This window comes from Mesorhizobium sp. M4B.F.Ca.ET.214.01.1.1 (assembly GCF_004791545.1).
Lineage (GTDB): Bacteria > Pseudomonadota > Alphaproteobacteria > Rhizobiales > Rhizobiaceae > Mesorhizobium > Mesorhizobium abyssinicae.
The window spans coordinates 1-189,275 of the sequence record NZ_SRUX01000009.1 but is presented as its reverse complement, the minus strand read 5'-3'; the positions used below and the strand labels follow the sequence as shown (position 1 = coordinate 189,275).

At 64.0% G+C, this 189,275-nt stretch carries 190 protein-coding genes, 3 tRNA genes and 5 pseudogenes; 119 read left to right on the top strand and 79 right to left on the bottom strand.

Annotated features, from left to right (window positions below; genetic code table 11):
* The 15 genes from tuf (EN857_RS19340) to EN857_RS19270 form a co-directional block, all read left to right on the top strand.
* Positions 1 to 1,176, top strand: a 1,176-nt coding sequence (gene tuf / locus EN857_RS19340) for an elongation factor Tu (RefSeq protein WP_095805843.1), incomplete at its 5' end; no start/stop codon positions are given.
* Between the two features lie 163 nt (positions 1,177 to 1,339).
* A complete protein-coding gene (locus EN857_RS19335; protein ID WP_128347107.1) occupies positions 1,340 to 2,995 on the top strand; it encodes a hypothetical protein in 1,656 nt (551 codons plus the stop codon).
* Between the two features lie 83 nt (positions 2,996 to 3,078).
* Positions 3,079 to 3,564 (top strand): group II truncated hemoglobin, encoded by a 486-nt coding sequence (locus EN857_RS19330; RefSeq protein WP_135858476.1) that lies wholly within the window; start codon positions 3,079 to 3,081, stop codon positions 3,562 to 3,564.
* A gap of 2 nt (positions 3,565 to 3,566) precedes the next feature.
* Positions 3,567 to 4,115: a putative glycolipid-binding domain-containing protein gene (locus EN857_RS19325; protein WP_127393716.1), complete on the top strand. Its 549-nt coding sequence runs from the start codon at positions 3,567 to 3,569 to the stop codon at positions 4,113 to 4,115.
* Between the two features lie 80 nt (positions 4,116 to 4,195).
* Complete coding sequence (locus tag EN857_RS19320; protein ID WP_348630782.1) at positions 4,196 to 4,735, top strand: metal-dependent hydrolase; 540 nt, start codon at positions 4,196 to 4,198, stop codon at positions 4,733 to 4,735.
* A gap of 36 nt (positions 4,736 to 4,771) precedes the next feature.
* Positions 4,772 to 4,847 (top strand) — tRNA-Trp (locus tag EN857_RS19315).
* A gap of 368 nt (positions 4,848 to 5,215) precedes the next feature.
* A complete protein-coding gene (gene secE, locus EN857_RS19310) occupies positions 5,216 to 5,419 on the top strand; it encodes a preprotein translocase subunit SecE (protein ID WP_127286436.1) in 204 nt (67 codons plus the stop codon).
* A gap of 27 nt (positions 5,420 to 5,446) precedes the next feature.
* Positions 5,447 to 5,974 carry a transcription termination/antitermination protein NusG gene (gene nusG / locus EN857_RS19305; RefSeq protein WP_059189556.1) on the top strand — a complete coding sequence of 176 codons (528 nt, stop codon included), beginning with the start codon at positions 5,447 to 5,449 and terminating at the stop codon, positions 5,972 to 5,974.
* Between the two features lie 195 nt (positions 5,975 to 6,169).
* Entirely contained in the window at positions 6,170 to 6,598 is a 429-nt protein-coding gene (rplK, locus tag EN857_RS19300) for a 50S ribosomal protein L11 (RefSeq protein WP_095765524.1), read from the top strand.
* Between the two features lie 4 nt (positions 6,599 to 6,602).
* Complete coding sequence (rplA, locus tag EN857_RS19295; protein ID WP_127286435.1) at positions 6,603 to 7,301, top strand: 50S ribosomal protein L1; 699 nt, start codon at positions 6,603 to 6,605, stop codon at positions 7,299 to 7,301.
* 392 nt (positions 7,302 to 7,693) lie between these two features.
* The gene (rplJ, locus tag EN857_RS19290) at positions 7,694 to 8,212 is read left to right on the top strand and encodes a 50S ribosomal protein L10 (RefSeq protein ID WP_127286434.1); all 519 of its coding nucleotides are present in this window, start codon (positions 7,694 to 7,696) and stop codon (positions 8,210 to 8,212) included.
* A gap of 54 nt (positions 8,213 to 8,266) precedes the next feature.
* On the top strand, positions 8,267 to 8,647 hold the full coding sequence (rplL, locus tag EN857_RS19285) for a 50S ribosomal protein L7/L12 (RefSeq protein ID WP_059189560.1): 381 nt from the start codon (positions 8,267 to 8,269) through the stop codon (positions 8,645 to 8,647).
* Between the two features lie 252 nt (positions 8,648 to 8,899).
* Positions 8,900 to 13,036 (top strand): DNA-directed RNA polymerase subunit beta, encoded by a 4,137-nt coding sequence (gene rpoB / locus EN857_RS19280; protein WP_135858412.1) that lies wholly within the window; start codon positions 8,900 to 8,902, stop codon positions 13,034 to 13,036.
* Positions 13,037 to 13,181: 145 nt separating this feature from the next.
* Positions 13,182 to 17,378 carry a DNA-directed RNA polymerase subunit beta' gene (rpoC, locus tag EN857_RS19275; RefSeq protein ID WP_127310835.1) on the top strand — a complete coding sequence of 1,399 codons (4,197 nt, stop codon included), beginning with the start codon at positions 13,182 to 13,184 and terminating at the stop codon, positions 17,376 to 17,378.
* A gap of 75 nt (positions 17,379 to 17,453) precedes the next feature.
* On the top strand, positions 17,454 to 18,119 hold the full coding sequence (locus EN857_RS19270) for an O-methyltransferase (RefSeq protein WP_127310836.1): 666 nt from the start codon (positions 17,454 to 17,456) through the stop codon (positions 18,117 to 18,119).
* A gap of 274 nt (positions 18,120 to 18,393) precedes the next feature.
* Here EN857_RS19270 and EN857_RS19265 read toward each other — a convergent pair whose 3' ends face one another.
* The 3 genes from EN857_RS19265 to EN857_RS19255 form a co-directional block, all read right to left on the bottom strand.
* The gene (locus EN857_RS19265; RefSeq protein WP_127392732.1) at positions 18,394 to 19,329 is read right to left on the bottom strand and encodes a Gfo/Idh/MocA family oxidoreductase; all 936 of its coding nucleotides are present in this window, start codon (positions 19,327 to 19,329) and stop codon (positions 18,394 to 18,396) included.
* A 103-nt stretch (positions 19,330 to 19,432) separates the two neighbouring features.
* Positions 19,433 to 19,714: a transcriptional regulator gene (locus tag EN857_RS19260; protein WP_126054430.1), complete on the bottom strand. Its 282-nt coding sequence runs from the start codon at positions 19,712 to 19,714 to the stop codon at positions 19,433 to 19,435.
* On the bottom strand, positions 19,711 to 20,049 hold the full coding sequence (locus EN857_RS19255; RefSeq protein ID WP_127284731.1) for a hypothetical protein: 339 nt from the start codon (positions 20,047 to 20,049) through the stop codon (positions 19,711 to 19,713). Before EN857_RS19255 ends, EN857_RS19260 begins: the two co-directional genes overlap by 4 nt.
* 138 nt (positions 20,050 to 20,187) lie before the next feature.
* On the opposite strand from EN857_RS19255, the gene rpsL reads away from it, so the two are divergent.
* From rpsL to EN857_RS19090, 33 genes are all read left to right on the top strand, one after another.
* Complete coding sequence (rpsL, locus tag EN857_RS19250; RefSeq protein WP_006202128.1) at positions 20,188 to 20,559, top strand: 30S ribosomal protein S12; 372 nt, start codon at positions 20,188 to 20,190, stop codon at positions 20,557 to 20,559.
* Between the two features lie 64 nt (positions 20,560 to 20,623).
* Complete coding sequence (gene rpsG / locus EN857_RS19245) at positions 20,624 to 21,094, top strand: 30S ribosomal protein S7 (protein ID WP_126054431.1); 471 nt, start codon at positions 20,624 to 20,626, stop codon at positions 21,092 to 21,094.
* A gap of 29 nt (positions 21,095 to 21,123) precedes the next feature.
* Positions 21,124 to 23,214 carry an elongation factor G gene (gene fusA, locus EN857_RS19240; protein ID WP_135858414.1) on the top strand — a complete coding sequence of 697 codons (2,091 nt, stop codon included), beginning with the start codon at positions 21,124 to 21,126 and terminating at the stop codon, positions 23,212 to 23,214.
* 65 nt (positions 23,215 to 23,279) lie between these two features.
* Positions 23,280 to 24,455 (top strand): elongation factor Tu, encoded by a 1,176-nt coding sequence (gene tuf, locus EN857_RS19235; protein ID WP_095805843.1) that lies wholly within the window; start codon positions 23,280 to 23,282, stop codon positions 24,453 to 24,455.
* A 68-nt stretch (positions 24,456 to 24,523) separates the two neighbouring features.
* Positions 24,524 to 24,832 (top strand): 30S ribosomal protein S10, encoded by a 309-nt coding sequence (gene rpsJ, locus EN857_RS19230; protein ID WP_006205468.1) that lies wholly within the window; start codon positions 24,524 to 24,526, stop codon positions 24,830 to 24,832.
* 61 nt (positions 24,833 to 24,893) lie between these two features.
* On the top strand, positions 24,894 to 25,610 hold the full coding sequence (gene rplC / locus EN857_RS19225; protein WP_127286411.1) for a 50S ribosomal protein L3: 717 nt from the start codon (positions 24,894 to 24,896) through the stop codon (positions 25,608 to 25,610).
* A complete protein-coding gene (rplD, locus tag EN857_RS19220; RefSeq protein WP_127286410.1) occupies positions 25,610 to 26,230 on the top strand; it encodes a 50S ribosomal protein L4 in 621 nt (206 codons plus the stop codon). The genes rplC and rplD overlap by 1 nt, the downstream gene beginning before the upstream one ends.
* A complete protein-coding gene (locus EN857_RS19215; protein ID WP_126054435.1) occupies positions 26,227 to 26,520 on the top strand; it encodes a 50S ribosomal protein L23 in 294 nt (97 codons plus the stop codon). The genes rplD and EN857_RS19215 overlap by 4 nt, the downstream gene beginning before the upstream one ends.
* Before the next feature lie 22 nt (positions 26,521 to 26,542).
* Positions 26,543 to 27,376, top strand: a complete 834-nt coding sequence (gene rplB, locus EN857_RS19210) for a 50S ribosomal protein L2 (RefSeq protein ID WP_126054436.1) — start codon at positions 26,543 to 26,545, stop codon at positions 27,374 to 27,376.
* A 16-nt stretch (positions 27,377 to 27,392) separates the two neighbouring features.
* Positions 27,393 to 27,671, top strand: a complete 279-nt coding sequence (rpsS, locus tag EN857_RS19205; protein WP_015317982.1) for a 30S ribosomal protein S19 — start codon at positions 27,393 to 27,395, stop codon at positions 27,669 to 27,671.
* A 2-nt stretch (positions 27,672 to 27,673) separates the two neighbouring features.
* The gene (gene rplV / locus EN857_RS19200; RefSeq protein ID WP_006205462.1) at positions 27,674 to 28,063 is read left to right on the top strand and encodes a 50S ribosomal protein L22; all 390 of its coding nucleotides are present in this window, start codon (positions 27,674 to 27,676) and stop codon (positions 28,061 to 28,063) included.
* A complete protein-coding gene (rpsC, locus tag EN857_RS19195; RefSeq protein WP_127286409.1) occupies positions 28,063 to 28,794 on the top strand; it encodes a 30S ribosomal protein S3 in 732 nt (243 codons plus the stop codon). The genes rplV and rpsC overlap by 1 nt, the downstream gene beginning before the upstream one ends.
* 27 nt (positions 28,795 to 28,821) lie before the next feature.
* Positions 28,822 to 29,235 carry a 50S ribosomal protein L16 gene (gene rplP / locus EN857_RS19190; RefSeq protein ID WP_126054438.1) on the top strand — a complete coding sequence of 138 codons (414 nt, stop codon included), beginning with the start codon at positions 28,822 to 28,824 and terminating at the stop codon, positions 29,233 to 29,235.
* Positions 29,236 to 29,248: 13 nt separating this feature from the next.
* Complete coding sequence (gene rpmC, locus EN857_RS19185; protein ID WP_126042433.1) at positions 29,249 to 29,449, top strand: 50S ribosomal protein L29; 201 nt, start codon at positions 29,249 to 29,251, stop codon at positions 29,447 to 29,449.
* An 11-nt stretch (positions 29,450 to 29,460) separates the two neighbouring features.
* A complete protein-coding gene (rpsQ, locus tag EN857_RS19180; protein WP_010909280.1) occupies positions 29,461 to 29,700 on the top strand; it encodes a 30S ribosomal protein S17 in 240 nt (79 codons plus the stop codon).
* A 72-nt stretch (positions 29,701 to 29,772) separates the two neighbouring features.
* A complete protein-coding gene (gene rplN, locus EN857_RS19175; protein WP_006205457.1) occupies positions 29,773 to 30,141 on the top strand; it encodes a 50S ribosomal protein L14 in 369 nt (122 codons plus the stop codon).
* Positions 30,142 to 30,153: 12 nt separating this feature from the next.
* Positions 30,154 to 30,468: a 50S ribosomal protein L24 gene (gene rplX / locus EN857_RS19170; RefSeq protein WP_127286408.1), complete on the top strand. Its 315-nt coding sequence runs from the start codon at positions 30,154 to 30,156 to the stop codon at positions 30,466 to 30,468.
* Positions 30,461 to 31,039, top strand: a complete 579-nt coding sequence (gene rplE / locus EN857_RS19165; RefSeq protein ID WP_127286407.1) for a 50S ribosomal protein L5 — start codon at positions 30,461 to 30,463, stop codon at positions 31,037 to 31,039. Before rplX ends, rplE begins: the two co-directional genes overlap by 8 nt.
* A 26-nt stretch (positions 31,040 to 31,065) precedes the next feature.
* Entirely contained in the window at positions 31,066 to 31,371 is a 306-nt protein-coding gene (gene rpsN, locus EN857_RS19160) for a 30S ribosomal protein S14 (protein ID WP_127286406.1), read from the top strand.
* A 13-nt stretch (positions 31,372 to 31,384) separates the two neighbouring features.
* Entirely contained in the window at positions 31,385 to 31,783 is a 399-nt protein-coding gene (gene rpsH / locus EN857_RS19155) for a 30S ribosomal protein S8 (protein WP_126054443.1), read from the top strand.
* 89 nt (positions 31,784 to 31,872) lie between these two features.
* Entirely contained in the window at positions 31,873 to 32,406 is a 534-nt protein-coding gene (gene rplF, locus EN857_RS19150) for a 50S ribosomal protein L6 (RefSeq protein ID WP_127285250.1), read from the top strand.
* Positions 32,407 to 32,493: 87 nt separating this feature from the next.
* Positions 32,494 to 32,856, top strand: coding sequence for a 50S ribosomal protein L18 (gene rplR, locus EN857_RS19145; RefSeq protein ID WP_127285249.1), 363 nt, complete (start codon positions 32,494 to 32,496; stop codon positions 32,854 to 32,856).
* A gap of 135 nt (positions 32,857 to 32,991) precedes the next feature.
* Entirely contained in the window at positions 32,992 to 33,561 is a 570-nt protein-coding gene (rpsE, locus tag EN857_RS19140) for a 30S ribosomal protein S5 (RefSeq protein WP_127285248.1), read from the top strand.
* 25 nt (positions 33,562 to 33,586) lie between these two features.
* A complete protein-coding gene (gene rpmD, locus EN857_RS19135; RefSeq protein ID WP_006205449.1) occupies positions 33,587 to 33,784 on the top strand; it encodes a 50S ribosomal protein L30 in 198 nt (65 codons plus the stop codon).
* A gap of 22 nt (positions 33,785 to 33,806) precedes the next feature.
* On the top strand, positions 33,807 to 34,280 hold the full coding sequence (rplO, locus tag EN857_RS19130) for a 50S ribosomal protein L15 (RefSeq protein ID WP_127285247.1): 474 nt from the start codon (positions 33,807 to 33,809) through the stop codon (positions 34,278 to 34,280).
* A gap of 257 nt (positions 34,281 to 34,537) precedes the next feature.
* Positions 34,538 to 35,878: a preprotein translocase subunit SecY gene (gene secY / locus EN857_RS19125; protein WP_127285246.1), complete on the top strand. Its 1,341-nt coding sequence runs from the start codon at positions 34,538 to 34,540 to the stop codon at positions 35,876 to 35,878.
* On the top strand, positions 35,875 to 36,474 hold the full coding sequence (locus EN857_RS19120; RefSeq protein WP_127285245.1) for an adenylate kinase: 600 nt from the start codon (positions 35,875 to 35,877) through the stop codon (positions 36,472 to 36,474). The genes secY and EN857_RS19120 overlap by 4 nt, the downstream gene beginning before the upstream one ends.
* 196 nt (positions 36,475 to 36,670) lie before the next feature.
* Positions 36,671 to 37,039 carry a 30S ribosomal protein S13 gene (gene rpsM, locus EN857_RS19115; protein ID WP_006205445.1) on the top strand — a complete coding sequence of 123 codons (369 nt, stop codon included), beginning with the start codon at positions 36,671 to 36,673 and terminating at the stop codon, positions 37,037 to 37,039.
* Between the two features lie 158 nt (positions 37,040 to 37,197).
* Positions 37,198 to 37,587, top strand: a complete 390-nt coding sequence (gene rpsK / locus EN857_RS19110; protein ID WP_006205444.1) for a 30S ribosomal protein S11 — start codon at positions 37,198 to 37,200, stop codon at positions 37,585 to 37,587.
* 102 nt (positions 37,588 to 37,689) lie between these two features.
* A complete protein-coding gene (locus tag EN857_RS19105; protein WP_006205443.1) occupies positions 37,690 to 38,700 on the top strand; it encodes a DNA-directed RNA polymerase subunit alpha in 1,011 nt (336 codons plus the stop codon).
* Positions 38,701 to 38,804: 104 nt separating this feature from the next.
* Entirely contained in the window at positions 38,805 to 39,236 is a 432-nt protein-coding gene (gene rplQ, locus EN857_RS19100; protein WP_127285244.1) for a 50S ribosomal protein L17, read from the top strand.
* Between the two features lie 193 nt (positions 39,237 to 39,429).
* Positions 39,430 to 40,917, top strand: coding sequence for a DegQ family serine endoprotease (locus EN857_RS19095; protein ID WP_127310037.1), 1,488 nt, complete (start codon positions 39,430 to 39,432; stop codon positions 40,915 to 40,917).
* A gap of 39 nt (positions 40,918 to 40,956) precedes the next feature.
* Positions 40,957 to 42,267, top strand: coding sequence for a replication-associated recombination protein A (locus tag EN857_RS19090; protein WP_127285242.1), 1,311 nt, complete (start codon positions 40,957 to 40,959; stop codon positions 42,265 to 42,267).
* Positions 42,268 to 42,309: 42 nt separating this feature from the next.
* On the opposite strand, the gene EN857_RS19085 is transcribed toward EN857_RS19090, so the two are convergent.
* From EN857_RS19085 to EN857_RS19070, 4 genes are all read right to left on the bottom strand, one after another.
* Complete coding sequence (locus tag EN857_RS19085) at positions 42,310 to 42,735, bottom strand: HIT family protein (protein ID WP_127310035.1); 426 nt, start codon at positions 42,733 to 42,735, stop codon at positions 42,310 to 42,312.
* 109 nt (positions 42,736 to 42,844) lie between these two features.
* On the bottom strand, positions 42,845 to 44,059 hold the full coding sequence (locus EN857_RS19080) for a GNAT family N-acetyltransferase (RefSeq protein WP_127392957.1): 1,215 nt from the start codon (positions 44,057 to 44,059) through the stop codon (positions 42,845 to 42,847).
* A gap of 41 nt (positions 44,060 to 44,100) precedes the next feature.
* Positions 44,101 to 44,829 (bottom strand): glycerophosphodiester phosphodiesterase, encoded by a 729-nt coding sequence (locus tag EN857_RS19075; RefSeq protein WP_127392958.1) that lies wholly within the window; start codon positions 44,827 to 44,829, stop codon positions 44,101 to 44,103.
* A 14-nt stretch (positions 44,830 to 44,843) separates the two neighbouring features.
* Positions 44,844 to 45,308 carry a RidA family protein gene (locus EN857_RS19070; protein ID WP_128346865.1) on the bottom strand — a complete coding sequence of 155 codons (465 nt, stop codon included), beginning with the start codon at positions 45,306 to 45,308 and terminating at the stop codon, positions 44,844 to 44,846.
* Between the two features lie 138 nt (positions 45,309 to 45,446).
* Here EN857_RS19070 and EN857_RS19065 point away from each other — a divergent pair, with 138 nt between their 5' ends.
* The 5 genes from EN857_RS19065 to tsf all read left to right on the top strand — a co-directional run bounded on the left by EN857_RS19065 (position 45,447) and on the right by tsf (position 49,220).
* Positions 45,447 to 46,277, top strand: coding sequence for a cell envelope integrity EipB family protein (locus tag EN857_RS19065; protein ID WP_127286031.1), 831 nt, complete (start codon positions 45,447 to 45,449; stop codon positions 46,275 to 46,277).
* 59 nt (positions 46,278 to 46,336) lie between these two features.
* Positions 46,337 to 46,615 (top strand): DUF4031 domain-containing protein, encoded by a 279-nt coding sequence (locus EN857_RS19060; protein ID WP_126054457.1) that lies wholly within the window; start codon positions 46,337 to 46,339, stop codon positions 46,613 to 46,615.
* The gene (locus tag EN857_RS19055; protein WP_127286032.1) at positions 46,612 to 47,223 is read left to right on the top strand and encodes a LysE family translocator; all 612 of its coding nucleotides are present in this window, start codon (positions 46,612 to 46,614) and stop codon (positions 47,221 to 47,223) included. Before EN857_RS19060 ends, EN857_RS19055 begins: the two co-directional genes overlap by 4 nt.
* 178 nt (positions 47,224 to 47,401) lie before the next feature.
* Positions 47,402 to 48,181: a 30S ribosomal protein S2 gene (gene rpsB, locus EN857_RS19050; RefSeq protein WP_127286033.1), complete on the top strand. Its 780-nt coding sequence runs from the start codon at positions 47,402 to 47,404 to the stop codon at positions 48,179 to 48,181.
* A 118-nt stretch (positions 48,182 to 48,299) separates the two neighbouring features.
* Positions 48,300 to 49,220 carry a translation elongation factor Ts gene (tsf, locus tag EN857_RS19045; protein ID WP_127286034.1) on the top strand — a complete coding sequence of 307 codons (921 nt, stop codon included), beginning with the start codon at positions 48,300 to 48,302 and terminating at the stop codon, positions 49,218 to 49,220.
* Between the two features lie 26 nt (positions 49,221 to 49,246).
* On the opposite strand, the gene EN857_RS19040 is transcribed toward tsf, so the two are convergent.
* Positions 49,247 to 50,173 (bottom strand): LysR family transcriptional regulator, encoded by a 927-nt coding sequence (locus tag EN857_RS19040; protein ID WP_135858416.1) that lies wholly within the window; start codon positions 50,171 to 50,173, stop codon positions 49,247 to 49,249.
* Positions 50,174 to 50,289: 116 nt separating this feature from the next.
* On the opposite strand from EN857_RS19040, the gene EN857_RS19035 reads away from it, so the two are divergent.
* From EN857_RS19035 to lpxB, 13 genes and pseudogenes are all read left to right on the top strand, one after another.
* Positions 50,290 to 50,817 carry a nuclear transport factor 2 family protein gene (locus EN857_RS19035; protein WP_127393700.1) on the top strand — a complete coding sequence of 176 codons (528 nt, stop codon included), beginning with the start codon at positions 50,290 to 50,292 and terminating at the stop codon, positions 50,815 to 50,817.
* Between the two features lie 32 nt (positions 50,818 to 50,849).
* Complete coding sequence (locus EN857_RS19030) at positions 50,850 to 51,959, top strand: aldo/keto reductase (protein ID WP_135858418.1); 1,110 nt, start codon at positions 50,850 to 50,852, stop codon at positions 51,957 to 51,959.
* Positions 51,960 to 52,114: 155 nt separating this feature from the next.
* A complete protein-coding gene (gene pyrH / locus EN857_RS19025; protein ID WP_128346962.1) occupies positions 52,115 to 52,837 on the top strand; it encodes a UMP kinase in 723 nt (240 codons plus the stop codon).
* Between the two features lie 123 nt (positions 52,838 to 52,960).
* The gene (gene frr, locus EN857_RS19020) at positions 52,961 to 53,515 is read left to right on the top strand and encodes a ribosome recycling factor (RefSeq protein WP_127286039.1); all 555 of its coding nucleotides are present in this window, start codon (positions 52,961 to 52,963) and stop codon (positions 53,513 to 53,515) included.
* 20 nt (positions 53,516 to 53,535) lie between these two features.
* Positions 53,536 to 54,267 (top strand): annotated as a pseudogene (locus EN857_RS19015) (isoprenyl transferase); the annotation flags it as partial.
* An 11-nt stretch (positions 54,268 to 54,278) separates the two neighbouring features.
* Positions 54,279 to 55,094 carry a phosphatidate cytidylyltransferase gene (locus tag EN857_RS19010; RefSeq protein ID WP_127391654.1) on the top strand — a complete coding sequence of 272 codons (816 nt, stop codon included), beginning with the start codon at positions 54,279 to 54,281 and terminating at the stop codon, positions 55,092 to 55,094.
* Between the two features lie 103 nt (positions 55,095 to 55,197).
* A complete protein-coding gene (rseP, locus tag EN857_RS19005) occupies positions 55,198 to 56,340 on the top strand; it encodes an RIP metalloprotease RseP (protein ID WP_135858421.1) in 1,143 nt (380 codons plus the stop codon).
* Between the two features lie 219 nt (positions 56,341 to 56,559).
* Positions 56,560 to 58,935, top strand: coding sequence for an outer membrane protein assembly factor BamA (gene bamA / locus EN857_RS19000; protein ID WP_127286427.1), 2,376 nt, complete (start codon positions 56,560 to 56,562; stop codon positions 58,933 to 58,935).
* A gap of 76 nt (positions 58,936 to 59,011) precedes the next feature.
* Positions 59,012 to 60,067 (top strand): UDP-3-O-(3-hydroxymyristoyl)glucosamine N-acyltransferase, encoded by a 1,056-nt coding sequence (lpxD, locus tag EN857_RS18995; protein ID WP_127286426.1) that lies wholly within the window; start codon positions 59,012 to 59,014, stop codon positions 60,065 to 60,067.
* Complete coding sequence (gene fabZ / locus EN857_RS18990) at positions 60,060 to 60,518, top strand: 3-hydroxyacyl-ACP dehydratase FabZ (protein WP_127286425.1); 459 nt, start codon at positions 60,060 to 60,062, stop codon at positions 60,516 to 60,518. Before lpxD ends, fabZ begins: the two co-directional genes overlap by 8 nt.
* Positions 60,519 to 60,532: 14 nt before the next feature.
* Entirely contained in the window at positions 60,533 to 61,366 is an 834-nt protein-coding gene (lpxA, locus tag EN857_RS18985) for an acyl-ACP--UDP-N-acetylglucosamine O-acyltransferase (RefSeq protein WP_127286424.1), read from the top strand.
* Complete coding sequence (locus tag EN857_RS18980; protein ID WP_187331307.1) at positions 61,353 to 62,255, top strand: LpxI family protein; 903 nt, start codon at positions 61,353 to 61,355, stop codon at positions 62,253 to 62,255. The genes lpxA and EN857_RS18980 overlap by 14 nt, the downstream gene beginning before the upstream one ends.
* The gene (gene lpxB, locus EN857_RS18975) at positions 62,245 to 63,411 is read left to right on the top strand and encodes a lipid-A-disaccharide synthase (RefSeq protein ID WP_127310102.1); all 1,167 of its coding nucleotides are present in this window, start codon (positions 62,245 to 62,247) and stop codon (positions 63,409 to 63,411) included. Before EN857_RS18980 ends, lpxB begins: the two co-directional genes overlap by 11 nt.
* Before the next feature lie 47 nt (positions 63,412 to 63,458).
* Here the strand turns inward: lpxB and gltA are convergent, their stop codons facing one another.
* Positions 63,459 to 64,787 carry a citrate synthase gene (gltA, locus tag EN857_RS18970; RefSeq protein ID WP_127285805.1) on the bottom strand — a complete coding sequence of 443 codons (1,329 nt, stop codon included), beginning with the start codon at positions 64,785 to 64,787 and terminating at the stop codon, positions 63,459 to 63,461.
* A 183-nt stretch (positions 64,788 to 64,970) separates the two neighbouring features.
* Positions 64,971 to 66,395: a glutamate--tRNA ligase gene (gltX, locus tag EN857_RS18965; RefSeq protein ID WP_127391652.1), complete on the bottom strand. Its 1,425-nt coding sequence runs from the start codon at positions 66,393 to 66,395 to the stop codon at positions 64,971 to 64,973.
* 102 nt (positions 66,396 to 66,497) lie between these two features.
* Here gltX and EN857_RS18960 point away from each other — a divergent pair, with 102 nt between their 5' ends.
* Positions 66,498 to 68,957, top strand: coding sequence for a ComEC/Rec2 family competence protein (locus EN857_RS18960; RefSeq protein ID WP_135858423.1), 2,460 nt, complete (start codon positions 66,498 to 66,500; stop codon positions 68,955 to 68,957).
* Here the strand turns inward: EN857_RS18960 and lexA are convergent.
* The 6 genes from lexA to EN857_RS18930 all read right to left on the bottom strand — a co-directional run bounded on the left by lexA (position 68,951) and on the right by EN857_RS18930 (position 75,218).
* Positions 68,951 to 69,685, bottom strand: coding sequence for a transcriptional repressor LexA (lexA, locus tag EN857_RS18955; RefSeq protein ID WP_126054478.1), 735 nt, complete (start codon positions 69,683 to 69,685; stop codon positions 68,951 to 68,953). The genes EN857_RS18960 and lexA overlap by 7 nt on opposite strands.
* A 116-nt stretch (positions 69,686 to 69,801) precedes the next feature.
* A complete protein-coding gene (glp, locus tag EN857_RS18950) occupies positions 69,802 to 71,007 on the bottom strand; it encodes a gephyrin-like molybdotransferase Glp (protein WP_127285808.1) in 1,206 nt (401 codons plus the stop codon).
* Positions 71,007 to 71,498, bottom strand: a complete 492-nt coding sequence (moaC, locus tag EN857_RS18945; RefSeq protein WP_127285809.1) for a cyclic pyranopterin monophosphate synthase MoaC — start codon at positions 71,496 to 71,498, stop codon at positions 71,007 to 71,009. Before moaC ends, glp begins: the two co-directional genes overlap by 1 nt.
* 2 nt (positions 71,499 to 71,500) lie before the next feature.
* A complete protein-coding gene (gene trpC / locus EN857_RS18940; protein ID WP_127393147.1) occupies positions 71,501 to 72,313 on the bottom strand; it encodes an indole-3-glycerol phosphate synthase TrpC in 813 nt (270 codons plus the stop codon).
* Positions 72,314 to 72,318: 5 nt separating this feature from the next.
* Entirely contained in the window at positions 72,319 to 73,329 is a 1,011-nt protein-coding gene (gene trpD / locus EN857_RS18935) for an anthranilate phosphoribosyltransferase (protein ID WP_127310808.1), read from the bottom strand.
* Positions 73,326 to 75,218: a peptidyl-prolyl cis-trans isomerase gene (locus EN857_RS18930; RefSeq protein ID WP_127310807.1), complete on the bottom strand. Its 1,893-nt coding sequence runs from the start codon at positions 75,216 to 75,218 to the stop codon at positions 73,326 to 73,328. Before EN857_RS18930 ends, trpD begins: the two co-directional genes overlap by 4 nt.
* A gap of 146 nt (positions 75,219 to 75,364) precedes the next feature.
* On the opposite strand from EN857_RS18930, the gene tpiA reads away from it, so the two are divergent.
* The 5 genes from tpiA (at position 75,365) to EN857_RS18905 (ending at position 80,502) form a co-directional block, all read left to right on the top strand.
* Positions 75,365 to 76,132, top strand: a complete 768-nt coding sequence (gene tpiA, locus EN857_RS18925; protein ID WP_127284340.1) for a triose-phosphate isomerase — start codon at positions 75,365 to 75,367, stop codon at positions 76,130 to 76,132.
* Between the two features lie 161 nt (positions 76,133 to 76,293).
* On the top strand, positions 76,294 to 76,803 hold the full coding sequence (gene secG / locus EN857_RS18920) for a preprotein translocase subunit SecG (protein WP_127393148.1): 510 nt from the start codon (positions 76,294 to 76,296) through the stop codon (positions 76,801 to 76,803).
* Positions 76,804 to 77,016: 213 nt separating this feature from the next.
* The gene (locus EN857_RS18915; protein ID WP_135858427.1) at positions 77,017 to 78,132 is read left to right on the top strand and encodes a L,D-transpeptidase; all 1,116 of its coding nucleotides are present in this window, start codon (positions 77,017 to 77,019) and stop codon (positions 78,130 to 78,132) included.
* Between the two features lie 172 nt (positions 78,133 to 78,304).
* Positions 78,305 to 79,942, top strand: coding sequence for a CTP synthase (locus tag EN857_RS18910; protein ID WP_127392869.1), 1,638 nt, complete (start codon positions 78,305 to 78,307; stop codon positions 79,940 to 79,942).
* On the top strand, positions 79,942 to 80,502 hold the full coding sequence (locus EN857_RS18905; RefSeq protein WP_127392870.1) for a DUF1697 domain-containing protein: 561 nt from the start codon (positions 79,942 to 79,944) through the stop codon (positions 80,500 to 80,502). The genes EN857_RS18910 and EN857_RS18905 overlap by 1 nt, the downstream gene beginning before the upstream one ends.
* A 99-nt stretch (positions 80,503 to 80,601) precedes the next feature.
* Here EN857_RS18905 and EN857_RS18900 read toward each other — a convergent pair whose 3' ends face one another.
* On the bottom strand, positions 80,602 to 82,059 hold the full coding sequence (locus EN857_RS18900; protein WP_127392871.1) for an NCS1 family nucleobase:cation symporter-1: 1,458 nt from the start codon (positions 82,057 to 82,059) through the stop codon (positions 80,602 to 80,604).
* A gap of 350 nt (positions 82,060 to 82,409) precedes the next feature.
* On the opposite strand from EN857_RS18900, the gene EN857_RS18895 reads away from it, so the two are divergent.
* A complete protein-coding gene (locus EN857_RS18895; protein ID WP_127284334.1) occupies positions 82,410 to 82,712 on the top strand; it encodes a DUF982 domain-containing protein in 303 nt (100 codons plus the stop codon).
* A gap of 95 nt (positions 82,713 to 82,807) precedes the next feature.
* Here EN857_RS18895 and EN857_RS18890 read toward each other — a convergent pair whose 3' ends face one another.
* Positions 82,808 to 84,697 carry an adenylate/guanylate cyclase domain-containing protein gene (locus tag EN857_RS18890; protein ID WP_127392872.1) on the bottom strand — a complete coding sequence of 630 codons (1,890 nt, stop codon included), beginning with the start codon at positions 84,695 to 84,697 and terminating at the stop codon, positions 82,808 to 82,810.
* A gap of 387 nt (positions 84,698 to 85,084) precedes the next feature.
* Here EN857_RS18890 and EN857_RS18885 point away from each other — a divergent pair, with 387 nt between their 5' ends.
* Positions 85,085 to 87,250, top strand: a complete 2,166-nt coding sequence (locus tag EN857_RS18885) for an adenylate/guanylate cyclase domain-containing protein (protein ID WP_135858429.1) — start codon at positions 85,085 to 85,087, stop codon at positions 87,248 to 87,250.
* 48 nt (positions 87,251 to 87,298) lie between these two features.
* Here the strand turns inward: EN857_RS18885 and EN857_RS18880 are convergent, their stop codons facing one another.
* A complete protein-coding gene (locus tag EN857_RS18880; RefSeq protein ID WP_127394263.1) occupies positions 87,299 to 87,799 on the bottom strand; it encodes a YHS domain-containing (seleno)protein in 501 nt (166 codons plus the stop codon).
* Positions 87,800 to 87,812: 13 nt separating this feature from the next.
* Positions 87,813 to 88,409: an ankyrin repeat domain-containing protein gene (locus tag EN857_RS18875; protein ID WP_128346913.1), complete on the bottom strand. Its 597-nt coding sequence runs from the start codon at positions 88,407 to 88,409 to the stop codon at positions 87,813 to 87,815.
* A 595-nt stretch (positions 88,410 to 89,004) separates the two neighbouring features.
* Here EN857_RS18875 and EN857_RS18870 point away from each other — a divergent pair.
* Positions 89,005 to 91,050: a flotillin family protein gene (locus EN857_RS18870; RefSeq protein ID WP_127284342.1), complete on the top strand. Its 2,046-nt coding sequence runs from the start codon at positions 89,005 to 89,007 to the stop codon at positions 91,048 to 91,050.
* Between the two features lie 169 nt (positions 91,051 to 91,219).
* Complete coding sequence (gene dusA / locus EN857_RS18865; protein WP_127393525.1) at positions 91,220 to 92,224, top strand: tRNA dihydrouridine(20/20a) synthase DusA; 1,005 nt, start codon at positions 91,220 to 91,222, stop codon at positions 92,222 to 92,224.
* A gap of 6 nt (positions 92,225 to 92,230) precedes the next feature.
* Here the strand turns inward: dusA and EN857_RS18860 are convergent, their stop codons facing one another.
* Together EN857_RS18860 and EN857_RS18855 are read right to left on the bottom strand one after the other, a co-directional pair.
* On the bottom strand, positions 92,231 to 92,935 hold the full coding sequence (locus tag EN857_RS18860) for a TIGR02281 family clan AA aspartic protease (RefSeq protein WP_127310972.1): 705 nt from the start codon (positions 92,933 to 92,935) through the stop codon (positions 92,231 to 92,233).
* A 13-nt stretch (positions 92,936 to 92,948) separates the two neighbouring features.
* Positions 92,949 to 93,182, bottom strand: a complete 234-nt coding sequence (locus EN857_RS18855; protein WP_127286247.1) for a DUF1289 domain-containing protein — start codon at positions 93,180 to 93,182, stop codon at positions 92,949 to 92,951.
* Between the two features lie 162 nt (positions 93,183 to 93,344).
* Here EN857_RS18855 and EN857_RS18850 point away from each other — a divergent pair, with 162 nt between their 5' ends.
* Positions 93,345 to 94,343, top strand: a complete 999-nt coding sequence (locus EN857_RS18850) for a nicotinate-nucleotide--dimethylbenzimidazole phosphoribosyltransferase (RefSeq protein ID WP_128346901.1) — start codon at positions 93,345 to 93,347, stop codon at positions 94,341 to 94,343.
* Here the strand turns inward: EN857_RS18850 and EN857_RS18845 are convergent.
* Positions 94,340 to 95,860, bottom strand: a complete 1,521-nt coding sequence (locus tag EN857_RS18845; RefSeq protein WP_127391882.1) for a HAMP domain-containing sensor histidine kinase — start codon at positions 95,858 to 95,860, stop codon at positions 94,340 to 94,342. The two genes, EN857_RS18850 and EN857_RS18845, sit on opposite strands and share 4 nt — an antisense overlap.
* A 75-nt stretch (positions 95,861 to 95,935) precedes the next feature.
* Here EN857_RS18845 and EN857_RS18840 point away from each other — a divergent pair, with 75 nt between their 5' ends.
* The 4 genes and pseudogenes from EN857_RS18840 (at position 95,936) to EN857_RS18825 (ending at position 98,466) form a co-directional block, all read left to right on the top strand.
* Complete coding sequence (locus EN857_RS18840) at positions 95,936 to 96,559, top strand: thermonuclease family protein (protein WP_135858432.1); 624 nt, start codon at positions 95,936 to 95,938, stop codon at positions 96,557 to 96,559.
* 34 nt (positions 96,560 to 96,593) lie between these two features.
* The gene (locus EN857_RS18835; protein WP_135858434.1) at positions 96,594 to 97,205 is read left to right on the top strand and encodes a glutathione S-transferase; all 612 of its coding nucleotides are present in this window, start codon (positions 96,594 to 96,596) and stop codon (positions 97,203 to 97,205) included.
* Positions 97,206 to 97,212: 7 nt separating this feature from the next.
* Positions 97,213 to 97,830: pseudogene (locus EN857_RS18830) on the top strand (uracil-DNA glycosylase family protein); the annotation flags it as partial.
* Between the two features lie 144 nt (positions 97,831 to 97,974).
* Positions 97,975 to 98,466, top strand: a complete 492-nt coding sequence (locus EN857_RS18825) for an Lrp/AsnC family transcriptional regulator (protein ID WP_126054500.1) — start codon at positions 97,975 to 97,977, stop codon at positions 98,464 to 98,466.
* A 45-nt stretch (positions 98,467 to 98,511) separates the two neighbouring features.
* Here the strand turns inward: EN857_RS18825 and EN857_RS18820 are convergent, their stop codons facing one another.
* The 13 genes from EN857_RS18820 to moaA form a co-directional block, all read right to left on the bottom strand.
* On the bottom strand, positions 98,512 to 99,081 hold the full coding sequence (locus EN857_RS18820; protein WP_135858437.1) for a DUF3299 domain-containing protein: 570 nt from the start codon (positions 99,079 to 99,081) through the stop codon (positions 98,512 to 98,514).
* Positions 99,082 to 99,127: 46 nt separating this feature from the next.
* Complete coding sequence (locus EN857_RS18815; protein ID WP_127391886.1) at positions 99,128 to 99,706, bottom strand: GNAT family N-acetyltransferase; 579 nt, start codon at positions 99,704 to 99,706, stop codon at positions 99,128 to 99,130.
* Positions 99,666 to 100,370: a DNA alkylation repair protein gene (locus EN857_RS18810; RefSeq protein WP_127391887.1), complete on the bottom strand. Its 705-nt coding sequence runs from the start codon at positions 100,368 to 100,370 to the stop codon at positions 99,666 to 99,668. The genes EN857_RS18815 and EN857_RS18810 overlap by 41 nt, the downstream gene beginning before the upstream one ends.
* An 8-nt stretch (positions 100,371 to 100,378) precedes the next feature.
* Positions 100,379 to 101,248, bottom strand: a complete 870-nt coding sequence (locus EN857_RS18805; protein WP_127391888.1) for an NAD(P)-dependent oxidoreductase — start codon at positions 101,246 to 101,248, stop codon at positions 100,379 to 100,381.
* A gap of 113 nt (positions 101,249 to 101,361) precedes the next feature.
* Entirely contained in the window at positions 101,362 to 102,192 is an 831-nt protein-coding gene (locus EN857_RS18800; RefSeq protein ID WP_127311153.1) for an ABC transporter permease, read from the bottom strand.
* Positions 102,189 to 102,905, bottom strand: a complete 717-nt coding sequence (locus EN857_RS18795; RefSeq protein WP_127287048.1) for an ABC transporter permease — start codon at positions 102,903 to 102,905, stop codon at positions 102,189 to 102,191. Before EN857_RS18795 ends, EN857_RS18800 begins: the two co-directional genes overlap by 4 nt.
* A 110-nt stretch (positions 102,906 to 103,015) precedes the next feature.
* The gene (locus EN857_RS18790) at positions 103,016 to 103,798 is read right to left on the bottom strand and encodes an ABC transporter substrate-binding protein (protein WP_127287049.1); all 783 of its coding nucleotides are present in this window, start codon (positions 103,796 to 103,798) and stop codon (positions 103,016 to 103,018) included.
* Between the two features lie 213 nt (positions 103,799 to 104,011).
* Positions 104,012 to 104,521 (bottom strand): molybdopterin-guanine dinucleotide biosynthesis protein B, encoded by a 510-nt coding sequence (gene mobB, locus EN857_RS18785; protein WP_127287050.1) that lies wholly within the window; start codon positions 104,519 to 104,521, stop codon positions 104,012 to 104,014.
* Entirely contained in the window at positions 104,518 to 105,144 is a 627-nt protein-coding gene (gene mobA, locus EN857_RS18780; protein WP_127391889.1) for a molybdenum cofactor guanylyltransferase MobA, read from the bottom strand. Before mobA ends, mobB begins: the two co-directional genes overlap by 4 nt.
* A gap of 60 nt (positions 105,145 to 105,204) precedes the next feature.
* On the bottom strand, positions 105,205 to 106,125 hold the full coding sequence (locus EN857_RS18775) for a DMT family transporter (protein ID WP_127391890.1): 921 nt from the start codon (positions 106,123 to 106,125) through the stop codon (positions 105,205 to 105,207).
* A 121-nt stretch (positions 106,126 to 106,246) separates the two neighbouring features.
* Positions 106,247 to 106,603, bottom strand: coding sequence for a hypothetical protein (locus EN857_RS18770; RefSeq protein ID WP_127391891.1), 357 nt, complete (start codon positions 106,601 to 106,603; stop codon positions 106,247 to 106,249).
* 121 nt (positions 106,604 to 106,724) lie between these two features.
* Complete coding sequence (locus EN857_RS18765; RefSeq protein ID WP_127283138.1) at positions 106,725 to 107,198, bottom strand: hypothetical protein; 474 nt, start codon at positions 107,196 to 107,198, stop codon at positions 106,725 to 106,727.
* Between the two features lie 52 nt (positions 107,199 to 107,250).
* Positions 107,251 to 108,246: a GTP 3',8-cyclase MoaA gene (gene moaA / locus EN857_RS18760; protein WP_127283137.1), complete on the bottom strand. Its 996-nt coding sequence runs from the start codon at positions 108,244 to 108,246 to the stop codon at positions 107,251 to 107,253.
* Between the two features lie 200 nt (positions 108,247 to 108,446).
* Between moaA and EN857_RS18755 the strand changes: the two genes are divergently transcribed.
* Positions 108,447 to 108,800 carry a DUF971 domain-containing protein gene (locus EN857_RS18755; protein WP_127283136.1) on the top strand — a complete coding sequence of 118 codons (354 nt, stop codon included), beginning with the start codon at positions 108,447 to 108,449 and terminating at the stop codon, positions 108,798 to 108,800.
* A gap of 74 nt (positions 108,801 to 108,874) precedes the next feature.
* Positions 108,875 to 109,486 carry a pyridoxamine 5'-phosphate oxidase family protein gene (locus EN857_RS18750; RefSeq protein WP_127391893.1) on the top strand — a complete coding sequence of 204 codons (612 nt, stop codon included), beginning with the start codon at positions 108,875 to 108,877 and terminating at the stop codon, positions 109,484 to 109,486.
* A 66-nt stretch (positions 109,487 to 109,552) separates the two neighbouring features.
* On the opposite strand, the gene EN857_RS18745 is transcribed toward EN857_RS18750, so the two are convergent.
* On the bottom strand, positions 109,553 to 110,005 hold the full coding sequence (locus EN857_RS18745; RefSeq protein ID WP_135858440.1) for a MarR family transcriptional regulator: 453 nt from the start codon (positions 110,003 to 110,005) through the stop codon (positions 109,553 to 109,555).
* A 47-nt stretch (positions 110,006 to 110,052) separates the two neighbouring features.
* Here EN857_RS18745 and EN857_RS18740 point away from each other — a divergent pair, with 47 nt between their 5' ends.
* On the top strand, positions 110,053 to 110,964 hold the full coding sequence (locus EN857_RS18740) for an alpha/beta fold hydrolase (protein ID WP_128346617.1): 912 nt from the start codon (positions 110,053 to 110,055) through the stop codon (positions 110,962 to 110,964).
* A gap of 7 nt (positions 110,965 to 110,971) precedes the next feature.
* Here EN857_RS18740 and EN857_RS18735 read toward each other — a convergent pair whose 3' ends face one another.
* Positions 110,972 to 111,373 (bottom strand): rhodanese-like domain-containing protein, encoded by a 402-nt coding sequence (locus tag EN857_RS18735; protein WP_127394087.1) that lies wholly within the window; start codon positions 111,371 to 111,373, stop codon positions 110,972 to 110,974.
* Between the two features lie 408 nt (positions 111,374 to 111,781).
* Between EN857_RS18735 and EN857_RS18730 the strand changes: the two genes are divergently transcribed.
* Complete coding sequence (locus EN857_RS18730) at positions 111,782 to 113,671, top strand: murein L,D-transpeptidase (RefSeq protein ID WP_128346618.1); 1,890 nt, start codon at positions 111,782 to 111,784, stop codon at positions 113,669 to 113,671.
* Positions 113,672 to 113,680: 9 nt separating this feature from the next.
* On the opposite strand, the gene EN857_RS18725 is transcribed toward EN857_RS18730, so the two are convergent.
* Both EN857_RS18725 and EN857_RS18720 read right to left on the bottom strand, forming a co-directional pair.
* Complete coding sequence (locus EN857_RS18725) at positions 113,681 to 114,118, bottom strand: hypothetical protein (RefSeq protein ID WP_127283142.1); 438 nt, start codon at positions 114,116 to 114,118, stop codon at positions 113,681 to 113,683.
* 177 nt (positions 114,119 to 114,295) lie between these two features.
* A complete protein-coding gene (locus tag EN857_RS18720; protein ID WP_127283130.1) occupies positions 114,296 to 114,562 on the bottom strand; it encodes a PepSY domain-containing protein in 267 nt (88 codons plus the stop codon).
* A gap of 421 nt (positions 114,563 to 114,983) precedes the next feature.
* On the opposite strand from EN857_RS18720, the gene EN857_RS18715 reads away from it, so the two are divergent.
* Both EN857_RS18715 and EN857_RS18710 read left to right on the top strand, forming a co-directional pair.
* Positions 114,984 to 116,768 carry an adenylate/guanylate cyclase domain-containing protein gene (locus tag EN857_RS18715; RefSeq protein ID WP_127391622.1) on the top strand — a complete coding sequence of 595 codons (1,785 nt, stop codon included), beginning with the start codon at positions 114,984 to 114,986 and terminating at the stop codon, positions 116,766 to 116,768.
* Between the two features lie 129 nt (positions 116,769 to 116,897).
* A complete protein-coding gene (locus EN857_RS18710; RefSeq protein ID WP_127391623.1) occupies positions 116,898 to 121,148 on the top strand; it encodes a cytochrome P450 in 4,251 nt (1,416 codons plus the stop codon).
* A gap of 29 nt (positions 121,149 to 121,177) precedes the next feature.
* On the opposite strand, the gene EN857_RS18705 is transcribed toward EN857_RS18710, so the two are convergent.
* The 3 genes from EN857_RS18705 to EN857_RS18695 all read right to left on the bottom strand — a co-directional run bounded on the left by EN857_RS18705 (position 121,178) and on the right by EN857_RS18695 (position 123,209).
* Positions 121,178 to 121,864 carry a Crp/Fnr family transcriptional regulator gene (locus EN857_RS18705; RefSeq protein WP_127391624.1) on the bottom strand — a complete coding sequence of 229 codons (687 nt, stop codon included), beginning with the start codon at positions 121,862 to 121,864 and terminating at the stop codon, positions 121,178 to 121,180.
* Between the two features lie 460 nt (positions 121,865 to 122,324).
* A tRNA-Val gene (locus tag EN857_RS18700) sits at positions 122,325 to 122,399 on the bottom strand.
* Positions 122,400 to 122,528: 129 nt separating this feature from the next.
* Positions 122,529 to 123,209 (bottom strand): phosphoglycolate phosphatase, encoded by a 681-nt coding sequence (locus EN857_RS18695; RefSeq protein WP_127286701.1) that lies wholly within the window; start codon positions 123,207 to 123,209, stop codon positions 122,529 to 122,531.
* Positions 123,210 to 123,373: 164 nt separating this feature from the next.
* Between EN857_RS18695 and rpiA the strand changes: the two genes are divergently transcribed.
* From rpiA to gor, 3 genes are all read left to right on the top strand, one after another.
* A complete protein-coding gene (gene rpiA, locus EN857_RS18690; protein WP_348630783.1) occupies positions 123,374 to 124,108 on the top strand; it encodes a ribose-5-phosphate isomerase RpiA in 735 nt (244 codons plus the stop codon).
* Positions 124,095 to 124,706 (top strand): DUF2059 domain-containing protein, encoded by a 612-nt coding sequence (locus tag EN857_RS18685; RefSeq protein WP_127391626.1) that lies wholly within the window; start codon positions 124,095 to 124,097, stop codon positions 124,704 to 124,706. Before rpiA ends, EN857_RS18685 begins: the two co-directional genes overlap by 14 nt.
* Before the next feature lie 118 nt (positions 124,707 to 124,824).
* Entirely contained in the window at positions 124,825 to 126,213 is a 1,389-nt protein-coding gene (gor, locus tag EN857_RS18680) for a glutathione-disulfide reductase (protein WP_127391627.1), read from the top strand.
* 59 nt (positions 126,214 to 126,272) lie between these two features.
* Here gor and mgtE read toward each other — a convergent pair whose 3' ends face one another.
* Both mgtE and EN857_RS18670 read right to left on the bottom strand, forming a co-directional pair.
* Positions 126,273 to 127,637 carry a magnesium transporter gene (gene mgtE / locus EN857_RS18675; protein ID WP_135858442.1) on the bottom strand — a complete coding sequence of 455 codons (1,365 nt, stop codon included), beginning with the start codon at positions 127,635 to 127,637 and terminating at the stop codon, positions 126,273 to 126,275.
* A gap of 288 nt (positions 127,638 to 127,925) precedes the next feature.
* On the bottom strand, positions 127,926 to 129,812 hold the full coding sequence (locus EN857_RS18670; RefSeq protein ID WP_187331310.1) for an ABC transporter ATP-binding protein/permease: 1,887 nt from the start codon (positions 129,810 to 129,812) through the stop codon (positions 127,926 to 127,928).
* Positions 129,813 to 130,402: 590 nt separating this feature from the next.
* Between EN857_RS18670 and EN857_RS18665 the strand changes: the two genes are divergently transcribed.
* Positions 130,403 to 130,837, top strand: coding sequence for a hypothetical protein (locus EN857_RS18665; RefSeq protein ID WP_127311887.1), 435 nt, complete (start codon positions 130,403 to 130,405; stop codon positions 130,835 to 130,837).
* A gap of 11 nt (positions 130,838 to 130,848) precedes the next feature.
* Here the strand turns inward: EN857_RS18665 and EN857_RS18660 are convergent, their stop codons facing one another.
* Both EN857_RS18660 and EN857_RS18655 read right to left on the bottom strand, forming a co-directional pair.
* The gene (locus EN857_RS18660) at positions 130,849 to 131,532 is read right to left on the bottom strand and encodes a DsbA family protein (protein ID WP_128346818.1); all 684 of its coding nucleotides are present in this window, start codon (positions 131,530 to 131,532) and stop codon (positions 130,849 to 130,851) included.
* Positions 131,533 to 131,552: 20 nt separating this feature from the next.
* On the bottom strand, positions 131,553 to 133,373 hold the full coding sequence (locus EN857_RS18655) for an extracellular solute-binding protein (protein ID WP_127394104.1): 1,821 nt from the start codon (positions 133,371 to 133,373) through the stop codon (positions 131,553 to 131,555).
* Between the two features lie 282 nt (positions 133,374 to 133,655).
* Here EN857_RS18655 and EN857_RS18650 point away from each other — a divergent pair, with 282 nt between their 5' ends.
* On the top strand, positions 133,656 to 134,282 hold the full coding sequence (locus EN857_RS18650; RefSeq protein ID WP_126054534.1) for an invasion associated locus B family protein: 627 nt from the start codon (positions 133,656 to 133,658) through the stop codon (positions 134,280 to 134,282).
* Positions 134,283 to 134,352: 70 nt separating this feature from the next.
* Here the strand turns inward: EN857_RS18650 and hspQ are convergent, their stop codons facing one another.
* Both hspQ and EN857_RS18640 read right to left on the bottom strand, forming a co-directional pair.
* Positions 134,353 to 134,676 (bottom strand): heat shock protein HspQ, encoded by a 324-nt coding sequence (gene hspQ / locus EN857_RS18645; RefSeq protein ID WP_128346819.1) that lies wholly within the window; start codon positions 134,674 to 134,676, stop codon positions 134,353 to 134,355.
* Positions 134,677 to 134,898: 222 nt separating this feature from the next.
* Positions 134,899 to 136,110, bottom strand: coding sequence for a UbiH/UbiF family hydroxylase (locus EN857_RS18640; protein WP_135858444.1), 1,212 nt, complete (start codon positions 136,108 to 136,110; stop codon positions 134,899 to 134,901).
* A gap of 103 nt (positions 136,111 to 136,213) precedes the next feature.
* On the opposite strand from EN857_RS18640, the gene EN857_RS18635 reads away from it, so the two are divergent.
* The 8 genes from EN857_RS18635 (at position 136,214) to EN857_RS18600 (ending at position 144,530) form a co-directional block, all read left to right on the top strand.
* Positions 136,214 to 137,110 carry a DUF2182 domain-containing protein gene (locus EN857_RS18635; protein WP_135858447.1) on the top strand — a complete coding sequence of 299 codons (897 nt, stop codon included), beginning with the start codon at positions 136,214 to 136,216 and terminating at the stop codon, positions 137,108 to 137,110.
* A 13-nt stretch (positions 137,111 to 137,123) separates the two neighbouring features.
* The gene (locus EN857_RS18630; RefSeq protein ID WP_127311367.1) at positions 137,124 to 137,738 is read left to right on the top strand and encodes a DUF1326 domain-containing protein; all 615 of its coding nucleotides are present in this window, start codon (positions 137,124 to 137,126) and stop codon (positions 137,736 to 137,738) included.
* The gene (gene pcsA, locus EN857_RS18625) at positions 137,735 to 138,565 is read left to right on the top strand and encodes a phosphatidylcholine synthase (RefSeq protein ID WP_128275701.1); all 831 of its coding nucleotides are present in this window, start codon (positions 137,735 to 137,737) and stop codon (positions 138,563 to 138,565) included. The genes EN857_RS18630 and pcsA overlap by 4 nt, the downstream gene beginning before the upstream one ends.
* A gap of 52 nt (positions 138,566 to 138,617) precedes the next feature.
* Positions 138,618 to 139,595, top strand: coding sequence for a quinone oxidoreductase (locus EN857_RS18620; RefSeq protein WP_135858451.1), 978 nt, complete (start codon positions 138,618 to 138,620; stop codon positions 139,593 to 139,595).
* Positions 139,596 to 139,804: 209 nt separating this feature from the next.
* Positions 139,805 to 141,382 carry an ABC transporter ATP-binding protein gene (locus EN857_RS18615; RefSeq protein ID WP_187331311.1) on the top strand — a complete coding sequence of 526 codons (1,578 nt, stop codon included), beginning with the start codon at positions 139,805 to 139,807 and terminating at the stop codon, positions 141,380 to 141,382.
* On the top strand, positions 141,379 to 142,491 hold the full coding sequence (locus EN857_RS18610) for an ABC transporter permease (RefSeq protein ID WP_127392731.1): 1,113 nt from the start codon (positions 141,379 to 141,381) through the stop codon (positions 142,489 to 142,491). The genes EN857_RS18615 and EN857_RS18610 overlap by 4 nt, the downstream gene beginning before the upstream one ends.
* Positions 142,491 to 143,411, top strand: coding sequence for an ABC transporter permease (locus EN857_RS18605; RefSeq protein WP_127392730.1), 921 nt, complete (start codon positions 142,491 to 142,493; stop codon positions 143,409 to 143,411). The genes EN857_RS18610 and EN857_RS18605 overlap by 1 nt, the downstream gene beginning before the upstream one ends.
* A gap of 51 nt (positions 143,412 to 143,462) precedes the next feature.
* Positions 143,463 to 144,530, top strand: coding sequence for a BMP family ABC transporter substrate-binding protein (locus EN857_RS18600; protein WP_127392729.1), 1,068 nt, complete (start codon positions 143,463 to 143,465; stop codon positions 144,528 to 144,530).
* Between the two features lie 44 nt (positions 144,531 to 144,574).
* Here the strand turns inward: EN857_RS18600 and EN857_RS18595 are convergent, their stop codons facing one another.
* The 4 genes from EN857_RS18595 to EN857_RS18580 all read right to left on the bottom strand — a co-directional run bounded on the left by EN857_RS18595 (position 144,575) and on the right by EN857_RS18580 (position 148,487).
* Positions 144,575 to 145,675, bottom strand: coding sequence for an acyltransferase (locus tag EN857_RS18595; RefSeq protein WP_135858456.1), 1,101 nt, complete (start codon positions 145,673 to 145,675; stop codon positions 144,575 to 144,577).
* 110 nt (positions 145,676 to 145,785) lie between these two features.
* A complete protein-coding gene (gene rimO, locus EN857_RS18590; protein WP_127311241.1) occupies positions 145,786 to 147,099 on the bottom strand; it encodes a 30S ribosomal protein S12 methylthiotransferase RimO in 1,314 nt (437 codons plus the stop codon).
* 130 nt (positions 147,100 to 147,229) lie between these two features.
* Positions 147,230 to 147,889, bottom strand: coding sequence for a TerC family protein (locus EN857_RS18585; protein ID WP_127282240.1), 660 nt, complete (start codon positions 147,887 to 147,889; stop codon positions 147,230 to 147,232).
* Positions 147,890 to 148,079: 190 nt separating this feature from the next.
* Positions 148,080 to 148,487, bottom strand: coding sequence for a DUF930 domain-containing protein (locus EN857_RS18580; protein ID WP_127222590.1), 408 nt, complete (start codon positions 148,485 to 148,487; stop codon positions 148,080 to 148,082).
* 179 nt (positions 148,488 to 148,666) lie between these two features.
* Between EN857_RS18580 and EN857_RS18575 the strand changes: the two genes are divergently transcribed.
* Positions 148,667 to 149,191, top strand: a complete 525-nt coding sequence (locus EN857_RS18575; protein ID WP_127282239.1) for an OmpA family protein — start codon at positions 148,667 to 148,669, stop codon at positions 149,189 to 149,191.
* A gap of 14 nt (positions 149,192 to 149,205) precedes the next feature.
* Here EN857_RS18575 and EN857_RS18570 read toward each other — a convergent pair whose 3' ends face one another.
* Complete coding sequence (locus EN857_RS18570; protein ID WP_127282238.1) at positions 149,206 to 150,648, bottom strand: caspase family protein; 1,443 nt, start codon at positions 150,646 to 150,648, stop codon at positions 149,206 to 149,208.
* 402 nt (positions 150,649 to 151,050) lie between these two features.
* Positions 151,051 to 151,368 (bottom strand): hypothetical protein, encoded by a 318-nt coding sequence (locus EN857_RS35800; protein ID WP_245494307.1) that lies wholly within the window; start codon positions 151,366 to 151,368, stop codon positions 151,051 to 151,053.
* A gap of 42 nt (positions 151,369 to 151,410) precedes the next feature.
* Between EN857_RS35800 and EN857_RS35795 the strand changes: the two genes are divergently transcribed.
* From EN857_RS35795 to EN857_RS18555, 4 genes and pseudogenes are all read left to right on the top strand, one after another.
* Positions 151,411 to 152,034, top strand: a complete 624-nt coding sequence (locus tag EN857_RS35795) for an autotransporter outer membrane beta-barrel domain-containing protein (protein WP_245494306.1) — start codon at positions 151,411 to 151,413, stop codon at positions 152,032 to 152,034.
* A 4-nt stretch (positions 152,035 to 152,038) separates the two neighbouring features.
* On the top strand, positions 152,039 to 152,176 hold the full coding sequence (locus EN857_RS34810; RefSeq protein ID WP_187331312.1) for a hypothetical protein: 138 nt from the start codon (positions 152,039 to 152,041) through the stop codon (positions 152,174 to 152,176).
* Positions 152,177 to 152,225: 49 nt separating this feature from the next.
* Positions 152,226 to 152,465: pseudogene (locus EN857_RS18560) on the top strand (3-beta hydroxysteroid dehydrogenase); the annotation flags it as partial.
* Positions 152,466 to 152,684: 219 nt separating this feature from the next.
* Positions 152,685 to 152,981 carry a PilZ domain-containing protein gene (locus EN857_RS18555; RefSeq protein WP_127282235.1) on the top strand — a complete coding sequence of 99 codons (297 nt, stop codon included), beginning with the start codon at positions 152,685 to 152,687 and terminating at the stop codon, positions 152,979 to 152,981.
* An 842-nt stretch (positions 152,982 to 153,823) separates the two neighbouring features.
* Here EN857_RS18555 and EN857_RS18545 read toward each other — a convergent pair.
* Entirely contained in the window at positions 153,824 to 154,024 is a 201-nt protein-coding gene (locus tag EN857_RS18545; RefSeq protein WP_127282233.1) for a hypothetical protein, read from the bottom strand.
* Positions 154,025 to 154,801: 777 nt separating this feature from the next.
* A tRNA-Ser gene (locus EN857_RS18540) sits at positions 154,802 to 154,891 on the bottom strand.
* Between the two features lie 639 nt (positions 154,892 to 155,530).
* Here EN857_RS18540 and EN857_RS18535 point away from each other — a divergent pair.
* From EN857_RS18535 to EN857_RS18495, 9 genes are all read left to right on the top strand, one after another.
* On the top strand, positions 155,531 to 156,757 hold the full coding sequence (locus tag EN857_RS18535) for a septal ring lytic transglycosylase RlpA family protein (RefSeq protein ID WP_127393820.1): 1,227 nt from the start codon (positions 155,531 to 155,533) through the stop codon (positions 156,755 to 156,757).
* An 87-nt stretch (positions 156,758 to 156,844) separates the two neighbouring features.
* Positions 156,845 to 158,002: a D-alanyl-D-alanine carboxypeptidase family protein gene (locus EN857_RS18530; protein ID WP_127312082.1), complete on the top strand. Its 1,158-nt coding sequence runs from the start codon at positions 156,845 to 156,847 to the stop codon at positions 158,000 to 158,002.
* Between the two features lie 63 nt (positions 158,003 to 158,065).
* Complete coding sequence (gene tmk, locus EN857_RS18525) at positions 158,066 to 158,740, top strand: dTMP kinase (RefSeq protein ID WP_127312083.1); 675 nt, start codon at positions 158,066 to 158,068, stop codon at positions 158,738 to 158,740.
* Positions 158,737 to 159,792 carry a DNA polymerase III subunit delta' gene (locus EN857_RS18520; RefSeq protein ID WP_128347066.1) on the top strand — a complete coding sequence of 352 codons (1,056 nt, stop codon included), beginning with the start codon at positions 158,737 to 158,739 and terminating at the stop codon, positions 159,790 to 159,792. Before tmk ends, EN857_RS18520 begins: the two co-directional genes overlap by 4 nt.
* A gap of 83 nt (positions 159,793 to 159,875) precedes the next feature.
* Positions 159,876 to 161,426 (top strand): methionine--tRNA ligase, encoded by a 1,551-nt coding sequence (gene metG / locus EN857_RS18515; RefSeq protein ID WP_127310508.1) that lies wholly within the window; start codon positions 159,876 to 159,878, stop codon positions 161,424 to 161,426.
* The gene (locus EN857_RS18510) at positions 161,426 to 162,220 is read left to right on the top strand and encodes a TatD family hydrolase (RefSeq protein WP_127310507.1); all 795 of its coding nucleotides are present in this window, start codon (positions 161,426 to 161,428) and stop codon (positions 162,218 to 162,220) included. The genes metG and EN857_RS18510 overlap by 1 nt, the downstream gene beginning before the upstream one ends.
* Before the next feature lie 3 nt (positions 162,221 to 162,223).
* Entirely contained in the window at positions 162,224 to 163,045 is an 822-nt protein-coding gene (locus EN857_RS18505) for an MBL fold metallo-hydrolase (RefSeq protein ID WP_127392815.1), read from the top strand.
* 76 nt (positions 163,046 to 163,121) lie between these two features.
* Positions 163,122 to 163,409, top strand: coding sequence for a DUF1330 domain-containing protein (locus EN857_RS18500; RefSeq protein ID WP_127310506.1), 288 nt, complete (start codon positions 163,122 to 163,124; stop codon positions 163,407 to 163,409).
* Between the two features lie 426 nt (positions 163,410 to 163,835).
* Complete coding sequence (locus tag EN857_RS18495) at positions 163,836 to 164,228, top strand: GFA family protein (protein ID WP_127392813.1); 393 nt, start codon at positions 163,836 to 163,838, stop codon at positions 164,226 to 164,228.
* 32 nt (positions 164,229 to 164,260) lie between these two features.
* Here the strand turns inward: EN857_RS18495 and EN857_RS18490 are convergent.
* Positions 164,261 to 165,777 (bottom strand): annotated as a pseudogene (locus EN857_RS18490) (winged helix-turn-helix domain-containing tetratricopeptide repeat protein).
* A gap of 135 nt (positions 165,778 to 165,912) precedes the next feature.
* Here EN857_RS18490 and EN857_RS18485 point away from each other — a divergent pair.
* Entirely contained in the window at positions 165,913 to 166,140 is a 228-nt protein-coding gene (locus EN857_RS18485) for a DUF1127 domain-containing protein (protein WP_127284316.1), read from the top strand.
* Between the two features lie 58 nt (positions 166,141 to 166,198).
* On the opposite strand, the pseudogene EN857_RS18480 reads toward EN857_RS18485, so the two are convergent.
* The 6 genes and pseudogenes from EN857_RS18480 to EN857_RS18455 all read right to left on the bottom strand — a co-directional run.
* Positions 166,199 to 166,303, bottom strand: a pseudogene (locus EN857_RS18480) (glutathione S-transferase family protein); the annotation flags it as partial.
* On the bottom strand, positions 166,300 to 166,965 hold the full coding sequence (locus EN857_RS18475; protein WP_245493474.1) for a F420-dependent NADP oxidoreductase: 666 nt from the start codon (positions 166,963 to 166,965) through the stop codon (positions 166,300 to 166,302). The gene EN857_RS18475 and the pseudogene EN857_RS18480, both read right to left, overlap by 4 nt.
* A gap of 141 nt (positions 166,966 to 167,106) precedes the next feature.
* Positions 167,107 to 167,979, bottom strand: a complete 873-nt coding sequence (locus EN857_RS18470) for an aldose 1-epimerase family protein (protein ID WP_135858459.1) — start codon at positions 167,977 to 167,979, stop codon at positions 167,107 to 167,109.
* Positions 167,980 to 168,268: 289 nt separating this feature from the next.
* Positions 168,269 to 168,985, bottom strand: coding sequence for a Bax inhibitor-1/YccA family protein (locus tag EN857_RS18465; protein WP_127392809.1), 717 nt, complete (start codon positions 168,983 to 168,985; stop codon positions 168,269 to 168,271).
* A 21-nt stretch (positions 168,986 to 169,006) separates the two neighbouring features.
* Positions 169,007 to 169,777: an anti-sigma factor gene (locus tag EN857_RS18460; RefSeq protein WP_127392808.1), complete on the bottom strand. Its 771-nt coding sequence runs from the start codon at positions 169,775 to 169,777 to the stop codon at positions 169,007 to 169,009.
* Positions 169,774 to 170,292: a sigma-70 family RNA polymerase sigma factor gene (locus EN857_RS18455; protein WP_187331313.1), complete on the bottom strand. Its 519-nt coding sequence runs from the start codon at positions 170,290 to 170,292 to the stop codon at positions 169,774 to 169,776. The genes EN857_RS18460 and EN857_RS18455 overlap by 4 nt, the downstream gene beginning before the upstream one ends.
* Before the next feature lie 193 nt (positions 170,293 to 170,485).
* Here EN857_RS18455 and EN857_RS18450 point away from each other — a divergent pair, with 193 nt between their 5' ends.
* The gene (locus tag EN857_RS18450; protein WP_135858464.1) at positions 170,486 to 171,670 is read left to right on the top strand and encodes an amino acid aminotransferase; all 1,185 of its coding nucleotides are present in this window, start codon (positions 170,486 to 170,488) and stop codon (positions 171,668 to 171,670) included.
* Positions 171,671 to 171,754: 84 nt separating this feature from the next.
* Positions 171,755 to 172,579 carry a nucleoside triphosphate pyrophosphohydrolase gene (mazG, locus tag EN857_RS18445; protein WP_127394342.1) on the top strand — a complete coding sequence of 275 codons (825 nt, stop codon included), beginning with the start codon at positions 171,755 to 171,757 and terminating at the stop codon, positions 172,577 to 172,579.
* A 6-nt stretch (positions 172,580 to 172,585) separates the two neighbouring features.
* On the opposite strand, the gene hflX is transcribed toward mazG, so the two are convergent.
* From hflX to dusB, 8 genes are all read right to left on the bottom strand, one after another.
* Positions 172,586 to 173,974 carry a GTPase HflX gene (hflX, locus tag EN857_RS18440; RefSeq protein WP_135858467.1) on the bottom strand — a complete coding sequence of 463 codons (1,389 nt, stop codon included), beginning with the start codon at positions 173,972 to 173,974 and terminating at the stop codon, positions 172,586 to 172,588.
* Positions 173,975 to 174,220, bottom strand: a complete 246-nt coding sequence (gene hfq / locus EN857_RS18435) for an RNA chaperone Hfq (protein WP_006202172.1) — start codon at positions 174,218 to 174,220, stop codon at positions 173,975 to 173,977.
* Positions 174,221 to 174,363: 143 nt separating this feature from the next.
* Positions 174,364 to 175,227 carry a D-amino-acid transaminase gene (locus tag EN857_RS18430; RefSeq protein ID WP_127286358.1) on the bottom strand — a complete coding sequence of 288 codons (864 nt, stop codon included), beginning with the start codon at positions 175,225 to 175,227 and terminating at the stop codon, positions 174,364 to 174,366.
* Positions 175,228 to 175,327: 100 nt separating this feature from the next.
* Positions 175,328 to 176,689 carry a sigma-54 dependent transcriptional regulator gene (locus EN857_RS18425; protein ID WP_127286357.1) on the bottom strand — a complete coding sequence of 454 codons (1,362 nt, stop codon included), beginning with the start codon at positions 176,687 to 176,689 and terminating at the stop codon, positions 175,328 to 175,330.
* The gene (locus EN857_RS18420) at positions 176,679 to 178,958 is read right to left on the bottom strand and encodes a PAS domain-containing sensor histidine kinase (RefSeq protein WP_135858470.1); all 2,280 of its coding nucleotides are present in this window, start codon (positions 178,956 to 178,958) and stop codon (positions 176,679 to 176,681) included. The genes EN857_RS18425 and EN857_RS18420 overlap by 11 nt, the downstream gene beginning before the upstream one ends.
* 117 nt (positions 178,959 to 179,075) lie before the next feature.
* Positions 179,076 to 180,536: a nitrogen regulation protein NR(I) gene (gene ntrC, locus EN857_RS18415; RefSeq protein ID WP_127310266.1), complete on the bottom strand. Its 1,461-nt coding sequence runs from the start codon at positions 180,534 to 180,536 to the stop codon at positions 179,076 to 179,078.
* A complete protein-coding gene (locus EN857_RS18410; RefSeq protein WP_127310265.1) occupies positions 180,533 to 181,675 on the bottom strand; it encodes a nitrogen regulation protein NR(II) in 1,143 nt (380 codons plus the stop codon). Before EN857_RS18410 ends, ntrC begins: the two co-directional genes overlap by 4 nt.
* Positions 181,672 to 182,703, bottom strand: coding sequence for a tRNA dihydrouridine synthase DusB (gene dusB / locus EN857_RS18405; protein ID WP_127393180.1), 1,032 nt, complete (start codon positions 182,701 to 182,703; stop codon positions 181,672 to 181,674). The genes EN857_RS18410 and dusB overlap by 4 nt, the downstream gene beginning before the upstream one ends.
* A 243-nt stretch (positions 182,704 to 182,946) precedes the next feature.
* Here dusB and EN857_RS18400 point away from each other — a divergent pair, with 243 nt between their 5' ends.
* Both EN857_RS18400 and EN857_RS18395 read left to right on the top strand, forming a co-directional pair.
* Positions 182,947 to 184,170: a bifunctional 2-C-methyl-D-erythritol 4-phosphate cytidylyltransferase/2-C-methyl-D-erythritol 2,4-cyclodiphosphate synthase gene (locus EN857_RS18400; RefSeq protein ID WP_127393179.1), complete on the top strand. Its 1,224-nt coding sequence runs from the start codon at positions 182,947 to 182,949 to the stop codon at positions 184,168 to 184,170.
* Positions 184,167 to 184,649, top strand: a complete 483-nt coding sequence (locus EN857_RS18395) for a CinA family protein (RefSeq protein WP_127393178.1) — start codon at positions 184,167 to 184,169, stop codon at positions 184,647 to 184,649. The genes EN857_RS18400 and EN857_RS18395 overlap by 4 nt, the downstream gene beginning before the upstream one ends.
* Before the next feature lie 14 nt (positions 184,650 to 184,663).
* On the opposite strand, the gene EN857_RS18390 is transcribed toward EN857_RS18395, so the two are convergent.
* The 7 genes from EN857_RS18390 to EN857_RS18360 all read right to left on the bottom strand — a co-directional run.
* Positions 184,664 to 185,119 carry a type II toxin-antitoxin system RatA family toxin gene (locus EN857_RS18390; RefSeq protein ID WP_127284096.1) on the bottom strand — a complete coding sequence of 152 codons (456 nt, stop codon included), beginning with the start codon at positions 185,117 to 185,119 and terminating at the stop codon, positions 184,664 to 184,666.
* A 7-nt stretch (positions 185,120 to 185,126) separates the two neighbouring features.
* A complete protein-coding gene (gene lipA / locus EN857_RS18385) occupies positions 185,127 to 186,092 on the bottom strand; it encodes a lipoyl synthase (RefSeq protein ID WP_127284097.1) in 966 nt (321 codons plus the stop codon).
* A 135-nt stretch (positions 186,093 to 186,227) separates the two neighbouring features.
* Positions 186,228 to 186,485: a GlsB/YeaQ/YmgE family stress response membrane protein gene (locus EN857_RS18380; protein WP_128347054.1), complete on the bottom strand. Its 258-nt coding sequence runs from the start codon at positions 186,483 to 186,485 to the stop codon at positions 186,228 to 186,230.
* Positions 186,486 to 186,587: 102 nt separating this feature from the next.
* On the bottom strand, positions 186,588 to 188,036 hold the full coding sequence (gene lpdA, locus EN857_RS18375) for a dihydrolipoyl dehydrogenase (protein WP_127309197.1): 1,449 nt from the start codon (positions 188,034 to 188,036) through the stop codon (positions 186,588 to 186,590).
* 17 nt (positions 188,037 to 188,053) lie between these two features.
* Positions 188,054 to 188,692, bottom strand: a complete 639-nt coding sequence (locus EN857_RS18370; RefSeq protein ID WP_127394239.1) for an SGNH/GDSL hydrolase family protein — start codon at positions 188,690 to 188,692, stop codon at positions 188,054 to 188,056.
* Complete coding sequence (locus EN857_RS18365) at positions 188,689 to 189,114, bottom strand: hypothetical protein (RefSeq protein ID WP_135858473.1); 426 nt, start codon at positions 189,112 to 189,114, stop codon at positions 188,689 to 188,691. The genes EN857_RS18370 and EN857_RS18365 overlap by 4 nt, the downstream gene beginning before the upstream one ends.
* Before the next feature lie 15 nt (positions 189,115 to 189,129).
* Positions 189,130 to 189,275: 2-oxo acid dehydrogenase subunit E2 (locus EN857_RS18360; protein ID WP_187331266.1), on the bottom strand; the 146-nt coding region annotated here is incomplete at its 5' end.

The window sequence follows — 189,275 nt, the reverse complement described above, 5'->3', positions numbered from 1 at the left end:
ATGGCAAAAGGTAAATTCGAGCGCACCAAGCCGCATGTGAACATTGGCACGATCGGCCACGTCGATCATGGCAAGACGTCGCTGACGGCGGCGATCACGAAGTATTTTGGCGAATACAAGCGCTATGACCAGATCGACGCGGCGCCGGAAGAGAAGGCGCGCGGCATCACGATTTCGACGGCGCACGTCGAATACGAGACGGCCAACCGCCACTATGCCCACGTTGACTGCCCCGGCCACGCCGACTATGTGAAGAACATGATCACCGGTGCCGCGCAGATGGACGGCGCGATCCTGGTCGTTTCGGCCGCCGACGGCCCGATGCCGCAGACGCGCGAGCACATCCTGCTCGCCCGCCAGGTCGGCGTGCCCTCGATCGTGGTGTTCCTGAACAAGGTCGACCAGGTCGACGACGCCGAGCTGCTCGAGCTGGTCGAGCTCGAGGTTCGCGAGCTCTTGACCAAGAACGAGTTCCCCGGCGACGACATTCCGATCGTCAAGGGCTCGGCGCTTGCCGCGCTGGAAGATTCCAACAAGACCATCGGCGAGGACGCGATCCGCGAACTGATGGCGCAGGTCGACGCCTACATCCCGACGCCGGTGCGTCCGCTGGACAAGCCGTTCCTGATGCCGATCGAGGACGTGTTCTCGATCTCGGGCCGCGGCACGGTTGTGACCGGCCGCGTCGAGCGCGGCGTGGTCAAGGTCGGCGAGGAACTCGAGATCGTCGGCATCCGTCCGACGACCAAGACGACCTGCACGGGCGTCGAGATGTTCCGCAAGCTGCTCGACCAGGGCCAGGCCGGCGACAACATCGGCGCGCTGCTGCGCGGCGTCGACCGTGAAGGCGTCGAGCGCGGCCAGGTTCTGGCCAAGCCGGGTTCGGTGAAGCCGCACAAGAAGTTCGTGGCCGAAGCCTACATCCTGACCAAGGACGAGGGCGGCCGTCACACGCCGTTCTTCACCAACTACCGTCCGCAGTTCTACTTCCGCACCACCGACGTGACCGGCATCGTGACGCTGCCGGCCGGCACCGAGATGGTGATGCCTGGCGACAACATCACGGTCGACGTCGAGCTGATCGTGCCGATCGCCATGGAAGAGAAGCTGCGCTTCGCCATCCGTGAAGGCGGCCGCACCGTCGGTGCCGGCATCGTCGTCACCATCAAAGAATAATCGAAGCCGGCATCCGCCGGATCGACAGGGAAAGGGCGGCCCTCGGGCCGCCCTTTTTTCTTTTCCAATCGCAAAAGCGTCCATTGTTCGTTCTATTGCTTCAAGCCTGTTGCAAGCCTCGGCGCTGCAACTAGTATAGGTTGCATCAAGGGGCTTGCAGGACGTGGTTTCAGGGCGCCGTTTCAACATTCGGGCATGGTGGTCACTGAGGCTGGTCTGCCTGGCGCTGCTTGCCATGGGCAATGCCAGCCTCGCCGCGGCGACGGCCGATTCCGGCCCGACGATGCGTTTTGTTGTGGTGCGCAGCAACGCCGCGGGGTGTGAGCCCAACTGTCCGGAGTGGATTTCGGCGGAAGGCACGATCGAGGCCGGTACGCCGGCGCTGCTCAAGCGCATGCTCAAGCGGCTTGGCGGGCGAAAGCTGCCGATCGTGGTGGATTCGCCAGGCGGCAATGTCGACGCGGCGCTGACGCTCGGCCGGCTGATCCGCAAGAGCGGGCTGGATATCGCCGTCGGCAAGACCTGGTTCGACGGCTGCATGCCGGACGACAAGGATTGCACGGCCAACAAGGGCAGGGATGCCGACTATCTCGGCGAACCCTATGCCAGCGGCGCCATCTGCAATTCCGCCTGTCCGCTGATGTTTGCCGGCGGCGTACGCCGCGTGGTCGGCGAATGGGCGTATCTCGGCGTCCATCAGATCACCACGACCTACATCAAGACGAGACTGCTCTACCGGACCACATACAAGGTGGTGAACGGCAAGAAGAAGGTCATCAACACGAAGGTCGTCAGCCGCAAGAATGCCGGCAGCTACAAGACCTACGAGATGAGCAAGGCGGTGGAGAAAAGGCTGGCCGCCTATTTCCGGGAAATGGGCGTCGGCGAGGGCGTGCTCGTAACGATGAAGAACACGCCGGCCAGTGATATTCATCAGCTGGTCCTGGAAAACATGCTGCGGATGAAACTCGTCACCAGCATGGATTCGGTCGATCTGTTCACCGCCGCCACGATCTGCAAGGCATGGCCGGCGCCGGCGAATTGCCGGGAGGTACCGTCGAACAAGGATGCGACGCCGGCCGCTGCCTTGGCTGCCAAGGCCGAGCCCGCACCTGCGGCAACAGCCAGGCCGGAGATCGTCAAGCGCGACGAGGACATGCGCTTCGTCGTCGTTCGCGGCAGCAATCCGCTCTGCAATCCCGATTGCCCGGAATGGATCTCGGCCGAAGGCACGATCACCGCCTACACGCCGGAGCGGCTGCGTGACATGCTGGATAGCATTGGCGGGCGCAGGCTGCCTCTGGTGGTCAGCTCGCCGGGCGGCGACGTGCTTGGGGCGCTCGCGGCTGGCCGGCTGATCCGCGAGCACAAGCTCGACGTCGCCATTGCCCGGACCGATTTCGTCGGCTGCGATTTGGCGGCGCTGGATTGCGCGGCCGACAGCGAGGCTCGCGCCGGATTGACCGTCGATGCCGACGGCGTGTGCGATTCAGCCTGCGCGATCCTGCTTGCCGGCGGTGTCCGCCGGCTTGTCGGTCCGCGGGCACGGCTCAGCGTGCATTCGCTGGGGATGGAGAAAGAGGTCAAGACCTACCTCGAAGACATGGCGATCGGAAGCGGCTTGCTTACGGCAATACAGTCGTATTCGAGCCATCGCCAGTTTGAGCCGGACATGATGTTGAAGCTCGGGCTGACGACTGGACCGCAATCGGTCGACGCGCTGACCGGCGCCACCATCTGCGGCGTCATACCGAAGCCTGACAACTGCCGCGTGGCACCCTCGCCAAACGCCCAGGCCGAGGCGCCCGCCAAATTGTAGGCGTGAACTGGCCATCGAGGCAGGTTGAGCCGTCTTCGATCTTTCCGCTATCGTCCGCGGCAAGCGACAGGCGAGGATCGATGATGGACGAGGATATTCCGACGCTGTTCGAATGGGCCGGCGGCGCCGAGGTGCTCAGCCGCCTGACGCAAACCTTCTACGACAAGGTGGCGCGCGATCCGATCGTCGGTCCGGTGTTCAGGCACATGTCGCCGGACCATCCCGCCCATGTCGCGGCCTTCATCGGCGAGGTGTTCGGCGGACCGAAGACCTATAGCGAAAAGCATGGCGGCCACCGCGAGATGGTGATGCATCATCTCGGCAAGCACTTGAGCGAGGAACAGCGGCGGCGCTGGATCAACCTTCTCGCCGACGCCGCCGACGAGGTCGGCCTGCCCGACGACCCCGAATTCCGCTCCGCCTTCATGGGCTATGTCGAATGGGGATCGCGGCTGGCGAAGATGAATTCCAATCTCGGCGTGACGTGCGATCCGGAAACGGAGCCGATGCCCGCCTGGGGCTGGGGCGTGCCCGGCGGGCCTTACAAGCCGCCGGCGGGGAAATCGTAGCGGTGGAGCCGCGAAGCACGCTCGTTCGATGGCGGCAATGGCAGGGCCCTGGCATCGAACACCTTGTCCTGAGGCAGGATTCCGGCGGGATATCGGCCGAGTCCGTGGCGATCTCGGCCGACCATGCGCCTTTCGCCGTTCATTACCGCATTTCATGCGACCCTGACTGGCGCGCCAGGGAGGTCGAGGTCGGCATTGTCGGTGGCGGGCGCTTCCGGCTCGAGACCGACGGCATCGGCAACTGGTCGAAGGACGGTGTTGCGATCCGGGACCTGACCGGGGCGCTCGACCCCGATCTCACTGTCACGCCCTTCACCAACACGCTGCCGATCCGCCGGCTGCGGCTGAAGCTTGGCGAAAGCGCCGAGATTGCCGCAGCCTTCATCGAACTCCCGGAACTGACCATCGTCAAAAGCCCGCAGCGCTACACGTGCCTCGACGAAGGCAGACGCTATCTCTACGAGTCGCTGAAGAGTGGCTTCCGGCGGGAAATCGAGGTCGATCAGGAGGGGCTGGTGACCACCTATCCGGATTTCTGGCAAAGGATCTGATCCGGCCGTTGCGACGCGCTCTGCAAGATGCGGAATATCTGCAAATCTCTGCAAAAATGGCGCCACGATGGGATTGCAGGTTGGAGCATCCGAAACGGGCTTGCTACGTGATGCTCATTGCTCATCTGCCATCGGGTTACATTCTGGGGAGTTTCGCGCGCAGACAATGGCGCGAAATGTCCGGCGTCGTGACGGCTGCGATGATCGGCAGTGTGATTCCCGACGTTGACATGCTGTACTTCCACTTCATCGACGGTGGACACATCCACCACCACGCCTACATCACGCACTGGCCATTGTTTTGGGCCGCAACCGGAATATTGAGCCTGTGCGCCGCCAGACTGCTCGGCTGGCCCCGTCCGGCGCTGATCGGCATTTTCTTCGCGGGTGCCATGCTGCATATGGTCCTGGACACGGTGGCGTCGCCGATATCGTGGCTGATGCCATTTGATCGGCACGCCTTCGAGTTCGTGGCGGTTCCCGCCACCTATGGCAATTGGGTCGTGAGTTTCGTCCTGCACTGGACTTTCGGGCTCGAACTTCTCATCTGCGCCTGGGCGTTGTGGCTTGTCACTGCGCGATCGGCGGCGCGGATCGCCGCGCCTCAAAAGGGCACTTGAGTTCTCATCCGCTTTATGAAATAGCAGCGCGCGTGTACGGGCATAGCTCAGTTGGTAGAGCGGCGGTCTCCAAAACCGCAGGTCGTAGGTTCGAGCCCTGCTGCCCGTGCCATTTTCCCGAAATGGCCGATTTCAATATCGTCGATGGCCCACCAGGTCCTTGAAAACCCATGGGTGGCTTGCCAAATGGCGATAATTCGGGCATAAGGCGCGCATAGCCGGGACGGAACGACTGGATGGTTCCGAGGCGGCGTTTGGCCATAAAGCGGACACTTGCCACTTGCGTGGATCAAGAATCGGTTTTATGTAGACAGAACAGACACGCGACGCGTGGAGCTGGGAAGCCGGCTTTACGCGTCCGATTTGCATGGGCGAAATGGATGCGCTGATTCGGCGCCGACATGAAGCCCAGGCGGCACGTCCCGGCCTGCGGGATCATCCAGGAGACCCGGCCAACGGGTCTTGAAGACAGAGCGGCATATGGCTTCGAAAACCACAAATCCTTTCACCTTTCTCCAGCAGGTTCGCTCGGAGACCGCCAAGGTGACCTGGCCGTCGCGTCGCGAAACGATGATCTCGACGGTGATGGTCCTGGTTTTCGCGGTCATCGCGATGATCTTTTTCTTCACCGCCGACATAGCCATGGGCTATGCGATCGAGTTCATTCTGGGCCTCGGACGTTAAGTTCGGCGATTACGGAGACGTCGTGAAATGACTGCGCGCTGGTACATTGTCCACGCCTATTCGAACTTCGAGAAGAAGGTCGCCGAGGACATCGAGAACAAGGCCAAGCAGAAGGGCCTGTCCGGCGAGATCGAGCAGATCGTGGTGCCGACCGAGAAGGTCGTGGAGATACGCCGTGGCCGCAAGGTAGACGCTGAGCGCAAGTTCTTCCCGGGCTATGTGCTGTTGAAGGCCAACCTGACCGACGCTGTGTTCTCGCTGGTCAAGAACACGCCGAAGGTGACCGGTTTCCTGGGCGACTCCAAGCCCGTGCCGATCACCGAGACCGAGGCGCAGCGCATCCTGAACCAGGTGCAGGAAGGCGTCGAGCGTCCGAAGCCCTCGGTCACCTTCGAGATCGGCGAGGCGATCCGCGTCTCGGACGGTCCGTTCGCGTCGTTCAACGGTTTCGTCCAGGAAGTGGACGAGGAGCGGGCGCGGCTCAAGGTGGAAGTTTCGATCTTCGGGCGCGCGGTGCCCGTCGATCTGGAATTCGGACAGGTCGAAAAGGGCTGATCCGAATACCCGCGCCGAAAGGCGTCGGGTTGCCCTGCGCCGGTTCGGTGGTGGGGAGGCGGCGCGAAGGTCGCGCGGCCATGAACGGGTGGGAGGCGAACGCGGCTTAGCCGGCCGCGGGAACCGCACCACCAGACTGCAACCGCCGGTGTTTCCCAGAAAGTGGGGCCGGCACGAGAAAAGGCAGGAATAGAGATGGCTAAGAAAGTTGCAGGCCAGCTCAAGCTCCAGGTTGCCGCGGGTTCGGCCACGCCGTCGCCCCCGATCGGCCCGGCGCTTGGTCAGCGCGGCATCAACATCATGGAGTTCTGCAAGGCGTTCAACGCGCAGACCCAGGAACTGGAGAAGGGTTCGCCGATCCCGGTCGTCATCACCTACTACCAGGACAAGTCGTTCACCTTCGTCATGAAGACGCCGCCGGTGAGCTACTTCCTGAAGAAGGCCGCGAACCTGAAGTCGGGCTCGAAGGAGCCGGGCAAGGTCAAGGCCGGCACGATCAGCCGCGACAAGGTGCGCGCGATCGCCGAGCAGAAGATGAAGGACCTGAACGCAAACGACGTCGAAGCGGCCATGCGCATGGTCGAGGGCTCCGCCCGCTCGATGGGCCTGGAAGTGGTGGGCTGAGATCATGGCAAAGATTGCAAAGCGTATCGCCAAGACCCGCGAAGGCATCGATCCGAACAAGTCCTACGCGCTCACTGAAGCGCTGAAACTGCTCAAGGAGCGGTCTTCGGTCAAGTTCGACGAGACCATCGAAGTCGCGATGAATCTCGGCGTCGACCCGCGCCATGCCGACCAGATGGTCCGCGGCGTGGTCAACCTGCCGAACGGCACCGGCCGCTCGGTGCGCGTTGCCGTGTTCGCGCGCGGTGACAAGGCCGAGGAAGCCAAGGCCGCCGGTGCTGACATCGTCGGCGCCGAGGATCTGGTCGACATCGTCCAGAAGGGCACGATCGATTTCGATCGCTGCATCGCGACGCCGGACATGATGCCGCTCGTCGGCCGTCTGGGTAAGGTGCTCGGCCCGCGCGGCATGATGCCGAACCCGAAGGTAGGCACGGTGACCCCCGATGTCGCCGCGGCCGTCAAGGCCTCGAAGGGTGGCGCCGTCGAGTTCCGCGTCGAGAAGGCCGGCATCGTCCAGGCCGGCGTCGGCAAGGTCTCGTTCGACGTCAAGGCGCTGGAAGAGAATGTGCGTGCCTTCGCCGATGCGGTGAACAAGGCCAAGCCGTCCGGCGCCAAGGGCAACTACGTCAAAAAGGTGTCGGTCACCTCGACGATGGGCCCTGGCCTCAAGCTCGACATCGCGACGCTCGCCGCGTCCTGATACGAACCCTTCCGATCGGCCGCTAACCGGCTGATCCGCAAAGAATTCCGGGCCTCCGACTGGTTGGCGGCCCGGTACCGGAAGCCGAAAGGCTTCCGGACATCCTGTCCGAGATTGCAGGCGGCCCAACAGCCTTAATTCATGTGGGCCTGCATGAGACGGGTGAAGACCCGACAAAGGAGCCAAGGCTCCGATGAAAGGTTCGAACCGTGTTTGCCTTTTGTCTGCGCACCGTCGGCTTGCCGTCGGTGTGGCGAAAGGGGGCAGGATCCTCGAGCGTCGTTCGGGAGATCCGTTACTGGATGGCCCGGCCGGCAAAAAGGCAACCCGACGCCTGTCCTCTAAATGGGAATGTTCCCATCGATGGGGCAGGGGTCAACTGGAGATAGGCAGTGGACAGAGCGGAAAAACGCGAACTCGTCACGGGCCTGAATGATGCGTTTTCGAGCGCTGGTTCAGTCGTCGTGGCCCACTACGCCGGTATCACCGTCGCGCAAATGAACGACCTTCGGTCGAAAATGCGCGCCGCCGGTGGCACCGTCAAAGTCGCGAAGAACCGTCTCGCCAAAATCGCTCTTCAGGGCACGGACTCCGCATCGATCATCGACCTGTTCAAGGGACAGACGCTGATCGCCTATTCGGAGGATCCGATTGCGGCGCCGAAGGTCGCGTCCGATTTCGCCAAGGGAAATGACAAGCTCGTCATTCTCGGCGGCGCAATGGGCACCACCTCGCTCAACGCCGACGGTGTGAAGGCACTCGCTACACTTCCGTCGCTCGACGAGCTGCGCGCCAAGCTGGTTGGCATGATCGCCACGCCGGCAACCCGGATCGCCCAGATCGTCAATGCACCCGCGGCTTCGGTCGCGCGCGTCATCGGCGCTTACGCCCGGAAGGACGAGGCGGCATGAGGCCGTTCCTCGCTATCACAAACACACGTTCGAACCTTACGAAGGAATATGCAAATGGCTGATCTCGCAAAGATCGTAGACGACCTTTCGAAGCTGACCGTCCTCGAGGCGGCCGAGCTGTCGAAGCTCCTGGAAGAGAAGTGGGGCGTTTCGGCTGCCGCTCCGGTGGCGGTTGCCGCTGCTGGCGGCGCTGGTGCCGCTGCCGCTGCTCCGGCCGAAGAGAAGACGGAATTCGACGTCGTTCTCGCCGACGCCGGCGCCCAGAAGATCAACGTCATCAAGGAAGTCCGCGCCATCACCGGCCTTGGCCTCAAGGAAGCCAAGGACCTGGTCGAAGCGGCTCCGAAGCCGGTCAAGGAAGGCGTTTCCAAGGCCGACGCCGACAAGTTCAAGGCCCAGCTGGAAGCAGCCGGCGCCAAGGTTGAGCTGAAGTAAGCTTTGGCTGCGGCGGGCGGCCTCGCGCCGCCCGCCACTCCCTTGACGTCAAGGGAGCCACAGAGCGCGAGAAGCACGAGAACCTCTTTCCTGATGGCCGCGAACCGGCCTTCAGGAAACGGGTTTTCTCCCGTTTTAACCGGCTGCCGCCAGGCGGCGGGAAAAACAGATCAGGGGCTGCCGCCGAGGCGGCCCGGAATGCAAGGCGAGCCGCGGCGAGGTTCGTCCCGAGAATCGAGCTAAGGAGCGACGATGGCCCAGACCCAGACTTTCAATGGCCGCAGACGCGTACGCAAGTTCTTCGGAAAGATCCCGGAAGTTGCGGAGATGCCGAACCTGATCGAGGTTCAGAAGGCATCCTATGACCAGTTCCTGATGGTGGACGAGCCGAAGGGCGGCCGTCCCGACGAAGGACTGCAGGCCGTTTTCAAGTCGGTCTTCCCGATCTCCGATTTTTCCGGCTCCTCGATGCTGGAGTTCGTGAAGTACGAGTTCGAAGGACCGAAATTCGACGTTGACGAATGCCGTCAGCGCGACCTGACCTATGCCGCGCCGCTGAAGGTGACGCTGCGCCTCATCGTGTTCGATATCGATGAGGATACCGGCGCGAAGTCGATCAAGGACATCAAGGAACAGGACGTCTACATGGGCGACATGCCGCTCATGACGTCGAACGGCACCTTCATCGTCAACGGCACCGAGCGCGTCATCGTCTCGCAAATGCACCGCTCGCCGGGCGTTTTCTTCGACCACGACAAGGGCAAGTCGCACTCGTCGGGCAAGCTCTTGTTCGCCGCGCGCGTCATCCCCTATCGCGGCTCGTGGCTCGACATCGAGTTCGACAGCAAGGACGTCGTGCACGCCCGCATCGACCGCCGCCGCAAGATTCCGGTGACGTCGCTCTTGATGGCGCTCGGCATGGACGGCGAGGAGATCCTGTCGACCTTCTACAACAAGATCACCTACAAGCGCGCCGGCGACCACTGGCGCATTCCCTTCAACGTCGAGCGCTTCCGCGGCCTCAAGGCCGTCGGCGACTTGGTCGATGCCGATACCGGCGAGATCGTCGTCGAGGCCGGAAAGAAGATCACCGCGCGCCAGGCCCGCCAGCTCGGCGAAAAGGGTCTGAAGGCGATCAAGGCGACCGACGAGGACCTGCTCGGCAACTACCTCGCCGAGGATATCGTCAACTACGCCACCGGCGAGATCTTCCTCGAGGCCGGCGACGAGATCGACGACAAGACGCTGAAGGTGCTGCTCGGCACCGGCGAGGGCGAGATCCAGATCCTCGACATCGACCACGTCAATGTCGGCGCCTATATCCGCAACACGCTCGCCGTCGACAAGAACGAGAGCCGCCAGGACGCGCTGTTCGACATCTACCGTGTCATGCGCCCGGGCGAGCCGCCGACGCTCGAAACTGCCGAAGCCATGTTCAACTCGCTGTTCTTCGACAGCGAGCGCTATGACCTGTCGGCCGTCGGCCGCGTCAAGATGAACATGCGCCTCGAGCTCAAGGCAGAGGACACCGTGCGCGTGCTGCGCAAGGAAGACATCCTGGCCGTGGTCAAGACGCTGGTGGAACTGCGCGACGGCAAGGGCGAGATCGACGACATCGACAATCTCGGCAACCGCCGCGTGCGCTCGGTCGGCGAGCTGATGGAAAACCAGTACCGCGTCGGCCTGCTGCGCATGGAGCGCGCGATCAAGGAACGCATGTCCTCGATCGAGATCGACACGGTGATGCCGCAGGACCTGATCAACGCCAAGCCGGCGGCGGCCGCCGTGCGCGAGTTCTTCGGTTCCTCGCAGCTGTCGCAGTTCATGGACCAGACCAACCCGCTGTCGGAGATCACCCACAAGCGCCGCCTCTCGGCGCTTGGGCCGGGCGGTCTGACCCGCGAGCGCGCCGGCTTCGAGGTGCGCGACGTGCACCCGACGCACTACGGCCGCATCTGCCCGATCGAGACGCCGGAAGGCCCGAATATCGGTCTGATCAACTCGCTGGCGACCTTCGCGCGCGTCAACAAGTACGGCTTCATCGAGAGCCCGTACCGCAAGATCGTCAACGGCAAGCTGACCAACGAGGTCGTCTACCTGTCGGCCATGGAAGAAGCCAAGCACCATGTCGCGCAGGCCAATGCCGAGCTCGACAAGAATGGCGGCTTCGTCGATGAGTTCGTCATCTGCCGCAACGCCGGCGAAGTGATGATGGCGCCGCGCGAGAACGTCGACCTGATGGACGTGTCGCCGAAGCAGATGGTTTCGGTGGCGGCAGCGCTCATCCCGTTCCTCGAGAACGACGACGCCAACCGCGCGCTGATGGGCTCGAACATGCAGCGTCAGGCCGTGCCGCTGGTGCGCGCCGAGGCGCCGTTCGTCGGCACCGGCATGGAGCCGATCGTCGCCCGTGACTCCGGCGCCGCCATCGGCGCCCGCCGCGGCGGCATCGTCGACCAGGTCGACGCGACGCGTATCGTCATCCGCGCCACGGAAGATCTCGATCCCGGCAAGTCGGGCGTCGACATCTACCGGCTGATGAAGTTCCAGCGTTCGAACCAGAACACCTGCATCAACCAGCGTCCGCTGGTGCGCATGGGCGACCGCGTCAACAAGGGCGACATCATCGCCGACGGTCCGTCGACGGAGCTCGGCGATCTGGCGCTCGGCCGCAACGTGCTGGTCGCGTTCATGCCGTGGAACGGCTACAACTACGAGGACTCGATCCTCTTGTCGGAGCGCATCGTCGCCGACGACGTCTTCACCTCGATCCATATCGAGGAGTTCGAGGTCATGGCGCGCGATACCAAGCTCGGGCCGGAGGAAATCACGCGCGACATTCCGAACGTCTCGGAAGAAGCGCTGAAGAACCTCGACGAAGCCGGCATCGTCTACATCGGCGCCGAAGTGCAGCCGGGCGACATCCTGGTCGGCAAGATCACGCCGAAGGGTGAAAGCCCGATGACGCCGGAAGAGAAGCTTCTGCGCGCCATCTTCGGCGAAAAGGCCTCCGACGTGCGCGATACCTCCATGCGCATGCCTCCGGGCACCTTCGGCACGGTCGTCGAAGTGCGCGTCTTCAACCGCCACGGCGTGGAGAAGGACGAGCGCGCCATGGCGATCGAGCGCGAGGAGATCGAACGCCTGGCCAAGGACCGCGACGACGAGCAGGCGATCCTCGACCGCAACGTCTATTCGCGCCTGTCCGACATGCTGGTCGGCAAGGATGCGATTGCCGGACCGAAGGGCTTCAAGAAGGGCTCGAAGCTGGCGAAGGATACGCTGGACGACTATCCGCGCTCGCAGTGGTGGCAGTTCGCGGTGGAGAACGAAAAGCTCCAAAGCGAACTGGAAGCCCTGCGCGGCCAGTACGACGATTCCAAGAAGGCGCTGGAACAGCGCTTCATGGACAAGGTCGAGAAGGTGCAGCGCGGCGACGAAATGCCTCCGGGCGTCATGAAGATGGTCAAGGTCTTCGTGGCCGTGAAGCGCAAGATGCAGCCGGGCGACAAGATGGCCGGCCGGCACGGCAACAAGGGTGTCGTGTCGCGCATCGTTCCGGTCGAGGACATGCCTTTCCTCGAGGACGGCACGCATGCCGATATCGTGCTCAACCCGCTGGGTGTGCCGAGCCGCATGAACGTCGGCCAGATCCTGGAAACGCATCTGGGCTGGGCCTGCGCCGGCATGGGCAGGAAGATCGGCGAACTGATCGAGGCGTACAAGGCGGGCGGCGACATCAAGCCGCTGCGCAAGACGATCGAGAGCTTCATGCCGGCCAATGACCGCAACGAGCCGGTCCGCGAGTACGACGACGAAAGCATCATTCGCCTCGGCGAGCAGATGCGCCGCGGCGTCTCCATCGCGACCCCGGTGTTCGACGGCGCGCATGAGGGCGACATCAACATCATGCTGGAGCAGGCGGGCCTGCACACCAGCGGTCAGTCGCAGCTCTATGACGGACGCACCGGCGAGCCGTTCGATCGCAAGGTGACGATGGGCTATATCTATATGCTCAAGCTTCACCACCTGGTGGACGACAAGATCCACGCGCGTTCGATCGGCCCGTACTCGCTGGTCACCCAGCAGCCGCTGGGCGGCAAGGCGCAGTTCGGCGGCCAGCGCTTCGGCGAAATGGAGGTCTGGGCGCTCGAAGCGTACGGCGCCGCCTACACGCTGCAGGAGATGCTGACGGTGAAGTCGGACGACGTCGCCGGACGCACCAAGGTCTACGAAGCTATCGTCCGTGGCGACGACACGTTCGAGGCTGGCATTCCCGAGAGCTTCAACGTTCTCGTCAAGGAAATGCGGTCCCTCGGCCTCAATGTCGAGCTGGAGAACACCAAGCTCGACGACGCTCCGGTGCGGCTGCCCGATGCTGCCGAATAGGGGCGCAGCCGAATAAGGCAACGGCGCGCCGCGCTAGATCGCGGCGCGCCAATCAAATTCCTCGGCCGGTGGGCCGACCACTCAGCGGGCATTCGGCCCGCGTCAGATGCAAGGGGTTTTCGAGGACCCCGAAAAGGAGAACGGCATGAACCAAGAGGTCATGAATCTCTTCAATCCCCAGGCGCCGGCGCAGGTGTTCGATTCCATCCGGATTTCGCTCGCCAGCCCTGAGAAGATTCTGTCCTGGTCGTTCGGCGAGATCAAGAAGCCGGAGACCATCAACTACCGCACCTTCAAGCCGGAGCGTGACGGCCTGTTCTGCGCGCGCATTTTCGGACCGATCAAGGACTACGAGTGCCTGTGCGGCAAGTACAAGCGTATGAAGTACAAGGGCGTCATCTGCGAGAAGTGCGGCGTCGAAGTCACGCTGTCGCGGGTGCGGCGCGAGCGCATGGGCCATATCGAGCTCGCCGCGCCGGTCGCCCATATCTGGTTCCTGAAGTCGCTGCCGTCGCGCATCGGCACGCTGCTCGACATGACGCTGAAGGACATCGAGCGCGTCCTCTACTTCGAGAACTACATCGTCACCGAGCCCGGCCTCACCGCGCTGAAGGAGCACCAGCTGCTCAGCGAGGAAGAGTACATGCTGGCCGTCGATGAGTATGGCGAGGATTCGTTCACCGCCATGATCGGCGCCGAGGCCATTCACGACCTCCTGGCCGGCATGGACCTGGAGAAGATCGCCGGCGACCTGCGTTCGGAACTGGCTTCGACCACCTCCGAGCTGAAGCAGAAGAAGTATCTGAAGCGGCTCAAGGTCGTCGAGAACTTCATGGAGTCCGGCAACCGTCCGGAATGGATGATCATGAAGGTGGTGCCGGTGATCCCGCCGGACCTGCGCCCGCTCGTCCCGCTCGACGGCGGCCGTTTCGCCACGTCCGACCTCAACGACCTCTATCGCCGCGTCATCAACCGCAACAACCGCCTGAAGCGGCTGATCGAGCTGCGCGCGCCCGGCATCATCGTGCGCAATGAAAAGCGCATGCTGCAGGAAGCGGTCGACGCCCTGTTCGACAACGGCCGTCGCGGCCGCGTCATCACCGGCGCCAACAAGCGTCCGCTGAAGTCGCTGTCCGACATGCTGAAGGGCAAGCAGGGCCGGTTCCGCCAGAACCTGCTCGGCAAGCGCGTCGACTATTCCGGCCGCTCGGTCATCGTGACCGGTCCGGAGCTCAAGCTGCACCAGTGCGGCCTGCCGAAGAAGATGGCGCTCGAGCTGTTCAAGCCCTTCATCTACGCCCGCCTCGACGCCAAGGGTTTCTCCTCGACCGTCAAGCAGGCCAAGAAGCTGGTCGAGAAGGAGCGTCCGGAGGTCTGGGATATCCTGGACGAGGTCATCCGCGAGCACCCGGTGCTGTTGAACCGCGCGCCGACGCTGCACCGCCTCGGCATCCAGGCGTTCGAGCCGATCCTGATCGAAGGCAAGGCGATACAGCTGCATCCGCTGGTCTGCACGGCCTTCAACGCCGACTTCGACGGCGACCAGATGGCCGTCCACGTGCCGCTGTCGCTGGAAGCGCAGCTCGAAGCCCGCGTGCTGATGATGTCGACCAACAACATCCTGCACCCGGCTTCCGGCGCGCCGATCATCGTGCCGTCGCAGGACATGGTTCTCGGTCTCTACTATCTCTCGATCGTCAACCAGAACGAGCCGGGCGAGGGCATGGTGTTCGCCGACATGGGCGAGCTGCAGCATGCGCTCGAGACCAAGGCGGTGACGCTGCACGCCAAGATCAAGGGCCGCTTCCGCTCGGTCGACGCCGAAGGCAATGTCGTGTCGAAGATCTACGACACCACCCCTGGCCGCATGATCATCGGCGAGCTGCTGCCGAAGAACGTCAACGTGCCTTACGAGACCGCCAACCAGGAGATGACCAAGAAGAACATCTCCAAGATGATCGACACCGTCTACCGCCATTGCGGTCAGAAGGAGACGGTTATCTTCTGCGACCGCATCATGGCGCTCGGCTTCGCGCATGCCTGCCGTGCCGGCATTTCGTTCGGCAAGGACGACATGCTGATCCCGGACACCAAGATCAAGCTGGTGTCCGAGACCGAGGCTTTGGCCAAGGAATACGAGCAGCAGTACAATGACGGCCTGATCACCCAGGGCGAGAAGTACAACAAGGTCGTCGACGCCTGGGCCAAGTGCTCGGAAAAGGTCGCCGACGAGATGATGGCCCGCATCAAGGCCGTCGAGTTCGAGGACAACGGCCGTCAGAAGCCGATGAACTCGATCTACATGATGTCGCATTCGGGTGCGCGTGGTTCGCCCACCCAGATGCGTCAGCTCGCCGGCATGCGCGGCCTGATGGCCAAGCCGTCGGGTGAAATCATCGAGACGCCGATCATCTCGAACTTCAAGGAAGGCCTCACCGTGCTCGAGTACTTCAACTCGACCCACGGCGCCCGCAAGGGTCTGGCCGACACCGCTCTGAAGACGGCGAACTCGGGTTACCTCACCCGTCGTCTTGTCGACGTGGCGCAGGACTGCATCGTCAACTCGCTCGACTGCGGCACCGACAAGGGCCTCACCATGCAGCCGATCGTCGATGCCGGCCAGATCGTCGCCTCGATCGGCCAGCGTGTTCTCGGCCGCACGTCGCTCGACGACATCAACCATCCGGTGTCGGGCGAGGTTCTGGTCAAGGCCGGAACGCTGATGGACGAACGCGACGTCGAACAGATCGAAAAGGCCGGCGTCCAGTCGGTGCGCATCCGCTCGGCGCTGACCTGCGAGGTCAGGACCGGCGTCTGCGCGGTCTGCTACGGTCGCGACCTCGCCCGCGGCACGCCTGTCAACCAGGGCGAAGCCGTCGGCGTCATCGCGGCGCAGTCGATCGGCGAGCCGGGCACCCAGCTCACCATGCGTACCTTCCACATGGGCGGTACGGCGCAGGTGGTGGACTCCTCGTTCCTCGAAGCCTCGTATGAGGGCAAGGTCGAGATCCGCAACCGCAACGTGGTGCGCAACTCGGACGGCCAGCAGATGGTCATGGGCCGCAACATGGCGGTGCTGATCCTCGACGAGACCGGCAAGGAACGCGCCACGCACCGCGTCACGTATGGTTCGCGCATTTTCGTGGACGATGGCGACAAGGTGAAGCGCGGCCAGCGCATCGCCGAGTGGGATCCCTACACCCGCCCGATCCTCACCGAAATCGAGGGCAAGGTGCAGTTCGAGGATCTGGTCGACGGCATTTCCGTGCAGGAAACGGCCGACGAATCGACCGGCATCACCAAGCGCGAGGTCATCGACTGGCGCTCGACGCCGCGCGGCAACGACCTGAAGCCGGCGATCGTCGTGCATGACGCCAAGGGCAAGGTCGGCAAGCTGTCGAAGGGCGGCGATGCCCGCTTCCTGCTCTCGGTCGAGGCCATCCTCTCGGTCGAGCCGGGCGCGCATGTCCGTCCCGGCGACGTGCTGGCGCGTATCCCGATGGAAAGCGCCAAGACCAAGGACATCACCGGCGGTCTGCCGCGTGTTGCCGAGCTGTTCGAGGCACGTCGTCCGAAGGATCACGCCATCATCGCCGAGATCGACGGCACGGTCCGCTTCGGCCGCGACTACAAGAACAAGCGCCGCATCATCATCGAGCCGCATGACTCGACGCTCGAGCCGGTCGAATACCTGATCCCGAAGGGCAAGCCGTTCCATCTGCAGGACGGCGACGTCATCGAGAAGGGCGACTACATCCTCGACGGCAATCCGGCGCCGCACGACATCCTGGCGATCAAGGGCGTGGAGGCGCTTGCGTCCTACCTCGTCAACGAGATCCAGGAGGTCTACCGCCTGCAGGGCGTGTCGATCAACGACAAGCACATCGAGGTGATCGTTCGCCAGATGCTGCAGAAGGTCGAGATCACCACGCAGGGCGACTCGACCTACATTCCGGGCGACCACGTCGACGTGATCGAGCTGGAAGAGGTCAACGAGCGGCTGATCGAGGACGGCAAGAAGCCGGCCGAAGGCCAGCCGGTGCTGCTCGGCATCACCAAGGCCTCGCTGCAGACGCCGTCCTTCATCTCGGCCGCCTCCTTCCAGGAGACGACGAGGGTGCTGACCGAAGCGGCGGTTGCCGGCAAGACCGACATGCTGCAGGGCCTGAAGGAAAACGTCATCGTCGGCCGGCTGATCCCGGCCGGCACGGGCGGCACGATGAGCCAGATCCGGCGCATCGCCACCTCGCGCGACGAGCTGATCATCGACGAGCGTCGCAAGGCGTCTGGCGTCGAGGTCGCCGAGCCGATGCTGACCGACATGGTCACCGCCGCGCAGTAAGCGCGGGACGACAAGAGAAGAAGGAAAGGGGCCCGCGTGGCCCCTTTCGCGTTTTCAGAGCCACGAGGAACCATCATGAGCAAGAAGACCTGGACGGCCGTCGACGACTACATCGTTTCCTCGCTGTTCGCGGCGGATCCCGTGCTTGACGCAGTGCTCGCGGCCAATCGCGATCAGGGCCTGCCGGCGATCGACGTCTCGGCCGCGCAAGGCAAGCTGCTGTCGCTGCTGGTGCGCATCCGCGGCGCGAGAAGGGTGCTGGAAATCGGAACCCTTGGCGGCTACTCGACCATCTGGATGGCGCGGGGACTGCCCGCCGATGGAAAGGTCGTGACGCTGGAGCTCGATGCGCACCATGCCAGGGTCGCACGCTCGAATTTCGAGCGGGCAGGGGTGTCAGACCGGATCGATCTGCGCATCGGTCCGGCGCTTCAATCGCTCGCCGTGCTGAGTGGCGAAAACGCGGGTCTGTTCGATCTGGTCTTCATCGACGCTGACAAGCCGAACAATCCGAATTATCTCGACTGGGCCATGAAGCTGTCACGGCCTGGAACGGTCATCGTCTGCGACAACGTCATTCGTGACGGAGCGGTAGTGGACGAAGATGGCGGCGACGCCAATGTCGAAGGCGCACGCGCGGCGTTCTCGTTCATCGGCGGCGACAAGCGGCTCGACGGCACGGCCATCCAGACCGTCGGCGCCAAGGGCTATGACGGCTTTGCGATAGCGATCGTCGAGTGACATTACACCGTGAATGATGATGATCAGACCAACTTGGTCGTGCTCACTTTGTCATCGGCTGTTCATTTGACGACCGGCTTCCCCCAATCCGTCGCTGCTTCGCAGCGCCACCTTTCCCCCTCCGGAGGGAAAGGAAGGCGCGTTGGACGAGCGTCGGCGGCAATAGGCTCGCGCCCTTCCTCTCCCCCGTCGATCGGGGGAGAGGTGGCTCGGCGTAGCCGAGACGGAGGAGCGTGCATTCCAGCCAGGTCCGCGAGCCAATCGCATGCACAAATCAGTCCAAGAACGCCTCGACGACGTTGCGCTTCCCGAGCATGAAAGCGTCGGCGACATGTTGCAGGGGCGCCAGGTCGACGTCGGAGACGCCGGCGCGCACGATCTCGGCGAAGCGCCTGTAGAGCATCGGATATTCTGCTTCCGGCTCGTCATGGACGACTTTGCCATCGATGGCGAGCTTCGCGCCCCCGCCCGAAAGCACCATCTTGCCCTTGTCCGTCTCGGCCACGATGTCCCAGCTTTGCGGGCCGGTCTGCAGCCAGTCGAGCTCCATCGTCACCGGCACTCCGTTCGAGGTGCGGAAGGCGACATGCGCGGCAACGGGGGAGGCGCGATTCTCCGGAAAATCGAGAGCCGCCGAGGTGATGAACATCGCCGGCAGGATGTGTGTGGCGATTGACAGCGCATTGATACCCGGATCGAAGACGCCGAAGCCTCCCGGCGCCCAGATCCATTCCTGGTTCGGGTGCCAGCGGCGCACATCTTCCTTCCAGATGATGGCGGCGGAACTGATCCTGGCCGAGGCCAGGAATGCGCGCCCGGCCTCGACCGCCGGCGCATAGCGTGAGTGCCAGCTGGCGAAGAGAGAAACGCCATGCTTGCCGGCAATTCGCTTCAGGTCCTCGACCTCGCTGACGGTGGCGCCCGGCGGCTTTTCCAGGAAGACATGCTTGCCGGCTTCGAGCGCTGCGCGCGCGGCGTCATAGCGGAACTGCGGCGGCATGCAGAGCGAAACGGCCTCGAGGTCCGGCACGGCGTCGAGCATTGCCTCGATTGTCGGAAAGTTCGGGATGCCGTCGACCTTGCCGTGCCGGCTGGCGGCGGCGACGAGCTGGTAGTCGCTGTCCTTCGCCAGAGCCGGAAGATGCTGGTCGCGGACGATCTTCCCGACGCCGACGATGCCGAGCTTGATGGGACCTTTGTTCGAGGGCATGGGAACTCCGAGGATTTGGAAAGGTGGGTGTTTCTACGCAGGGAAGCGATGCGGGGCAAGCCGACGCCTGCGAGTCGTGGGCCCCTCCAAGCTCAACGCTGATTCAGATCGGCTCGTCGAACGTGATGATCGACACTTCGCCTTCGAGCGCGCCCTGGTAGGCCGACAGATGCGGCTCGTCGTCGGGCGCGCCGTCCATGTCGCCGATCTGATCGAGCTCGGCCTCGGCATAGCCTTCCGCGGCGAGCGAATCGAGCGCCTTGCGCACCGCCGAATCGTCGTCGGGCGCCACAAGCATCACATGGACGCCTTCCGGCTTGCCGCCTTTCTTCTTCCAGACACGGCCGGTGATGATGGTGACCGGGCGTTCCTCATTGTCGTTCACGGGCTGATTCCTCTCGGCAAAGGGCGGGCGAGGGCGTTTCTGCTGCTCATGCCGCCTTTTGGCATGAAGCATGGGCTGGCGACAGCCAAAAGCCGGTCACTTTCTTCTTCGCGCTTGCAAAAAGACGCAAGAAAATTACATGCGTTTTTCGCATGGCTGCCAAGCCCCGGTTCGCGCGCAATATTTGCCAGCGCGGGGTTGACGGTTCGAAGGGTTGCGAGTAGAAGCCGCCCAGTCAGAACCGATGTGAGGCTTTCCTTTTCGAGGCGACACGCCTTGGAGTTTGCCTCAAACAGGGTTCGTTTTACGAGCGAAAAGACATTTCCGGCGCGCATGAAGCGGTTTCCGCTTCCTCTGCTATTTGTTCGGGCAAGACCGCGAGGCGCGGTGTGTTGCCCGAATTTGCGTATGGAAACGACGCTTTGAGCGGCCCTGACCGGGCAAGACACGGAATTGAGAGACAAGAGGGTTTAATGCCTACCGTCAACCAGCTGATCCGCAAGCCGCGCCTGGCGCCGGTGAAGCGCAACAAGGTCCCGGCCATGCAGCAGAACCCGCAGAAGCGGGGCGTCTGCACGCGCGTCTACACCACGACGCCGAAGAAGCCGAACTCGGCGCTGCGCAAGGTGGCCAAGATCCGCCTGACCAATGGTTTCGAGGTGATCGGCTACATCCCGGGCGAAGGCCACAACCTGCAGGAACACTCCGTGGTCATGATCCGCGGCGGCCGCGTCAAGGACCTTCCGGGCGTGCGCTACCACATCATCCGCGGCGTGCTCGATACCCAGGGCGTCAAGAACCGCAAGCAGCGCCGTTCGAAATACGGTGCAAAGCGTCCGAAGTAAGGTTTTCCGGCTTCGGCGCTTTTTTTGACTGCGCCGGGCTATGAGAGATTGAGAGACAAAAGCCATGTCCCGTCGTCACAGTGCAGAAAAGCGTGAGATCAATCCGGACCCGAAGTTCGGCGACCTGATCGTCACCAAGTTCATGAACGCCGTCATGTATGACGGCAAGAAGTCGGTTGCCGAGACCATCGTCTACGGCGCGCTGGACCAGGTCCAGGCCAAGACCAAGCAGGAGCCGGTCACAGTCTTCCATCAGGCGCTCGACAATGTCGCGCCGCATGTGGAAGTGCGTTCGCGCCGTGTCGGCGGCGCCACCTACCAGGTTCCGGTCGACGTGCGCCCCGAGCGCCGCCAGGCGCTGGCCATCCGCTGGCTGATCACCGCGGCGCGCAACCGCAACGAGACCACCATGATCGACCGCCTCTCGGGCGAGCTGATGGACGCGGCCAACAACCGCGGCACGGCCGTCAAGAAGCGTGAAGACACCCACAAGATGGCGGAAGCCAACCGCGCCTTCGCGCACTACCGCTGGTAAAGCGCGAACGAGACTGAGAGGCACCTCCCATGGCCCGCGAATACAAAATCGAAGACTACCGCAATTTCGGTATCATGGCGCATATCGATGCCGGCAAGACGACGACGACCGAGCGCGTCCTGTACTACACGGGTAAGTCGCACAAGATCGGCGAAGTCCATGACGGCGCTGCCACCATGGACTGGATGGAGCAGGAGCAGGAACGCGGCATCACCATCACGTCGGCCGCGACCACGACCTTCTGGAAGGGTCGTGACGGCAAGATGCACCGCTTCAACATCATCGACACTCCCGGACACGTCGACTTCACCATCGAGGTCGAGCGTTCGCTGCGCGTGCTCGACGGCGCCATCGCGCTGCTCGACGCCAATGCCGGTGTCGAGCCGCAGACGGAGACCGTCTGGCGCCAGGCCGACAAGTACCACGTGCCGCGCATGATCTTCTGCAACAAGATGGACAAGATCGGCGCCGACTTCTACCGCTCGAAAGAAATGATCGGCTCGCGCCTCGGCGCGCAGGCCGTCGTCATGCAGCTGCCGATCGGCGCCGAGACCGAGTTCAAGGGCGTCGTCGACCTCGTCGAGATGAATGCGCTGGTCTGGCGCGACGAGACGCTGGGCGCGGCCTGGGACGTCGTCGAGATCCCGGCCGACCTCAAGGAGAAGGCCGAGCAGTATCGCGAGAAGATGATCGAGGCCGCCGTCGAAATGGACGAGACCGCGCTCGAGAATTATCTCGAAGGCAAGATGCCGTCGAATGACGAGATCCGCGCGCTGATCCGCAAAGGCACCATCGCGGTCAAGTTCTTCCCGATGTTCTGCGGCTCGGCCTTCAAGAACAAGGGCGTGCAGCCGCTGCTCGACGCCGTCGTCGAATACCTGCCGTCGCCGGCCGACGTTCCGGCCATCAAGGGCGTCGATGCCAAGACCGACGCCGAGATCGAGCGTCACGCGGACGACAGCGAGCCGCTGTCGATGCTGGCCTTCAAGATCATGAACGACCCGTTCGTCGGCTCGCTCACCTTCGCCCGCATCTATTCGGGCAAGCTGGCCAAGGGCGTCTCGCTCGACAACACCGTCAAGGGCAAGAAGGAGCGCATCGGCCGCATGCTGCAGATGCATGCGAATTCGCGCGCCGACATCGAAGAGGCCTTTGCCGGCGACATCGTCGCTCTGGCTGGCCTTAAGGACACCACCACCGGCGACACGCTCTGCGATCCGCTGCACCCGGTCATCCTCGAGCGCATGGAATTCCCTGATCCGGTCATCCAGATCGCCATCGAGCCGAAGACCAAGAACGACCAGGAGAAGATGGGCCTCGCGCTGCATCGCCTGGCTGCCGAGGATCCGTCCTTCCGCGTCAAGACCGACGAGGAAAGCGGCCAGACCATCATCGCTGGCATGGGCGAATTGCACCTCGACATCATCGTCGACCGCATGCGTCGCGAGTTCAAGGTCGAGGCCAATATCGGCGCGCCGCAGGTGGCCTATCGCGAGACGATCACCCGCACGCACGAGCAGGACTACACGCACAAGAAGCAGACCGGCGGTACCGGTCAGTTCGCCCGCGTCAAGATCCTGTTCGAGCCGGATGCCGAAGGCGGCGACTTCAAGTTCGAGTCGAAGATCGTCGGCGGCGCGGTGCCGAAGGAATACGTCCCCGGCGTCGAGAAGGGCATCAACAGCGTGTTGTCTTCCGGTCCGTTCGCCGGCTTCCCGATGATCGGCGTCAAGGCGACGCTCATCGACGGCGCCTTCCACGACGTCGACTCCTCGGTGCTGGCCTTCGAAATCGCTGGCCGCGCCTGTTTCCGTGAAGCGGCGCCGAAGCTCGGCGTGCAGCTGCTCGAGCCGATCATGAAGGTCGAGGTGGTGACGCCGGAAGACTACGTCGGCAACGTCATCGGCGATCTCAACGGCCGTCGTGGCCAGATCCAGGGTCAGGAGACCCGCGGTGTCGCCGTCGTCGTCAACGCGATGGTGCCGCTGGCCAACATGTTCAAGTACGTCGACAATCTGCGTTCGATGTCGCAGGGCCGCGCCCAGTACACGATGCAGTTCGACCACTACGAGCCGGTGCCGACCGCGGTCGCCCAGGAAGTTCAAAAGAAATACGCGTAACTCGAGCGGGTTGCACGACACCTTAATTCAAGCCCCGCACGGGCAAGCAGGAACGGAGACATCACATGGCAAAAGGTAAATTCGAGCGCACCAAGCCGCATGTGAACATTGGCACGATCGGCCACGTCGATCATGGCAAGACGTCGCTGACGGCGGCGATCACGAAGTATTTTGGCGAATACAAGCGCTATGACCAGATCGACGCGGCGCCGGAAGAGAAGGCGCGCGGCATCACGATTTCGACGGCGCACGTCGAATACGAGACGGCCAACCGCCACTATGCCCACGTTGACTGCCCCGGCCACGCCGACTATGTGAAGAACATGATCACCGGTGCCGCGCAGATGGACGGCGCGATCCTGGTCGTTTCGGCCGCCGACGGCCCGATGCCGCAGACGCGCGAGCACATCCTGCTCGCCCGCCAGGTCGGCGTGCCCTCGATCGTGGTGTTCCTGAACAAGGTCGACCAGGTCGACGACGCCGAGCTGCTCGAGCTGGTCGAGCTCGAGGTTCGCGAGCTCTTGACCAAGAACGAGTTCCCCGGCGACGACATTCCGATCGTCAAGGGCTCGGCGCTTGCCGCGCTGGAAGATTCCAACAAGACCATCGGCGAGGACGCGATCCGCGAACTGATGGCGCAGGTCGACGCCTACATCCCGACGCCGGTGCGTCCGCTGGACAAGCCGTTCCTGATGCCGATCGAGGACGTGTTCTCGATCTCGGGCCGCGGCACGGTTGTGACCGGCCGCGTCGAGCGCGGCGTGGTCAAGGTCGGCGAGGAACTCGAGATCGTCGGCATCCGTCCGACGACCAAGACGACCTGCACGGGCGTCGAGATGTTCCGCAAGCTGCTCGACCAGGGCCAGGCCGGCGACAACATCGGCGCGCTGCTGCGCGGCGTCGACCGTGAAGGCGTCGAGCGCGGCCAGGTTCTGGCCAAGCCGGGTTCGGTGAAGCCGCACAAGAAGTTCGTGGCCGAAGCCTACATCCTGACCAAGGACGAGGGCGGCCGTCACACGCCGTTCTTCACCAACTACCGTCCGCAGTTCTACTTCCGCACCACCGACGTGACCGGCATCGTGACGCTGCCGGCCGGCACCGAGATGGTGATGCCTGGCGACAACATCACAGTCGACGTCGAGCTGATCGTGCCGATCGCCATGGAAGAGAAGCTGCGCTTCGCCATCCGTGAAGGCGGCCGCACCGTCGGTGCCGGCATCGTCGTCACCATCAAAGAATAATTGGACTTAAACCGATCTGTCGCGGGCGCGGAAGTTGCCCGCGCCGCGCCAGAACAAGGAAGTGACGCATGAACGGACAGAATATCCGCATCCGCCTTAAGGCGTTTGACCACCGGGTGCTCGACGCCTCGACCCGGGAGATCGTGTCGACGGCCAAGCGCACCGGCGCCAACGTCCGCGGCCCCATTCCGCTGCCGACGCGGATCGAAAAGTTCACGGTCAACCGGTCGCCGCACGTCGACAAGAAGAGCCGCGAGCAGTTCGAGATGCGCACGCACAAGCGTCTGCTCGACATCGTCGATCCGACCCCGCAGACGGTCGATGCTTTGATGAAGCTCGACCTCGCGGCCGGTGTGGACGTCGAGATCAAGCTCTAAGGGAATGAGAGCGCGGTAAGGGGCGATGCCCCTGGCCCGGAACTCTAAAGGAATTGAACCGATGCGTTCAGGTGTGATTGCAAAGAAGGTGGGAATGACCCGCATCTATAACGATGCCGGGGAACATGTTCCCGTCACCGTTCTCCAGATGGAGAACTGCCAGGTCGTGGCGCAGCGCACGCAGGAGAAGAACGGCTATACGGCCGTCCAGCTCGGCGTTGGCCTTGCCAAGGTGAAGAACACGTCGAAGGCGATGCGCGGCCATTTCGCCGCCGCGTCCGTCGAGCCGAAGGCGAAGCTCGCCGAATTCCGCGTCTCCGCCGACAACATGATCGACGTCGGCGCCGAGATCACCGTCGAGCACTTCGTCGCCGGCCAGAAGGTCGATGTGACGGGCACCTCGACCGGTAAGGGTTTCCAGGGCGTGATCAAGCGGCACAACATGGGTGGCGGCCGCGCCACGCACGGTAACTCGGTGTCGCACCGCACGCACGGCTCGACCGGCCAGCGCCAGGACCCCGGCAAGGTGTTCAAGGGCAAGAAGATGGCCGGCCACATGGGCGACGCCCGCGTCACCACGCAGAACGTCGAGGTCGTCTCGACCGACGCCGACCGCGGCCTGATCCTGATCCGCGGCGCCGTTCCCGGCGTCAAGGGCGCCTGGATCCTGGTTCGCGACGCGGCCAAAGTCGCGCTGCCGGCCAATGCGCCGAAGCCTGCCGCGATCCGCGCTGGCGCCGCCAAGAATGAAGCCCCGGCCACCGAGGGAGCGGAATAATGGACCTCAAGATCACAACGCTGGGCGGCAAGGACGCCGGCAAGGTGAAACTCTCCGAGGAGATTTTCGGCCTTGATCCGCGCGAGGACATCCTGCAGCGCGTCGTGCGCTGGCAGCTGGCCAAGAAGCAGCAGGGCACGCACAAGGCCAAGGGCCGCGCCGAGATCGCGCGCACCGGCGCCAAGATGTACAAGCAGAAGGGTACGGGCCGCGCCCGTCACCATTCAGCTCGCGCTCCGCAGTTCCGCGGCGGCGGCAAGGCGCACGGCCCGGTCGTGCGCAGCCACGAGCACGACCTGCCGAAGAAGGTACGCGCGCTCGGCCTCAAGCATGCTCTCTCGGCCAAGGCCAAGAGCGCGTCGATCATCATCGTCGACGAGCTGAAGCTGACCGAGGCCAAGACCAAGGCGCTGGTGGCGAATTTCGAGACGCTCGGCCTGACCAACGCCTTGCTGATCGGCGGCGCCGAGCTCGACCAGAACTTCAAGCTGGCGGCGACCAACATTCCGAACATCGACGTGCTGCCCATCCAGGGCATCAACGTCTACGACATTCTGCGCCGCGGCACGCTGGTCCTTTCCAAGGCCGCCGTCGAGGCTCTCGAGGAGCGCTTCAAATGACCGACCTTCGTCACTACGACGTGATCGTCTCGCCGGCGATCACCGAAAAGTCGACCATGGCTTCCGAGCAGAACCAGGTCGTCTTCAACGTCGCCAAGAAGGCGTCGAAGCCGGAAATCAAGGCCGCCGTCGAAGCCCTCTTCGGTGTCAAGGTTACGGCCGTGAACACGCTTGTCCGCAAGGGCAAGATCAAGCGCTTCCGCGGCACGATCGGCCGCCAGGGCGACGTCAAGAAGGCGGTTGTGACGCTGGCCGACGGCCAGTCGATCGACGTCGCGACGGGTCTCTGAGCTAGGCCGCGAGGACAGGACAATGGCACTCAAGAAATTCAACCCGGTAACGCCGAGCACCCGCCAGCTGGTCATCGTCGACCGCTCGGGGCTCTACAAGGGCAAGCCCGTCAAGGGCCTGACCGAAGGCCTGACCAAGTCGGGCGGCCGAAATAACTACGGCCGCATCACGGCCCGCTTCATCGGCGGGGGTCACAAGCGTTCGTACCGCATCATCGACTTCAAGCGGCGCAAGTTCGACGTCGTCGGCACGGTCGAGCGGATCGAGTACGATCCGAACCGCACCGCCTTCATCGCGCTGATCAAGTATGACGATGGCGAGCTGTCCTACATCATCGCCCCGCAGCGCCTTGCTGCCGGCGACAAGATCGTGGCAGGCGAAGCCGTCGACGTGAAGCCGGGCAATGCGATGCCGCTGGCCTCGATGCCGGTCGGCACGATCGTCCACAACATCGAGCTGAAGCCGGGCAAGGGCGGCCAGGTCGCCCGTTCGGCTGGCGGTTACGCCCAGCTCGTCGGCCGCGACCAGGGCATGGCGATCCTGCGCCTCAACTCGGGCGAGCAGCGCGTCGTGCACGGCTCCTGCATGGCGACCGTCGGCGCGGTGTCGAACCCCGACCACGGCAACATCAACGACGGCAAGGCCGGCCGCACGGTGTGGCGCGGCAAGCGCCCGCACAATCGCGGCGTGGCCATGAACCCGGTCGATCACCCGCACGGCGGCGGCGAAGGCCGCACCTCGGGTGGCCGTCATCCGGTTTCGCCCTGGGGCAAGCCGACCAAGGGCAAGAAGACGCGGTCCAACAAGGCGACCGACAAGTTCATCGTGCGCTCGCGCCATCAGCGCAAGAGCTAAGAAGAGGTAACGCCAAGTGACTCGTTCGATTTGGAAAGGCCCCTTCATCGACGGCTACCTTCTCAAGAAGGTGGACAAGGTTCGTGAAGGCGGTCGCAATGAGGTGATCAAGATGTGGAGCCGCCGCTCCACCATCCTGCCGCAGTTCGTCGGCCTCACCTTCGGTGTCTACAACGGCCAGAAGCATGTTCCCGTCTCCGTGAACGAGGACATGGTCGGTCACAAGTTCGGTGAATTCGCTCCGACCCGGACCTATTACGGTCATGGCGCGGATAAGAAGGCGAAGAGGAAATAATCATGGGCAAGGCCAAAGCTCCGCGCAGGCTTGCTGACAACGAAGCGCGCGCCGTTCTGCGCACGATCCGTATCAGCCCGCAGAAGCTGAACCTGGTTGCCGCGCTGATCCGCGGCAAGAAGGTCGCGACAGCGCTTTCCGACCTCGAATTCTCGGCCAAGCGGATTTCCGGCACGGTCAAGAAGACGCTGGAATCGGCGATCGCCAACGCGGAAAACAACCACGACCTCGACGTCGACGCGCTGATCGTGGCGGAAGCCTATGTCGGCAAGTCGATCGTCATGAAGCGGTTCCACGCTCGTGGCCGTGGTCGCGCCAGCCGTATCGAAAAGCCGTTCTCGCACCTCACGATCGTCGTTCGTGAAGTCGAGGAAAAAGGGGAGGCCGCATAATGGGCCAGAAAGTCAATCCGATCGGGCTGCGTCTCGGCATCAACCGCACCTGGGATTCGCGCTGGTTCGCGAACACCGGCGAGTACGGCCAGCTGCTGCATGAGGATATCAAGATCCGCAAGTATCTTGAGAAGGAACTCAAGCAGGCCGCGATCTCCAAGGTCGTGATCGAGCGTCCGCACAAGAAGTGCCGCGTCACCATCCATGCGGCGCGTCCGGGCCTGATCATCGGCAAGAAGGGCGCCGACATCGAGAAGCTTCGCAAGAAGCTGATGGAGATGACGAAGTCCGAGACGCACCTCAACATAGTCGAGGTGCGCAAGCCGGAGATCGACGCCACGCTGGTCGCGCAGTCGATCGCGCAGCAGCTCGAGCGCCGCATCGCGTTCCGCCGCGCCATGAAGCGCGCCGTGCAGTCGGCGATGCGTCTCGGCGCCGAGGGCATCCGCATCAACTGCTCGGGCCGTCTGGGCGGCGCCGAAATCGCCCGCATGGAATGGTACCGCGAAGGCCGCGTGCCGCTGCATACGCTGCGCGCCGATGTCGACTACGGCACGGCCGAGGCGAACACCGCCTACGGTATCTGCGGCGTCAAGGTCTGGGTGTTCAAGGGCGAGATCCTCGAGCACGACCCGATGGCTTCGGAACGCCGCGCGACCGAGGGCGATCATGCGCATGGCGGTGCCGCCGGTGGCGAGCGCGAACGCGGCCGCCGTCGCGAAAACGCCTGAGACATTTGAGAATTTGGAGTTAGAACGATGCTGCAGCCAAAGCGCACAAAGTTCCGCAAGCAGTTCAAGGGCCGTATCCACGGTACCGCCAAGGGCGGCACCAACCTGGATTTCGGCGGTTTCGGGCTGAAGGCGCTTGAGCCGAACCGCGTCACCGCGCGCGAGATCGAGGCGGCCCGCCGCGCGATCACCCGCGAGATGAAGCGCGCCGGCCGCGTCTGGATCCGGGTGTTCCCGGATCTGCCGGTCACCTCGAAGCCGACCGAAGTGCGCATGGGTAAGGGCAAGGGCGCCGTCGACTATTGGGCGGCGCGCGTCAAGCCTGGCCGCATCATGTTCGAGATCGACGGCGTCAGCGAAGAGACGGCGCGCGAGGCGCTGCGTCTCGGCGCTGCCAAGCTCTCGGTCAGGACGCGCTTCGTACAGCGCATCGCAGAATAAGGACGGGCCGATCATGAAAGCCGAAGACATCCGGACCAAGACCCAGGACCAGCTGACCGACGACCTGGCCAGCCTGAAGAAGGAGCAGTTCAACCTGCGCTTCCAGAAGGCCACCGGTCAGCTCGAGAAGACCGCACGCGTGAAGCAGGTCCGCAGGGACATCGCGCGCATCAAGACCATCGCCGCGGAAAAGTCCGCGGCCAAGAAGGCTTAAGGACGAAAACCATGCCAAAGCGCATTCTGCAGGGCACCGTCGTCAGCGACAAGAACGAGAAGACGGTTGTCGTCAAGGTCGAACGGCGCTTCACGCATCCCGTGATGAAGAAGACCGTGCGCATGACCAAGAAGTACAAGGCGCACGACGAGAACAACGCCCACAAGGTCGGCGACCAGGTGTTCATCCAGGAATCGAAGCCGATTTCGAAGGATAAGCGCTGGATCGTCGTGTCTTCGGACCAGGCGTAAACAAACGAATTTTGGACAGACCGGGGAGGGGCTTCGAGCCCGTCCCGTTAGAAAAGAAGAAGGCGGCCAGTCATGATTCAGATGCAAACAAACCTCGACGTCGCGGATAATTCCGGCGCCCGTCGTGTCATGTGCATCAAGGTGCTGGGCGGCTCGAAGCGGAAATACGCTTCCGTCGGCGACATCATCGTGGTGTCGATCAAGGAAGCCATTCCGCGCGGCCGCGTGAAGAAGGGCGATGTGATGAAGGCGGTCGTGGTTCGCACGGCCAAGGACATCCGTCGCCCGGACGGCAGCGTGATCCGTTTCGACAAGAACGCGGCCGTTCTCGTCGACAACAAGAAAGAGCCGATCGGCACGCGTATCTTCGGACCGGTTCCGCGCGAACTCCGCGCCAAGAACCACATGAAGATCATCTCGCTCGCGCCAGAAGTGCTGTAAGGAGCCGGACCAATGCAGAAGATTAGAAAAGGCGACAAGGTCGTCGTGCTGGCCGGCAAGGACAAGGGCCGTTCGGGCGAAGTCCTCTCGGTGCAGCCGAAGGACGACACCGCGCTGGTGCGTGGCGTCAACATGATCCGTCGTCACCAGAAGCAGTCCCAGTCCCAAGAGGGCGGGATCATCACCAAGGAAGCGCCGATCAACCTGTCGAACATCGCGCTGGCCGACCCCAAGGATGGCAAGCCGACCCGCGTCGGTTTCATCTTCCAGAAGGACGGCAAGAAAGTGCGCGTCGCCAAGCGCTCGGGAGAAGTCATCAATGGCTAAGGCTGAAACCAAGCAGGCGACTGCCAAGAACGAGCCGCGCCTCAAGAAGGTCTACAACGAGACCATCCGCAAGGCGCTGCAGGAGCAGTTCGGCTACGACAACGACATGCAGGTTCCGCGCCTCGACAAGATCGTGCTGAACATGGGCGTTGGCGAGGCGACCGGCGATTCGAAGAAGCCTTCGGTCGCCGCCGAAGACCTGGCGCTGATCGCCGGCCAGAAGGCCGTCGTCACCCGCGCCCGCAACTCGATCGCCGGCTTCAAGGTGCGCGAGAACATGCCGATCGGCGCCAAGGTCACGCTGCGCAAGGAACGCATGTACGAGTTCCTCGACCGCCTCGTGAACATCGCGCTGCCGCGCGTCCGCGACTTCCGCGGGCTGAACCCGAAGAGCTTTGACGGCCGTGGCAACTACGCCATGGGCATCAAGGAACACATCGTGTTCCCGGAGATCAACTACGACAAGGTTGATCAGGTCTGGGGCATGGACGTCATCGTTTGTACGACGGCGAAGACGGACGACGAAGCCAGGGCTCTGCTCAAGGCTTTCAACTTCCCCTTCCGCCAGTAACGGCAGCGAAAAAGGAAAAATCTGAAATGGCAAAGACCAGCTCAGTCGAGAAGAACAACAGGCGCCGGAAGCTTGCGGACCAGTATGCCGCCAAGCGTAACGCGCTGAAGGCCATCGTCATGGATCAGTCCAAGCCGATGGAAGAGCGTTTCCGCGCCCAGTTGAAGCTGTCGGCACTGCCGCGCAACTCGGCCAAGATCCGCATCCGCAACCGCTGCGAAGTCACGGGGCGTCCGCGCGCCTACTATCGCAAGCTCAAGGTTTCGCGTATCGCGCTTCGCGATCTTGGCAACAACGGCCAGATCCCGGGCCTGGTCAAGTCGAGCTGGTAAGGAGGACATTGAGATGTCATTGAGCGATCCTCTCGGCGATATGCTGACCCGCATCCGCAACGCCTATGGCCGCAAGAAGTCGAGCGTCTCGACTCCGGCCTCGCGTCTGCGCACCCGCGTCCTCGACGTGCTGAAGGCTGAAGGCTATATCCGCGACTACAGCCAGACCGACTTCGAGAACGGCAAGTCCGAAATCGAAATCGAGCTGAAGTATTTCGACGGCGCGCCGGTCGTGCGCGAAATCGCCCGCGTCTCGAAGCCGGGCCGCCGCGTCTATGTCTCGGCCAAGTCGATCCCGCAGGTCGCCAACGGCCTCGGCATCGCCATCCTTTCGACGCCGAAGGGCGTGATGGCCGACCACGAAGCGCGCGAGCAGAATGTCGGCGGTGAAATCCTCTGCCAGATCTTCTGATCCGGCGCGTGAGATCGAAAGCGGTATCCGGTTTTCGGGAACGCTCGAAAACTGGAACCTGAACCAAGAGAAGTGACGAGGACAACAAAATGTCTCGTATTGGAAAGAAACCCGTTTCGCTGCCGCAGGGCGTGACCGCGACCGTCAACGGCCAGACCGTGACGGCGAAGGGCCCCAAGGGCGAGCTGAAGTTCGTGGTCAATGACGAAGTGCTGGTCAAGCTGGAAGGCACCGAGATCGCCGTTCAGCCGCGCGACCAGACCAAGACCGCCCGCGCCAAGTGGGGCATGTCGCGCACGCAGATCGTCAACATCCTTCAGGGTGTCAAGGACGGCTTCGAGAAGCGGCTCGAGATCACCGGCGTCGGCTATCGCGCCGCCATGCAGGGCAAGAACCTGCAGCTGGCGCTCGGCTTCAGCCATGACGTGATCTACGAGACCCCGCAGGGCATCACGATCACGGTGCCGAAGCCGACGGAAATCACGGTCACCGGCATCGACAAGCAGCAGGTCGGCCAGGTTGCCGCCGAGATCCGCGAGTATCGCGGCCCCGAGCCCTACAAGGGCAAGGGCGTGCGCTACGCCGGCGAGAAGATTGTCCGCAAGGAAGGCAAGAAGAAGTAAGACTGCAACGCCGCGGGGAGCGGCCGCGGGAGGCTTGGCCTACCGCACAGGGTTGCCCCCGGCTACTGAAGGCAAGGAACTGACATTATGGCTAGCCCGAAAGAAACCACCCAACGCCGTGCGCAGCGCGTGCGCCGTCAGCTCAAGAAGGTCGCCGGCGAGCGTCCGCGGCTGTCGGTCCACCGCACCTCGAAGAACATCTACGTCCAGGTCATCGACGATGCCCAGGGCCGCACCCTGGCCGCCGCCTCGACGCTGGAGAAGGACCTCAAGGGTTCGCTCAAGACGGGCGCCGACACCGCTGCCGCTGCCGCGGTCGGCAAGCTGATCGCCGAGCGCGCTTCGAAGGCCGGCGTCAAGGAAGTCGTCTTCGATCGCGGCCCGTACATCTATCACGGCCGCGTCAAGGCGCTGGCCGACGCTGCCCGCGAAGGTGGCCTGAGCTTCTAAGCTTGGTCCCGAAAAGTTGCAGACTTTTCGGATAGGATCATGCAAGGAAGAAAATGATTTTTCACCGCCGGCGACCCAAAAGTGGCGCCGGCATTTCAGCAACCCGTGCTTCCGGAAAAGAACAAGGAACAGGATATGGCACAGGAACGTAGGGAAGGCGGCCGCGGCCGCGAGCGTGATCGCGAAGAGCGCGATGACGGCATGGTGGACAAGCTCGTCCACATCAACCGCGTCGCCAAGGTGGTTAAGGGCGGCCGGCGTTTCGGCTTCGCCGCTCTCGTCGTCGTCGGCGACCAGAAGGGCCGCGTCGGCTTCGGCCACGGCAAGGCGCGCGAAGTGCCGGAAGCGATCCGCAAGGCGACCGAGTCGGCCAAGCGCGACATGATCTTCGTGCCGCTGCGCTCGGGCCGCACGCTGCATCACGACGTCGAGGGCCGCTGGGGCGCCGGACGCGTTCTGCTGCGCGCCGCCAAGCAGGGTACTGGCATCATCGCCGGCGGCCCGATGCGCGCCGTCTTCGAGACGCTCGGCATGCATGACGTGGTCGCCAAGTCGATGGGTTCGTCGAACCCGTACAACATGGTTCGCGCCACCTTCGACGCGCTGAAGAGCCAGATGCATCCGAAGGATGTGGCTGCAGCGCGCGGCATCAAGTACTCGACCCTTCAGGCCCGCCGCGGCAATGCCGTTGCGGCTGAAGAATAGTCGACGCTGACCAGGGATCCAGACCATGGCCAAGAAAGCTACCAAGACCATCACCGTCGAGCAGATCGGCTCGCCGATCCGCCGGCCGAAGGAGCAGCGCGCTACGCTGGTCGGCCTCGGCCTCAACAAGATGCACAAGCAGCGCACGCTGGAAGACACGCCCTCCGTGCGCGGCATGATCGCTGCCGTCCAGCATCTCGTCCGCGTCGTGGACGAGGGCTGAGCACAAGCGCAGGAGAACGAAGATGAAACTCAACGATCTGCGTGACAAGGACGGCGCCACGCACTCCAAGAAGCGCCTGGGCCGCGGTATCGGCTCCGGCTCGGGCAAGACCGCCGGTCGCGGCGTCAAGGGCCAGAAGGCGCGCTCCGGTGTCGCCATCAACGGCTTCGAGGGTGGCCAGATGCCGCTCTACCGGCGCCTGCCGAAGCGCGGCTTCAACAACCTGTTCGGCAAGAGCTTCACGGTCGTGTCGCTGGCCCGCATCCAGGCTGCGGTCGACGCCAAGAAGCTCGACGCCAAGGCAACGGTGACGGCCGAAGCGCTGGTCGCGGCCGGCGTCATCCGCCGCGTCAAGGACGGCGTGCGCGTGCTCTCGGACGGCGAGCTCAAGGCGAAGCTTGCCTTCGACGTGGCGGGCGCCTCCAAGGCCGCCATCGAGAAGATCGAGAAGGCCGGCGGTTCGGTGAAGGTGCCGGAAAAGGCCGCCGCCGAGTAACGGCGATTTGAAGCGCGGTCGGCAAGAGCGGACCTCGTTTTTGCTCCCGATCGCGCTTTGATCTGATCAATATGGCGGCCGCGTCAACGCGGCCGCTTGCATGTTTACGGTCCGGAGCTTATCTCGTGAGCTTCGGTGACACGCGCCGCCTGAGCTGCGGGCATCGAGCGTGACATAGCAATCAAAGAAGTAGAGCATGATGTTGTCCGAAAACCGCTCCACACTTTTCGGCATCATGCTCTAGCGGAGAATCAGGCATGGCTTCGGCTGCTGAACAACTAGCCTCGAATCTGAATTTTTCGGCCTTCGCCAAGGCCGAGGACCTGAAGAAACGCATCTGGTTCACCATCGGCGCGCTGCTCGTCTATCGGCTCGGCACCTATATCCCGCTGCCCGGCATCAATCCGGACGCTTTCGCCCAGGCCTTCTCCTCGCAGAGCAAGGGCGTGCTCGGCATGTTCAACATGTTCGCCGGCGGCGCCGTGCAGCGCATGGCGATCTTCGCGCTGGGCATCATGCCCTACATCTCCGCCTCCATCATCATGCAGCTGATGACCTCGGTCATCCCATCGCTGGAAGCGCTGAAGAAGGAAGGCGAGCAGGGCCGCAAGATCATCAACCAGTACACGCGCTACGGCACCGTGCTTTTGGCGCTGGTGCAGGCCTATGGCATCTCCGTCGGGCTGGAAGGCGGCAACGGCATCGTCAACGATCCCGGCATGTTCTTCCGCATCTCGACTGTGGTGACGCTGGTCGGCGGCACCATGTTCCTGATGTGGCTCGGCGAGCAGATCACCGCGCGCGGCATCGGCAACGGCATTTCGCTGATCATCTTCTCCGGCATCGTCGCCGGCCTGCCGCGCGCCATCTCCGGCACGCTGGAACTCGGCCGCACCGGCGCGCTGTCGACCGGCCTGATCCTGGCGATCATCGTTTTGGCCATCGTCGTCATTGCGCTCATCGTGTTCTTCGAGCGCGCGCAGCGCCGCCTGCTGATCCAGTACCCGAAGCGCCAGGTCGGCAACCGCATGTTCCAGGGCGATACCTCGCACCTGCCGCTGAAGCTCAACACGTCGGGCGTCATCCCGCCGATCTTCGCGTCGTCGCTGTTGCTCCTGCCGGCAACAGTCGCCGGCTTCTCGCAGACGACCAACATGCCCGCCTGGGCGAGCACGATCCTTGCCTCGCTCGGCCACGGCCAACCGCTCTACATGGCGTTCTACGCGGCGATGATCGTGTTCTTCGCCTTCTTCTACACGGCGATCGTCTTCAACCCCAAGGACACCGCCGACCAGCTCAAGAAGCATTCCGGCTTCATTCCGGGCTACCGCCCGGGCGAGCGCACCGCCGATTACATCGACTATGTTCTCACGCGCATCACCGTCATCGGCGCCATCTACCTGGTGCTGGTGTGCCTGCTGCCCGAATTCCTGATTTCAGCGACTGGCGTACCATTCTACCTTGGTGGCACATCGCTTCTGATCGTGGTCAGTGTAACGCTCGATACGGTGGCGCAGATCCAGGGTCACCTGATCGCGCACCAGTATGAGGGCCTGATCAAGAAGTCGAAGTTGCGCGGGGGGAAGAGGACCAGATGAGGCTGATATTGCTTGGACCGCCGGGGGCGGGCAAGGGGACGCAAGCGCAAAGACTGGTAGAGAAATACCGCATACCGCAGCTCTCGACCGGCGACATGCTGCGTGCGGCCGTACAGGCCGGCACGGAAGTGGGCAAGCGGGCCAAGGCGGTGATGGATGCCGGCGAACTGGTGTCGGACGCCATCGTCAACGCGATCGTGGCCGAGCGCATCGATCAGGCCGACTGCGCAAATGGCTTCATCCTCGACGGTTACCCGCGCACGCTGGTTCAGGCCGATGCGGTTGAATCGATGCTCGCCGACCGTGGCCTCCATCTCGATGCCGTCATCGAACTCGTGGTCGACGACAAGGCGCTGGTTGGACGAATCGTCAAGCGCGCCGAGGATGCCAAGGCCGCCGGCCAGCCGGTGCGCAAGGACGACAATCCGGCTGTGTTCGAGGAGCGCCTGCGGGAGTACTACAAGAAGACCGCGCCGCTGATCGGCTACTATTACGCCAAGGGCAGGCTGAAGAGCGTCGACGGCATGGCCGACATAGACGCGGTGACGCGCGAGATCGAAACGGTGCTCAAATCCGTCACCCAGGCGGCGGCATAGAGAAAACAGACGATTGCGCTTGACTGTAGCGGTCCGCTGGGGTATGGCGGCCCGTCTTCCATCAGGCATAGGCTTTGCTTGTCCGCAAGGGCAAGGCAGCCGCTTTGAACTGGAAACTCCCGCAAGGGCCGGCCTCCACCGGACGCGGGGCAACTTGAAGCGCCGGCGTGTCCGGCCCATATGGAGATGAGAGAAGATGGCTCGTATAGCCGGCGTCAACATTCCGACCAACAAGCGCGTCGTCATTGCGCTTCAGTACATTCACGGCATTGGCAAGAAGTTCGCCCAGGAGATCGTCGACAAGGTCGGCATCCCGGCCGAGCGCCGCGTCAACCAGCTGACCGACGCGGAAGTGCTGCAGATCCGCGAGACGATCGACCGCGACTACCAGGTCGAAGGCGACCTGCGCCGCGAAGTGTCGATGAATATCAAGCGGCTCATGGATCTCGGCTGCTATCGCGGCCTGCGTCACCGCCGCTCGCTGCCGGTCCGCGGCCAGCGCACGCATACCAATGCGCGCACCCGCAAGGGCCCGGCGAAGTCGATCGCCGGCAAGAAGAAGTAATTAGGGGAATAAGGGAGTAGGGGAGTAAGGCGGTAGGGAATAGTCCGAAAATCGGATCATTTGTTTCCCTACTCCCTTACTTCCCTATTCCCCTACTCCCTTACCAAGGTGGAGCCGCTGGCATTACGGCGGTGTAGAGATCAACTGAAAGGACTACCATGGCCAAGGAAGCCGCTCGTGTTCGCCGTCGCGAACGCAAGAATATCTCGTCGGGCGTTGCCCACGTCAATTCGACCTTCAACAACACGATGATCACCATCACCGACGCGCAGGGCAATTCGATCGCCTGGTCGTCGGCCGGCGCCCAGGGCTTCAAGGGTTCGCGCAAGTCGACCCCGTTCGCCGCCCAGATGGCCGCCGAGGACGTCGCCAAGAAGGCGCAGGAACACGGCATGCGCATGCTCGAGGTCGAGGTCTGCGGGCCCGGCTCGGGTCGTGAATCGGCGCTGCGCGCGCTGCAGGCCGCCGGCTTCACCATCACCTCGATCCGTGACGTGACGCCGATCCCGCACAATGGCTGCCGCCCGCGCAAGAAGCGCCGCGTCTAAGGAACTATCGAACGCCGCGCGAACGCCAAAAAGCGTTCCTCCGCGGCATTCCAGGTCGCCCGCCACGATTGGATGGTGGCGGGGCAACGGAAGGAAAGCATCATGATCCAGAAAAACTGGCAGGAACTGATCAAGCCGAACAAGATCGAGTTCTCGTCGAAGAAGAAGACGCTGACCACGCTGGTCGCCGAGCCGCTCGAGCGCGGCTTCGGCCTCACGCTGGGCAACGCGCTGCGGCGCGTGCTTCTGTCTTCGCTGCGCGGCGCGGCCGTCACCGCGGTGCAGATCGACGGCGTCCTGCATGAATTCTCGTCCATCGCCGGCGTGCGCGAGGACGTGACCGATATCGTGCTCAACATCAAGGAAATCGCCATCCGTATGGAAGGCGACGGCCCGAAGCGCATGGTCGTTCGCAAGCAGGGCCCGGGCGCCGTGCTGGCCGGCGACATCCAGACGGTCGGCGACGTCGAGATCCTCAACCCCGACCACGTCATCTGCACGCTGGACGAGGGCGCCGAGATCCGCATGGAGTTCACCGTCGACACCGGCAAGGGCTATGTGCCGGCCGAGCGCAACCGCGCCGAGGACGCGCCGATCGGCCTGATCCCGGTCGACAGCCTCTACTCGCCGGTCAAGAAGGTCTCCTACAAGGTCGAGAACACCCGCGAGGGCCAGGTCCTCGACTATGACAAGCTGACCATGACCATCGAGACCGACGGCTCGATCTCGGGCGAGGACGCGGTGGCTTTTGCCGCTCGCATCCTGCAGGACCAGCTCGGCCTGTTCGTCAACTTCGACGAGCCGCAGAAGGAAGTCGCCGCCGAAGCCGTCACCGAGCTTGCCTTCAACCCGGCGCTGCTCAAGAAGGTCGACGAGCTGGAGCTCTCGGTGCGTTCCGCCAACTGCCTGAAGAACGACAACATCGTCTATATCGGCGACCTGATCCAGAAGACCGAAGCCGAGATGCTGCGCACCCCGAACTTCGGCCGCAAGTCGCTGAACGAGATCAAGGAAGTCTTGGCGGCGATGGGCCTGCACCTCGGCATGGAAGTGCCGGACTGGCCGCCGGAAAACATCGAAGACCTCGCAAAGCGTTACGAAGACCAATATTGAGCATGAATTCCAAGGATCGGCGGCGTGAGCCGCCAGATCCGACGGTCATGCGGAAAACCATCAGAGGCCGTGGCCTCTTGAACAACTGAAGAAGGAAAAGAGCCATGCGCCACGGTTTCAAAGGCCGTCGTTTCGCCCGCAGTGTAAGCCACCGCAAGTCGATGTTCGCCAACCTCGCAGTCTCGCTGCTCGAGCACGAGCAGATCGTCACCACTCTGCCGAAGGCTAAGGACCTGCGTCCGATCGTCGAGAAGCTGGTGACGCTCGGCAAGCGCGGCGATCTGCATGCGCGCCGTCAGGTGATCGCCCAGATCGGCAATGAGGGCGTCGTCAAGCGCCTGTTCGAGACGATCGCGCCGCGCTACGCCTCCCGCAACGGCGGCTACCTGCGCATCATGAAGGCGGGCTTCCGTCACGGCGACAATGCCGCGATGGCGGTCATCGAGTTCGTCGACCGCGACACCTCGGCCAAGGGCGCCGGCGACCGCGCCCGCATCGAAGCCGAAGGTACCGAAGAGGAAGTCGCGGCCGCCTGAGGCTGGGCTTTTCGCAAGTGTTCAAAGGGGCCCTGTGGGCCCCTTTTTACATTCTGAAATCGGCGCTTGGCGTTTCCGACAATTTCGTCGGCCGACGCCCGTGCTTTTGCGCGACAATTATCGGATTTCGGTGCATTAGCCTTTCATTCTGCACAATCGTCGGGACAATGGCGCCCGATTTGGAGGATTCGGAATGCGCATGAAACGGCTGTCCCTTGTTCTGATCTCGGCCTTGCTGGCGTTCGCGCCGGCGGCCAGGCAGGCGCTGGCCGAGGACGCCGCCAAGCCCGCCGATCCCGGCCTGTCCGACGTGCTGACCGATCTTCTCCATGGCGTCGAAGGCGAGAACGCCACCTCCGGACCCGACAAGCGCGTGCCGTTCGGCCGCGAGGAGGTGCAGCTCTCGTTCGCGCCTTTGGTCAAGCAGACGGCGCCGGCCGTGGTCAACGTGTATGCCTCGCAGACCGCCAAGGTGACGTCGCCTTTCGAGGGCGATCCCTTCTTCGAGGAATTCTTCGGCCGCGCGCAGCCGCGCGCGCAATCCTCGCTGGGCTCTGGCGTGCTGGTCGACCCGAGCGGTGTCATCGTCACCAACTACCACGTCATCAAGGATGCCGACGAGGTGAAGGTGGCGACCGCCGACGGGCGCGAGTTCACCAGCAAGGTCATGCTCAAGGATGAGACGCTCGATCTCGCCGTGCTCAAGATCTCCGCCGACAAGCCGTTCCCGGTGATCGCCATCGGCGATTCCGACGCGCTCGAGGTCGGCGATCTGGTGCTGGCGATCGGCAATCCGTTCGGTGTCGGCCAGACCACCACCAGCGGCATCGTTTCGGCGCTGGCCCGCAGCCATATCGGCGTTTCGGATTCGGGCTATTTCATCCAGACCGACGCCGCCATCAATCCCGGCAATTCCGGTGGCGCGCTGATCAACATGGGCGGCCAGCTGGTCGGCATCAACACGGCGATCTACAGCCGCAGCGGCGGCTCGATCGGCATCGGTTTCGCCATCCCCGCCAATATGGTGCGGGCGTTCGCCGACGCGGCCAAGGCCGGTCTCGATTTCTTCGAGCGGCCCTATGTCGGCGCCGAGTTCGAGGCGGTGACGCCGCAGATCGCCGAATCGCTCGGCATGGAAAAGCCGACCGGCGCGCTGGTCTCGTCGGTCGATGCTGCCGGGCCGGCGGGCAAGGCTGGGCTGAAGCCCGGCGATGTCGTGCTCTCGCTCAACGGCACGACCGTCGAAAGCATCGAGGCGCTGGATTATCGTATGGCGACGTTGTCGATCGGCACCAAGGCCAGCTTCGCCGTGCTCAGCAAGGGCCAGCAGGCGACGATGGATATCGCGCTGGAGCGCGCGCCGGAAGGCGCCAAGGCCACCGAGGTGACGCTGCATGGCCGCAGCCCGTTCGCCGGCGCCAAGGTGGCGGAGCTGTCGCCGCGGCTGGCGCAGCGGCTCGGCCTGCGCACCGACCTCAAGGGGGTCGCCGTGGTCGACATCAATCGCGATTCGCCGGCCGCCGATTTCGGCTTCCAGCCGGGCGACATCGTGCGCGAGGTGAACGGCACGACTGTCGACACGGCGGCGACGCTGGCGCAGGTAGCCCAGCAGGACACGCGCTGGTGGCGCTTTACCGTCGAGCGCGGCGGGCAGATACTGCGCCAGGTGTTGCGTTATTGAGGCGATCCAGGGATCGTCCTCCAGCTTTGAAGACCGTTCATGGCCGATTTGTTCAGCGTCGATGAACCGGAAAAGGCGCCGCCCGGCCGGCCGCTGGCCGACCGGCTGCGCCCGAAAAACCTCGGCGAGGTCGTTGGCCAGGAGCATCTGACCGGTCCGGATGGCGCGCTGACCAGGCTGATCGATTCCGGCTCGCTCGGCTCGATGATCTTCTGGGGCCCGCCAGGCACCGGCAAGACCACGGTGGCCCGGCTGCTGGCCGGCGAGACCAAGCTTGCGTTCGAGCAGATATCGGCGGTGTTTTCCGGAGTCGCCGACCTCAAGAAGGTGTTCGAGGCAGCGAAGCTGCGCCGCGGCAACGGCCGCCAGACCTTGCTATTCGTCGACGAGATCCATCGCTTCAACCGGGCTCAGCAGGACGGCTTTCTGCCGGTAATGGAAGACGGCACCGTCGTGCTGGTCGGCGCCACCACGGAAAACCCGTCCTTCGAGCTGAACGCCGCGCTTTTGTCGCGCGCGCGCGTGTTGGTCTTCCGTTCGCTCGGCGAGGACAGCATCGCCAAGCTGCTGGCGCGGGCGGAGGAGACCGAGGGCAGGGCGCTGCCGCTCGACGACGAGGCGCGGGCCATGCTGATCCGCATGAGCGACGGCGACGGCCGAGCTTCGCTGACGCTTGCCGAAGAAGTGTGGCGCGCCGCCAAGCCGGGCGAGGTGTTCGGGCCGGAGGGCCTGCAGCGCATCATCCAGCGCCGCGCGCCGATCTACGACAAGGGTCAGGACGGTCACTACAATCTGATCTCGGCGCTGCACAAATCGGTGCGCGGCTCCGATCCGGACGCGGCCCTCTACTATCTCGCCCGCATGTTCGACGCTGGCGAGGATCCGCTCTATCTCGGCCGCCGGCTGGTGCGCATGGCGGTGGAGGATATCGGGCTGGCCGACCCGCAGGCGCTGGTCATCGCCAATGCCGCGAAGGACGCCTACGACTATCTGGGTTCGCCCGAGGGCGAGCTCGCCTTCGCCGAGGCCGCCGTCTATCTCGCCACCGCGCCGAAATCCAACGCCGTCTACACCGCCTTCAAGGCGGCGACACAAGCGGCAAAGGAGCACGGCTCGCTGCTGCCGCCCAAGCACATCCTCAACGCGCCGACCAAGCTGATGAAGGAAGAGGATTACGGAGCCGGCTACCGCTACGACCACGACGAGCCCGACGCCTTTTCCGGCCAGGACTATTTCCCCGAAAAGATGGGCCGGCGCACCTTCTACGATCCGCCCGAGCGGGGCTTCGAGCGCGATATCAGGAAGCGGCTGGAATACTGGGCCAAGCTGCGCGGCGAGCGGGAAAGGTAGGCTGCTTCTCGCGGCTGGCCGTTTGCCGCGGTCCGTGCCTGGTCAGCCGGCAAGCGCCGCGCGGATCTTGCCCGCGTTTTCCGCCAGCACCTCGGGCTTTTCCATCTGTCCGCTGTGCGGCTTCAGGGGGACGCCTTCGAAGCGCGGGATGACATGGACATGCAGGTGGTAGACGGTCTGGCCCGAAGCCGGTTCGTTGAACTGCAGGATGGTGACGCCGTCGGCGCCGAAGGCTTTCTTGACCGCCTGCGCCAGCTTCTGAACGCCAATGAAGAGCGGCCCGAGCGTTGCCGTGTCGGCGTCGAGCAGATTGCGCGATGGCGCCTTCGGCACCACCAGCGTGTGGCCCTTTCCTTGCGGCATCACGTCCATGAAGGCGATGACCGCATCGTCTTCATAGACGCGGTGCGAGGGGATTTCGCCGCGCAGGATCTTCGCGAAGATGTTGCCGGGATCGTAGTCAGCCATGGCGGGCGCTCCTGATCATGGATGTCCTGCCTCGTGTAGCGAAGCCGTCATGGCGCGGCAAGGCAGGTCAGCCGAGATCGATTCATGCCCGCCTCGACCAGGGCGTGGCCTATTCGGCCAGATCCTTGCGGAACGGCGTGTGTTCCTCGAGATATTCGCCCATCCGCTCGACCTCGCGGCGCTCGCGGCGGAGATAATCGGCCACCGCGTTGCGCAGGCCTGGATGCGCGATGTAGTGCGCCGAGTGCATGGTCACGGGGCGGTAGCCACGCGCCAGCTTGTGCTCGCCCTGCGCGCCGGCTTCCACCACCTTCAGCCCGCGCTCGATGGCGAAGTCGATCGCCTGGTGGTAGCAGACCTCGAAATGCAGGAAGGGGTGGTCCTCGATGCAGCCCCAGTTGCGTCCGTAGAGCGCGTCCGAGCCGATGAAGTTGATGGCGCCGGCGATGTAGCGGCCGTTGCGCTTGGCCATCACCAGCAGGATGTCGTCGGCCATGCGCTCGCCGATCAGCGAGAAGAACTGGCGGTTCAGATAGGGCCGCCCCCATTTGCGGCTGCCGGTATCCATGTAGAAGGCGAAGAAGTCGTCCCAGGCCTTCTCGGTCAGGTCCTTGCCGGTCAGCCAGTCGATGGTGATGCCGTCCACCAGCGCCTCGCGCCGCTCCTTCTTCATCGCCTTGCGTTTGCGCGAGGCAAGCGTGGCGAGGAAATCGTCATAGCTCGAAAAGCCTTCATTGAAGAAATGGAACTGCTGGTCGGTGCGGTGCAGGAAGCCGGCTGCTTCCAGCGTCGCGACATCGCTTTCCGAGGCGAAGGTGACATGCGCCGAGGACACGCCGAGCCTGTCGGTCACCATCTTCAGGCCGGCGGCGAGGCCGGCCTTCACGGCGCTATCGTCCTCGCCCTTGCTGACCAACAGGCGAGGGCCGGTGACTGGCGTGAACGGCACGGCGCTTTGCAGCTTCGGATAGTAACGACCACCGGCGCGCTCGAACGCATCCGACCAGCCATGATCGAAGACATATTCGCCCTGGCTGTGCGATTTGAGATAGCACGGCACGGCGCCCAGCAGCCTGCCTTGCGCCGTCTCCAGCCGCAGGTGATGGCCCTGCCAGCCGGTGCGGCGCACGGCGCAGCCGGACTCTTCAAGCGCGCTCAAAAAGGCGAATGAAACGAGAGGGTTATAGCCGGTTTCCTCGTCGCCGCGCGCGGTCCCGGCAAAGCCGTTCCACTCGTCGCAGGTGAAGGCGCCGATGCCGGAGGCGACGCGGATCGAAAACTCCGCATTCGCCATCTGACCATCATCGTCATCACCCTGATCCATGAGGCTTATTTAAGCTCCATCCGGGGCCGCGCAAGCCTGGATCACGCCACCTTTACGAGATCGGGTTCGAAACCCTCGAAGGTCATCTGGTCGGCATATTTGAAGGTGAGGTCCACCGCCGGCTGGTCATGCACGGTCCAGGTGATGACCGGCATTTTCAGCCGCTGGCGCACAAAGCTGACGAAGGGGTTGGGCAGGTCGCCGGCGGCATAGGAGGTGAAGGCGATGTCATGCGCCAGCATGGCGAAATGTGCCTCTATCAGCTGGTTGTCCTTGCCGTAGGCGGTAAGCCCGCCAGGAATGCCGGGCGCGTCCTTCGGGAAATCGCGGATCAGCCAGTGGTCGAACGACATGATCGCCGCCTTGCCCTTGTAGCGCTTGAGCATCTTGCCGACGCTCGCCACAAGGCCCTGGTCGTAGCCCGGCGTGCCCTTCAGTTCGACCACCAGCGGCACGCGGCCGTCGATCAGGTCGAGCGCCTGCTGCAGCGTCGGCACATGATCGGCCGTGCCGCCGACCTTGAGCGCCGAGAGCTCCGCCGCGGTGCGCTGCCAGACGAAGCCGTCCTCGCCGGTCAGCCGCTTGATGTCGCCATCATGGATGACGACGGGAACGCGGTCCGACGAGAGATGCACGTCGCATTCGATCGCGTAGCCGCGCTCGGCGGCGGCTGCGAAGGCCGACAGCGTGTTCTCCCAGCGCGTCTTGTTCATGTCGTGGAAGCCGCGGTGGGCCACGGGCCGGGCGGTCAGCCAGGAAAGATCGGTCATGATGTCAGTCCGGCTCATTCGACTTCGAAGATCGCTTCGATTTCCACCGCAGCGTTGAGCGGCAGCGAGGCGGTACCGACGGCGGAGCGGGCGTGCTTGCCGCTTTCGCCCAGTACCGCGACCAAGAAATCGGAAGCGCCGTTGGCGACCAGATGCTGCTCGACGAAGTCGGGCGCCGAGGCGACGAAGACGGTGATCTTGACCAGGCGCCGGATCTTCCCGAGATCGCCGAGCGCTGCCTTGGCCTGCGCCAGGATGTTGATGGCGCAGTATTTTGCGGCTTCCTTGCCGGCCGCCGTATCGACGTCGCGGCCGAGCAGGCCGCTCGCCTGCAGCTTGCCGTCCTTGAGCGGCAACTGCCCCGCCGTGAACAGCAGATTGCCGGTCCGGCAATAGGGCACATAGTTGGCGGCCGGCGCGGCGGCGGCCGGAATCGTGACGCCGAGATCGCTTAGCCGCTTTTCGATTGTTTCGCTCATCGTATTTCCCTATTGCTTGAAGACGCAGCGCGAGCCGGGCCGAAATTGCTATTTTTGCCTCGCTTCCGCCATGACTTTTTTTAAGCTGGACCATCTTTCCCTGCGGCCTGCCATCAGCCGCGACGATCGGAGCACCATATGCGCGCAAAGCGCCTAGCATTCCCTGCCATCCTTGTGCCAGCGCTGTTCCTGGTGGCTCCCGCCTTTGCCGTTCCGGCGCTGCAGGCGCATCGCGCGGTCTACGACCTGACCCTCAACAAGGCATCCGACCGCTCCGGCATAACCGGTATTTCGGGCCGCATGGTGTACGAGTTCAATGGCTCGCCTTGCGAGGGCTACACGGTGAAATTCCGCTTCGTCACCCAGATCGTCACCAACGACAACACGCGCCTGACCGATCAGCAGACGACCACTTTCGAGGATGCCGAAGGCAAGACGTTCTCCTTCGTCACCAAGTCCTTCGTCGACCAGAACCTCGACAAGGAGGTCAAGGGCATGGCGACCAGGGAGGCCAAGGGCCTCAAGGTCGACATCGACAAGCCCGAGAAGAACAGCCTGGAGCTCGCCGCCACCCAATTCCCGACCCAGCATCTGGTGGAACTGATCGGCAAGGCCGAGAAGGGCGAGAGCTTCTACGAAACCAACCTGTTCGACGGGTCGGAAGACGCCAACAAGGTGATGACGACGACGGTCGTCGTCGGCAAGAAGACCGACGCCGACAAGACCGACCCGGAAGCGCCGGCGCTGGCCAAGCTCGCCGCCGACAAGTACTGGCCGGTCGACATCGCCTATTTCGACGAAACCGACAAAAGCGGCGAGGAGGTGCCGGAGTACCGGATCAGCTTCAAGCTGCACGAAAACGGCATCACCCGCGACCTGGTCATGGACTATGGCGACTTCTCGATGACCGGCAAGCTGGTCAACCTGTCGCTGTTCGACCAGTCGAAACCCTGTCCCGCATCGAAATAGCCAGAGGGCAAATCGTCTCGTCGGGGCCGTCGGCGCTGAAGAGGGAAGCGGCAAGCTTGATGGCGATCTATGTCGACGCGGCGATCTGGAAATGGGCCGGCCACCGCTGGTGCCATCTGATGGCCGACGACACCGACGAACTGCATCGCTTCGCCACCGAACTCGGCCTCAAGCGTTCGTCCTACCAGGGGCCGCCCAAGACATCGGCGCCGCACTATGACATAACCGGCTTCGAGCGCGACCGGGCCGTGCGGCTTGGCGCCATCGAATGCAGCCGCGAGGAGATCGTTGCGATCTTTCGCCGCGTGCGGGTGCCGAACGGGAAGATACGGCCATGACGCTGACGGCATTTCTGGCTTACTGCGCCGCGATCACGCTCGCCGCCGCCACGCCCGGCCCGGCAATGTTCGCGGTCATCACCAACGGCGTCTCGCGTGGCTTTGTCCGCGCCTTCATGGCCGGTGTCGGCATTGCCGCCGGCGACGCGGTGCTGGTGATCCTGGCGCTGCTCGGCCTGGTGGCGCTGGCCCAGACCTTCGAATGGGTGTTCCTCGTCCTGAAATATGCGGGCGCTGCCTATCTGGTGTTCCTCGGCATCAGGATGTGGCGCTCGGCGGCTGCTCATGCGGAGGCGGCGCAGGCACCCCAGGCAAGGCTCTCCCGCTCGTTTTTCCTTGGCGCCTCAATCGCACTCGGCAATCCCAAGGCAATCCTGTTCCACGCCTCGATCATGCCGCTGATCCTCGACCTCGACACCATGACGTTCGCCGACGGGCTGCTGGTTGTCGCGGTCGTGATCAGCGTCAACATCGTCACCATGGGCGTCTACGCGGCACTCGCCGGGCGGGCCTCAGGCTGGTTCACGACGTCCAGGCGCATGCGGCTGATGAACAGGTTTGCCGGCGGCGCCATGATCGGCACGGGTGCGCTGATCGTCGCACGCTGATCGGCAGACGGCCGGGGCGCTTGCGTTTGTCGCGCATCCCCTCTATATGCGCGCTCATTCCACACACGGACTTTGGTGTCTGCCCGGGAGAAATCCGGCTGAAACCTCCGGTGGCGTTCGAGGACCACGGTCCGAAAATGCCTGTGTCCGTGGAGGCCAACCGGAAAGGAACTTGAGAATGGCTCTGCCTGATTTCAGCATGCGTCAGCTTTTGGAAGCTGGCATTCACTTCGGCCACCAGACCCACCGCTGGAACCCGAAGATGGCGCCCTACATCTACGGCGCCCGCAACAACATCCACATCATCGACCTGTCGCAGACGGTGCCGCTGCTGAACCAGGCGCTCAAGCAGGTGTCGGACACCGTCGCCAAGGGCGGCCGCGTGCTGTTCGTCGGCACCAAGCGCCAGGCGTCCGAAATCGTCGCCGACGCCGCGCAGCGCTCGGCCCAGTACTACGTCAACTCGCGTTGGCTCGGCGGCATGCTGACCAACTGGAAGACGATCTCGAACTCGATCCAGCGCCTGCGCAAGCTCGACGAGCTGCTGGCCGGCGAGGCCCAGGGCCTGACCAAGAAGGAACGCCTCAACCTCGACCGCGAGCGCGAGAAGCTCGACAAGGCGCTGGGCGGCATCAAGGACATGGGCTCGACGCCGGACCTGATGTTCGTCATCGACACCAACAAGGAAGCGATCGCCATCCTCGAGGCCAAGCGTCTCGGCATCCCGGTCGTCGCCATCATCGATTCGAACTGCGACCCGGACAAGATCGACTTCCCGATCCCCGGCAATGACGACGCGGCCCGCGCCATCCAGCTTTACTGCGACCTGATCGCCAAGGCTGCCATCGACGGCATCGCCCGCCAGCAGGGCGCGCTCGGCGTCGACATCGGCGCCTCGGTCGAGGCTCCGGTCGAGCCGGCGCTCGATGCTCCGGCGGCCGAGACCCCGGAAGCATAAATAGCGAAGGCCGGTTCCGGCCTTCATCTTTCCAATATCTTGGCGCGCTAAGCGCTGTCGCCGGGCGCATCATCGAGAATCGATGGTGCGTCGGCGCATTTGAAACAAAGAGGCGACAATGAGCATTTCGGCTGCACAGGTCAAAGAACTCCGCGACTTGACCGGCGCGGGCATGATGGACTGCAAGGCGGCGTTGAACGAGACCAACGGCAACATGGAAGAGGCCGTCGACTGGCTGCGCAAGAAGGGCATCTCCAAGGCCGACAAGAAGGCCGGCCGCACCGCCGCCGAGGGCCTGATCGGTGTCGATTCCGGCGTGCGCGAGGCTGCGGTCGTCGAGGTCAATTCCGAGACCGATTTCGTCGCCCGTAACGCTGCCTTCCAGGAAATCGTCGCCAACGTCGCCAAGGTGGCGCTCGCCTACGGCACCACCGAAGCGGTGGCCGCCGCCAAATATCCGGGCTCCGACAAGTCGGTCACCGAGACCATCAAGGACGCGGTCGGCACCATCGGCGAGAACATGGGCTTCCGTCGTTCGGCCAAGCTCAGCGTGCCGCACGGCGCGGTGGCGACCTATGTGCACAACGCCGTCGCCGACGGCCTCGGCAAGCTCGGCGTGCTGGTGGCGATCGAGACCACCGGCAACGAGCATGCCGCCAACGCCTTCGGTCGCCAGGTCGCCATGCATGTCGCCGCCACCAACCCGATGGCTCTGACCGCCGAGCAGATCGACCCGGCGGCCGTCGAGCGCGAGAAGGCGATCTTCTCCGACCAGGCGCGCCAGTCCGGCAAGCCGGAGGCGATCATCGAGAAGATGGTCGAAGGCCGTCTGCGCAAGTTCTACGAAGAGGTCGTGCTCCTCAAGCAGGCCTTCGTGCTCAATCCCGACATCACCGTCGAGAAGGCGCTGAAGGATGCCGAGAAGGAGATCGGCGCGCCGGCCAAGATCACTGCCTATCTGCGCTTCGCGCTCGGCGAAGGCATCGAGAAGGAAGAGACCGATTTCGCCGCGGAAGTCGCGGCGGCGGTCAAGAAATAGCCGAAGCACAAGTAAGGCTACAGAGCTCAGGCAGCACGGCCGGGCGTCCGCGAGGATGCCCGGCCGATTTCTTGTGCGGTATCGATGAAGGCCCTGAGCTTCGGCGCCATCGACGCCCGGCGCGGGAAATAGAGGAACAGGCCGGGTTCCTCTATCGCCGATTGCGGCAGGATCTGCACAAGGCGGCCGGCGGCGATGTGAGCGCGCACCAGCGGCTCGAAGACGTAGATGATGCCGACCCCGGCAAGCGCGAGGTCGATCGCGGCGAGCGAATCGGTGACGACTGCCGTGCCGTGCGTCTCCACCGAGACGTCCTTGCCGTCCTCGCTCAGGTCCCAGCGATAGAGCTCGCCGCTGCGCACGAGGCGGTAGCCGACGCAATTGTGGCTGGCGAGATCGGCCACGCTGGCGGGACGGCCGCGCCGCCCAACATAGGCCGGCGAAGCGGCCATCACGGCGCTGAATGGCGGCGTCAGCCGGACCGCCACCATGTCCTGCGCGATCATCTCGCCCAGCCTGATGCCGGCGTCGAAACCTTCGCCAACTATGTCGACGAGGCCCTGATCGGCAAACAGCTCGACGGTCACGTCCGGATAGCGTTCCGCCATTGCCGCCACCACGGGCGTCACCGCCAGGGGGATGGCGATATGGGAGACATTGATCCTGAGCAGCCCGGCCGGACGGCCGCCGATGCCGCGGATGCGGTCCATGCGTTCGGCGATGTCCTGCAGGGCAGGGGCCGCCGTCTCGATCAATGCCTTGCCGGCCTCGGTCAGCGAAACGCTGCGCGTCGTGCGGGCGAACAGCGGCTGGCCGATCCTTTCCTCGACAAGACGCACCGCATGGCTGACCGCCGACGGGCTCATGCCGAGCTCCGCCGCGGCAAGCGCGAAGCCGCCGCGCCGCGCCACGGCGACGACGACAGGCAGATGGCTGAGCAGATCGCGATCCATTGCTGAACGATATCGCATAGTCATTGCGAACAATGCAATCTTATCGATTCCGGCACATCAGCCCACATTGTCGCCAGAACCATCGGCAGCGGGCTGATGCACGAGGAGAAGATGAAATGAATGCGTTGAAGCACGTCACTTTCGCGGCCGGCATTGCGCTGGCGCCGGTCGATGCCGGCGGAGCGGAATCGTCCGACTGGCGCGCGCTCGCCGATGAGCGCACCATCATCCGCATCGCCGACGCCATCGACCGCGCCGTCGACGCACAGGACTGGCCGCTTGCCCGCAGTTACTTCGCGGATCGCGTCACGGTGGACTTCAGCAGCCTCTCCGGACAGCCGCCGGCCACCATCCCTTCCGACGAGTTGATCGGCACATGGTCGGCGAACCTCAAGGCAAGCAAGACCAGCCTGCACCTGCGCACCAACCACCAGGTGGCATTCGACGGCAATGGCGCCACAGTGTCGTCGAACGGCTACGCCTGGAACCGGATGGAAGGCAATGGCGACCCGCTCTGGGAAGTCTGGGGCACCTACGAACACCACCTGGCCCGCACGCAAGCCGGCTGGAAAGTGGATGGGTTCACGTTCCGCATGACGCATGAGCGCGGCAACCCGTGGGTCAAGGCCACTCCCGGCCGCTGAAAGGCGGCGTCAATCTGGATCGGAACAACACCATGACCATGAGCTACTACACGCTCGGCAACAGCGGCCTTCGGGTAAGTCGTCTCGCACTCGGCACCATGACGTTCGGCACCGAATGGGGCTGGGGAGCCGACCGGGAAACCGCCCGCTCGATGTTCGACGCCTATGTCGAGGCAGGCGGCAATTTCTTCGATACCGCTGACCTCTACACCAATGGCACGAGCGAGACCTGGCTCGGCGAATTCGTCGCCGAGCGCGGGCTGCGCGACAAGGCAGTGATCGCCACCAAGTTCACCATGAACACCGAGCCCGGCAATCCAAACAGCGGCGGCAATGGCCGCAAGAACATCATGCGCGCGGTGGAGGCCTCGCTCAGGCGACTCGGCACGGACTATATCGACCTCTACCTGCTTCACGTCTGGGACCGGCTGACGCCGGCCGAAGAGGTCATGCGCACGCTGGACGACCTGGTGCGCGCGGGCAAGGTGCGCCATATCGGCCTGTCGGACGTGCCGGCCTGGTATGCCGGTCGCGCCCAGGCGATTGCCGAATTGCGCGGCTACGAGCCGGTTTCGGCCTTGCAGCTCGAATATTCGCTCGCCGAACGTTCGATCGAGCATGAGTTCGTCCCCTTCGGCACGCGTCACGGGGCGGGCATCATGGTCTGGAGCCCGCTGGCCAGCGGCTTGCTCAGCGGCAAGTATCGGCCGGCGCAGGCCGGAAATGCCGGCCGGCTCGATGGGTTCCGCAACACCACCCATCCGGGGTTCCAGAAATTCACCGAGCGTAACTGGAAGATCGTGGCGGAGCTCGAAAAGGTTGCCGCCGAACTCGGCCGCAGCATGCCGCAGGTGGCGCTCAACTGGGTGGCGACGCAGCCGGGCATCGCCTCGGTCATCCTCGGCGCCACGAAGCTCGGCCAGCTGCAGGACAATCTCGGCGCGCTGGATTTTTCGATTCCCGCCGATCTTCGCGGCAGGCTGGACGAGGCGAGCCGGTCCCCCGCGCCATTCCCCTATTCCTATTTCGGTTTCGAGATACAGGGCCGCGTCACTGGCGGCGCCACGACAGGCGACAAACCTGCGGGCTATGCGTCGCCGGTGCTCATCGAAGGCGAAGCCGTCAGCGTTGCCAGCGACTGATTGGCCGCAGCCGGCGGGCGGGGATTGCGCAGGGCGCCGCGTGACATCGCGGCGCCCTTCGTGTATCGGAACTCGCATCGCGCCGCTGTTTTGGCGCGGCGCCTGCGCGAGGGCGGCCACCCCAGGCGCATCACACGCACAATGACGAGGTTCAGATGACGGCGAAGCCCCTCTACCGACGTGTCTTGCTGAAAGCGTCGGGCGAAGCGTTGATGGGCGAGCAGCATTTCGGCATCGATGTCTCGGTCGTCGACCGCATCGCCGCCGATATCGCCGAGGCGCGCGCGATGGGCATCGAGGTCGGTGTCGTCATCGGCGGCGGCAACATCTTTCGCGGCGTGGCGGTTGCGTCCAAGGGCGGCGACCGCGTCACCGGCGACCACATGGGCATGCTTGCCACCGTCATCAACTCGCTGGCGCTGCGCACTTCGCTGAACAAGATCGGCGTCGAGGCCGTGGTGCTGTCGGCGATCGCCATGCCGGAGCTTTGCGAGAGCTTCTCCCAGCGCCAGGCCACCGCCTACATGAATCAGGGCAAGGTCGTCATCTTCGCCGGCGGCACCGGCAATCCGTTCTTCACCACCGATTCGGCCGCGGCGCTGCGCGCCGCCGAAATCGGCGCCGACGCGCTGTTCAAGGGCACCCAGGTGGATGGCGTCTACTCCGCCGATCCCAAGAAGGACCCCGACGCGACCCGCTTCGAGCGCATCAGCCATGCCGAAGTGATCAAACGCGGGCTTTCGATCATGGATACGGCAGCGATTGCACTTGCGCGCGAAAACAACATTCCGATAATCGTCTATTCGATCCACGAGAAGGGTGGTTTTGGCGAGATTCTGAGGGGCGGCGGCCGCTGCACGGTCGTTGCGGACGATTGATCCGGAGCGTGATCCGAACCGGAAGCCCGCTAATGAAAGCGACAGCCGGTTTTCGGAACGATGCTCGAGCACGGGGCCGTTGCCCTGAACAGTGAACCCGGCAAACGGGTCGAGGAGACGATGATGAGTGGTGAGTTCGACGACCTCAAGCGGCGCATGGACGGGGCGATCGCCGCGTTCCGGCATGATCTTGCCTCGCTGCGCACCGGGCGCGCGTCCAGCAACCTGCTCGACGCGATCCAGGTCCAGGCTTACGGCACCTCGATGCCGATCAACCAGGTGGCGAACGTATCCGTGCCGGAGCCGCGCATGCTTTCGGTGTCGGTCTGGGACAAGGCGATGGTCGGCGCCGTCGACCGTGCGATCCGCGAATCCAATCTCGGCTTCAACCCGATCGTCGACGGCACCAATCTCAGGATCCCGCTGCCCGAACTCAACGAGCAGCGCCGCAAGGAACTGGTCAAGATTTCGCACGGCTATGCCGAGAATGCCCGCGTCGCTGTCCGCCATGTCCGCCGTGACGGCATGGATTTCCTCAAGAAGGCCGAAAAGGACGGCAATATCGGCGAGGACGATCACCGCAAGCGTTCCGACCAGGTGCAGAAACTGACCGATGAGATGATCAGCACCATCGACCATCTGCTTTCCGATAAGGAAGCTGAAATCATGCAGGTTTAGGGTCGGTCCTTCACCGGCCCGAAAGCGAGACCATGGCAACGCCCGCGCATGTCGCGATCATCATGGATGGAAATGGACGCTGGGCCAAGGCGCGCGGCATGCCGCGGCTTGCCGGCCATCGCGCCGGCGTCGAGGCCTTGCGCAAGACGGTGCGCGCCGCGCCTGGCCTCGGTATCTCGTTCCTGACCGTTTACGCCTTCTCGTCGGAAAACTGGTCGCGGCCCAAATCCGAGGTCAGCGACCTGATGGGCCTCTTGAAGCTGTTCATCCGCCGCGACCTTGCCGAACTGCACCAGAACGGCGTGCGGGTGCGAATCGTCGGCGACCGGTCAGGACTGCAGCCGGACATCAGGGGCCTGCTCCAGGAAGCCGAATCGCTCACCGCCGGCAACGAGTCGCTGACGCTGGTCATCGCCTTCAACTATGGCGGGCGTGACGAAATCGTGCGCGCGGCGCGCAAGCTTGCAGCCGCGGCCGTGCGCGGCGAGATCGACAGCGAGGCGATCACGGCGGAGTCCTTTGCCGGCGCGCTCGACACCGACGGCATTCCCGATCCCGAACTGGTCATCCGCACCAGCGGCGAGCTCAGGTTGTCCAACTTCCTCTTGTGGCAAGCGGCTTACAGCGAGCTGGTGTTCCTGCCTTGCTACTGGCCGGACTTCAGCCGCGAGCACCTGGCCGACGCGCTGCGCGACTTCGCCAGCCGCGAGCGCCGTTTTGGCGGGCTTGCCGCCCAAGACGTCGCTTCGTGAGCGGCGGCCAGATGAGCAACCTCCAGCTGCGCGTCATCTCGGCGCTCGTGCTGGCCGCCGTCACGCTCGGGCTCACCTGGCTCGGCGGCTTGCCGTTCCGCTTTCTCTGCACCTTCATCGTCTCCACCATTTTCTATGAGTGGTCACGCATGGCGCGCCCGGCAACCGGCGGTTCCCTGGGCTTCCTGCCGGAGGCGCTGCTGCTGGCCTTCATCGGCTTCCTGATAGCCGGCGTGCCGGCATCCTGGCTGCTCTCGCTCGTCGTGGTCATAGTTGTGGTCACGGCCGCCAGCGCTCAAATGCGCGGGGCGGCGCAATGGGATGCCGCCGGGCTGGCCTATGCGTCTCTCTCCGGCCTGTCGCTGGCGATGCTGCGCGACGGCGACCATTCCGGCCTGATTGCCATCCTCTTCCTGTTCGCCGTCGTCTGGGCGACCGACATAGCGGCTTATTTCGTCGGTCGCGCCGTCGGCGGCCCCAAGCTGGCGCCGTCGATCTCGCCCGGCAAGACGCAGAGCGGGGCGCTCGGCGGCGCCATTGGCGGCGTGATCGCGGGTGTGCTTCTGGCTTCGGTGGCCGGGGTCGGCAATCTCGGCATCCTTGGCCTTGTCGCCCTGGCTTTGTCGGTCGTCTCGCAAGCTGGCGACCTTTTCGAATCCTGGGTCAAGCGTCGCCATGGGCAGAAGGACTCGGGAAACCTGATACCCGGCCATGGCGGCGTCATGGACAGGGTGGACGGGCTTGTCGCGGCGGCGTTCGCCCTGTACGTCATCGGATGGATATCGGCGGGCGCCGATCATCCGGCACAGGGGCTGTTTCCGGTTTGAACCGCATGTCGTAGGGCGAGAGACGGGCTGCGCCACGGATTCGCCTGGATTGATGTCACAGTCGCGGCACGGCCTGCGTCGCGCACGATCTTGAGGACACGACTTGAACGAGATTCTTCACGCGTTGTTCAGCACGGAAGGCTTCGTCCTCGGCACGCTGGTGCCGTTCCTGTTCGTGCTGACCGTGGTGGTCTTCGTGCACGAAATGGGTCACTACCTCATCGGCCGCTTGTGCGGCATCGGCGTCAAGGCCTTTTCGATCGGCTTCGGCCCCGAGCTCTTCGGCTTCAACGACAGCCACGGCACGCGCTGGAAGCTCTGCGCCATACCGCTTGGCGGCTATGTGAAGTTCGTCGGCGACATGAATGCCACGTCGAGCCAGCCGAGCGCCGAGGACCTGGAAACGCTGAGCGCTGCCGAGCGCGCCGTCGCCTTCCACACCCAGCCGATCTGGAAGCGCGCAGCCACGGTGGTGGCGGGGCCGCTGTTCAATTTCCTGCTGACGATCGCCGTCTTTGCCGTGCTGTTTTCCGTCTATGGCCGCCCGGTGCTGGATCCGATGGTGGCCGAGGTTGTCGCCGGCAGCCCGGCCGAGAAAGCCGGCATCCTGCCCGGTGACCGATTCGTCAAAGTCGATGGCAGCACGGTCGAAACCTTCGCCGACGTCCAGCGCCTGGTTCAGGGTCGCGCCGGCGACGCCATCGCCTTCACCATGCTGCGTGGCGGCAAGGAGATCACGCTCACGGCGACGCCGGAGCCGATGGAGCAGCAGGACGCGCTGGGCAACAAGATCAAGGTGGCGGTGATCGGCGTCGCCAACAGCACGGAACTCGGCCAGCCGCGCGTCATCACCTACAATCCGGTCGGCGCGGTGGGAGCGGCCGTCGAAGAGACCGGTCACGTCATTCAGCGCACCGGCCAGTTCCTGCAGCGTTTCCTCGTCGGCCGCGAGGACAAATGCCAGCTGGGCGGGCCGATCAAGATCGCGAAAATGTCGGGGCAGGCGGCAAAACTCGGCTTCGAGTGGCTTGTGCAGCTTGTTGCTTTCCTGTCAGTGGGGATAGGAATTCTCAACCTGTTGCCGATTCCCCCTCTCGACGGCGGCCACCTGTTGTTCTACGGCGTGGAGGCGGTCGTCCGCCGGCCGGTGTCGGAACGGATGATGGAAATGGCCTATCGGGCCGGGCTGCTTCTGGTGCTCGGCTTCATGGGGTTCGTATTCTGGAACGATCTGTTTGGATGCTGAAATCATGAAGAAATTTGGCTTCAGCAGCCGCAATGTTGAGACGCCGTTTACCATGCACAGGGGTAAGGCGTGACGCGAAAGCCACGCACCAGGGTTAAGTAATTACAAATTAACCAGAAGCCTTGCGTGTAGGGAAAATCCGGTTAATACGGTATGGGAAAATTACCGCACGTCCGGTTTTCTCGCCGTGGGGACTACGAGAAAAGGTACAAAAGCCCGATGAAGGCAGCATCCAAGTTTCTGAGCGCCGCGTCCGCGGTGGCTTTGTCCGCCGCTCTGGTTGTGCCAGGCGCGCTCGCAGTGCAGTTCGTTGCCACATCAGCTGCCGAGGCGGCCGTTGTCTCCAGAGTCGAGGTGACGGGCAATCAGCGTGTCGACGCCGACACCATCCGCAACTACATCCAGATCAAGCCCGGCAAGGCCTTCTCCAGCTCCGACATCGACGATGCGGTCAAGGCGCTGTTCGGCACCGGACTGTTCTCGGATGTGCAGATCAACCAGGTCGGCTCCTCGCTGGTCGTCAAGGTTTCTGAATACAAGGTCGTGAACCAGGTCCTGTTCCAGGGCAACAAGAAGCTCAAGGACAATGCACTGGCAGTCGCCGTGCAGCTGAAGCCGCGCGGCACCTTCTCCCAGCAGACGCTCGATTCGGACGTCGATGCGGTGAAGGCTGCGTATCGCCGCATCGGCCGCGACGACGCCGCCGTGACGACGCAGATCATGGAACTCGGCGACAACCGCGTGAACGTGGTCTTCAACATCAATGAAGGTGGCCGCACGCAGATCGCCGCGATCAATTTCGTCGGCAACAGCGCCTATTCGAGCCGCCGCCTTTCGGACGTCATCGCCACCAAGCGTTCGTCCTGGCTTTCCTTCGTGCTGCGCGACGACGTCTATGACGAGGACAAGCTGCGCGCTGACCAGGAACTGCTGCGCCGCTTCTACTACAATCACGGCTATGCCGACTTCCAGGTCGTCTCCGCGGTCGGCGAGCTCGACGACACCACCAACAAATACACGGTCACCATCACCGTCCAGGAAGGCGATCGCTACACGTTCGGCGACGTCAGTGTCGAAAGCACCATCCCCGAGGTCGACTCGAAGGCGCTGGAATCGGTGGTCGAAACCCATAAGGGTGACGTCTACAACGCCAAGGACGTCGAGGACTCCATCATCGCGCTGACCGAGAAGGTTGCCGGTTCCGGCTATGCCTTCGCCCAGGTGACGCCGCGTGGCGACCGCAATTTCGAGAACCACACGATTTCGGTCGTCTATACGATCGACCAGGGCACCAAGGCCTATATCGAGCGCATCGAAATCCGCGGCAACGACCGCACGCGCGACTATGTCATTCGTCGCGAGTTCGATGTGAGCGAAGGCGATGCCTTCAACCAGGTGCTCATCCAGCGCGCGAAGAAGCGCCTGGAAGCGCTCAATTACTTTGACAAAGTCGACATCTCGACGGTGCCGGGCTCGCAGCCCGACCAGGTCGTGCTGGTGGTGGATGTGGTCGAAAAGTCGACCGGCGAGTTCTCGGTCGGCGCTGGCTACTCGACCGGCGGCGAGACGGCGGGGCCGTCCGTCGAAGGCTCGATCACCGAGCGCAACTTCCTCGGCCGCGGCCAGTACATCAAGATCGCGGCGGGCGGCGGCAAGAACTCGCGCGACTACAGCTTCTCCTTCACCGAGCCCTACTTCCTCGGGCGCCGCATCGCGGCCGGCTTCGACGTGTTCCAGCAGACGCGCAACTACGATCACTACGACAGTGAGACGTTGGGCGCGACCGTGCGCTTCGGCCTGCCGATCACCGACAACATCTCGACGCAGCTGGCGTACAACATCGCGCAGGAGAAGTATAAGCTCGACAGTGGTTGCGATGACACGCCGCAAGATGGGATTCCGGACGCGGATTGCGATATCTCGGCGGCGATCGTTCAGGGTATTGACGAAAGTCCGTGGATCAAGTCGTCGGTCAGCCTCGGCCTGACCTACAACACCATCGATGACATGAAGAACCCGCATGAAGGCATCTATGCCAATGTGACCACGGAAGTGGCCGGCCTCGGCGGTGATGCCAAGTTCGTCAAGGTGACGGGCCGCGGCAGTGTCTACCAGACCCTTTCCGAGCAGTTGGATCTGGTCGGCCTGATCTCCGGCGGTGCCGGCCACATCGAAGGCTATGGCGACGACGGCTTGCGTATCTTCGATCACTTCCAGAGCAGCGACCGCATGATTCGCGGCTTCGCCTATGGCGGCATCGGACCTGTTGCCACGGGCACCAGTGGCGATCACCTCGGCGGCACCACCTATTTCAATGCCTCGGCGGAAGCCCAGTTCCCGCTGCCAGTTATCCCGGAAAGCTTCGGCCTGCGCGGCGCGGTCTTTGCCGATGCGGCAACGCTCTATGGCAGCAAGGTCGATACCGCCCTGGTCGATCAGTCGACGACCGACATGAAGCTGCGCGCTTCGGTTGGTGTCGGCCTGATGTGGGCTTCGCCTTTCGGCCCGATCCGCATCGACTACGCGGTGCCGGTCAAGAAGCAACCGACCGACGACGTGCAGGAATTCAACTTCGGCATAGCGACCCGTTTCTGATCCGCGGGTAACAATGCTTCCGGGCCGCGTTGCGGTCCGGAAGAGTGATCCGACCAAGCTGGATATTGCTTCTGGAATGACCGATCCGGTGTTCTTCGCGCCATCACGCCGGTATACGGCAGGCGAAGTCGCGAATCTGACCGGCGCCCAGCTTGTCGATTCCGCCCAATCCCATATTGCCATCGAAGCCCTGGCGCCGGCCAATGAAGGCGGCAAGGACGCGCTCGTCTTCGTCGACGGCAAGCGCAATTTCGCCCTTATGCCGTCGCTCAAGGCTGCGGCGGTTCTCTGTCCGGCGGACTTCGCGAGCAAGGCTCCGGCAGGCGTCGCGGTCCTCACCCATCCGCGCCCGCAGCAGGCGTTCGCGCTGGTCGGGCGCCTGCTGTTTCCGCAAGCGGCCACACCCGGGCCCATGACCGGCGAAACCGGCATCTCCCCGCATGCCCACATAGACCCGTCGGCGCATGTCGAGGCCGGCGCCGTTGTCGAGGCCGGCGCGGTCATCGGTCCGCGCGTCTCGATCGGCAGCGGCACCATCATTGCTCCGCATGCGGTCATCGGCCATTCCTGCCAGATCGGCCGCGACGGCTATGTCGGCCCGGGCGCCAGCGTGCAGTATGCGCTGATCGGCAATCGCGTCATCATCCATGGCGGCGCCAGGATCGGCCAGGACGGCTTCGGCTTTGTCGCCGGCGCCAAAGGGCCGGAGCGCGTGCCGCAGATCGGTCGCGTCGTCATCCAGGACGATGTCGAGATCGGCTCGAACACCACCGTCGATCGCGGCGCCATGTCCGATACAATCATCGGCCAGGGCACCAAGATCGACAATCTGGTGCAGATCGCCCACAATGTCCGCATCGGCCGCAATTGCATTATAGCCGGACTTTCGGGTATTTCGGGTTCCGTCGTCGTCGGCGACGGCGTCACCATGGGCGGCGGCGTCGGCCTCGCCGATCATTTGACCATTGGGCCTGGGGCCAAGCTTGCAGCGAGAAGCGGATTCATGAGCAACGTCCCGGCGGGCGAGATCTGGGGAGGCTATCCGGCGCAGCCGATGGCCGAGGCCATGCGCGAGATCGCGATGCTGCGCAAGCTGGCCAGGACCCGCAAACAGGGCGATGGGAATGGCTGACATGGTGGCGACGCTCGAGGCGGTCGACATATTGGGGCTGATGAAGCTCCTGCCGCATCGCTATCCGTTCCTGATGATCGATCGCATTGTCGACATCGACGGCGACGATTCCGCCGTCGGCATCAAGAACGTGACCATCAATGAGCCGCATTTCCAGGGCCATTTCCCGGATCAGCCGGTGATGCCGGGCGTGTTGATCGTCGAGGCCATGGCGCAGACCGCCGGCGCCATCTGCATCCGCAGCCTCAACGCTGAAAAACCCTCGCTGGTCTATTTCCTGACCATCGACAATGCCAAGTTCCGCAAGCCGGTCGTCCCCGGCGACCAGTTGAAGATCCACGTCAAGAAAATCAAGAAGCGCGGCAACCTGCTCAAATTCGCCTGTGAAGCCCTGGTGGACGGCGCCAAGGCCGCCGAAGCCGAGATTTCGGCGATGATGGTCACCGGCTGACGATCGAAATGCTCATGACAATTCAGACATTCATCCATCCTTCCGCCGTCGTCGAAGATGGCGCCGCCATCGGCAAGGGCGCCCGCATCGGGCCGTTCTGCCATGTCGGCGCCGACGCCGTGATCGGCGACCGCGTCGAACTGGTCAGCCATGTCTCGGTGATGGGCGCGACCACCGTCGGTGCCGGTACCAAGGTCTATCCGATGGCGACGCTGGGCGCGCCGCCGCAGAACACCAAGCACAAGGGTGGCCGCACGACGCTGGTGATTGGCGAGAACTGCACGATCCGCGAAGGCGTCACCATGCATCTCGGCACCGATTCCAGCCGTGGCGAGACGACGGTAGGGGACAATGGCAATTTCCTCGCCTATGCCCACATCGCCCATGACTGCGTCGTTGGCAAGAACGCCACCTTCGCCAATGGCGCGACGCTCGGCGGCCACTGCGAGATCGGCGACAACGTCTATATTGGCGGCCTCACCGCCGTTCACCAGTTCGTCCGCATCGGCAACAACGCCTTCATCGGCGGCTGTTCGGCAGTCGTCGGCGATGTCATTCCCTATGCGATTGCCGTCGGCAACCGCGCCAGCCTTCGCGGCCTCAACATCGTCGGCCTAAAGCGCTCGGGCCTGCCGCGCGCCGAGATCCACCTGTTGCGCAAGGCCTACCGGACGATCTTCGACCGCTCGCGGACCGTCGGCGAGAACATCGAGTTCGCCAAGGCGGAATTCGCCTCCTCGCCGACGGCCATGAAAATCATCGATTTCATCGCCAGTCGCGGCAAGCGGCACTATGCCGTCCCGTCGCTCAAGGGCGGCGACGGCGACGATGCCGATGACGAAGGCTGAGGCTGCCGGAGCCAAGCTAGACCTCGCGCCGGGCTCCAGGGTCGGCATCATCGCCGGCGGCGGCAGCCTGCCGGTGGAAGTCGCGGCCAGCCTGGCAAGGCAAGGGCACCCGCCCGTCATCATCGCTGCCGAAGGCGAGGTCGACCGCAAGCAGGACCTCGCCGGCTATGAGGCCGAGCAACTCGCGCTCGAAGACTTCGGCTCGCTGGTCCCGTTGCTCAGGCGCAAGCGGATCAGCCATCTCGTGCTGGCCGGCGAGATCAGGCGCAGGCCGAAATTAAGCGCCATGCGGCCGAGCCTTGGCCTGCTGGCGGTCGTGCCGACGGTGGTGATGGGGCTGGCGCGCGGAGATGACGGCCTGCTGCGGATCCTGACGCGCTTTCTGGAAAAGCGCGGCATCAAGGTCGTCGGAGCGCATGAGATCGTGCCCGAACTGCTCGCCGGCAAGGGCCCTTTGACCCAGGCTGAGCCAAGCAAAGCCGACTGGCGTGACATCGAGGCGGCCAGGGTGGCCGCGAAGGCGATCGGCGCGCTGGATATCGGCCAGGCTGCCATTGCCATCGGCGGCCGGGCGATCGCGCTGGAAGGCATAGAGGGCACCAACGGACTGCTCGAGCGGACCAGGCAACTGCGCGACCATGGCCGGCTCGCCGGCAAGACCCGCGGCGTGCTTGTCAAATGCGCCAAGCCCGGCCAGGAATTGCGCGCCGATCTACCAACCATCGGCCCGCGGACGGTCGAGGCGGCGCAAGAGGCAGGGCTGGCAGGGATTGCCGTGGAAGCCGGCCGCTCGCTGATCCTTGAAGGTCCCGATACGATCGCGCGCGCCAATGCGCTCGGCCTTTTCATCATCGGCCTGCCCGCCGAGGAGCCGGCTCATGGCCACTAGCAAGTCGTTGAAGGTCGCCGTCGTCTGCGGCGAGGAATCGGGCGACCTGCTGGGCGCCGACATCGTCGCGGCGCTGAAGCGGACGACGGGCCGGGATGTTCAGCTTCTCGGCATCGGCGGTCGGCATTTGCAGGCGCTCGGCCTGAAATCCCTGTTCGACGGCAGCGAGATCGCGCTGATGGGGTTCAGCGCGATCCTGCGCGAGCTGCCGCGCCTGATCAGGCGGATCGGCCAGACGGCAAGCATGATCGCGGCCGAAAAACCCGACTGCCTCATCACCATCGACAGCCCGGATTTCTCGCTGCGCGTGGCGAAGAAGGTGCGTGCCGCCAACCCGTCGATTCCAATCGTCCACTATGTCTGCCCGAGTGTCTGGGCATGGCGACCGGGCAGGGCGGTGGCGATGAAGCCCTATGTCGACCATATCCTGTGCATCCTGCCTTTCGAGGTGAAGGCGCTCGCCCGCCTCGGCGGTCCGCCTGGCACCTATGTCGGGCATCGCCTGGCGCGGGATCCTGGCGTGCTTGGCGCAGCCAAGGCGCAAGGGCTCCCCCGGGACCTGGCGGGGGATCGCGTCAAGACGCTGCTGGTGCTGCCGGGTTCCCGTCGTGGCGAAGTACGCCGGCTAATCGAGCCGTTCGGCAAGACGATGTCGATCCTGCGCCAGCGCGGGCATCGCCTGCGTCTGCTCTTGCCGACCGTGCCGCACGTCGCCGAGCTGGTCAGGGCTTCGGTCGCCAGTTGGGACGACAAACCGGAGATCATCGTCGAGCCCGAACGCAAATGGCAGGCGTTCGGCAAGGCCGATGCCGCGCTGATCGCCTCGGGAACGGTATCGCTCGAACTGGCCCTGTCGGGCGTGCCGATGGTGTCGTGCTACAAGCTCGATCCCGTCGCGCGGCTGGTCATGCCGCATCTCATTTCCGTCTGGTCGGCGCTGCTGCCCAATCTGATCTCGGACCGGACCCTGGTTCCGGAGTTTTACGACCAGTATGTCCTGCCGGAGAACCTCGCCCGGCAACTGGAGACGCTGTTTTCCGACACCGGCATGCGCGCCTGGCAGAAGGACGGGTTCGCCGAGATCGCGCGACGCATGGCGACGGACAGACCGTCAGGCGATATCGCCGCAGAGGTCGTTCTGCGACACATCAAATAAAAGGCGCCCTCGCGGGCGCCTTTTTCAACCATTTCGCTCGGGCGCGATCAGCGCTTGGCGATCGGCACGTAGTCGCGTTCGGCGGCACCCGTGTAGAGCTGACGCGGCCGGCCGATCTTCTGGTGCGGATCCTCGATCATCTCCTTCCACTGCGCGATCCAGCCGACGGTGCGGGCGACCGCGAACAGCACGGTGAACATGGTGGTGGGGAAGCCCAGCGCCTTCAGCGTGATGCCGGAATAGAAGTCGACGTTCGGATAGAGCTTCTTCTCGATGAAATAGGCGTCGGTGAGCGCGATCTTTTCCAGCTCCATGGCGATGTCGAGCAACGGGTCGTCCTTGATGCCGAGCTCGCCCAGCACCTCATGCGCGGTCTTCTGCATGATCTTGGCGCGCGGATCGTAGTTCTTGTAGACGCGATGGCCAAAGCCCATCAGCCGGAACGGATCGTTCTTGTCCTTGGCGCGGGCGATGAATTCCGGGATGTGGTCGACATGGCCGATCTCGCCCAGCATGTTGAGCGCCGCCTCGTTGGCGCCGCCATGCGCCGGGCCCCACAAGCAGGCGATGCCGGCGGCGATGCAGGCAAACGGATTGGCGCCCGATGAGCCGGCAAGACGCACCGTCGAGGTCGAGGCGTTCTGCTCGTGATCGGCGTGCAGGATGAAGATGCGCTCCATGGCGCGCGCCAGCACCGGATTGATCTTGTACTCCTCGCACGGCACCGCAAAGCACATGTGCAGGAAGTTGGCGGCGAAGTTCAGCTCGTTCTTCGGATAGATGAAGGGCTGGCCGATGTGGTACTTGTAGGCCATCGCCGCGATCGTCGGCATCTTGGCGATGAGCCGCATCGAGGCGACCATGCGCTGGTAGGGATCCGAAATGTCCGTCGAGTCGTGGTAGAAGGCCGACAGCGCGCCGACCACGCCGCACATGACAGCCATCGGATGCGCATCGCGGCGGAAGCCGGTGAAGAAGCGCGACATCTGCTCATGCACCATGGTGTGGCGCGTCACCCGGTAATCGAAGTCGTCCTTCTGCGCCTTGGTCGGCAATTCGCCGTAGAGCAGCAGGTAGCAGACCTCGAGGAAGTCACCATGCTCGGCGAGCTGGTCGATCGGATAGCCGCGGTGAAGCAGGATGCCGGCGTCGCCGTCGATGAAGGTGATGGCCGACTCGCAGCTTGCCGTCGAGGTGAAGCCAGGATCGTAGGTGAAGGCGCCGGTGGTGCTGTAGAGCGCGCCGATGTCGATGACGTCGGGCCCGACCGAACCGCTTCGCACCTTGAATTCATGCGTCTTGCCGGCGAGTTCCAGCTTGGCGGTCGACTCGCGCGGGTTGGCCCCCAAGTCCAGTTTTGTTGCAGCTTCGCTCATTAGAAACTCCTTCTTGTTTCCTCATGCCGGCAAGGCAAATTCCTGCAAAACGACACGTCGAAATCACCGGAATGCGCGAACTCGCCACCGCATTTTAGGAGGTGCGTGCCAGATTGGGCCAAGGCCTAATGTTGCACTGCGAAACGCGCCTTTCAATGCCAATCTTCTTGGGCCAGTTCGCTCCTAATCGATTTGATCCGCGATGCGCGCCAGGCTTTCCTCGCGGCCAAGCACGGCAAGCACGTCGAACACGCCGGGCGACGTGCTCCTGCCGGTCAGCGCGGCTCTCAGCGGCTGCGCCACGGCGCCGAGCTTGTGGCCGCCGGCTTGCGCGAAGTCACGGATCGCGGCCTCGGCGGTAGCTGCCGTCCAGTCGCCAGAGACCGCCGTCAGCGTCGCATGGGCGCCACGCAGAACGGCGCGCGCCTCGCCGGAAAGCAGCGCCGCCGCCTTCTCGTCGACCGGCAACGGCCGCTCGGCAAACAGGAACCCCGCGCCGTCGACCAGTTCGACCAGCGTCTTGGCGCGCTCCTTGAGGCCGGGCAGGGCCGCGAGCAACTGCGCCTTCTTCTGGTCGTCGAGCCGGGCGGCGAGCGCCGGGCCGCCTTCGAGATAGGGCAGGGTGGCGACGAAGATGTCGAACAGCGCATGATCGTCCATCTTGCGCATATGCACGCCGTTCAGCGCCTCGAGCTTGGCGAAGTCGAAGCGGGCGGCGCCCTTGTTGACGTCGCCGATGTCGAACCAGCCGATCATGTCCTTGATCGACATGACTTCGTCATCGCCATGGCTCCAGCCGAGGCGGGCGAGATAGTTGAGCAGGGCCTCCGGCAGATAGCCCATCGAACGATAGGCCTCGACGCCGAGCGCGCCATGCCGTTTCGACAGCTTGGCGCCGTCGGCGCCATGGATCAGCGGAATGTGCGACATCGACGGCACATCCCAGCCCATGGCGTTGTAGATCACCGTCTGGCGCGCTGCGTTGGTCAGATGATCGTCGCCGCGGATGATGTGGGTGACGCCCATGTCGTGATCGTCGACGACGACGGCGTGCATGTAGGTCGGGTTGCCGTCCGAGCGCAGGATGATGAAATCGTCGAGGTCCTTGTTGGGAAAGCGCACCTCGCCCTGCACGCGGTCATGCACGACGGTCTCGCCTTCGGCCGGCGCCTTGATGCGGATGGCACCCTTGAGGCCGGGAGGCGCCTCGGACGGGTCGCGTTCGCGCCACTGGCCGTTGTAGCGCGGCGGCAGGCCCTTGGCCCGCGCCGCCTCGCGCATCGCCTCGAGCTCCGCGGGCGTCTCGTAGCTGTAATAGGCCTTGCCCAGGCGCACGAGCTCCTCCGCGACCTCGCGATGGCGCGGCGCGCGCTCGAACTGCGACACGGCCTCGCCGTCCCATGACAGGCCGAGCCAGGTCAGCCCGTCCAGGATGGCAGCGGTCGCCGCCTCGGTGGAGCGCTCGCGATCGGTGTCCTCGATGCGCAGCAGCATGGTGCCGCCGGTGTGCTTCGCATAGAGCCAGTTGAACAGCGCCGTGCGCGCCCCGCCAATGTGCAGGTAGCCTGTCGGCGAGGGGGCAAAACGGGTGACGACCTTGTCGGACATGGCACTCTCAGGCTGGCAGAGGAAGCGGGCGTGGTGGCGCGGACTTTCGCGTTTTCGGCGTTCATGTAGCATAGGAGGTCTGGGGCGCAAGGGGCAGACCTGATGGCTGGACGAGGCCGGGGCGCGGAGGAGGGCGAGGGGACGACAGCTGGCGTCAGCGAGCGCCTGCTGTTTGTTGACATGCTGCCTGCCGATGCCGCGCCGGTTTCGCTTCCGGAGCCGCGTCCGGCCAAAGAGATTTTGCCGCCCGATGGAGGTGGATTCGGCCCGGCCTCGCCAACGGCAACCATCACGCGGCTCCGCAAGCAGGTTGGCCGCGTCTCATGGCCGGCGTTTCACCGCAGCATCGGCAACGCTGCCACGACCGAGCTTGATCGCGGCATCGGCTTTCTGCTGGTGCCGGTGTTCCTGGCGACCGGCGTGATCTTCTATTTCTCGCTGAACGCCGAGCCGGATCTCTACAGGCCGCTTGCGGCGGTGGCGCTCATGGCCGTCTGCGCGCTGGTTTCGCGCTCGCGGCCAAGGACGCATCTCCTCTTCATGGCGGCGTTCTTTTGCGCCCTGGGCTTTCTCGCCGCAAAGGTCGAGACCTGGCGCGCCGCGACGCCTATGCTCGGTTCCGAGATCCAGACCCGCCTGACCGGCCGCCTCGTCAGCCTGGAGGAGATGGAGAACGGCCGCGTCAGGCTGACCATCGATGTGATCTCCACCGCCCACCCAAAACTGCGCTACGCGCCGGAGCGGGTCAGGCTTTCGGCGCGGAAAGTACCCGCCGACATGACCGCCGGCTCGCTGCTGACGGGCTATGCAAGGCTGCTGCAGCCGACCGGCCCGGTGCGGCCGGACAGCTACGACTTCTCCTTCGACAGCTATTTTTCGGGCATTGGCGCCAGCGGCTTTTTCCTCGGCAATCCAAAGACAATAGCCAGCGAAGAGGCACCAGCGACGGCGCGCCTCGCTTCCGCGATCGAGAAGGCGCGGGAGAGCATCGCCGACCACATCCGCGGGCTGGTTGGCGGCCCCGAGGGCGAGATCGCGGCGGCGCTGATCGTCGGCGTGCGCGCAGGCATTCCCGATGAGATCAACGAGGCGATGCGGCGCACCGGCATCTACCACATCATCTCCATCTCCGGCCTGCACATGGCGTTGGTTGCCGGCACCATCATGCTTCTGCTGCGCGGCGCCTTCGCGCTGTTTCCCGACTTCGCCTCGCGCCGGCCGGTCAAGAAATATGCCGCCGCCGCCGCGCTGGTCTCGATCGCCGCCTATCTCGTCTTCTCCGGCATTGTGGTCGCCGCCGAACGCAGCTTCATCATGCTGGCGGTGATGCTTGTCGCCGTGCTGTTCGACCGGGCCGCGCTCACCATGCGCAATCTGGCGATCTCGGCCATCGCCGTCATTCTTGTGTCGCCGCACGAAGTGGTCGGCCCGAGTTTCCAGATGTCGTTCGCCGCCACCGCCGCCCTGGTCGGCGCCTATGCCGGCTGGTCGGACTATCGGGCCGACAGGACGACCGCGCCGCCGCCGAAGCGATCGTTCCTTCACTTTGCGTCACGAAAGCTGGTGATGGGTATGGGCGGCCTTGCCATGACCTCAATCATCGCCGGCAGCGCTACGGCGCTCTTCGCGATCTGGCACTTCCAGCGCGTGTCGCCGCTCAGCCTGCTCGCCAACCTGGCCGTCATGCCGATCGTTTCGGTGGTCATGTTCCTGGGGGTCGCCAGCGCCCTGACGATGCCGTTCGGTCTCGACTGGCCATTCCTGTATCTGATGGGCAAGGGCCTGACCGCGATGATCGCGATCTCCGGGTGGATCTCCGAACGCTCGCCGGTCGATGCCGTCGGGCTGATCTCCATTCAATCGGTGCTTTTCGTGACGATAGCGCTGGTCATCGCGACCATGGCCACGACCTGGCTGAGACTTGCGGCGATCCCCTTCGCTCTGGCCGGCCTGCTGACGGTTTCAAATACCCGCACGCCCGATGTGCTGATCTCGGAGGATGCGCATCTGGTGGCGATGCCGATCGGCGGCGGCGAGCTCGCCGTCAACCGGGCGCGGTCGAATGAATTCACCACCGACAACTGGAAACGCGCGCTGGTGGCCGAGACCGTCGTCGAGCCGGAGACCTTCGAGACAGGGGATGCACGCTTCGATATCGATCCGCTCGACCTGCCGCCTGGCTCGCCATTCTACTGCAGGGACGGACTGTGCCTTGCCCGGCATCCGTCCGGCGCAATCGTGGCGCTCGCGGAAAACCGCAAGACGGCGCGGCCGGCCTGCGCCTTCGCCGACCTGATCGTCATCGACGACGCCACCGCCTACAGTCCCTGCTGGAATTCGCTGGCCCTCGTCGTCACCAAACGCCAGCTCGCCCGCTCAGGCAGCGCCGCCGTCTTCTTCGATCCGCAATCGGCGACCGCGCAAGCAACAATCCGCTACGCGGTCGAAAAGCCCTACCGGCCATGGCACGAGCAGCGCAAATACTCTCGCGAGGCGAGGGGACTGCCGCCATACCAGAGACCCGAAAGACCGGTGGTCAAACTGGCGCCGTCCGCTCAGTAGCGCCGGATCAGGCCGACCAGCTTGCCTTGCACCTTGACCCGGTCAGGGCCGAAGATGCGGGTCTCATAGGCAGGGTTGGCGGCTTCGAGCGCGATCGATGCGCCCTTGCGGCGGAAGCGCTTCAGCGTCGCCTCTTCCTCGTCGACCAGCGCCACAACGATCTCGCCGGGGCTCGCCGTGTCGGCGTTGCGGATGATGACCGTGTCGCCGTCGAAGATGCCGGCCTCGATCATCGAGTCGCCCTTCACCTCCAGCGCATAATGCTCGCCGCCCGAGATCATGTCCGGGGGCACCGAGATCGAATGCGTCTGGTGCTGGATGGCGTCGATCGGCACGCCGGCGGCGATGCGGCCCATTACCGGGATCGACACCGCCGACACAGCGTCGTCGTCATTGCTGGGGGTGCGCGACGGCGACGCCGGTTTGATCTGCCGGCCGAGATTGCCCTGTCCGAGGCTTCCCTGGATGACGCTCGGCGAAAACTTCTTCGCGGCATTGAGGCCAGGCGCGATCGAATCGGGCAGGCGCAGCACTTCCAGCGCACGCGCCCGGTTGGGCAGCCGGCGAATGAAGCCGCGCTCCTCAAGCGCAGTGATCAGCCGGTGGATGCCCGACTTCGAAGCCAGATCAAGCGCCTCCTTCATCTCGTCGAAAGAGGGCGGAATGCCGCTTTCCTTCAGCCGTTCATGGATGAACATCAGGAGTTCATGTTGTTTGCGCGTCAGCATGGCGGCCCCCACGGGTTCTGAAACCAGAATCAGAAAAACAAACCCAGAACAAACACTATCTGTTCCAGTTGTGTTCCGCAACCGTTTAAAGTTTAATGAATGCGTTGACGTTTTGTTCAGCGTAGCATCAGAACGCGACAAGCGTCGCCGACGGCGGCGGCCGGGGCGAAGGGCTCTCGCACCACGAGGCCATTGGCGTCGGCGAGCATGCGCAGCATCGAGGAGTCCTGGATGCCGAAGGGCGTCGCAACCAGTGAGCCGGCTTCTTCGCGGACGACGGCCCGCACGTAATCCTGCCTCAGATCGTTTGCCTGCATCGCGGCGCCCAGCCGCGCCTCGCGAATGTCCTGGGTGAACGCGCGGCCACCGAGCCGCGCCAGCAACGGCTTCAGGAACAGCTGCGAACAGACCAGGCTCGCCACCGGATTGCCGGGCAGGCCGATGCAGCGCGCGGGTCCCAGCCGGCCGAACATCAGCGGCTTGCCCGGGCGCATGGCGATCTTCCAGAAATCGAGCGTCATGCCTTCGCCGGTCAGCACGCCGTGAATGAGATCGTGGTCGCCGACCGAGGCGCCGCCAAGCGTCACGATGACATCGGCCTGCTGCTCGACGGCCTGCCTGACCAGCGCGGAGATCGCTTCCCTGCGGTCGGCGGCAATGCCGAGATCGAGCGCGCGGGCGCCGACCGATTGCGCAGCGGCGGCGACGCCATAGGCGTTGGACGAGATGATCTGATCGGGACCGAGTTCGCTGCCGGGTGGCAGCAGTTCGTCGCCGGTGGCGATGATGGCGACCAGCGGCCGCTTCACCACAGTGAGGCGCGGGTGGTTGGCGGATGCCGCCAGCGACAGTGCCGCCGGATCGAGCAGCCGGCCCTTTTCCAGCAGCACATCGCCTTCTACGAAGTCGAGCCCGGCGCGGCGGATGTTGCGCCCTTCAGCGGTCGGCTCGGTCACTTCGATCGTGCCGCCGCCGAGATCCTGCACATTCTCCTGGATGACGATAGTGTCGGCGCCTTGCGGCACCGGCGCGCCGGTGAAGATGCGCACGGCTTGCGCCGTGCCGACGCTGCCTTCGAAGCCGCGGCCGGCCGGCGCAATGCCGATCACCGAAAGCCGCGCCGGCACGGATGCCACATCGGCGGCGCGCGTCGCATAGCCGTCCATGGCTGAGGCGTTGAAGGGCGGCTGCGTGCGCAGCGCCACCACAGGCTCGGCCAGGACTCGGCCAGCGGCGTCGATCAGTGCGACGCTTTCGCTGGCCCGCGGCGCCGCGCCATCCAGCAGGCGCTCGAGCGCCTCGGCCACAGGAACCAGCGCCATCAGGCGCCCGCCCCGGCCGACTTGTAGTCGCCGGACTCGCCGCCGGTCTTTTCGACCAGCCTGATGCCGGAGATCACCATGGCGCGGTCGGCGGCCTTGGCCATGTCGTATATGGTGAGGCAGGCGACAGAGGCCGCCGTCAACGCTTCCATCTCGACGCCGGTCTTGCCGGTGACACGGGCAAGCGCGGTGACCTTGAGGCCGGGCAGCGACTTGTCCGGTTCGATATCGACGGAAACCTTGGTCAGGAGCAGCGGATGGCAGAGCGGGATCAGCTCATGCGCGCGCTTGGCCGCCATGATGCCGGCGATGCGCGCGGTGCCCAGCACATCGCCCTTCTTGGCATCGCCGGCAAGGATCATCTCAAGCGTTTCGGCGCGCATCGAGACAAAGCCCTCGGCGATCGCGGTGCGCACCGTTTCGGCCTTGTCGCCGACGTCGACCATGTTGGCTTCGCCAGAGGCGCCAAGATGGGTGAGGGCGGCCGCCATCGTCAGACGGCCTCGGCCGGCGCCTTGCCTGTCAGAAGCAGGCGAGTCGCCGCCGCGACATCCTGTTGCCGCATCAGGCTCTCGCCGACAAGGAAGGTGCCGATGCCGCTCTGCTCCAGCCTGCGGCAGTCCTGATGGGTGAAGATGCCGCTCTCGCTGACCAGCAGGCGGTCGGCCGGCACCATCGCCGCCAGCCGCTCCGAAACGCCGAGGCTGGTCTCGAACGTCCTGAGGTCGCGGTTGTTGATGCCGATCAGCCGTGACGAGAGCCGGAGCGCCCGCTCCATCTCGGCCTCGTCATGCACTTCGACCAGCGCATCCATGCCGAGTTCGAGGGCCGTCGCCTCGAGCTCGCGCGCCATCGCGTCGTCGACACTCGCCATGATGATCAGGATGGCGTCGGCGCCCCAGGCGCGGGCCTCGAACACCTGATAGGGGTCGAAAAGGAAATCCTTGCGCAGCGCCGGCAGGGCGACGGCGGCACGCGCGGCGGTGAGGAATTCGGGCGCGCCCTGGAAGGACGGGGCGTCGGTCAGCACGGAGAGGCAGGCCGCGCCGCCATTCGCATAGGCCTTTGCGAGCGCCGGCGGATCGAAATCGGCGCGGATCAGCCCCTTGGACGGGCTCGCCTTCTTGATCTCGGCGATCAGCCCGAAGCCGCCGGCCCTGCGCCTGGCCTCTAGCGCGGCAAGAAAGCCACGCGGTGCCTCGGCGGCTTGAGCCCGCGCCTTGATCTCGGCCAGCGGCACGCGCTGCTTGGCCGCCGCTATCTCCTCGCGTTTGTAGGCTTCGATCTTGCGCAGAATGTCGGACAAGGGCTCTACTCGTTCGAAATTTCAACCAGCCGACCGAGCACTTGGAGCGCGCGGCCGCTGTCGATGGCTTGCGCTGCGCTCGCCATGCCGTCGGCGAGCGTCGTCGCCTTGCCGGCCACCACCAGGCCGGCGCCCGCATTCATCAGCACGGTGTCGCGATAGGCGCCCGCAGCACCTGCCAGCATGTCGCGCAGCGCCTTGGCGTTGTAGGCCGCGTCGCCGCCGCGCAACTCGTCCTTGGTGTGGCGCTGCAGGCCGACCGCTTCGGGGGTGAGCGCGAAGGTGCGGATCTCGCCGCCGGCAAGTTCCGCCACCTGCGTCTCGCCGGTGGTGGTGATCTCGTCATAGCCGTCGCCGTGAACGATCCAGGCGTGCTCGGTGCCCAGCGCCTTCAACGCCTCGGCAACCGGCATGATCCATTCCGGCAGGAACACGCCGACCATCTGCCTGCTGACGCCGGCCGGATTGGACAGCGGTCCGAGCAGGTTGAAGATGGTGCGCGTGCCAAGCTCGCCCCGGATCGGGCCGACGTGCTTCATCGCCGGATGGTGCGCCGGCGCGAACATGAAGCCGACGCCGGCTTCATGGATGCAACGGCCGATCGTCTCCGGTCCGATGTCGATCTTGACGCCGAGGGCGGTGAGCACATCGGCAGCGCCGGTCAATGAGGACAGGCCGCGATTGCCGTGCTTGGCCACCGGCACGCCGCTCGCTGCAATGACGAATGCCGATCCCGTCGAGATGTTGACGCTGTGCGAATTGTCGCCGCCGGTGCCGACGATATCGATGGCGCCGTGCGGAGCCTCGACGCGCAGCATCTTGGCGCGCATCGTGGCGACGGCGCCGGAAATCTCGCTCACCGACTCGCCGCGCACGCGCAGCGCCATCAGGAAGCCGCCGATCTGACCGGGCGTTGCGTCGCCCGACATGATGATGTCGAACGCCTCGCGCGCCTCCTCAAACGAAAGAGGAGTGCCGGCGGCGACCTTGGCGATATGGGTCTTCAGCGCACTCATCGGGCCTGCGCCTGGGAAACCGCGGCCGGGTCGATGCGGACGTCGTATTGCGTCTGCAACTGCGCCACCAACTGGTCGAGCAGGTCGTCCGACATGCCGGCGGTGAAGGATTTCTGCGCGTCGTCGGGCACGGAGCTGCCATCGGCGCCGGCCGGCTCGAACACTTCGGCCACCTTGTAGAGAATCTGGCCGTCGCCGGTGGGCGAGGGGATCAGCCCGGTGCCGCCTTCGCCGACGCCGAACATTTCGGCGGCGCCTTCCTTGCCGAAATCGGCGTCATCGGCTTCGCGCTTCAGGCCGCGCTTGGTCTGCTTCTCGAGCTTCAATTCGCCGGCGATCACGTCGAGCGTGGTGCCTGCCTTGAGGCGCTTTTCCAGCTCCTGCGCCTTGGCGTCGAGCCGCTTTTCCGTTTCAGCCGCCGTCCAGTCGGCCACCACCTTCTGGCGAACCTCGTCCAGCGTGCGGTCGCGCGCCGGCGTGATCGATCCGACTTCGTAGAAGACGAAGCCATTGTCGGCGGTGGTCAGGCCCTCATTCTCGGTGCCGGGCTCGGCGGCGAACACCGCCTTGATCAGGTCCGCCGATTCCGGCAGGTCCTTGACGATGGTCTCGTCGGGACGCTGGCCGGTGCGGTCGATCGCGTCGATGGTGACGACCTTGAGCTTCAGCTTGGCGGCGGCGTCGGCGAGCGAACTGCCCGAAGCGCGCGTGTCCTCGTAACTGTCGTGCACGTCGAGCAGGATGCGGCTTGCCTCGCCGAGCGCCAGGTCCTTGCGGATCTGGTCGGAGACTTCGGCCAGCGGCTTCACCACCTCCGGCTTGATCTCGGTGACGCGCAGGAGCACCGGGCCGAAAGCGCCCTGGACGACGGGGCTGACCTCATTGGCGGCGAGCTTGAAGGCCGCTTCGGCCACCGCCTTGTCGGCGATCTTGTCCTTGGCAAGCGTGCCGAGCAGCGTGTCTGCCTGGGTCTTGCCCTCGGCGGTGACGAGCTTGTCGAAGGTCGCGCCCGCCTTCAGCGAATCGAACGCGGCCTTGGCTGCATCCGACGTCTTGAACACCAGCTGCTCGATGGTGCGCATCTCCGGCGTCGTGTAGCGCCCCTTGTTCTTGTTGTAGTCGTCGCTGATCTGCTGATCGGTCACCGCGGTCGGATCCATGATGTCCTGCGGCTCGAGCCTGACATAGGAGAACTTGCGGTATTCGGGCGCGGCGTAGGTCTTCTTGTTGGCATCGAAATAGGTCTGGAGCGCGCTGTCGGCCGGCGCCTCGATCGGTTCGACCAGCGTCTTCGGCAACGTCAGATAGTCGATGGTGCGGTCCTCGCCGCGATAGAGCGCGACCGCCTTGAGGAAGGTTTGCGGCGCCTTGAGGCCGTCCGAAACCGCCTCGACGATCTGCTGGCGCACCGCCACCTGGGAGCGGTTCTTCAGATAGTCTTCGGGCCGCATGCCGACCTGACGCAGCAGATATTCGAACGTCCTGCGGTCGAACTGGCCGCTCGGGCCCTTGAAGGCCGGGTCCTCGCGCGTCAGCTCGGCAAGCCGGTCCTTGGAGAGGCCGAGGCCGAGCTTGCGGGCCTGCTCGTCGAGCACGGCGCCCGAGACGAGCTGCGCCAGCACCTGGTTGTCGATGCCGAGCGCCTTCGCCTGCTCGTGCGTGATGCGCTGGCCGAACTGCTGCGACATGACGCTGATCTGGCGGTCATAGGCGAGGCGGTACTCGTTGATCGAAACTGTCGTGCCGCCGGCGGTGATCACGGAATGATGGCCGCCCAAAGTTCCTGACAGACGCCCCGAAATACCCCACACGGCAAAGCTGATCACCAGCAAGGACAGCAACGCCTTCGCGACCCAGGTGCCCGCCGCGTTTCTCAAGATACCAAGCATGCCTACTTCCGATTTTTGCGCATTTTGCGTGCGCCCGAGTCTGAAACAAGCGCAATAGCGCCCTTCCGGCCCACTGTCGATTGCTTTGTGGCCTGATTTTGATAGTGAGGGCGGAAGCCGAATATCGCCTGGAGAAAGCAAAGCTCATGACGCCTGGAATCCGCCCGCTCGTCGCCGGCAACTGGAAAATGAACGGCACCAGCGCCTCGCTCAATGAGCTGAGGATGATCGGCAACGGCTTCATGAGCGGGCTCGACGCCGAGACCGAGGCGCTGGTCTGCGTGCCCGCGACCTTGCTGTCGCACGCGGCCGAAATCCTGTCGCGCACCCCGGTCCGGGCCGGCGGCGAGGATTGCCATCCCAAGGAGAGCGGCGCCTATACCGGGCGCATTTCAGCCGAGATGCTGAAGGACGCCGGCGCCAGCCACGTCATAGTCGGCCATTCCGAATGCCGCGCCGACCTCAGCGAGGACGACGCCACCATTCACGCCAAGGCGTCCGCGGCGTGGCGGGCCGGGCTGGTGGCCATCATCTGCATCGGCGAGACAAGGGCTGAACGCGAGGCGGGCACGACGCTCGACGTGCTGTCGCGCCAGATCGCCGGGTCGGTGCCGACCAGCGCCACGGCGGCCAACACGGTCATTGCCTACGAACCTGTCTGGGCGATCGGCACCGGCCTGACGCCGACCGCTGACGATGTCGCCGATGCGCATGCGCATATCCGCGCCAAGCTGACGGAGCTGCTCGGCGGCGCGGCGGCGAAGATGCGTATCCTCTATGGCGGCTCGGTCAAGCCGTCCAACGCTGTCGAACTGCTCGGCGTGGCCAATGTCGACGGCGCGCTGGTCGGCGGCGCCAGCCTGAAGGCGGCGGATTTTCTCGGCATCGCCGAGGCCTATCTGAATATCTCCTAGCCGCGGGGCCGACTGGCCGGCGCGGCCGAAATCGTTGCAAAGGCCGCATTGCTCCCCATATTCCGGCCACGGGCTTGGAAATGCCATCAAAGCATTGTAAGGAGCCGCCTCCAAATCACCGGTCGTATCCGCGGCCGCGCAAGGCCTTGCCAGGATAAATTATGGAAACCGTACTGATCGTCATTCACCTTATGGTCGTGCTCGCGCTCGTCGGCGTGGTGCTGCTGCAGCGCTCCGAGGGCGGCGGTCTCGGCATCGGTGGCGGTTCCGGTTTTATGACGGCGCGTGGCGCCGCCAATGCATTGACGCGGGCAACGGCGATCCTGGCAGCGGCCTTCTTCGCCACCTCGCTCACTCTGTCGCTCGTCGCGCGCTACGGCGAAAAGCCGATCGACATCCTCGATCGCGTCCCGGCGTCGTCCAGCAACGCCGGCAAGGGCGTGCTCGACCAGCTGCCGGGCAACGCGCCGGCCGGCGCCACCGCACCGGCCGCTCCGTCGACCTCGACGGCGCCGGCGGCACCCGCCAGCGGATCGGCGACGCCGCCCTCGTCGGGCAACGGCGCCGCGACGACGGCGCCTGCGCCTGCACCGGCACCCGCGAATCCGGCCACGCCGCCGGCGGCCAATGGCGTCACCTTGCCGGTCACCCCGCAGGTTCCGAACCAGTAGCCGGACAAGCTTATCCGGCCGCGATCTGTTGTCGTTTGAACACAGTCGCGGCAAATGCCGCACATTCACGAAGATTCAACCGGGCGTAGGCCGACGGCCCGCTTGAGGCGGCTCGGCCAGATCGATTATACATTGCGCGCGGCACTTTCGGCGTCCTTGGGGGACGCCGGGCGACGCCGTGGCAACAAAGCATTACACGATCGGATCTTCGCCATGCAGCTTCGCAGCTTCATTTTCATGGGATTCCTTGCCGTGCTCGGCATGGGGTCCGCAGCCTTCGCCGGCACGCCGGCAAACATAGCCGCATCGCCGTCAGTCGAGATTACCAGCGCCATCAATGTCGCCGTCAAAAGCGACGCATCGCAGCTGAAGCTTCTCAAGAAGAAGAAGAACCCGACGCCAGCCGATCTCGCTCAGATCAGCAAGCTCGAGGACAAGATCGCGGCCGACAAGGAAGCCGCCAAGACCAAGGCGCTGGAAGCCCGCAAGCTGGCGATGCGCGACGCAGCCAAGGCCAAGGCGGACGCTGCCCGGCAGGAATGGCTGGCGAAGAAGGGCCAGTCGGCCGAGACGAAAGTGGCCGATGCCAAGACAGGCAAGAAGACGGTCAAGATCATCGAGCCGATCGCCGCTGTCGAACCGATCCAGTCGGCCGAGCCGATGCCGGCCGAGGCGATGAACGTCGCGCTGACCGGCAACAATGGCGAGCTGCGCAGCGAGGCTCCTGGCCAGAAGCCGGCAAGCGGCGGCCTGTTTGCAGGCCTGTTCGGCGGTTCGTCGTCGTCATCGATCAGCTATCTGCCCGAAACGCGCGCACTTGATTCGGCTCTCGCCAAGAAGGACGCCAAGCGGCCGTTCAAGGTGAAGCCGGAGTTCGTGCCGCAGGACGTCGAGTTCAGCGGCTACCCCGCCGGCACCATCGTCATCGACACCAGCGCCCGCCGTCTCTATCTCGTCGAATCGTCGAGCACGGCGCGACGCTATGCGATCGCCGTCGGCCGCGAAGGCTTGCAGTTCAAGGGGACGGTCGCTGTCGGCGACAAGCAGGAATGGCCGCGCTGGATCCCGACGCTCGACATGCAGAAGCGCGAGCCCAAGCACTATGGCCAGTACAAGGACGGCATGCCCGGCGGCGGTGAGAATCCGCTCGGCGCGCGCGCCATCTATCTCTATGACGGCAAGAAGGACACGCATCTGCGCATCCACGGCACCATCGCGCCGCAGTCGATCGGAACCAGCGCCTCCAATGGCTGCTTCCGCATGATCAACGAGCACGTCATGGACCTCTACAGCCGGGTCAAGGTCGGCACCAAGGTTGTTATTATATAACAACCAGGCGTTATTATCTGAGGCCTCCACCCATCATGCCGAAAGGGCCGGCCCAGCCGGCCCTTTTGTTTTGACTGCAACATTTCTTGCCCTTCGGGGCGTCGCGCCTTCTTGGGAAAAAGCCTTCGCGGCGGTTTTTTCTCTGGCGGAATCAATCCGGCCGCGTTAAGCGATGACTCCCATGGCGCGATATGTATTCATCACTGGCGGCGTGGTTTCCTCACTCGGAAAAGGCATTGCTGCGGCAGCTCTTGGGGCTCTCCTGCAGGCGCGCGGCTATCGCGCGCGCATCAAAAAGCTCGATCCCTATCTCAATGTCGATCCCGGCACGATGTCGCCGTACCAGCACGGCGAGGTGTTCGTCACCGACGACGGGGCGGAAACCGACCTCGACCTTGGCCACTATGAGCGCTTCACCGGCCGCTCGGCCAACCAGCAGGACAACATCACCACCGGCCGCATCTACAAGAACATCATCGAGCGCGAGCGGCGCGGCGACTATCTCGGCGCGACCGTGCAGGTCATTCCGCACGTCACCGACGAGATCAAGCATTTCGTCCTCGAGGGCAATGACGACTACGACTTCGTGCTGTGCGAGATCGGCGGCACGGTCGGCGACATCGAGGCGATGCCGTTCCTGGAGGCGATCCGCCAGCTCGGCAACGACCTGCCGCGCAACAACGCGGTCTATGTCCATCTGACCTTGATGCCGTACATCCCGACCGCCGGCGAACTGAAGACCAAGCCAACGCAGCATTCGGTCAAGGAACTGCGCGGCATCGGCATTGCGCCCGACATCCTTCTGGTGCGCGCCGACCGGCCCATTCCAAAAGAAGAGCGCCGCAAGCTGTCGCTGTTCTGCAACGTGCGCGAAAGCGCCGTTATCCAGGCGCTCGACGTGCCGCACATCTATGACGTGCCGATGGCCTATCACAAGGAGGGGCTCGATTCGGAGGTGCTTGCCGCCTTCGGCATCGACCCGGCGCCAAAGCCGCGCATGGAGCCCTGGCAGGCGCTCTCCAACCGCATCCACAATCCGGAAGGCGAGGTGACGATCGCCATTGTCGGCAAATACACCGGCCTCAAAGACGCCTACAAATCGCTGATCGAGGCGCTTTCGCATGGCGGCCTCGCCAACCGCGTCAAGGTCAAGCTCGACTGGATCGAGAGCGAGATCTTCGAAAAGGAAGACCCGACGCCCTGGCTGGAGAAGGTGCATGGCATCCTCGTTCCCGGCGGCTTCGGCGAGCGCGGTTCGGAAGGCAAGATCCTGGCGGCGAAGTTCGCGCGCGAGCGCAAGGTGCCTTATTTCGGCATCTGCTTCGGCATGCAGATGGCCTGCATCGAGGCGGCGCGTTCGCTGGCCGGCGTCGAGCACGCCTCCTCGACCGAGTTCGGCCCGACCGAGGAGCCTGTCGTTGGCCTGATGACCGAATGGCTGAAGGGCAACATGCTGGAGAAGCGTAGGGCGACCGGCGATCTCGGCGGCACGATGCGGCTCGGCGCCTATCAGGCAGAGCTGAGCAAGGGTTCCAAGATTGCCGAGATCTACGGCGACACCCAGATTTCCGAACGCCACCGGCACCGCTACGAGGTCAATATCGACTACAAGCAGCGGCTCGAGGATTGCGGCCTGGTCTTTGCCGGCATGTCGCCCGACGGCGTGTTGCCGGAAACGGTCGAATACCCCGACCATCCCTGGTTCATCGGCGTGCAGTATCACCCTGAATTGAAGAGCCGGCCGCTCGAACCGCATCCGCTGTTCGCGAGCTTCATCTCGGCCGCGGTGGACCAGTCGCGCCTCGTTTGATGCGGACCTACGTCGCGCTGCTCTACAGCATCATCCTGGGCGAGGGGCGACGCCTCGTCATGTCCGACCTCAAGGCGATGGCGGAGAGCATCGGCCTGAAGAATGTCCGGACGCTGGTGGCGACGGGCAACCTGGTCTTCGACGCGCGGGCGGCCAAGATCGCCGATCTCGAACAACGGCTGGAAGCAGCGTTCGAAAAGACCTTCGGCCGCCATGTCGATATCATCGTGCGCCGCGCCGAGGACTGGCTGAAGCTCGCGAGCGGCAATCCGTTTCCGGCCGAGTCCGCCGATGCCGGCGATCAGGTCGCGGTGCGCGTCATGCGCAAGCCTGCGCCGGCGGACGCCGTCGCGGCGCTCGATGCCTATGCCGCCGACGATGAAAAGGTGCTTTCGGTCGGCGGCGACATCTGGCTCGTCTTTTCGCGTGAGCGACCAAGCTCACGGCTGCTGGCGGCGAGCAATCACAAGCGCATGGGCATAGGTACTTCGCGCAACTGGAACACGGTGCGCAGGTTGGCGGAGATGGTTGGGCAGCAGGCAGCAGGCAGTAGGCAGTAGGCAGTAGGCAGTAGGCAGTAGGCAGTTGGCAGTAGGCAGTAGGCAGTAGGCAGTAGGGGTATTCTCTATTGCCTAAGCCCTACTGCCTACTGCCTTATTTCAAGCCTTCGCCGTCTTTGCCCCTGCGCCAAGCGCCATGGTGCGCAGCACGTAGTAGACGGCGCCCGCGATCGCCACACCGAAGAACCAGCCATAGACGCCCCACCAGGACGGCAGCCAGTTGGTGAAGTTGGGCAGGATCGAGGAGAAGATGGCGCCGATGCCGGCGGCGATGAAGGCGTTGACATGCCAGCCGCTTTGGAAGCGGAACTCACCGTCTTCGCGGTAGAGCGCCTCGACGTCGACCTCGCCCTTCCGGATCAGGTAGTAATCGACCATCATCACGCCGAAGATCGGTCCCATCGTCGCGCCGATGATGCCGACGAAGTGCGCGGCGCTGCCTTCCCAGGGCGCGAAGGGGTAAAGCACCAGCGCGATCACGGCCGCGATGTAGCCGCCCTTCTTGAAGTCGATCTGGCGTGGGAAGACGTTGGAGAAGTCGAAGGCCGGCGAGACGAAATTCGCCACCACATTGATGCCGAGCGTCGCCACCGCGAAGGTGAGGGCGGCAAGGGCTGCCAGGAACCAGCTGTCGAACTTGGCCGAGATCTGGTCGGGATGGAGCAGCACCTCGTGGTAGACATCGTAGGCGGCGATCGTGGTGACGCCGGCGACGAGCGAGAACAGGATCAAATTGACCGGCAGGCCCCAGATGTTGCCCTTGCGCAGCGCCGCATTGTCGGGCGCGTAGCGGGCGAAGTCGCAGAAGTTGAGATAGAGCGCCGAGAAGTAGGTGACCCAGATCGCCGCGACGCCGAAGAGCGCTGTCCAGGAGCTGGGATCGCCGGGGATGCCGGCATCGGCGGTCTTTTCGCGCAGCACATCCATCGGGATGTCGCTGGTGAAGGCGAAGCTGCCTGACTTCACGCAGAGATAGATGGCCAGGAGAAGCATCATCACCCAGACCGCGGGGCCGGCCCAGTCCTGGAAGCGGCGCACCGTTTCCATGCCTTTCTGGATGATCAAGAGCTGCAACGCCCAGATGACGACGAAGCAGATCACTTCCAGGGTGGAGTGGCCGAGAAGGTGCGAGGTCTTGTTGAACTCGTCGAACCATTGCAGGCGCGTCAGCAGCGCCACGATGGCGCCGGAGGCGGCGGCCGTCTGCGCGCCGTACCAGAAGCAGGCGACGATTGCGCGCACCAGCGCCGGAATGTTGGCGCCCCAGATGCCGAAGGAGGCGCGGGCGAGAACGGGGTAGGGCACGCCGGTCTTCACCCCGGCATAACCTACCATGTTCATCAGCGCGTAGATGATCAGCGAGCCGATGCCGATGGCGATGATGAAATTGACGAAGCCGCCGCAGAACAGGAACAGGCTGGCCGCCAGATAGTAGCCCCACAGACTGTGGACGTCGGACGTCCAGACGTTGAAGATCGAGAACGGCCCCCAGTTGCGTACTTTCGCAGGAGCGAGGTCCTCGTTGTAAAGGTCGGGCGATGCGCCTTGTATCGTCATTGCAAGTGTCCCCTTTTGCAAAACGCGCCCTCACGCGTTAATCGGCGAGGTTAAGCCTGACGCAGGGGAACCGGCAAGCAAACCATTTGCCGGCTTTGACCTTAAAGACATTCAACGAGAATCGCGCTTATCACGCATGCGCACCGCGGCCCATCATCGACATTTCGCTCCTGAGTCGGCAAAGCGGATCTTAGTCCGGGTCACCCGTGGATCGATTGCCTGACGGTCGAAATCCCGGGCATCCGGTCCGGTTGAATTTTTTTTGCCGCGCATCCGCTTTTTTGTGGAACCAAATGGCCCACCGGGTGTTTAATGAGGTTCTGTGCACCGCGATCGCCGGGAGGAAAACGATGGATCGCTTGCATTTCTTTACGCCCGTGCGGATTCTGCCCGGGCAAGGCTACCCCGTAGAAGAAGTAGACAGCGTCGCCGAAGCGATGGTGTTTTTGCGGAAATGGCCAGCAGGTCGGCGCGGACCGGTCTATCAATGCGCCCTGAACTGCTGCTCCGCCGCCATGGCCGGCAACATGTCGGCCGAGGAGGCAAGGAAAGCTTTTACCGGCTTTGCCCGCATCACACGCCTCCTCGACGACGAGATGGCCATGCCGCTCGGCGGCGAGGCGATGGACAACGTCTACGCCTTGCGGCGCTAGCCGCTCTAACTCCAGAACTGTCGAGGTTCGCGCCATAGTGGCGCGGACCGCGGCTCTGCGTCAGCTAGCGAACCGTCATAGTCTGCCGGGGGCATTCATTGGGGTTCGAGAGACGCTCCGTCGTTTGATCGCGACGCGGTCAGATCCTCGCGCTTCGCAATGAGACCGGCTTTGCTAGCGCCTTCAGAAAAGGCAGACAGCGCATCGGGAGCTGTTACCGGCCAAGTTCGAACATAGCCCTCGACGGAGAACTCCGGAAACTCGGCGCGGATACGCTGAACTAACGTGTGGGCCTGCTCAAGATCGCCGAGTCGAGCATGGGCCATCGCACGAACCATCAACGACTCCCCATGAACAGGAGCCTTCATCGCGGCTGTGATAGCGTCGCGGTCGTTTCCGGCGACATATTGGGCGATTGCAAGCGCTCCGTAGTACCAAGGGGGAGCGCTTGGATTTAGGAGCAGAGCGTGATTGACCGTGTCCACCATGCGCTTAGCATCACCAACAACGAGGGGCATGTTGTACGCAATCAAGGCAAGGTTATCAGCATCGTTTGGGGCAACTGCAAGCGCCCGCTCGAAATCCTCCTTCGCACCTTGAATGTCCCCGTCCGCCGCACGCAATGTCGCGCGCTGTCCGAGCGCTATCCAATCATTTGGGTCCAATTGCAGTGCACGAGTCGTATCTTCCCGGAAGTGCCGCAAGGCGGTATCGACATCGTCAGAGAAGCCTAGAGTACTGGCAACCGAATATGCGAGGCCTAACTGGCTCCAAGCCGGTGCAAATTCCGGGTCCATTCGCACTGATTTTTCGAGGTACTCGATACCCTTTAGGACCCCCTCTTTGGTGACGCTCTGGGTACTGTCCATCCCAATCAGATAGAGATCGTACGCATCAAGGCTCGCGGGAGGCTTCCGTTTGGCAACCGCCCTGCTGCTGCGTGCGATCTCGCCGTAGTACGTCGAGGCGATGCTGCCGACCACGCGAGCGGTTATCTCGTCCTGCACCGAGAATAAGTCGTCGGTAGCTTGATCGTACCGTTGCGCCCACAGGTGAGCTCCGGAGACCGCGTCAATGAACTGTGCTGTCACTCTCAACTGATGCCCTTGAGTTTGGACGCTTCCTTCTAGGACAAACCGAACGCCAAGTTCTCGGCCGACTTGCCTTACGTCTGGGCTCTTTCCTTTGTAGGCGAAGCTGGAGTTGCGAGCGATCACGAAGATGTCGGGATGCCGCGCCAAATCAGTTATGATGTCCTCACTGAGCCCTTCCGCAAGACGTGTCCATCGGGCGTCTCCATCCAAATTGTCGAATGGAAGTACTGCTATCGTCCGCGAGGCATGAGCATCTTCCACGGGCCAGAATATCCAGGCGACGCCGATCAGGAGCAATGCGGTCAGAGGCGCCAATAGTCTCCTACGAGACAAGTACGGCCGGGCACGTAGCCGCCAAGGGCGTCCCGTCCCTCGTAGCCGCACTCGATAAGTACGAACCGGACGGGCGATGTTCTTGACGCGCTGGTCGCCGACAAAATCGATCGGAAACGGCAATTTTCCTTGCAACTGGTCAAAGGCAGTGCCGGAAATCAATACGCTCCCCGGATCGCAAAGTTGTTCCAGTCTAGCCGCCACGTTGACGCCGTCGCCAAGCAGGTCGTCCCCCTCGGCTACAACGTCGCCGACGTTGACCCCAACGCGAAGGACTATGCGCTTGTTTTGAGGCGTGTTGATTTGTTGCGCGACAACGCCTTCTTGAAGGCGGGTCGCAAAGGCAACAGCGTCAACGACGGATACGAACTCGAAGATCGCTCCGTCACCCATAAGCTTGACAGTATGGCCGCTGTGCTGCGCGAGCAGCGGATCAACAACCACGCGGCGCAGCTCTCGTATCGTAGTCAACGTAGCCGACTCGTCGGCTTCTATAAGCCGCGAGTATCCGACAATGTCGGAGGCGACTATCGCAACGAGGCGCCGATGCGCTTGCATTGCCACTCATTAGCCAACGCAGGCATTTTCCAACATCAGCATATACCCAATATCGGGCGATGGCGAACCGGAGCTCGAATGCTGCTCCGCTCTACGGATGCGCCCATACTGGCATGCTGGCTGGGCTCAATCTCGAGCCGCCGATCCGCCCAATTTCTGATTCTAATCGCGATGCAGGGTCGGAAGCTCAGAAGGAGAGATCGGTCGAGAAAGAAGAATCGGCTAGGGCCCGAACCGGCCGGACCAAGTGACTGCCGCCCCGGGCCAAAGCGGATCACCTTCAGTCCCGTGTAGCCAACTCCACTCGGACCGGGTGCGTTGCGGCGGTTGCCGTTGTAGAGTGCGTCGGGTGACCCATCACGCGCCTCAACGGAGCACAGGCGACGCATGGAGCGGCGGCTAACTGCCATATTTGCGGCCGATGTAGTCGGCTACAGCCGGCTGATGGGCGAGGACGAGGTCGGCACGCTGGAGCGGCTCAAGGCCTGTCGCCGCGAGTTGATCGATCCATCGATCGCCCGGCATCACGGCCGTATGATCAAGCTTATGGGCGACGGTGCGCTGGTCGAATTTGGCAGCGTCGTCGATGCGGTGCAATGCGCGGCCGACATCCAGCGCAAGATGGCCGAGCGTGACAAGGGTATCGCGGACGACCGGCTCATCCGCTTTCGCATCGGCGTCAACCTCGGCGACATCATTGTCGAGGGTGAAGACATCTATGGTGACGGGGTCAACATCGCCGCGCGGCTGGAAGCGCAGGCCGAGCCCGGCGGCGTCTGCATCTCTGGCACGGCCTTCGACCACGCCGTGCACAAATGCGACGTCGGCTTCGCCAGCCTTGGCGAGCAGCGGCTGAAGAACATCGCCGACCCTGTCCGCGTCTATCGGATTCTCCTCGAACCTTCGAAGGCGGGCAAGGTTCTGAGCGGCCCGCGCCGCCCGCTGCGGCCGGCGATCCTGGCGACGGGTGCGGCGCTGCTCGTTGCCGCCGCGGTTGCCGGCACCGTCATTGCCTGGCAGTGGCTGCGGGCGCCGCAACGGCCTTCCGTCGCGGTATTGCCGTTCTCCAATTTGAGCGGCGATCCTGCGCAGGACTATCTCGCCGAGGGCATAACCGAGGACCTGATCACCGACCTCGCTAAACTTTCGGGCCTCGACGTGATCGCCGGCAACTCGGTCGCCGCTTACAAGGGCAAGCCGCCCAATCTCGCCGACGTCAGGCGCGAACTCGGCGTCGACTTCCTCGTCGAGGGCAGCGTCAGGCCGACGGGTGACCTGATCCGGATCAACGCTCAGTTGATCGATACGGCAAACGGCGAGCATGTGTGGGCCGACCGTTTCGACCGGCGCGCGGCCGAAACGTTCGCTGTCCAGGATGAGATGCGCAAGGAAATCGTCGCCGCGCTCTACGTCGAGCCCTCGGCGGTGGAAACCAAGAGGATGGAGCGCCCGCCCACCGCCAATCTCGAGGCGTATGACTACTACCTGCGCGGCGAGCACGCTGCCTTCACCGGCCGCCCGCCCGGCATGCGCGACGCACTGGACTTCTATGCAAAGGCGGTCGCGCTGGATCCTTCGTTCGCGGCGGCATTCGCCGCCGATGCGCGCACTGCCGTCTATGTCTGGCGCAATGCCTATGACGACGTGCTGCAGTCCGCCCCGGCGCGAAAGCGCGCCTATGAGAGCGCGGGGCGAGCCCTGCAGCTCAATCCCGATCTGTCGCTGCCCTACGCGATGCTTGCCATCCTGCAGAGCGTGGACCGGCGCTTCGACGAAGCGATCGAGTCGGCCCGGCGGGCCGTGGCGCTCGGACCGGGCGACGTCGAAGCGCAGGTCGCACTCGGATACGTCTACCTATTCGACGGCAAGTTTCCGGAAGCCGCCGCGGCTGTCGAAACGGCATTGCGGCTCGACCCCGACATGTCGCCGATCAACCGCCAGATCGCCGGCACGGTCTTTTTCTTCGACGGCGATGGCAAACGCGCGGTGGCGGCGCTGGAGCGCGCTCGCGACGAAGCGCCTGGTGTCGGCAACATCCTGGTCTCGCTCGGCGCCGCCTATGCTCAGACCGGCCGCATCGCAGACGCGCGGGCGGCGGTGGCCCAGGGCCTGCGACTTCTTCCCAACAACGACTCTATCGCCGCAATCAGGATGGGATGGCATTTTCGCAATCCGCAGGATTTGGAAACCCTGATCGGCGCGTTGAAGCAGGCGGGTCTGCCGGAATGGCCCTATGCCTTCAAGGGCGACGAGAGCGATCGGCTTAAAGGTGAGGACATCAGCGCCCTGGTCATCGGTCACACGCTGAAGGGCGTCGCGGAGCCGGGGCCCCGGCCGGCAATCATGCAGATCGGCAATGACGGCCAGGCGGCCTTCCGCTCTACCGCTCAATTCATTACCGAGACGATATCCGTTAAAGAGGATCTGCTTTGCGAGCAAAGCGAAAACGCATTTGGGCGACCGGATTGCGGCCCGATCTATAGGCGCCAAGGCGAGTTCGCGTTCAGCTTCGTGAACTCGCGCGTCGTTTTTCACTTCTCGCCGCTCGACTAGGCGCCGCACACTTTAGGGCGGAGACATCAAAGCGCCCGAGCGGTCGGATCAATTGATCTGGTCGCGCTCCAGCCTTGCCTTGACGGCCGGCCAAGCAGCTTCCGCTTTTGGCAAAACGTCGTCGGCGTGGGCGGCGATATTTTCCATATCAGGCTTGTCGTAGGCTAGATAGAGCTTGCCGTCGATGATCTTGAACGCCTCGGGATCGACGTTGACCGTCACCGATTCTAGCGAAACCTCGCCCACGCAATAGCCGCCATATTGCGGAGCATATTTGACAGGCTCGCTCATGAACATCTTGCGGTGCTCGTCGCTTGCGAAATTCCACGGTGTGCCGAGCCAGTCATAAGCGATTTTCTCCGAACCTTTGACCGCCTTGCCGTCGGTGAAATAGGCGACCGGATCATAGCCCATGATGGCCACGCCGCCGAAGTAGCCGGTGTTCACCGAGCCGTCGGCATGCGCGGGGGCCGCGCCGACAACCGAGAAGGCTAGTGCGCCCGCCAGGATAAGGTTGCTCGGAGATCTGCTTGCGTCTGCCACGTACATTGCGCGTCTCCCATCAATCGTGAATGTCCATGCACCGTTTGTAGTTCTCTTCTGTGTCCTTGATGACTTCCGGCTTCTGGCAAGCGGCGCCGTGGCGCTTGTAGAGGCGAACGATCTCCAAGTTGCCCTTCCAGAAGGCGCGGCTGATCGGCGCGTAGCCGTGGACCTCGGGATGGGCGACGTCAGCGCCCTTGGAGATGAGGAACTCGACCACCTCCAGATGGTTTTCCTCGCCCGCCACCATCATCGGCGTGACGCCTGCCTTGTTGGCCGCGTCGTCGAGCACGGCGCCACGGTCGAGCAGGAGTTTGGCAACAGGCAGGCTGCCGGAATAGGCTGCGGCATGAAGGGGCGTGAAGCCACCGGAATTGCGCGCCATAACGTCGGCGCCCTTGGCGATCAGCAGTTCGGCGATCGCCGGCTGATCGGCAAGCGCGGCATTGATGAGGGGCGTTGCCTGGTCGCGCGCGCGACCGTCAACGGCGGCGCCGCCGGCCAAAGCCTCCTTGGCGGCGCTGGGATCTCCTGCGGCAACGGCATCGAACAACGGGTCTGCCGCGGCCGTCGCAACGGCGAAAGCCAGACCGACCATTGCAAACAAGCCGCGCATCGCCTGTCCTTTAGAGGCGCCTAAAATACCATGCGGCAGTTCACCTGGGTAGCCCTTCGAGCGACCGGGCGGACCGCTAACTGAGAGGGAAGACAAGGGCGCTACCCCGGTTGCGACTTCCAAGTTTACTCGCCGCTGGAAGCTAGCCGAAGACGTGTTCGCGTTCGGCGCTCGCTCCTCCCTTGCAGCCGGCCCAGCCAGTCGGATCCGGGGGCCGGCGGCTAACCCGTAAGAACGCCATTTCGCGCTTTTGGTAACTGTAAAAGCAACCACCACGCTTTCGAAATAGCGAAAGCGTTGGAAATAACTTATACGATTCCCGCGCGGAGTATCTTTAAACCTGTAGGTGCGATACCTACGTCATTTATTGTTATGTCTATCAAGGCAACACCGATGTAACATCGCTCACGGCCGCGCCTCCCGTACTTGGGGACTCGAGATGCGCGGTCATTTTTCCATACAATGAGCAGCCCAAACGTTCGACAAGCCCTTAGTGCGTCGAGCGTGCCGGTGCGCGATCTCCCCGCTTCATCAATAAACACCAACCGGGTGGCCCTCGGGTGAACGAACCCGTGCGCCCCATAGGAGAGAAGAGATGGAAGCCCTACAATATCTCGAGCCGATGACATGGACGGCAATCGAGATAGCCGTGCCGGTCATCGTGCTGGCAATCCTGTTCTGGCGGAGCGGCGTGGTCCGCTACATCCCAAACGACAGGCTCGGCATCTTGGAAAAACTATGGAGTTTTCGCGGTTCCGTCAGCAATGGCTTCATCGCGCTCAACCGTGAGGCAGGTTACCAGCCGGAAGTCGTGCGCGGCGGCCTCCATTTCTTCATGCCGTTCCAATATTCGATTCATCGCGCCAATCTTGTCACCATCCCGCAGGGTCAGATCGGCTATGTCTTTGCCCGGGATGGCAAGCCGCTGCCTCCGACGCAGACACTTGCTTCCAACACCGACGCCGACGATTTCCAGGATGTGCGCGGCTTTCTCGAAAAAGGCGGGCAGAAAGGACCGCAACGCAAGATCTTGCGTGAAGGCACCTATGCCATCAATCTCGCGCAATTCATCGTGCTGACCGCCCAGTCGATCCATGCCGTCAATCTGAGCCCGTCGGAACAAAATCTTTTTGCCAATATGTCCAGCGTGATCTCGGAGCGGGGCGGCTTTGAGCCGGTCGTCATCCACAATGCCGAGGACATGATCGGAATCGTCACCATCCATGATGGTCCGGCCCTGCCGGACGGCGAGATCATCGCACCGACCGTCGCCAACGATCCGAACGACCCGAACTTTCACAACAATTTTCAGGACCCGGAGAAGTTTCTCAATGCCGGTGGCTACCGTGGCCGGCAGTTGCAGGTGCTGGCCGACGGCAGTTACTTCCTCAATCGCATTTTCGCGACCGTCGAACTGGTCGAGAAGACAATCATTGACGTTGGAACGGTGGGTGTCGTCGTCTCCTATAACGGCCGCCACGGCGCCGATATATCCGGGCAGGCATACCGTCACGGCGAACTGGTCGAAGTCGGCGCACGCGGTGTCTGGTCGACACCGCTGCTGCCGGGCAAGTATGCGTTCAATACCTATGCCGGCAACATCGTCACCGTGCCGACCACCAACTTCGTGCTCAAATGGACGAAGGAGCAGTTTGGCGAACACAGGCTGGACGAGAACCTGTCTGAAGTCTCGTTGATCACCAAGGATGCGTTCGAGCCTGTGCTGCCGCTCTCCGTCGTCGTGCATATCGACTATATGAAGGCGCCGCTCGTGGTGCAGCGTTTCGGCGACATCAAGCGGCTGGTCGAACAGACGCTCGACCCGATGGTTTCTGCCTATTTCAAGAATATCGCCCAGACAAAGACACTGATCCAGCTTTTGCAGGAGCGTAGCGATATCCAGCGCAAATCCGGCGAGGAGATGCGCGAAAAATTCAATTCCTACAGCCTCGAGCTGCAGGAAGTGTTGATTGGCACACCCCGTGCCGCCAATGACCAGAACAGCATAGAGCAGATCCTGATCCAGCTGCGCGACCGCCAGATCGCAGTCGAAAAGGTCGAGACTTATAAATTGCAGGAGAGGGCGGCCACTCAGGAACGCACGTTGCGAGAGAAGGAGGCGCTTGCCGAACAGCAAGCCAAGATCACGACGTCGGCACTTACCATCGAGATCAGTGAGAACGAGGGCAAGGCGCAACTCGCCCGCACCCGTCAGGAGGCGGAAACCATTCAGGTCAATGCCAAGGCAGAAGCCGAGAAGGTGCGCCTCGCCGGCCAGGGCGAGGCCGACATGATCAAGGCTGTCGCGCTTGCCGATGCCGAACGCATCAAGGCGACCGGTTTTGCGGAGGCCGAGAAGGTGCGCGCTGTCGGCCTGGCGGAGGCCGAGGCCACCGAGAAGAAGGTCGCGGCTTTCGGCGGACCGGACTATCAGCTCAACTCGCAGGTTCTCATGCGCTTCGCCGAGGCCATCGAAAATGGCAAGCTACCGCTCGTGCCGCAGATCCAGATCGGCGCTACCGGCGGCGAGAAGGGGGGCGCCAATGGCCTTGTCGAGATGATGCTTTCGATGCTCGTCGCCGACCGGGTTGGACGGCAAAACCTACCGGATGAGATCCCGGCTCCGGTTGAGGAGGATTGATTGGGAATGGGCCGGTTGTACCGGCCCATTTCTGCTCTGCCGTTCGCAATCCAGAGTTCCGCGTCGAGATCGGGGCACGCTTGCTCTTCGCGGCCGGGTAGGAAATCGCTGCAAAATCGCTTATGTGAGCGCGACGCCTCGTTGACCGAGGACTCGAGAACCGCCGGATATGAAGAGCAGCGATTACAAGAAGATGCGCCTCGCCATCGCGCCCATGATGGACTGGACGGATCGGCATTGCCGGTTCTTCCACCGTCAACTGACGCGCCGGGCGCTGCTCTATACAGAGATGGTGGTGGCCGACGCGATCATCCAGGGCGCGCGCGAGCGGCTGCTCGGCTTCGACGCGGCGGAGCATCCGGTGGCGCTGCAGCTCGGCGGGTCCGATCCCGGCAAGCTTGCCGAGGCGGCGGCGGTCGGCGAGGCCTTCGGCTACGACGAGATCAACCTCAATGTCGGCTGCCCGTCGGACCGCGTCCAGTCAGGCACGTTCGGCGCCTGCCTGATGAAGACCCCGGTGCTTGTCGCCGACTGCGTCGCGGCGATGAAGGCCAGAGTGAAAATTCCCGTCACCGTCAAATGCCGCATCGGCGTCGACGAGCAGGATCCGGAGCCGGCGCTCGACGACCTGGCCGACGGGGTTTTCGCGGCCGGCGCCGACGCATTGTGGGTGCACGCCCGCAAGGCCTGGCTGGAGGGGCTCAGCCCGAAGGAAAACCGCGACATCCCGCCGCTCGACTACGGTCGGGTCTATCGTCTCAAGGTGAGAAAGCCGAATGAATTCATCGGCATCAATGGCGGCATCCAATCGCTGGACGCGGTGCGCGAGCACCTTTGCCATGCCGACGGCGCCATGCTCGGCCGCGTCGCCTACCACACGCCGGGCATCCTGGCCGGCGTCGATGCCATGTTCTACGGCGAGCCGCCCGCGGCGTTCGACTATGCCGCTCTGATCGATGTCATGGCGGCCTATGCCGCGCGCCATATCGAGAAGGGCGGGCGGCTCGGCCACGTCACGCGCCATATGGTCGGCCTGTTCCACGGCCTGGCGGGCGCGCGCCGCTACCGGCAGATCCTGTCGACGGACGCGACGAGGCCGGGCGCCGGACCGGAGGTGTTGAAGACGGCCTTTGCCGCTGTCGACCTCAGCGGCACGGCGGCCGAAGCGGCCTGAGGGCATTCAGTCGCGCAGGACCATGCGGTCGCCGCGCACGTCGAAGCCCGACAGCGAGCCGATGAAGTTCATGCCGAGCAGGCTCTGGCCGAGCATCCCGGGCGCGGCGATCATCACGGCCATGTCCTTGCGCACAATGCCGCCGATCGCCACTTCGTCGGTCTTCACGGCGGCGGCGCGCGCCATGCCGTTGGCGGTCGAGACCGGTATGGTGAAGTTGAGCGTGGCCGGATTGAAGCCGGCGGCCTGGGCGTCCTCCGCGGTCAGCACGATGCTGGTTGCGCCGGTATCGACAACGGCTCGCACCGGCGCGCCGTTGATCAGGATGCGCGCCTCGAAATGGCCATTGTCGGCCTTGTCCAGGGTGACCGTGGCGTGACCGTCCTCCACGCCCAGCGCCAGCGGGCTGCCGGGGACAAGGCCCGCCGTCACCCGGCTGGCGACGTCCTGCAGCTCATAGCGGTATTGATAGCCGGCGATCAGCGCCAGCACGATGACGGCCCAGGTGCCGAGATTGCGGGCCATGTCGCCGAGCGGCCTGCCGGAGCGCAGCAGGCCGGCGCCGATCAGCGTGCCGAACGCGCCGAGCCAGATCAACCGGCTGAAATCGTAGTTGTCGACGCCAAACGTGCTGCCCGCCGAATCGTTGAGCATCAAAAGCAGCGCGCCGGCGCCGATCACCACCATCAGGATCCAGAACAGGCGGTTCATCGGTGTTGCCCCTTCACGACAACGCGTCGCGCTCGCGCGCCATCCGGGTGCGGCGGGTCTCCCGGCGCGGCCGCCGCTCCACCGTCTCCAGCCGTGCCGGCAACTCGGCCATGACAGCGCGGCGAACCTCCGGAGTCATCCCGATCCAGGCGGAGATCTCGTCGCGCGTGCGGCCGCAGCCGAAGCAGAAGCCGGTTTTCATGTCGATCGAACAGACCAGGATGCACGGGGATTCGATGGCCGTCATGATGTTCTCTTGCGCTACTTCCACATGGTGCAACGTCCATGCCAATGCAAGCCCCACGGAATGCGCCGCGCTTTGCTGCTTTCACGGCAAGCCCCGAAGGTTGTGCTGGCGCAGCAAGGCGGTTATGCCGCTCAAACCTTCCAGCAAACCATTGTAGGCCGCATGACCAGCGCATCGCCTTTCAACGATTTTCGCAACCTTCTGGCAAACCTGCCGCCGGCCGACCAGGCGGCCGAGGCGCGCGTGCGCGCGCTGTTTGCCAAGGCCGACAAGCCCAGGGCCTCGCTTGGCCGGGTCGAGGACATCGCTGCCTGGCTCGCTGCCTGGAGCGGGCAGGCGCCGCCGGCGGTCAGGCGGCCGCAGGTGGCGATCTTCGCCGGGAACCACGGCGTCACCCGCCATGCCGTCTCGCCGCGGCCGGTGGCGGCGACCGCCAATGCGGTGGAACTGTGCGCGGCCGGGGGAGCGGCGATCAACCAGGTCTGCATCGCCAACGACCTCGGCCTCAAGGTCTTCGACCTGGCGCTGGATGTTTCGACCGGAGACATCACCGAGGAAGCCGCGCTCGACGAACGCGGCTGCGCCGCCACCATGGCCTTCGGCATGGAAGCGGTCGCCGGCGGCGCCGATCTCCTTTGCCTCGGCGATCTCGGCGTCGGCAATTCCACCGTCGCCGCCGCTCTGTGCGCCGCGCTGTTCGGCGGCGCTGGTATCGATTGGGTCGGGCCCGGATCGGGCGCCGACGCGGCGATGATGGCGCGCAAGGCTGAAGCGGTCGATCGGGCGCTTGCCGTTCACGGCGCCGGCCTCGGCGATCCGCTCGAAGCCTTGCGGCGCGTCGGCGGCCGCGAGTTCGCGGCGATCGCCGGCGCCATCCTCGCTGCCCGCATGCAGAAGATCCCGGTGCTGCTGGACGGATTTGCGGCGACGGCGACGGCCGCTGTTCTGCACGCCGCCAACCCAGCGGCGATCGCCCACTGCCTGGTGGCCAGCCTGTCGCCGGAACCGGGACACGCCAGGGCAATCGAACGGCTTGGCCTGCGGCCGTTGCTCGATCTTGGCGTCAGCCATGGCGAAGCTGTGGGAGCAGGCCTTGCCGCCGGGCTGGTCAAGGCTGCCGCCCTCACCAGTTCCGGCATGGCGGCCGCGGCCCGGACCTAGCGCCGGCGCGCCGCGACCGTCTTGGTCGGCAGGGCCGGCAGTTCCTCCATCACCCGGCTGAGCGGGAAGATGGCGATCGCCTCGGTGCCCTCGCGCAGCTTGGAGTGAAGCTCGAATTCGCCGCCATGCATGGCGAGCAGGCCCTGCACGATCGGCAGGCCGAGGCCGGTGCCTTGCTCGGCGCTCTTGATGGCGATCGAACCCTGGCCGAAGGCTGAAAGCACGACCGGGATTTCTTCCTCCGGAATGCCCGGCCCATTGTCCTTGACCGAAATGTATTGCCCGCCGCCGGCGGTCCAGCCGACGCGCACGCGAACCTCGCCACCGGACGGCGTGAACTTGATGGCGTTGGACAGGAGGTTGAGCGCGATCTGCCGCACCGCGCGTTCGTCGGCGAACAGGCGCGGCAAGGTGGTTTCGAAATCCTGGATGACGCGGATGTCCTTGTTGCGAGCCTTCAACTCCATCATGTGGCAGCAGTCCTCGGCGATGGTGAGCAGCATCACCGGCTCCTCGTTGAGCTGGTAGCGGCCAGCCTCGATGCGCGACAGGTCGAGGATCTCGTTGATCAGGTCGAGCAGATGCTGGCCGGACTCGTGCACGTCATGAGCATAGTCGCGATAGGTGGGGTTGTTCATCGGGCCGAGCACTTCATTGGCCATCACTTCGGAAAATCCGAGAATGGCGTTGAGCGGGGTCCTGAGCTCATGGCTCATCGAGGCGAGGAAGCGCGACTTCGCCAGATTGGCATCCTCGGCCCGACGCCGCGCCTCGTCCGACATCGATTTCGCCGTCTCCACCTCGGCGATCAGCGCATCCTTCTCCGAACGGAATGACATCAGCATCAGCGAGGCCTGGTTGAGATTGCGCGCGACGTAGGCAAAGAAGGGCAGGGCGGTGACCAGCAGCGCGGCCATGATAACCTCGATCGGCAGCCACGTTCGTGCTCCGGCATAGGCATAGACGGCGACGGGAATCGCGAAGGTCGCCAGCAGCGCGCCGCCCAGCGAGGATGCCATCACTGCGGTGGCCGCCATGGCGACCAGAAGCACCATCGCCTTGACCACCTGGAACTGATCGATCTGGCAGGTGTCGCAACCGAACCAAGCGAACCAGGCCCAGCCAAGGCCGCACAGGAAATGCCCGATGAGGAAATCGCGCCGCGCCTGCGACGGATCGATCTGGGACGCTTCCGTCCGCTCGATGCGCCGCGCCATGAAGGCGACGATCGCGTAGCAAAGCAGGGTGAACAGCGCCCAGATGCCGATCTTCTTGTCGAGGCCGGCCAACAGGCCGGTCGCGGCGATCGCCAGCACCAGGATCGGTATGGCGGTCGCGCTGACCACCATGGTGCGGGCATGCAGCTTCAGGAGCTCGCGGTCGAAATCGAGATTGCCGGCCTGCTGCGAAAGACGGTCACGGGTTCTGCGCACCGCGCGCGCCACATCGCTGTTGCGATGCGGTTTCCTGCGGTCCACAATGAATTTGTCCGCTGTGTTTGAGCGTAGCAAAGGCATACAAACTTCAATTTCTGCGCGCAGCGATTTCAATTCGTTAAGCTACGTTCGAATGATTAAGAGACTGTTTGCCATATGAGCCGTTCCTGGTCGCCGAGGCCGCGCCGGCGATACGCTCCGCAGCCGCCTCGCAGCCTGTGGCGGCGGCTTTTCGACTATTGCCTGACCATAGTTCTGCTCGGTCTGCTGATCCTGCTCGCGGCCCGCCTCGACCGCTTCGAGACGCGCGAGGCCGCGGGCGCGGCGATCGTCAATGACGGCGATTCGATCACGCTAGGCGCCACGCGCATCCGCATGCGCGGCATCGACGCGCCGGAGTACCAGCAGACCTGCCGCAGGGGTGGCGCCGACTATGCGTGCGGCAAGCTCGCGCGGCAGTCGCTGGTGCAGCTGATAGGCGGCCGTCCCGTCTCCTGCAGCGGCTGGCAGCAGGACCGCTATGGCCGGCTGCTTGGCGACTGCAAGGCGGGCGGCGTCGACCTCAACCGCGCCCAGGTCGAGGCCGGCTGGGCCGTCGCCTATGGCGATTTCGAGACCGAGGAGGCCGGCGCCCGCGCCGGCAAGGCGGGCATCTGGGCCGGCACCTTCGACGAGCCGCAGGACTGGCGCGATACGCACGGCCACGGACTGGTCGAAAGGAAGCATGGCACCTTGGCCTCTATAGGAGACGCCTTGCGCGAGTTTTTCCGCTTCCGGTAAGGAGATGGAGCGAGATCGGATCGGGAGGATGACAATGAAGCTGTTCGACGGCGGCCGCGCCCCCAATCCGCGCAGGGTGCGGGTTTTCCTCGCCGAGAAAGGGATCGAGGTTCCGCTGGTGCCTGTCGACATGGGCGCGCTGGAGCACAAGCAGCAGGCCGTCAGTTCGCGCAACCCGCTGCAGCGCCTGCCGGTGCTCGAGCTCGACGACGGCACCATCATCACCGAATCCGTCGCCATCTGCCGCTATTTCGAGGAGCTTTATCCGGAGCCGCCTTTGTTCGGGCAAGGCGCGCTCGGCAAGGCGAAGGTCGAGATGTGGCAAAGGCGCATCGAGCTCAATCTGCTGAGCAGTGTCGCCCAGGCCTTTCGCCACATTCATCCGGCGATGAAGGAATGGGAGGTGCCGCAGGTCCCGGAGTGGGGCGAGGCGAACAAGCCGAAGGCGATCGAATTCCTGAAGCTGCTCGATGCCGAATTGGCGCAACGGGAATTCGCTGCTGGCGACAGCTACTCGATAGCCGACATCACCGGGCTGATCGCCATCGACTTCATGAAGCCGGCCCGCATCAGGGTGCCGGAGGAGTGCACCAATGTGCTGCGCTGGCACGCGGCGATCTCCAGCCGGCCGAGCGCGGCCGCCTGAGGCCCGGATGAGCGAAGCGCTGGAGAGACTGACGGCAAGGGTCCGCGCCTGCCGCATCTGCGTCGAGAAGCCGCTTGGCCGGCCATTGCCGCACGAGCCGCGCCCGGTGCTGCTTCCGTCATCGACAGCGCGCATCCTGCTTGCCAGCCAGGCGCCCGGCACCAAGGTCCATCTCTCGGGCATGCCGTTCACCGACGCCTCCGGCGACCGGCTGCGCAGCTGGCTTGGCGTAACCAGCGAGGAGTTCTACGACACGGACAAATTCGCAATCGTGCCGATGGGGTTCTGCTTTCCCGGCCAGGATGCCAAGGGCGCCGACCTGCCGCCGCGCCGCGAATGCGCGCCGGCGTGGCGCGCCGAACTGATGGCGCTGATGCCGCAAATCGATCTGGTGCTGACCATCGGCGGCTACGCGCAGTCCTGGCACATGGGCACGGCGCGGCAGTCCTCGTTGACGGAAACCGTCAGGAACTGGCGCGCGATATGGGATGCGCCGGCCGGCCCGACAGTGTTGCCGCTGCCGCATCCATCGTGGCGAAACACCGGCTGGCTGAAGAAGAATCCGTGGTTTGAAATGGATTTGCTGCCCTTCCTGAGGTCGGAAATCCGCTATCGCCTTGGTTAGGCATACAGCAAGAAAACACCCGCTTTCCGCCTGTCTGGCAGAATTTCTTTCTTGTGAAAGGCCAGAATAAAAGGGATTATGGACAAACTATTCCTCAAAGCGCACGCCACGCAAGCCGGGCGACATGCACTAACGGAGCATCCGATGGACCGCCTTGACCGAAAGATTCTGCGCCTCCTGCAGGAGGATGCGACATTGGCTGTCGCCGATGTCGCCAAGAAAGTCGGCCTGTCGACGACGCCTTGCTGGCGCCGCATCCAGAAGCTCGAGGAAGAGGGCGTCATCAAGCGGCGCGTCGCTATCCTCGACCACGAGAAGGTCAATGTGCGCGTCACCGTCTTCGTGTCGATCCGCACCAATTCGCACAGCCATGAATGGCTGCGGCGCTTCTCCGAGGTGATCCAGGAATTTCCGGAAGTGGTCGAATTCTACCGCATGAGCGGCGACGTCGACTATCTGCTGCGCGTGGTGGTGCCCGACATCGCCGCCTACGACGCCTTCTACAAGCGGCTGATCGCCAAGATCGAGATCCGCGACGTCTCGTCGTCCTTCGCCATGGAGCAGATCAAGTACACGACCGAGATTCCGCTCGACTACATGGTGCTGGATAAGGAAGCCGGCGCCAACGCGGCTTGAGGTGCTGATGCGTGGCCGTTCTCCGGAAAGGTCACGCAAGCCTGCCTAGTTCTTCTTTTTGTTGAGGAAACTCCAGGGCGAGCTGACCGGCAAGGTGACCGTGTCCGGCACCGAGTTGACGCTTGCCACCTCGGCCTTGCGCACCGTGTAGCCCGACTGGATGACCGAGACGCCATCGAGGATGAAGAGTTGGCTCTTCTCCATCCCCGGCTTCAGCACGCCAGTGATGGAGACCGGCTGGTAGGCCTCTGACATCTTGTAGGGATGTGCCGGCGTCACCAGCACGATCTGGTTGGGCGGCGGCGTCGGCATATGGCTGCAGGCGCCCGTCCACGGCACCAGCAGGAACTGGTAGACGAGGTCGCCGTCGCGATCGGTCGGCAGCGCGTAGCCGGCTAATTGAACGGTCTTGTCCTGGAGGCCCAGGGACAGAGTCTCGCCGTGGTCAGGCAGTTTCGCCGCGATCATCGGCATGTTGGCGTCTTCGGCGATCGCCTGCGTCGCCGGCCGCAGGTCCTTCCAGAAGATATGCACGGTCTCGGCCGAGGCATCGGCGGCAATGGAAATAAGCAAAGCAGCGGAGAGCGCGATGGTTGATTTGAGATGCTTGCTCACTGGCTGCTTCCTTTGCACCTGAGTAAAGACGCCGCCGTCCCCGGCGTCAACGCTCGAGCCGCATCACATGCCGGCGCGAGCCCGCGGTGCCGATCTCGTGGAAGCCTCGCACCCGGAACATGTCGCGAAAACCCATGAAGCGGTAGCTTGGCGCTGCCTGGTCGACCGGATAGGCCTCGATCACGCGCGCGCCCCTGTCAAAGGCATGGTCAATCGCCGCGTCGAGCAGCGCCGCCGCGAGCCCGCCGCCGCGCAGGGCCCTCGGTACATAGAAGCAGACGATCGACCAGACGCCCGTTTCGCTGTCGTCCTGAAGCTTTGAGAGCCTGCGATAGGTCTCGCGCGGCGCGACCGAGCACCAGCCGGCCGGCTTGCCGTCGACTTCAGCGACGATGCCGACGGGCGTCCCGGTCTCAATCAGGCCCATCATCATGCGCTTCTTCTCGGCGTTCCGGACGTGCTCGCGGCTGGAATGGCGCCAGGCCATGCACCAGCAATATTTCGGCGCGCCCGGCTGTTCGAAAAGTTCCTCGAAATCCGCGCGTGTCGCGCGCGTCACCTCCGCGAAGCGGATTTCGGCGCCGTCAGCCTTTCCTGGCGGCGATCCGCTCGATCGTCTTGGCATTGGTCAGTTCCTTCACTGCGTCCTTGCCAATCCAGCGCGCCGTCTTGTCGGTCGACTGCGCCAGTCGTTCGGCGACAGCAAGGGCAGCGCCGCGCATTTCCATCGATCGTTTGCCGATCGAACGAAGAGCCCAGTTCACCGCCTTCTTCACGAAGTTTCGGCTGTCGGTGGCATGGGCCTCAATGACCGGCAGGAAGTCGAGGAAGGTCGCCACCGGCTCCTTCTTCCGGTGCACGACCGACCAAGCCATCATGGCAAAGGCCGTGCGTCGAACGAACTCGCGTTCGTCGGCGGCGAACTCGTTGATCAGTTCCCTCCAGGACTCTGTGTCGACGAAGAGATCGGAGACACCGTCGACGATATCCCACGAATCGAAAGACGCCGCCCATTGCCTCGCATCCGCGGCTGAAAACCGCTTCGGGTCGGCCGTGACGGAAGCGATGAACTGCGCTTCCATGATACCGGTTTGCCAGAGTTCGAAGGCACGTTCATGGTTGCGCTTGATCTTCCTGGCGATCTGCCGCTGCACGCCGTGCGGAATGCCAAGCGCACGCTCGATCTTGATGCCGTAGCGCAGCATGCCGTGGCGATTTTCCTCCGAGCCGACCGAGCGCAGATACGCGACGATTTCGTCGGCGCTCGATTGGGGCGAAAGCTCGGCCATCGCGTTCTCTATTTTTCCAGGCGAGCGAGCAGCGAGGATGTGTCCCAGCGCCGGCCTCCCATCGCCTGCACATCCTTGTAGAACTGGTCGACGAGCGCGGTCACCGGCAGCCTGGCGCCGTTGCGGTCGGCCTCCGCCAGGCAGATGCCGAGGTCCTTGCGCATCCAGTCGACGGCGAAGCCGAAATCGTATTTGCCGGCATTCATCGTCTTGTGGCGGTTCTCCATCTGCCAGGAACCGGCAGCGCCCTTGGAGATCACCTCGATCACCTTCTCGATGTCGAGCCCGGCCTTCTTGCCGAAATGGATGCCCTCGGCCAGCCCCTGGACGAGACCGGCGATGGTGATCTGGTTGATCATCTTGGTGAGTTGGCCGGCGCCCGCCGGCCCCATCAGCCCGACCATGCGGGCGAAAGCCTCGATGACGGGTTTCGCCTTGTCGAAAGCTGCCTGCTCGCCGCCCACCATGACGGTGAGCACGCCGTTCTCGGCGCCGGCCTGGCCGCCGGAGACCGGCGCGTCGAGGAAGGAGAAGCCGCCCCTTCGGGCGGCTTCATCCAGCTCGCGCGCGACCTCGGCCGATGCGGTGGTGTTGTCGATGAAGACGGAGCCCTTCTTCATCGAGGCGAAGGCGCCCTTGGCACCGGTCGTGACCGAGCGCAGGTCGTCATCATTGCCGACGCAGGAGAAAACAAAATCCTTGCCGTCGGCCGCTTCGGCCGGCGTCAGCGCCAGCTTGCCGCCGTGCTGGGCAACCCATTGCTCGGCCTTGGCCGTGGTGCGGTTGTAGACGGTGACGTCGTGGCCACCCTTGTTCCTGAGGTGCCCGGCCATCGGATAGCCCATGACGCCAAGACCGAGAAATGCCACCGATGCCATGAGCTTGCCTTCCAAAACGGGAACCAGATTTTGCTGGCGCAAGCTCTAGGCCATGCGGTGAATTCGTCAAGGCGCGGAGCGCTCGATCGACTGGTGCAGAAAGGCGGTTTCGATCAGCGCTTGAGGTGAATGGTGATCCGACGTTCGATCCATTCGATCGCGTGGCGCAGCACCTCGACAATCACCAGATACACGACGGCGACCCAGATATAGGCCTGGATATCGAAGGTGCGCGCGTAGGTAAGTTTTGCCATGCCCATCAGGTCGTACACGGTGATAATGGCGACGATCGCGGACGCTTTGATCATCAGGATAAGCTCGTTGCCATACGGCCGCAGCGCGACGACCAATGCTTGCGGCAGGATGATCTTCCACAACGTCTGCAATTTGTGCAGGCCGAGCGAAGCGGCACCCTCCCATTGGCCCCTTGGCACGCTTTCGATGGCGCCGCGTAGGATTTCAGCCTGATAGGCAGCCGTGTTCAGGGCAAAGGCAAAGACGCCGCAGTTGAACGCCTCACGGAAGAAGCCCCACAGCCCAACCATTTCGAGTTGCGGCTTGAACGAGCCGACCCCGTAATAGACCAGAAAAGTCTGGACGAGCAGCGGCGTTCCGCGAAAGAAATAGACGTAACAATAGGCAAGACCTGACAAGACCCGGTTCTTCGACATGCGTGCATAGGCGACTGGAAGTGACAGTATGGCGCCAAGGACAATCGAAATGCCAACCAGCGAAAGCGTGACGCCGAGCCCTTGCAGGTAGCTCGGGCCGTACTTGGCAAAGAGTTCGCTGTTCCAGGCGAAAGCCAGATAGGCGACAATGCCGCCGCCAGCGGCAACCCAGACGCCTATCAGCACGTAGCCGACAATTCGGGAACGCGGCCAGCCGCGTGCTCGCGGGGGCGGCCGTTCCACAACGTTTTTGGCGTCGGCCGCAACGCTCATCGCCGCGCGTCCCGCTGGGCGAGCGAGCGCTGTATGGCGCCGGTGGCAAAGGATGAAATAACCGCCAAGATAAGAAATACCGCGGCGGCCACACTGAAGAACAGGAATGTGTGTTTGGTGACGCGTGCGGCCACGCCAGCCTGACGGAGCGTTTCAGCCAAACCGACCACCGACACCAGCGACGTGTCCTTGAGCAGGCTCAGCCAGCAATTCTCCAGGCCCGGAAAGGCGATGCGAACCAATTGCGGCAAAATCACTTTGCGCATCGTTTGCCCGTATGAAAGGCCAACTGCATAGCCGCCCTCATATTGGCCCTTTGGGATGGCCCGGAACGCTGAAAGGAATACCTCGCTAGCATAAGCCGAAAAGATGATGGCAAGCACGATCATGCCGGCGACGAAGGCGTTAACGTCGATGGTCGCCTCGGGTCTTACCAGTCTGATGAGATATTGCAGGATCAACGGGCCGCCGAAAAAAAACAGAAACAGCGTCACCAGTTCAGGCAATCCACGGAAGATCGTAGTGTAGATGTTGGCGGCGATGCGCAGCGAGGGTTCCTCGGATTGTTTTCCCAGCGCTACGAAAAAGCCAATCGTCAAACCGATTGGAAGAGTTGCGAGAGCCAAAAGAACCGTGACAGCAGCACCTGAGGCGATGTCGTCGAGCCAACCATCAGGCCCCCAACTGAGAAGCGTCCATACGCTCTGCTGCATCCGCCTGCCTGTCCCCACTTGCCTGAAGACCGTGCATCACTCCTGATGCGCGGCATCCTCGTGGGAACGGCGGGAACATCCCCGCCGTCCCTGTCGTCAATCCCGGCGGATCAGGAATCGCCGCCGTAGACGTCGAACTTGAAGTACTTGTCGTTGATTTCCTTGTATTTTCCGTTGGCACGGATGGCGTCGATCGCGGCATTGAACTGGTTGACCAGGTCGGTCTCGCCCTTGCGTACGGCAATGCCGGCGCCCGGACCGTGGATCTCGACGACCGGCTTGATCGCCCCGATCAACTTGCAGCAAGCGCCGTCGGGCGAATCCAGCCACTGCTGCAGCACGACGATGTCGTCATTGGCGGCGTCGAGGCGGCCATTGGCGAGATCGAGCTGATATTCCTGCGCGGTCGGATAGGGCTTCACCGTGCTGTCGGTGTAGGTCTTGGTCGAATAGTTGAAATGCGTCGTCGAAGCCTGCACGCCGATCGTCTTGCCGGCCAGGTCTTCCTTGGTCACACCCTTGATGTCGCTGTCCTTCGGCGCGACGATCGCCGGGGGCGTGTTGTAGTATTTGTGGGTGAAATCGACCTTCTCGGCGCGTTCCGGCGTGATCGACATCGAGGCGATGATGGCGTCGAACTTGCCGGCCTGCAGTGCCGGGATAATGCCGTCCCAATCCTGGGCTACGAAGGTGCACTTCACCTTCATCTCGTCGCAGAGCGCCTTGGCGATGTCGACGTCGAAGCCCACGAGCTGGCCGTCGGCGGTCAGGTTGTTGAAGGGCGGATAGGCTCCCTCCGTACCGATCCGCAATGTCTTTTCCTGAGCCTGGGCAACGCCAAGTGTCAGCAGCGCGGCCGATGCGGCGAGCGCGATACGCAGTGCAATACGCATGTTAGTCCTCTCATATTGTCCGGGCCGCTGTTCCGTGCGGCTCTGTGAGCGGTGCTTTTGACCGCCCGCTGGCGGCGATACTCCCACTCTTTCCCCGAAAAAAGCAACTGCAAAACAGTAGGCTGCAGGCTTGGCAGTTGCGGCCGAAGATGACGCTAGGTTAGAGGCCGGGAACAAGTTTAGCGGCGGCTGAAAGTTATTTCGCCGGCGCGCTCAGCGCCGCAGGCCCGAGACGCCTTCGACGAAGTCCGCTATCGATGCGACGTCGTCGAGATCGAAGACCGGCAGGCTCCCGCCTTCGGCGGCGAAGTCCGCGGCAATGGCGACGATGTTGGGATCGCTGGCCGACAGCGGCGTCCTGTCCTTGGCGTCGAGCCGCCGCGTCTCGATCTTCTTGTGCGCTTCGCGCTTGTAGCCTTCGACCAGCACGATATCCGACGGCGCCAGCCGCGCCAGGATCGCCTCGAGCGTCGGCTCCTCCTCATTGCGCAATTCGTGCATCAGCGCCCAGCGCCGACCGGACACGACCGCGACCTCGGTCGCGCCGGCCTGGCGGTGGCGGAAGGAGTCCGCGCCAGGCTTGTCGATGTCGAAATCATGATGGGCGTGCTTCACGGTCGAGACCGTCCAGCCGCGCCGCGCCAACTCGGCGACCAGCTTCTCGGTCAGTGTGGTCTTGCCGGAATTCTTCCAGCCGGTGATGCCAAAAACGCGCCTGTTCATTGCTCGATGCTCTGCAACAGTCGCTCGGCGATCGCAAGATCGTCCGGCGTGTTGATGTTGAAGAAGGGATCGATCGCATGTCCGCCGGATGCCGGCATTGGAAACTCCACCTCGACGACGCCGTGGCGGTCGATGAAGGCAGAGACCCGCCGGTTGTCCTCGTCGACCAGGAACCGGCGCAAGGCATCATGAACGTCGAGCGGCCAGAGCGCGAATGTCGGGTGCCGCCTGCCGCCTGAGCTGGCGACAGCGATCGATCCGGGCTTTGAGTCGGCGGCCGCAGCCAGTCGCTCGACCAGATTTTTGGGGAAAAAGGGCGTATCGCCGGCAACCGTGACCACGGCATCGCAGCCGATCGACGCCCACTCGATGCCGGTCAGGATGCCGGCCAGCGGTCCCGCATGCCCCTCCACCGTATCGGCAAGCACGGGCAGCCCGAAGCTGGCGAAGCGCGTCGGGTCGCCATTGGCGCTTAGCGCCAGCGGTCCGGTCTGCGGAGCAAGACGCTTGACGACATGGTCGAGCACGCTGCGGCCACCAAGCTCGAGCAGGGTCTTGTCGCCGCCGCCCATGCGCCGCGACTGGCCGCCGGCCAGGATGATGCCCGCTATGTTGCGATCCATTGTCCGCTGTCTCTTGCCGCCCGGAATTGCCGCCAGCAGGCGCTTCCCCAAGGCTTGGTCCTATATGCCGTCCGGCGCCATGTCAGGTCCAGCGCTTTCGGCGGCGGTCTGCCGCCGGCCGACGATGCGTTCGCGATAGAGCGCGTAGAGGCCGGAGCCGACGATGATGGTGGCGCCGATGACCATCGGCAGGTCCGGAATGTCGCCGAAGATGACGAGGCCGAGCAGGATCGACCAGAGCAGGGCGGTGTAGCGGAACGGCGCGATGAAGGAGATGTCGCCGGAGCGCATTGCCATGATGATGAACTGGTAGCCGATGAGCACCAGCACCGCGGCGAGCGCCAGGAGCGCGGTGGCCCTGCCGCTCATCGGCGTCCAGCCGCCCATCGGGGCGAGCAGCGCCGCACCCAGCACCGTCATGGCCAGCGCCGTGGCGGTCGATACCAGAAGCGTCGGGATCGCTTGCGGGATGCGCCTGGTGGAGAGATCGCGCACCGCGCAGCAGGCGACGCTCGCCAGCGCCAGCAGCGAATAGATGCTGAAGCCTTCGAAGCCCGGCCTCACGATGACCAGCACCCCGGCGAAGCCGACGGCAATCGCCAGCCAGCGCCGCCAGCCGACACCTTCGCCGAAGAAAAGCGCCGCGCCCATGGTCACTGCCAGCGGCAGCGCCTGCAGCACCGCCGAGACGTTGGCGATCGGCAGGTGCGCCAGCGCGACCAGGAACGAGACCGTGGCGCCGGCTTCGCCGGCCACGCGCATCGCCACCATCGGCTGCAGCATGGACCGTGGCGCTGCCAGCGCGCCGCGTTGCCAGGCAAGCAGACCGACGAACAGCGAGGCGAAGGCGCCGCGGATCAGCATGACCTGCGCCATGTTCATCGATTCGGAGGAGAATTTGGTGATCGCGTCGTTGAGGGTGAAGCCGACCATGGCCACCATCATGAACAGCGCGCCGCGCAGGTTTGGCGAAAGAGGCAAGGGCGTCACCGGTTGTGCTTTGGATCAGCCTCTATCAGCCGGCCGCAAAACAGCAACGCCAAAGCACTGGGCCACGGTTTGTCGCCGTGGCCCGCAAAGATCGGCGCGAAGGCGAAAGGGCTTATTTCGGCGTCAGCACTTCGGTGCCGCTGCTTTCCTTGCCGGCGATGGTCCAGAGGCCGTGCAGCGAGCCGTCTTCCTCGACCTTGTAGACGACGAGGCCGATCTCCTTGCCCATCACATAGCCGGCGGAGAAAGCATTGTCGTTGCGCATGCAGATGCCGTCGGACGACGATCCGCCGGTTTCCCAATGGATGGTGCAGGTCGTCTCGCTGGTCAGCGTGATGGTCGCCTCGCCACCATAGGCGGAGCCGTCGAAATTGGTGCCGGCGACCGTATAGTTGCCGCCGATCGACTGCGCCGCCCCCGGTGCCGCCGCAAAGCCGAGCATTGCAAGAGCAAGAATGAATTTGCGCATGTTGCATTCCCCCTGTGAGTGAAAAAATCACGTCCACTGGAAGGCTAGGCTGGAACATCGAGTCGGTAAATCGGCCGCCCTTTGGCGGGCGAGGATTATTTCGTGGTGTGGCGCAAAATGCTCACGGCCCCTTGAGGCTTCCGGCAATGACGCCAACAAGCGGATCGTATTTCGATTTCAGAGCTTGCGAATACTCGATCCAGACCGTGCGGATGACGCCGTCCTTTCCGAACAGGCGTCGCTCGTAGAAGATCTTGCCGTCCTTGATGCCGGACAGCACCGCCCAATCCTTGCCGGCCTTGCTGTAGGTGATCTTGTAGCCTGGCTCGGCGCTGGCCTTCTCGGAGGAGACAAAGCTTTTCGGCGTGTCGTCATCGACGTTGAGGATGCCAGAGCAGATCAGGCTGGCTCCGTCGGGCGCGCTCCATTGCTGCCCGTCGCCATTCTCCGGCTCGGGCTCGCGAATGCTGAAGATCTCGTCCGGAAAGGTGCAGACGGTGCCAAAGCGCTGATTGGTGTAGGTGAACGGCGCGGCGCTGGCTGCCGCTGCGATGCTCAACGCTGCGATGGCCAGGGTCGGGAAAAGGTGCTTCAAGCCAGTCTCCAGCCAATGACGGAGGCGATCCTTGCCTCAATGGCGGAAAAGATCAGCCGCCGGTGACGCTCATATGCCGGGACACCGCCGGCCGGCTGGTGCGGCGGTCGATGACGAAGTCATGGCCCTTGGGCTTGCGCCCGATCGCCTCCTCGATTGCCGCGGAGACCAGCTCGTTGCCTTCGGACGCACGCAACGGCGCGCGCAAGTCGGCGGCGTCTTCCTGACCGAGGCACATATAGAGGGTGCCGGTGCAGGTCAGCCTGACGCGGTTGCAGCTTTCGCAGAAATTATGCGTCATCGGGGTGATGAAGCCTAGCCTGCCGCCGGTCTCGGCGACATGGACGTAACGGGCCGGGCCGCCGGTCTTGTAGGGGATGTCGCTCAGCGTGAACTGGCGCTCGAGCTGGGCCCTGAGCAACGACAGCGGCAGGTACTGGTCGGTGCGGTCGGCGTCGATTTCGCCCATCGGCATGGTTTCGATGACGGTGAGGTCCATGCCACGGCCATGCGCCCAGCGCATCATCTCGGGCAGTTCCTCGTCGTTGAAGTCTTTCAGCGCCACCGCGTTGAGCTTGACCTTCAGCCCGGCCGCCTGGGCGGCGTCGATGCCTTCCATGACCTTGCCGAGATGGCCCCAGCGGGTGATCTGGTGGAACTTGTCGGCGTCGAGCGTGTCCAGCGAGACGTTGATGCGCTCGACCCCGCAATCGGCGAGCTCGGCGGCGAAGCGCGACAGCTGCGAGCCGTTGGTGGTCAGCGTCAGCTCTTCCAGCGCGCCGCTCTTCAGATGCCGCGACAGCTGGCGCACGAGGTGCATGATGTTCTTGCGCACCAGCGGCTCGCCGCCGGTGAGGCGCAGTTTCCGCACGCCCTTTTCGATGAAGACGGTGCAGAGCCGGTCGAGCTCTTCAAGCGACAGGAGATCCTTCTTGGGCAGGAAGGTCATGTCCTCGGCCATGCAATAGGTGCAGCGGAAATCGCAGCGGTCGGTGACCGACACGCGCAGGTAGCTGATCGTTCGACCGAAAGGATCGATCATGTCCATGCTTTTGCGTTTCCCGTGGCCGCGAACGGCGTCGTTATATACCGCTATGTGATACGATACGGCCTTTCATTCAAGATAGCCGGTCTTGATCTTTGGTAACATTCCCCCACCGACATCGCGTGTCGGCCGCCCTGCAATGGCCTTTTCGCCTGCGGCGAAGCAGCGTAGGGAAGGGTGGAAATGACGCAGGAACGATCCGCATGACAGCGCCGAAGGAACTCCGGGTCTCGAAGGACCGCAAGCTGCTTACCGTCACCTTTCCGGACCATCATCCGTTCGAATTGCCGGCCGAGCTGCTGCGCGTGCTGTCGCCCTCGGCGGAAGTGCAGGGCCATTCGCCGGAGCAGCGCGTCACCGTGCCCGGCAAGCGCAATGTCGCCATCCTCAAGATCGAGCCGGTCGGCAATTATGCGGTGCGCATCACTTTCGACGACTTCCACGACACCGGCATCTACACGTGGAACTACCTGCATGCGCTTGGTCACGAGAAGGAGGCGCGCTGGAATGCCTATCTCGCCGAATTGACCGAGAAAGGCCTCGGTCGCGACCGTTAGGTCTTGCCATCCGCCTTGTCGTCAAGGCGTCATGGATGTGGAGTAGCGCCGGCAAAGGTTCGGAGACGAAACAGATGTCTGTCATCACATCAGTCGAACAGCTTGAAGCGCTCTACGGCATTCCGGGCGAAGCCTCGATCGTCAAGGAACTCGACCACATCATTCCCGAATACGCCGCCTTCATCGAGACCTCGCCCTTCGCCGCACTGGCGACCGCCGGGCCGGAGGGGCTCGACTGCTCGCCGCGCGGCGACCTCGGCGGCTTCGTGCGCATCCACGATCCGAAGACACTGATGATGCCGGACCGCCGCGGCAACAATCGCGCCGATTCGCTGAAGAACATCCTGCGCGATCCGCGCGTCGGCCTGCTGTTTCTGGTGCCGGGGTCCGGCACCACGCTGCGCGTCAACGGCCGTGCTCATATCACCACCGACGCCGAGGTCTGCGCCTCGTTCACCGTAGACGGCAAGCCGGCGCGTTCGGTCACGGTGATTGCGGTCGATTCGGTCTATTTCCAGTGCGCCCGCGCCATCGTCCGGTCGGAGCTCTGGAACCCGGCGAAACATGTCGATCCGAAATCGCTGCCGACGCCCGGCCGGATCCTCGAGGTCACCAGCCGCCAGAGCATCGACGGCGAGACCTATGACAAGGAATGGCCAGAGCGGGCAAAGAAGACGATGTGGTAGGTGCGTTGCTATTCAGGTGAGGCCGGCCTGACCTGAATCTCAACACTCCTGGAGAGCGCCCGGCGCTCAGGCTTCCTTCAGCACATCGGCGATCTTGCGCATCTGCTCGCCGATCATGTCGCACTGCTCCGCAGTCGACTGGCTCATAGCCTTCTCGATCAGCGCCATGTGAACCTTCAGCGCCTGCATCAGCAGGGCTTCGCCTTCCACGGTCAGGCTGAGCCTGAGCACGCGCTTGTCCTTCTCGTCGCCCTCGCGGCGCAGCAAGCCGCGGGTTTCCAGTTGCGGCAGCAGCATGGTGATGTTGGAACGGCCGACCAAGAGCTTGCGGGCTAGGTCATGCTGCGACATGCCGGGATGGCGGTAGAGGTTCATCAGCACGTCGAGCTGCGCCGGCTTGAGATCCAGCGGCACCAGCTTCACTGCCAGCGTGCGCTCCACCACATGGCAGGCACGCGCCACCGCGACCCAGTTGCGAAAGCGCGGGTTGTCCCAGGGCACGTCTTGTTTAATGTTCATGTTTGAACTATTATGTTCATGCTTGAACGAATGGATGGATCGCCACTATGGCATCATTTGGACTGAAGGTCATCCGGGGCGTGTTCGGCGCGGCCGAGCATGTGGCGCCCCGCCTCAGCGGCCGGGCCGCGTTCGAATTGTTCTGCCGCACGCCCAATGTGAAAGCCCTCAGCGACGGCGAACGCCGCGCCGTAGACCGGGCTGCGGCCTTCATGACCGAGGCGCGCCATCACCGGCTGAAAACGAAGACCGGCTGCGTCATGGTGCATGAATTCCGATCCGAGCCCGGCAGGGCGGCCGCCGGCACCGTGCTCGTCATCCATGGCTGGCGCTCGCGCACCGAATACATGCGCACGCTGATCGAAGGCTATCGCCGGGCGGGCTACAGGGTCGTCTCGCTCGACCTGCCGGGCCACGGCCAGTCGCAGGGCCGCCGCCTGAACATGGTCAATGCGGTCGAGGCGGCGAAGGTCGCCGGCGAATGGTTCGGGCCATTCAGTGCGATCGTCGGCCATTCCTTCGGCGGCGCCGTTGCCGCCAACGCCGTCGCCGGTTCCGTCAGGGGCATCCAGCCCGTTGCCGCCGACAGGCTGGTGCTGATCGCGGCGCCGAGTTCCTTGCCGGCGATCTTCGCCGACTTCAGCCGCATGCTCAATGTCGGTCCGCGTTCGCAGCTTGCCATGGCCGACCGCGTCGAAAAGCTCTCCGGCAGGCCGCTCGGCGAATTCACCGGCGACCGCCAGCTAGCGGAAGCGCTGGTGCCGACGCTGGTCATCCATGCGCCCGACGACCGCGAGGTCTCGGCCGACCATGCCACGCGCTATGCCGGCGCCGGCGATCACGTCAGCCTGCATTGGGCCGACGGGCTCGGCCATCGCCGCATCCTCGCCGACAAGGGCGTGGTCGAACACGCCGTCCGCTTCGCGATCGGGCATGGCGAATCGACGCTCATGCATTGAAGCGCGGTCAGTCGGCATTCTTCTTCTGCCCGGGCTCGACCGGCAGCCCGGCCGCTTTCCAGGCGGTGAAACCGCCGAGGATGTGCTTGACCGGTGAAAGCCCCATGTCCTGCGCCGTCTTGGTGGCCAGGGCCGAGCGCCAGCCGCCGGCGCAGAAGAAGACAAAACTCTTGCCCGAGGCGAAGAACGGCTTGTGGTAGGGGCTTTCCGGATCGATCCAGAATTCCAGCATGCCGCGCGTCACATGCCTGGCGCCTGGTATCCTGCCGTCGCGCTCGACTTCGCGCGGATCGCGCAGGTCGACGAAGATCGTATCCTCGTCCTCGATCAGCCCCGCCGCTTCCTCCGGCGAAACCACCTCGATCTCGGCATTGGCCTCATCGAGCAGTTGTCGATATCCCTTTTTCACCGGCGCATACCTCTCGAGGCTGGTCTTGAGGATTTCCAGCACAACGGCCGACGTTTGTCACGCCGCGCCGAGGCCGGCGATGCGCCTATGCCTCCATCGCCCGGCCGTCTCCACAACCGTCCGGCATCGTCCCCCGGCGGAGCCGGACCGGGGGCTGATTCGTCGCCGGCGCCGCCTCGATCACGGACTGCTGCGCCAGCGCCCGATGCAACCGGTACAGGCCAAAGCCGGTTCGCCCAAGGCCGTCACAAACTTGTGAAACTGTTCTGCAACAGGCGCGCCGAAATTTATGGAAGCTTAACGAAATCGGTATGAATCGGTATAATCGCGCCTTACATCCGCCATGCGGTGGGCGTGACCGTCTAGCGGCGCGGAACGGGAGCCGGTTCACAACCGGAGCGGGTGATCATGAGAATTTTCGGAAACAAGGCCACGGTGATGCCGCTTGCGGTCGCTGCGGCGCTGAGCCTCGGCATGCCGCAGGCGAGCGCACAGGGCCTGTTCGACATGCTGTTCGGTGGCGGCGTCCGGCATAACCCGCAAGGCGAATTCCCGCCGCCGCCCAAGCCGAAGCCCAACAAGGTGCCGGGTGGCGGCGGCTCCAAGATCAGCAGCCCGTCCTACTACACCTACAAGGCCGACCGTCTGGTGCGTGTCGACTTCGCCGCGCTGACGTCGTCGCCGGCGCCGGCAGCGGCAACGGAGCCGGAGAAGCCACAGGACGCAGCCTTCGTGCCGTCGGTGACCGGCAATGCCTTCCATGAGGCGATCGCCGGACTCGGAGACTATGAGCTTTATGCCGAGCCCTACATCGCCAAGGCGCTGATCGCTTATTACTCGGCCAACCCGGATTTCATCTGGGTGACGGATACAGCTCCGAACAGCCGCGCGCAGGATGCGGTGCGGGTACTTGGCGAGGCGGCGAGCTACGGCCTGACGCCCGCCGACTATACGGTCGACGTTCCAGCCGCGTCATCCCCGGCCAGCGCGAACGAGCGCCTGAAGGAGCTCGTCCGCTTCGAGATGGCGCTGTCGGCGCGCGTGCTGCGCTATGCCCATGATGCCCAGAGCGGCCGCGTCGAACCCAATCGCATGACCGGCTACTATGATTTCCCGGCCAAGCCGCTGGACATGGAAGGCGTTCTGAAGACGCTGGCGCATACGCAGGAGGTGCGCACTTATCTGGAATCGCGACACCCGCAGAACCCGGAGTATCAGGCGCTGCGCGTCGAGCTGGAAGCGCTGCAGGCGAGCGAGGAGAACGAGATCGTCGTCGATCCCAAGCTGTTGCTGAAGCCCGGCGAGAGCAGCCCCGAACTGCCGAAGCTTTTGACGCTGATCGCGCGCAACCTCGACGACGAGATGGGCGGCGACTATGGCGACGTCCTCGCCAGGCTGGGCAAGAGCGAACTCTACGATCCAGAGCTGGTGCCGGTCATCAAGGCGGTGCAGAAGCGGGCCGGCATGAAGGGCGACGGCGTCATCGGGCCGCGCACGGTCGCTTCGCTGGCCGGAACCTCCAAGGCCGACAAGGTCACCAAGGTCAAGGTCGCGCTGGAAGAACTGCGCTGGCTGCCTTCCGACCTCGGTAGTCCGCGCGTCTTCATCAACCAACCGGCCTTCACCGCCAGCTACATCGACAATGGCGAAGAGAAGCTGAAGACCCGCGTCGTCGTCGGCAAGGTCACCAACCAGACCGCTTTCTTCTACGACCAGATCGAGCAGGTCGATTTCCATCCCTATTGGGGTGTGCCGCAGTCGATCATCGTCAACGAGATGCTGCCCAGGCTGCGCAACGATCCCGGCTATCTCGACCGCGCCGGCTACGAGGTGACTGATTCGAGCGGGCGGCGCGTGCCGTCATCGGCGGTCAATTGGGGCGCCTACGGCGCCAACATTCCCTACAGCGTGCGCCAGCAGCCGAGCGAGGCCAATGCTCTGGGCGAGCTGAAGATCCTGTTCCCCAACAAGCATGCCATCTACATGCACGACACGCCGCAGAAGTCCTTCTTCGAGCGCGACATGCGGGCGCTGAGCCATGGCTGCGTGCGCCTGCAGGACCCGCGCGGCATGGCGGCGGCGGTGCTCGGTACCTCGGTCGACTATGTCGCCGAGAAGCTGAAGCACGGGCATTCGACCGAAAAGGTGACCCGCACCATCCCGGTCTATGTCGCCTATTTCACCGCGTGGCCCGACCTGGCCGGCAATGTCGAATACTTCGACGACGTCTATGATCGCGACACGCGGCTGATGCAGGCGCTCGACGCGACCGAGGCAGTGCGGTCTCCGGCGAGCTAGTCGGCACCCTCAGGCACGCTCGAAAAGCGGACGCCTGAAGCCGGCGTCGCGCCCGGCGATCAGCCAGTAGATCAGGCCGGCAACCGAGCCGGCGGCGGCGATGATGCCCGTGTCGGCCCAGCGCTCCGGACTCTCCGGCGCGTCCGGCCAGATCAGCGCGAAACCCGCCGCCGCCGCGATGGCGCCGAAGACCATGTGCAGCAGGAAGCTGCGCAACGAAAAGAACTCTGCGATCAGCGCGAAGACGAGGGTTTGCATCCAGGTCAGGATGATCGTCAGGAAGTAGACGAACATGCCGAGCGGCGGCACCAGCAGGACCGCGATCGGACTGACGCCCATGAGGTCGAAATAGGCTGGCGCGTTGGGCAGCGAACTGAGTATCCCATAGATCGCCGCCACCGCGATCAGCCCGACAAGCACCGCGACCAGATAGCCGGCAAGCATCATCAGGACGCGCTTCAATACGTGTTTTACCACTGCCCCGCACCCCCGTGCCCGCAATCGTGGAGCAGCAGTCAGCCATCAAAGACGGTTCGACGCAAGGGGCGGCGCTCGCGCTCGCGTTCGCCGCGATCGGGAGGGTCGCCCTGTACGGATGGCCGAGCGGGCGCCGCGAGCGCGCCTCTATCGGGCCTCGCTGGGTTCGGCGGTCACCGGATCATAGGCGATTTCGACCTTCGCCCGGTCGGTCGTGTAATAGGTGACGGTGTAGACACCATCGTCCCAGTCGACTTCCTTCACATAGCGGAAGTCGGCGCGTTGCTCGACCTTGGCAAGGATTTCCGACAGTTTCTTGGCATTGGGCGGCGGCAGCGGCTTTGCATCGGCCGCGAAGGCCGGCCCACCGAGGAGAAGAACAGTAAGGCCGGTCGCCAAAACAACAGTACGCATGATAGCCCCTCATCTCGTGCTCGCATGTGTGCCGTAAGGAACTCGCTCGCGTCCCGGTTGGTTCCGCCAGTGAGCACAACGCCTGTTCCAGGTCGGCATGGCGGACCGCGGGGCGGCGCCGTCGTCGATGTGCTTTCGCCACGTTTGAAACATATAAACCGATGATATTTCAATACGTAAGCGAAAATTCGCGAGGCAGAACTTGAGTAACAAACGGCTAACCATGCAGCCGGTCGCGCGCTGCGTTCTATTAGCGGATCGTGGTAGAGCTTTTGCGAAGACCCTGTTAGACTTGCCGACATAACAGGGTGGCAACGGCGCGCCGAGCCTGCCGAGGATTTTCCGTCGGCAAACGGCGAAGTGTTCAACAAAGCGGAAGTCGCCCGTGCTGGACCGCAAGCAGGGACCGGGGGCTTTGACCATGGCTGAACGGAACTACACCCGTCAGCTGGCGACCATCATTTCTATCGACGCCGTCGGATTCTCGCGATTGATGGGCATCGACGACGAGCTGGCCGTCGCCGCCTTCGAGGAGCGGCGCGACATCATCGCCGACAGTTGCGCCGCGTTCGGCGGCCGTACCTTCGGCGATGCCGGCGACAGCATCATGGCCGAATTCGGCAACCCGATCGAGGCCCTGCGCGCCGCCTTCGATTTCCAGGGCAGGGTCGTCGCGCTCAATGCATCCGTGGCCGAGGACATGCGCATGCCGTTCCGGGCCGGCATCAACACCGGCGACGTCATCGTGCGCGAGGGGAGGCTCTACGGCGACGACGTCAACATCGCCGCCAGGCTGCAGGAGTTCGCGCCGCATGACGGGCTGGCCATCTCGGAGACGACATGGCACCACGTGAAGGACAAGACAGCCGCCGAGTTCACCGATCTCGGCGAATTCATGCTGAAGAACATCGCCTTGCCGGTGCGCGTCCTGATAGCCGGCCGCGGCGGCGGCAGCGGAGCGTCGCCGTCGGCGCCGCTCGCTGCCATTTCTCCCGCCTTCAGCCCGCAAAAGGCGCCGCCCAAGGGCCCGCCAGCGATCGCCGTGCTGCCTTTCGCAGGCAATGGCGGCGAGCGCGATGTCGGCTACATGGCCGATGGCATCGCCGAGGATATCATCTACGGCCTCTCGAATACGAGGTGGCTTTCGGTGATCGCCAAGAGTTCCAGCTTCCAGTTCCGCGACGACAGCCTGGGAACCCGGGTGATCGGCAATGCGCTCGGCGCGCGCTACATCGTCAGTGGCACGCTGACGCGCAATGGCGGGCAGATCCGGCTCAACACTTCGCTGGCCGATACGTCGAATGGACGTCTGGTCTGGTCGCAGCGCTTCGACCGCGACCTCGTCGACATCTTCAAGCTGCGCGACCAGATCGGCAGCGAGATCGTCTCGATGCTCGACAAGGAAGTCGACCGGGCCGAACAGGCGCGCACCTTCCAGGTGCCGTGGGAAAGCCTCGAGACCTGGCAATTGGTGCGGCGCGGTCGCTGGCACATGAACCGGCGCACGCGCGGCGATACCGAGATCGCCCTGGATTTCTTCGAAAAGGCCTATCGTGAGGACCCCAATTCCAGCGCCGTGCTGAACGAGCTGGCATGGTGGTATTTTTGGCGGGCGTGGCTGCGTTTCGGCGACAGCGACGACCTCGACAAGGTCCAGCAGTACGCGCGCAAGGCCTTGCTGATGGACAGCCTGGATGCGCGTCCGCACGCCCATCTCGGCGTCATCGATATCATGCGGGGACAGCCGCGGGCCGCGATCGAGCATCTGAAGGAAGCGCTGCACATCAACCCGAGCTTTGCCTTCGCGCGCTCGGCCATGGGCAGCGCCAAGCTTTTGCTCGGCGACGCCGCCGACGCGATACCGTTCTTCCTCGACACCGAGCGGCTGAGCCCCTTCGACCTCTATCGGTTCCACAATCTGGGAGAACTGGCGGTCGCCTACAGTTTCGTCGAGAACTGGCCGGCCGTGATCGCCACGGCCGACCGCTCGCTCAACCTGTCGCCAGGCTATTTCTACGCCAGGTATCTGAAGATCGGCGCGCTTATGCGCAGCGGCCGCGCCGATGAGGCCAGGCGCGAACTGGCAATTTTCGAGACAAGGCATCCGGATTTCTCCGAACAGCGCGTGCGCTGGATACCGTTCGCCGACAAATCCGCCAATGAATTCCTCATTGCCAATTTCGAACTGGCGCGGTCTGCGACGTGATTTCGCGGACCGGCTGGTGGCTGGATGTCATGACTGTGAAGAGAATCACATACGCCGGAACGATGCAAACCTAGGCCATGAGACGGCCGGTATCGCAATGACGTGGACAGCCGGGGGGCTTGAACGCGAATGATCAAGTTAAAGTATTTCGATAAGGTCCGCGCAGCCCAGAAAAGCCAGCGACCGCTGTCGGAAATGCCGCCTTTCGACATCGAACGGCTGCGCACCAACGGCCTGGCTTCGCGCATCGCCGGCTTCTTCTTCAACGATCCCCGCTGGGCCCTCGCGCTGCTGCGCCGCTTCAAGCCAAACCTCGGTTTCGGCAATTTCCTGCTCGTCACCAGGAATGCCGACGTTCGCGACATATTGGAGCGCGGCGACGAGTTCGAGACGCCTTACGGACCGGAGATGGCCGAGCTGGCGCGGGGCTCGAATTTCATCCTCGGCATGCAGGACGGCGCCGCCTACCGGCAGATGAAATCGTCGGTGCTGAGCGCCTTTCCGCCGGCCGAGGTCGAGGCCAAGGTTCGACCGATCGCGGCGCGCCATTCCAGGGACATCATGACGGCCGCGAGCCCCGGCTTCGACGCCATCGCCGGGCTGCTGAAGCTCCTGCCGGTGCATATCTGCCGCGACTATTTCGGGCTTGAGATCGACGACGAATCCGAGTTCGCCGACTGGGCGATCGCCTTGAGCGCGCTGTTCTTTTCCGATCCTACGGCCAAACCAGCCACGCGCGAGCTTGCCGTTGTCGGCGGCGATCGGTTGATCAAGGTCATCGACCGCTCCATCGACGCGATCAGGGAAAAGGGCCAGAAGGACCAGCCGCTGGCGCGGCTTGTCGCCTTGCTCGACCAGGGCCGGCTGTCGCGCCCGGACATCCATTCGATCATGCTGGGCATGATCGCCGGCTTCGTGCCGACCAATGTGCTGGCCGGCGGCAATTGCCTGGACGTCATCCTGTCGCGGCCCGATGCCAGGCAGGCCATCGACGCGGCGCTCGCCGAAAACGACACGGCGAAGCTGGACCGGGCGATCATGGAGGCCATGCGCTTCAAGCCGATCTGGGTCGGCCCGTGGCGCTATACCTCGCGCGACGCGACCATCGCCAGGGGGACGCGCCGCGAGCGGCTGGTGAAGGCCGGAACGGTGGTGATGCCGGCGACACTGTCGGCGATGTTCGACCCTGACGCGGTGCAGAACCCGAACGATTTCGACACAACGCGCCCGCATCGCGACTATCTGGTGTTCGGGCACGGCATCCATCTGTGCATCGGCGCCGAGATCGCCAGGATCCAGATCGGCGAAAGCCTGCGCGCGCTGTTCGGCAAGGAGAAGCTGCGCCGCGCCAGCGGCAGGGCCGGACGCCTTACCAACATCGGCGCCTATCCGGAAAGCCTCAAGGTCGATTTCGAGCAGCCGGCGTTCTGCCACACCGTCGATCAGTCGATGGTGACAGTGGTCTGTCCGGTCGTCCGGTCCGTGCCGCTGGACGCCATCCGCGACAAGGTCGCCATGCTCGACAATCCGGCCATCGAGGAGATGAGCGCCGCGCTCGACACCGCCGGCACCATTCACTTCACCAGCCTCGCCGTGGCCGGCACCGGCGAAATCGAGGACGCTTCCGGCGTCGAGAAAGGCGCTCTGGTTCTCGAAATCTCCGGCGACGGCAGCGCCAGCGAGGTCATCGATGCCGTCTCCCAGGCCATCGGCCACCGGCTGCGGCCGATCTTCAAGGACGTCTGCGGCCTGCCAGATGGCGGCGCGCTGAGCGACTTCCTGCGCCAGCACAATATCGAGATATCGCCATCCTTCGGCAGCAATGCAGGACTGGTGTTTTCCGGCACGCCGGGTCATTCGGTCCGCCGCATCCTGGCCGAAGCCGAGCTTGCCGGCATCGTGCGCGACATCGCCGAGCGGCCGCGCGCCGGCAATGGCGACGCCGCCGCCGTGCTCGCCGAGGCGCGCCGGCACGTGCGCTCGCTGGGCAGGTTCGACTGGGCTTTCCAGCCGGCTGAAAGCCTGCTCGAAAGCCCGCCCGGAAAATGGTGGCGGGCCATCACCACCACGCTGCTGGCGCCGCCAATGCTGGTGGCCGTCGCGGTCGTGGTGCTCGTCTCCTGGAAGTTGACCTACAAGCTGGTGTTCGGCGATCCGAGCGGTCTCAGCTTCGCCACCATCGCCATTGCCGGCACCGCGCTTCTGCTAGCCGTGCTCGGGCTCATCGCGATGATCGCGGTGGCGCTTGGCGTCTGCTTCATCGCCTTGCGGCGCCTCGAAGACATCGACCGTCCGCATAACACGCCGGTCGACCTGCAGGCGCTGGACAAGATCATCGTGCATGAGGATCGCGCCGCGCAAAACCATATGACGGCGATCTCGACGATGAAGGCCGGACTCCTGCGGCGGCTGGCGCTCAGGCTGTCTTTCTATCTGATCTCGATCACGGCCCGGAAAGTGTACCGGCCAGGCTTCCTCGGCACCATCAACACCATCCATTTCGCCCGCTGGGTGCTTTTGCCAGGCACCAACAGGCTGATGTTCTTCTCCAACTATGGCGGCAGCTGGGAAAGCTACCTGGAGGATTTCATCGCCAAGGCCGCTTCCGGGCTCACCGGTGTGTGGAGCAACACCGAGGGCTATCCGCGCACGCGCTGGCTCTTCCTCGATGGCGCGCGCGACGGCGACCGGTTCAAGCGCTGGGCACGGCGGCAGCAGGTGCCGACCTTGTTCTGGTATTCGGCCTACCGCGAGCTCAATACCGCGGCCATCCGGATCAATTCCCGGATCAGGCGCGGCATCGCTTCGGCTAGCGACAACGAGGCGCGCGACTGGCTGAGCCTGTTCGGTTCGCTGCCGCGGCTGGCGACCGAAAGAACCGCCGTTCAGAAAACAACCTCGCTGCTGGCCAATATCAGTTCGGCCTTCCCGCCGCCGCTCGAGCAGCAGCTCGAAACCGGCGAGATCCAGTCCATCTTCTTCGGTCCGTTCGGAGCGCTTGCGCATGCGCATATGTTGGCGATCGCCATACCGGAGACCCTGTCCAGGGCAAGCCGCAAGGCCTGGCTCGAATTCGTCGTTGCCCGCGCGAGTTTTGGCGATGGCGTGCCGCGCGAACGCGCCTTGACGCTGGCATTCGGCCCTGACGGCCTTCGCCGCCTCGGACTGGGCGGCGGCGTCGACGGCGACCCGCTCGGCACGTTCCCCGTCGCCTTTCGCCACGGCATGGGCAATCCCGAACGCAGCCGTATCCTGGACGATCTCGGCGACAGCGTTCCCGACAATTGGCAGTGGGGTTCACTGCAGAAACCGGTGCACGCCGTCGTCGTCTGCTATGCGGAAAGCCCCGAGATGCTGAAAACCGAGCTTGCTTCGCTGAAGAAGAAGACGTCGGGCGCGGGGATGGTGCTGGTTTCGGAACTGCCGCTCGCGGTGAAGCGGGAAGGCAAGCGCGCGGTCGAGCATTTCGGCTTCGTCGACGGTGTCTCGCAACCGATCGTCAGGGGCACGGCGCGGGCCAACGCGGGTGCTGCACCCATGCATCTGGTCGCGCCCGGCGAATTCCTGTTCGGCTATCGCGACGAGCACGGCTTCTATCCGGCTTCACCCTCCGTTCCGGCCGCGCAGGACCGCTCCGGCATCCTGTCGGCCGTGCGCCGCAACCGGCAGATCGCCGGACAGCCGCCACCGCCGCACGATTTCGGCCGCAACGGCTCCTTCCTCGTGATGCGCCAGTTCGAACAGCACGTCGAACGCTTCGAGGATTACTGCAAGGCGGCCGCCGCGCAGGCAGCGGGCGAGACCGGCAATCCGGCGATCACGCCGCGCTGGGTGGCCGCCAAGATGCTCGGCCGCTGGCCGGACGGCAGCTCGCTGGTGCGCAACCCGGACGGCCGCCCCGGACGCGGCGTCGACAATGATTTCACCCTCGGCGTCGAGGATCCGCAGGGACACCGCTGCCCGCTCGGCGCCCACATACGCCGCTCCAATCCGCGCGACTCGCTTGGCGAGGACCGCGAGACGCAGACCCAGATCGGCAAGCGCCACCGCATCATCCGCGTCGGCCGCCCCTACCAGAAGCAGGACCGGAAGGGTGCAAAGGTCGAGAAGGGCCTGCTGTTCATGTGCCTCAACGCGGACATCGAGCGCCAGTACGAATTCATGCAGCAGACCTGGGTCTCATCGACCTCGTTCCAGGGGCTGGTCGGCGAAAAGGATCCGACGATCGGCTCGCGCAGCGGCGACGGCAGGTTCACCATCCCGTCCTGGGAAGGCGTAACGGTGCTGAAAGGGATACCGCAATTCGTCACCACGCGGGGAGGGGGCTATTTCTTCATGCCCGGCAAATCCGCGCTGCGCTATCTGATCTCGCGGCTCTGATTCGGGTGCCGAATGGCGAAATGAGGCCCTCAGTCGTCGTCCTGCGATTCGGCAATGGTACTGAGCGCCCTGGCGTCGGTTATGCGCAGGCCGCCGCGCTTAATGTCGATGATCCGGCGGCTGCGCCAGTCGTTCAGCGTCTTGTTGACCGACTCGCGCGTCGCGCCAAGGAACTCCCCCAGCTCCGATTGCGAGATCGGTATCCAGCCGTCCCCGTCGGCCATCACGCCGCCCAGGAACACCAGCCGCTTGGCCAGCCTGGCCTCGATGCCGAAGAAGGCCTGATCGCCGAGCTCGCCGCTGACCCAGCGCAGCCGGGCGCACAGCAAATCGATCATGGCGCGCGCAAGCGGGGGATTTTTCTCAATCCGATCAAAGAGTTGCGCGCGGCTTAGCGAAACCAGCTCGCACGCGGTGAGGCAGATGGCGGTTGCCGTGCGCGGGCGTCCGTCGAGCGCGCCGATCTCGCCGACCAGGCTGCGCGACAATTCGATATTGGCGACCAGCTTCTGGCCGCCCGGCGAATAGATCGAGATCTCCACAGTGCCGCTCATGACGCCGTAGATGCGGTCGGCGGCATCCTCCTGGACGAAGAGGTGCTGGCCGGCGGCATAGCGCTCGACCTTGCAGCCGCTGAACAGAAGTTCGAACTGGCGCGGATCGATCCGCGCCAGGCGCGGCAGGTCGTTCCTGTCGTTCGCGCTGGCGAAAGCCATGTTGATGTCCCGATTGCCGCCCTCGCCGAAGTTTACGGCAACAAAGGACGGCGTCAAAGCCCCCGGCGTTGATCCATGCAGTTGCGCGGTCAGATGGCGCGGCGTTGCCCCCATCTGGTGCCCGATGCGCAGTGCGCGGAAGGCCGTCCGCGCGCGCGGCGGGAGGAGCCGTGACGCGCGCGGACGGCAACTGTGAAACGTCCGGCGATCGAAAATCCCTACCTGGACCGGTTGCCTTCCAGATCGCGCAGACTTCACTCGGCTGGCCGACATATGTTGGCCGAGCCGCTTTACGTTGCGCGAGAACCCGCTGAAGGTCTGTGAAGGCTGTCACATCGCGGCGGGCCACGCGATTGCCGGCGCGCGCAGGCATGGTGGCGGCCCGTCGCGTGAAGGGCTTCCCAAGAGTGCCGGTGCAATTCAGTGAAGGCCAGCCATCCAACCGTTTCGTCAGGTTGGATGGTGGGCGATGCAGGGATTGAACCTGCGACCCCACCCGTGTGAAGGGTGTGCTCTCCCGCTGAGCTAATCGCCCGCTCGTTGCCCGAAGGCCAAGCGAGCCGCGATATAAGGGAGGCAGGCTGCCGAAGTCAAGCGATGTGCCGCTGGTCCCCGAAGGATCGCGATTGCGGGATCGGCGGACCGGATACGGCCTTGTTTTTGCTCAGGCCGCGGCGTCGATCAGCCGCTCGGCCAGGCCGAGCGTCAGCGCGTCGAAATGCGAGATCACCGCCGACGGCTCGAATTCCCTGACATGGCGCTCGGTGTAGCCGAAATCGACGGCCACCACCGGAATGCCGGCGGCCTTGGCGGTATCGATGTCGGTCTGCGAATCGCCGACCATCACCGCGCGGTGCGGGTCGCCGCCGGCCAGCCTGATGGTTTCGGTGAGATGGCGCGGGTCGGGCTTGCGGAAGGCGAAGGTGTCCTGGCCGGCGATCGCGGCGAAATACCGCGCCAGGCCAAGCGCGCCGATCAGCGCCACCGAATTGCCCTCGTATTTGTTGGTGCAGATCGCCAGCAAATAACCGGCGGCCTTGAAGCGGTCGAGCGCCTCGACAACGCCGGGGTAGGGGCGCGACTTGCCGGGAATGTTGAGCGTGTAGTGGTCGAGGAACAGCTGCAGCAGCCGGTCATGCTCCTCCACCGCCAGCGCCCGCTGCTGCGCGGCATGCGCCCGCTCGATCATCACCCGCCCGCCATGGCCGACGAAGCGCTTGAAGCCGGCCTCGTCGACAGCCGCCAGCGCATTGGCCGCCAGGCTGTGGTTCAAGCTGTCGAGCAGGTCCGGCGCCGTGTCGACCAGCGTCCCGTCGAGGTCGAACACGATGATCGGTCGGGTCATGGGCAGTCCTGTACGGTTGCGTCGCCAGAGGCGATAACCCCTGCGTCCCGATCAGGCAAGCCGGCTTGGTCAATCCACAGGCCTTAAGCACAAGCGCGGCCTTTGACCGCGCGGGCAAAAATGCTAGGAGCGCCCAAATCAGCCTTTCCCGGGGACGACGTGCAATCATGGATGCCAGGCAACTGAAGGTCGAAGCCGCGCGGTCCGCCCTTGGCCATGTCAGCGACGGCATGCGGCTCGGCATCGGCACGGGGTCGACGGCCGAGGAGTTCGTGCGGCTGCTCGCCGAGAAGGTCGCCACCGGGCTCCGGATCATCGGCGTGCCGACCTCGGAGCGCACCGCAGCACTCTGCAGCGAACTCGGCGTGCCGCTCTCGACGCTCGAGGAGACCCCGGAGCTCGACCTTACCGTCGACGGCGCAGACGAAGTCGACCCGGAGCTCACCCTGATCAAGGGGGGCGGCGGCGCGCTGCTGCGCGAGAAGATCGTCGCGGCTGCCTCCGCGCGCATGATCGTGATTGCCGACCAGTCCAAGATGGTGGAGACGCTTGGCCGCTTTCCGCTGCCGATCGAAGTCAACAAGTTCGGCCTGCGCGCGACCGAGATCGCGGTGACCGCGGCGGCCGCGAGCCTCGGCCTTGCCGGTCCGATTACATTGAGGATGACGGGGAGCCAGCCTTTTGTTACAGACGGCGGCCATTTTATCCTCGATGCATCTTTTGGCCGCATTCCGGATACAAGAGCGCTTTCGAATGCTCTCCATGCCATTCCAGGCGTTGTCGAGCACGGTCTTTTCATCGGGCTGGCTTCAGCGGCCATCATCGCCGGCGGCGAAGGCATCCAAACCGTCCATGCCGCCCGAAAACCAGGGAGTTCTATCGACCATGATGTTGCATAACCGGGTTCGCCGCTTCTCGGCCGCTCTGGCGGCTTCGGCTGTCCTTGCGCTGTCCTCGCCGGCGTTTTCGCAGGACGTCTCCGAATCGCATCTCAAGGCCGCGCGGGCCGCGGTTGCCGCGATCCACGCCACCGACCCGTTCGACAACATCCTGCCGCAGGCGGCGGCGGCGCTCGAGAACCAGCTGATCCAGAAGAACCCCGACATGCAGGAACTGATCGGCAAGACCGTTACCGAAAAGGCGATGGCGCTGGCGGCGCGGCGCGCCGATCTCGAAAAGGAGGCCGCCCTTGCCTATGCCAAGGTGTTCTCCGAAAAGGAACTCAACGACATCGCCACCTTCTACGGCTCCGATTCGGGCAAGAAGCTGCTCGACAGCGGCCCTGCGGTGACGCGCGATCTCGTCAAGGCAGCCGACATCTGGCAGAACGGCGTGGCCCGCGATCTCGCCCAGCAGGTCGGCGAAACGCTTGCCGCCGCGTCGAAGGCCGCCGCTCCGGCGGCGCCTGCGCCCGCCGATGCGAGCGCTCCTGCCGCCCCCGCCGATGGCGACGCTCCGGCCGATGGCGAGGCGCCTGCCGACAACACGCAGAACTGATTTGCCTTTACAGGCGGCATGACGGCCGCTGGACCAGAAAGCCCGGCTTTGTCCGGGCTTTTCTTTTGCCGCCCGGCAGCCTACCTGTGCCTCGGCCTTTCTCTGCAGGAGTTCCGTGATGACCGCTTACGACTACGATCTTTTCGTCATCGGCGGCGGCTCCGGCGGGGTGCGGGCGGCCCGTGTCGCGGCCGCACTCGGCAAGCGCGTCGGCATCGCCGAGGAATACCGCTATGGCGGCACCTGCGTCATCCGCGGCTGCGTGCCGAAGAAGCTTTACGTCTACGCCTCGCAGTTTCCGGAGCATTTCGCAGATGCCGCCGGTTACGGCTGGACGGTGCCCGAGGCCAGCTTCGACTGGCCGATGCTGGTCGCCAACAAGGACCGTGAGATCGCCCGGCTGGAAGCGATCTACGAGAAGAATGTGAAAGGTGCCGGCGGCGAGACGTTCCATTCGCGCGCCATGCTGGTCGACCCACATGTGGTGCATCTGCTCGGCGACGACCGCACCGTCACCGCCGACCAGATACTGATCGCCACCGGCGGGCGCCCGGCACCACATCCGGCCCTCGTCGGCCACGAGCACTGCATCTTCTCCAACGAAGCCTTCGACCTCAAGCAATTGCCGAAGGCGATCATGGTCGAGGGCGGCGGCTATATCGCCGTCGAATTCGCCAACATCTTCCACGGGCTCGGCGTCGAGACCACGCTGGTCTATCGCGGCAAGGAGATCCTTTCCCGCTTCGACATGGACCTCAGGCGCACGCTGCACGAGACGATGGAGAAGAAGGGCATCAGGATCCTGTGCCATGCGGTGTCGGAATGGGTGCGCAAGCGGCCGGATGGGCGCCTGGACGCGCTCGTCACCGGCGGCAAGGTGCTGACCGTCGACCAGGTGATGCTCGCCATCGGCCGCATCCCAAACACCGAGAACATGGGCCTGGAGGGAGTTGGCATCGAGCTCAGCAAGACCGGCGCCATCAATGTCGACAAATATTCGCGCACCAATATCGACAACATCTGGGCGATCGGCGACGTCACCAACCGCGTGCAGTTGACGCCGGTGGCGATTCACGAGGCGATGTGCTTCATCGAGACCGCCTTCAAAGGCAACCCGACCGCGCCCGACCATGACACAATCCCGACGGCGGTGTTCTCGCAGCCGGAGATCGGCACTGTCGGCCTGTCGGAGGACGAGGCGGTCAAACGCTTTGCCGACATCGAGATCTACCGCGCCAGCTTTCGGCCGATGCGGCATACGCTCTCCGGCCGCGACGAGAAGATGCTGATGAAGCTGGTGGTAGACGGCGCGTCTCGGAAGGTGCTCGGCGCCCATATCCTCGGGCCGGATGCCGGCGAGATGGCGCAGCTTCTGGGGATCCCACTGAAAGCAGGACTGACCAAGGAAGATTTCGACCGCACCATGGCCGTGCACCCGACGGCGGCGGAAGAGCTGGTCACCATGTACAAGCCGACCTACCGCGTGAAGGACGGCGAGCGCGTCTGAGATCGTGCGCATATCGCAAGGCCGCCACCAATTCTGTGGGCGACGGCCTTGCTAGCGGTCTACAGCAGCGTGCCGCGCAGGATCACCAGCGCCACCGAGAAGTAGATCACCAGGCCGGTGACGTCGACCAGCGTGGCGACGAACGGCGCCGAGGCGCTGGCCGGATCGAAGCCGATGCGCTTCAGCGCGAACGGCAGCATCGAGCCGGAGAGCGAGCCGAAGGTGACGATGCCGACCAACGCGGCGCCTACCGTGGCCGCAATCCGTTCCCAGTGTGGGCCGTAGTCGTAGAAGCCGAAATACTGCCACAGCGTGATACGGCAGATGCCGACGACGCCGAGGATCGCCCCGAGCACCAGGCCGGTCGGCAGTTCGCGCAGCGCCACCCGCCACCAGTCGCCAAGGCTGATCTCGCGCAGCGCCAGCGCCCGGATGACCAGCGACGTCGCCTGCGAGCCGGAGTTGCCCCCGGAACTCATGATCAGCGGAATGAAGAGGGTGAGCACGATCGCCTTCTCCAACTCGCCCTCATAGCTTTGCATGGCATTGGCGGTCAGCATCTCGCTGATGAACAGCGCGCAGAGCCAGCCGCCGCGTTTCTGGATCATGGCGAGGAAGCCCATCTTCATATAGGGCTCGTCGAGCGCCTCCATGCCGCCGAAACGATGCACGTCCTCGGTCGTCTCCTCGACCATCGTGTCGATGATGTCGTCGATGGTGACGATGCCGAGGATCTTGCCATGATCGACCACCGGCACGGCGAGCAGGTCGTATTTGGAGATCGTCTGCGCCAGCGTCTCTCGGTCGGTCAGGGGGGTGACGGTCACCGGCGCACGATCCGGCGCCACCGACAGGATAGGATCGTCGGGCTCGCCGGTAATCAGACGGCGCAGTCCGGTCGAGCGCACCAGAAGGTGCGTCTCCGGATCGACGATGTAGATCGCGTAGACGGTCTCGCGGGTGCGTTCGACCTTGCGGATGTAGTCGAGGGTGCGGCCGACGGTCCAGTCCGAAGGCACGCTGACGAATTCCGTCGTCATGATCGACGCGGCGCTGCCCTCCGGATAACCCAGAATGGATAGCAGCGTCGCGCGCAGCGGCGGCGCGAGCGCGCCGAGCAGTTCGGAACGGGCCGGCTCATCGAGCTCGCGCAAAATGTCGGCCGCGCGGTCGACGGACATGGCGGTCAAGAGCTTGCTGGCCTTGGCGCGCGGCAGGGCTTCGACGAGCTCCGGGGCGCTTTCGAGTTGCGGTTGGTCGAAGATCTCGACCAGGCGCTCGAAAGGCACGGCGCAAAGCAGCTCGATGGCTGTTTCGCGTGGTTCGTGGTTCAGCGCCTCGACGACGTCGGCGACGTGGTCGTTGGCAAGGACACGGGCGACGGCGATGGCTTCGTCGTCCAAGACGGGTACGAATTCGTTCATGGCTCACTCCTTGCCGTCCGGCAGGACGTGAGCCGTCAGGTCACGTCAAGGCGGACGGCGATTGCGTTCGACTGTGACTGTCGCCAGGCATGGCGGGTTGACCTTTCTGCTCGCGGGTTCGGGTTTGAATTCTGCGAGCCGGCGCAACATAGGAGCGCCTCGGCCCGAGTCAATCGCAAGGGCGCGGGAAAACCGCGGCCAATGGCAAGATCGCGACACTGTGATCGCCGTTCAACGGCCCAAGGAACAGCCTGATGCCAGAGGCCGATCGAAGAGAGGGGAGCGAGGCTATTTCTGCTTCAGCCGGCGCGAGAAGCGCAGCCATTTGTCCTCGGGCGGCCTGGGCTGCGCGAGGATGGTGGTGAGTTCGCGCGGCAGGCTCGGCGCGAGCGGCTTCTTGGTGGCGATGCCGTCACTGATCGCCACCACGCTGTGGTAGAAGTCGGCGCCCGTGAGCGAGCGCGGCGGCACGGCCTCATGCATGACGCTGATCACCGTGACATCGGGACAATTGTCCTTGATCGCCTGGTGGAAGGCGACCTTGCCTTCTGGATCGAGTGCGCCGGTCGCCTCGTCGAGGAACAAAAGGCCCGGCTGCTGCAGCACTATGCGGGCAACCACCAGCTTCTGCTTCTGGCCGCCCGAAAGCACCTGGTCCCAGTTCTTCCCGTCACGGCTTTCGTCGGCCAGGTGTTCGATGAAATCGCCAAGGCCTGCCTTGTGCAGCGCCGATGCGACCTGCGCATCGGTGTGGTCGCGTTCGGAGCCGGGCAGGCAGACCAGCTGCTTGAGCGACACCTGCTGCAGCTTGACCTCCTGGGCGGCGTAGAAGTTCTTGACCCCTTCCGGGAAGACGATGGTGCCACGGCCATAAGGCCACAGACCGTTGATCGCCTTGATCAGCGAGGTTTTGCCGCAGCCGGATTCGCCCTTGAGGAAGGTCCACTCGCCGCGCCGGAAGCGAAGGTTCGCGGCGCTCAGGAAGGGCGTCGCATCCTCGCCCTGATGCGCCAGCTCGAGCTTCTGGATGGTCAGGCCGAAGACGGGATTCTGGCCGGCATAGCTGAAGTCGGAGCGGCCGGTCTGCCGGTAGAATTCCTGCGGCTGCTGCACGTTCTCGATGGCGTTGGCCAGTTCCGTCACGCGCTGGCTGTTGGCCCGCAGCGTCGCGATGGCCGGCATGACATGGATGAACCATGAGCACTGGCCGATGAGCGCATTGACCATCTCGGAGCCGGTTATGTAGCCCTTGAGATCGAAGCCATTGTGGATGAAGGGCACCAGGCCCGGGCCATAGGCGACGATGCGGGCGCCGATGAAATTGTAGATCAGCTCGAACGAGTTGTAGCCGGTGTTGACGATGTTCAGCCGCGCCCAGTTGCGGTCGATATCGGCATAGAGCCGGTTGTGCATGGTCTTCTGCACATTCTCCCCCTGCGACGCTGCGACATGGAAACTGCGGCGCAGGAAGGTGGTCAGCTCGCCGCGATAGCTGCCTTCCGACTGCTGCATCCTCACATTGAGACGTTCCAGCAGCCGGCCCAGCTTGACCGCGATCCAGGTATTCAACGGCACATAGATGGCGACGGCCAGGAAAGCCAGGACCGCGCTGCCGTAGCTGCCGAGGAATTCCAGTCCCCGCACTTCGACCGAGGTCTCGAGCAGCTTCTGGCCGACAAAGTAAAGCGAGGTGGCAACGGCGAGCACGCCCATGGCGAGGCCGATGGCTCCGCCGGTCATGTCCTTGATCGATTCCTGGACCCGCTGGTCGATGTTGTCGGGCGCCAGCGAGTCGGACGAACCGTGCTGGGCGTGGAAATGCGTGTGATTGGTATCGAGGAGCGCCTCGTTGAAGCGGCCGTCCAGCCAGCCGCGCCATTTGCGGTGCAACGTTGCCGAAACAAGGCTGCGTATGCCGGTGAAGCCTGCATCCTTGAGCACGACGATAAGAATGAGGATGCCGGCGTTGGTGAGCAGCGTCTTCAGCGGGGTGGTATTTGCGGCATCGTGGAAGAAAGCAATCGAATTGACCAGTTCGCCGGATGCTTCGGCGAACCACACGCCGGACTTGCTGGACAACGCCGTGAGCAGCGCGATGACGAGGGTGAGGGTCCAGGCTTCCTTCCAGCGATCCGAGAACCAGTAGGCTCGCATCAGTCCCCAGAAGGTTCGCATCGACGACACCGGGGTCAGGGGCGGCTGCCTTCTGGCGTCGCTAGCACTTTTCTCCGATATTGAACGTCTCGGTCTGCCAACCCGAATCACGATCCCGCCCAAACCTTTTTAGTTTTGTTACGGATAGTAACACCAATTGATCATTTTCCATTAATTTTGTGTCGGCGAATGTGAACCGCCACACGAGCCGTTGCCCCTGCGCAACAGATCGCACCGCGATACGGTCGTGCTCAAACGGGATATTTCCCTTTCTTTCAATAAGTTGCGGCTCACTCATGTCGAGTGGAGGACCTTCCCTAAGGGAAACCAAAAACACGGTTTCGTGAACCGATCTGCTCTCCAGATCAGCTGAATTTCCGTCCGAGGGCGAACCGGAGCGGTCGAAAAGTTACCTGCTCGCGTCTTTCGGAGCCGGTCTTCGTGATGTTCCCGGGCAGGTCGAAACATGCCGGGAAGCGAAGCGAAGGCGCCCGGCATCGTCCCGATACATCGATCCGCCATTGCTCTTTCAGGCGAACGCCGACTGTGTTCGACGTGCCGGCCGTTCGGTTTCGAATTTTGCACCGGCCCTGGAGCGGAGGAGTTTTCTGATGTTTGCACGGACATTGTCGGCCGCGATGCTCTCGACACTCGCCTGGCTGGCGCCGGCACATGCCGGCAGCCAGACCATCCCGGCGAATGCCGAAGGGCAGGTCGAGTTCAACACGCCGTCAGGCAATATCGGCTGCATCTACACGCCGAAGGGCGGGACCAGCACCTATCAACCGCAGGACGGCGGCCCCGAGCTGAGCTGCTCGCGCGTCGAGCCGAGCTACATCACCGTCATCCTGGGGCCGAAGGGTCCCGCTACCCAGATCAAGAACCCTGGCGAGCAAGGCTGCTGCGGCGACGTCGCAAAGCTCGCCTACGGCAACAGCTGGAGCAAAGGATCGTTTTCCTGCCAGTCGTCGAAGAAGGGGCTGAGCTGTACGGGCAGCAACGGCCACGGCTTCTTCGTCAGCAAGGCCAAGGTTACGGTGAAGTAAGCCGGTGTTGCTCAGCCGGCCGCTGTTTCCAGTTCGCCCCGCCCCTTGGCCGCGGCCACCTGGCGGATGGCGTCGGCGAGCGTGTCGGCTTCCTGCGCGCCCATCACCGCGTATTTGCCTTCGAGCAGGAAGCAGGGGACACCGGTGATGCCCATGCGCGAAGCGGTCGTGATTTCGGTGCGCACCGCCTCGACATCGGCATCGGTCGGCAGCAGCGTCTCGACCACGGACGCATCCATGCCGGCTTCGCGGGCGGCTGCCGTCAGCACGGCGTGATCGCCGAGATTCGCGCCTTCCTCGAAATTGAGCTGGAACAGCCGGCGCACCAGCCGGTTCTGCACCTCCTCGCCGGCGGCGCCCGCCCAGCGGATGACGCGGTGCGCGTCGAGCGTATTGGCTGCCACCTTGATGGCGTCGAAGGCGAAATGGATCCCTTCGGCCTCGCCCAGCGGCTCGATGCGGGCATGGATCTGGCGAATGCGCTCCTCGCTGCCGAACTTGGCGATCATGTAGGCGCGGCGATCCATGCCTTCGGGCGGGATGGTGGGGTCGAGCTGGAACGGCCGCCAGCGGACATGCACCTCGACGTCGCCGGCGGCAGCAATCGCCCTGTCGAGCCGTTTCTGGCCGATAAAGCACCACGGGCAGACGACATCGGATACGACATCCACCGTGACGGAATTCTCGCCGCTCATCCTCTGCTCCTGTCCGGAATTCAGTTCGGCTTGCGCCACCAGCTTGGCAGCTGATAGCCGAATATGGGGGTCTTTTGCGGATGTTCCAGATAATTCCAGTAAGCGAGCCATTGCTGCGCGTTGTATTGCATCGGCACCATATAGTTGCCGGAGATCAGCAGCCGGTCGAGGACACGAACGGCGGCGACATAGTCTTCCTTGGAACGCGCCCTCAGCATCGCATCGATCGCCGCGTCCACGGCCGGGTCGGCGACGCCGGCAAGGTTGAACGATCCTTCGGCCCTGGCGGCGGAAGAACCCCAGCGGCCGATCTGCTCGATGCCCGGCGACAATGAGTTGTTGAAGCCGCTGGAGCCGATCAGCACCTCGAAATCGAAACGCTGCTTGCGCGACTGGATCTGGTCGCCGTCAAGGCTGCGGATGGTCATCTCGATGCCGATCTTCTCCAGCGTGCGCTGGTAAATGGCGGCAAGCCGCTCCTCATCCTGCGAGGCGGTCAGGATCTCGAAGCCGAAGGGATTTCCCTGCGGGTCGTGCATCACACCGTCCTTGACCGTGTAGCCCTCGCTCTTCAGCAGCTCGAAAGCCACCCTCAGCACCTTTCGGTCCTGGCCCGAGCCGTCGGTGACCGGCGGCCGCCAGCTGCCGTCCATGACATTGGCGGGCACGCGGCCGGGGTAGGGCGCCAGCAGCGCCTTTTCCCTGTCGTCGGCCGGATGGCCGAGCGCGGAAAGCTCGGAATTCTGCCAGTAGCTCATGGTCCGGCTGTACTTGCCGCCGAACAGGTTCTTGTTCGCCCATTCGAAGTCGTAGAGCATGCCCAGCGCGCGCCGGACGGCCGGGTTGGAGAACTTCGGCAGCCTGGTGTTGAACAGGAACCCGGTCACGACGGGCGGAATGCCGGTGTCGAAGGTCTCGGCGACCACGTCGCCCTTGCGGAAGGCAGGAAAGTCGAGATCGCGTTCGCGCTTGACCGGGTCGGTCTCGTCGTCGATGGCGCAGATGCCTTTCTTGAACGCCTCGGTCTTGGCGTTGGCATTTAGGAAGTACTCGATGGTGATCTGGTCGAAATTGTCGAAGCCGCGCTTCGAAGGGACATCCTTGGCCCAATAGTCGGGATTGCGCTTGAACACGATGCGCTGGCCGGGCACCACCTGCGCCACCGTGTAGGGGCCGCTGCCGGTCACAGGCTTCAGCGTCGTCTTGTCGAAGCTGTCCTTGTCGAAGGCATGCTTCGGGATGATCGGCGTCAGCGCGACGATCAGCGGAAACTCGCGGTCGGCCTTGTCGTTGAAGGTGAAGCGCACGCTGCGGTCGCCGGTCTTTTCCAGCTTGGCGATCTTGGCCATGCGGTCGCTGTAGGGCGGGCGGCCCTTGTCGGTGAACACGTCGTAGGTGAACAGCACGTCCTCCGGCGTCACCGGCTGGCCGTCCGACCATTTTGCGTTGGGATTGAGATGGAACTCGATCGACTTGCGCTCGGGATCCATGTCGGCGCTGTCGGCGAGCAGGCCATAGAGGCTGAAGGGCTCGTCATAGTTGCGCTGCATCAGCGGCTCGAAGACCAGATTGCCGTAGATCGTATCCATCATGCCGCGTGCCGTGGTGCGCAGGCTTTTCAGGATGAACGGGTTGAGATTGTCGAAGCTGCCGACGACGCAATAGGTGATGCTGCCGCCTTTCGGCGCATCGGGATTGACGTAGTCGAAATGCGTATAGTCCGCCGGCAGCGCCGGCTCGCCCTGCATGGCGATGGCATGCTTCGGCTCCGACAGCGCCGGTCCAGCAGCAAGGGTCAGAAACGAGGTCGCGGCGATCAGCCAAACGAGAACGCGGCCCATGACCGTCTCCTTGCCAGGCGGCTTGATGATTCGGAATGCACCCTAGAGCATTTCGTGCTCCGATTGAATCGTTGCGGCACGGGGACCGAGCTGCAGGAGCTCGGCGACCGCGGGCGGCCGGCGGAGCTGCGCCAAGAATTGCGGCCGACGGGCTGGATTCGCCATCGCTGGCAGTGTAACAGGCGCTCCGAAGTCATGCTGTTGCCTCATTTCGGCAACAGGTAGCAGGACCACACGGCACGAAGAAGCCGGTCCCGGGATCATTGAGAGGAAGTACACCATATGACGAGCCTGAACAGCAACGCGTACCGCCTTTCGGTCCTGGCCGCAGGCGTGATCGGCTTTCTGGGCGCAGAACTTCCGGCTGCCTCCGCGCAGCAGCAGCAGATTCCGCAGGGCTGGTTCAAGGCCTGCACCAAGCAGGAAGATGTCGACATCTGCAATGTCCAGAACATCGTCACCGCCGGCAACGGCCAGCTCGTCACCGGCATCAGCCTGATCGAGCTGAAGGGCAAGGTGAACCGCAAGGTGTTCCAGGTCACGGTCCCGACCGGCCGTCTGGTCCCTCCCGGAATCGGCCTGCAGATCGACACCGGCAAGGCGCAGAAGCTCGACTATGTGATCTGCTTCCCCGACCGCTGCGTGGCCGAAGTGCCGCTGACCGACCAGCTCGTCGCCTCGTTCAAGAAGGGCCAGGCGATCACGCTGACCTCGGTCAATTTCCAGAACCAGCCGAACCCGATCAAGGTCGCGCTGACCGGCTTCAGCGGCGCCTATGACGGTCCGCCGCTGCAGCAGTCGGACATCGAGGACCGGCAGAAGAAGCTGAAGGACTTCGTGGCCAAGAACAACCAGGACTTCGCCAAGAAGCTCAAGGAAGAGCAGGACAAGGCGAAGACCGCCAACTGATCGCCGGGGACTCCTGAGGGAGTCTTCCGGCTTCGAAAAAAAGCGGGGCATGCCCCGCTTTTTTTGCGCCTCAATGCCGCGACTGTCGTTTCGGTTCGTAGCGACCGTCCGGCCGCTTGTCGAACATCTCGCCGATCTGCGGATGGCGCACCGGCTCGCCCGACTTGTCCTCGAGCAGGTTCTGCTCGGAGACATAGGCGATGTATTCCGTTTCGGAGTTCTCTGCGAGAAGGTGATAGAAGGGCTGGTCCTTGCGCGGCCGCACGTCGGCCGGTATCGCCTCGTACCATTCCTCGGTGTTGGCGAATTGCGGGTCGACGTCGAAGATGACCCCGCGGAACGGAAACAGCCGGTGGCGAACCACTTGTCCGATCGAGAATTTGGCCGTTTTCATCGCACTCACCACTCAGGTTCCAAGGCGCCGTCGGTGACCGCGCAAAGGCGCCTAAGATCTTGAATTTACGCGCTGCGCCGCCAAAAATCGACCCCGACTTTCGGTTGGTGCCTATTTGGCGCAGACGCCGCGTCAATTCAACGCCAAAGCACCGCTCCTATGCCAAGCAACGAGCTGGCGGAGCCGAGGGTTTCCGGCCTGCGGCGGAAATGTCCGGCGAACCTACCGCCGGGACTGCTTGCGCAACCCGCCGGCAAGCGCCTGGAAGCCGCTGCCGGGCCTCAGCCCTTCGCGCATGAAAAAGGCGCGCAACGGCGCGAAGCTGCCGAGCACGCCGAGGCCGGCGCTGCGCGCCAACTGCGCCGGCAGCATGTCGGAGAGCAGGGACCTGTTCAGCAGATTAACCGCGCTGCTGCGCGCCAGAATGTCGGGCCGTCGCCTGGTATCGTAGGTCGCGAGGCACTTCTCCGACCCCGGATCAGAGCTATTTTCGCTGGCGATTCCAATCAGGTCGTCGATATCCCTGATGCCGAGATTGAGACCTTGCGCGCCGATCGGCGGGAAGACGTGCGCGGCCTCGCCAACCAGCGCCACCCGGTTTTGCGCAAAACGCCCTGGCGAGGCGGCCGACAGCGGATAGACCTGCCTGCCGGGGTCGACGGTGACGCGCCCCAGCATCGACTGCATCTGCTCTTCGACGCGCTGCGAGAGCGTTGCGTTGTCGAGCGCCGCCAGTTCCGTCGCCGTCTCCGGCTTCACCACCCAGACAAGGCTGGAACGGTTGCCGGGCAAGGGAACCTGCGTGAACGGGCCGGTCTCGGTGTGGAACTCGGTCGAGGTGAAGGCGTGGTCGCTGCGGTGGCTGAAATTGAGAACCAGCGCCGCCTGTGGATAGGAGCGCACCGATGCGGCGATGCCAGCCGCCTCGCGCGCCGGCGACAAGCGCCCGTCGGCGGCGACCGCCAGGGAGGCGGAAATCTCGCTGCCATCGGCAAGCACGGCATGGGCATGGGTGGTGTCCAGGCGCCAGCTCTCGACCATCGATTTCCGCCATTCGATGCCCACATGCGCGGCAACCGCCCTGGCAAGGGCTGGAACAAGCACGTTGTTGGGCAGGTTCAAGCCGAACTGCTCTTCGCCGATTTCGCTGGCGCGGAAGGTGACCGTCGGGCTGCGGACCAGCCGCCTCGTCGCGTCGACGATGCGCATCACCTTCAGCGGCGCGGCCTTTGGCTTGAGTTCCGCGAGAACGCCCAGCCGCTCGAGGACTTTCAAGGCAGGGTTCATCAGTGCCGTGGTGCGGCCATCCTGGCCATTGGCTTCCGGGCCTGCCAGCGTCACCGCAAAGCCGGCCTCGGCAAAGCCGAGCGCCGCGATCAGCCCGGCCGGACCGCTGCCGGCAACCAATATCCGCGCTGTCTTGTGATGATCCAAATCCGGTATCCAGATCGCAATGCAGGCCCAACTGGCCGCCAACGTCGGTATAGGCCCGATCGCACGGCTTGATCAACGCGGCGATTCGGCTCATTTCGGGTCCATGACCGGCCAGGACCATGATTTCAGCCATCTCGACCGGGCCGGCCGCGCCACGGCGAGCGTCGCGCGCAACCCCCGGCTGGCGGTGACCGTGGCAGTGGGCGCGGCGATCATGCTGGCCTGGCTCACGCTTGGGGCCATGGCGATCCGCAGCGCCGAAAGCCGGATAGCGGGCGCCTCGGCCCCCGGCGATTTCATGCTGAACAACCTGCCACCGCTGCCGCTGCCGGATTTTGTGGACCGGTTTTTCGCTCTCTGCCTGACACCGGCGCCGCTTGCCGATGCAATCAGCGCCCAGGCGCCGGCGCTTGTCCTGATGTGGTTCCTGATGGCCGTGGCGGCGATGCTGCCTTCCGCAGCACCAATGATCCGCACCTATTGCGAGATCGCCGATACCGCCCGCATCAAGGGCGAGCCGGTCGTCCACCCGCTGGTTCTGGTCGCCGGCTATCTTTGCACATGGCTCATCGCTTCGGCGCTGTTCGCGGGGCTGACCCTCGGCGTCCATGCTTTTGCTCCGGCGGGGCAATTGCTGGATCCGGTCGTGGGCATTGCCGGAGCGCTGGCCTTGCTGGTCGCAGGCCTCTACCAGTTCAGCGGCTGGAAGGAAGCCTGCCTCACGAAATGCCGGAACCCGTTCTCGATCCTGTTCTCAAACTGGAGCGCGAAACCCCAACGCATCTTCCGGCTCGGCCTGGAACAGGGCCTGTGGTGCCTCGGCTGCTGCTGGGCGCTGATGCTGGTGATGTTCGCCGTCGGCGCAATGAACATCTTCTGGATGGCGTTGATCGGCCTGTTCACCCTGATCGAAAAACAGACCCAGGGCAGGGTGGCAAGCCGGGTCGCCGGTGCGATACTGCTTGTCTGGGGCGCCGCCCTGCTATTAGTTTCGGCCTGAGGGGGAGAAGTCGATGACGGATCAGGGCTGGGCAATGAAGGGAGAGCTCGTCCTCTCCTGCAATTGCACGGTTTTTTGCCCCTGCGTGCTGTCGCTCGGCAGCCATCCGCCGACCGAGGGTTATTGCCAGACTTGGGCAGGTTTCCGCATCGACGCCGGCCATTTCGGCGACGTCGACCTCTCCGGGCTCAATCTCGGCCTGGTGATGGAAATCCCCGGATATATGAGCCGAGGCAACTGGACCGCCGGCCTGTTCATCGACAAGCGCGCCTCGGTCTACGCGGTCAAGGCGCTGACCAAGATCTTTACCGGCAAGGCAGGCGGCACAACCGCGCTGCTCTCCATCCTGGTTGGAAAATTCCTCGGCGTCGAACAGGCGCCGATCACCTATGAGACGCGTGACAAGACGCGTATCTTCCAGATACCAAAGATCATCGACGGGGCGGTGACGCCGGTTCCCGGCAAGGACCGCGAGAAGGATACGGTGATCAGCAACTCCGAATACTGGATCGCGCCGGAAATCATCGTGGCTAAGTCCGACAAGAGCAAGATGCGCGCCTTCGGCCGCAACTGGAACTTTGCCGGCCGTTCGGCCGAGATCTGCAAACTGGACTGGCGGGGCCCGTGAGCAAGAACACTACGGCCAGGAAAGCCGCCAAGAAAATCGCCGATCGGATTCCGCGACCGAAGAAGAAGGTGACGTGGCCGCAGGCGCGCGCCTTTTCGGTGCACCTGCTGACGGCATCGGGCTCGTTCCTGGCCTTCCTGTCGCTGGTCGCGGCGAGCGAGCAGCGCTGGACGGCGATGTTCTGGTGGCTGGGCCTGGCGCTGTTCGTCGACGGCATCGACGGACCGATCGCCAGGAAGCTCGAGGTCAAGGAGATCCTGCCGACATGGTCGGGCGAGCTCCTCGACAACATCATCGACTACGTGACCTACGTGCTCATCCCGGCCTTCGCGCTCTATCAGCGCGGCTTCATGGGCGAGAAACTATCCTTCCTGTCGGCGGCCATCATCGTGGTGTCGAGCGCGATCTACTATGCCGACACCGGCATGAAGACGAAGGAGAACTTCTTCAAGGGATTCCCGGTCGTCTGGAACATGGTGGTGTTCACGCTCTTCGTCATTGAGCCGGGGCAGTGGGTTTCCTTCGCCGTGGTGGTGGTCGCCGGCATCCTCACCTTCGTGCCGATCAACTTCATCCACCCGGTTCGCGTGGTGCGGCTGAGGCCGATCAATCTCGGCATGACGCTTTTGTGGTGCGCCTTCGGCGCGCTGGCGCTGGCGCAGGCAGCGCTCGCCGCCTTCTACGACCAGATCGGCGTGCTGGGCGAACAGGTGAGCGTCTTCACCAAGGTCGGCATCACGGTCACCGGACTTTACCTCGCCTGCATCGGCGGTATCATGCAGTTCTTTCCAAGGCTCGGCGCCAAGCCGGGCGCCCGGAAAGACTGATCCCCGCGAAGGCCGGTTCCCAGGACGGCCCGATCCCAAGAGAGACTGCCCAATGCCCAAAGCGATCCGCATCCACGCCCATGGCGGCCCGGAAGTACTGATCTATGAGGACGCCGATCCGGGCCAGCCAGGCGCCGGGCAGATCCTGATCAGGCACACCGCGATCGGCCTCAACTTCATCGATGTCTACCATCGCTCGGGCCTCTATCCGCCGCCCGGCGGCTTTCCGCCGATCCCCGGCGGCGAGGCGGCCGGCGTGGTGCTCAAAATCGGTGCCGACGTCGATTGGCTGAAGCCCGGCGACCGCGTCGCCTACGCCGTCAATGTCGGCGCTTACGCCGAGCAGCGGGTCATTGCCGCGGACCGCGTGGTGAAGGTGCCCGACGGCATCAGCGACGAGCAGGCGGCGGCGATGATGCTGAAGGGCATGACTGCGGAGTATCTCCTGCGCCGCACTTTCAAGGTGAAGGCGGGCGATACCGTCCTGTTCCATGCGGCGGCCGGCGGCGTCGGCCTGATCCTCGGACAGTGGGCCAAGCATCTCGGCGCCACCGTCATCGGCACGGCGAGTTCCGCCGACAAGATCGAGCTCGCCAGGGCGCATGGCTTCGACCATGTCATCAACTACAAGGAGCAGGATTTCGTCGCCGGCGTCGCCGCCATCACCGGCGGCAGGAAATGCGATGTCGTCTACGATTCCGTCGGCAACGATACGTTTCCCGCCTCGCTCGACTGCCTGAGGCCGCTCGGCACCTTCGTCAGCTTCGGCCAGTCCTCCGGGCCGATCCCGCCCTTCTCGATGTCGCTGCTGGCGCAGAAGGGCTCGCTGTTCGCCACCAGGCCGACGCTGTTCGTCTACAACGCCAGGCGCGAGGATCTCGTGGCGTCGGCCGAAGCCCTGTTCGACGTCGTGCTGAGCGGTGCCGTAGAGATCAAGATCAACCAGCGGTACGCGCTCAAGGACGCCGGCCGGGCGCATTCTGATCTCGAAGGAAGGCGTACGACGGGCACGACCGTCCTCATCCCCTGATGTCGTCGTTTTCGGCGGTTTGCCGCCGCCGTAAGCATTGGTCGCCCGAAAAGACAGCTCCCGATTTTCGTGGCCTTGCGGAGTACTTTTTTACCGCTTGAGTTTCCGCTGAAATTCTTGAAGCTCTTTCAAGTCGCGTGCCGCTTTCCGACGGGAGCCGGCCGCGCATACCATGCTTGCGGGAACACAGAACATATCTGGCAAACCAGATGGGAGGCACTGTGAGTGCAAATCACGACAGCGCGAATCTGCTTGAAGTTCGCGGGCTGACCAAGATTTTCGGCACGCTGACGGCGTGCAACCATGTCGACCTCAACATCGCTAAGGGCGAGATCCACGCGTTGCTCGGCGAGAACGGCGCCGGCAAGTCGACGCTGGTCAAGATGCTGTTCGGATCGCTGGAGCCGAATTCGGGCGAGATCTTCTGGGACGGCCAGCCCGTCCGGATTGCCAGTCCCGGCGCCGCCAAGAAGCTCGGCATCGGCATGGTGTTCCAGCATTTCTCGCTGTTCGAGGCGCTGACTGCGGCCGAGAACATCGCGCTGTCGCTGGACGACGGCTCGCCCATCAGCAGCATCGCCGCCAAGGCGCGGGCGCTCTCCTACAGCTACGGCCTGCCGCTCGATCCGGAATCGCTGGTCGGTGACCTCTCCGTCGGCGAACGCCAGCGCATCGAGATCATCCGCTGCCTGCTGCAGACGCCGCAGCTCATCATCCTCGACGAGCCGACATCGGTGCTGACGCCGCAGGAAGCCGACAAGCTGTTCGAGACGCTGGAAAGGCTGCGCTCAGAAGGCAAGTCGATCCTCTACATCTCGCACCGGCTGGAAGAGGTCAAACGCATCTGCGACCGCGCCACGGTGCTGCGTCACGGCAAGGTGGTCGGCCATTGCAATCCGCGCCAGGAAACCGCCGCCTCGCTCGCCCGCATGATGGTCGGCAACGAGGTGAAGGCGGTGGTGCGCGCGCCGGCCGAAGGCATCGAGACGGCGCCGGCGCTGCTCGAGATCCGCGCGCTGACCCGCAAGCCGGCGACGCCGTTCTCGATCCCGCTGAGGAACATCAACCTCACCGTGCGCGCCGGCGAGGTGATCGGTATCGCCGGCGTCGCCGGCAATGGCCAGGGCGAATTCTTCGAATCCGTCTCCGGCGAAGCGCTGCAGCCGGAGGCCGGCTCGGTACGCATCCGCGGCAAGGACGCCGGCGGCATGAGCATCACCGGCAGGCGGCTGATGGGCGCTGCCTTCGTGCCGGAAGAACGGCTCGGCCACGGCGCCGCGCCGCGCATGAAGCTGTCGGAGAACCTGCTGCTCTCGCGCCACGCCACCGACGGCAAGGCCTTCGTCGGCTCCGGCGGCATGGTCAAGAGCGCCGCCATTTACGCCGCTTCCCAGCGCATCATCGAGGTGATGGACGTTCGCAAGAGCGCGCCCGATCCGGAGGCCGCGGCATTGTCCGGCGGTAATCTGCAAAAATTCATCGTTGGGCGCGAGCTCGACCGCAAGCCAAGCGTCATGGTGGTCAACCAGCCGACCTGGGGCGTCGATGCGGGGGCCGCCGCCCACATCCGCCAGGCACTGATCGAACTGGCGCGCAGCGGCTCGGCGGTGCTGGTCATCAGCCAGGATCTCGATGAGCTGTTCGAGATCTCCGATGCGATCGCGGTGATGCACAATGGCGAATTGTCGAAACCGCTGCCGATCGCCGAGGCGACCTTCGAGAAGATCGGCCTCTTGATGGGCGGGGCCGAGCCCGGCCACGCCGAACACACGCTGGAGACGGCATGATGCGCCTCGAACTCGTCAAACGCCCGCAGCGCTCGGCGCTGTTTTCGGTGCTGTCGCCCTTCATCGCATTCGCGCTCACGATGGTCGCAGGCGCCATCATGTTCGCGCTGCTCGGCGTCAACCCGCTCAACGCCTTCACGATCTATTTCATCGAGCCGATCAGCCAGGTCTGGCAGCTGCACGAGCTGGCGATCAAGGCGGCTCCGCTGATCCTGATCGCGGTCGGCCTGTCGGTCTGCTACCGGGCCAATATCTGGAACATCGGCGCCGAGGGCCAGCTGATCTTCGGCGCCATCTTCGGCTCCATCATCCCGGTGGTGTTCCCCGGCTTCGAAGGGCCGCTGGTGCTGCCGCTGATGCTTATCCTCGGCATGTTCGGCGGTGCCGCCTACGCCGCCATCCCGGCGCTCTTGAAGACGCGGTTCAGCACCAACGAGATCCTGACCAGCCTGATGCTGGTCTATGTAGCTCAGCTTTTCCTCGACTGGCTGGTGCGCGGTCCCTGGCGCGATCCGCAGGGCCACGGCTTTCCGCAGACCATCCAGTTCGGCGACTCCGCCATTCTGCCGGAGCTGATGCCGGACGCCGGCCGCGCCAATTGGGGCTTTGTCTTCGCCCTGGTCGCTGCCGTGCTGATCTGGCTCTTGATGAGCCGCATGCTGAAGGGCTTCGAGGTCCGTGTGCTGGGCTCCAGCCCGAGGGCAGGGCGCTTCGCCGGCTTCGGCTTCAACCGCATGGTGTTCTTCACCTTTCTCCTGTCGGGGGCGCTCGCCGGACTTGCCGGCATCTCGGAAGTCTCGGGCGCGATCAACCAACTGCAGCCGGTGATATCGCCCGGCTACGGCTTCACCGCCATCATCGTCGCCTTCCTCGGCCGGCTTAATCCTCTGGGCATCATCGCGGCGGGCCTGGTTCTGGCGCTGACCTATCTCGGCGGCGAGGCCGTGCAGAGCGCGCTCGGCATCTCCGACAAGGTGGCGCGCGTCTTCCAGGGCATGCTTTTGTTCTTCGTGCTCGGCTGCGACACGCTCATTCACTACCGCATTCGTCTGATCGGCTTCGCCGCGCCAAAACTCGAGGGCGCGCCCAAGCTGGAGGAGGCACGCTGATGGACATCACCGTCAACATCCTTTTGACCATCGCCACCGCGGCGACCCCGCTGCTCATCGCGGCGATCGGCGAGCTGGTGGTCGAGCGCTCCGGCGTCCTCAATCTCGGCGTCGAAGGCATGATGATCATGGGCGCCGTCGGCGGCTTCGGCGCCGGCTACCTGACCGGTTCGCCGTGGATCGGCCTGCTCGCGGCGATCGTCGTGGGTGCGCTGTTCTCGCTGCTCTTTGCCGTCATGACGCTGTCGCTGGCCACCAACCAGGTGGCGACCGGGCTGTCGCTGACGCTGCTCGGCCTCGGCCTCTCCGGCATGATGGGAACGAGCTTCGTCGGCCAGCCCGGCCAGCGCCTGCCCAATCTCGACATTCCCGGCCTGAGCTCAATCCCGGTCGTCGGCAAGCTCGTCTTCGGCCAGGATCCGGTCTTCTACATCTCGATCGTGCTGACCGCCGCCGTCATGTGGTTCCTGTTCAGGACCCGCACCGGGCTCACCTTGCGCTCGATCGGCGACAGCCACACTTCGGCGCATGCGCTGGGCATCCAGGTGATCCGCTACCGCTATCTGGCGGTGATCTTCGGCGGCGCCTGCGCCGGCCTTGCCGGTGGACATCTGTCGCTGGTCTACACGCCGCAGTGGGTGGAGAACATGTCCGCCGGGCGCGGCTGGATCGCGCTGGCGCTGGTGGTGTTCGCCTCCTGGCGGCCGTGGAGGGTGCTCGCCGGCGCCTACATCTTCGGCGCGGTGTGGATCGGCCAGCTTCATGCACAGGCTTTTGGCATTCCGATACCGTCGCAGATGCTTTCTTCGTTGCCCTATCTGGCAACCGTCGTGGTTCTCGTTCTAATCTCGCGCAACAAGCGTCTGACGATGATGAACACGCCGGCTTCCTTGGGGCAGCCATTCGTTCCGGATCGTTGACAACAACAAAAAGACGGGAAGCTCCAAGGCTTAACTCAGAGAGGTAACACGATGAAAAAACTGCTTATTGCCCTGATGACCACGACAGCCGTGATTTCGCTGGCGGCGACGGCCGAAGCCGCCGACAAGCTGAAGGCGTGCTGGGTCTATACGGGCCCGATCGGCGACTTCGGCTATTCCTACCAGCACGACCAGGGCCGCCTCGAGGTGGAGAAGGCGCTCGGCGACAAGGTCGAGACCGCCTATCTCGAGAACGTCTCGGAAGGCCCCGACGCCGACCGCGCCTTCGAGCGCCTGGCGCGTGAAGGCTGCAAGCTGATCTTCGGCACCTCCTTCGGCTTCATGGATGCCGAGGTGAAGGTGGCCAAGAAGTTCCCGAAGGTGATGTTCGAGCACGCCACCGGCTACAAAACCGGCGACAATCTCGGCATCTACAATGCGCGCTTCTATGAAGGCCGCTACGTGCTCGGCCAGATCGCCGCCAAGGAATCGAAGGCCGGCGTCGCCGGTTACATCGTCTCCTTCCCGATCCCCGAAGTGGTGATGGGCATCAACTCCTTCATGCTCGGCGCGCAGTCGATCAACCCGAACTTCAAGGCCAAGATCGTCTGGGTGAACTCCTGGTTCGATCCGGGCAAGGAAGCCGACGCCGCCAAGGCGCTTTTCGACCAGGGCGCCGACATCGTTGTCCAGCACACCGATTCCACCGCAGCCCTGCAGGTGGCGGAAGAGCGCAAGCTGCACGGCTTCGGCCAGTCCTCGGACATGATCAAGTTCGCGCCGAAAGCGCAGCTCACCTCGCTGACGGACGAATGGGGTCCGTACTACATCAGCCGCGTCCAGGCCGCCATCGACGGCACCTGGAAGCCGGACAATGTCTGGCTCGGCATCAAGGACGGCGCCGTCAAGCTGGCGCCGTTCACCAACATGCCCGACGACGTCAAGGCGATGGCCGAGGCCACCACCAAGAAGATCGCCGATGGCTGGAACCCCTTCACCGGGCCGATCGCCAAACAGGACGGCTCGCCGTGGCTGAAGGACGGCGAGGTCGCAGACGACGGCACGCTGCTCGGCATGAATTTCTACGTCAAGGGCGTCGACGACAAGCTGCCACAGTAAGCGATTGGAACATAAGACAAAAGGGCGCCGCTTGGCGCCCTTTTTCATTCGGCCGGCTGGGCGGTGGTGCGGCGCAGTCTCAATCGCCCGGCCTCGACCGCCCGCGCAAGCCCGATCCGGAGCATGCGCTGCGCCGGCCGCTCGAAATAGAGCCAGATCGCCGAGGAGACAAAGAGCATGAGCGCGACGCAGGCAAAGGCGGCCACCCATCCGCCGGCCAGCGGTGTGGCGGCGTTGATGACGAGATAGCCGACGTTCTGGTGCAGGAGGTAGAGCGGATAGGTCAGGCCGCCGAGCGCCAATGTCAGCGAGGACGAGCTGATATGGCCGTGCAGCAAGACAGCGGCAATCAACGCGCCATGCATGACGACATTGGCGGCCACCAGATTGGCGGTCGGGACGGCGGCGCCATAGGCCTCCAGCATCCACTGCTGGGTCACGGTGATGGTGCAGCTGGAGATCAGGAAGGCAGCCGCGAGGAGCAGCAAGGCGGGCCTTGAACGGCCATGCGCGTGAAGGTGGTGGACCAGCAGGCCGGCGGCGAAGAGTGGGCCGAACTCGGTGATGAACAGGAGCCTGATCGCGCGGCTGCCGATGAAGACCTCGTTCAACGTGGAGATCGCCAGCCAGGCGAAGATCAGTTGCAGCTTTCGGTTCCGAAAAGCCCCGGTCGCCATGGCGAGCGTCACCCAGCCGTAGAAGATCAGCTCCAGGAAGATCGACCAGTAGACGCCGTCCATGAAAGGCTGGCCGAAGACCGGCGCCACCATCGACAGATTTGCTGCATACTGCGCTAAGGAGGTCGAGAACAGCGGCGCGCCGAAAGAGACGACAGCCGCGAAGCTGATCGTCATGCACAGCGCGAAGCCGGGATAGAGGCGGGCGAAACGCGCGATCGCGAACTGCTCCCAGCCGCGGCTTTCCGCCGACCAGGCAATGACGAAGCCACTGATCAGAAAGAACAGATTGACCCCGAGATAGCCGTAGATGGCGATGGGCGCGACATCCGCAAAGCTGCCGTCGGCAAGATCGCCAGCAGCCGGGCCGCGAAAGAAATAGTGAAAGAATACAACGGCAAGCGCCGCCGCCAGCCGCAACAGGTCCAGCGTCGCGATATAGTCCTGCCGCGCCGGTCTGGCGTCCATGCGGCCCTCGCATCTACGGTCCGGCACGCATAGCGCGGATCGCGATGGAACGGGATAGGGAGGCCATACCTATCGCAAGTTGTAGTAAATGCGGCGAATTCGAAACGCGGTCAGACCGCAGAGCCGTAAAGATCGTAGGCGTCGGCGCGATCGACCTTAACGGTGACGATGTCGCCGGCGCGCAGCGGACGGCGCGACTGGATATGCACCGAGCCGTCGATCTCCGGCGCGTCATATTTGGTGCGGCCCTTGGCCGACGTGCCGTGCGCCTCGTCGATCAGCACCGGCAGGCGCTTGCCGACCTTCCTGGCGAGCTGCGTGGCCGAGATCTTCTGCTGGCGCTGCATGAAACGATGCCAGCGCGCCTCCTTGATCTCCTGCGGCACCTGCTCGAGACCGAGATCGTTGGAGCGGGCGCCCTTGACCGGCTCGTATTTGAAGCAGCCGGCGCGGTCGATCTTGGCCTCGTCCAGCCAGTCTAGCAGCATCTCGAAATCCTCGTCGGTCTCGCCGGGGAAGCCAACGATGAAGGTCGAGCGGATCGCGAGATCCGGGCACACCTCGCGCCAGCCGCGGATGCGCTCAAGCGTCTTTTCGCCGTGCGCGGGGCGGCGCATGTTCTTCAGCACCTGCGGCGAGGCATGCTGGAACGGGATGTCGAGATAGGGAAGGATCTTGCCCTCCGCCATCAGCGGAATGACGTCGGCGACATGCGGGTAGGGATAGACATAGTGCATGCGTATCCAGATGCCGAGCTTGCCGAGTTCTTCGGCCAGGTCGAGGAACTTCGCCTTGACCTCGCGGTCGCCGAATATGCTGGTCTGGTACTTGATGTCGATGCCGTAGGCGCTGGTGTCCTGCGAGATGACGAGGATCTCCTTGACGCCGGCCTTGGCAAGCTTCTCGGCCTCGCGCAACACGTCTGCAGCCGGCCGTGAAACGAGGTCGCCGCGCAGTGCCGGGATGATGCAGAAAGTGCAGCGGTTGTTGCAGCCCTCGGAGATCTTCAGGTAGGCGTAGTGGCGCGGCGTGAGCTTCACGCCTTGCGGCGGCAAAAGGTCGACGTAGGGGTCGTGGCTGGGCGGCGCCGCCTCGTGCACCGCCGCCATGACGCTCTCATAGGCTTGCGGTCCGGTGATGGCGAGAACGTTGGGATGCTTCTCGCGGATCACCTCCGGTTCGGCGCCGAGGCAGCCGGTGACGATGACGCGGCCGTTCTCGGACAGCGCCGAGCCGATGGCGTTGAGCGACTCGTCGCGGGCGGAATCGAGGAAGCCGCAGGTGTTGACCACGACAAGATCAGCGCCGTCATGCTTGCGGGCGATCTCATAGCCTTCGGCGCGCAGCCGCGTGATGATGCGCTCGGAATCGACGAGCGCCTTCGGGCATCCAAGACTGACGAAACTGACGCGAGGGGCAGACATAAGGTTTTCCGGGCTTTTCGGGATCGGCGGGCGCAATACCACACTAATTGCGGCATTGGTATGGGCTGGCCCGTCCTGCGGCAAAACGCATTGCGCCGGCCCCAATCCCGGCGATGACGGATATTAAACGTCAGCCCACCGCGTTGTTCACATGCGGCCACACTTCCAACACGCCCCGATAGACCATGTCGACCGCCACATAGAGGATGATCGCCAGGCCGACATAGGCGATCCAGCGATAACGATGCAGCAGCCTGGCGATAAAGCTTGCCGCAAGGCCCATCAGGCCGATCGACAGCACGAGGCCGATGACCAGCACCCAGAAATGATCGCGCGCCGCGCCGGCGACAGCCAGCACGTTGTCCAGCGACATCGACACGTCGGCGACGACGATCTGCAATGCCGCCTGGCCAAGCGTCTTGCGCGGCGCCTTGCCGGCGATCTTGCTGTCGCTGTCGAAGTCGGTGTTGGACAGCGCCTCTGTGGCCTCCTCCTCGTCGGCATGGGAGGTGCGCAGCTCGCGGTACATCTTCCAGCACACCCAGAGCAGGAGGATGCCGCCGGCCAAGAGCAGGCCGACGATCGCGAGCAGCTTGACGGTGACCGCGGCGAACAGGATGCGCAGCACCGTTGCCGCCAGGACGCCGATCAGGATTGCCTTCTTGCGCTGCTCGGTGGGCAGACCTGCGGCCGCCAGCCCGATGACGATCGCATTGTCGCCGGCCAGCACGAGATCGATGGCAATGACCTGGAGAAGGGCGGTCAGGCTTGCGGCGCTGAAAATGTCCATCGACTGGAGGCCCTTTGCTGTTCGCCGAGTATCGGTCGTCGAATGTCCAGACGCCCTAACGTGTATGGTTCGTGCACGTCAAGTCACTGCCCGGAACAAGGTCGGCAAGGCGGGTTCTTTCGGCAAGGCTGATCGATCGGCGATCGGGATCGCAGGGTCGCCGAGAGGCTGGTGCAAGTGCACCGCTGCCTCAGTCGTAGAGGTTGTACTTCGCCCAATCGGTTTCCGGGATCTCGTCGCCGATCCGGTAACGCAACTGCAGAACCTGCATATGGTCGGGCGCGGTCTGGCACTTGAACTTCAGCCGGTACCACTGCCCCTTGCTGCGAAAGGCCGCGCCCGGACTTCTGATGGCGTCGGCGCTCATCTCCGGCGTGGCAAAGGCGTAGGCGACCACCCGGTCGGCCTTGAAGCTTTTATCGTCATGGGTGATCCGGTCGAGCACTTCGGCATCGCATCGCTGTTCGAGCCGGGTCTGTGGATCAAGTTTCAGGAGACCGGCGCGCAACGCATTGTCCATCGCCTTGGCCGGCCAAGCCAGCGTCAGGCACGCCAGAACCAAGAGGCAGAGCTTTTTCATGGGCGCGACAAGCAACATATTTTGTCTGAGAAATCAACCAGACAGGGGTTAGGGGCAGCGTCGAACGGCGGGCGCGACCTTCGCCCGCTACCGCGGTATTTGGGCCTTTTTGCCTGTATGTGAGATGCGTCACATCGTCCGGTCATCCGTTGCGTGACAGTGTGGTTCGATCCGTGACGGCGATACCGGAGGCGGCCATGCGCGCGACCATCTCTCTCCTCGTTCTGGCGGCGGGGCTGATGCCTTCGAGCTCGCTTGCCGGTCCGGCGCAATCGTCGGAAGACATCATCAAGTTCTTCGCCAGCACAGCCCATCTCGGCCAGTCGCGCGGCATATGCGTCGGCGCTGAAGCCGAATGCGACGGCAAGGCGGACGCGCCGGCGGCGGCCGGGCTGGACATGCTGATCAATTTCAACCTCGATTCCGCCGAACTCATGCCGGACGCGCAAGCCAAGCTCGGCGAATTCGCGAAGGCGCTGAAGGACAATCGTCTGAAGGCCCAGAGCTTCGTCGTCGAAGGCTATACCGACGCCTCCGGCTCGCCCGCCTACAATAAAGGGCTTTCGGAACGCCGTGCCGAGTCGGTGACCGCATTCCTGCTGTCGAACGGCATCGAGGCGTCGCGCGTCACGCCCGTTGGTCTTGGTGCAACGCATCCGCGGGTCGCCAATCCGTACGATCCGGTCAACCGCCGCGTCGAGATGCGCATAAACGCTCAATAGATATTGTGGCGCCGCTAGAACACGCCGCCGATGCCGATCCCGCCACTGATGTCAGGGGGAGGGGCAGCCGGCCGCGAGGATTGCGGTTTCGAGGACCTTGCGGCCTTTCGGCCAGTCGCCTTGCCGCGCTCGGGCGCCGTGTCGGACGAGATCCTGGCCGGCTTGGCCTTCTGCACGACGACCGGATCCTTGCACACCCGGCCCGACTGCAAGAACAGGTCGCTCAGGAGCTCGACTGTGGGTTCGGTCGTCGACGCGATCCGCCTGGTGTTCCTGTAGTAGCTGGTGAGGGCGCGGACGGAACCCTTGCCCCAATTCCCGTCGACGGTGGCGCGGTAACAGCCCAATCGGCGCAGCTCCGTCTGGATGCTGCGCGCCAGGTCTGTCGCCTTTTCCTCGTCCGGCTCGCCGGCCGACTTGCCGACGATCAGCGTTTCGAGGCCGGAGACAACGCTTTGCTTGGCGCCCTCGAGGCTGGCGACCTGCGTGCCGGCAGGCTTGACCGAGGGGCCGGCCGGCGGCGTGATCTCGACCGATCGCAATGTCTGCCCGACGATGATCACAGCCGTCTGCAGATCGTTGGAAGCAAGCTCGACCTGCAGTTTTTCCTTCGCGACCGGATCCGACAGGATACGCGAAAGGCTGGCGCTCAATTGGGCCGGATCGAGCACCTGCTGTTCGGTGAAATAGAACTGCTCTCGCAGATTCGACTGATCCCAAGGCACCTGACGGCCGAGCGTGAGCGTCTCGGTCTCGTTGCGCACGCGGATCATCATGTCGGAAATGCTGAGCCCCGGGATTTCGACATTCTGCAGCAGGGCCGTGGTAAAGGGGCTGTTGTCGCCGGCCCCGTCAACCGTGGTGTTACCGGGCTGGGTGGCAAAGGCGACAAAAGTATTCTCCCCCACTTCGACCTGCGCCAGACCGTCGGCGACGCTGGCACCTTTGCCCACCGGGTTGTTCCGGCAGGCGTCGAGGAAGATGAAGGTCTGCCGCTCACGGCTGGCAAATTTCGCGATCACGTCGTTGAGCCTGATGGCGCGCGCGGTCAGCTGCTCCAGGTTCTGCGCGTCGGGCGTGTCGACCGGCAACAGAAAGTTCTCGCCCTGAAGCTGCACGCCGTGACCGGCGTAAAAGATAAGCACCGCGCTGGCGGTCGCGAGCTTGGCGTCGGCTTGCTGAAAGAGTTGTGCAAACCCGTCGGACGAAAGATCAGTTCCGGTCAGGACGTCGAAGTTCAGCCTTTTCAGGCTCTCGGAAAGTCTTCTGGCGTCGTTGTCGGCATTGGCGAGATGGGGGAGGCGGGCGCTCTGGTAGTTGGAATTGCCCATGACGATTGCCAGCCGCTTGGCGGGCTGGGGTGTCGGCTCTTCCACGGCAGCCGCCCAAACGCCTATCAAGCCGAGACAAGAGAAGAGCAGAACCGCCACGATGCGCAGGAAGGGGGCACAGGTCATGACGCGAGCTCGTCTCAGTTGGCGACAGTCTTCGGGCCACCGAAGCGCTCACCCCATGACGGCCCTTGCGCGCCGAACCCGCATCTTCGAAGACCTGAAAATTTTACATCAGAACCCCTCTCGAAGGAAGGGCGAGACCGTGACCGATCAAAGTGAGTTACTATGATCTTCGATCGATTTTCTGCTAGTATGTCGAAATCGTATCTATGGGCGCCTGATCGTTGTTCTTGGAGAATTCAATCGCATAGCTTGCACCGACTGTTTGAGTAAAACTTTAAGTACGGGGACACGAAAATGAAAGCAGCGAATTGGCTTCTGCGCCTGTGCGCCGCGAGCGCGCTCTCGGTTGGCGCAGCATTGGCCTTCATGCCTTCGAAAGCCAATGCTTGCATCATTGAAGGCCTAGACGCCAACTGTTATCTTGGCGGAGTGGCCAACGGCGCGATTGTCGACACGTCTCTGGATGCCCTTCACAACATTGTTGACGACATTGTCGAAGCGGATGTCGGTCCGGCCAAGGCGGCTCCGCCGGCACCAGCCCAGACGGCGCCTTTTGGCGTTTTCGCTTCCGGCCAGCTTGCCCACACCGAACATGACGGCTTCAGGATTTCGAACAGCTTCGACACAATTGATGGACAACCTTTCGATGTCGATGAATTCTCCGCTGCCGTCAGCGTGGATTTCAATGCCGCCAGGCATTTCGGCTTCGATAATGAGCATGGGCTCAACATAGGCCTGTTTGGCGGCTATGCCTCGGCCGAGGTGAGTGTCGACGACCGCCGCTTTTCCAGCGGCGGCGATGCCACCAACAGAAGCGGCATGTTTGGCGGCTATGGACTCTATCGCCATGATACGAGTTATGCGCTTGTGGCGGTGTCCGCATTCCTCGGCAACACCGACGTCGAGAATGTGGACAGCGGCTCCGGCAACTATGACACGCAGGGCTATGCGATCACCGGGTCTGTTGGACGCATCTTCAACATGACCGACCGGGTCCGTTTCGATCTGCGCGGTGGATTGCTGGGCGTCACTTTCACCGGCGACGGATATGAGGACAGCTTCGGCACCGATTACGGCAAGAGCCACCTGTCCTTCGGTGCGGTCAAATTCGAACCCGGCATCTATGCCGATTTCCAGCTTGGCAATGGCATGGTGATCAGCCCCTACGCACGGGCCGATTTCCAGCAGCGTTTCGGCTACTCCAACACGGCCAGCGTCGAGGGCGAGGAAAGCGAATTCGAGGACGCGGACTTTTCCGTGGCGCTGTACTCCGGATTCAATCTGAAGATGACGGGATCCACCACGCTCAGCTCCGAAATTCGTGGCAAGTGGTCCGCGGACAGCACGACCGTCGCCGGCAAGCTGGGCCTGAAGATCGCCTTCTGAGTGGATGTCGACGAATCGAAGCAGTGACGGCGGCGATGCCAAGGGCATTTCGGGCGACGCCGGCGCTGGCGGACTGGGTGGCATCGGCGGCATCGTCAATTTCAACCTCGGCAAGGTCGAGACCTGCTCGGGGTCGGTCTGATTGCGATGCGCTTGGCGCCATCGCCGTCGACGGTACCTAACCGGCCCGTGCCGTCGCCGACGAGGGTGTGTCGACGCGGGAAATCGCCGATGTCATCGGCCGGCGCCTCGGCGTCCCTGTGGTAGCCAAGACCCACGAGGAGGCAGCCGGCCATTTTGGTTTTGTTGGCCACTTCTTCGGTCTGGGCTGGCCCGCCTCGAGCGCGCGGACCAGGGAATTGCTGGGGTGGCCGCCGAGCCAGCCCGGGCTCATCCCGGACCTCGATCGGTCGCGCCATTTCGAAAGCTGAACGGCCGATATCCATCAGGTGAATGATCCAGGCGGTCGGCCGGAGCCCGGCGGCCACCAATTGCGTGCACCACGGGTCTAGCGTGCGACGTTGCCGGTAGCGCAGCCGATTGTCCTTGCTGTATCATTCAACTTCGGGCGGCTGGCAGACCAATAAAGCGCCGGCTAATATGAAGGCGCACCTGCCGCGAGGGTGATTCCGGATCAGGCAAGACACGCGATGGAACCCGACGAACCCAGAAGAGAGCGCCGCCTTCATCCGCGCGAGATTGTCCTGAAGGAGGCCACGATAGTTGCGAGTCCGGACAACCCGGCGATTGGTTGTTCCGTGCGAAATCAGCATGAGCGGGGTGCCGAACTGCGCGTTCCCTCCGACGCCGTCGTGCCGGAGCGGTTTCTGCTGCACGTGCCCGACGATGCAGTCACCTATCAAACGGTGGTGCGCTGGCGACGCAAGGAGCGGCTTGGCGTGCAGTTCTACGGCGCACCGAAGCCTTCGACGACGGCCGGGGAGTAGCCTGTCCGGCTTTTCGTCGGAGATCACGCTTAGTCCAGCTTCTCCAGAGGACTGCCGGCATGAGGCGCGCACGCCGTCGCCATGACTATTGGCGACCTCACCAGACGGTCAGCGCCGCAGGCGGAACCCGAGCCCGCGTTGCAATCAGCCGACCAGCGGCGAGAGCAGCCGCGATTATGAAAACCGCGGTGGCGCAAAGGAAGATCGAAGACGCAAGGACGGTCCCGCTGTTGTCGTAGCAAACCGCGAATTCCATGAGCTCTACCCCTGCAATCCCCGCGCGGCTTGCATGATGATCCTGCTTCGGCATGAAAACAAGCATCTGCTAATAAAAGACAGCGCGATCGGCGGCTGAGCCTGCCTGATGATTCGCAGGCGTCAGGCGGCGGCCTTGTGGCAAGACCCACTCTCGGCCGGGAGCTCGTCGCTCGCGCTGCCTGCGGCCCGACAGTCTGTTGGGGTGGATTCGACTGACCGCCGGGCCTAACCGGCTTGGGGTTTGGGGGGCAAGCCGGCTGAGACGAACGTAATATTAGCGACTCTGCAACAAAACCCCGCGGGAACGTTTTCCCCTGCTAATGGCTAGAAGCGCAGCAGCCCGGCGCGCTCTTGTCGGGGGACAGTGACAGAGGGGCGCCGGGCCTTACCGACGTTGCTGCGAGGAAAGCGGCAACCGGCTCCAACATAGTATGCGCCTGCTCATGCAGGCGGAACACATCCATATGAACGAAGGAAGCACTAAAAGGGGGGAACACAAGTCGGGTGCGGCCTACCTCGCGCCCGACTCGGTTCATGCCAGGCGGCGACGGCCATTTGCTGGCGAGGGCAGAGGGGGGCAGGCCCTAGCGGTCAACGATGATGAATCGCGGGCATCCGGTCACGGCATAGCTCGGCGTCGTGAACGTTCCTGTTCCGGTGAAATAGGAACACACTGCCCCGTCAGCCGCTTTCTCCTGCTGATAGAGAATGCCGCTCGACGTGGCGACCAGCGCGCCATTGGAAAGAACGGCCAGCAGGCACAGGCCGGCGAGGATCGTCCGCATTTTAGCTGACTGACTAGGCGCGTTGAAGCTGTCCGACCGAGTGCACGCGAACCCTCAGCACAAGAAGGCGTGTCGCGGCAAACAGCCCCAGCACATTTGAGGCGATGGCGATGTTGACCAGGACCGACAAGACACAGAATGCGCTGGGCGCGTAACAAACGGCTTGCATAGCCTGAACCCTTCAGTTGCCTGCGCTCCCGCCGCCGCTGGTCCATCCGCAGTCGACGGCGGGTGCAGGGCTCATGTACCCGCTCGGTGCGTGGGATTGCACCGTCCCTACACCTGCGAATCTACGACCACATCAGCGGTCGCGCAATTAATGCAAAAAGGCGGGCGGCCTCATCCTTTCAGGGGCTTGGTCTTGGAAGCAGAATTTCCAAGCCGTCGACAATGGCCGAACTCACCTGTGGCCAGGTTCCAAATCGAAACCGGAAATCTGTGACTTCCCGATCCATCAAAGTCTAACGATCACGAAAGCGCACTGGAAAGCACGTGTGATAACAGTTGATTCAACCATTGCTGGTATATAAGGCGAGGGTGGCGGCTCCGACCGGCCGTAGGGGTTGGGTTGCCGGAGCCGCCGGCGCAGCCAGGGGTAGTTAGTTGACCGCGCTGTCTCAAATTAGGACAGCGCGGTCTACGAACGGTTAACGCGCCGCACTAATTCAGCGGCGGCTAACGGAATGGAAGCGGCTGGATCAAATTCGAATTGCGGGGCGAGGCGTTATGGCAAGTCCCGGTTTCGGCGCGTCTAACGTCCTGTTTTTATTTATATTATGGCGGAGGGAGTGGGATTCGAACCCACGGTGAACTTGCGCCCACGCCGGTTTTCAAGACCGGTGCCTTAAACCGCTCGGCCATCCCTCCATCGTGATTTTTCAATCACTTGGGTGCTTTCGTTGATCTCTGACGTTGCCCTTGGCGCGCCAAGGCACGAGATCATCATCCGCACCGCACTGCTCTAGTGCGGGGCGTAAAGACCTGTCAACCGCGCCAGGATCGAGTGGTTACATATTGCCGAACGGCAACAGCTTCCAACCATCGGTCTGGCCCCGATTGACAATGCGGCGCAGGGCTGGCCAATCTGTGGCGTGGCCATTTTGCCCCCGGGGTTAAGGGAACTATGAGAAAGACCTACGAAAAGCCGGTTCTGATCAAGCGCGAGAAGCTGTCGGTTGTGACGGCGCAGGTGGTCACGTCGACGGATTGATCGGCGCGCTCGGATCGGCGCCGGGGGATAGATCCCGGCGGACGTCCTCCTTCGCCTTTTTTGTTTAGATGCCGGCTCTCCAACCTCCGACGTCACACGAGTACTGTCGTGTGTAGCAGCCACACCGGTGTCCTGCCACAATCTCGCCCCCTTCCGACCACAATCGGTTAATACCGTGATAAACAATTCCTGCGCACAAGGGGATTGGGGATCCGGGTGTCGCTGGCAAGTGTCGAGTGGGTGCTTTGGCTCCGCTGACGTTCAGCTGGTGGCGAGACTGTAGGGGACATCATAAAATGCAGACTTCGGCGCGCCCGCGTCTTCGTCGCGCTCCCGCTCTTGCACTGTGCGCGCTGTCGGCGGTGCTGCTTGCGGCCTGCACATCGACACCGCAGCCGAAGGCGATGGTCGACAAGAGGCCGCGTTCCAAGGAATATTTCGCTGAGACCGAATATGGCGTGAAGGCGAGCCCGCGCGTTGCCTTCATGCGGCGCGGCGGCGGCCGCGACCAGCTCGGCAAGCCCTACCAGGTGCGCGGCAAATGGTATTATCCCAAGGAAGACAAGCGCTACCGCAAGGTCGGCCTGGCATCCTGGTATGGCGATGCCTTCCACGGCCGGCTGACCGCCAACGGCGAAGTCTACGACACGGCGCAACTGACGGCGGCGCATCCGACGATGCCGCTGCCGAGTTACGCCCGCGTCACCAACCTCGAAACCGGCAGTTCGGTCATCGTGCGCGTCAACGACCGTGGCCCGTACCATGAGGGCCGCATCATCGACGTCTCGCAGCGCGCCGCGCAGATGCTCGACTATGACAAGGTCGGCACCGCTAAGGTGAAGGTCGAATATGTCGGCCGCGCGCCGCTCGATGGCAATGACGACCAGTATCTGATGGCCTCCTACCATCCCGGCAACAGGCGGCCGGATCCGTCCGACGGCCTGCCGACCGGCGTGATGGTGGCGATGAACGGGCCGACGCCGGTCCTGGCGGCGGGCGCGACTGCCGCCGCCGTGCCGTTCCCCGGCCAGCTGACGGATTCCGGCCAGGCGCCGCAGGCCGAGCCGGCAATGTCTTCGCAAGCGCCCGGCGACGTGGCGCTGCCTGATTTCGGGCCGATCGTGCCGGAGCGGCCGGACATCAGCCTGCCGCCGAATTCGCCCTTTGCCATGGCGTCGCTTTCCTATGCCGATGAGCGCGTCGGCCGCGCCGATGTCTTCGCGGCTTTCGATGGCGCCGGTATGTCGCCCTCCGACATCCTGCAGTCCTGGAAGAGATCCAATTCGACGTCGCCGGATGTTACCGACTATGTCGCCGCCGGCTCCTTCGATGATGCCGCCGAGGCAAAGCGTGTGGCCTCGGCGCTCAAGCCCTTCGGCCGGACCGAAATCCAGCGGACCGAGCTCGACGGCAATGATTGGTACGCGGTCAACGTCTATCCGGACGGCCATGGCAGCGTCGATGATCTGCTGAAGGCCGCCTGGTCGCACGGCGCGCCGGACGCGCTCGTCGTGCGCGACTGATCTATTTCAACCGCACGGTTGATCCGCCGGAAAAAAGCCTGATAGCTTCACCGAAATTGCCAATACCGGCTAACAGGTCGAGCCTTTATGCAGTTGCGCCTTTTCCCGCCCCTCGCAGGGCTCTGCCTTTTGTTGCTTTCCCTGATTCCGGCCAATGCGCAGCTTTTCGAGACCAAGGCGGCGCAAGCCTTCATGATCGATGCCGACACCGGCACCGTGCTGTTCGCCAAGGATGCCGACAAGCCGATCCCGCCGGCCTCGATGGCCAAGCTGATGACGATGGAAGTGGTCTTCAACGCCATCAAGTCAGGTCGCACGACGCTCGATGACACATTCGTTGTCAGCGAGAACGCCTGGCGCACCGGCGGCGCGCCGTCGGGCACCTCGACCATGTTCGCCAAGCTCAAATCTGCGGTCCGCGTCGAGGACCTGATCCAGGGCGTGACGGTGCAGGCCGCCAATGACGGCTGCATCGTCCTGGCCGAAGGCATGGCCGGATCGGAAGCCAATTTCGCCGCGCAGATGACCGAGCGCGCGCGCCAGCTTGGCCTGCCGAAATCGACCTTCGTCAACTCGACCGGCTTGCCGGCCGACGGCCAGCAGACGACCGTTCGCGAGCTTGCGCAGCTGGCGCTGCATCTCTGGCGCGACTATCCCGATTTCTATCACTACTACGGCCAGGCCGATTTCACCTGGAACAAGATTACCCAGAGAAACCGCAACCCGCTGCTGGCCATGGGCATCGAGGCCGACGGCTTCGTCGCCGGCACGAGCGAGGCGGCGGGCTTCGGCATTGTCGGCACGGTCAGCCACAATGGCACGCGCGTCATCGCGGCGATGAGTGGGCTGGCGAGCGACCGCGAACGGTCGGAGGAAGCGCGCAAGCTGCTCGACTGGGGCGTCCGCTCGTTCCAGAAGACCGAGATCTTCGCCAAGGACGAGGTGGTCGGGGAAGCCCAGGTGTTCGGCGGCGCCAAATCCGGCGTGGCGCTGAAGGCGAAGGGACCGATCGATATCTTCCTGCCGATCGCCAACCGCGACAAGCTGACGGCGAAAATCGTCTATGACGGCCCGGTCTCGGCGCCGGTGGAGGAGGGGCAGCCGGTGGGCAAGCTGCGCGTCTGGATCGGCGACACGCTGAGCCAGGAGACGCCGCTCTTCGCCGCCGAAACGGTCGGTGTCGGCACGCTGCCGCAACGCGCGCTCGATGCCGCCAAGGAACTGGCCGTCGGCTGGCTGCGTTAGCTCGTGGACCTTTTCTCAGACGAGGGCTATGACAGCGTCGAGCACGGGCAGAGGCTTTTTCTGGTGGCGAGCGGATTTTTCATCACCTTCGAAGGCGGCGAAGGGGCAGGCAAGTCGACGCAGATCGAGCGGCTGGCAAAGCGGATGCGTGCCAAGAAATACGACGTCCTCGTCACCCGCGAGCCCGGCGGCTCGCCGGGCGCCGAGGCAGTTCGGCACGTGTTGCTTTCGGGCGCTGCCGAGCCCTTCGGCCCGAAGATGGAGGCGCTGCTGTTCGCCGCCGCGCGTTCCGACCATGTCGAGCAGGTCATCCGACCGGCAGTGGAGCGCGGATCGATCGTGCTTTGCGACCGCTTCATCGATTCCTCGCGTGTCTACCAGGGCGTCACCGGCGGTCTGGATCCGGCCTTCATGGAGACCCTGGAGGAGGTCGCCATCAACGGCATGGTGCCCGACATGACCCTGGTCTTCGACATCGATCCGGCCGAAGGCCTGCGGCGCGCCACCGCCCGCCGCGGCGCCAATGACGGTCCAGATCGTTTCGAGAAGGAAACGCTCGATATCCACCGCCGCAGGCGCGAGGCTTTCCTCGCCATCGCCGCCGCCGAGCCGGGGCGCTGCATCGTCGTCGACGCCTCCGCCGACCCTGACACGGTCGAAAACGTCGTCACCGCCGCCGTCTTCGCCGCGCTTGAGACGATGACGCCGGCCGAGCAGCGGCAGACAGCCCCGGCATGATCTTCGAACGCATCGCCCCAGAGCAGCACGACACGCTGGACGGCGTGCCGGAACCGTCCGAGACGGCTCGCCTCATCGGCCACGGTCAGGCGGCTTCCATGCTCGCCACTGCCTATCGCGCCGGCAAACTGCCGCATGCGCTTATCCTCGCCGGACCGGTCGGCATCGGCAAGGCGACGCTCGCCTTTCACCTCGCGCATCATCTCCTGAAGCACCCGGCATTCGAGCGGGCGCCGGACGTTATCGCCCAGCCGGACCCGGCCTCATCGCTGTTTCGGCAGATCGCCACCGGGGCGCATCCTTCGGTGCTGCACCTGACCCGGCCGGCGAACGACAAGACCAAGAGCTTCAAGACGGTCGTCACCGTGGACGAGATCCGCAGGGTCAGCCGCTTCCTGTCGATGACCTCGCATGACGGCAGCTACCGGGTCGTGATCGTCGACCCGGCCGACGACATGAATACCAATGCCGCCAACGCCTTGCTCAAGAATCTCGAAGAGCCGCCGGCGCGCACGCTGTTCATCCTCATCGTGCATGCCCCGGGCAGCCTTTTGCCGACGATCCGCTCGCGCTGCCAGATGGTGCGCCTGACGCCGCTCGGCGACGAGGAACTGATGACCGTTCTGCAAGGCATCGAGCCGCCACCACCCGAGGAGCCTGCGGCGCGCGCGGCACTTGCCGAGCGGGCAGGGGGCAGCGCCCGCAACGCGATCCTTCTGACGCAGTATGGCGGGCTGGAGATCGCCGCCGCGCTCGACGCCCTGGTTGCGGCGAGGAAGGGCGACGTCGCCGGCGCCCACCGGCTGGCCGAGGCGGTTGCCGGCCGCGACCAGGCGATCCAGTTCGACATCTTCAACCGACACGCGCTCGACCTGTTGTCCTCACGCGCCAGCGAGGCGGCACTCGCCGGCGATCTCGCGCGGGCCAAGGCGCTGTCCGAAGCTTGGCAGGAAGCCCAGAACGCTATATCTGAGACCGAGACCTACAATCTCGACAAGAAGCAGCACGCTCTGATCATGATCGACCGCCTGAATTCTGCGATGCGAATGTGATGGCCCGCTCGGGATGGCAATCGCCATGCCGATAGGATATCCACCCCCACAACTCACATTCAGACTTTCATGACGGTTCATTCATGTCACGCGACACATTCTACATCACGACCGCGATTTCCTACCCGAACGGCAAGCCGCATATCGGCCATGCCTACGAACTGATCGCCACCGACGCGCTCGCCCGCTTCCAGCGCCTTGACGGCAAGCAGGTCTTCTTCCTCACCGGCACCGACGAGCACGGCATCAAGATGCTGCAGACGGCGCGCAAGGATGGCCTCTCGCCGCGCGAACTTGCCGACCGCAACTCAGCCGAGTTCAGGCGCATGGCGGCGGTGCTCAACGCCTCCAATGATGATTTCATCCGCACCACCGAGGAGCGCCACTACGCGTCCTCGCAGGCGATCTGGAAGGCGATGGCCGCCAATGGCGATATCTACAAGGGCGGCTATGCCGGCTGGTATTCGGTGCGCGACGAGGCCTATTACGGCGAGGAGGAGACCGAGGTTCGCGCCGACAACGTCCGCTACGGGCCGCAGGGGACGCCGGTCGAATGGGTCGAGGAAGAGAGCTATTTCTTCCGGCTTTCGGCCTATCAGGACAAGCTCATAGCGCTTTACGAAAGCCAGCCCGACTTCATTGGGCCCGCAGAGCGGCGCAACGAGGTGATGAGCTTCGTCAAGTCGGGGCTGAAGGACCTGTCGGTCTCGCGCACCACTTTCGACTGGGGCGTGCCGGTGCCTGGCGATGAGAAGCACGTGATGTATGTGTGGGTCGACGCCTTGACGAACTACATCACCGGTCTCGGCTATCCCGATGAAAGCGATGATAAATGGAAGTTCTGGCCGGCGGATGCCCATATCATCGGCAAGGATATTGTGCGCTTCCATGCGGTCTATTGGCCGGCTTTCCTGATGTCGGCGGGAATCCCGCTGCCCAAGCGCGTCTTCGGCCACGGCTTCCTGTTCAACCGCGGCGAGAAGATGTCGAAATCGGTCGGCAACGTCATCGACCCGTTCACCATGGCCGAGCACTACGGCGTCGACCAGGTGCGCTATTTCTTCCTGCGCGAGGTGCCATTCGGCCAGGACGGCAACTACAGCCATGAAGCGATCGTCAACCGCACCAACGCCGATCTCGCCAACGGGCTCGGCAATCTGGCACAGCGCTCGCTGTCGATGATCGCCAAGAACTGCGGCGGCGTGGTGCCGACGCGCGGCGAACTGGCGGAGGCCGACACGGCGATCCTCGACCAGGCCGTGGAAGCTCTCACAGTGGCGCGCAGGGCGATGGCGGAGCAGGGCATCCACCTGGCGCTGGCGGCGATCTTCGGCGTGGTGGCGGAAGCCGATCGCTATTTCGCCTCCCAGGAGCCTTGGGCGCTGCGGAAAACCGATCCGACCCGCATGGAGACCGTGCTGTGGACGACGGCCGAGGTCGTGCGGCGGGTGACGGTGCTGTGCCAGCCCTTCATCCCGGGATCAGCGGCGAAGCTGCTCGATCTGCTGGCGGTGCCGGCGGACAGGCGCGGTTTCGAGCATGTCCACGCCGATCACGCGCTGGTGCCAGGCACGCCGCTGCCGGCGCCGGAGGGCGTTTTCCCGCGCTATGTCGAGCAGGATGCCAAAGCCTGATGCTCGTTGACAGCCATTGCCATCTCGACTTTCCGGACTTCGCCGAGGAGCGGGCGGCCATCGTCGCCCGCGCCCTGGCGGCCGGCATCGGTCGCATGGTGACGATCTCGACGCGCGTGAAGCGGTTTCAGCAAATCCTTGAAATTGCTGAAACTTTTAATGACGTCTATTGCTCGGTCGGCACCCATCCGCACAATGCGGCGGAAGAGCTCGACGTGACCGCCGACGAGCTCGTGCGGCTCTCCGCGCACCCCAAAGTGGTGGCGATCGGCGAGGCCGGGTTGGACTACTTCTACGACAAGGCGCCGCGCGATGCGCAGGCGCAAGGCTTGCGCACGCATATCGCAGCGGCGCGTCAGACCGGCCTGCCGCTGGTCATCCATTCGCGCGATGCCGACGACGATATGGCCGCAATCCTCGAGGACGAGACGGGGAAGGGCGCCTTCCCCTTCATTCTGCATTGTTTTTCGTCCGGGCGCAGGCTGGCCGAGGTCGGCGTGGCGCTAGGCGGCTATGTCTCGTTCTCCGGCATCCTGACTTTCAAGAACTCGGCCGAATTGCGTGCCATCGCAGCCAACGTGCCGCATGACCGGCTGCTGGTCGAGACCGATGCGCCTTATCTCGCGCCGATCCCGTTTCGCGGCAAGCGCAACGAGCCGGCCTATGTCGCCAACACCGCCAGGGTGCTGGCCGAGACGATTGGCGTCAGCGAGGCCGAGATCGCCGCTATCACCACGGACAATGTCTTCCGGCTGTTCCGGAAGATGCCACGCCCCGAAGCGCCGGGCGCCTGACAAATGAGCGATCGGCTGCGCCTCACCATTCTCGGCTGCGGCTCGTCGCCCGGCACACCGCGCATCACCGGCGACTGGGGCAATTGCGATCCCGCCAACCCCAGGAACCGGCGCATGCGCACGGCAGCACTGGTCGAGCGGATCGCGGCAAACGGTGCCCGCACGACCGTCGTCGTCGACACCGGACCGGACTTCCGCGAGCAGATGCTGCTGGCGTCGGTCAGGCGCATCGATGCGGTCGTTTACACGCATCCGCATGCCGACCATATCCACGGCATCGACGATCTGCGCGGCTATGTGCAGGAGCAGCGCCATCTGATCGACATCCATGCCGATCAGCCGACGATGCAGCGCCTGCGGCAGGCGTTCGCTTATTGTTTCGAGACGCCGCCCGGCAGCTCCTATCCGCCTATCGTCAGGCCGCATCTCATCGACCACGCCAGGCCGATCGTGATCGAGGGAGAGGGGGGTACCCTCACCCTTGAACCGCTGCCACAGACCCATGGCGACATCATTTCCCTCGGCTTCCGCGCCGGCGGGCTTGCCTATTGCCCTGACATCAGCGACTTCCCCGACGCCACGGCGGAACGGCTGCGCGATCTCGAGACGCTGGTCATCGACGCGTTGCAGTACAACACCCATCCGAGCCATCTGTCGCTTGGCCAGGCACTGGGCTGGATCAAGAGACTGGCTCCGAAAAACGCCGTGCTGACACACATGCATGTGCCGCTGGATTACGCCGTCGTGATGGCCGAGACGCCCGACAACGTGGTGCCGGCCTATGATGGGATGGTGATCGAAATTCCTTATGAGTCAGCGAGATAGGACGAGCTGTTCAGAAGCGCGTTCCGCTCTATGGCTCGATTGTGTTAACGTCGCGACTTTCAGAGGAGAAGGCATCATGGCAGCCTATCTGATTGCTGAGCACAAGATCGCGGATCCAGCGGCATACGAGGAATATCGCATAAAGGCCTTGGCTGCCGTCGATCGCTTCGGAGGCAAGTTGCTGTTGCGTGCTCGAAGCGTTGAGGCCCTTGCGGGCTCGTGGCAGCCGGACCGGCTCGTCGTGCTTGAGTTTGCCGATATGGCGTCTCTCAAGGCCATGCATGATTCACCTGACTACCAAGCCCTCATCGGAATCCGCAACGTTGCGGCCGCCAATGTGCTGCTTGCAATTGAAGCCGCTTAGATCCAGCCCCTCGGTCGCTGTGACGACGGCTGAGGGCACTGAGATCGGCAGCAATTTCCGCCTTTTGGCCAACGCATAAGTTCCATAATCTATCTTATGCGACTTAGAGATCGATGCAGACGGCATGCCCTCGCCACGTCTCGCCGCGCCCTCCAGATATGTCTGCGCGACAGATTAGAGCTCATCATCAAGGATCGGCGCCTGCCGCGGCGCCTGCCGCGCTGTCGCATCGAGCATGCAACTGATGATGATATTGCGCTGGCGATCGTATTGATGGTTTCGGCGGCGACTTCGGCCGTGCAGCGCGGTAGGCGATCCACGCGCGCTGCATCTGGCGACAGGCTTCGCGCAACTGCCGCGGCATTGCGACGACGGCGCCGTTCGTTGTAGCCATGCCCAGCGCTTGATTTTTGAGGAGACGGGAGCATGGACCGATACACCGGCGGCTGTCTGTGCGGGAGCGTTCGAATTGTGGCGTCGGGTGCCCCATACCGGGTCGGCGTCTGCCACTGTCTCGATTGCCGCAAGCATCACGGGGCGCTGTTTTACGCCGCTGCGGTGTTCCCTCAGGAGGCGGTGACGATCGACGGCGAAACACGCGACTACGCCGGGCGCTTCTTCTGTCCGCGCTGCGGCTCGTCTGTTTTCGCGCGCACCGCAGACGAGATCGAAGTGCATCTGGGGTCCCTGGACGCCCCGGACCAGCTGCTGCCGACCTACGAGCTGTGGACCGTCCGCCGCGAGTCCTGGCTGCCGCCGTTTCCGGTCAGGAAACGATACGACCGCGATCGTGACGCCAAGGATCGCCTCGAGGGGTAGATCGCAACCATCTGGGTGGTCGCGCCGGCGCCTCAGTCCGGAAGTCCGGCCTTGCGGAAGCCATCGACGAAATGCTCAAGCGTGGCAGTGTCGCGGACGGCTCGGTCCACACCCAGTGGCTGGTCGTGAAATGCGGGTTGGCGACCAGAAACATTTCGACCTCGGCGCGCGCCTCCTCGAGCCGGCCGAGTTGGGCAAGGCTTGCCGCCAGGAAACGGCGAGAGCTTGTGCGATAGGTCTCCTCCCTGCGCAGCGTCTCGATGGCGGCTTCGTAGTCGCCGGCCGCGTATTGCGCCTGGCCGAGCGTCAGATAATACCAGCTTGCCGGAAACGGGTTCAGCCGGAACGCCTTGCGGATCTGCTCCAGGCCCTGCTCGACCTGCCCGGCCAAGGTCGTGATGTCGGACAGCGTCGCCCAGGCGTCGGCTTCGTTGGGGTCGAACTCGAACGCCTTGGCGAACTCCGTATCCGATTCAGGGAAGCGGCGCTCATAGGCCAGCAGGTTGGCGAGCACCCAGCGGCAGCCGGCATCGTTGGGATCGATCGCCACGGCCTTGCGAGCCAGTTCCAGGGCAACGCTACGGTTGGGCTCGATGGGTTCGCCCCAATGCACCCATCCCATCCAGTGGTTCATGGCAAGCCAGCGATAGGCCTCGGCGTAGTCCGGATCGAGCGCAACGGCGCGCGTCAGCATCAGATGCGCTTCCCGCGCCGTCTGCGGCGAATCGTCGATCAGCTTGCGCGCCCGCACGCAGAGATCGTAGGCCTCGAGATTTTTCGGCCGATTGCGCGGCAGCGGCGCGCGCAGCCGGCCGAGCAGCGCCTCGACGATCTTGGCCGTCACCTCGTCCTGGACGGCAAAGATATCTTCCAGGCTACGATCGAAGCGCTCCGCCCACAGATGCTCGCCGCTCAGCGCGTCGACCAGTTGCGCGTTGATGCGCACGCGCCCGGCGGCGCGTCTCGCGCTGCCCTCCAGCAGGTAGCGCACGCCAAGATCCTCGGCGATCCCGCGCACGTCCATCGCCCTGCCCTTGTAGGCAAAGACCGAGTTGCGGGCGATGACGAACAGGCCGGCATTGCGGGACAGGTCGGTTATCAGGTCTTCGGTCAGCCCGTCGGCGAAGGATTCCTGCTCGGGATCGCTGCTGAAAGCAACGAAGGGCAGCACGGCGATCGAGGGTTTGTCGGGCAGCGGCAAAGGCTTCCGCTTCGCGCCACCAAGCTGTTCGATGGCCCCAGTGAAGCGGTAACCGACGCGCGGAACGGTGGAGATCCACTCGCCGCCGTCGGCGGCCGGACCAAGCAGCTTGCGCAACTGCGCGATCTGGACGGTGAGATTGCCCTCCTCGACCGCCGTGCCCGGCCACGCCGCGTCCATCAACTCGGCCTTGCCCAGGATTTCACCGGGTCGTCCGACCAGTGCCGCAAGCAGCTTCAGCCCGCGGTAGCCGAGAGCAACGGGATCGTCGTCCCGAAGCAGCGTTCCCGCATCCGGATCAAGCACGAATGGACCAAAGGCAAAGCGCGATCCCTGCATAGGGCGCATCTATAGCCCGTTTGGAACTTTTGAGAACTATTTGGGAGGGCTTAATTACGCCTCCGTCCGCATCCTGCAGTATTCAACCTCTTTCAGGTCGAAGGCTCCCAACCGCATGGGGCCTCAAAACCATAGGAGGTTGCCATGAACGATACTCTTGCGACGATCCAGCATTGCGTAGTCAGGCCAGGGCGGCCGTTGCATCGCCAGACGACCCTGCGTGGCATGATCGCCACCTGGCGCGAGCGGGCGCGCTTTCGCTGGGACCTCAAGCGAATGGCGGAGACCAATCCGCATCTGATCGACGATATCGGCCTGACCAACAGGCAGGTCGAGGAAGAGATCGCCAAGCTGCCCTTCTGGCAGCGCTAGGGCGGATGCCGGTCGGATATCAGGCCGGATCGCCCTCGCCTCCTGGCGGCGGCGGTTCCGGTGCGAATGGCGCGGCGAATTCAAACTCGATCTTGGCGCCAAGGTAGCGAGCCACCGCGACCGCCAGCCGAGGATTGGGATTGCGGCTGAAGTAGAGTTTCATTTCGTGTCGCCCGTGATGCGCCGATGGATGCCGTCCAGGCTTTCGGCAAATGCTTCGAACATGTTATGGGCCGTGAGCTCGCGCAGAACCTGCTCGTTGATGCCGCCGCGCGTCGCATAGTCTTGCGCCAGATGTCTGAAATCCGCGTCGGGCGACGTCTCAGGAGCGGCGCCCAACGCCTTGAAAAGCGAGGCGATATAGTCGCGGGCTATCCCCTCCCCAACGCCGTGACGCGTGAGCCAGCTGTGGATGGTCTCAAGGTATTTGAAATAGCTGGCGTAGGTTGCGGTCGCGACGCTCAAGGCGTCGAACTCGCCGGCATCCGCGACCTCGATCACCTTCCCCAGCCTGCCGAACAATGCGCCGGCGCCTTGATCGGGCGGACAGATGATCGTCGCCCCCAGCCGGTGCGCGATCATCGGCATGGGAAGCGCCTTCGTCACGTGCCCGGCTGGCGCGGTCAAGCTCTCTATGTCCTTGAGGGACAAAGTGGCGATCAGGCTGATCAGGCGATGGTCGCGCCGGAAGCGCAACGCCGACAGCACGTCGTGCGCGATTTGCGGGCGGACCGCGAGCATGACCGTTTCGCTATTGTCGAGAACGGCCTGATTGTCGCTGGCGATGCGAACATCCGGGTAGCGGGAGGCAAGGCTCGCGGCGATGTCTTCGTTCCGGGGCGAAAGCAGAACGGAAACAGGGTTCCGCGAGGGACTTGAGCCCGGTGACGATAGCGGCCGTGAGCGCGCCTGTGCCGATGAAGCCGAGTTCCATGGGATGCCCCCAAAATTGGTTCCGCGATCATATCAGTCCAGATGGATCTGATAGCTCAGAACACGCGTCGCGGCTGGCGGGATCAGCATCACGCCCGGCTTTTCGGTGAATTCGCCGTCGAAATCGACGGGGCTGGCAAGACCATGCCAGGGCGAGATGCAAAGGAACGGCGCTCCGCCCGGCCTGGACCAGATGCCGAGCTCCCGAAACCCCTGCCAGGATATCTCAAGCGCCGGTCCGTGCCCGGCGGCGTAGCGCACATTGGCGCTGGCCGGCCGATCGATGATCACGGCGTCCTCCTCGAACAGGCTTTCGGAGAGCGCCAGTATCTTGCCTTTCACGGGCGTCGGCTGTGGCGTTGGCAGCAGCAGGCCGTCCTTGAGGCGGCGGATCGGAGCGCTTTCGTCATTGGCGAATGTAAGATGATAGGCTGTCTTGGGCAGATCAGGCAGAAGCGGCCAGTTGAACGCCGGATGCCCGCCGATCGATGCCGGCAGCGTCTCGCCGCCGGTGTTGGTGATCGTGAAGCTGACGTCGAGTTGCCGAAGCCGCAGGCTGTAGCTTATGGCCAGATGAAAGGCGAAGGGATATTGCTCGCGGGTCCCCGCATCGTCGGTCAGAAGCAACGTGCAGGACCGGGGCCCCTGCTCCGTCCATGCAAAGCGCCTGTCGCGGGCAAAGCCATGCTGCGTCATCGGATAGGATCGGCCGCGGTGCCGCAGTTGGTCGCCCTTCAGCCGGCCGACGATCGGGAACAGGACCGGGGAATGGCGCTTCCAGGCCGGACCGGCCTGCCACAGAAGCTCGGTTCCTTCACTGTCGCGCAGGGAGACCAGTTCGGCACCTTGCCTGACGATCGTCGCCGAGATGCCGTCACCGTGAAGCGTAAGGCTGTCCTGTTCCATGCGCCCTCGCTTAAGCAATTCCAGGAAAGTGTGTAACGGTTTTCCGTCCGGAATTGCGCAGAAACAAATGGTTAGAGCGGTTCGGCGATCCATGAAGCGCACCGCTCTGGTGTGACCGGCAGGCTAGCAAAAGGCCGCGCGTGAACTCAAGAGCAGCGGAGTGCACTGCAGTGGGCCAAGCGGCGACGAACGATGCACGGACCCGAGCGCCAGTTTGCCCTCAAAGAAATGGCCGGAGGTTGCCCTCCGGCCCCGGCAAGGTGAGACCTGTTGCCTGCTACGGTTCGGCCTACTCGCGCTCGCCGGTGAAGTTCAGCAACAGCTGGAAGATGTTGACGAAGTTCAAATAGAGCGAGAAGGCGCCGAAGACGGCGAGCTTCTGCTGCGATTCCGCGTCGAAATTCTCCGCATACTGCTCCTTGATCGTCTGCGTGTCCCAGGCGGTGAGGCCGATGAACACGGCGATACCGATCACCGAGATGGCGAACTGCAGCGCGGTCGAACCGAGGAACAGGTTGACGAGGCTGGCGATGACCACACCGATCAGGCCCATGATCAGGAACGACGAGAACTGCGTCAGGTCGCGCCTGGTCGTGTAGCCGTAGAGGCTGGTAGCGCCGAACATGGTGGCGGCGATGAAGAACGTGCGCGCGATGCTGGTGCCGGTGAAGACCAGGAACACCGAGGCCAGCGACAGGCCCATCACCGCACAGAAGGCCCAGAACATGGCCTGCGCGCTCGCCGCCGACATGGTCTGCATGCGGAACGAGAACAAAAGCACGAAGGCGAGCGGCGCCAGCATCACCACCCATTTCAAGGGGCTGGAGAAGATCGGCACGTAGAGCGCGGGCGTCGACGCCACGGCGAAGGCGATGGCGCCGGTGACGACCAGGCCAAGGCCCATATAGTTGTAGACGCGCAGCATGTGGCGGCGCAGGCCCTCGTCATAGAGGGCGCCCGTTTGGGCGCCGCTGCCCACGCGATATCCCAGGTTGGGGGTGTTCATGTTCAGTCTCCTTGGTTGATCTCAGTAAAGCGTGCGGGCCAGCGTTTCGGCGGCCCGGTCGAGGTCGCGCGCATCGCTTCGCGCGACGACGGCGTAGGCCACCTCGCCGATCTGGAAATAGGCCGAGGAAATGTCGCCCGAGGGCGCGAGGGCCGGCTTCACCACGTCGAAAGTCCCCGGCCTGATCGCGAACAGCGAGACCAGGCCGAGATCCTTGGTTTCGAGCGCCATCTCGACGCTTGGGCCGAAGCGCGACGGATAGATCTGCACATCGCGCACCTTCCATTCCCCGGGCAGCGACGGCATGACGATCGCGGTCGCGGCGCGGATCTCGCCTGGATTGTAGTTCGGCGCTTCCCGCTGGGAGGTCATCGCCTCGCGCACCAGCGTCGTCCGGTGCGCCCTCACCGCTTCCTCGACATAGGCGGGCGGCTGGGTGGAGGCGACGACCTTCGTCACCGCGACCGGTCCGAAAATGCCATTCGCCAGCCAGCCGGCCGCGATCAGGATCGCCGCCGCCGCGGCGCGCTGCAGCACCCCGAAGATGCGGTCGCGGCCAAGCCCGCGCTCCAGCCGTCGTGCCGCCTCGGTCGTTGCCGGCCGCGCCATTCCCTTGGCGGCGAGCGCCACACGCAGCTCGTCGCGCGTCCTGAGATCGGACATCACGCGCGCGGCGGCTTCCGGTCGGGTGGACAGGAACGCCTCGACCTCGATACGGCGGGCCACCTCCAGCTGGTCGTCGACATAGGCATCGAGATCAGCATCGGTCACGGGATCGAGCATTGCGTTCATCGCTCACCTCTCACGATCCGGAGATGGTTCCTGCCCGCGGGCGCCGCGTCTTCCATCTCGCGCAGCGCGGCGCGGGCCCGGCCGATGCGCGACATCAGTGTTCCCAGCGGCACGCCGCTGACCTCCGCCGCCTGGGCGTAGCTCAGCCCCTCGATGGCGACGAGATGCAGCGCCGAACGCTGCTCTTCCGGCAGCGATAAAAAGGCCGCCCGCACCTGCGCCAGACGGACGGAGTGGTCCTGTGGCGCTGGGGAGGTGCTGTCGGCAAGATATCCGGCCTGCTCGATGCGCGCGGCTTCCGACCGGCGCGAGCGGACACCGTCGATGAAAGCGTTGTGGACGATCGAGAGCAGCCAGGCGCGCAGGTTGCTGCCGGCGCGAAAGGTGCCGCGCCGCTCATAGGCGCGCACCAGCGCGTCATGCACTAGGTCCTCGGCCTCCGTGGTGTCGCGCGTCAGCGAGCGCGCGTAACGCCTGAGCGAACCCAGCTGTCCGACTATTTCGAAGCGTGGCATCGACCGTTTCATGCCCTGTTTACGGAGCAGGGCAAGGTTTTAATCCCCAACGGCGCATTATTTTGTCCCAGGCAGCAGCCGTTTCATCGCCCCGCGGGCCGCCCTGCCCGCCGTCTTCAGTTTGGCGCGGAGGAAAAGCGCTGGCGAAGCGGGGCCAATTTGCGTATCACTCCGCCGCCATTGGAGCCTTGCGATGTTCGAAACCCTGCAGCCCGCCCCCGCCGACAAGATCCTTGCCCTCATCGGCCTCTACCGCGCCGATCCGCGTCCGGGCAAAGTCGACCTTGGCGTCGGCGTCTACAAGGATCGCGACGGCAAGACGCCGGTGATGCGCGCCCTGCGCGAGGCCGAGAAGCGGCTGCTGCAGAGCCAGGACACCAAGACCTATCTCGGCCTTGCCGGCGACACCGGCTTCAATGCCGCCATGGCCAAGCTCACCTTCGGCGACAAGGCCGACCTTTCGCGCGTCCGTACCGCGCAGGCGCCGGGCGGTTCCGGCGCGCTGAGGCTGGTGGCCGAGTTGTTGAAGCGGACCCGCGCCGACGCCACTGTCTGGCTGTCCGACCCGACCTGGCCGAACCACATGCCGGTGATGCGCTCGGCCGGCCTGCAGATCCGCGACTACCCCTATTTCGACGCCGCTTCCGGCGCCGTGCGCTTCAAGGACATGCTGGCCGCGCTGCGGACGGCCGAGCGCGGCGACGTGGTGCTGCTGCATGGCTGCTGCCACAACCCGACCGGCGCCAATCTCGACGCCGCGCAATGGGCGGAAGTGGCGGACCTGGTCGTCGAGCGCGGCCTGCTGCCCTTTGTCGACATCGCCTATCAGGGCTTTGGCGAGGGCCTCGACGCCGATGCCGCGGGCCTGCGCCTGCTGGCCGCCAGGGTGCCGGAAATGCTCGTTGCGTCGAGTTGCTCGAAGAACTTCGCCGTTTACCGCGACCGCGTCGGCGCGGCGATGATCCTGGCCAGGGACGGCGCTGAGGCCGATGTGGCGATGAGCCAGATGCTGTCGGCGGCGCGTGCCATGTATTCGATGCCGCCGGACCATGGCGCTGCCGCGGTGCGCGTCGTGCTGGAAGACGACGGCCTACGCGCCGACTGGCAGGCGGAGCTTGAGGAGATGCGGTTGCGCATGCTGCGCCTGCGCGTCGCCTTCGCCGAGGCGCTGCGCCGGCAGTCCAATTCCGACCGCTTCGACTTCGTCGCCAGCCATCGCGGCATGTTCTCGCGCCTCGGCCTTTCGGAAGCGCAGGTCGAGCGGCTGCGCACCGAGCACGCCGTCTATATGGTCGGCGACAGCCGCATCAACGTGGCCGGCCTGCCCGAGGACGGGCTGGACGCGCTCGCCAAGGCGATTGTCTCGGTGCTCGACTGACGAGGTCCGCGCAGCTGTGGACAAACAGCGTTCGTCAGGCGACAGCATTGGTCGCCCGCCCGGCGTCGCGATAGGGTTTGCCGCATGAAGCCCTCCAAAGACATCGCACGGCTGATCGAGATCATGGCGGCGTTGCGCGCGCCGAAGACCGGTTGTCCCTGGGATATCGAGCAGAATTTCTCGACCATCGCGCCCTACACGATCGAGGAAGCCTACGAGGTGGCCGACGCCATCGCGCGCGGCGATGTCGACGATCTGCGCGAGGAGCTCGGCGACCTGCTGCTGCAGGTTGTCTACCACGCGCAAATGGCTGAAGAGGCTGACGAATTCGCCTTTGGCGATGTCGTCGAGGCCATCACCACCAAGATGATCCGCCGCCATCCGCATGTCTTCGGCGACGAGGAGGCGCGCAGCGCCGGCATGGCCAAGGGCATGTGGGACAAGATCAAGGCGGTGGAGAAGGCGGAGAAGCGAAGCGCGCGCCTGGCCCGAGGGCTCGACCCAGAAGACAACGGCAAAGGGTTCCTCGACAGCGTGCCGGTCGCCCTGCCCGGGTTGACCCGAGCGCTGAAGCTGCAGGAAAAAGCCGCTCGCGTCGGCTTCGACTGGAGCGAGGCGGCCCCCATTCTCGACAAGATCGAGGAGGAGATCGGCGAACTGCGCGAGGCTTTGGCCAAGGGCGACGCAGCACCGATCAAGGACGAGTTCGGCGACATGCTGTTTGCCATCGTCAATCTCGGCCGCCACCTCAAGCTCGATGCCGAGGCAGCACTCAGCGGCACCAATGAGAAATTCCGCACCCGCTTCCACTATGTCGAGCGGGCGCTGGAAGCCTCCGGCAACACGTTGGAAAAGGCCACGCTGGATGAGATGGAAGCGCTCTGGCAGCAGGCCAAGGGCGCGAAATAACCAGGCTTAACCGTTGTTCTTGCGGTGCAATCGGCTCTCGATCTCTTGCCGGGCGCTGTGCGTAGCATTGAGCGAAATGGTGACGCTGCCATCCTCATTGTCGACCCGCGAAACGACGTCGCCGTTGCGGTAGATCCAGTCGACAAGGCCAAACTGGGCCGGCGTCAGCGTCAGCGTCGTCGTTTCCAGCTCACCCGACATCCTGGTTTCGATAAGCGCCTTCAGCGCATCGATGCCCTCGCCGGTGACCGCCGAAATGGCGACCGGTGGCGCCTTGGTGGCGGCGCCATCGGCCAGCAACCGCTCCCGGTTGCCCTCGTCGAGCAGGTCGATCTTGTTCCAGACCTCGATTACGCGCTTGGCGTCACTGGCATCGACGCCAAGATCGGCAAGGATGCGCTCGACATCCTCGGCCTGCGCCGCCGTATCGGGGTCTGAGATGTCGCGCAGGTGGATGACGAGATCGGCTTCGACCACCTCTTCCAGCGTCGCCCGGAAGGCGGCAACAAGATGCGTCGGCAGGTCCGAGATGAAGCCGACCGTATCGGACAGGATGACCGGCGTGCCATGCGGCAGGCGCACGCGGCGCAGCGTCGGGTCGAGCGTGGCGAACAGCATGTCCTCGGCCAGCACCCCAGCTCCGGTCAGCTTGTTGAACAGCGTCGACTTGCCGGCATTGGTGTAGCCGACGATCGCCACCACCGGGAATGGCACCTTCTTGCGCTTGGCGCGGTGCAGGTCGCGGGTGCGGCGCACCGTCTCCAGCTCATGCTTGAGCTTGATGATCTTTTCCTGCAACTGCCGCCGGTCGGATTCGATCTGCGTTTCGCCGGGACCGCCGAGGAAGCCGGCGCCGCCGCGCTGGCGCTCGAGGTGGGTCCAGCTCCGCACAAGGCGGCCCTTCTGGTAGTTGAGATGCGCAAGCTCGACCTGCAGCGTGCCTTCCTTGGTGCGGGCGCGCTCGCCGAAAATCTCCAGGATCAGCCCGGTGCGGTCGAGCACCTTGGCGTTGAATTCCTTCTCGAGATTGCGTTGCTGCACCGGCGTCAGCGGATGGTCGACGATGACCAGTTCCGCGTGGCGCTCCTTCACGATATCGGCGAATTCCGCCACCTTGCCACTGCCGAGCAAGGTCGCCGGGCGCGGATCGGTGACGGTCACCACGGCCGTATGAACCGGATCGAGGTCGATGGCGCCGGCGAGGCCGACCGCTTCGTCGTGGCGGGCCTCGGCGGAGCGGGTCAGGCGCGGCCGGTTGGTTTCGTCCTCGCCGCGCGGCTGGCGGGCGAGCACGGGCACAATGACGACTGCCCGGGTCGGAGCTTTGTCTTCCGGCCTCAGCTGGTGCGCTGGTTTTCCGCGGACGCTGCGTTCCGCGTCTTTCTTACGTGCCAATCAGGCACCCTGGCTTTCCTCGCCATCGAACATCTGAACCGGCTGGCTCGGCATGATCGTGGAAATGGCGTGTTTGTAGACAAGCTGGGAATGCCCGTCACGCCGCAACAACACACAAAAATTGTCGAACGAGGTGACCACGCCGGTCAGCTTGACGCCGTTGATGAGGAAGATGGTGAGTGGATTTTTGCTCTTGCGAACTGAATTCAGGAACAGGTCCTGAAGGTTTTGCGATCGTTCCGCCATTGTTTTTGTCTTTCGCCGATCCCCTTCGGTTTGCAGCCAATGCGCCAATTTATCCGGCACATGTCAAGCGCGCAAACACCCTCTTGCCGTCAAATAACGACAAGCAGAACGAGATATTGATTTTCATTCCATCTGTGCGGTTATCAGGCCGGACTTTTTTCCGCAACGTCAAAAAATGCCTGACGCAACGAAAGTGTTACGGAACCGGGGTGGCCATTGGCCACCGGAGCGCCGTCGATTGCCACGATCGGCATGGCGATCGTCGTCGCGGAGCTGATGAAGGCCTCGCGCGCCGCCTTGGCCTCGGTGACCGAAAATTTGCGCTCTTCGATCTTCACGCCGAGCTTGGCGGCAACATCGAACAGCGTCGTACGGGTAATGCCGCGCAGGATCCCGTGCTCGGCCGGCCGCGTCACCAGAACGCCATCGCCGGTGACGATCCAGGCGTTGGAGGAGCCGCCCTCGGTGACCATGCCGTCGCCGTCGACGAACCAGGCTTCCTGGGCGTCGGCCTCCTTGGCCTTCTGCTTGGCCAGCACATTGGGCAGCAGCCCGGTGCTCTTGATGTCAACCCGATCCCAGCGGTTCTCCGGCACGGTGATGACCTTGATGCCGGTCTCGGCTCGCTTGATCGCGGCGGCAGGATCGGCCTTCCTGGCGGTCACCACCAGCGACGGCCTGGTGCCGGGCGCCGGAAAGACGAAGTCACGGCTGGCGACGCCGCGCGTCACCTGGACATAGACCAGGCCGTTGACGACGTGGTTGCGGCGCACCACCTCGCGCAGGATGAGAGGCAGCACGGCCTGCGTCACCGGCCAATCGATCGACAGTTCGCTCAGCGAGCGGTTCAGGCGGCCGAGATGGCGCGGCATGTCGACGATGAAGCCGCGCGCCACCTCGCAGACCTCATAGACGCCGTCGGCGAACTGATAGCCGCGATCCTCGATATGCACGGAAGCGTCGGCATGGGCGACATAGCGCCCGTTCACATAGGCAATGCGCGGCATGGATCACCCCTGGGGACTTTCGGTTTGTTTAAGCGATTCCGCCGCGGCCGTAACCGGCAATCGGCCGGCCGGGAGCCGCTGGACCAACAACAGGCCGTTGTCAGACGCCCAGCGACTTCAGCTTGCGGTGCAGAGCGGAGCGCTCCATGCCAATGAATTCGGCGGTTTTCGAGATGTTGCCGCCGAAGCGGTTGATCTGGGCGATCAGGTAGTCCTTCTCGAACTGTTCGCGCGCCTCGCGCAGCGGCAGCGCCATGATGTGCTGGTCCGACTGGTTGGGCGTGCGCGGCATGACGTCGCCGATCTCCGACGGCAGCAGATCGGCGGTGATCGGCGCGTCGACATCCTCGCCCCGGGCCAGGATCATCAGCCGTTCGACATTGTTGCGCAACTGCCGGACATTGCCGGGCCAGTTGTGGGCCTGCAGCACCGCCAGCGCATCGTCGCCGATGCGGCGCGGCTTGATGCCGGCCTGGCGGGCGATCTGCTTCATGAAATTGTCGACCAGATAGGGGATGTCCTCGCGCCGCTCGGCCAAGCCCGGCACCGCGACCGGAACCACCGCCAGGCGGTGGTAGAGGTCTTCGCGGAAACGGCCGTCGGCGATCATTGCCTCCAGGTTCTGCGAGGTGGACGAGATGATGCGGACGTCGACCTTGACCCTCTTGGTGCCCCCTACCCGCTCGAACTGCTGCTCGACCAGCACGCGCAGGATCTTGTTCTGCGTCTCGCGCGGCATGTCGGCGACTTCGTCGATGTAGAGGATGCCGCGATGCGCCTCCTCCAGCGCGCCGACCTTGCGTTCGGTGCCGTTCGATTCTGTGCCGAACAGTTCGATCTCCATACGCTCCGGTGTGATGGTGGCCGCGCTCAAGGTGACGAACGGCGCGGCTTTGCGCGTCGACAGCGCGTGGATGGCGCGCGCGGCCAGTTCCTTGCCGGAACCGGACGGGCCGATGATCATGATGCGGCTGTTGGTCGGCGCGACGCGCTCGATGGTCTGGCGCAACTGGCTCATCGCCGACGACATGCCGATCAGGTCGAAGGTCTCGCCGCTGCGTTGCTTGAGGTCCGACACCTCGCGTCTCAGTTTCGAGGTTTCGAGTGCGCGCTCGGCGATCAGGATCAGCCGGTCGGCCTTGAACGGCTTCTCAATGAAATCATAGGCGCCGCGGCGGATGGCCGAAACCGCCGTTTCGATATTGCCGTGGCCGGAAATCATCACCACCGGCAGGTTCGGATGCATCGTCTTGATCTCGTCCAGCAGGGCCAGGCCGTCGAGACGCGAGCCCTGCAGCCAGATGTCGAGGAAGATCAGCCTCGGCGCGCGATCGGCAATCGCCGCCAGCGCGCTGTCGGCGTCGAACGCCGTGCGGGTTTCGTGACCTTCGTCGCTCAGGATGCCTGCGACGAGTTCGCGGATGTCTTCCTCGTCATCGACGATGAGAATATCAGACGCCATTACCGACCTTTTCAGTTTCTCTTTGGTGTTCCGTTCGGCCTTCGTCGCGTGGCGGCGCGGCGGCGACCGTCGCCGGCGGCAGGATGATCGAGATCATCGCGCCTCGGCCGCCGTGGAAATCCGCCGGCGCATCATGCAGTTCAAGCCGGCCGCCATGGTCCTCCACGATCTTCTTGACGATAGCGAGGCCAAGACCGGTGCCTTTTTCCCGCGTCGTCATGTAGGGCTCGAGTAGCCTTTGGCGATTTTCGCGTGGCAGCCCTCTGCCATTGTCGATGACATCGATTCTGATGGCGCCATTCTGGCGCCCGGCTTGAATCCGGATTGTGCCGTCCGAACGATCTTTTGCATCAAGTCCGTCAATGGCCTCGGCGGCGTTCTTGATGACGTTGCCGAAGGCCTGCGCCATCAGCCGGCTGTCGAAAGTGCCCTTCAGCGGTTCGCCGCCGAAATCGCGCTCGAAGGCGATGTCGGAGCGACTGACCTCGACGAGGAACGATGCCTCGCGCAGCGATTCGCGCAGGTCGATGGCTTTCATCTCCGGCTTCGGCATGCGCGCGAAGGCGGAGAATTCGTCGACCATGCGGCCGATATCCTCGACCTGCCGGATGATCGTGTCGGTGCACTGGTCGAAAACCTCGCGATCCTCGGTGATGACTTTGCCGTAGCGGCGCTTGATGCGCTCGGCCGAAAGCTGGATCGGCGTCAGCGGGTTCTTGATCTCGTGGGCGATGCGCCTCGCCACATCGGCCCAGGCCGACGAGCGCTGCGCCTGGACCAGGTCGGTGATGTCGTCCACCGTCACGACGTAGGATTTCTCCTCCGAACCATCGTCGCCGGCCTCGATGGTGATCTGGACGTTGAAAGTGCGCTCGGCGCCGGTGCGGTAGAAGGTCACCTGCTCGCGATAGACCGGCTTGCCCGACTTGCGACCGATTTCGAAGACGCGGCCGACATGCGGCAGCACAGCGGACAGGTTCTGCCCAAGTGCGGCGCTGGCCGAGATCGCCAGCATGGTCTCGGCCGATCGGTTGACGATGGTGACGATGCCGTAGGGATCGACGCCGATGACGCCGGCGGTGACGCCCGCCAGCACCGCTTCCGAGAAGCGGCGGCGCTCGTCGATCAGGTCCTTGGCGGAGAGAAGCTCGTTACGCTGCGATTTGAGCTCGAGGATCATGTTGTTGAAGGTGTCGCCGAGCGAGGCGACGTCGCCGTCGGAGAGCCTGACCGGCACGGCGACATCGAGATTGCCGGTGGCGACCTCGTCGGCGGCGCCGATCAGCTGGCGGATCGGCCGCACCAGCCGGTCGGCAACGGCGATGCCGGTCCAGATCGCCGACAGGATGACGATCAGCGTCAGCGACAGATAGGGCAGCGCGAAAGCGACCTGCGAGGTGCGGCGGTTGTCCTGCAGGTTGCGGTATTCGTCGGTGTTCGACCTGACGATCTGGCGCGCCTTGATCACATCGGGATCGACCAGGCGGATTGTGTAGAGGTAAAGCCCGTCGATCTCGCGCAGCTTGACGATAGCGCCCATGATGTTGCGGGTGCGCGGCTCGATCAGCACCGGCTTGCCGTCGGCGGCGGTCTCCACCGCGCCGGGTGGCGGCTCCGGCATGGCGAAGTCGGCGTCGGTCTTGGCGCTCATCACGAAGGAGCCGTCGGGCTTGATCAGCGCCGCATGCGCGAGCGAACGGCCAACCGCTTCCTTGTTCATCAGATCGAGGAAGCCTGTGCGGTCGAGGCCATAAAGCGTGCGCGAGGCATCGAGGTCATAGGCCATCGACAGCGTCGTGCCCTGCAGGTTGCGCGCGTTCTCCTGGACATAGGCGTCGGCGATCGACAGCGACGAATTGACGATCGTCTTGGTGCGGATCTCGAACCAGCGGTCGAGGCCGATGTCGAGCGTGATCGAGGCGATGATGGCCACCATGATGGCGGGAATGGCGGCGACCAGCGCGAACATCGCCACGATGCGCACATGCAGGCGCGACGCCGCCTTGCCGTGCTTGCGCGCCATCACAATGCGGTGAACCTCGCGGCCGATAAGCGCGATCAGGAACAGGACGAAGACGGCATTGAGCGCGATCAGCGCCAGCGTGGCCCTTGCGTCAGGCGTGATCGGCGTGGCGCCGACGAGAATCGCAAAGGAGATCGCCGCCGTGATCAACGCGCCGGCAATCGCCGTCACGCCAGGCAGCGCCAGAAGCCGGCGCCTGTCCTCTGCGCCGGGCTTGCTGAAAAGCGGTTCGTTCTGGGAAGCCATATCGCCGTCTAAGAGTCAGTGATTGCGTCGGATGTATGCAACGCATTGTGGCGATTATGCAACAAGTGTGGCCGAGACGGAAATCTTTCCCCGGCTCATTGCCCTTGCAGGGCGATTTTAGACCTGCCTGGAGGACTTGTAGACGTTGACGCCGAGCTCGCGGATCTTCTTGCGCAGCGTGTTGCGGTTGAGCCCGAGCAGCTCCGCCGCCTTGATCTGGTTGCCGCGCGTCGCCGTCATCGAGGCCAGCACCAGTGGATACTCGACCTCGGCGAGGATGCGCTGGTAGAGGCCGGCCGGCGGCAGGTCGCCGGCGAAGGAAGCAAAATAGCGCTGCAGGAAATGCTCCACCGCCTGGCCGATGGAGAGATCGTCGGGAATGAGCGCGCCGCCGCCTGGGACGACCGGCCGCTCGCCTGTCTTGAGTTCGGCCTCGATGATCTCGGCCGAAATCTCATCCTGCGAATAGAGCGCGGCCAGCCTGCGCACCAGGTTTTCCAGCTCGCGCACATTGCCCGGCCAGGGGTAACGCTTCATCAGCTCGATGCCGCCGGAGGAAATGCGCTTTGTCTGCAGCCCCTCGCTGGCGCCCTGCTTGAAGAAATGCCGCACCAGGTCCGGAATATCCTCGGAGCGTTCGCGCAGCGCCGGCAACCGCAGCGGCACGACATTGAGGCGATAGAACAGGTCTTCGCGGAACAGCCCCTGGTTGATCAGCGCGCGCAGATCCTTGTTGGTGGCGGCGACGATGCGCACGTCGGTCTTGATCGGCGTGCGGCCGCCAACCGTCGTGTATTCGCCCTGCTGCAGCACGCGCAGCAGGCGCGTCTGCGCCTCCATCGGCATGTCGCCGATCTCGTCCAGGAACAGCGTGCCGCCCTCGGCCTGCTCGAAGCGGCCGGTAGAGCGGTTCTGCGCGCCGGTGAAGGCGCCCTTCTCATGGCCGAACAGTTCCGATTCGATCAGGTCGCGCGGGATCGCCGCCATGTTGATGGCCACGAACGGGCCGCCGCGACGGCGGCCATATTCGTGCAGCGCGCGGGCCACCAGCTCCTTGCCGGTGCCGGACTCGCCACTGATCATCACCGTCAGGTCGGTCTGCATCATCCGCGCCAGCATGCGGTAGATGTCCTGCATGGCGGCCGAGCGGCCGACCAGCGGCATCGTCTCCGGCTGGTCGTCGGCGCGCGCGTCGAGCTTCGGCCGTCGCGGTTCGGCCAGCGCCCGGTTGACGATGTTGAGCAGCTCGGTCAGGTCGAACGGCTTCGGCAGATATTCATAAGCGCCGGTCTCGGAGGCGCGGATGGCGGTCATGAACGTGTTTTGCGCGCTCATCACGATGACCGGCAGCTCGGGCCGCGCCTTCTTGATGCGCGGCAGCATGTCGAAGGCGTTCTCGTCGGGCATCACGACATCGGTGATGACCAGGTCGCCCTCGCCCGCCGCCACCCAGCGCCACAACGTCGAGGCGTTCGAGGTGACGCGCACCTCATGGCCGACGCGCGACAGCGCCTGGTTGAGCACGGTGCGGATGGCCGCATCGTCGTCGGCGACCAGAATATTGCCGCGTGCGGTCATGTGCGGTCCCCTTCAGCTTCTTCTTCGACGCCGTGCGCGGTTTCCTTCCAGGCCGGCATCAGGATGCGGAAGGTGGTTCCGCGCGGCGTCGAATCGCATTCGATGATGCCGCCATGCTCGCCGACGATCTTGGCCACCAGCGCCAGACCAAGGCCCGAGCCGTTCGGTTTGGTGGTGATGAAAGGATCGAACAGGATCGGCAGTATGTCCTCCGAAACGCCTGGACCATTGTCGCGCACGCAGAATTCCAGCGGCAGGGAGACGCGGTCCTGCGTTCCCGGCACGGAGACACGGATGCCCGGCCGGAAAGCGGTCGACAGCGAGATCTCGCCCTGCGGGTCACTACCGATCGCTTCGGCGGCGTTCTTGACCAGGTTGAGGAATACCTGGATCAGCTGGTCGCGGTTGGCGAAGACCGGAGGCAACGATGGATCGTATTCCTCCAAAATCTTGATCCGCTTGGCAAAACCGTTCTTGGAAATTGCCTTCACGTGGTCGAGCACGACATGGATGTTGACGGGGTAGCGGTCGATCGGCCGCTCGTCCGAAAACACCTCCATGCGGTCGACGAGGGAGACGATGCGATCGGTCTCGTCGGTGATCAGCCGGGTCAGCGCGCGGTCCTCATCGGAGGCCGAGAGCTCGAGGAGCTGGGCGGCGCCACGGATGCCGGACAGCGGGTTCTTGATCTCATGCGCCAGCATGGCGGCAAGGCCGGTGACCGAGCGGGCAGCGCCGCGATGCGTCATCTGCCGGTCGATCTTGTCGGCCATCGACCGTTCCTGGAACATCACCACCACGGAACCGGGGAACTCCGGCACCGGCGCGACATAGAGGTCGACCATCTTTTCGATGCCGAGGCGCGGCGACGAGACATCGACCCGGTATTCGTTGACCGGCGCCAGGCGCTCGCGCACCTGGTCGACAAGCGTCAGCAGCGGGCTGCCGAAGGGCACCAGCTTCGGCAGCGTGTTGCGGGCAAGCATGGTGGCGCTGGAGCGGAAGAAATCCTCCGCGTCGGCATTGGCGAAGGTGATGAAGCCTTGGGGATCGACCATGATCACCGGCCGGCGGATGGTGTTGAGCACGATGTTTGCGGCGTCCGCCATGTCTGGGCTCTTCGGGGCGGTCGCCTTCATGCCGCGCTCCGCAGATCCGTTGCTGCCTCTGCGATATCGGCAAATGCCCGGCGCAGTCCGCCAACGATCTCATCCGGCACGAAGGACGTGAGGATACGCTTGCGCAGCTCCGGCGAAACACCGGCTGCGTGGCGGTCGAGATACCAGCCGAGATGCTTGCGCGCCTGGCGCAACCCGCTTTCGATCCCGTAGAGCGACAGCATGTCCGCGTGGTGGGCGATGATGTAGTCGGCCAAAGCCTGCGGGCTTGCGGGAACGCCGGACATTGTTTCGCCAGCGGCCGAGGCAGCGATGCTGCCCGCGATCCAGGGCGCGCCATAATGCGCGCGTCCGATCATCACCGCGTCGGCGCCCGATTGCTCGAGGATGGCAGCAGCCTCCGCCGGCGATCCGACATCGCCATTGGCGACGACCGGGATCGAGACGGCTTCCTTGACGCGCGCGATCGCGCGCCAGTCGGCCTTGCCCTGGTAGAACTGGCAGCGCGTACGGCCATGCACCGTCACCATCCTCACGCCGGCCTGTTCGGCGCGGCGCGCCAACATCGGCGCGTTGAGGGCGCTCTCGTCCCAGCCGAGACGCATCTTCACAGTAACCGGCACCTCCACGGCGCCGACAACCGCCTCGATCAGCGATAGCGCGTGGTCGAGATCGCGCATCAATGCCGAGCCGGCATAACCGCCCGTCACCTTCTTGGCCGGGCAGCCCATGTTGATGTCGATGATATCGGCGCCCTCGCCCGCGGCGATCCGCGCGCCTTCGGCCATGTGCGCAGCCTCGCGGCCGGCAAGCTGGACCATGTGTACCGGCAGACCGGAATGGCGAATGCGCAGGTCGCAGCCAGCCCTGCCCTTCGCCAGCTCACCGCTCGCCACCATCTCCGACACGACCAGTCCGGCGCCATGCCGATGCGCGCGCTGGCGGAACGGCTCGTCGGTTATCCCCGACATCGGCGCCAGGAAGACGCGATTGCGGATACTCACGCCGCCAATATCGAGCGGCAAGGCCAATTTGGTCAATTCGGGCATGCACAAAAACCAAGCATATCGGATTTCTGCACATTCTCTAGCCAGAAGCAAGACGATGTGCAACGCGCAATGACGTCACATTAAGGCGCATTTGGGAAATAGCCGGGCATCGGCTTGTCCCGCGGCCAAAGCACCGTGCGTCCTGCGGGATGCGCAAAGGACGCCCTGGAATTCATATTTGAAGCACGATCTTTTCCGAAAACCGATTACACTTTTCGGGATCGTGCGCTAAGCCAAATCGCAATGACGGACGCAAGTAAAAATCAGAGTTTGGACGACAAGGTCGCGGTGGTAATCGTCGCGGCGGGCCGCGGCGCGCGCGCCGGGCAGGCCAATGGACCGAAGCAGTATCAGCGGATCGGTGGCCGCGCCGTCATCGCCCGCACGCTGGAGACGTTCCTGGCGCATCCGAGGACCGGTCCGGTCGTCGTCGCCATCCACGCCGACGACGGCGAGCTCTTCCGCAACGCCGCCGGCGCCAGCGCCGATCGCGTCCTTGCGGTCACGGGCGGCGATTCGCGCCAGGCCTCGGTGCGGCTCGGCCTGCTGGCGCTCAGGGACAGCGCGCCAGGCCGGGTGCTCGTCCATGACGCCGTGCGTCCCTTCGTCGACGCGACCCTGATCGACCGCACGATCGACGCCATCGGCGAGCGGCAGGGCGCGCTGCCCGCTTTGCCGGTCGCCGACACGCTGAAGCGCGAATCGGCGGCCGGTATGATCGAGGAGACCGTGTCGAGGAACGGGCTGCATGCCGCGCAGACGCCGCAGGGCTTTCCGTTCTGGCCGCTTCTTGCCGCGCATGAGAAGGCCCATCATCTCGGCAAGGCCGATTTCACCGACGATGCGGCGATCGCCGAATGGGCGCACATACCGGTGAAACTTGTCCCGGGATCGCCGGACAACATCAAACTCACCTGGGCAAGGGATATTGCAATGGCCGACCAGCGGCTTTCCGGTGAACGGCCGCGCTTTCCGGATATCCGCACCGGCAACGGCTACGACGTGCACGCCTTCGAACCGGGCGATCATGTCACGCTCTGCGGCGTCGCCATCCCTCACGACAGAAAGCTGTCTGGCCATTCGGATGCCGATGTCGGCCTCCACGCCCTCACCGACGCGCTGCTCGCCACCTGCGGCGCCGGCGACATCGGCACGCACTTCCCGCCGTCGGATCCGCAGTGGAAAGGCGCCGCCTCGAAGATCTTCGTCGAACATGCGGCCAGGCTGGTGCGCGGGCGCGGCGGACGCATCGCCAATGCCGACATCACGCTGATCTGCGAGGCGCCGCGCGTCGGCCCGCACCGCGAGGCGATGACGGCTGCGCTCGCCGCTATGCTCGGCATTTCCTGCGAGCGCATCTCGATCAAGGCAACCACCAATGAGAAGCTTGGCTTCGTCGGCCGCCAGGAAGGCATAGCCGCGATCGCCACCGCCAGCGTCGTCTTTCCAGGTGAGGTCCCCGAATGAGCAACGCCGAACTCGCGAACGCCCTGCTCCTGGCCTGCCAGCAGCGCGGCATCATGCTGGCGACGGCGGAAAGCTGCACCGGCGGCCTGATCATCGCGGCGCTCACCGACATTGCCGGTTCCTCCGCCGTGGTCGACCGCGGCTTCATCACCTATTCCAACGAGTCCAAGATGGACATGCTCGGCGTTTCCGCCGCAACGCTCGACGCGCATGGCGCCGTCTCGCGCGAGACGGTGCTTGAAATGGCGGCCGGCGCGCTGGCGCATTCGCGGGCGAGCCTCTCGCTTGCCGTTACCGGCATTGCCGGCCCGAGCGGCGGTTCGGCCGACAAGCCGGTCGGCCTCGTCTGGTTCGGGCTTGCGCTGGCCGGCCAGCCCATCGTCGCCGAGCACCAACTGTTCGCGCACAAGGGGCGCGAGTTCATCCGCCACGAGACGGTGCGGCACGCGCTGGAACTGGGATTGCGGGCGCTGGACTAGACCCCTCGTTCCGGTCAGGCCGTTCTTGCGCCGTAGATCTGGTCGGCGCGTTTTTCGAAGGCTTCGGCAAACATGCGGAAGGCACGGTCGAACATCGTGCCCATCAGCGCGCCAAGAATGCGGCTCTTGAACTCGTAGTCGATGAAGAAGTGCACCTCGCAGCCGCTATCGGCCGGGTCGAAGCGCCAGATATTGCTGAGATATTTGAACGGTCCGTCGATGTATTTGACGTCGATGGCCTTCTCGTCGGGCTTCAGCAGCACCTGGGTGGTAAAGGTCTCGCGGATAGCCTTGTAACCGATGCTCATGTCGGCAAGGAGGATGGTGCGGCCGTCGCGCTCCTTGCGCGAGCGCACGCTGAGCGCTTCGCACAGCGGCAGGAATTGCGGATAGGCCTCGACGTCGGCGACCAGCGCGAACATCTCCTGCGGCGTATGGGCGACGCGGCGGGTGGCTTCGAATTTCGGCATTCGGGGATTAGCTGGTCTTTTTGAGCTGCGCTTCACGCGCCGCGCGCAGCCTGGCGAAATCCTCCCCGGCATGATGCGAGGAGCGCGTCAGCGGGCTCGACGCCATCAACAGGAAGCCCTTGGTCTTGCCGATCGTCTCGAAGGACTTGAATTCCTCGGGAGTGACGAAGCGGATGACCGGATGGTGCTTCTTCGACGGCTGCAGATACTGGCCGATGGTCATGAAGTCGACATTGGCCGAGCGCAGGTCGTCCATCAGCTGCAGGATCTCGTTCCGCTCCTCGCCTAGACCGACCATGATGCCGGACTTGGTGAAGATCGACGGGTCGAGTTCCTTGACGCGCTGCAACAGCCGGATCGAGTGGAAATAGCGGGCGCCCGGCCGCACCGTCAGGTAGTTCGACGGCACAGTCTCCAGATTGTGGTTGAAGACGTCGGGCTTCGCCGCCACGACGATCTCCAGCGCGCCGTCCTTGCGCAGGAAGTCCGGCGTCAGGATCTCGATCGTGGTCGAGGGCGCGGCGGCGCGGATGGCGCGGATGACCTCGGCGAAATGCTGCGCGCCGCCGTCGGCAAGATCGTCGCGGTCGACCGAGGTGATGACGACGTGGCTGAGGCCCATCTGCTTGACGGCATGCGCGACGCGCGCCGGCTCATCGGCATCCAGCGCGGTCGGGATGCCGGTGGCGACGTTGCAGAAGGCGCAGGCGCGGGTGCAGATCTCGCCCATGATCATGAAGGTGGCGTGCTTCTTGTCCCAGCACTCGCCGATGTTCGGGCAGCCGGCTTCCTCGCACACAGTCACCAGCTTGTGCGACTTCACGATCTCGCGTGTCTCGGCGTAGCCCTTCGAGACCGGTGCCTTGACGCGGATCCAGTCGGGCTTGCGGAGCACCTCCTGGTCCGGCTTGTGCGCCTTTTCGGGGTGCCGCACACGCGGCGCATTGGCGATCGTGTCGAGGACAGTGACCATTTCAAACCCGGTTGCTGCGCGATCGCCTGCCCGGCGCTCGCATTCCAACGTCACTTAGGACTTTTCGGCGCAAAGAAAAAGGCCACGCCGGCGCATGCCGCCACGGCCTTTTTCGCATAGCGGTATCGATGCCGGCTAACGGCGCACCAGCCGGCCAACAAAGATCAGCAGGCAGGCGCCGATGAAACCGGTGACCAGATAGGCGAACCAGCCGACGCCGAAAGACTGGAAATTGAGGGCTTGCAGGACTGCGTTCAGCACGACCGCGCCGACGATGCCCATAATGATGTTCATGAAGATGCCGGTGTTGCTCTTCATCACCATCTCGGCGAGCCAGCCCGCCAGACCGCCGATGATGATGGCTGCCAGCCAGCCCACGCCATTCACGTCCATATGCCAACTCCTCCTGTGACGGGTGAAAATGCATCCGGAAACGAACTGCCTTGCCGCCGAGTTCCCCAGGCTTTCGCATGTGAGTCTCGGGCGGCCAATTTATCATGCGTTCAACGCGCGGCCATAGGCGTCGAGCACGCTTTCCTTCATCATCTCCGACAGGGTCGGGTGCGGGAAGATGGTGTGCATCAGCTCTTCCTCGGTGGTTTCGAGGTTCATCGCCACGACGAAACCCTGGATCAGCTCGGTCACTTCGGCGCCGACCATGTGCGCGCCGAGCAACTGGCCGGTCTTCTTGTCGAAGATCGTCTTGATGAAGCCTTGGTCCTCGCCGAGCGCGATCGCCTTGCCGTTGGCGCCGAACTGGAAACGGCCGACGCGGACGTCCTTGCCTTCGGCCTTGGCCTTGGCTTCGGTCAGGCCGACCGAGGCGACCTGCGGGTTGCAATAGGTGCAGCCGGGGATCTTCTGCTTGTCGGTGGCATGAACGCCCGGGACATTGGCGATCTTCTCGATGCAGACGACGCCTTCATGCTCGGCCTTGTGGGCGAGCATGGGCGGTCCGGCGACGTCACCGATGGCGTAGATGCCGGGCACGTTGGTCTTGCCGTAACCGTCGACGACGACGCAGCCGCGGTCGGTCTTCACCCCGAGCGCCTCGAGGCCGAGGTTCTCGATATTGCCCTGCACGCCGACGGCCGAGATCATGCGATCGGCGGTGATCTTCTCGACCTTGCCGTCCTTCATCTCGACATGCGCTGTCACCGAGTTGGCGCCCTTCTCGACCTTGGTCACCTTGGCCTCAAGGATGATCTTCATGCCTTGCTTCTCGAACTGCTTCTGCGCGAACTTCGAGACCTCGGCGTCCTCGACCGGCATCACCGCCGGCAGCAGCTCGACCACCGTCACCTCGGCGCCCATGGTGCGGTAGAAGGAAGCGAACTCGATGCCGATGGCGCCCGAACCCATCACCAGCAGCGATTTCGGCATCTCCTTCGGCACCATGGCTTCGAAATAGGTCCAGATCAGCTTGCCGTCCGGCTCGATGCCGGGCAGCGCGCGCGGCCTGGCACCAGTCGCCAGGATGATGTGCTTGGCGGTGTAGGTGCCCTCGCCCTTGACGCCTTTCGGCGCCGGCGGCTGCGGCTCCATCGGCTTCTTGGCCGTCTTGGAGACGACGATCTCGCCCGGCTTCGAAAGCTTGGCCTCGCCCCAGATGACGTCAACCTTGTTCTTCTTCATCAGGAAGGCGACGCCGCCATTGAGCCTCAGCGAGACCTTGCGCGAGCGGTCGACGACCGCGGCGGTGTCGGCGCTGACCTTGCCGCCTTCGAGCTTCAGGCCGTAGTCCTTGAGGTGGTCCGAATAGTGCATGATCTCGGCCGAGCGCAGCAGCGCCTTGGTCGGGATGCAGCCCCAGTTGAGGCAGATGCCGCCGAGATGCTCGCGCTCGACGATCGCCGTCTTGAAGCCGAGCTGCGCGGAACGCACCGCCGTGACATAGCCGCCGGGGCCGGAGCCGATGATGATGACGTCGTAGGATTCAGCCACGGATTTCTCCCTGATTTCTAGAGTTCCAGCATCACGCGCACCAATGGTGCCAGCGCCTTGCCGATGTTTCGGGTGTTTTCGGCGTCGAGATGGACGCCGTCGAGCGGGGTGGTGACGGCGACGCTGCCGGCGTCGAAGAAGCCGCAGCCCGCCTCGTCGGCAAGTGCGGAATATTGCGGCGCCAGCCGCTTCGAGGCCTCGTCGCCGCCGGCGAACATTTCCTTGAATTCGGCATTGTCGGTGCGGCTGACCGCCGGCGGCGCGACGATGAGGATCTGGGGTGCGGCCCAACCGAACGGGTAGTCGTGGCCGCGCACGATGTCGATCAGGCGCTGCATACCCTGCTTGGCGGCGACCGGATTGCCGTGGATCCACGGCTTCATGTCGTTGGCGCCGAGCATGATGACGATCAGGTCAATCGGCGCATGGCTCGTCAGCATTGTCGGCAGCACGCGAGCGCCGTTGCGGTCTGCGCCGGCGAGATGATCGTCGAAGGCGGTGGTGCGGCCGTTCAGGCCTTCGGCGATGACCTCGACGCCGTCGCCCAGCGCCGCCTTGAGAACGCTCGGCCAGCGGTCTTCCAGCGCATGGCGGCCGAGGCTGGCGGCGTCATAGCCCCAGGTCAGCGAGTCGCCATAACAGAGAATTGTCTTCATGCGCTTGCCCCACCCCTGCCGAACGCTGCCGCCGAGCGCTGGAGCCGCCAGCGCACGAAAAGCCATTGCACGATGATCGCCACGACGCCGGGAAGGATCAGGCCAGCGACGATCGACAGGTCACTCGCGGTCGCCCGATTCTCGGCCGGCACGGAAAAAGTCCACCCTGCCAGCGCCAGCAGTGCGAGACCGTACACGGCGAGCAGCCACCACAAACTGCGGTCGACGGCTCGCACCGGCTCGGCGAAGAACTGCACGGCGAAGAAGACGATCGTCACGGCGATGACGACAAACACCGTCGCCGCGAACACAACTATGTACTCCTCGGTGGCACCGGTCATGACGGCGAGCTGCTGAGCCACCAGCCCGCCAGCCAGGCCGGAGAGGATGAAGGCGAAAAGGCTGGTGAAGAATTTCCGCACCGCCCTTTTCCTGTCCTAGACCAGCATGCCCATAGGGTTTTCGATCATGCGCTTGAAGGCGCCGAGCAGTTCGGCGCCGAGCGCGCCGTCGACGGCGCGGTGGTCGGTCGACAGCGTCACCGACATGACGTTGGCGATCTTGATCTCGCCATTCTTCACCA

Coding starts and splice junctions, on each gene's coding strand:
- rpoB (WP_135858412.1), top strand. CDS start 8,900: ATGGCCCAGACCCAGACTTTCAATGGCCGCAGACGCGTACGCAAGTTC.
- lexA (WP_126054478.1), bottom strand. CDS start 69,685: ATGCTGACGCGCAAACAACATGAACTCCTGATGTTCATCCATGAACGG.
- EN857_RS18805 (WP_127391888.1), bottom strand. CDS start 101,248: ATGGCATCGGTGGCATTTCTCGGTCTTGGCGTCATGGGCTATCCGATG.
- EN857_RS18660 (WP_128346818.1), bottom strand. CDS start 131,532: ATGAGCGGCGAGAATTCCGTCACGGTGGATGTCGTATCCGATGTCGTC.
- EN857_RS18610 (WP_127392731.1), top strand. CDS start 141,379: ATGATGCGCCTCGAACTCGTCAAACGCCCGCAGCGCTCGGCGCTGTTT.
- rpsE (WP_127285248.1), top strand. CDS start 32,992: ATGGCACAGGAACGTAGGGAAGGCGGCCGCGGCCGCGAGCGTGATCGC.
- EN857_RS18485 (WP_127284316.1), top strand. CDS start 165,913: ATGAACGATACTCTTGCGACGATCCAGCATTGCGTAGTCAGGCCAGGG.
- secY (WP_127285246.1), top strand. CDS start 34,538: ATGGCTTCGGCTGCTGAACAACTAGCCTCGAATCTGAATTTTTCGGCC.
- dusA (WP_127393525.1), top strand. CDS start 91,220: ATGAAGAGCAGCGATTACAAGAAGATGCGCCTCGCCATCGCGCCCATG.
- EN857_RS18930 (WP_127310807.1), bottom strand. CDS start 75,218: ATGCTTGGTATCTTGAGAAACGCGGCGGGCACCTGGGTCGCGAAGGCG.
- EN857_RS18915 (WP_135858427.1), top strand. CDS start 77,017: ATGCAGCTTCGCAGCTTCATTTTCATGGGATTCCTTGCCGTGCTCGGC.
- dusB (WP_127393180.1), bottom strand. CDS start 182,703: ATGCCCGAATTGACCAAATTGGCCTTGCCGCTCGATATTGGCGGCGTG.
- EN857_RS18960 (WP_135858423.1), top strand. CDS start 66,498: ATGGCTGGACGAGGCCGGGGCGCGGAGGAGGGCGAGGGGACGACAGCT.
- rplE (WP_127286407.1), top strand. CDS start 30,461: ATGGCTAAGGCTGAAACCAAGCAGGCGACTGCCAAGAACGAGCCGCGC.
- lpxA (WP_127286424.1), top strand. CDS start 60,533: ATGACAATTCAGACATTCATCCATCCTTCCGCCGTCGTCGAAGATGGC.
- rplB (WP_126054436.1), top strand. CDS start 26,543: ATGGCACTCAAGAAATTCAACCCGGTAACGCCGAGCACCCGCCAGCTG.
- EN857_RS18895 (WP_127284334.1), top strand. CDS start 82,410: ATGGATCGCTTGCATTTCTTTACGCCCGTGCGGATTCTGCCCGGGCAA.
- EN857_RS18755 (WP_127283136.1), top strand. CDS start 108,447: ATGACAGCGCCGAAGGAACTCCGGGTCTCGAAGGACCGCAAGCTGCTT.
- hspQ (WP_128346819.1), bottom strand. CDS start 134,676: ATGAAAACGGCCAAATTCTCGATCGGACAAGTGGTTCGCCACCGGCTG.
- EN857_RS18835 (WP_135858434.1), top strand. CDS start 96,594: ATGAAGCTGTTCGACGGCGGCCGCGCCCCCAATCCGCGCAGGGTGCGG.
- EN857_RS18380 (WP_128347054.1), bottom strand. CDS start 186,485: ATGGACGTGAATGGCGTGGGCTGGCTGGCAGCCATCATCATCGGCGGT.
- rpsQ (WP_010909280.1), top strand. CDS start 29,461: ATGCCAAAGCGCATTCTGCAGGGCACCGTCGTCAGCGACAAGAACGAG.
- rplQ (WP_127285244.1), top strand. CDS start 38,805: ATGCGCCACGGTTTCAAAGGCCGTCGTTTCGCCCGCAGTGTAAGCCAC.
- EN857_RS19090 (WP_127285242.1), top strand. CDS start 40,957: ATGGCCGATTTGTTCAGCGTCGATGAACCGGAAAAGGCGCCGCCCGGC.
- EN857_RS19010 (WP_127391654.1), top strand. CDS start 54,279: ATGAGCAACCTCCAGCTGCGCGTCATCTCGGCGCTCGTGCTGGCCGCC.
- EN857_RS18710 (WP_127391623.1), top strand. CDS start 116,898: ATGATCAAGTTAAAGTATTTCGATAAGGTCCGCGCAGCCCAGAAAAGC.
- fabZ (WP_127286425.1), top strand. CDS start 60,060: ATGGCTGACATGGTGGCGACGCTCGAGGCGGTCGACATATTGGGGCTG.
- moaC (WP_127285809.1), bottom strand. CDS start 71,498: ATGGCGGCCGCCCTCACCCATCTTGGCGCCTCTGGCGAAGCCAACATG.
- EN857_RS18815 (WP_127391886.1), bottom strand. CDS start 99,706: ATGCCAAGACGATCGAGCGGATCGCCGCCAGGAAAGGCTGACGGCGCC.
- EN857_RS18715 (WP_127391622.1), top strand. CDS start 114,984: ATGGCTGAACGGAACTACACCCGTCAGCTGGCGACCATCATTTCTATC.
- moaA (WP_127283137.1), bottom strand. CDS start 108,246: ATGGACATGATCGATCCTTTCGGTCGAACGATCAGCTACCTGCGCGTG.
- EN857_RS18630 (WP_127311367.1), top strand. CDS start 137,124: ATGACGGATCAGGGCTGGGCAATGAAGGGAGAGCTCGTCCTCTCCTGC.
- ntrC (WP_127310266.1), bottom strand. CDS start 180,536: ATGACCGCACGCGGCAATATTCTGGTCGCCGACGACGATGCGGCCATC.
- EN857_RS19070 (WP_128346865.1), bottom strand. CDS start 45,308: ATGAGCGAAACAATCGAAAAGCGGCTAAGCGATCTCGGCGTCACGATT.
- EN857_RS18500 (WP_127310506.1), top strand. CDS start 163,122: ATGGCAGCCTATCTGATTGCTGAGCACAAGATCGCGGATCCAGCGGCA.
- EN857_RS18910 (WP_127392869.1), top strand. CDS start 78,305: ATGACTCCCATGGCGCGATATGTATTCATCACTGGCGGCGTGGTTTCC.
- EN857_RS18980 (WP_187331307.1), top strand. CDS start 61,353: ATGACGAAGGCTGAGGCTGCCGGAGCCAAGCTAGACCTCGCGCCGGGC.
- rplD (WP_127286410.1), top strand. CDS start 25,610: ATGGACCTCAAGATCACAACGCTGGGCGGCAAGGACGCCGGCAAGGTG.
- lipA (WP_127284097.1), bottom strand. CDS start 186,092: ATGGTCACTGTCCTCGACACGATCGCCAATGCGCCGCGTGTGCGGCAC.
- EN857_RS18650 (WP_126054534.1), top strand. CDS start 133,656: ATGACGAGCCTGAACAGCAACGCGTACCGCCTTTCGGTCCTGGCCGCA.
- EN857_RS18530 (WP_127312082.1), top strand. CDS start 156,845: ATGCAGTTGCGCCTTTTCCCGCCCCTCGCAGGGCTCTGCCTTTTGTTG.
- EN857_RS19085 (WP_127310035.1), bottom strand. CDS start 42,735: ATGGCTGACTACGATCCCGGCAACATCTTCGCGAAGATCCTGCGCGGC.
- rplF (WP_127285250.1), top strand. CDS start 31,873: ATGTCTCGTATTGGAAAGAAACCCGTTTCGCTGCCGCAGGGCGTGACC.
- EN857_RS18495 (WP_127392813.1), top strand. CDS start 163,836: ATGGACCGATACACCGGCGGCTGTCTGTGCGGGAGCGTTCGAATTGTG.
- secE (WP_127286436.1), top strand. CDS start 5,216: ATGGCTTCGAAAACCACAAATCCTTTCACCTTTCTCCAGCAGGTTCGC.
- EN857_RS18670 (WP_187331310.1), bottom strand. CDS start 129,812: ATGCGAACCTTCTGGGGACTGATGCGAGCCTACTGGTTCTCGGATCGC.
- rpsG (WP_126054431.1), top strand. CDS start 20,624: ATGTCCCGTCGTCACAGTGCAGAAAAGCGTGAGATCAATCCGGACCCG.
- EN857_RS19330 (WP_135858476.1), top strand. CDS start 3,079: ATGGACGAGGATATTCCGACGCTGTTCGAATGGGCCGGCGGCGCCGAG.
- rplV (WP_006205462.1), top strand. CDS start 27,674: ATGGGCAAGGCCAAAGCTCCGCGCAGGCTTGCTGACAACGAAGCGCGC.
- gor (WP_127391627.1), top strand. CDS start 124,825: ATGACCGCTTACGACTACGATCTTTTCGTCATCGGCGGCGGCTCCGGC.
- mgtE (WP_135858442.1), bottom strand. CDS start 127,637: ATGAACGAATTCGTACCCGTCTTGGACGACGAAGCCATCGCCGTCGCC.
- EN857_RS18745 (WP_135858440.1), bottom strand. CDS start 110,005: ATGAACATTAAACAAGACGTGCCCTGGGACAACCCGCGCTTTCGCAAC.
- EN857_RS19270 (WP_127310836.1), top strand. CDS start 17,454: ATGAGCAAGAAGACCTGGACGGCCGTCGACGACTACATCGTTTCCTCG.
- EN857_RS18605 (WP_127392730.1), top strand. CDS start 142,491: ATGGACATCACCGTCAACATCCTTTTGACCATCGCCACCGCGGCGACC.
- EN857_RS34810 (WP_187331312.1), top strand. CDS start 152,039: ATGTCGACGAATCGAAGCAGTGACGGCGGCGATGCCAAGGGCATTTCG.
- rpsL (WP_006202128.1), top strand. CDS start 20,188: ATGCCTACCGTCAACCAGCTGATCCGCAAGCCGCGCCTGGCGCCGGTG.
- hfq (WP_006202172.1), bottom strand. CDS start 174,220: ATGGCGGAACGATCGCAAAACCTTCAGGACCTGTTCCTGAATTCAGTT.
- EN857_RS18900 (WP_127392871.1), bottom strand. CDS start 82,059: ATGACGATACAAGGCGCATCGCCCGACCTTTACAACGAGGACCTCGCT.
- EN857_RS18555 (WP_127282235.1), top strand. CDS start 152,685: ATGGAACCCGACGAACCCAGAAGAGAGCGCCGCCTTCATCCGCGCGAG.
- EN857_RS19080 (WP_127392957.1), bottom strand. CDS start 44,059: ATGGATCAGGGTGATGACGATGATGGTCAGATGGCGAATGCGGAGTTT.
- lpxB (WP_127310102.1), top strand. CDS start 62,245: ATGGCCACTAGCAAGTCGTTGAAGGTCGCCGTCGTCTGCGGCGAGGAA.
- rpsK (WP_006205444.1), top strand. CDS start 37,198: ATGGCCAAGGAAGCCGCTCGTGTTCGCCGTCGCGAACGCAAGAATATC.
- EN857_RS19095 (WP_127310037.1), top strand. CDS start 39,430: ATGCGCATGAAACGGCTGTCCCTTGTTCTGATCTCGGCCTTGCTGGCG.
- EN857_RS18615 (WP_187331311.1), top strand. CDS start 139,805: ATGGGAGGCACTGTGAGTGCAAATCACGACAGCGCGAATCTGCTTGAA.
- EN857_RS19255 (WP_127284731.1), bottom strand. CDS start 20,049: ATGCGCGCCGGAAATGTCTTTTCGCTCGTAAAACGAACCCTGTTTGAG.
- mobB (WP_127287050.1), bottom strand. CDS start 104,521: ATGAACAGGCGCGTTTTTGGCATCACCGGCTGGAAGAATTCCGGCAAG.
- EN857_RS18870 (WP_127284342.1), top strand. CDS start 89,005: ATGGAAGCCCTACAATATCTCGAGCCGATGACATGGACGGCAATCGAG.
- rpsJ (WP_006205468.1), top strand. CDS start 24,524: ATGAACGGACAGAATATCCGCATCCGCCTTAAGGCGTTTGACCACCGG.
- rimO (WP_127311241.1), bottom strand. CDS start 147,099: ATGTCTGCCCCTCGCGTCAGTTTCGTCAGTCTTGGATGCCCGAAGGCG.
- rpmC (WP_126042433.1), top strand. CDS start 29,249: ATGAAAGCCGAAGACATCCGGACCAAGACCCAGGACCAGCTGACCGAC.
- tsf (WP_127286034.1), top strand. CDS start 48,300: ATGAGCATTTCGGCTGCACAGGTCAAAGAACTCCGCGACTTGACCGGC.
- EN857_RS18890 (WP_127392872.1), bottom strand. CDS start 84,697: ATGCAAGCGCATCGGCGCCTCGTTGCGATAGTCGCCTCCGACATTGTC.
- EN857_RS18855 (WP_127286247.1), bottom strand. CDS start 93,182: ATGACGGCCATCGAATCCCCGTGCATCCTGGTCTGTTCGATCGACATG.
- glp (WP_127285808.1), bottom strand. CDS start 71,007: ATGGCGCTGGTTCCTGTGGCCGAGGCGCTCGAGCGCCTGCTGGATGGC.
- gltA (WP_127285805.1), bottom strand. CDS start 64,787: ATGAGCGAAGCTGCAACAAAACTGGACTTGGGGGCCAACCCGCGCGAG.
- rplL (WP_059189560.1), top strand. CDS start 8,267: ATGGCTGATCTCGCAAAGATCGTAGACGACCTTTCGAAGCTGACCGTC.
- EN857_RS18430 (WP_127286358.1), bottom strand. CDS start 175,227: ATGCCGCGCATTGCCTATGTGAACGGGCGCTATGTCGCCCATGCCGAC.
- rplO (WP_127285247.1), top strand. CDS start 33,807: ATGAAACTCAACGATCTGCGTGACAAGGACGGCGCCACGCACTCCAAG.
- nusG (WP_059189556.1), top strand. CDS start 5,447: ATGACTGCGCGCTGGTACATTGTCCACGCCTATTCGAACTTCGAGAAG.
- rpsC (WP_127286409.1), top strand. CDS start 28,063: ATGGGCCAGAAAGTCAATCCGATCGGGCTGCGTCTCGGCATCAACCGC.
- EN857_RS18905 (WP_127392870.1), top strand. CDS start 79,942: ATGCGGACCTACGTCGCGCTGCTCTACAGCATCATCCTGGGCGAGGGG.
- EN857_RS18730 (WP_128346618.1), top strand. CDS start 111,782: ATGAGAATTTTCGGAAACAAGGCCACGGTGATGCCGCTTGCGGTCGCT.
- EN857_RS19215 (WP_126054435.1), top strand. CDS start 26,227: ATGACCGACCTTCGTCACTACGACGTGATCGTCTCGCCGGCGATCACC.
- EN857_RS18460 (WP_127392808.1), bottom strand. CDS start 169,777: ATGAACGCAATGCTCGATCCCGTGACCGATGCTGATCTCGATGCCTAT.
- EN857_RS18810 (WP_127391887.1), bottom strand. CDS start 100,370: ATGGCCGAGCTTTCGCCCCAATCGAGCGCCGACGAAATCGTCGCGTAT.
- bamA (WP_127286427.1), top strand. CDS start 56,560: ATGAAGGCAGCATCCAAGTTTCTGAGCGCCGCGTCCGCGGTGGCTTTG.
- EN857_RS18800 (WP_127311153.1), bottom strand. CDS start 102,192: ATGAGCGTTGCGGCCGACGCCAAAAACGTTGTGGAACGGCCGCCCCCG.
- EN857_RS35800 (WP_245494307.1), bottom strand. CDS start 151,368: ATGCTCATTATCGAAGCCGAAATGCCTGGCGGCATTGAAATCCACGCT.
- rplN (WP_006205457.1), top strand. CDS start 29,773: ATGATTCAGATGCAAACAAACCTCGACGTCGCGGATAATTCCGGCGCC.
- rpsH (WP_126054443.1), top strand. CDS start 31,385: ATGTCATTGAGCGATCCTCTCGGCGATATGCTGACCCGCATCCGCAAC.
- secG (WP_127393148.1), top strand. CDS start 76,294: ATGGAAACCGTACTGATCGTCATTCACCTTATGGTCGTGCTCGCGCTC.
- tpiA (WP_127284340.1), top strand. CDS start 75,365: ATGACGCCTGGAATCCGCCCGCTCGTCGCCGGCAACTGGAAAATGAAC.
- frr (WP_127286039.1), top strand. CDS start 52,961: ATGAGTGGTGAGTTCGACGACCTCAAGCGGCGCATGGACGGGGCGATC.
- fusA (WP_135858414.1), top strand. CDS start 21,124: ATGGCCCGCGAATACAAAATCGAAGACTACCGCAATTTCGGTATCATG.
- EN857_RS18535 (WP_127393820.1), top strand. CDS start 155,531: ATGCAGACTTCGGCGCGCCCGCGTCTTCGTCGCGCTCCCGCTCTTGCA.
- EN857_RS18685 (WP_127391626.1), top strand. CDS start 124,095: ATGATGTTGCATAACCGGGTTCGCCGCTTCTCGGCCGCTCTGGCGGCT.
- EN857_RS18505 (WP_127392815.1), top strand. CDS start 162,224: ATGAGCGATCGGCTGCGCCTCACCATTCTCGGCTGCGGCTCGTCGCCC.
- EN857_RS18840 (WP_135858432.1), top strand. CDS start 95,936: ATGAGCCGTTCCTGGTCGCCGAGGCCGCGCCGGCGATACGCTCCGCAG.
- EN857_RS18885 (WP_135858429.1), top strand. CDS start 85,085: ATGGAGCGGCGGCTAACTGCCATATTTGCGGCCGATGTAGTCGGCTAC.
- rplR (WP_127285249.1), top strand. CDS start 32,494: ATGGCTAGCCCGAAAGAAACCACCCAACGCCGTGCGCAGCGCGTGCGC.
- EN857_RS18585 (WP_127282240.1), bottom strand. CDS start 147,889: ATGGACATTTTCAGCGCCGCAAGCCTGACCGCCCTTCTCCAGGTCATT.
- EN857_RS18410 (WP_127310265.1), bottom strand. CDS start 181,675: ATGAAGGCGACCGCCCCGAAGAGCCCAGACATGGCGGACGCCGCAAAC.
- EN857_RS18370 (WP_127394239.1), bottom strand. CDS start 188,692: ATGAAGACAATTCTCTGTTATGGCGACTCGCTGACCTGGGGCTATGAC.
- EN857_RS18880 (WP_127394263.1), bottom strand. CDS start 87,799: ATGTACGTGGCAGACGCAAGCAGATCTCCGAGCAACCTTATCCTGGCG.
- EN857_RS18795 (WP_127287048.1), bottom strand. CDS start 102,905: ATGCAGCAGAGCGTATGGACGCTTCTCAGTTGGGGGCCTGATGGTTGG.
- EN857_RS18570 (WP_127282238.1), bottom strand. CDS start 150,648: ATGACCTGTGCCCCCTTCCTGCGCATCGTGGCGGTTCTGCTCTTCTCT.
- pyrH (WP_128346962.1), top strand. CDS start 52,115: ATGACGGCGAAGCCCCTCTACCGACGTGTCTTGCTGAAAGCGTCGGGC.
- EN857_RS18520 (WP_128347066.1), top strand. CDS start 158,737: ATGATCTTCGAACGCATCGCCCCAGAGCAGCACGACACGCTGGACGGC.
- EN857_RS18470 (WP_135858459.1), bottom strand. CDS start 167,979: ATGGAACAGGACAGCCTTACGCTTCACGGTGACGGCATCTCGGCGACG.
- rpsM (WP_006205445.1), top strand. CDS start 36,671: ATGGCTCGTATAGCCGGCGTCAACATTCCGACCAACAAGCGCGTCGTC.
- EN857_RS18635 (WP_135858447.1), top strand. CDS start 136,214: ATGACCGGCCAGGACCATGATTTCAGCCATCTCGACCGGGCCGGCCGC.
- EN857_RS18695 (WP_127286701.1), bottom strand. CDS start 123,209: ATGACCCGACCGATCATCGTGTTCGACCTCGACGGGACGCTGGTCGAC.
- trpD (WP_127310808.1), bottom strand. CDS start 73,329: ATGAGTGCGCTGAAGACCCATATCGCCAAGGTCGCCGCCGGCACTCCT.
- EN857_RS18420 (WP_135858470.1), bottom strand. CDS start 178,958: ATGGCTTCCCAGAACGAACCGCTTTTCAGCAAGCCCGGCGCAGAGGAC.
- EN857_RS18860 (WP_127310972.1), bottom strand. CDS start 92,935: ATGAACCGCCTGTTCTGGATCCTGATGGTGGTGATCGGCGCCGGCGCG.
- EN857_RS18600 (WP_127392729.1), top strand. CDS start 143,463: ATGAAAAAACTGCTTATTGCCCTGATGACCACGACAGCCGTGATTTCG.
- EN857_RS19075 (WP_127392958.1), bottom strand. CDS start 44,829: ATGACCGATCTTTCCTGGCTGACCGCCCGGCCCGTGGCCCACCGCGGC.
- EN857_RS18465 (WP_127392809.1), bottom strand. CDS start 168,985: ATGAACACCCCCAACCTGGGATATCGCGTGGGCAGCGGCGCCCAAACG.
- EN857_RS18390 (WP_127284096.1), bottom strand. CDS start 185,119: ATGCCGAAATTCGAAGCCACCCGCCGCGTCGCCCATACGCCGCAGGAG.
- tuf (WP_095805843.1), top strand. CDS start 23,280: ATGGCAAAAGGTAAATTCGAGCGCACCAAGCCGCATGTGAACATTGGC.
- rpoC (WP_127310835.1), top strand. CDS start 13,182: ATGAACCAAGAGGTCATGAATCTCTTCAATCCCCAGGCGCCGGCGCAG.
- rplA (WP_127286435.1), top strand. CDS start 6,603: ATGGCAAAGATTGCAAAGCGTATCGCCAAGACCCGCGAAGGCATCGAT.
- mazG (WP_127394342.1), top strand. CDS start 171,755: ATGAAGCCCTCCAAAGACATCGCACGGCTGATCGAGATCATGGCGGCG.
- EN857_RS18845 (WP_127391882.1), bottom strand. CDS start 95,860: ATGCCTTTGCTACGCTCAAACACAGCGGACAAATTCATTGTGGACCGC.
- EN857_RS18850 (WP_128346901.1), top strand. CDS start 93,345: ATGACCAGCGCATCGCCTTTCAACGATTTTCGCAACCTTCTGGCAAAC.
- rplP (WP_126054438.1), top strand. CDS start 28,822: ATGCTGCAGCCAAAGCGCACAAAGTTCCGCAAGCAGTTCAAGGGCCGT.
- EN857_RS18580 (WP_127222590.1), bottom strand. CDS start 148,487: ATGTTGCTTGTCGCGCCCATGAAAAAGCTCTGCCTCTTGGTTCTGGCG.
- EN857_RS18595 (WP_135858456.1), bottom strand. CDS start 145,675: ATGGACGCCAGACCGGCGCGGCAGGACTATATCGCGACGCTGGACCTG.
- EN857_RS19060 (WP_126054457.1), top strand. CDS start 46,337: ATGGCGATCTATGTCGACGCGGCGATCTGGAAATGGGCCGGCCACCGC.
- EN857_RS18770 (WP_127391891.1), bottom strand. CDS start 106,603: ATGCGCAAATTCATTCTTGCTCTTGCAATGCTCGGCTTTGCGGCGGCA.
- EN857_RS18720 (WP_127283130.1), bottom strand. CDS start 114,562: ATGCGTACTGTTGTTTTGGCGACCGGCCTTACTGTTCTTCTCCTCGGT.
- EN857_RS18450 (WP_135858464.1), top strand. CDS start 170,486: ATGTTCGAAACCCTGCAGCCCGCCCCCGCCGACAAGATCCTTGCCCTC.
- EN857_RS19105 (WP_006205443.1), top strand. CDS start 37,690: ATGATCCAGAAAAACTGGCAGGAACTGATCAAGCCGAACAAGATCGAG.
- lpxD (WP_127286426.1), top strand. CDS start 59,012: ATGACCGATCCGGTGTTCTTCGCGCCATCACGCCGGTATACGGCAGGC.
- EN857_RS19120 (WP_127285245.1), top strand. CDS start 35,875: ATGAGGCTGATATTGCTTGGACCGCCGGGGGCGGGCAAGGGGACGCAA.
- EN857_RS18510 (WP_127310507.1), top strand. CDS start 161,426: ATGCTCGTTGACAGCCATTGCCATCTCGACTTTCCGGACTTCGCCGAG.
- rplK (WP_095765524.1), top strand. CDS start 6,170: ATGGCTAAGAAAGTTGCAGGCCAGCTCAAGCTCCAGGTTGCCGCGGGT.
- EN857_RS19265 (WP_127392732.1), bottom strand. CDS start 19,329: ATGCCCTCGAACAAAGGTCCCATCAAGCTCGGCATCGTCGGCGTCGGG.
- mobA (WP_127391889.1), bottom strand. CDS start 105,144: ATGGATCGCAACATAGCGGGCATCATCCTGGCCGGCGGCCAGTCGCGG.
- EN857_RS18790 (WP_127287049.1), bottom strand. CDS start 103,798: ATGCGTATTGCACTGCGTATCGCGCTCGCCGCATCGGCCGCGCTGCTG.
- EN857_RS18725 (WP_127283142.1), bottom strand. CDS start 114,118: ATGATGCTTGCCGGCTATCTGGTCGCGGTGCTTGTCGGGCTGATCGCG.
- EN857_RS18655 (WP_127394104.1), bottom strand. CDS start 133,373: ATGGGCCGCGTTCTCGTTTGGCTGATCGCCGCGACCTCGTTTCTGACC.
- metG (WP_127310508.1), top strand. CDS start 159,876: ATGTCACGCGACACATTCTACATCACGACCGCGATTTCCTACCCGAAC.
- EN857_RS18545 (WP_127282233.1), bottom strand. CDS start 154,024: ATGCGGACGATCCTCGCCGGCCTGTGCCTGCTGGCCGTTCTTTCCAAT.
- EN857_RS18665 (WP_127311887.1), top strand. CDS start 130,403: ATGTTTGCACGGACATTGTCGGCCGCGATGCTCTCGACACTCGCCTGG.
- rplX (WP_127286408.1), top strand. CDS start 30,154: ATGCAGAAGATTAGAAAAGGCGACAAGGTCGTCGTGCTGGCCGGCAAG.
- EN857_RS18400 (WP_127393179.1), top strand. CDS start 182,947: ATGACGGACGCAAGTAAAAATCAGAGTTTGGACGACAAGGTCGCGGTG.
- EN857_RS18875 (WP_128346913.1), bottom strand. CDS start 88,409: ATGCGCGGCTTGTTTGCAATGGTCGGTCTGGCTTTCGCCGTTGCGACG.
- rpsB (WP_127286033.1), top strand. CDS start 47,402: ATGGCTCTGCCTGATTTCAGCATGCGTCAGCTTTTGGAAGCTGGCATT.
- gltX (WP_127391652.1), bottom strand. CDS start 66,395: ATGTCCGACAAGGTCGTCACCCGTTTTGCCCCCTCGCCGACAGGCTAC.
- EN857_RS19055 (WP_127286032.1), top strand. CDS start 46,612: ATGACGCTGACGGCATTTCTGGCTTACTGCGCCGCGATCACGCTCGCC.
- EN857_RS18620 (WP_135858451.1), top strand. CDS start 138,618: ATGCCCAAAGCGATCCGCATCCACGCCCATGGCGGCCCGGAAGTACTG.
- rpmD (WP_006205449.1), top strand. CDS start 33,587: ATGGCCAAGAAAGCTACCAAGACCATCACCGTCGAGCAGATCGGCTCG.
- EN857_RS18825 (WP_126054500.1), top strand. CDS start 97,975: ATGGACCGCCTTGACCGAAAGATTCTGCGCCTCCTGCAGGAGGATGCG.
- EN857_RS18740 (WP_128346617.1), top strand. CDS start 110,053: ATGGCATCATTTGGACTGAAGGTCATCCGGGGCGTGTTCGGCGCGGCC.
- EN857_RS18395 (WP_127393178.1), top strand. CDS start 184,167: ATGAGCAACGCCGAACTCGCGAACGCCCTGCTCCTGGCCTGCCAGCAG.
- EN857_RS18575 (WP_127282239.1), top strand. CDS start 148,667: ATGCGCGCGACCATCTCTCTCCTCGTTCTGGCGGCGGGGCTGATGCCT.
- rplC (WP_127286411.1), top strand. CDS start 24,894: ATGCGTTCAGGTGTGATTGCAAAGAAGGTGGGAATGACCCGCATCTAT.
- EN857_RS18425 (WP_127286357.1), bottom strand. CDS start 176,689: ATGGCGTCTGATATTCTCATCGTCGATGACGAGGAAGACATCCGCGAA.
- EN857_RS19035 (WP_127393700.1), top strand. CDS start 50,290: ATGAATGCGTTGAAGCACGTCACTTTCGCGGCCGGCATTGCGCTGGCG.
- EN857_RS19030 (WP_135858418.1), top strand. CDS start 50,850: ATGACCATGAGCTACTACACGCTCGGCAACAGCGGCCTTCGGGTAAGT.
- EN857_RS19065 (WP_127286031.1), top strand. CDS start 45,447: ATGCGCGCAAAGCGCCTAGCATTCCCTGCCATCCTTGTGCCAGCGCTG.
- EN857_RS18705 (WP_127391624.1), bottom strand. CDS start 121,864: ATGGCTTTCGCCAGCGCGAACGACAGGAACGACCTGCCGCGCCTGGCG.
- EN857_RS18750 (WP_127391893.1), top strand. CDS start 108,875: ATGTCTGTCATCACATCAGTCGAACAGCTTGAAGCGCTCTACGGCATT.
- rpsN (WP_127286406.1), top strand. CDS start 31,066: ATGGCAAAGACCAGCTCAGTCGAGAAGAACAACAGGCGCCGGAAGCTT.
- EN857_RS19040 (WP_135858416.1), bottom strand. CDS start 50,173: ATGGATCGCGATCTGCTCAGCCATCTGCCTGTCGTCGTCGCCGTGGCG.
- EN857_RS18455 (WP_187331313.1), bottom strand. CDS start 170,292: ATGCCACGCTTCGAAATAGTCGGACAGCTGGGTTCGCTCAGGCGTTAC.